General features: G+C 63.1%; 217 protein-coding genes, 1 tRNA gene, 1 pseudogene and 1 riboswitch (2 of these 220 cut by a window edge). Of the genes and pseudogenes, 105 read left to right on the top strand and 114 right to left on the bottom strand.

Annotated elements, in window-relative coordinates:
• Positions 1 to 400 carry the end of an alpha-glucosidase gene (locus tag ACN9MO_RS12655; protein ID WP_113133445.1) on the top strand. Its footprint begins 1235 nt before the window's first position, so the window shows 400 of its 1635 coding nt (coding positions 1236–1635); the start codon falls outside the window, past its left edge; the stop codon is at positions 398 to 400.
• Positions 400 to 864 carry an aminoglycoside 6'-N-acetyltransferase gene (gene aac(6') / locus ACN9MO_RS12650; RefSeq protein ID WP_057253013.1) on the top strand — a complete coding sequence of 155 codons (465 nt, stop codon included), beginning with the start codon at positions 400 to 402 and terminating at the stop codon, positions 862 to 864. The genes ACN9MO_RS12655 and aac(6') overlap by 1 nt, the downstream gene beginning before the upstream one ends.
• Before the next feature lie 24 nt (positions 865 to 888).
• Here aac(6') and ade read toward each other — a convergent pair whose 3' ends face one another.
• Both ade and ACN9MO_RS12640 read right to left on the bottom strand, forming a co-directional pair.
• Positions 889 to 2586 carry an adenine deaminase gene (gene ade, locus ACN9MO_RS12645; protein ID WP_057253014.1) on the bottom strand — a complete coding sequence of 566 codons (1698 nt, stop codon included), beginning with the start codon at positions 2584 to 2586 and terminating at the stop codon, positions 889 to 891.
• Positions 2587 to 2713: 127 nt separating this feature from the next.
• Positions 2714 to 4039, bottom strand: coding sequence for an aspartate aminotransferase family protein (locus ACN9MO_RS12640; protein ID WP_113133446.1), 1326 nt, complete (start codon positions 4037 to 4039; stop codon positions 2714 to 2716).
• 275 nt (positions 4040 to 4314) lie between these two features.
• Here ACN9MO_RS12640 and ACN9MO_RS12635 point away from each other — a divergent pair, with 275 nt between their 5' ends.
• Together ACN9MO_RS12635 and ACN9MO_RS12630 are read left to right on the top strand one after the other, a co-directional pair.
• Entirely contained in the window at positions 4315 to 6567 is a 2253-nt protein-coding gene (locus ACN9MO_RS12635) for a glycoside hydrolase family 9 protein (protein WP_113133447.1), read from the top strand.
• Between the two features lie 162 nt (positions 6568 to 6729).
• The gene (locus tag ACN9MO_RS12630) at positions 6730 to 7818 is read left to right on the top strand and encodes a Gfo/Idh/MocA family protein (protein WP_425987122.1); all 1089 of its coding nucleotides are present in this window, start codon (positions 6730 to 6732) and stop codon (positions 7816 to 7818) included.
• Between the two features lie 31 nt (positions 7819 to 7849).
• Here ACN9MO_RS12630 and ACN9MO_RS12625 read toward each other — a convergent pair whose 3' ends face one another.
• The 6 genes from ACN9MO_RS12625 to ACN9MO_RS12600 form a co-directional block, all read right to left on the bottom strand.
• Entirely contained in the window at positions 7850 to 8884 is a 1035-nt protein-coding gene (locus ACN9MO_RS12625; RefSeq protein ID WP_162727963.1) for a Gfo/Idh/MocA family protein, read from the bottom strand.
• A 176-nt stretch (positions 8885 to 9060) separates the two neighbouring features.
• On the bottom strand, positions 9061 to 9405 hold the full coding sequence (locus ACN9MO_RS12620; RefSeq protein WP_057253023.1) for an ArsR/SmtB family transcription factor: 345 nt from the start codon (positions 9403 to 9405) through the stop codon (positions 9061 to 9063).
• 119 nt (positions 9406 to 9524) lie between these two features.
• Positions 9525 to 10268: a HugZ family protein gene (locus ACN9MO_RS12615; protein WP_112994366.1), complete on the bottom strand. Its 744-nt coding sequence runs from the start codon at positions 10266 to 10268 to the stop codon at positions 9525 to 9527.
• 193 nt (positions 10269 to 10461) lie between these two features.
• On the bottom strand, positions 10462 to 11511 hold the full coding sequence (gene choV / locus ACN9MO_RS12610) for a choline ABC transporter ATP-binding protein (protein ID WP_057253027.1): 1050 nt from the start codon (positions 11509 to 11511) through the stop codon (positions 10462 to 10464).
• Positions 11508 to 12353 carry a choline ABC transporter permease subunit gene (gene choW / locus ACN9MO_RS12605; RefSeq protein ID WP_057253029.1) on the bottom strand — a complete coding sequence of 282 codons (846 nt, stop codon included), beginning with the start codon at positions 12351 to 12353 and terminating at the stop codon, positions 11508 to 11510. Before choW ends, choV begins: the two co-directional genes overlap by 4 nt.
• An 81-nt stretch (positions 12354 to 12434) precedes the next feature.
• The gene (locus ACN9MO_RS12600; RefSeq protein WP_057253031.1) at positions 12435 to 13391 is read right to left on the bottom strand and encodes a choline ABC transporter substrate-binding protein; all 957 of its coding nucleotides are present in this window, start codon (positions 13389 to 13391) and stop codon (positions 12435 to 12437) included.
• Positions 13392 to 13638: 247 nt separating this feature from the next.
• Between ACN9MO_RS12600 and ACN9MO_RS12595 the strand changes: the two genes are divergently transcribed.
• The 8 genes from ACN9MO_RS12595 to ACN9MO_RS12560 all read left to right on the top strand — a co-directional run bounded on the left by ACN9MO_RS12595 (position 13639) and on the right by ACN9MO_RS12560 (position 23459).
• The gene (locus ACN9MO_RS12595) at positions 13639 to 14226 is read left to right on the top strand and encodes a thymidine kinase (protein WP_058321163.1); all 588 of its coding nucleotides are present in this window, start codon (positions 13639 to 13641) and stop codon (positions 14224 to 14226) included.
• A gap of 77 nt (positions 14227 to 14303) precedes the next feature.
• Positions 14304 to 14690, top strand: a complete 387-nt coding sequence (locus ACN9MO_RS12590; RefSeq protein WP_057254321.1) for a c-type cytochrome — start codon at positions 14304 to 14306, stop codon at positions 14688 to 14690.
• A 166-nt stretch (positions 14691 to 14856) separates the two neighbouring features.
• On the top strand, positions 14857 to 15945 hold the full coding sequence (locus ACN9MO_RS12585; RefSeq protein ID WP_110879312.1) for a hypothetical protein: 1089 nt from the start codon (positions 14857 to 14859) through the stop codon (positions 15943 to 15945).
• A 58-nt stretch (positions 15946 to 16003) separates the two neighbouring features.
• Positions 16004 to 17152, top strand: coding sequence for a hypothetical protein (locus ACN9MO_RS12580; protein ID WP_112994333.1), 1149 nt, complete (start codon positions 16004 to 16006; stop codon positions 17150 to 17152).
• A gap of 2 nt (positions 17153 to 17154) precedes the next feature.
• A complete protein-coding gene (locus ACN9MO_RS12575; protein WP_112994334.1) occupies positions 17155 to 19074 on the top strand; it encodes an AAA family ATPase in 1920 nt (639 codons plus the stop codon).
• 16 nt (positions 19075 to 19090) lie between these two features.
• Positions 19091 to 20380: a DUF6638 family protein gene (locus ACN9MO_RS12570; protein WP_112994335.1), complete on the top strand. Its 1290-nt coding sequence runs from the start codon at positions 19091 to 19093 to the stop codon at positions 20378 to 20380.
• Positions 20381 to 20383: 3 nt separating this feature from the next.
• Positions 20384 to 21607: a DUF2333 family protein gene (locus ACN9MO_RS12565; protein ID WP_093234002.1), complete on the top strand. Its 1224-nt coding sequence runs from the start codon at positions 20384 to 20386 to the stop codon at positions 21605 to 21607.
• Between the two features lie 172 nt (positions 21608 to 21779).
• Complete coding sequence (locus tag ACN9MO_RS12560) at positions 21780 to 23459, top strand: formate--tetrahydrofolate ligase (RefSeq protein ID WP_058321158.1); 1680 nt, start codon at positions 21780 to 21782, stop codon at positions 23457 to 23459.
• A gap of 99 nt (positions 23460 to 23558) precedes the next feature.
• Here ACN9MO_RS12560 and ACN9MO_RS12555 read toward each other — a convergent pair whose 3' ends face one another.
• Positions 23559 to 24068: a DUF1993 domain-containing protein gene (locus tag ACN9MO_RS12555; RefSeq protein ID WP_058321157.1), complete on the bottom strand. Its 510-nt coding sequence runs from the start codon at positions 24066 to 24068 to the stop codon at positions 23559 to 23561.
• 243 nt (positions 24069 to 24311) lie between these two features.
• Here ACN9MO_RS12555 and ACN9MO_RS12550 point away from each other — a divergent pair, with 243 nt between their 5' ends.
• Positions 24312 to 24764 carry a thioesterase domain-containing protein gene (locus tag ACN9MO_RS12550; protein WP_058321197.1) on the top strand — a complete coding sequence of 151 codons (453 nt, stop codon included), beginning with the start codon at positions 24312 to 24314 and terminating at the stop codon, positions 24762 to 24764.
• 30 nt (positions 24765 to 24794) lie between these two features.
• Here the strand turns inward: ACN9MO_RS12550 and ACN9MO_RS12545 are convergent, their stop codons facing one another.
• Entirely contained in the window at positions 24795 to 25715 is a 921-nt protein-coding gene (locus ACN9MO_RS12545) for an extensin family protein (RefSeq protein ID WP_112994336.1), read from the bottom strand.
• Positions 25716 to 26114: 399 nt separating this feature from the next.
• On the opposite strand from ACN9MO_RS12545, the gene ACN9MO_RS12540 reads away from it, so the two are divergent.
• The 3 genes from ACN9MO_RS12540 to ACN9MO_RS12530 all read left to right on the top strand — a co-directional run bounded on the left by ACN9MO_RS12540 (position 26115) and on the right by ACN9MO_RS12530 (position 30690).
• A complete protein-coding gene (locus ACN9MO_RS12540) occupies positions 26115 to 28220 on the top strand; it encodes a TonB-dependent receptor domain-containing protein (protein WP_425985066.1) in 2106 nt (701 codons plus the stop codon).
• A gap of 123 nt (positions 28221 to 28343) precedes the next feature.
• Positions 28344 to 28388: a trpE operon leader peptide TrpLE gene (trpLE, locus tag ACN9MO_RS12535; protein WP_192494823.1), complete on the top strand. Its 45-nt coding sequence runs from the start codon at positions 28344 to 28346 to the stop codon at positions 28386 to 28388.
• A 112-nt stretch (positions 28389 to 28500) separates the two neighbouring features.
• Positions 28501 to 30690 (top strand): anthranilate synthase, encoded by a 2190-nt coding sequence (locus tag ACN9MO_RS12530; RefSeq protein WP_112994338.1) that lies wholly within the window; start codon positions 28501 to 28503, stop codon positions 30688 to 30690.
• A gap of 97 nt (positions 30691 to 30787) precedes the next feature.
• On the opposite strand, the gene ACN9MO_RS12525 is transcribed toward ACN9MO_RS12530, so the two are convergent.
• Complete coding sequence (locus ACN9MO_RS12525) at positions 30788 to 31714, bottom strand: LysR substrate-binding domain-containing protein (protein WP_058321153.1); 927 nt, start codon at positions 31712 to 31714, stop codon at positions 30788 to 30790.
• Between the two features lie 177 nt (positions 31715 to 31891).
• Between ACN9MO_RS12525 and ACN9MO_RS12520 the strand changes: the two genes are divergently transcribed.
• The 3 genes from ACN9MO_RS12520 (at position 31892) to queF (ending at position 35125) form a co-directional block, all read left to right on the top strand.
• The gene (locus tag ACN9MO_RS12520) at positions 31892 to 33466 is read left to right on the top strand and encodes an MFS transporter (protein ID WP_113133464.1); all 1575 of its coding nucleotides are present in this window, start codon (positions 31892 to 31894) and stop codon (positions 33464 to 33466) included.
• Between the two features lie 125 nt (positions 33467 to 33591).
• Complete coding sequence (locus tag ACN9MO_RS12515; protein ID WP_113133449.1) at positions 33592 to 34509, top strand: cation diffusion facilitator family transporter; 918 nt, start codon at positions 33592 to 33594, stop codon at positions 34507 to 34509.
• 151 nt (positions 34510 to 34660) lie between these two features.
• Positions 34661 to 35125 (top strand): preQ(1) synthase, encoded by a 465-nt coding sequence (gene queF / locus ACN9MO_RS12510; RefSeq protein WP_057253061.1) that lies wholly within the window; start codon positions 34661 to 34663, stop codon positions 35123 to 35125.
• Between the two features lie 20 nt (positions 35126 to 35145).
• Here the strand turns inward: queF and ACN9MO_RS12505 are convergent, their stop codons facing one another.
• The gene (locus ACN9MO_RS12505; protein ID WP_162727965.1) at positions 35146 to 35661 is read right to left on the bottom strand and encodes a chloramphenicol phosphotransferase CPT family protein; all 516 of its coding nucleotides are present in this window, start codon (positions 35659 to 35661) and stop codon (positions 35146 to 35148) included.
• Positions 35662 to 35672: 11 nt separating this feature from the next.
• On the bottom strand, positions 35673 to 36251 hold the full coding sequence (locus ACN9MO_RS12500) for a HupE/UreJ family protein (RefSeq protein WP_057254325.1): 579 nt from the start codon (positions 36249 to 36251) through the stop codon (positions 35673 to 35675).
• 238 nt (positions 36252 to 36489) lie between these two features.
• On the opposite strand from ACN9MO_RS12500, the gene ACN9MO_RS12495 reads away from it, so the two are divergent.
• Positions 36490 to 37077 carry an ATP-dependent Clp protease proteolytic subunit gene (locus ACN9MO_RS12495; RefSeq protein WP_057253064.1) on the top strand — a complete coding sequence of 196 codons (588 nt, stop codon included), beginning with the start codon at positions 36490 to 36492 and terminating at the stop codon, positions 37075 to 37077.
• 409 nt (positions 37078 to 37486) lie between these two features.
• Entirely contained in the window at positions 37487 to 39196 is a 1710-nt protein-coding gene (gene leuA, locus ACN9MO_RS12490; protein WP_057253066.1) for a 2-isopropylmalate synthase, read from the top strand.
• Positions 39197 to 39308: 112 nt separating this feature from the next.
• Here leuA and ACN9MO_RS12485 read toward each other — a convergent pair whose 3' ends face one another.
• The 5 genes from ACN9MO_RS12485 to ACN9MO_RS12465 all read right to left on the bottom strand — a co-directional run bounded on the left by ACN9MO_RS12485 (position 39309) and on the right by ACN9MO_RS12465 (position 42174).
• Complete coding sequence (locus tag ACN9MO_RS12485; RefSeq protein ID WP_057253069.1) at positions 39309 to 39689, bottom strand: DUF6481 family protein; 381 nt, start codon at positions 39687 to 39689, stop codon at positions 39309 to 39311.
• A 37-nt stretch (positions 39690 to 39726) separates the two neighbouring features.
• Complete coding sequence (locus ACN9MO_RS12480; RefSeq protein WP_057253071.1) at positions 39727 to 39951, bottom strand: hypothetical protein; 225 nt, start codon at positions 39949 to 39951, stop codon at positions 39727 to 39729.
• A 184-nt stretch (positions 39952 to 40135) separates the two neighbouring features.
• Complete coding sequence (locus ACN9MO_RS12475; protein ID WP_053248201.1) at positions 40136 to 40345, bottom strand: cold-shock protein; 210 nt, start codon at positions 40343 to 40345, stop codon at positions 40136 to 40138.
• A gap of 479 nt (positions 40346 to 40824) precedes the next feature.
• Positions 40825 to 41652, bottom strand: coding sequence for an anti-sigma factor family protein (locus ACN9MO_RS12470; protein WP_057253074.1), 828 nt, complete (start codon positions 41650 to 41652; stop codon positions 40825 to 40827).
• Between the two features lie 3 nt (positions 41653 to 41655).
• On the bottom strand, positions 41656 to 42174 hold the full coding sequence (locus tag ACN9MO_RS12465) for an RNA polymerase sigma factor (RefSeq protein WP_057253076.1): 519 nt from the start codon (positions 42172 to 42174) through the stop codon (positions 41656 to 41658).
• A 375-nt stretch (positions 42175 to 42549) separates the two neighbouring features.
• Here ACN9MO_RS12465 and ACN9MO_RS12460 point away from each other — a divergent pair, with 375 nt between their 5' ends.
• Positions 42550 to 43407, top strand: coding sequence for a DUF3313 domain-containing protein (locus ACN9MO_RS12460; RefSeq protein ID WP_162727966.1), 858 nt, complete (start codon positions 42550 to 42552; stop codon positions 43405 to 43407).
• 88 nt (positions 43408 to 43495) lie between these two features.
• Here ACN9MO_RS12460 and ACN9MO_RS12455 read toward each other — a convergent pair whose 3' ends face one another.
• A complete protein-coding gene (locus tag ACN9MO_RS12455) occupies positions 43496 to 44047 on the bottom strand; it encodes a tetratricopeptide repeat protein (RefSeq protein ID WP_057253080.1) in 552 nt (183 codons plus the stop codon).
• A gap of 235 nt (positions 44048 to 44282) precedes the next feature.
• On the bottom strand, positions 44283 to 45185 hold the full coding sequence (locus ACN9MO_RS12450; RefSeq protein ID WP_425985054.1) for a metallophosphoesterase family protein: 903 nt from the start codon (positions 45183 to 45185) through the stop codon (positions 44283 to 44285).
• Between the two features lie 71 nt (positions 45186 to 45256).
• Here ACN9MO_RS12450 and ACN9MO_RS12445 point away from each other — a divergent pair, with 71 nt between their 5' ends.
• On the top strand, positions 45257 to 45766 hold the full coding sequence (locus ACN9MO_RS12445; protein ID WP_057254327.1) for an NUDIX domain-containing protein: 510 nt from the start codon (positions 45257 to 45259) through the stop codon (positions 45764 to 45766).
• A 28-nt stretch (positions 45767 to 45794) separates the two neighbouring features.
• Here the strand turns inward: ACN9MO_RS12445 and ACN9MO_RS12440 are convergent, their stop codons facing one another.
• Positions 45795 to 46772 (bottom strand): glutathione S-transferase family protein, encoded by a 978-nt coding sequence (locus ACN9MO_RS12440; RefSeq protein ID WP_057253083.1) that lies wholly within the window; start codon positions 46770 to 46772, stop codon positions 45795 to 45797.
• 259 nt (positions 46773 to 47031) lie between these two features.
• On the opposite strand from ACN9MO_RS12440, the gene ACN9MO_RS12435 reads away from it, so the two are divergent.
• The gene (locus tag ACN9MO_RS12435) at positions 47032 to 47577 is read left to right on the top strand and encodes a GNAT family N-acetyltransferase (RefSeq protein ID WP_057253085.1); all 546 of its coding nucleotides are present in this window, start codon (positions 47032 to 47034) and stop codon (positions 47575 to 47577) included.
• 89 nt (positions 47578 to 47666) lie between these two features.
• Here ACN9MO_RS12435 and ACN9MO_RS12430 read toward each other — a convergent pair whose 3' ends face one another.
• The 6 genes from ACN9MO_RS12430 to ACN9MO_RS12405 are packed head-to-tail and all read right to left on the bottom strand — an operon-like array spanning position 47667 to position 55409.
• Positions 47667 to 48089, bottom strand: a complete 423-nt coding sequence (locus tag ACN9MO_RS12430) for a GNAT family N-acetyltransferase (protein ID WP_112994345.1) — start codon at positions 48087 to 48089, stop codon at positions 47667 to 47669.
• A 10-nt stretch (positions 48090 to 48099) separates the two neighbouring features.
• Complete coding sequence (locus ACN9MO_RS12425) at positions 48100 to 48573, bottom strand: GNAT family N-acetyltransferase (RefSeq protein WP_057253089.1); 474 nt, start codon at positions 48571 to 48573, stop codon at positions 48100 to 48102.
• Positions 48570 to 50639: a hypothetical protein gene (locus ACN9MO_RS12420; protein WP_093233988.1), complete on the bottom strand. Its 2070-nt coding sequence runs from the start codon at positions 50637 to 50639 to the stop codon at positions 48570 to 48572. Before ACN9MO_RS12420 ends, ACN9MO_RS12425 begins: the two co-directional genes overlap by 4 nt.
• Positions 50640 to 50649: 10 nt before the next feature.
• Positions 50650 to 53475 carry a DUF4159 domain-containing protein gene (locus ACN9MO_RS12415; RefSeq protein ID WP_112994346.1) on the bottom strand — a complete coding sequence of 942 codons (2826 nt, stop codon included), beginning with the start codon at positions 53473 to 53475 and terminating at the stop codon, positions 50650 to 50652.
• A complete protein-coding gene (locus ACN9MO_RS12410; protein WP_112994347.1) occupies positions 53472 to 54392 on the bottom strand; it encodes a DUF58 domain-containing protein in 921 nt (306 codons plus the stop codon). Before ACN9MO_RS12410 ends, ACN9MO_RS12415 begins: the two co-directional genes overlap by 4 nt.
• A 3-nt stretch (positions 54393 to 54395) precedes the next feature.
• Positions 54396 to 55409, bottom strand: a complete 1014-nt coding sequence (locus ACN9MO_RS12405; RefSeq protein ID WP_113133450.1) for an AAA family ATPase — start codon at positions 55407 to 55409, stop codon at positions 54396 to 54398.
• Positions 55410 to 55580: 171 nt separating this feature from the next.
• On the opposite strand from ACN9MO_RS12405, the gene ACN9MO_RS12400 reads away from it, so the two are divergent.
• From ACN9MO_RS12400 to ACN9MO_RS12390, 3 genes are read left to right on the top strand one after another with little or no spacing between them, the layout of a single operon-like run.
• Positions 55581 to 56204 (top strand): DUF1285 domain-containing protein, encoded by a 624-nt coding sequence (locus ACN9MO_RS12400; protein ID WP_113133451.1) that lies wholly within the window; start codon positions 55581 to 55583, stop codon positions 56202 to 56204.
• Positions 56201 to 56833 carry a CoA pyrophosphatase gene (locus ACN9MO_RS12395; protein ID WP_057253100.1) on the top strand — a complete coding sequence of 211 codons (633 nt, stop codon included), beginning with the start codon at positions 56201 to 56203 and terminating at the stop codon, positions 56831 to 56833. Before ACN9MO_RS12400 ends, ACN9MO_RS12395 begins: the two co-directional genes overlap by 4 nt.
• On the top strand, positions 56830 to 58089 hold the full coding sequence (locus tag ACN9MO_RS12390; protein ID WP_113133452.1) for a CCA tRNA nucleotidyltransferase: 1260 nt from the start codon (positions 56830 to 56832) through the stop codon (positions 58087 to 58089). Before ACN9MO_RS12395 ends, ACN9MO_RS12390 begins: the two co-directional genes overlap by 4 nt.
• A 74-nt stretch (positions 58090 to 58163) precedes the next feature.
• On the opposite strand, the gene ACN9MO_RS12385 is transcribed toward ACN9MO_RS12390, so the two are convergent.
• Complete coding sequence (locus tag ACN9MO_RS12385) at positions 58164 to 58349, bottom strand: DUF1059 domain-containing protein (protein WP_057253104.1); 186 nt, start codon at positions 58347 to 58349, stop codon at positions 58164 to 58166.
• Positions 58350 to 58544: 195 nt separating this feature from the next.
• On the opposite strand from ACN9MO_RS12385, the gene ACN9MO_RS12380 reads away from it, so the two are divergent.
• Positions 58545 to 59087 (top strand): adenine phosphoribosyltransferase, encoded by a 543-nt coding sequence (locus tag ACN9MO_RS12380; RefSeq protein WP_057253106.1) that lies wholly within the window; start codon positions 58545 to 58547, stop codon positions 59085 to 59087.
• Between the two features lie 73 nt (positions 59088 to 59160).
• Here the strand turns inward: ACN9MO_RS12380 and ACN9MO_RS12375 are convergent, their stop codons facing one another.
• From ACN9MO_RS12375 to ACN9MO_RS12365, 3 genes are all read right to left on the bottom strand, one after another.
• Positions 59161 to 59373, bottom strand: coding sequence for a hypothetical protein (locus ACN9MO_RS12375; RefSeq protein ID WP_057253108.1), 213 nt, complete (start codon positions 59371 to 59373; stop codon positions 59161 to 59163).
• Between the two features lie 154 nt (positions 59374 to 59527).
• Positions 59528 to 59998: a MaoC family dehydratase gene (locus tag ACN9MO_RS12370; RefSeq protein WP_082616006.1), complete on the bottom strand. Its 471-nt coding sequence runs from the start codon at positions 59996 to 59998 to the stop codon at positions 59528 to 59530.
• Complete coding sequence (locus ACN9MO_RS12365; RefSeq protein ID WP_112994348.1) at positions 59998 to 60450, bottom strand: MaoC family dehydratase; 453 nt, start codon at positions 60448 to 60450, stop codon at positions 59998 to 60000. The genes ACN9MO_RS12370 and ACN9MO_RS12365 overlap by 1 nt, the downstream gene beginning before the upstream one ends.
• Positions 60451 to 60632: 182 nt before the next feature.
• Here ACN9MO_RS12365 and ACN9MO_RS12360 point away from each other — a divergent pair, with 182 nt between their 5' ends.
• Positions 60633 to 61739, top strand: coding sequence for a hypothetical protein (locus ACN9MO_RS12360; RefSeq protein WP_425985040.1), 1107 nt, complete (start codon positions 60633 to 60635; stop codon positions 61737 to 61739).
• A gap of 88 nt (positions 61740 to 61827) precedes the next feature.
• Here ACN9MO_RS12360 and ychF read toward each other — a convergent pair whose 3' ends face one another.
• Entirely contained in the window at positions 61828 to 62931 is a 1104-nt protein-coding gene (ychF, locus tag ACN9MO_RS12355; RefSeq protein ID WP_057253112.1) for a redox-regulated ATPase YchF, read from the bottom strand.
• A 187-nt stretch (positions 62932 to 63118) separates the two neighbouring features.
• Between ychF and ACN9MO_RS12350 the strand changes: the two genes are divergently transcribed.
• Positions 63119 to 63685 carry a hypothetical protein gene (locus ACN9MO_RS12350; protein ID WP_113133453.1) on the top strand — a complete coding sequence of 189 codons (567 nt, stop codon included), beginning with the start codon at positions 63119 to 63121 and terminating at the stop codon, positions 63683 to 63685.
• Between the two features lie 173 nt (positions 63686 to 63858).
• Complete coding sequence (gene clpS, locus ACN9MO_RS12345) at positions 63859 to 64170, top strand: ATP-dependent Clp protease adapter ClpS (RefSeq protein ID WP_113133454.1); 312 nt, start codon at positions 63859 to 63861, stop codon at positions 64168 to 64170.
• A gap of 42 nt (positions 64171 to 64212) precedes the next feature.
• Here the strand turns inward: clpS and ACN9MO_RS12340 are convergent, their stop codons facing one another.
• Together ACN9MO_RS12340 and ACN9MO_RS12335 are read right to left on the bottom strand one after the other, a co-directional pair.
• Complete coding sequence (locus ACN9MO_RS12340; protein WP_113133455.1) at positions 64213 to 64515, bottom strand: DUF6958 family protein; 303 nt, start codon at positions 64513 to 64515, stop codon at positions 64213 to 64215.
• On the bottom strand, positions 64499 to 65059 hold the full coding sequence (locus ACN9MO_RS12335) for a GFA family protein (protein ID WP_425985035.1): 561 nt from the start codon (positions 65057 to 65059) through the stop codon (positions 64499 to 64501). The genes ACN9MO_RS12340 and ACN9MO_RS12335 overlap by 17 nt, the downstream gene beginning before the upstream one ends.
• Positions 65060 to 65179: 120 nt before the next feature.
• Between ACN9MO_RS12335 and ACN9MO_RS12330 the strand changes: the two genes are divergently transcribed.
• Positions 65180 to 65809: a TetR/AcrR family transcriptional regulator gene (locus tag ACN9MO_RS12330; protein WP_425985032.1), complete on the top strand. Its 630-nt coding sequence runs from the start codon at positions 65180 to 65182 to the stop codon at positions 65807 to 65809.
• A gap of 43 nt (positions 65810 to 65852) precedes the next feature.
• Here the strand turns inward: ACN9MO_RS12330 and ACN9MO_RS12325 are convergent.
• The 6 genes and pseudogenes from ACN9MO_RS12325 to ACN9MO_RS12300 form a co-directional block, all read right to left on the bottom strand.
• Positions 65853 to 66131, bottom strand: a pseudogene (locus tag ACN9MO_RS12325) (squalene cyclase); the annotation flags it as partial.
• Positions 66132 to 66201: 70 nt separating this feature from the next.
• The gene (gene pth / locus ACN9MO_RS12320) at positions 66202 to 66921 is read right to left on the bottom strand and encodes an aminoacyl-tRNA hydrolase (RefSeq protein ID WP_093234029.1); all 720 of its coding nucleotides are present in this window, start codon (positions 66919 to 66921) and stop codon (positions 66202 to 66204) included.
• Positions 66922 to 66988: 67 nt separating this feature from the next.
• A complete protein-coding gene (locus ACN9MO_RS12315) occupies positions 66989 to 67723 on the bottom strand; it encodes a transporter substrate-binding domain-containing protein (protein ID WP_113133456.1) in 735 nt (244 codons plus the stop codon).
• A 95-nt stretch (positions 67724 to 67818) separates the two neighbouring features.
• Complete coding sequence (locus tag ACN9MO_RS12310) at positions 67819 to 70203, bottom strand: putative bifunctional diguanylate cyclase/phosphodiesterase (protein WP_057254337.1); 2385 nt, start codon at positions 70201 to 70203, stop codon at positions 67819 to 67821.
• Between the two features lie 260 nt (positions 70204 to 70463).
• Positions 70464 to 71072, bottom strand: coding sequence for a 50S ribosomal protein L25/general stress protein Ctc (locus tag ACN9MO_RS12305; RefSeq protein ID WP_057253124.1), 609 nt, complete (start codon positions 71070 to 71072; stop codon positions 70464 to 70466).
• Between the two features lie 156 nt (positions 71073 to 71228).
• A complete protein-coding gene (locus ACN9MO_RS12300) occupies positions 71229 to 72410 on the bottom strand; it encodes a benzoate/H(+) symporter BenE family transporter (protein ID WP_057253126.1) in 1182 nt (393 codons plus the stop codon).
• A 249-nt stretch (positions 72411 to 72659) separates the two neighbouring features.
• Between ACN9MO_RS12300 and ACN9MO_RS12295 the strand changes: the two genes are divergently transcribed.
• From ACN9MO_RS12295 to ACN9MO_RS12285, 3 genes are all read left to right on the top strand, one after another.
• The gene (locus ACN9MO_RS12295) at positions 72660 to 73616 is read left to right on the top strand and encodes a helix-turn-helix domain-containing protein (RefSeq protein ID WP_057253128.1); all 957 of its coding nucleotides are present in this window, start codon (positions 72660 to 72662) and stop codon (positions 73614 to 73616) included.
• Between the two features lie 373 nt (positions 73617 to 73989).
• Positions 73990 to 75498, top strand: coding sequence for an aldehyde dehydrogenase (gene adh, locus ACN9MO_RS12290; protein ID WP_057253130.1), 1509 nt, complete (start codon positions 73990 to 73992; stop codon positions 75496 to 75498).
• 160 nt (positions 75499 to 75658) lie between these two features.
• Positions 75659 to 76057 carry a DUF779 domain-containing protein gene (locus tag ACN9MO_RS12285; RefSeq protein WP_057253133.1) on the top strand — a complete coding sequence of 133 codons (399 nt, stop codon included), beginning with the start codon at positions 75659 to 75661 and terminating at the stop codon, positions 76055 to 76057.
• 6 nt (positions 76058 to 76063) lie between these two features.
• On the opposite strand, the gene ACN9MO_RS12280 is transcribed toward ACN9MO_RS12285, so the two are convergent.
• Positions 76064 to 76969, bottom strand: coding sequence for a LysR family transcriptional regulator (locus ACN9MO_RS12280; RefSeq protein WP_057253134.1), 906 nt, complete (start codon positions 76967 to 76969; stop codon positions 76064 to 76066).
• 119 nt (positions 76970 to 77088) lie between these two features.
• On the opposite strand from ACN9MO_RS12280, the gene ACN9MO_RS12275 reads away from it, so the two are divergent.
• Positions 77089 to 78117, top strand: a complete 1029-nt coding sequence (locus ACN9MO_RS12275) for an aldo/keto reductase (RefSeq protein ID WP_057253135.1) — start codon at positions 77089 to 77091, stop codon at positions 78115 to 78117.
• A 70-nt stretch (positions 78118 to 78187) separates the two neighbouring features.
• Here ACN9MO_RS12275 and ACN9MO_RS12270 read toward each other — a convergent pair whose 3' ends face one another.
• The 4 genes from ACN9MO_RS12270 to pgeF all read right to left on the bottom strand — a co-directional run bounded on the left by ACN9MO_RS12270 (position 78188) and on the right by pgeF (position 82184).
• Positions 78188 to 79120, bottom strand: coding sequence for a ribose-phosphate pyrophosphokinase (locus ACN9MO_RS12270; RefSeq protein WP_057253136.1), 933 nt, complete (start codon positions 79118 to 79120; stop codon positions 78188 to 78190).
• Between the two features lie 207 nt (positions 79121 to 79327).
• Complete coding sequence (locus ACN9MO_RS12265; protein WP_057253137.1) at positions 79328 to 80152, bottom strand: hypothetical protein; 825 nt, start codon at positions 80150 to 80152, stop codon at positions 79328 to 79330.
• A gap of 84 nt (positions 80153 to 80236) precedes the next feature.
• On the bottom strand, positions 80237 to 81388 hold the full coding sequence (locus ACN9MO_RS12260; RefSeq protein ID WP_057253138.1) for a M24 family metallopeptidase: 1152 nt from the start codon (positions 81386 to 81388) through the stop codon (positions 80237 to 80239).
• A gap of 1 nt (position 81389) precedes the next feature.
• Complete coding sequence (pgeF, locus tag ACN9MO_RS12255) at positions 81390 to 82184, bottom strand: peptidoglycan editing factor PgeF (protein WP_057253139.1); 795 nt, start codon at positions 82182 to 82184, stop codon at positions 81390 to 81392.
• 371 nt (positions 82185 to 82555) lie between these two features.
• Here pgeF and ACN9MO_RS12250 point away from each other — a divergent pair, with 371 nt between their 5' ends.
• From ACN9MO_RS12250 to ACN9MO_RS12240, 3 genes are all read left to right on the top strand, one after another.
• Positions 82556 to 83698 carry a TRAP transporter substrate-binding protein gene (locus ACN9MO_RS12250; RefSeq protein WP_057253140.1) on the top strand — a complete coding sequence of 381 codons (1143 nt, stop codon included), beginning with the start codon at positions 82556 to 82558 and terminating at the stop codon, positions 83696 to 83698.
• Positions 83699 to 83876: 178 nt separating this feature from the next.
• Positions 83877 to 84545 carry a TRAP transporter small permease subunit gene (locus ACN9MO_RS12245; RefSeq protein WP_057253142.1) on the top strand — a complete coding sequence of 223 codons (669 nt, stop codon included), beginning with the start codon at positions 83877 to 83879 and terminating at the stop codon, positions 84543 to 84545.
• Complete coding sequence (locus ACN9MO_RS12240) at positions 84542 to 86284, top strand: TRAP transporter large permease (protein WP_057253144.1); 1743 nt, start codon at positions 84542 to 84544, stop codon at positions 86282 to 86284. Before ACN9MO_RS12245 ends, ACN9MO_RS12240 begins: the two co-directional genes overlap by 4 nt.
• A gap of 124 nt (positions 86285 to 86408) precedes the next feature.
• Here the strand turns inward: ACN9MO_RS12240 and ACN9MO_RS12235 are convergent, their stop codons facing one another.
• Positions 86409 to 87512 (bottom strand): class I SAM-dependent methyltransferase, encoded by a 1104-nt coding sequence (locus tag ACN9MO_RS12235; protein WP_057253146.1) that lies wholly within the window; start codon positions 87510 to 87512, stop codon positions 86409 to 86411.
• Between the two features lie 58 nt (positions 87513 to 87570).
• Positions 87571 to 88407 carry a prolipoprotein diacylglyceryl transferase gene (lgt, locus tag ACN9MO_RS12230; protein WP_425985017.1) on the bottom strand — a complete coding sequence of 279 codons (837 nt, stop codon included), beginning with the start codon at positions 88405 to 88407 and terminating at the stop codon, positions 87571 to 87573.
• 215 nt (positions 88408 to 88622) lie between these two features.
• On the opposite strand from lgt, the gene ACN9MO_RS12225 reads away from it, so the two are divergent.
• From ACN9MO_RS12225 to ACN9MO_RS12200, 6 genes are all read left to right on the top strand, one after another.
• On the top strand, positions 88623 to 88883 hold the full coding sequence (locus ACN9MO_RS12225; protein WP_057254338.1) for an accessory factor UbiK family protein: 261 nt from the start codon (positions 88623 to 88625) through the stop codon (positions 88881 to 88883).
• A gap of 448 nt (positions 88884 to 89331) precedes the next feature.
• A complete protein-coding gene (locus tag ACN9MO_RS12220; RefSeq protein ID WP_043618087.1) occupies positions 89332 to 89832 on the top strand; it encodes a YbjN domain-containing protein in 501 nt (166 codons plus the stop codon).
• A gap of 2 nt (positions 89833 to 89834) precedes the next feature.
• Positions 89835 to 90653, top strand: coding sequence for a pyrroline-5-carboxylate reductase (proC, locus tag ACN9MO_RS12215; protein WP_057253150.1), 819 nt, complete (start codon positions 89835 to 89837; stop codon positions 90651 to 90653).
• 341 nt (positions 90654 to 90994) lie between these two features.
• Positions 90995 to 91954, top strand: a complete 960-nt coding sequence (locus ACN9MO_RS12210; protein ID WP_082616010.1) for a LysR family transcriptional regulator — start codon at positions 90995 to 90997, stop codon at positions 91952 to 91954.
• Positions 91955 to 91991: 37 nt separating this feature from the next.
• Complete coding sequence (locus ACN9MO_RS12205) at positions 91992 to 92333, top strand: tRNA-binding protein (RefSeq protein WP_057253151.1); 342 nt, start codon at positions 91992 to 91994, stop codon at positions 92331 to 92333.
• 5 nt (positions 92334 to 92338) lie between these two features.
• Complete coding sequence (locus tag ACN9MO_RS12200) at positions 92339 to 92902, top strand: protein-tyrosine phosphatase family protein (RefSeq protein WP_057253152.1); 564 nt, start codon at positions 92339 to 92341, stop codon at positions 92900 to 92902.
• A 3-nt stretch (positions 92903 to 92905) separates the two neighbouring features.
• Here the strand turns inward: ACN9MO_RS12200 and ACN9MO_RS12195 are convergent, their stop codons facing one another.
• From ACN9MO_RS12195 to ACN9MO_RS12180, 4 genes are read right to left on the bottom strand one after another with little or no spacing between them, the layout of a single operon-like run.
• Positions 92906 to 93409 carry a tetratricopeptide repeat protein gene (locus ACN9MO_RS12195; RefSeq protein WP_057253153.1) on the bottom strand — a complete coding sequence of 168 codons (504 nt, stop codon included), beginning with the start codon at positions 93407 to 93409 and terminating at the stop codon, positions 92906 to 92908.
• Positions 93410 to 93466: 57 nt separating this feature from the next.
• Positions 93467 to 94849 (bottom strand): ATP-binding protein, encoded by a 1383-nt coding sequence (locus ACN9MO_RS12190; RefSeq protein ID WP_057253155.1) that lies wholly within the window; start codon positions 94847 to 94849, stop codon positions 93467 to 93469.
• A 32-nt stretch (positions 94850 to 94881) separates the two neighbouring features.
• A complete protein-coding gene (locus ACN9MO_RS12185) occupies positions 94882 to 95583 on the bottom strand; it encodes a response regulator (RefSeq protein ID WP_057253157.1) in 702 nt (233 codons plus the stop codon).
• Between the two features lie 55 nt (positions 95584 to 95638).
• A complete protein-coding gene (locus ACN9MO_RS12180; protein ID WP_057253158.1) occupies positions 95639 to 96115 on the bottom strand; it encodes a MarR family winged helix-turn-helix transcriptional regulator in 477 nt (158 codons plus the stop codon).
• Positions 96116 to 96384: 269 nt separating this feature from the next.
• Between ACN9MO_RS12180 and ACN9MO_RS12175 the strand changes: the two genes are divergently transcribed.
• Positions 96385 to 97275, top strand: a complete 891-nt coding sequence (locus tag ACN9MO_RS12175; RefSeq protein ID WP_057253160.1) for a branched-chain amino acid aminotransferase — start codon at positions 96385 to 96387, stop codon at positions 97273 to 97275.
• Positions 97276 to 97357: 82 nt separating this feature from the next.
• Here ACN9MO_RS12175 and ACN9MO_RS12170 read toward each other — a convergent pair whose 3' ends face one another.
• Together ACN9MO_RS12170 and ACN9MO_RS12165 are read right to left on the bottom strand one after the other, a co-directional pair.
• Positions 97358 to 97624 carry a hypothetical protein gene (locus ACN9MO_RS12170; protein ID WP_034788698.1) on the bottom strand — a complete coding sequence of 89 codons (267 nt, stop codon included), beginning with the start codon at positions 97622 to 97624 and terminating at the stop codon, positions 97358 to 97360.
• Between the two features lie 298 nt (positions 97625 to 97922).
• The gene (locus tag ACN9MO_RS12165) at positions 97923 to 98546 is read right to left on the bottom strand and encodes a DUF1236 domain-containing protein (protein WP_057253162.1); all 624 of its coding nucleotides are present in this window, start codon (positions 98544 to 98546) and stop codon (positions 97923 to 97925) included.
• Positions 98547 to 98694: 148 nt separating this feature from the next.
• On the opposite strand from ACN9MO_RS12165, the gene ACN9MO_RS12160 reads away from it, so the two are divergent.
• On the top strand, positions 98695 to 98859 hold the full coding sequence (locus ACN9MO_RS12160) for a hypothetical protein (RefSeq protein WP_192494794.1): 165 nt from the start codon (positions 98695 to 98697) through the stop codon (positions 98857 to 98859).
• 166 nt (positions 98860 to 99025) lie between these two features.
• Positions 99026 to 99667 (top strand): MBL fold metallo-hydrolase, encoded by a 642-nt coding sequence (locus ACN9MO_RS12155; RefSeq protein WP_057253164.1) that lies wholly within the window; start codon positions 99026 to 99028, stop codon positions 99665 to 99667.
• 95 nt (positions 99668 to 99762) lie between these two features.
• Here ACN9MO_RS12155 and ACN9MO_RS12150 read toward each other — a convergent pair whose 3' ends face one another.
• The 3 genes from ACN9MO_RS12150 to ACN9MO_RS12140 all read right to left on the bottom strand — a co-directional run bounded on the left by ACN9MO_RS12150 (position 99763) and on the right by ACN9MO_RS12140 (position 102182).
• Complete coding sequence (locus tag ACN9MO_RS12150) at positions 99763 to 100224, bottom strand: BA14K family protein (RefSeq protein ID WP_113133457.1); 462 nt, start codon at positions 100222 to 100224, stop codon at positions 99763 to 99765.
• 144 nt (positions 100225 to 100368) lie between these two features.
• A complete protein-coding gene (locus tag ACN9MO_RS12145) occupies positions 100369 to 100584 on the bottom strand; it encodes a cold-shock protein (RefSeq protein ID WP_057253168.1) in 216 nt (71 codons plus the stop codon).
• A gap of 701 nt (positions 100585 to 101285) precedes the next feature.
• On the bottom strand, positions 101286 to 102182 hold the full coding sequence (locus ACN9MO_RS12140) for a DMT family transporter (RefSeq protein ID WP_425985001.1): 897 nt from the start codon (positions 102180 to 102182) through the stop codon (positions 101286 to 101288).
• An 88-nt stretch (positions 102183 to 102270) separates the two neighbouring features.
• Here ACN9MO_RS12140 and ACN9MO_RS12135 point away from each other — a divergent pair, with 88 nt between their 5' ends.
• Entirely contained in the window at positions 102271 to 102702 is a 432-nt protein-coding gene (locus ACN9MO_RS12135) for a hypothetical protein (RefSeq protein WP_057253170.1), read from the top strand.
• A gap of 23 nt (positions 102703 to 102725) precedes the next feature.
• Here the strand turns inward: ACN9MO_RS12135 and ACN9MO_RS12130 are convergent, their stop codons facing one another.
• The 4 genes from ACN9MO_RS12130 to ACN9MO_RS12115 all read right to left on the bottom strand — a co-directional run bounded on the left by ACN9MO_RS12130 (position 102726) and on the right by ACN9MO_RS12115 (position 107290).
• Positions 102726 to 103913: a PQQ-dependent sugar dehydrogenase gene (locus ACN9MO_RS12130; protein WP_057253171.1), complete on the bottom strand. Its 1188-nt coding sequence runs from the start codon at positions 103911 to 103913 to the stop codon at positions 102726 to 102728.
• 83 nt (positions 103914 to 103996) lie between these two features.
• Positions 103997 to 104665, bottom strand: coding sequence for a class GN sortase (locus tag ACN9MO_RS12125; protein ID WP_244495684.1), 669 nt, complete (start codon positions 104663 to 104665; stop codon positions 103997 to 103999).
• A complete protein-coding gene (locus tag ACN9MO_RS12120) occupies positions 104655 to 107009 on the bottom strand; it encodes a marine proteobacterial sortase target protein (protein ID WP_057253173.1) in 2355 nt (784 codons plus the stop codon). Before ACN9MO_RS12120 ends, ACN9MO_RS12125 begins: the two co-directional genes overlap by 11 nt.
• On the bottom strand, positions 106979 to 107290 hold the full coding sequence (locus ACN9MO_RS12115; RefSeq protein ID WP_143032948.1) for a hypothetical protein: 312 nt from the start codon (positions 107288 to 107290) through the stop codon (positions 106979 to 106981). Before ACN9MO_RS12115 ends, ACN9MO_RS12120 begins: the two co-directional genes overlap by 31 nt.
• Before the next feature lie 180 nt (positions 107291 to 107470).
• Here ACN9MO_RS12115 and ACN9MO_RS12110 point away from each other — a divergent pair, with 180 nt between their 5' ends.
• Positions 107471 to 108673 (top strand): pyridoxal phosphate-dependent aminotransferase, encoded by a 1203-nt coding sequence (locus ACN9MO_RS12110; protein WP_057253175.1) that lies wholly within the window; start codon positions 107471 to 107473, stop codon positions 108671 to 108673.
• Positions 108674 to 108799: 126 nt separating this feature from the next.
• Here the strand turns inward: ACN9MO_RS12110 and ACN9MO_RS12105 are convergent, their stop codons facing one another.
• The gene (locus ACN9MO_RS12105) at positions 108800 to 109105 is read right to left on the bottom strand and encodes a helix-turn-helix domain-containing protein (protein WP_057253179.1); all 306 of its coding nucleotides are present in this window, start codon (positions 109103 to 109105) and stop codon (positions 108800 to 108802) included.
• A 219-nt stretch (positions 109106 to 109324) separates the two neighbouring features.
• Between ACN9MO_RS12105 and ACN9MO_RS12100 the strand changes: the two genes are divergently transcribed.
• Positions 109325 to 110215, top strand: a complete 891-nt coding sequence (locus ACN9MO_RS12100) for a LysR substrate-binding domain-containing protein (RefSeq protein WP_113133458.1) — start codon at positions 109325 to 109327, stop codon at positions 110213 to 110215.
• Between the two features lie 122 nt (positions 110216 to 110337).
• Here the strand turns inward: ACN9MO_RS12100 and carA are convergent, their stop codons facing one another.
• Positions 110338 to 111543, bottom strand: a complete 1206-nt coding sequence (gene carA, locus ACN9MO_RS12095) for a glutamine-hydrolyzing carbamoyl-phosphate synthase small subunit (RefSeq protein ID WP_113133459.1) — start codon at positions 111541 to 111543, stop codon at positions 110338 to 110340.
• A 325-nt stretch (positions 111544 to 111868) separates the two neighbouring features.
• On the opposite strand from carA, the gene ACN9MO_RS12090 reads away from it, so the two are divergent.
• Both ACN9MO_RS12090 and dnaG read left to right on the top strand, forming a co-directional pair.
• Positions 111869 to 112318, top strand: coding sequence for a GatB/YqeY domain-containing protein (locus ACN9MO_RS12090; RefSeq protein WP_057254340.1), 450 nt, complete (start codon positions 111869 to 111871; stop codon positions 112316 to 112318).
• A 570-nt stretch (positions 112319 to 112888) separates the two neighbouring features.
• Entirely contained in the window at positions 112889 to 114913 is a 2025-nt protein-coding gene (dnaG, locus tag ACN9MO_RS12085; RefSeq protein ID WP_113133468.1) for a DNA primase, read from the top strand.
• Between the two features lie 55 nt (positions 114914 to 114968).
• Here the strand turns inward: dnaG and ACN9MO_RS12080 are convergent, their stop codons facing one another.
• Entirely contained in the window at positions 114969 to 115808 is an 840-nt protein-coding gene (locus ACN9MO_RS12080) for a glycosyl transferase (protein WP_113133461.1), read from the bottom strand.
• 201 nt (positions 115809 to 116009) lie between these two features.
• Between ACN9MO_RS12080 and recQ the strand changes: the two genes are divergently transcribed.
• The 3 genes from recQ to tdh all read left to right on the top strand — a co-directional run bounded on the left by recQ (position 116010) and on the right by tdh (position 120530).
• Positions 116010 to 117887 (top strand): DNA helicase RecQ, encoded by a 1878-nt coding sequence (recQ, locus tag ACN9MO_RS12075; protein ID WP_057253185.1) that lies wholly within the window; start codon positions 116010 to 116012, stop codon positions 117885 to 117887.
• 204 nt (positions 117888 to 118091) lie between these two features.
• The gene (locus ACN9MO_RS12070; RefSeq protein WP_192494793.1) at positions 118092 to 119279 is read left to right on the top strand and encodes a glycine C-acetyltransferase; all 1188 of its coding nucleotides are present in this window, start codon (positions 118092 to 118094) and stop codon (positions 119277 to 119279) included.
• A 216-nt stretch (positions 119280 to 119495) separates the two neighbouring features.
• Positions 119496 to 120530, top strand: a complete 1035-nt coding sequence (gene tdh, locus ACN9MO_RS12065) for an L-threonine 3-dehydrogenase (protein ID WP_113737775.1) — start codon at positions 119496 to 119498, stop codon at positions 120528 to 120530.
• A gap of 14 nt (positions 120531 to 120544) precedes the next feature.
• Here tdh and ACN9MO_RS12060 read toward each other — a convergent pair whose 3' ends face one another.
• Positions 120545 to 121003, bottom strand: coding sequence for a hypothetical protein (locus tag ACN9MO_RS12060; protein WP_057254344.1), 459 nt, complete (start codon positions 121001 to 121003; stop codon positions 120545 to 120547).
• Positions 121004 to 121221: 218 nt separating this feature from the next.
• Between ACN9MO_RS12060 and ACN9MO_RS12055 the strand changes: the two genes are divergently transcribed.
• From ACN9MO_RS12055 to ACN9MO_RS12040, 4 genes are all read left to right on the top strand, one after another.
• The gene (locus ACN9MO_RS12055) at positions 121222 to 121566 is read left to right on the top strand and encodes a GFA family protein (RefSeq protein WP_057253186.1); all 345 of its coding nucleotides are present in this window, start codon (positions 121222 to 121224) and stop codon (positions 121564 to 121566) included.
• Positions 121567 to 121712: 146 nt separating this feature from the next.
• The gene (locus tag ACN9MO_RS12050) at positions 121713 to 121937 is read left to right on the top strand and encodes a hypothetical protein (RefSeq protein WP_162261318.1); all 225 of its coding nucleotides are present in this window, start codon (positions 121713 to 121715) and stop codon (positions 121935 to 121937) included.
• An 89-nt stretch (positions 121938 to 122026) separates the two neighbouring features.
• Positions 122027 to 124084: an RNA polymerase sigma factor RpoD gene (gene rpoD / locus ACN9MO_RS12045; RefSeq protein WP_057253188.1), complete on the top strand. Its 2058-nt coding sequence runs from the start codon at positions 122027 to 122029 to the stop codon at positions 124082 to 124084.
• Between the two features lie 232 nt (positions 124085 to 124316).
• Positions 124317 to 124610 carry a GYD domain-containing protein gene (locus ACN9MO_RS12040; RefSeq protein WP_057253192.1) on the top strand — a complete coding sequence of 98 codons (294 nt, stop codon included), beginning with the start codon at positions 124317 to 124319 and terminating at the stop codon, positions 124608 to 124610.
• Positions 124611 to 124638: 28 nt separating this feature from the next.
• Here ACN9MO_RS12040 and ACN9MO_RS12035 read toward each other — a convergent pair whose 3' ends face one another.
• Entirely contained in the window at positions 124639 to 125454 is an 816-nt protein-coding gene (locus ACN9MO_RS12035) for a DUF2066 domain-containing protein (protein ID WP_112996858.1), read from the bottom strand.
• 87 nt (positions 125455 to 125541) lie between these two features.
• On the opposite strand from ACN9MO_RS12035, the gene ACN9MO_RS12030 reads away from it, so the two are divergent.
• Complete coding sequence (locus ACN9MO_RS12030) at positions 125542 to 126111, top strand: hypothetical protein (protein ID WP_057253193.1); 570 nt, start codon at positions 125542 to 125544, stop codon at positions 126109 to 126111.
• A gap of 96 nt (positions 126112 to 126207) precedes the next feature.
• Here the strand turns inward: ACN9MO_RS12030 and ACN9MO_RS12025 are convergent, their stop codons facing one another.
• Positions 126208 to 126660 carry a VOC family protein gene (locus tag ACN9MO_RS12025; RefSeq protein WP_057253195.1) on the bottom strand — a complete coding sequence of 151 codons (453 nt, stop codon included), beginning with the start codon at positions 126658 to 126660 and terminating at the stop codon, positions 126208 to 126210.
• Between the two features lie 152 nt (positions 126661 to 126812).
• Between ACN9MO_RS12025 and ACN9MO_RS12020 the strand changes: the two genes are divergently transcribed.
• From ACN9MO_RS12020 to ACN9MO_RS12000, 5 genes are all read left to right on the top strand, one after another.
• Positions 126813 to 127166, top strand: a complete 354-nt coding sequence (locus ACN9MO_RS12020; protein ID WP_057254348.1) for a DUF1428 domain-containing protein — start codon at positions 126813 to 126815, stop codon at positions 127164 to 127166.
• Positions 127167 to 127291: 125 nt separating this feature from the next.
• A complete protein-coding gene (locus ACN9MO_RS12015) occupies positions 127292 to 127714 on the top strand; it encodes a secondary thiamine-phosphate synthase enzyme YjbQ (RefSeq protein WP_057253197.1) in 423 nt (140 codons plus the stop codon).
• Between the two features lie 105 nt (positions 127715 to 127819).
• The gene (locus ACN9MO_RS12010; protein ID WP_057253198.1) at positions 127820 to 128224 is read left to right on the top strand and encodes a ketosteroid isomerase-related protein; all 405 of its coding nucleotides are present in this window, start codon (positions 127820 to 127822) and stop codon (positions 128222 to 128224) included.
• A gap of 126 nt (positions 128225 to 128350) precedes the next feature.
• Positions 128351 to 128656 carry a hypothetical protein gene (locus tag ACN9MO_RS12005; protein WP_057253200.1) on the top strand — a complete coding sequence of 102 codons (306 nt, stop codon included), beginning with the start codon at positions 128351 to 128353 and terminating at the stop codon, positions 128654 to 128656.
• A 366-nt stretch (positions 128657 to 129022) separates the two neighbouring features.
• Positions 129023 to 129427: a hypothetical protein gene (locus tag ACN9MO_RS12000; RefSeq protein WP_113133024.1), complete on the top strand. Its 405-nt coding sequence runs from the start codon at positions 129023 to 129025 to the stop codon at positions 129425 to 129427.
• 454 nt (positions 129428 to 129881) lie between these two features.
• On the opposite strand, the gene ACN9MO_RS11995 is transcribed toward ACN9MO_RS12000, so the two are convergent.
• The gene (locus tag ACN9MO_RS11995) at positions 129882 to 130622 is read right to left on the bottom strand and encodes an SIMPL domain-containing protein (RefSeq protein ID WP_057253203.1); all 741 of its coding nucleotides are present in this window, start codon (positions 130620 to 130622) and stop codon (positions 129882 to 129884) included.
• A 257-nt stretch (positions 130623 to 130879) separates the two neighbouring features.
• On the opposite strand from ACN9MO_RS11995, the gene ACN9MO_RS11990 reads away from it, so the two are divergent.
• The 3 genes from ACN9MO_RS11990 to ACN9MO_RS11980 all read left to right on the top strand — a co-directional run bounded on the left by ACN9MO_RS11990 (position 130880) and on the right by ACN9MO_RS11980 (position 133272).
• Positions 130880 to 130955: transfer RNA gene (locus ACN9MO_RS11990), tRNA-Ile, on the top strand.
• A 764-nt stretch (positions 130956 to 131719) separates the two neighbouring features.
• Positions 131720 to 132073 (top strand): hypothetical protein, encoded by a 354-nt coding sequence (locus ACN9MO_RS11985; protein WP_058324750.1) that lies wholly within the window; start codon positions 131720 to 131722, stop codon positions 132071 to 132073.
• A 182-nt stretch (positions 132074 to 132255) separates the two neighbouring features.
• On the top strand, positions 132256 to 133272 hold the full coding sequence (locus tag ACN9MO_RS11980) for a glycosyl hydrolase (protein WP_162733646.1): 1017 nt from the start codon (positions 132256 to 132258) through the stop codon (positions 133270 to 133272).
• A 120-nt stretch (positions 133273 to 133392) separates the two neighbouring features.
• Here the strand turns inward: ACN9MO_RS11980 and ACN9MO_RS11975 are convergent, their stop codons facing one another.
• From ACN9MO_RS11975 to ACN9MO_RS11965, 3 genes are all read right to left on the bottom strand, one after another.
• Entirely contained in the window at positions 133393 to 133632 is a 240-nt protein-coding gene (locus ACN9MO_RS11975; protein WP_057253209.1) for a DUF982 domain-containing protein, read from the bottom strand.
• A gap of 128 nt (positions 133633 to 133760) precedes the next feature.
• Complete coding sequence (locus ACN9MO_RS11970) at positions 133761 to 134483, bottom strand: GntR family transcriptional regulator (RefSeq protein ID WP_082616102.1); 723 nt, start codon at positions 134481 to 134483, stop codon at positions 133761 to 133763.
• 205 nt (positions 134484 to 134688) lie between these two features.
• Positions 134689 to 135483, bottom strand: coding sequence for a DUF1194 domain-containing protein (locus tag ACN9MO_RS11965; protein ID WP_057253211.1), 795 nt, complete (start codon positions 135481 to 135483; stop codon positions 134689 to 134691).
• A gap of 157 nt (positions 135484 to 135640) precedes the next feature.
• On the opposite strand from ACN9MO_RS11965, the gene ACN9MO_RS11960 reads away from it, so the two are divergent.
• Positions 135641 to 136948 carry a glucoamylase family protein gene (locus ACN9MO_RS11960; RefSeq protein WP_113479826.1) on the top strand — a complete coding sequence of 436 codons (1308 nt, stop codon included), beginning with the start codon at positions 135641 to 135643 and terminating at the stop codon, positions 136946 to 136948.
• Positions 136945 to 137793 carry a (2Fe-2S)-binding protein gene (locus tag ACN9MO_RS11955; RefSeq protein ID WP_245299281.1) on the top strand — a complete coding sequence of 283 codons (849 nt, stop codon included), beginning with the start codon at positions 136945 to 136947 and terminating at the stop codon, positions 137791 to 137793. Before ACN9MO_RS11960 ends, ACN9MO_RS11955 begins: the two co-directional genes overlap by 4 nt.
• A 50-nt stretch (positions 137794 to 137843) precedes the next feature.
• Here ACN9MO_RS11955 and ACN9MO_RS11950 read toward each other — a convergent pair whose 3' ends face one another.
• The 3 genes from ACN9MO_RS11950 to ACN9MO_RS11940 form a co-directional block, all read right to left on the bottom strand.
• Complete coding sequence (locus ACN9MO_RS11950; RefSeq protein ID WP_057253217.1) at positions 137844 to 138641, bottom strand: CbtA family protein; 798 nt, start codon at positions 138639 to 138641, stop codon at positions 137844 to 137846.
• A 195-nt stretch (positions 138642 to 138836) separates the two neighbouring features.
• Positions 138837 to 139013 (bottom strand): CbtB domain-containing protein, encoded by a 177-nt coding sequence (locus ACN9MO_RS11945; RefSeq protein ID WP_057253219.1) that lies wholly within the window; start codon positions 139011 to 139013, stop codon positions 138837 to 138839.
• Between the two features lie 42 nt (positions 139014 to 139055).
• A riboswitch (cobalamin riboswitch) is annotated at positions 139056 to 139318 on the bottom strand.
• Positions 139317 to 140009: a TetR family transcriptional regulator gene (locus ACN9MO_RS11940; RefSeq protein ID WP_113133021.1), complete on the bottom strand. Its 693-nt coding sequence runs from the start codon at positions 140007 to 140009 to the stop codon at positions 139317 to 139319. (Overlaps the previous riboswitch by 2 nt.)
• Positions 140010 to 140112: 103 nt before the next feature.
• Here ACN9MO_RS11940 and ACN9MO_RS11935 point away from each other — a divergent pair, with 103 nt between their 5' ends.
• Together ACN9MO_RS11935 and ACN9MO_RS11930 are read left to right on the top strand one after the other, a co-directional pair.
• Positions 140113 to 140943 carry an NAD(P)H-binding protein gene (locus ACN9MO_RS11935; RefSeq protein WP_057253223.1) on the top strand — a complete coding sequence of 277 codons (831 nt, stop codon included), beginning with the start codon at positions 140113 to 140115 and terminating at the stop codon, positions 140941 to 140943.
• Positions 140940 to 141419 carry a DUF1772 domain-containing protein gene (locus ACN9MO_RS11930; protein WP_057253225.1) on the top strand — a complete coding sequence of 160 codons (480 nt, stop codon included), beginning with the start codon at positions 140940 to 140942 and terminating at the stop codon, positions 141417 to 141419. Before ACN9MO_RS11935 ends, ACN9MO_RS11930 begins: the two co-directional genes overlap by 4 nt.
• Before the next feature lie 68 nt (positions 141420 to 141487).
• Here ACN9MO_RS11930 and ACN9MO_RS11925 read toward each other — a convergent pair whose 3' ends face one another.
• The 3 genes from ACN9MO_RS11925 to ACN9MO_RS11915 are packed head-to-tail and all read right to left on the bottom strand — an operon-like array spanning position 141488 to position 143279.
• Complete coding sequence (locus ACN9MO_RS11925) at positions 141488 to 142054, bottom strand: SRPBCC family protein (RefSeq protein WP_113133020.1); 567 nt, start codon at positions 142052 to 142054, stop codon at positions 141488 to 141490.
• Entirely contained in the window at positions 142051 to 142413 is a 363-nt protein-coding gene (locus ACN9MO_RS11920) for an ArsR/SmtB family transcription factor (protein WP_057254352.1), read from the bottom strand. Before ACN9MO_RS11920 ends, ACN9MO_RS11925 begins: the two co-directional genes overlap by 4 nt.
• A 50-nt stretch (positions 142414 to 142463) precedes the next feature.
• On the bottom strand, positions 142464 to 143279 hold the full coding sequence (locus ACN9MO_RS11915) for a crotonase/enoyl-CoA hydratase family protein (RefSeq protein ID WP_057253234.1): 816 nt from the start codon (positions 143277 to 143279) through the stop codon (positions 142464 to 142466).
• An 83-nt stretch (positions 143280 to 143362) separates the two neighbouring features.
• On the opposite strand from ACN9MO_RS11915, the gene ACN9MO_RS11910 reads away from it, so the two are divergent.
• The gene (locus tag ACN9MO_RS11910; RefSeq protein ID WP_112996853.1) at positions 143363 to 143977 is read left to right on the top strand and encodes a TetR/AcrR family transcriptional regulator; all 615 of its coding nucleotides are present in this window, start codon (positions 143363 to 143365) and stop codon (positions 143975 to 143977) included.
• A 123-nt stretch (positions 143978 to 144100) separates the two neighbouring features.
• On the top strand, positions 144101 to 144451 hold the full coding sequence (locus ACN9MO_RS11905) for a VOC family protein (RefSeq protein ID WP_057253238.1): 351 nt from the start codon (positions 144101 to 144103) through the stop codon (positions 144449 to 144451).
• A gap of 138 nt (positions 144452 to 144589) precedes the next feature.
• On the opposite strand, the gene ACN9MO_RS11900 is transcribed toward ACN9MO_RS11905, so the two are convergent.
• Positions 144590 to 145873, bottom strand: a complete 1284-nt coding sequence (locus ACN9MO_RS11900; protein ID WP_057253241.1) for a cystathionine gamma-synthase family protein — start codon at positions 145871 to 145873, stop codon at positions 144590 to 144592.
• Positions 145874 to 145999: 126 nt separating this feature from the next.
• Here ACN9MO_RS11900 and ACN9MO_RS11895 point away from each other — a divergent pair, with 126 nt between their 5' ends.
• The 3 genes from ACN9MO_RS11895 (at position 146000) to ACN9MO_RS11885 (ending at position 149808) form a co-directional block, all read left to right on the top strand.
• A complete protein-coding gene (locus tag ACN9MO_RS11895; RefSeq protein ID WP_057253242.1) occupies positions 146000 to 146458 on the top strand; it encodes an Lrp/AsnC family transcriptional regulator in 459 nt (152 codons plus the stop codon).
• Between the two features lie 228 nt (positions 146459 to 146686).
• Positions 146687 to 147976, top strand: a complete 1290-nt coding sequence (locus tag ACN9MO_RS11890) for a mechanosensitive ion channel family protein (RefSeq protein WP_057253244.1) — start codon at positions 146687 to 146689, stop codon at positions 147974 to 147976.
• A gap of 146 nt (positions 147977 to 148122) precedes the next feature.
• A complete protein-coding gene (locus ACN9MO_RS11885) occupies positions 148123 to 149808 on the top strand; it encodes an alpha/beta-hydrolase family protein (protein WP_113133019.1) in 1686 nt (561 codons plus the stop codon).
• Between the two features lie 59 nt (positions 149809 to 149867).
• Here the strand turns inward: ACN9MO_RS11885 and ACN9MO_RS11880 are convergent, their stop codons facing one another.
• Positions 149868 to 150737 carry a LysR family transcriptional regulator gene (locus tag ACN9MO_RS11880; protein ID WP_057253248.1) on the bottom strand — a complete coding sequence of 290 codons (870 nt, stop codon included), beginning with the start codon at positions 150735 to 150737 and terminating at the stop codon, positions 149868 to 149870.
• 124 nt (positions 150738 to 150861) lie between these two features.
• Here ACN9MO_RS11880 and ACN9MO_RS11875 point away from each other — a divergent pair, with 124 nt between their 5' ends.
• The 4 genes from ACN9MO_RS11875 (at position 150862) to ACN9MO_RS11860 (ending at position 159401) form a co-directional block, all read left to right on the top strand.
• Entirely contained in the window at positions 150862 to 153309 is a 2448-nt protein-coding gene (locus ACN9MO_RS11875; protein WP_425984965.1) for a GcvT family protein, read from the top strand.
• Positions 153306 to 155753, top strand: coding sequence for a GcvT family protein (locus ACN9MO_RS11870; protein WP_112996852.1), 2448 nt, complete (start codon positions 153306 to 153308; stop codon positions 155751 to 155753). Before ACN9MO_RS11875 ends, ACN9MO_RS11870 begins: the two co-directional genes overlap by 4 nt.
• Before the next feature lie 331 nt (positions 155754 to 156084).
• Entirely contained in the window at positions 156085 to 157629 is a 1545-nt protein-coding gene (locus ACN9MO_RS11865; RefSeq protein WP_057253255.1) for a trimethylamine methyltransferase family protein, read from the top strand.
• Between the two features lie 539 nt (positions 157630 to 158168).
• Entirely contained in the window at positions 158169 to 159401 is a 1233-nt protein-coding gene (locus ACN9MO_RS11860) for an aromatic ring-hydroxylating oxygenase subunit alpha (RefSeq protein ID WP_057253257.1), read from the top strand.
• Between the two features lie 42 nt (positions 159402 to 159443).
• Here ACN9MO_RS11860 and ACN9MO_RS11855 read toward each other — a convergent pair whose 3' ends face one another.
• Positions 159444 to 159887, bottom strand: coding sequence for an Lrp/AsnC family transcriptional regulator (locus ACN9MO_RS11855; protein WP_093234395.1), 444 nt, complete (start codon positions 159885 to 159887; stop codon positions 159444 to 159446).
• A gap of 114 nt (positions 159888 to 160001) precedes the next feature.
• Between ACN9MO_RS11855 and ACN9MO_RS11850 the strand changes: the two genes are divergently transcribed.
• Positions 160002 to 160586, top strand: coding sequence for a cysteine hydrolase family protein (locus ACN9MO_RS11850; RefSeq protein ID WP_113133016.1), 585 nt, complete (start codon positions 160002 to 160004; stop codon positions 160584 to 160586).
• A 117-nt stretch (positions 160587 to 160703) separates the two neighbouring features.
• On the opposite strand, the gene ACN9MO_RS11845 is transcribed toward ACN9MO_RS11850, so the two are convergent.
• The 10 genes from ACN9MO_RS11845 to ACN9MO_RS11800 form a co-directional block, all read right to left on the bottom strand.
• On the bottom strand, positions 160704 to 161228 hold the full coding sequence (locus ACN9MO_RS11845) for a DUF3426 domain-containing protein (RefSeq protein WP_057253261.1): 525 nt from the start codon (positions 161226 to 161228) through the stop codon (positions 160704 to 160706).
• A gap of 217 nt (positions 161229 to 161445) precedes the next feature.
• Positions 161446 to 162483 carry an ABC transporter substrate-binding protein gene (locus tag ACN9MO_RS11840; protein WP_244495707.1) on the bottom strand — a complete coding sequence of 346 codons (1038 nt, stop codon included), beginning with the start codon at positions 162481 to 162483 and terminating at the stop codon, positions 161446 to 161448.
• A gap of 104 nt (positions 162484 to 162587) precedes the next feature.
• Entirely contained in the window at positions 162588 to 163343 is a 756-nt protein-coding gene (gene fhuF / locus ACN9MO_RS11835; protein ID WP_057253264.1) for a siderophore-iron reductase FhuF, read from the bottom strand.
• Positions 163344 to 163580: 237 nt separating this feature from the next.
• Positions 163581 to 164072, bottom strand: a complete 492-nt coding sequence (locus tag ACN9MO_RS11830) for an ester cyclase (RefSeq protein ID WP_057253266.1) — start codon at positions 164070 to 164072, stop codon at positions 163581 to 163583.
• A 67-nt stretch (positions 164073 to 164139) separates the two neighbouring features.
• Positions 164140 to 165567 (bottom strand): gamma-aminobutyraldehyde dehydrogenase, encoded by a 1428-nt coding sequence (locus ACN9MO_RS11825; RefSeq protein WP_057253268.1) that lies wholly within the window; start codon positions 165565 to 165567, stop codon positions 164140 to 164142.
• 24 nt (positions 165568 to 165591) lie between these two features.
• Positions 165592 to 166407: an ABC transporter permease gene (locus ACN9MO_RS11820; protein WP_057253270.1), complete on the bottom strand. Its 816-nt coding sequence runs from the start codon at positions 166405 to 166407 to the stop codon at positions 165592 to 165594.
• The gene (locus tag ACN9MO_RS11815) at positions 166397 to 167347 is read right to left on the bottom strand and encodes an ABC transporter permease (RefSeq protein WP_057253272.1); all 951 of its coding nucleotides are present in this window, start codon (positions 167345 to 167347) and stop codon (positions 166397 to 166399) included. Before ACN9MO_RS11815 ends, ACN9MO_RS11820 begins: the two co-directional genes overlap by 11 nt.
• Positions 167344 to 168342, bottom strand: coding sequence for an ABC transporter ATP-binding protein (locus tag ACN9MO_RS11810; RefSeq protein ID WP_057253275.1), 999 nt, complete (start codon positions 168340 to 168342; stop codon positions 167344 to 167346). The genes ACN9MO_RS11815 and ACN9MO_RS11810 overlap by 4 nt, the downstream gene beginning before the upstream one ends.
• A 223-nt stretch (positions 168343 to 168565) precedes the next feature.
• On the bottom strand, positions 168566 to 169726 hold the full coding sequence (locus ACN9MO_RS11805; protein WP_057253277.1) for an ABC transporter substrate-binding protein: 1161 nt from the start codon (positions 169724 to 169726) through the stop codon (positions 168566 to 168568).
• 160 nt (positions 169727 to 169886) lie between these two features.
• Complete coding sequence (locus ACN9MO_RS11800) at positions 169887 to 170795, bottom strand: LysR family transcriptional regulator (RefSeq protein WP_029742595.1); 909 nt, start codon at positions 170793 to 170795, stop codon at positions 169887 to 169889.
• A 159-nt stretch (positions 170796 to 170954) separates the two neighbouring features.
• Between ACN9MO_RS11800 and ACN9MO_RS11795 the strand changes: the two genes are divergently transcribed.
• The gene (locus ACN9MO_RS11795; protein ID WP_162733649.1) at positions 170955 to 171869 is read left to right on the top strand and encodes an alpha/beta hydrolase; all 915 of its coding nucleotides are present in this window, start codon (positions 170955 to 170957) and stop codon (positions 171867 to 171869) included.
• A 54-nt stretch (positions 171870 to 171923) separates the two neighbouring features.
• Here ACN9MO_RS11795 and msrA read toward each other — a convergent pair whose 3' ends face one another.
• Positions 171924 to 172646, bottom strand: coding sequence for a peptide-methionine (S)-S-oxide reductase MsrA (msrA, locus tag ACN9MO_RS11790; protein ID WP_425984953.1), 723 nt, complete (start codon positions 172644 to 172646; stop codon positions 171924 to 171926).
• 153 nt (positions 172647 to 172799) lie between these two features.
• Between msrA and ACN9MO_RS11785 the strand changes: the two genes are divergently transcribed.
• Positions 172800 to 173201, top strand: a complete 402-nt coding sequence (locus tag ACN9MO_RS11785; protein ID WP_113133015.1) for an ACT domain-containing protein — start codon at positions 172800 to 172802, stop codon at positions 173199 to 173201.
• 28 nt (positions 173202 to 173229) lie between these two features.
• Here ACN9MO_RS11785 and ACN9MO_RS11780 read toward each other — a convergent pair whose 3' ends face one another.
• From ACN9MO_RS11780 to ACN9MO_RS11750, 7 genes are all read right to left on the bottom strand, one after another.
• Complete coding sequence (locus ACN9MO_RS11780; RefSeq protein ID WP_113133014.1) at positions 173230 to 173649, bottom strand: GFA family protein; 420 nt, start codon at positions 173647 to 173649, stop codon at positions 173230 to 173232.
• Between the two features lie 107 nt (positions 173650 to 173756).
• Positions 173757 to 175355 (bottom strand): MFS transporter, encoded by a 1599-nt coding sequence (locus ACN9MO_RS11775; protein ID WP_425984949.1) that lies wholly within the window; start codon positions 175353 to 175355, stop codon positions 173757 to 173759.
• Complete coding sequence (locus tag ACN9MO_RS11770; protein ID WP_113133012.1) at positions 175348 to 175812, bottom strand: SRPBCC domain-containing protein; 465 nt, start codon at positions 175810 to 175812, stop codon at positions 175348 to 175350. The genes ACN9MO_RS11775 and ACN9MO_RS11770 overlap by 8 nt, the downstream gene beginning before the upstream one ends.
• Before the next feature lie 124 nt (positions 175813 to 175936).
• Positions 175937 to 176506, bottom strand: coding sequence for a TetR/AcrR family transcriptional regulator (locus tag ACN9MO_RS11765; RefSeq protein WP_113133011.1), 570 nt, complete (start codon positions 176504 to 176506; stop codon positions 175937 to 175939).
• Positions 176503 to 176997, bottom strand: a complete 495-nt coding sequence (locus tag ACN9MO_RS11760) for an HPP family protein (protein ID WP_057253288.1) — start codon at positions 176995 to 176997, stop codon at positions 176503 to 176505. The genes ACN9MO_RS11765 and ACN9MO_RS11760 overlap by 4 nt, the downstream gene beginning before the upstream one ends.
• Before the next feature lie 120 nt (positions 176998 to 177117).
• Positions 177118 to 179112, bottom strand: coding sequence for a CocE/NonD family hydrolase (locus ACN9MO_RS11755; RefSeq protein ID WP_113133010.1), 1995 nt, complete (start codon positions 179110 to 179112; stop codon positions 177118 to 177120).
• A gap of 52 nt (positions 179113 to 179164) precedes the next feature.
• Positions 179165 to 180721: an ABC transporter substrate-binding protein gene (locus tag ACN9MO_RS11750; protein ID WP_162733648.1), complete on the bottom strand. Its 1557-nt coding sequence runs from the start codon at positions 180719 to 180721 to the stop codon at positions 179165 to 179167.
• A 208-nt stretch (positions 180722 to 180929) separates the two neighbouring features.
• On the opposite strand from ACN9MO_RS11750, the gene ACN9MO_RS11745 reads away from it, so the two are divergent.
• Together ACN9MO_RS11745 and ACN9MO_RS11740 are read left to right on the top strand one after the other, a co-directional pair.
• On the top strand, positions 180930 to 181724 hold the full coding sequence (locus tag ACN9MO_RS11745) for a helix-turn-helix domain-containing protein (protein WP_113133008.1): 795 nt from the start codon (positions 180930 to 180932) through the stop codon (positions 181722 to 181724).
• 59 nt (positions 181725 to 181783) lie between these two features.
• A complete protein-coding gene (locus ACN9MO_RS11740; RefSeq protein WP_057253294.1) occupies positions 181784 to 182125 on the top strand; it encodes a PAAR domain-containing protein in 342 nt (113 codons plus the stop codon).
• A 10-nt stretch (positions 182126 to 182135) separates the two neighbouring features.
• On the opposite strand, the gene ACN9MO_RS11735 is transcribed toward ACN9MO_RS11740, so the two are convergent.
• Positions 182136 to 183566, bottom strand: a complete 1431-nt coding sequence (locus tag ACN9MO_RS11735) for a LuxR C-terminal-related transcriptional regulator (RefSeq protein WP_113133007.1) — start codon at positions 183564 to 183566, stop codon at positions 182136 to 182138.
• Between the two features lie 149 nt (positions 183567 to 183715).
• Between ACN9MO_RS11735 and ACN9MO_RS11730 the strand changes: the two genes are divergently transcribed.
• On the top strand, positions 183716 to 183973 hold the full coding sequence (locus ACN9MO_RS11730) for a DUF1127 domain-containing protein (RefSeq protein WP_058321814.1): 258 nt from the start codon (positions 183716 to 183718) through the stop codon (positions 183971 to 183973).
• A 259-nt stretch (positions 183974 to 184232) separates the two neighbouring features.
• Here ACN9MO_RS11730 and ACN9MO_RS11725 read toward each other — a convergent pair whose 3' ends face one another.
• The 10 genes from ACN9MO_RS11725 to ACN9MO_RS11680 all read right to left on the bottom strand — a co-directional run bounded on the left by ACN9MO_RS11725 (position 184233) and on the right by ACN9MO_RS11680 (position 196479).
• Positions 184233 to 185864 (bottom strand): ABC transporter ATP-binding protein, encoded by a 1632-nt coding sequence (locus tag ACN9MO_RS11725; protein ID WP_113133006.1) that lies wholly within the window; start codon positions 185862 to 185864, stop codon positions 184233 to 184235.
• Positions 185857 to 186684 carry an ABC transporter permease gene (locus ACN9MO_RS11720; protein ID WP_058326794.1) on the bottom strand — a complete coding sequence of 276 codons (828 nt, stop codon included), beginning with the start codon at positions 186682 to 186684 and terminating at the stop codon, positions 185857 to 185859. Before ACN9MO_RS11720 ends, ACN9MO_RS11725 begins: the two co-directional genes overlap by 8 nt.
• Complete coding sequence (locus ACN9MO_RS11715; RefSeq protein ID WP_058321866.1) at positions 186681 to 187790, bottom strand: ABC transporter permease; 1110 nt, start codon at positions 187788 to 187790, stop codon at positions 186681 to 186683. Before ACN9MO_RS11715 ends, ACN9MO_RS11720 begins: the two co-directional genes overlap by 4 nt.
• Positions 187790 to 189379, bottom strand: coding sequence for an ABC transporter substrate-binding protein (locus tag ACN9MO_RS11710; protein WP_058326793.1), 1590 nt, complete (start codon positions 189377 to 189379; stop codon positions 187790 to 187792). Before ACN9MO_RS11710 ends, ACN9MO_RS11715 begins: the two co-directional genes overlap by 1 nt.
• A 338-nt stretch (positions 189380 to 189717) precedes the next feature.
• Positions 189718 to 190500: a carnitinyl-CoA dehydratase gene (locus ACN9MO_RS11705; RefSeq protein WP_113133005.1), complete on the bottom strand. Its 783-nt coding sequence runs from the start codon at positions 190498 to 190500 to the stop codon at positions 189718 to 189720.
• Positions 190501 to 190503: 3 nt separating this feature from the next.
• Positions 190504 to 192570 carry an acetate--CoA ligase family protein gene (locus ACN9MO_RS11700; RefSeq protein ID WP_113133004.1) on the bottom strand — a complete coding sequence of 689 codons (2067 nt, stop codon included), beginning with the start codon at positions 192568 to 192570 and terminating at the stop codon, positions 190504 to 190506.
• Entirely contained in the window at positions 192567 to 192761 is a 195-nt protein-coding gene (locus ACN9MO_RS11695) for a hypothetical protein (RefSeq protein WP_093234412.1), read from the bottom strand. Before ACN9MO_RS11695 ends, ACN9MO_RS11700 begins: the two co-directional genes overlap by 4 nt.
• A gap of 4 nt (positions 192762 to 192765) precedes the next feature.
• Entirely contained in the window at positions 192766 to 193926 is a 1161-nt protein-coding gene (locus ACN9MO_RS11690) for an acyl-CoA dehydrogenase family protein (RefSeq protein ID WP_112996849.1), read from the bottom strand.
• A 140-nt stretch (positions 193927 to 194066) separates the two neighbouring features.
• Positions 194067 to 195560: a carnitine 3-dehydrogenase gene (locus ACN9MO_RS11685; protein WP_112996848.1), complete on the bottom strand. Its 1494-nt coding sequence runs from the start codon at positions 195558 to 195560 to the stop codon at positions 194067 to 194069.
• Positions 195561 to 195576: 16 nt separating this feature from the next.
• Positions 195577 to 196479: a 3-keto-5-aminohexanoate cleavage protein gene (locus tag ACN9MO_RS11680; RefSeq protein WP_110878435.1), complete on the bottom strand. Its 903-nt coding sequence runs from the start codon at positions 196477 to 196479 to the stop codon at positions 195577 to 195579.
• A gap of 108 nt (positions 196480 to 196587) precedes the next feature.
• On the opposite strand from ACN9MO_RS11680, the gene ACN9MO_RS11675 reads away from it, so the two are divergent.
• A complete protein-coding gene (locus tag ACN9MO_RS11675; protein ID WP_112996847.1) occupies positions 196588 to 197559 on the top strand; it encodes a GlxA family transcriptional regulator in 972 nt (323 codons plus the stop codon).
• Between the two features lie 102 nt (positions 197560 to 197661).
• Here the strand turns inward: ACN9MO_RS11675 and ACN9MO_RS11670 are convergent, their stop codons facing one another.
• The gene (locus ACN9MO_RS11670; RefSeq protein WP_162733645.1) at positions 197662 to 198840 is read right to left on the bottom strand and encodes a LysR family transcriptional regulator; all 1179 of its coding nucleotides are present in this window, start codon (positions 198838 to 198840) and stop codon (positions 197662 to 197664) included.
• Positions 198841 to 199059: 219 nt separating this feature from the next.
• Between ACN9MO_RS11670 and ACN9MO_RS11665 the strand changes: the two genes are divergently transcribed.
• The 7 genes from ACN9MO_RS11665 (at position 199060) to ACN9MO_RS11635 (ending at position 208479) form a co-directional block, all read left to right on the top strand.
• Positions 199060 to 200598 carry an aromatic amino acid lyase gene (locus tag ACN9MO_RS11665; RefSeq protein WP_058321826.1) on the top strand — a complete coding sequence of 513 codons (1539 nt, stop codon included), beginning with the start codon at positions 199060 to 199062 and terminating at the stop codon, positions 200596 to 200598.
• Positions 200599 to 200626: 28 nt separating this feature from the next.
• Entirely contained in the window at positions 200627 to 202003 is a 1377-nt protein-coding gene (locus tag ACN9MO_RS11660; protein ID WP_112996845.1) for a dihydroorotase, read from the top strand.
• Complete coding sequence (locus ACN9MO_RS11655) at positions 202003 to 203286, top strand: Zn-dependent hydrolase (RefSeq protein ID WP_112996844.1); 1284 nt, start codon at positions 202003 to 202005, stop codon at positions 203284 to 203286. The genes ACN9MO_RS11660 and ACN9MO_RS11655 overlap by 1 nt, the downstream gene beginning before the upstream one ends.
• A gap of 1 nt (position 203287) precedes the next feature.
• Positions 203288 to 204385 (top strand): DUF917 domain-containing protein, encoded by a 1098-nt coding sequence (locus ACN9MO_RS11650; protein WP_112996843.1) that lies wholly within the window; start codon positions 203288 to 203290, stop codon positions 204383 to 204385.
• 12 nt (positions 204386 to 204397) lie between these two features.
• On the top strand, positions 204398 to 204727 hold the full coding sequence (locus ACN9MO_RS11645) for a TfoX/Sxy family protein (RefSeq protein ID WP_058321830.1): 330 nt from the start codon (positions 204398 to 204400) through the stop codon (positions 204725 to 204727).
• A gap of 333 nt (positions 204728 to 205060) precedes the next feature.
• Complete coding sequence (locus tag ACN9MO_RS11640) at positions 205061 to 206719, top strand: urocanate hydratase (protein ID WP_112994756.1); 1659 nt, start codon at positions 205061 to 205063, stop codon at positions 206717 to 206719.
• 953 nt (positions 206720 to 207672) lie between these two features.
• Positions 207673 to 208479 carry a class I SAM-dependent methyltransferase gene (locus ACN9MO_RS11635; RefSeq protein WP_093234423.1) on the top strand — a complete coding sequence of 269 codons (807 nt, stop codon included), beginning with the start codon at positions 207673 to 207675 and terminating at the stop codon, positions 208477 to 208479.
• A 276-nt stretch (positions 208480 to 208755) separates the two neighbouring features.
• On the opposite strand, the gene ACN9MO_RS11630 is transcribed toward ACN9MO_RS11635, so the two are convergent.
• The 5 genes from ACN9MO_RS11630 to ACN9MO_RS11610 form a co-directional block, all read right to left on the bottom strand.
• Positions 208756 to 209517: an SDR family NAD(P)-dependent oxidoreductase gene (locus ACN9MO_RS11630; RefSeq protein WP_112994758.1), complete on the bottom strand. Its 762-nt coding sequence runs from the start codon at positions 209515 to 209517 to the stop codon at positions 208756 to 208758.
• Between the two features lie 4 nt (positions 209518 to 209521).
• Positions 209522 to 210340: an ABC transporter permease gene (locus ACN9MO_RS11625; RefSeq protein ID WP_057253338.1), complete on the bottom strand. Its 819-nt coding sequence runs from the start codon at positions 210338 to 210340 to the stop codon at positions 209522 to 209524.
• Entirely contained in the window at positions 210340 to 211206 is an 867-nt protein-coding gene (locus tag ACN9MO_RS11620; protein WP_058321833.1) for an ABC transporter permease, read from the bottom strand. The genes ACN9MO_RS11625 and ACN9MO_RS11620 overlap by 1 nt, the downstream gene beginning before the upstream one ends.
• Before the next feature lie 266 nt (positions 211207 to 211472).
• On the bottom strand, positions 211473 to 212633 hold the full coding sequence (locus ACN9MO_RS11615) for a polyamine ABC transporter substrate-binding protein (RefSeq protein WP_425984926.1): 1161 nt from the start codon (positions 212631 to 212633) through the stop codon (positions 211473 to 211475).
• A gap of 70 nt (positions 212634 to 212703) precedes the next feature.
• Entirely contained in the window at positions 212704 to 213786 is a 1083-nt protein-coding gene (locus tag ACN9MO_RS11610) for an ABC transporter ATP-binding protein (protein WP_112994759.1), read from the bottom strand.
• Between the two features lie 219 nt (positions 213787 to 214005).
• On the opposite strand from ACN9MO_RS11610, the gene ACN9MO_RS11605 reads away from it, so the two are divergent.
• From ACN9MO_RS11605 to ACN9MO_RS11565, 9 genes are all read left to right on the top strand, one after another.
• Complete coding sequence (locus ACN9MO_RS11605; protein WP_375374107.1) at positions 214006 to 214776, top strand: helix-turn-helix transcriptional regulator; 771 nt, start codon at positions 214006 to 214008, stop codon at positions 214774 to 214776.
• Positions 214777 to 215007: 231 nt separating this feature from the next.
• Entirely contained in the window at positions 215008 to 215973 is a 966-nt protein-coding gene (locus ACN9MO_RS11600; RefSeq protein ID WP_162733647.1) for a sugar-binding transcriptional regulator, read from the top strand.
• Between the two features lie 122 nt (positions 215974 to 216095).
• Positions 216096 to 217538: an extracellular solute-binding protein gene (locus ACN9MO_RS11595; RefSeq protein ID WP_113133000.1), complete on the top strand. Its 1443-nt coding sequence runs from the start codon at positions 216096 to 216098 to the stop codon at positions 217536 to 217538.
• 185 nt (positions 217539 to 217723) lie between these two features.
• On the top strand, positions 217724 to 218647 hold the full coding sequence (locus ACN9MO_RS11590) for a carbohydrate ABC transporter permease (protein WP_058321837.1): 924 nt from the start codon (positions 217724 to 217726) through the stop codon (positions 218645 to 218647).
• Between the two features lie 11 nt (positions 218648 to 218658).
• The gene (locus ACN9MO_RS11585) at positions 218659 to 219516 is read left to right on the top strand and encodes a carbohydrate ABC transporter permease (RefSeq protein ID WP_057253349.1); all 858 of its coding nucleotides are present in this window, start codon (positions 218659 to 218661) and stop codon (positions 219514 to 219516) included.
• 3 nt (positions 219517 to 219519) lie between these two features.
• On the top strand, positions 219520 to 220638 hold the full coding sequence (locus ACN9MO_RS11580; RefSeq protein ID WP_113132999.1) for an ABC transporter ATP-binding protein: 1119 nt from the start codon (positions 219520 to 219522) through the stop codon (positions 220636 to 220638).
• Positions 220635 to 221759 carry an ABC transporter ATP-binding protein gene (locus ACN9MO_RS11575; RefSeq protein ID WP_113132998.1) on the top strand — a complete coding sequence of 375 codons (1125 nt, stop codon included), beginning with the start codon at positions 220635 to 220637 and terminating at the stop codon, positions 221757 to 221759. The genes ACN9MO_RS11580 and ACN9MO_RS11575 overlap by 4 nt, the downstream gene beginning before the upstream one ends.
• Positions 221759 to 223336 (top strand): FGGY-family carbohydrate kinase, encoded by a 1578-nt coding sequence (locus ACN9MO_RS11570; protein WP_113132997.1) that lies wholly within the window; start codon positions 221759 to 221761, stop codon positions 223334 to 223336. The genes ACN9MO_RS11575 and ACN9MO_RS11570 overlap by 1 nt, the downstream gene beginning before the upstream one ends.
• Positions 223333 to 224116, top strand: partial view of a 2-hydroxyacid dehydrogenase gene (locus ACN9MO_RS11565; RefSeq protein ID WP_112994763.1) — the 5' portion only. 254 nt of this gene lie beyond the right edge of the window; only the first 784 of its 1038 coding nucleotides appear in the window; it begins with the start codon at positions 223333 to 223335; its stop codon lies beyond the right edge, outside the window. Before ACN9MO_RS11570 ends, ACN9MO_RS11565 begins: the two co-directional genes overlap by 4 nt.

Here is a 224116-nt window from a genome sequence, read left to right as displayed (position 1 = left end):
GCCGATGGTCTGGGAAGAGGCGGCGGCCAATGCCGGCTTTACCGGCGGCAAGCCCTGGCTGCCGGTTCCGGCTGAACACCGCCGCCTGGCCGTGGATGCCATGGCCGAAGGCGCGGATACGGTGCTTGGCCACTACCGCGCGACGCTCGCCTTCCGCAAATCGCGACCGGTTCTGCACGATGGCGCGATGCATTTCCTCGATAGCAACAGCGATCTCTTGGCCTTCGCTCGCGAAAAAGATGGCGAGCGCTTGCTCTTCGTCTTCAATCTCACCCGCGAACCGCAGGCGTTTCTGGTCCCCGCTGTCGTCGAGCCCCTGGATTTGCCCGGATATCCGGCGCGCCTCGGAGCGGGTAGCATCCAGATTGACGGATTATCGGCCTTCTGCGGGAAGCTCTGATGCGCGTATTGTTGATGGATGGCGAAACCATCGGCCGCTGGGTCGAGATGCGTCTGGCGCTCTGGCCGGATACGCCGGAAGCGGAGCACCGCGCGGAAGTCGAGTCCTCTCTTGCCGAGACCGATCGCTATGCGTCGTTCCTCTGCGAGGACGAGGCTGGTGTTGCCGCCGGTTTTGCCGAGGCGTCGATCCGCCGGGACTATGTCAACGGCTGCGAAACCTCGCCCGTGGCCTTTCTCGAAGGGATTTATGTGTTGCCCGGATATCGTCGTCGCGGCGTCGCGCGTGCGCTGATCACGGCGGTGGAACGCTGGGCAACATCGCAAGGATGCCAGGAACTCGCTTCCGACACGGCGACCGACAATCTCAGGAGCCAGAGCCTGCACATGGCGCTTGGCTTCGAGGAGACGGAGCGGGTCGTCTATTTCCGCAAGGAACTGTCGCCGGCCGTGGCAGACAATTGAGGATCCCGCGGGCAGGGATGGAACTCACCCGATCAGCATGAACTTGTCGACATCGACCAGTCCGCGGTCGGAGATTTTCAGGTGCGGGATGACCGGCAGCGGCAGGAAGGCGAGTTGCAGGAAGGGTTCCTCCAGCGTCGCGCCAAGGGCGAAAGCGGCGTGGCGCAGGTGATGCAGCGTATCGCGGACGGACTCGTAAGGTTCGAGGCTCATCAGACCCGCGACCGGAAGCGCGATCTCTCCGGTCACCTTGCCGTCCTCGACCACCACGAAGCCGCCCTTGATCTCGCCGAGCCGGTTGGCGGCGATCGCCATGTCCTCGTCATTGACGCCGACGACGCAGATGTTGTGGCTGTCATGACCGACGGTCGAGGCGATCGCGCCCTTCTTCAGCCCAAAACCCTGGACGAAACCGTTGGCGTGGTTGCCGTTGACGCCGTGGCGCTCGATCACCGCGACCTTGATGATATCGCGGCCGAGGTCGAGGCCGGTCTGGTTGCCGACGGCCGGCAGGCGGTAGCGGCGGTGTTCGGTGATGATCTTACCGGGGAGCACGCCGATGACCGACGTATCGCCATCCGAGACGGGGATGCCGAAGGCACTGGCATGGACATGGCCGGCTTTGACGCTGTCGAGGCCGACGGGCTCAACCGGGTTTCGGGTCGCAAACAGCGCATCGGTGACGCGGCGGCCGCCGGAAAACACCGTCTCGGCCTTGCAGTTTTCCAATGTGTCGATCACCACGAGATCGGCGCGCCAGCCGGGCGCGACGAGCCCGCGGTCGCGCAGCCCAAAAGCACGGGCGGCCGAGATCGAGGCGGTGCGGTAGATCGCCAATGGCTCGACGCCGGCGGCAATCGCGGTGCGGATCATGTGGTCGAGATGGCCCTGTTCGGCAATGTCGAGCGGATTGCGGTCATCGGTGCAGAGCGCCAGATGCGGCGACAGGCGCTCGGTGATGATGGGCATCAGCGCGTGCAGATCCTTGGAGACCGAGCCTTCGCGTACCAGGATGTGCATGCCCTTGCGGATCTTCTCCATCGCCTCCTCAGCCGAGGTGCATTCATGGTCGGTGCGGATGCCGGCGGCGAGGTAGCCGTTCAGGTCCTTGCCGGACAGCAGCGGCGCGTGGCCGTCGATATGCGCGCCCTGAAAGGCGTCGAGCTTGGCGAGGCAGACCGGGTCCTTGTGCACGACGCCGGGGAAATTCATGAACTCGGCGAGGCCGATGACTTTTGGATGGTGGCGGAAAGGCAGAAGCCTTTCGATTGGCAGATCGGCGCCCGACGTCTCCAGATGTGTCGCCGGCACGCAGGACGAGAGCTGGACGCGGATGTCCATGATCGTTTCGAGCGCCGAATCGAGGAAGAACTGGATGCCTTCGGTACCGAGCACGTTTGCGATCTCGTGCGGGTCGCAGACGACGGTCGTGATGCCGAGCGGCAGGACGCAGCGGTCGAATTCATGCGGTGTCACGAGCGAAGATTCGATGTGCAAATGCGTGTCGATGAAGCCGGGCACGACGATGCGGCCGGAAATGTCGATTTCCTCGCGTCCGTCGTAGTTGCCGAAGGTGCCGACGATGCGGTCACCTGATATCGCGATGTCGGAGGCGACGAGTTCGCCGGTCACGAGGTCGAAGAAGCGCCCACCCTTCAACACGATGTCTGCCGGTTCGCGCCCGACGCCCTGATCGATGTAACGTTCCAGCGCTTCGGACATGAGGCAACTCCAGTTTTCTTTGGCGCCCGGTGCGATCGGTGTGATCGCCCAGGTTCGATGTGGCAGATAAGAGTAACCCTTCCCCCGTCGCCGGGGAAAGGGTCAAGATCGTTGGCGGTCAGCCTGCTCAGATGTTGCTGTTGAGAACGGCGCGCAGCTTGCCGAAGAGTTCGTCGATCTGCGCCTTGGTGATGATCAGCGGCGGCGACAGGGCGATGATGTCGCCGGTGGTGCGGATCAAGAGGCCGCTCTCATAGGCCTTGAGGAAAGCCGAGAAGGCGCGCTTGGTTGGTTCGCCGGCGATCGGCTGCAGTTCGATCGCGCCGATCAGGCCGAGATTGCGGATGTCGATGACATTCGGGCAGTCCTTCAGCAAGTGCAGGCCCTCTTCCCAGTAAGGGGCGAGTTCGGCGGCGCGGGTGAGCAGGCCTTCTTCCTTGTAGGTGTCGAGCGTGCCAAGCGCGGCGGCGCAGGCGATCGGGTTGCCGGAATAGGTGTAGCCGTGGAAGAACTCGATCATGTGCTCCGGGCCATTCATGAAGGCATCATGGATCTCGGAGGTGACGAAGACGGCGCCCATCGGGATGACGCCGTTGGTGAGGCCCTTGGCCGTGGTGATGATGTCGGGCTTGACGTCGAAATACTGCGCGGCAAACGGCGTGCCGAGGCGGCCGAACCCGGTGATGACTTCATCGAAGATCAACAGGATGCCGTGTTTGGTGCAGATGTCGCGGAGTTTCTGCAGGTAGCCCTTCGGCGGGATCAGCACGCCGGTGGAGCCGGCCACCGGTTCGACGATGACGGCGGCGATGGTCGAGGCGTCGTGCAGCGTGACGATGCGTTCGAGCTCGGTCGCGAGATCGCCGCCATGTTCCGGTTCGCCGCGGGTAAAGGCGTTCTGCGCCGGCAGGTGCGTGTGCGGCATGTGGTCGACGCCGGTCAGAAGCGTGCCGAACATCTTGCGGTTGGAGACGATGCCGCCGACCGAGATGCCGCCGAAGTTGACGCCGTGATAGCCGCGCTCGCGGCCGATCAGGCGGAAGCGCGAGCCGTCGCCCTTGGCGCGGTGGTAGGCGAGCGCGACCTTCAGCGCCGTATCGACCGATTCCGAACCGGAGTTGGTATAGAGAACATGGTTCATGCCTTCGGGCGCGATATCCACCAGGCGATTTGCGAGCTCGAAGGCCTTGGGGTGGCCGAGCTGGAAGGCCGGCGCATAGTCGAGCTCGCCCGCCTGCTCGCGGATCGCCTCGGTGATCTTCGGGCGACAATGGCCCGCGTTGACGCACCACAGACCTGCCGTTCCGTCCAGAACCGTCCGACCGTCATGGGTCGTGTAGTGCATGTCCTTGGCGCCGACGAACAGGCGCGGTTCCTTCTTGAACTGCCGGTTCGCGGTGAACGGCATCCAGAAGGCGCGCAGATCGTTCGGGGTGTTGAGACGGTTCGACATTGCAGTTCTCCTCGGTCTGTTCTTCGTCAGGCGGCGTCCGCCGCCTGAATTTTTTACCCTTTGGTCAAACTATCAGCGCCCCGGGACGCGTCAAGCCTCGGAAGCCCCGCACAGAGAGCCTTTGGGGTGGCGAATTTTTGTCTTCTGACTGGAAATTTTCTCTAGCTTAACTTGTTTGCGGCAACGCTGCGTTGCCATGCCTTGCCGGGCCCATGGCCGCCCGTGAATGGGTATGCGCCCCCCGCGGCCCGGCCTGACCAATCGGGAGCTGGGACGTGTCGAGGTTCGGGATAGTACACGCGGCAATTGCGGCGCTCTTCCTGCCAGCTCCGGCAGTCGCTGCCGGACTGATCGCCGACGGTCGCTTTGAAAAGGGGCAGGACACGTTCTGGGCGAGCGACGGGTTGACCCTCCAGCGGGAGGGTGGGCTGCTCTGCGTGGAGGTCCAGGGCGGTGGAGAAGTCTGGAGCCAGATCGTCGGCGTCAATGGATTGACGCTGGTGCCCGGGCGCATCTATCGCCTGTCGCTGAGGATTGCCGCCAAGCCGGCGCGGGCGATCGCTGTCAGGGTGCAGCGGGCCGCAGATCCCTGGACCGCCGTTGCCGAGTTTACGACGGTGGGGTCGCCGGGCGGCAGTCCGTTCTCCGTGGAGTTTGAGGCAACCGAACCGGATGAGGCGCAACTGGTGCTGCCGCTCGGGGGTGCGGAGGCCGGTCGCATCTGTCTTGATGATGTATCGCTGGTCGCGACCGGCGCCGTGTCACAGGCGGCGAAGCGCGCGACCGAGGGGCCTGCCATTCGCGTCAACCAGCTCGGTTACTTCACCGGCGGTCCGAAGCGCGCGACCTTCATTGCCGATGTGAAGCGCCCCATCGATTTCCAGCTGCTCGACGCCAAGGACAAGGTCGTCGGCAAGGGCAAGACGCAACCAAGCGGTTTCGATCCGATGGCGGGCGTCGAAACGCAGGTCGCGGATTTCTCATCCTTCGCAACGGCTGGCGATGGCTATCGTCTCGTGTCCGGCGATTGGGCGAGTGACCGCTTCTCGATCGGCGACAATCTCTATAACCGTCTGCGCGTCGATGCGCTTTCCTGGTTCTATCCGCAGCGTAGCGGCATCGAGATCAAGGCAGCGATTGCCGGCAAGGCCTACGCCCGGTCCGCGGGCCATGTCGGCGTGGCGCCGAACCAGGGCGATACGGCAGTCTCATGCCTCGACAGCAAGCAGGCCGAGGTGCTTTACGGCGGCTGGTCCTGTTCCTATCGGCTGGACGTTTCCGGCGGCTGGTACGACGCAGGCGACCACGGCAAATACGCGGTGACCGGCGCCCTGTCCGCAGCGCAACTGCTTGCCGCCTACGAGCGCGGGCATGTCTATTTCGCGGCTTCGCCGGTGACGCGCGACGGTCTCTCTCGCATTCCCGAAAACGGCAACGGCATGCCCGACATTCTCGACGAGGCGCGGTGGGAGCTCGAGTTCCTGTTGCGCATGATGGTTCCGGATGGCGAGCCGCTCGCCGGCATGGTGCACCACAAAGTCCACGACACCACCTGGACCGCGCCGCCGATGCTGCCGAGCGACGATCCGCAGCCGCGGGCGCTTTACCGCCCGTCGACTGCCGCAACGCTCGATGTCGCAGCCGTCGCGGCTCAGGGCGCCCGGCTTTTCGCCGATCAGAATCCGACGTTCTCGGCACGGCTGCTCGCGGCTGCGCGCAAGGCGTGGGTGGCGGCCAACGCCAATCCCGCACTCCTTGCGCCAAAATCGGACGGACTTGCCGGTGGTGGCGACTACGACGATGACAGCATTTCGGACGAGCTCTTCTGGGCGGCGACCGAGCTCTATCTGACGACCGGTGACGAGCCCTATCTCGATGTGCTGCGGGCGTCGCCGCTTTGGGCGGCGGATACGCTGTCTCCCGCCGGCGCCTTCGATTGGCGCAACGTCGCAGGCTTCGCGCGACTGCAACTGGCCCTCTATGGTACGGGCTCGCCGGACGACGAGCGTGAACTGATCCGAAACGCGGTGCTTGCGGCAGCGCGGCATTTCCTGTCGGTGCAGCAAGCAGAGCCCTTCGGGCTCGTCTACCGACCCGAGGGCCGACGCTACGACTGGGGATCGAACCAGCTGATGCTGCAGAACATCATCGTGTTGTCGGCCGCTTTCGATCTCTCCGGCGAGAAGAGCTTTCTCGATGGTGCGCGCGAGGGCATGGATTACATTCTCGGCCGCAATGCCATGGCGCTGTCCTATGTCACCGGCTATGGCACCCGCGCGCCCAAGAATCAGCACAGTCGCTGGTATGCGCACCAGCGGGACCCGCAACTGCCGAACCCGCCGGTTGGCTCTCTCGCCGGCGGTCCGAATTCCACGTTCGTCGATGACGTCGCACGGCAACACCTGAAGGGATGTGCGCCGCAGACGTGTTATGCCGACGACATCGAAGCCTATGGATCCAATGAAATCGCCATCAACTGGAATGCGCCGCTCGTCTATGTCGCCTCGTTCCTTGCCGATGCGCGCTAGAGTATTTCACTGTTTCATTGAAACAGTGAAATACTCTAACTGTTTGAAATTACGCAATTCCGGACGGAAAACCGTTTCACACTTTTCCTGGAATTGCGGTAGGAGACTGAAAGCGTGACCGGAATAGCCTTTGTCGGAACCGGCTTCGTCGCCGACTATTACATGACGACGCTTGCCAACCATCCGCAGCTCCGGCTCGCCGGCGTTTGGGATCGCGACGCGGAGCGTCTCGACGCCTTTGCGCGCTACTGGAAGGTTTCGCCCTATGCCTCGCTGGATGCGGTGCTCGCCGACCCTACCGTCTCGATCGTCGTCAATCTGACGACGCCGGAAAGCCATTACGCGGTCAACCGTGCCGCTCTCACCGCCGGCAAGCACGTCTATTGCGAGAAGCCGCTGGCGATGACGGTGGAGGAGGCGAGCGAACTGGTCGCGCTTGCCCGCGAGCGTGCTCTGGTACTTGCCGGCGCGCCGGCCAATGGCCTGAGTGATGCGCAGGCGCTCTGTGCGAACCTGCTTGCGGCCGGGACCATCGGCACGCCACGTCTGGTCTATGCCGAGATGGAGGATGGGCCGGTCTTCAAGGCGAACTGGCGCGCCTGGCGCAGCCGCTCGGGCGCCCGCTGGCCGGGCGTGCACGAGTTCGAGGTTGGCTGCACGCTCGAGCACGCGGGCTATGCCGCAAGCTGGCTCGTCTCGCTCTTCGGGCCGGTCGCCGAGGTCAGCGCCATTTCAGCCTTGACCTTTCCGGACAAGGGTCCGGGAACCGAGACGCTAACGCTCGGCCCTGATTTCTCGGTGGGTTGCCTGACGTTCCGCTCGGGCGTGACGGCGCGCGTCACCTGCGGCCTGGCGGCACCGCGCGACCGGTCGATGACTGTTATCGGCGACAAGGGCACGATCGTGGTTCGCGATCTCTGGGACAATCGCTCGCCCGTTCATGTCGAAGCGTTCGGCGCCAAGCGCTCGTTAGTACATCGCGGGCTCGACTGGCTGGAATGGAAGATGGGGCGCAAGCTGCCCATCCGGCTCTACCCCGGTATGAGGGTGCGCTACCCCAAGACATCGTCAGCGCCGGCGCTTCCGGCCTTTCCGTCGCAGATCGATTTCGTGCGGGGGATTGCCGTTCAGGCCGATGCGATCAACCGCGGCGAAACACCATTCTTCTCCGGCGCGACGGCGCGGCATCTGACCGAGGTCGTGCTCGCGCTCAACAGCGGCTGGCGGGACTATCGTCCACTCGATCTCTAGGAACTCTTCGGGATGGGCGTCGGTCCATTGTTCAGGCGTGGGGTGCCTTGGCGCGGATCGCCTCGATGATCTCCAGCGCTTCGATGCTGCGCGATAGCGGCATCAGCGCATGCTCGCGCCGGCCCTCCAGAATGGCCGCGCTGGCGGCCTCGATCTCGAATTGCAGGCCGTTGCCGGGAAACGCATGGTCGAAGCGTTTGAGACCGGGCAGGGGGATTCGCCGCGCAGCCCTGAAAAACGTTTCCCCCGTCGATGTCAGCAGCTTGCGTGCCAGGGCGCTGGTGGCGACGAACAGGCGGCTTGCCTTCAGGAATGGCGCGTCGATGACGAGCGTGCCGCGCTCGCCGTCGATGACGAAGCGATTGTGGCCGTCTCGATCGAAACCGCAGCTGAGGTCAGCATCAAAGCCGTCATAGGCCAGCCTGACGTCTGCAGAGACATCGACGCCGGTGGGCGCGCTTCTCCAGTTGCCGCCAATGGACTTCGGCTGACCGAAGAGGTTCAGGCAAAGCGCAATCGGATAGATGCCGAGATCAAGCAGAGAACCGCCGCCCAGCGCCGGATCGAAGAACCGGTTGTTTGGGTCGAACGGCTTCTCATAGGCAAGTTCCGCCCGGACATGTCGGATGGTTCCGAGTCTCTCTGCACGCAGGCGTGCGCGAACCTCGGCGATTGCCGGCAGGAAGCAGGTCCACAGCGCTTCCATCGCGAAGGTGCCGCTGATGGCGGCTGCGTCTTCAAGGGCGCGCGCGTCGGCGACTGATGTCGTCAGTGGCTTCTCGACCAGCACCGCCTTGCCGGCCGCGAGGAAGAGGGCGGCATGGTCGCGATGGAGCGCATTGGGCGAGGCGATGTAGACCGCGTCGATGTCGGGGGCGGCGGCGAGCGCGCCGATATCGTGAGAGCTGCGGATTCCGCCGAAGCGTGTGGCGAAAGCCGCGGCGTTCGAAGCGCTGCGGGATGAGACCGCGACAAGCGTCGCGTTACCCGCGAAGCGGAAATCCGATGCAAAACTGTTTGCGATTGTGCCGGTTCCGGCAATACCCCAACGGACCTTGTCACGCATTCCCTTGTGTCCGTTGCTCCGGCCGACCCTGCTGCGGCGCATGGTGCCGCCGAAGTCTCAAGGCTCGGTAAACGTCCGTGGAGAAGCCGGATGTGGTGGCGCCCTGCTGAAAAGAATAAGCCCCGCGCGATTTCTCGTGTGGGGCTGTTCGACGGGTTCGCAGAGCGAACCGAATATCAGGCCGACTTGCGGACCGGAGTCTTTTCTGCGGTGACGATCGGTTCGTCGCCGTAGATTTGGTTGAGCGTGCCTAGAATCCGCATCACTGCGTCGGATGAGCTCGAATAATAGATCGTCTGCGCATCGCGGCGGGTGCTGACGAGATTCTGGGCACGGAGCTTCGAAAGATGCTGGGAGAGAGCCGACTGGCTCAGCCCAACCTTGTTGGCCAATGCGCCGACTGCCATCTCTTCCTTGACGAGGGAATCGAGGATGAGAAGGCGCTTAGGGTTTGCCATGGCCGAGAGGAAACCGGCTGCTACCTCGGCTTCATCGTGTTTTTCAGGCGAAAGTGGCTGCATTGCGTGCTCCATGCGAAAAGTACATCACGCGTAATTATGGTTGACGAAGCATGATAATTAGTCGTGATGCATAAAAGGGCAACCACCCACTGCAAGAAATGGGGGTAGCTATCCCGCGATTAACCGTAAAGTTCACGCAAAATTGCCCGTAAATTGGAACTGTCTTCGATAGGTGCCGGGAATTCAAGGCGTTTCAGCCGATCGCCATCTGCAAGATCGAGGCCGGCGGCGTCGATCCCGACGATCTTCCAATTGCCTTCCGGCGCATTGCAGAGCTTGACCGCATAGTGCTGCACGGCGTCCGAATGATCCGCGTTCATGTGCTCGATTGCGCTGGCTTCCGTGGCGGCGAGCGAGGCGATGGCGGGCGTGTCGATCAGCAGATCTTCCGCGGTCAACACATAGGCGCGACCGAAACCGCCGTTGAGGCTGGCGCGCAAGGGCTTCAGCCGGAAGAAGCCGAAATCGGGGAAATCGACGTAGAGTTTCGACTTGGGGTGACGGCGAACGAATCGCTCGCGGATGCGCGCATGGGCTTCACTGTCGCGAGCGACCTGTTCGGCCGTGCATTGCACCGTGAGGCGGGGATGGGCGAGCGGATCGCCCTTGCCGGGCTCGCCGGTCAGCAACGAGGCCCTGATATCGGCAAGCAGCGCCTGGGTGTGGGTGGACAGCTTCGAGATCAGGATGACGGGTACGCCGTCGACATCCATGCCGACAAGAACGCGGCTGACGAAGGGAAAGCCGCCACTGTCAGGCTCGATCGCGGCGAGCGAGCCGCTGCGCGCGCCGCGCAGCAGCGTGCGGGCTAGCGTGCGGGCTTCGTCATCGGTGTCGCGCAATACGCTCGGCTTGTCGCTCATGTCTTTGAACCTTTCCTGCCATGCCATCAATGCCTACAGCGCCGCGTCTTATCAGACGCGCAAAGGTCGCCGTAGCACTTTGAATGGCTGCATGTTTTTATCCTGAAATCGGCTACGTTTTAAGGAAACATGCTGTGACGAAAAAAGCCCGGAACGACGCTCCGGGCTTTTATTGGCTTGATGAGCGGCTTCGTCAACTTTTGTTGCGGTGCCGCGTCAATCCCTGAACGATGTCCTGGGCGTCGATGGTGCCGACGACGGAGCCGTTGTCGACGACCCCGATGCTGCCCGGCTGGCGGGACATGGCGTCGAGAATGTCGACGAGCGGTGTCGTCGGCTTGGCCGTGGCGGTAACGCCGGCAACGGTCGCGCCGCGCTGCACGCCGGTCTGCATCACGTCCTTCGCCATCAGCATGGTGATCGGGTTCATGTGCTGAACGAAATCCGCGACATACTGGTTGGCTGGATTCTTGACGATATCCTGCGGCGTGCCGCACTGGATGATGCGTCCGCCTTCCATGATGGCAATGCGGTTGCCGATGCGGAACGCCTCGTCGAGATCGTGGCTGACGAAGATGATGGTCTTCTTCAGCCTCCGCTGGAACTCGAGCAGTTCGTCCTGCAGTCGCGTGCGGATCAGCGGGTCGAGCGCCGAGAACGGCTCGTCCATCAACAGGATCGGTGCGCCGGTGGCAAAGGCGCGGGCGAGGCCGACGCGCTGTTGCATGCCGCCCGAAAGCTCATTGACCTTGCGCCCCGCCCATTTCGTCAGGTTGACGAGGTCGAGCTGTTCGCCGACACGCGCCTTGCGCTCGGCGTCCGGCATACCGGCAAGCTCGAGGCCGAAGCCGACATTGTCGGCAACGGTGCGCCAGGGAAGGAGCGCAAACTGCTGGAACACCATCGAGACCGTGTGCATGCGGAAGTCGCGCAGCGATTTCGCATTGGTCCGGTAGGGATTGAGCGGCCCGTTCGAGGTCTTCACCTCGACGTCGCCGCGCACCACCGGCGCAAGGCCGTTGACGGCGCGAAGCAAGGTCGACTTGCCGGAGCCCGAAAGCCCCATCAGCACCAGGATCTCGCCCTCGGTGATTTCGAGCGAGGCGCCTGCGACGCCGAGCACGAGGCCGGTTTCGGCACCGATCTCGTCGCGGGTCTTGCCCTGGTCGACCATCTGCAGCGCGATCTGCGGGTTGTTGCCGAAGATGATATCGACGTTCTTGAATACGACGGCGGTGGTCATGCGCCTTCTCCTTCGTCGGACGAGCGGAAAAGGCGGTCGAGGATGATCGCCAGGATGACGATGCAGAGGCCGGCTTCAAAGCCCTTGGCGACATTCACCGAGTTCAGGGCTCGCAAGACCGGAACGCCAAGGCCGTTGGCGCCGACGAGGGCGGCAATCACCACCATCGACAGCGACAGCATGATCGTCTGGGTCAGGCCGGCCATGATCTGAGGCATGGCGAAGGGCAGTTCCACCTTGCGCAGCACCTGGCCGGGCGTTGCGCCGAAGGCCTGGGCGGCCTCGACCAGCGACGGCGGCGTCGAGATGATGCCGAGGCGGGTCAGGCGGATCGGCGCAGGGATCGCGAAGATCACGGTGGCGATAAGGCCGGGAACCATGCCGAGACCGAAGAGGATCAGCGCAGGGATCAGATAAACGAAGGTCGGGATCGTCTGCATCAGGTCGAGGATCGGCCGCATGATGGCATAGATCCAGGCGCGACGGGCGGCGGCAATGCCGAGCGGAACGCCGACGGCCATGCTGACGAAGCTGGCGGCGAGCACCAGAGCCAGCGTTTCCGTTGTTTCCTTCCAGTAGCCCTGGTTGATGATCAGCAGCAGGCCGAGGCCGGTGAACAGCGTTACGCCGATCGAGCGGCGGAACCACCAGGCAGCCGCCGTGATCACGGCAACGACGATCAGCGGGTGAGGGGTCTGGAGAATCCAGAGCAGCACGGCGACAACGCCGGAGAGGAAGCGAGCGAGCTGGTCGAAGAACAGCTCGAAATTCGTCGTCAGCCAGTCGACGAACGCCTTGGCCCAGCCGCCAATGGGGATGCGGTTATCGGTCAGATATTCCACGAAGGTAAATCCGTCTCGTCAGGTCAAAAGGAGCGCATGACGCGGTGAAAAAAGGCGGGGTTTTCCCCGCCTTGATGCCGATCAGAGGCCAAGAGCGGCCTTGACCGCGGCCAGGCCATCGCCGCCGTCCTTGGCGGTCACACCGGCAAGCCACGGATCGACGACCGTCGGATTGGCCTTCAGCCATTCCTCGGCAGCCTTGTCCGGCTCCTGCCCGTCGTTCAGGATCTTGCCCATGATCTCGTTTTCCATCTGGAGCGAGAACTTGAGGTTGGTGAGCAGCTTGCCGACGTTCGGGCACTCGGTGGTGTAGCCGGCGCGCACGTTGGTGAAGACTTCCGCGCCGCCAAAGTTGGCGCCGAAGATGTCGTCGCCGCCCGAAAGATAGGTCAGCTTGAAGTTGGCGTTCATCGGATGCGGTTCCCATCCGAGGAAGACGATCGGCGAGCCATCCTTTTCGGCGCGGGACACCTGCGCCAGCATGCCCTGTTCGGAGGATTCGACCACCTCGAAGCCCTTGAGGCCGAAGGTGTCCTTGTCGACCATGTCGATGATCAGGCGGTTGCCGTCATTGCCGGGCTCGATGCCGTAGATCTTGCCTTCAAGCGCGTCCTTCTTGGTGGCGATATCCTTGAAATCCTTGATGCCGAGCTCAGCGCCCTTGGCGTTGGTCGCCAGCGTGTACTTGGCGCCGACCAGGTTCGGCCCGAAGGATTCGACCGACTTGTCGTCGAGATAGGGGCGAACGTCGTTTTCCTGGGTCGGCATCCAGTTGCCGAGGAAGACGTCGATGTCCTTGTTCTTGAGCGAGGTGTAGGTGACCGGAACCGAGAGAACCTTGATGTCGGTCTGGTAGCCGAGGCCCTTGAGGACGGTGGAAACGGTCGCGGTGGTTGCAGTGATGTCCGTCCAACCGACGTCGGAGAAACGGACGGTACCACAGCTTTCCGGCTCGGCAGCTGCAGCCTGTCCAGCGGCGAGGGCGACGACCGAAACGGCGCCCGCCAGCATCAGTTTGAGAGAGAGTCGTTTTTTCATCGTTGTCGTTCCCCTGCCTCTATTATTGTTTTAGCCAAACACCATTGGATAGCGAATTCAAGCGCTTTGATGTCGAAGGAAGTGTATTGCGTCAATATGCTGAGGGGGTGCACGATGCGACGCTGAATGTCGCATTGTCCACGAAATGGTCTAGTCCGGCGAAAAACTGTGGGTGCCGCAAACACGCTCTGGCCTTCCGGGACAAGGCTCGTCATTACCCGGGAGACGGAAACCGGACGCGGTGAAGATGGCCAAACTCTATTTCAGCTATGCGACGATGAACGCGGGCAAGAGCACGATGCTGTTGCAGGCCTCCTACAACTACCAGGAGCGCGGCATGCGTGTGGTGATGCTGATCGCTGCGCATGACGACCGGGCAGGGGTAGGCCGCATCTCCTCGCGCATCGGTCTTGCCTCCGACGCCATTCCGTTCCATGGCGATGACGACATCTATACGCTGATCGAAACGCTTCATTCCGATGGTGCCGGCGAGATCGCCTGCGTCTTCGTCGACGAGGCGCAGTTCCTCAACGAGGCGCAGGTCTGGCAACTCGCGCGGGTCGCCGACCGGATCGGCATTCCGGTCATGGCCTATGGCCTACGTACGGATTTTCAGGGCAAGTTGTTTCCGGGCTCGATGGCGCTGCTGGCGCTCGCCGACGAGTTGCGCGAGGTGCGCACCATCTGCCATTGCGGCCGCAAGGCGACGATGGTCGTGCGTCTCGATGGTACGGGCAAGGTGGTGCGCGAGGGTGCCCAGGTCGATGTCGGCGGCAACGAGAAATACGTCTCCTATTGCCGGCGCCATTGGGACGACCTGATGCGTTGCGAGTGAGTGCGACCGACTGGCCGCTTGCGGCCGCCTTGGTCGCGGTGCCATTCTCGTCGGGTCCTGTCAGCAAGAGGTTTTCGATGCGGCGCCTGCTTTCCAGTCTTTTCCTCTGTCTTGGTGTCGCAGCTCCGGCTGCCCACGCCGGCGGCGACGCGACGGCGGGTGCCGCGGTGTTCCGCAAGTGCGCGGCCTGTCACACCGCCAGCGAGCCGGTCAATCGCGTCGGCCCGAGCCTGATGGGCGTGGTCGGCCGGCCGGTGGCGTCGGTTGCCGACTACAACTATTCCGAGGCGATGAAGACCTTCGGCGCCGAGGGGCACGTTTGGGACGAGGCGACGCTGAGCGAATATCTCTTGAGCCCCAAGGCGATGGTCGGCGGCACCAAGATGACTTTTCCCGGTCTCAAGAAACCTCAGGACATTGCCGACGTGATCGCCTATCTCAAGGCGCCGCCGGCCGCCAAATAGGCAATGCCTTCGATATCTCAAGCACTTCGCTGCAACGCTTGATCGAAAAAAGCCGCTGCGGCAGGCTTGTTCTCTTTCCATAAACACCCTTTATATAACTGCAATCGAAGGCTGAATAATTCGGCTGGGCTGGCGGATCGCGCCACGGTGGATCGAGGGGCAGGACATGGCGACTCTTCAGAATTTTGACGCGGAGATCGAGAAGACGAAAGGCGTCGTCGAACAGATGCGCGGCAAGCTCGAGCAATCCGGTGTGGTGCTGGAGCAATTCGCCAAGGCCGAGACCAAGCTCGGCGACGTCAACTTCGACATCGAGAACGCCCGCATCCAGGACGTGATCAACCAGCAGAAAGTGATGGAAGCCAACATTGCCGACCTGATCATCGGCCTCGAGGATGCGACCAATGTCTTCGGCTCCGAATTCGAGAGCATGAAGAACTATACCGGCTATGAGAAGTTCATCGGCATCTTCTCCAAGCAGAAGATGCAGCGCATGCGCACCGACCGCGTGCGCAACATGTCGCTTGCCGGCAACCTGCAGGAGCTGCTGTCGAAGTCCGACATGATCGTCGGCATCCTCAAGGAGCAGAAGTCGGTCCTCGACCAGCGCTACAAGACCTCGGAGCAGAGCCTGATCCAGGTGATCGAGCGCCGCAAGGGTACGATGGCGAACCTCGAAGAGGTGCAGAAGCGCATCGAGGAACTGAACCCCCTGCTGCTCGACATCGAAAACCGCATTGCCGCCTCCACGGAGCAGAAGGTCCGCACCGAGCTCGAAGGCGAACGCTCGGCGCTTGCCACCGAATACAACGAGAAGCAGGCCAAGGAACAGGAGCTGCTCGCCGAGAGCCAGACGCTCGAACGCTACACCGCGATGTTCCAGACCTTCGTCGATTCGCTCAACAACCAGATCGCCGCGCAGAACACGCTGATCAACAAGCTGACGATCGATACCGAACAGCGCATCGTGCTCTACAAGGCGCTGGAAGACTCCTTGAAGACGGCTGCCCAGCAGGATGTCGCCCACAAGATCAACACGCTCGGCAGCCAGGTCGACACCGCCGCCGAAGAGACGATGGCCGGCATCGGTGCCGCTGCGCAGCGCCATATCGGCGATCTCCTCGAAATGCATGAAAAGAACATGCTTTCGACGCAGGATATCCAGCGCCGCAAGAAGCTGGCGGACGACGCCTTTGCCCGTCGCTTCCAGGCTGTCATGGACAAGCACAACACTGCCAACTACGTGAAGCAGTGATCGGCAGGCGAATGATCGGAACCGAGTTTGCCGTCTGGCACGCGCCACGGGGATTTGCATGAAAGTCGCGGCTTCATCCGCTGTCGCACAATATTTCGCGTCGATCCACGCCGCACTCGCCGGGCTCGAGCTCTTTCTCGGCGACCGCAACTCGCCGCTCTATCGCAACACCGTCGTCGGCGAAGTGATCGTCCCCTATCTCGGCCGGTTGAAGGCGTCGATCGACTGCTGGGAGAACCGCATCGGCTTCGTCGATCAGTTCCGGATCTCGCGCGCCGAAAGCGGTTTTCCGGTGTTCCAGAACGTGCTGGAACTGGAGAACGATCGCCAGACGGCGGCAAAGCGCCTCGCCGACATTCCCACGGCCGATGCGCTGAGGGACGAGATGGTCGATTTCATCCTCCGTCAGAAGGCCTTTCCCGAGGCGTTGCAGACGCGCATGGCCGAGCGGCTCTATCTGGACCAGATCGGCAAGGGTGAGATCTTCTCGCCCTTTATCTTGCCGGAGACCATCCGCGTCGCCGTCAATTCCAAGACGATGCGTCCCTATTACATCGTGAGCTGGGGCGCCTTCGACGGCGCCAATACCCTGCCGATGGTCTACATGGCGACGATCGAGGATTCCTCCGAGAAGATCGTCGAGATGCTGGTGACCGAGGACGGCAAGCTCAATCCGCAGGTCGAGATCCCGTTGCCGGTTGGTGGTTTGCTCAATCCAGATCTCGCCAGCCGCTTCGACGATTTCGCCTCCAAGAACAGCAGCTATTCGCTGACCCCGGTGACGATCGCGACCAATCTCGACAAGGATTTTGACGAGCTCCATCCGAAGCAGCTGCGCCGCATCGTGCTCGGCCCGTTCTATTCTGCCGGGATCACCGAGAACAATGCGCGCATCAACGACATCCTCTCCAAGGTGCGAAAGACCGAGAATGCCTGGCTTCTGACCTGGACCGTGCAGGAGGTCTTCTCCAAGGCCGAAAGGCCCGCCAAACGCGGCTTCTGGTCATCGACGCCGGCGCAGGAGGAGTTCCACATCGATACCGCCAATCTGGAAGCGGCGCGCATGGGTGTCTCCTCCTACGAGAAGCACGCGCTGGTGCCGCACGACGCCTATCAGGCGCTCTATGCCGCCGGCGAGGCCGAACAGGTGTTCGGCGACTACAAGGTCCACGTCATTTCCGGCAACCAGGTCGTAAGCGAGGTTTGACGATGACACTCAATACGGGGCTGACGACGCTGCACGAGGACGACATCGCCAAGCATCAGGCGGTGGCGCAGGGGCTGGTGACGAAGCTCATCATTCTGGAGCGCGAGGATGCATCCGCCGGGACGACGCTTGCCGGCACCGGCCGCCGCTTCGTCTCGACGGTTTCGACCGGTGGCCAGCGGCGCACACGCGAAGTCGAGCTGACCAAGACCATTCAGTCAGTGCGCCAAGGCGATCCGATGTTGTCGCCGGCCCAGCACGCCGTGCTTTATCGCACACGCCGCGGTATTCAGGTGGCGCTCGCCGTGGCCGACGTCTTTGCGCGGCAGACAAACCTCGAGCAACTGCAGGCGAAAAACGCCACATCGCCGCTCGGAGGAGATGAGGCCAACCAGTTCAAGGCGCTGCTTTCGGCGTCTGCCTATGTCGCCGCGTTTACGCTTGCCGCCTATCTCGGCTCGACGCTTTCAGGTGAGGGCGAGCCGGTGGACGATGCGGTCGAGCCCGACTTTCTGTTCGACACGCCGCAGGACGCATTGAAGAGCCTCATCTCGGCGCTCGACCGCGGCATTGCCGGGGCGCCTGACGATCTGGCGCTGACCGCCCGGGCGCGCGCCTTTTCGCGCGTGGCAGTCGAGGGGTTGATCGCGCGCAAGGCGCGGTTCACTGGACTGCAGAGCTTCGAGACCGTGCATATCCGGCTCGACCAGGACGATTTCACGCTGAACGGCTTCGATGTCGCACCGGGCCAGAAGCGCAAGCCGCTGGTGATGACCTTCAAGAAGCCCGAGGAGATCATCGGCAACCACATTGCCAAGTACCAGGCGTTGAAGCTTGCCAAGATGCTGATGGCCTATGACTTCGACCGGCAGATGAACCCCTTCGTCGAGCTTGGCGGCTTCCTCTTCACCTTCATCGGCGACGGCATGCCGGGCACCGGCAAGACGATCCTGATCCAGATGCTCGCCGGCATGCTCAACGAATATTGCGAGATTGCCGGCTACGCCTTCCATTACGAGAATTTCGGCGTTGACCAGATCTCCTCCTATCAGGGCAAATCGGGCCAGAACTGCAAGGAGTTCGTCAACAACGTCATCAACCCGCGCGCGATCGGCTTCGGCACGATCGACGATGTCGACCAGGTGGCGGCGAAGCGCTCCGATGATCGCGCTTCCGCCGGCCAGCATGAGGTGACGGCGGTGCTGATGGAGAGCTTCGCCGGTGCTTCGACGGTGGTGCGCGGCAACTGCACCTTCGGCATGTTCTCCAACTATCCCGAGAATGTCGACGATGCGCTGCGCCAGCGCGCCGGCGCCCGTTGGCTGGTCGACGGGCCGCAGACGGAAGACGACTATGTCGACATCTTCGCGCTGCTCGTTGGCAAGAACCACAAGATCCCGCTCGGCGAACACCAATTGTTCGAGGGGCAGGAGATCAAGCGGGCCGTGTCGCAATCCTATGCCGAGCACGCGCGGCCGAAGGAGGATGGCCTCATCGCCGTCTGGGAGCGTTACCAGAAGAAACGGGGCGCGCTCGCCTCGCTCGCCGATGTCGGCGCCTATCTGCACATGATCAAGGAGGCCGAGCCGCGCTTTACCGGCCGCGCGATCAAGAACATCACCGACGCGATCAAGCTGCGCGCCATGGATGTCGAGCTGCCGGATGACTGGTTCAGGGATGCCGGCTCGTTCATGCACAAGAGCTACGACGAGAAGAAAGCGATGATCGAGGCGCTACGCGGCCCGATCACCATCGACATGGTGCTGCAGGAGATCAACCGCTACGCCGACAGCGAATTCCGCTACACCGACAAATCCGACGATGCCGCCGTCACCGACATCATCCGCCGCGAGCGCCAGCGCGAAAAGGCGATCCGCGAGATCGAGGCGATGAAGCGCGACGGCCGGTGGCAGGGGTTATGATGGGAAGAGCTGACCGATGAAACGCTTGCTCGAAGCCGAGCTCATCTATGGACGGCTGCTCGATGTCTCCGAGCCGCACCTGATCGCGCGTTACAACAAGGCACTCGAAGGCTTCGGCCTGCGCCCGACGGCGTTGACGGCGTTCAGCATCGACATGACCGGGTTTTCGCCCGAAATCGCTGACGAACTGGGTGACCGTGATTATCTCGATCCGAACCGGGTCAACCGCCGGTTCATCATCATGACACCGGATCAGGCGGAGCTGCCGGTCGTGCATACGAGCTTCTCCAATACGGCGGCGCTGATGCACGAATTCTTCAACGCCAACGGCCGCGCGATCAATGCGATCACGATCAAGGACGCGCTCTACGGCGAGATCGAGGATTCGGTTTCGGTCGTCGACGACATCGACGACCTGCTGTCGATCAACGAGGTGCGTTTCCGGGTGCTGTCGGCCGAGGACATGCTCGGCAGGGCCGCCGAACTCAGGGGCCTCGTCGACCGGCTGAAGAAAGTGCCGACGGCCTGGGCCGACGACGAGATGCTGAACCGCATGGTCGAGCTTGCCAAGCTCACCGGCGATATCCGCCAGAATGCGCTGGTGCCGGACCAGCTCGTCTTCCGCCACGAAGCCTTCTGGGCCAATCATTTCGGCGGCGTCTATGTCTTTCTCGACGACAAGACGACGACCGTGATCTGCGACCCTTCGGTCCCCGGCTTCCGCCGCTCGCGGCCGTGGCAGGTGAGTTATATCGCCATCAACGATCATGCCCGGATCTACGACTTCCTCGCCTCGACCAAGCGGCTGCAATTGCCGCAGGCGTCCTGGGTGGAGGAGTCGGGGCTCTATCAGCACCGGGCCGACATGATCGTGCGCGGGCTGATCGACGAAATTGACCCGACGGCCAATCTCGCCAATGCCGATCGGATCTGGCTGCAGACCTGGATGCACCGCAATGCGGCTGTCGTCGCGAGGGACGGGGCCTATCCGTTCCTGCAGGAGATGATCCGCATGGTTGCCGCGACCGGCACGATCAAGATGCAGGACGTGGCACCGGCGAACCGCTTCATGCTGGTGCGCGCAGCACCCACCCATCCCGACCAGTGGCTGGTCAACCGACTGATTTCCCAGCTCGTGCCCCGCGATTTCGTCTCGCGCTTCGTCTTCGACAAGCAGGGTTTCTACGACGCCTACGAGCGCTATGGCGAAAGCTTCAAGGCCTATGTTGTGGCGACGCTGACGGGTTCATATCTCAAGGACAAGGCGGCCTTCCGCCACAAGCTTTACGGCCTCAGAGAGGAATAGGACATGTTCGATCCGATCGTTGCGTTTTTCCAGCGGGTCTTTACCGCGATCGGCCGCGGCATAGGTCTCGCCGTTGCCTGGCTGCTCTGGCCGTTCGTTGCGGCCAGTAACTGGTATCGGCAGCGGAGCTGGATCATCAAAGGACCAATCGGCATCGTTCTGCTCGGCCTCATCTTCCTCTACGGCTATTTCATCTGGCAGACGCAGGCCTGGACGAACTTCGATCCTGACTATGTCGAGCGTTACAAGCTGGCCGAGCACAAGGTGCCGGCGGGCTCGCCGAAGAGCGGCCCGGGTGCGACGACGGGCCAATCGACGACCGGTGCGGCGGCAACCAACCTTGCGGCGGCGGCTGCACCTCAGACCGAATCGACACCGGAGGCGCTGGCGGTGGTGCAATTGCCTGCCGGTACCGTGTGCCAGACCTCGGCAATCGTCGATGTCGCCGCCGACCTTATCGATTACAATGTCAACGAGAATGCGTGGATATCGTCGATGCTGCTCTACAAGCTCGGGTTCTTCGGGCTTGACTGGGACGACACGCCCTGGCTCGACAACAAGGCGTCGTTCCAGCGCGGCATCAACCAGGCGGTGCGCCGCACCTCGGTCGAACTGGTCGATTCGCTTGGTCGCGTGCGCGGCACGTCCGGCATCAACAGCGACCTGCAGAGTGCGCGCGGCAATATCCAGTTCGATGAGGAGACCTGGTATTTCGGCCTGAACCCGTTTGGCCCGAAGACGCCGACGCCGAGCTTCTACCGGGCGGCGATGAAGGACCTCAGGGCCTTCAACATCTCGCTCGGCAAATGCGAAGCGATCTTCGACGGCCGCTCCGACAACCTCGTCGAATTCCTCGACCGTGTTGCCAACGATCTCGGCAACACCTCGGCGATCATTCGCGAACGGTCGGAAAACCACAATGGCGGCTGGTTCGACACGCGCGCCGACGACCGCTTCTGGTTCGCCTATGGCCAGCTCTACGGTTATTACGGCATTCTGTCGGCCGCCGGCGCCGACTTCGACAACGTCGTTGCCCAGCGCGGCCTGACGCCGATCTGGACGGAAACGATCAAGCAACTGCGCGCCGCATTGCGCATCCAGCCGCTGATCATCTCCAACGGCGAGGAGGCCGGCTGGATCATGCCGACGCATCTGGCGACGATGGGCTTCTATACGCTGAGGGTACGCTCGAACATCGTCGAAATGCGCGATATCCTCGCCCGATAGGGCTGAACGGCAAGGTGGCGCCTGAACTTCCGGGCGCTGCCGCAGACCTTACTTGAGTTAAAGCGGGATGCGGGCCGAAAGCCGCAGACACGTTTCCTCATCTCGCTCCGGCATCGCGAACTGCGCCTTGAAAGGCGTGGATGAAAACGAGACCCTGGGGAGGGGACATGTCATGACCGAGGTTAAGTCCGATATCGAGATTGCGCGTGCGGCGAAGAAAAAGCCGATCCTGGAGATAGGGGCGGCACTCGGCATCCCGGCGGAAGATCTGCTGCCCTACGGCCACGACAAGGCTAAGATCGGGGCCGATTTCATCGCCCGCCAGCGCGAAAAGAAAAACGGCCACCTGATCCTGGTGACGGCGATCAATCCGACGCCGGCCGGCGAAGGCAAGACGACGACGACGGTCGGCCTCGGCGACGGGCTCAACCGTATCGGCAAGAAGGCGATCGTCTGCATCCGCGAGGCGTCGCTCGGCCCCTGCTTCGGCATCAAGGGCGGAGCCGCCGGCGGCGGTTACGCACAGGTGGTGCCCATGGAGGACATGAACCTCCATTTCACCGGCGATTTCCACGCCATTACTTCAGCGCACAATCTGCTCGCGGCGCTGCTCGACAATCACATCTACTGGGGCAACGAGCAGAACGTCGACATCCGCCGCATCGCCTGGCGTCGCGTGATGGACATGAACGACCGGGCACTGCGCAGCATTGTCGGGCCGCTCGGTGGTGTCGCGAATGGTTATCCGCGCGAGACCGGTTTCGACATCACCGTTGCATCCGAGGTCATGGCCATCCTCTGCCTGGCAACCGATCTGAAGGATCTCGAGAAGCGCCTCGGCAATATCATCGTCGGCAACCGACGCGACAAGAGCCCGGTGTTTGCGCGCGACATCAAGGCCGATGGCGCGATGGCGGTGCTGCTCAAGGACGCGATGCAGCCGAACCTAGTGCAGACATTGGAAAACAATCCCGCCTTCGTGCATGGCGGTCCCTTCGCCAACATCGCCCATGGCTGCAATTCGGTGATCGCGACGACGACGGCGCTGAAGCTCGCCGACTATGTCGTGACGGAAGCCGGCTTCGGCGCCGATCTAGGTGCGGAAAAATTCTTCGACATCAAGTGCCGCAAGGCGGGGCTGAAGCCCGATGCCGCGGTGATCGTCGCCACCGTCAGGGCGATCAAGATGAATGGCGGCGTCAAGAAGGACGATCTCGGCAAGGAAAACCTGGAGGCCCTGCGCAAGGGCTGCGCCAACCTTGGCCGGCATGTACAGAACGTTAAGAAGTTCGGCGTTCCCGCGATCGTCGCGATCAACCACTTCACCTCCGACACCGAGGCCGAGATTCAGGCGATCAAGGACTATGTGACGACACTCGGTGCCGACGCCGTGCTCTGCCGGCATTGGGCCGAGGGGTCGGCGGGAATCGAAGAACTGGCGCGCAAGGTGGCGGATCTGGCCGAGGGCGGCCATTCGCAGTTCTCGCCGCTCTATCCGGATGACATGCCGCTCTTCCACAAGATCGAGACAATCGCCAAGGACATCTATCATGCGAGCGAAGTGATCGCCGACAAGTCGGTGCGCGATCAACTGCACACCTGGGAGAACCAGGGCTATGGCCACCTGCCGATCTGCATGGCCAAGACACAATATTCCTTCTCGACCGACCCGAACCTGCGCGGCGCGCCGAGCGGCCATGCGGTGCCGATCCGCGAGGTGCGACTTGCGGCCGGCGCCGGTTTTATCGTGGTCATCACCGGCGAGATCATGACCATGCCCGGCCTTCCCAAAGTGCCGTCGTCGGAGAAGATCTTCCTGAACGAGCGGGGTTACATCGAGGGGCTGTTCTAGAGCGACCGACTGGCCTGATCGAAACAACGCCGCGCATCCGGCGGGATGCGCGGCGTTGTCGTGTTTTGCATTCCTTTATCTTCGCTTCCAGAATGGAAGTTAGGCAGTGAGGCTGAGGAAGTCGGCCTTGCCGATCGAGACGCCCTTGTGACGCAGGATGTCGTAGGCCGTCGTCAGGTGGAAATAGAAGTTTGGCAGAACGAATCTCAGCAGATACTCTTCGCCCGTGAGCGTCACTTTCAGGGTCGGGAAGTTGAGGACGACCTCGCGGCTGCCGCTATCCTCCAGGTCGACGGGGCGCACAATTTCAAGAAAAGCAACCGTGTTGGCGATGCGCTGACGCAGTTCGTCCAGGGTCTTTTCCTCGTCCGGAAAACGGGGAACCTCGATCGAAGTCAGGCGCCCGACCAGACCCTTGCTCGTGTCGCTCACTCGCTGCACCTGGCCGGCAAGCGTCAGCATGTCCGGCGCCAGCCGGGCAATGACGAGATCATCAGGGGAGATGCCGTTGTCGCGCGCATGAGCCTCGGCCTTGTCGAGCAGTTTGGTGAGCACACCAAGACCGCGAATGAATGCGGGAATGGAGAGCTGGTAGATCGTCAATGCCATGACACATTTCCTTGAGACTGGGCGCAAAACGGGTGGATTTTCCTCATGCCTGTATTTGGGAGCCGGGGTGCCGTCCTGCAAGGCGCGCCGACCGGTATCTTTGTGGTTATGAGGCTGGCCGGAGGCGACTGAACGCGGGCCTGCGGCACTGGCCAGGACACGGGGTCTCGTGCATTGATCGGAGGCGACCTTTGCGCGACACGCAAGGCGTACGCCACTGTAGCAGACACAATGGACACCGCGATGACGCCCCAGGATTTGCAGACCTATCTTCACGCCCATATCCCGCTTTCGGCGGCGATGCAGGTTCATGTAGAGGAGGTAGCGGAAGACCATATCCTGCTCTCGGCGCCCCTGGCACCCAACATCAATCACCGCGAAACGGTGTTCGGCGGCAGCGCCTCGGCGCTATCGATCCTGTCGGCGTGGTCGCTCTTGCATGTGCGGTTGCGCAAAAGCGGCGTGGCTGCGCGCCTGGTGATCCAGAGCAACCGCATGGACTATCTAAAGCCGGTGGCCGGTGCCTTTTCGGCTCGCTCGTCGCTAGCGAATGCCGGGCAGTGGCCGAGCTTTCTGCGATTGCTCGAACGGCGGGGCAGGGCGCGGGCCGTGGTCGTTGCCGACCTGCTTGACGGTGGAGAGGTGGCCGGGCGTTTCGAGGGCGAGTTTGTCGCCCTCGGCTATAGCAATGACTGAGTTGCGGCGACCGGGCCAGGTGATCCCCGCCTAGCGGCAATAGCGATAGTCATTGCGCCGATCGATCACGTCGAGATGCAGGTGGGTTTCGTGGGCGGCGTCGCTGCCGGGATCGAGCACAGTCTTGAAATACAGGCAGGCGGAGGCGGTGACCGCGCGCTGGAAGGCGCCGTCCATCGTGCCATCCTCGTCGCGCGGCTGGATGGCGATCGTCGTTCCGTCGCTCAAGCGGAAGGACGCGATGTCGACGGCGTTGCCGTGGGCATGTTCGGAGATCTTGCCTGACGTTGCATTGTTGCGCAGGCGGCAGATATAGGTCGACGCTTGGTTCAGCGCCTTGATCTTGATGTTCTTGTCGAAGGCGACCTCGGCAGCCGGCTGGGCGGCTTCCTTTGTCCAGCGTGCCAGCGCCAGCGCCGTTTCGCACCGCATCACTCCCTTCGGCGCGAGCGTAACGTCGGGCAGAATGCTGGTGACCTCCAGTGGCTTGTCGATGCCGCAGCCCTTGCCGTCGTCGATGCGCTTGGCTTCGACAAACGTCGCGCCAACCGCTTTCAGGTCGGCGAGGCACTTGGCATATTCGGCAGCATTCTCCGTCTCGACCGGTGGATAGACGATTGGCGCCGGTGCGGGCTTGGCATCCTTCTTCTCGTCGGCGCGCTGGTCCTTTTCGTCCGCCGGCAGCTTCTTGTCCTTTGTCGATTGCTCGTCTCCATCCGCCTGCTTCGGCTGCGGAACGGGCTGTTCGCCGTTGGCTGCCGTCGGCCCTTTCTCCGTCGCGCCCTTGCCGTCGTCCGCCGGTGCCGCCGGCTTCTTGTCGGGTGTGGGAACAGCCTCTTCCGCTCCTGCATCCGTCGGCGGCTTTTCTATCGGGATGGGGCCGTGTTTCGGCAGGCTGGCGCCCGTCAGGATCAGGAGTGACAGCAGGATCAAGGGGAAAGAGCGACGCATCCAGTACCTTTCTCACTGCCCGCGCGGCGGGCTTTGAGCGGAGGGAACGCGCAGAACCGGATCTGGTTTCATGAGATCGCGATGTTTTGGTTGGAATCGACCAAATCATAAACGTGACCGATTCCAATAAATTAGAGCGGGATGCGGGCGGAAGGCCGCATGCACTTTTCCTCGTCCGCTCCAACTCTCCGGCAAAAGCGTTGCAGTTCGGCAACGCCTCGAATTGGCACGACCCCACAAATTGTGGGGAGTATCTTTGTATGTTGACAATTATACTCATGTTTTTTATGCGGCATAAATGAGGCGACGACATGTCGCAACGCCCAGAACGCGCCCAGCCAGCCCCTTGAGTTTGCCGCTCAACAGCAAGCCCGGCCTCGAACCTCAAAGGATTGGTCCATGCTCACCCGGCATCGTCGCCAGGCCCTGTTGGCTTGCACGACAACTCTTGCAATTTCAGTCGCTACCGTCGCATTCGCCCAGAGTTCGACAAACCAGGCAAAGCCGGAAGAGAAAAAGGCCGAGGAGACCAAGAAGGGCGAAACCTACCTGTCGCCGATCGTTGCCAAGGGCTCACGCACCGCTGACCCCTATGCGAAGGCCGGCCCGGTCAGTGTCGTCACGTCCGACCAGATCGACCTGCAATCCGGTCTCGAGACCGACGACCTGCTGCGCGGCGTTCCCGGCACGTCAACCGCCAACAACCCGCAGAACCCGGGCGTCGCCGTCAACATCCGTGGCTTCGAGGGTTCCGGCCGCGTCAACATGATGATCGACGGTGTGCGCCAGAACTTCCGCTTCACCGGCCATGAAGCCCAGGGCCTTGCCTATTTCGATCCGGCATTCCTTTCCGAGATCGACGTCACCCGCGGTGCCGTCACCGGTGTCGGCGGCGGTGCTTTGGCCGGTTCGGTCAACTTCAAGACCTACGACGTCGAAGACCTGATCCTGGACGGCAAGAACTACGGCGGCATCGCTTCTGCCACCTACGGCAGCAACGAGGCCGGCTGGTCGGAATCTTTGATCGGTGCCTATCGTTTCAACGACGTCTTCTCGGTGCTCGGCGGCATCAGCAAGGCTGATCCCGGCAACTACGACAACGGCAACGGCGTAACGGTGCCTTACACCGAGGAAGACCTGCTTTCCGGCCTGTTGAAGTTCGAGGTGACTCCGGATCAGGACCACACCTTCAAGCTCACCGGCATCACCTATGACAACGACTTCTTCGCGAACTCCTACTTCCAGAACGTGAAGAACCAGACCGTTTCGGCCAGCTATTCCTACACGCCGGACAACGAACTCATCGATTTCCGGGCCAATGCCTATTGGAACCGGCTGAAGATGAAGTACGACACCGATGTTCGCGGTGGCGGCACGGCGGCCGGTCGCCGCATCACCGACACGGGCAAGGGCTTCGATATCTCGAACACCTCGCTGTTCGATCTCGGTGAGGTTGCCGTCCGGGCGAACTACGGCGTCGAATATTTCCGCGACGACTATGACGTCATCAACAGCACGGCGCGCCCGTCTGGCGGCGTCAACGGCAGCGGCACCAATGCCACGACCGGCGTCTTCAGCAACACGACCTTCACCTATGGTATCGTCGATCTGACGGCCGGCCTGCGGTGGGATCACTTCAGCCTCGATGGTTCCGGCGCCGTGGTGCGAGGCAACCCGATCGGCCTGCCGGCGGGTCCCTACACGGTCGACAAGTCCGACGGCCGTCTCAATCCGAGCGTCACGGTCGCGCTCAACCCGACGGACTGGTTCCAGCCCTACGTGACCTACGCCGAGACCTCGCGTTCGCCGACCGTCAACGAGACCTTCGCCGGCGGCACGCACCCGGGTACGACCGGCCAGTCGTTCTTCCCCAATCCGTTCCTCGAGCCTGAAATCTCGAAGGGCTGGGAAATCGGCGCGAACTTCACCTTCGACGGGCTGCTCGATCCCAGCGACAGCCTGCGTGTGAAGGCGAACTACTTCCACAACCGCATCGACAACTACATCACCGCAGCGCTGCTGGGTGGTGGTCGCCAGATCTTCTTCGTCAACAATCCCGGCACCTCGACGGTGCAGGGCTTCGAACTCCAGGCGGCCTACGATGCCGGCTATGTCTTCGGTGATCTCGCCTACACCTACACCGACAGCAATTTGCCTTCCCAGGTGAACGGGTTCGGTGTCCAGAGCTACCTGCCTGATAACATCATCAGCGCAACGCTCGGTGCGCGCTTCCTCGAAGACCAGCGCCTGACGGTCGGCACGCGGCTCTATGCGGTGTCGAACGCATTCGTCGGCGAGATCAACCGCACGCCGCCGAACGTTCCGGGCTATGGCCTCGTCGACCTCTTCGCGAACTACAAGTTCGAGAACGGCTTCGAGGTGACGGCGACGGTGACGAACCTGTTCGACAAGACCTACACGCCGTCGTCGAGCACGATTGCAGGCAGCACGATCGATACGGGCCGCGGCCGCACCTTCCTGGTTACGGCGAAGGCGAAGTTCTGATAGGATCAGATCAACTCCAGTCGGGCGGCTCGCAAGAGCCGCCTCTTTTTTTGATCGATCCGTGATATCCGGCGCGGCTTTCCCGCTTGCGCAAGGCATCAACCCACGCTAACACTTTCGCCCATGGAAAATGCACGCAACATTTCGACCTGGTGGTGGGCTCGCTGAAGCGGCCTTGACCAGTCATGCGTGATTGAGAGATGAAGCCGCCCGGAGATTTCGAGGCGGCTTTTTTCATGTTTGGGCCGCTCAAGGACCGGGCTTTTACGGAGCGAGGCGAATGGCAACGGTAATTCTCGAGGGCGGAGCGGAGAGCTACACCACCAAAGGCGGCATCGTGGTGACGCGCAGGCGACGCGAAGCCTCCTATACGCAGGCGATCGCGAGCTATGTGGACAAGCTCGATGAACGCCGCGGCGCGGTGTTTTCCTCCAACTATGAATATCCCGGCCGCTACACCCGTTGGGACACGGCCGTCGTCGATCCGCCGCTCGGCATTTCCTCGTTCGGCCGCGCGCTCTGGATCGAAGCCTATAACGACCGTGGCGAAGTGCTGCTGTCGATCATCGCCGAGCAGCTGAAGACAGTCGCGGACATCACCCTCGGCGCCTCGACCAGCCGCCGCCTCGATCTGACGATCAATCAGCCTGACCGCGTCTTCACTGAGGAAGAGCGCTCGAAGATGCCGACGGTGTTCAGCGTGCTGCGCGCCGTCACCAATCTCTTCCATTCGGCCGAGGACGCGAGCCTCGGCCTTTATGGCGCCTTCGGCTACGATCTCGCCTTCCAGTTCGACGCGATCGACCTGAAGCTCAAGCGTCCCGACGACCAGCGCGACATGGTGCTGTTCCTGCCGGACGAGATCCTCGTCGTCGACCACTATGCCGCCAAGGCCTGGATCGACCGCTACGATTTCGCCAAGGATGGCAAGACGACCGAAGGCAAGGCGGACGAGATCGCGAGCGAACCATTCCAGACAGTCGACAGCATCCCGCCGCATGGCGACCATCGCCCCGGCGAATACGCCGAGCTCGTCGTCAAGGCGAAGGAGAGCTTCCGCCGTGGCGATCTGTTCGAAGTGGTGCCCGGCCAGAAGTTCTTCGAGCGCTGCGAGAGCAAGCCTTCGGAAATCTCCAATCGGCTGAAGGCGATCAATCCGTCGCCCTATTCCTTCTTCATCAATCTCGGAAACCAGGAATATCTGGTCGGCGCTTCGCCGGAAATGTTCGTTCGCGTTTCCGGCCGCCGCATCGAGACCTGCCCGATCTCGGGTACGATCAAGCGCGGCGACGACCCGATCGCCGACAGCGAGCAGATACTGAAGCTCTTGAATTCCAAGAAGGACGAATCCGAGCTCACCATGTGCTCGGACGTCGACCGCAACGACAAGAGCCGCGTCTGCGTGCCCGGCTCGGTCAAGGTCATCGGCCGCCGCCAGATCGAGATGTATTCGCGCCTGATCCACACGGTCGACCATATCGAAGGGCGGCTGCGCGACGATATGGATGCCTTCGACGGCTTCCTCAGTCACGCCTGGGCGGTGACGGTCACCGGTGCGCCGAAGCTTTGGGCCATGCGCTTTATCGAAAGCCATGAGAAGAGCCCGCGTGCATGGTATGGTGGCGCGATCGGCATGGTCGGCTTCAACGGCGACATGAACACGGGCCTGACGCTGCGCACGATCCGCATCAAGGACGGCATCGCCGAGGTCAGGGCAGGGGCGACGCTGCTCTACGATTCAAACCCGGAAGAAGAAGAAGCCGAAACCGAACTGAAGGCCTCCGCCATGATCGCTGCCATTCGCGATGCGAAATCCGCCAACGCCGGCAAGGCAAGCCGCGACGTTGCGGCGGTCGGCGCCGGCGTCAACATCCTGCTCGTCGACCACGAAGACAGCTTCGTTCATACGCTCGCGAACTATTTCCGCCAGACTGGGGCAACCGTCACGACGGTACGCACGCCGGTCGCGGAAGAGATCTTCGATCGCGTCAAGCCGGATCTCGTCGTGCTTTCGCCAGGACCCGGCAATCCGAAAGATTTCGACTGCAGGGCAACGATCAAGAAGGCGCGGGCCCGCGAACTGCCGATTTTCGGCGTCTGCCTCGGTCTGCAGGCGCTTGCCGAAGCCTATGGCGGGGACCTGCGCCAACTCGCGATCCCGATGCACGGCAAGCCGTCGCGCATCCGCGTGCTGGAACCGGGCATCGTCTTCTCCGGTCTCGGCAAGGAAGTGACCGTCGGGCGCTACCACTCGATCTTCGCCGATCCGTCGAGCTTGCCTAACGACTTCATGATTACAGCTGAAAGCGAAGACGGCACGATCATGGGTATCGAGCACACCAAGGAACCGGTGGCTGCAGTGCAGTTTCACCCGGAATCGATCATGACGCTTGGCGGCGACGCCGGCATGCGGATGATCGAGAACGTCGTGGCGCATCTTGCCAAGCGCGCCAAGATCAAGGCCGCCTGAGCATTCCCGCATTCGGGCGATGCTGACGTTGGGAAGATCTTGACGATATTGAAGAACCAAGGGGCCGCTTCCGTCATGGAGGTGGCCCTTTTTGTTCCTACCGTGTCGCCTGAATGGCTGGCGCGCGCTCGCAGCGATCGGCAAAAAGCCGCTCGCCCAGGAAATCGACGAACACGCGCACCTTTGGCGATAGATGGCGGTTTGACAGCCAGAGGAGGTGAAACTGTCCGGGAGCGTCGAGATAGGCGTCGAGCACCGTGCGGAGCCGGCCGTCACTGAGTGGCTGGCGCGCGAGGAAATCCGGCAGGCAGCCGATGCCGAGACCGCTGAGGACGGCGCCGCTGAGCGCCTCCATGTTGTTGCTGGTGAGCACGGTCTTGATCTGCGGTCCGGGTCCGTCTGAGGGCATGGCGATCGGCCATTCCTGCAGCTTCCGGCTGTTGGGAAAACGGAAGCGGATCGCATGGTGCCCGTCGAGGTCACGCGGGCATTCGGGTGTGCCGTGCCGATCGAGATAGGCGGGGGCGGCGCAGAGCAGAAGCTGGAACGGTCGCAGCGCCCGGGTCATCAGCCGGGAATCCGGCAGCACGCCGCTGCGGACGGCGACGTCGACTTCCTCGTCGATCAGATCGACGATGCGATCGTTGAAGTCGAGGTCGAGCTCGATTTCGGGGTGGCGCCGCACGAACTCCGGCAGCACCGGTAACAGCAGATGGTAGCTGACGATCGGCACGCTGACACGCAGCCGTCCGCGCGGAACGGCCACCGCCTCGGCCAATGAGGCTTCTGCATCGTCGAGGTCGTCGAGAATGCGGCGGCAGCGCTCGTGAAAGAGGCGTCCCTCCTCGGTCAGCCGGATACTACGGGTCGAGCGCTGCAGCAGGCGCACTCCGAGCTGCTTTTCGAGAGCAGTGACTGCCTTGCCGACCGCGGAGGCGGACAGGCCGAGCACGCGCCCAGCGGCGACGAAGCTGCCGAGATCGGCGGTGCGCACGAAGGCGGTCAACCCACTCAGGCGATCCATTGCTGACTTCCTATTCGAGCGTTCTGTTCCGGTATGCCTGTCCTCTTGGCACAATTCTCAGCCGATTATGGCGAAACTATCCTGCATTCGTCAATCGATGCCCAAGCGGCGGACGTCCAGCTGCAGGTTTCCAGGAAGTCTGTGTGGGTATCTCCTTTGCTCCAACGGATGGACGATATGAGAGAAAAGTTCAAAGACGGGCGCGGACGCCGGTTCGTGCTGCTCGCGGTTTGCTGCGCGGCGGCTGCGATGCCGCTCACCTTCACGGGACCAGCCGTGGCGTTGCCGGCGATCAGCCGCAGCCTCGGCGCCGATCCGATCGCGCTCAATTGGGTCACCAATGCCTTCATGCTGACCTTCGGCAGTTCGCTGATGGCGGCAGGCGCAGTTGCCGACAGTTTCGGTCGCAAGCGCGTCTTCCTCGGCGGACTTGCTGCCTTCCTGCTGTTCTCGGCTGCTCTGGCATTCGCCGGCAATATCGTCTGGTTCGACGTGTTGCGAGCGCTTCAAGGGATAGGCGCAGCCGCCGCCTTCTCCGGCGGCATGGCCTCGCTCGCCCAGGAGTTCGAAGGAAACGAGCGGCTGAGAGCCTTCAGCCTCGTTGGCGCCAGCTTCGGCGTCGGCCTCGCCTTCGGGCCAATCGCCTCGGGCCTCATGGTCGAGGCCTTCGGGTGGCCCGCGATCTTCCTGCTCGTCGTTGCTCTCGCTGGCCTGGCGCTGGCACTTGGAGCGGTTTTGATGCGGGAGACGCGGGATCCGGATGCCACGGGCCTCGACTGGAAGGGAGCTGCGAATTTCACCGCGGCGCTGACTGCGCTCACCTTCGGCATTTTGCAGGCACCGGAAAGCGGCTGGAGCCACCCTCTCGCGGTCGCCATGTTCGCGGCCTCCGTGCTTTTCTTCCTGGCCTTCTGGTGGATCGAGCGCTCGGTCGCGCGGCCGATGCTCGATCTGACGCTGTTTCGCTATCCGCGCTTCGTCGGCGTGCAATTGCTTGCGGCCGCTCCCGCCTATGGCTTCGTCGTTTTGCTGATCCTGCTTCCCGTGCGTTTCATCGGCATCGAAGGCATGAGCGCGGTCTCAGGTGGCCAGATGATGATCGCGATGTCTGCGCCGCTTCTGATCCTGCCGATTGCCGCAGGCCTGTTGACGCGCTGGTTCACGCCGGCAGCGATCTGTGGAGCGGGCTTGCTGATCTCGGCGGCAGGGCTCTTCTGGCTAAGCCGGTTTCCGGTGGGTTCCGAGCCGGCCGTGCTGCTCGCACCTCTGCTGTTGATAGGACTTGGCATCAGCCTGCCCTGGGGGCTGATGGACGGGCTTGCCGTCAGCGTCGTGCCGAAGGAGCGCGCGGGCATGGCGACGGGGATCTTCAGCACCACGCGCGTGGCAGGCGAGGGGGTTGCGCTCGCGATCGTGACCGCAGTTCTCTCCGCGCTCACCGCTTCGAACCTGGGGCCGGAGGCCGGCGCGAATGCCGCTGCAATGGCCCAGCGCGTCGTGACTGGCAACCTTACGGACGCAGCGCTGCTTGCACCGCAGACATCGCACGCCGTTCTCCTCCACGCCTATGGCGATGCGTTCAGTGCCTTGCTTTGGCTGCTGACTGGCATCACGGTGGCGACCGCAGCCGTCGTGTTCTTCTTCATTGGCCGGGGCAGCAAGGTTGCCGACGGCGACGAAATCGAAGCCAAGCCGTTGGCCCTCGAGGTCATTGCCTGCGGAGAAACCGGAGCCAGCCGAACCAAGCTTTGACAAGCGGGGCCCAATCGCTCATATGCTTAGCGATAGACCGCCTGCGCGAAATTCGCGCGGGCGGTTTTGCGTTTCAATGGGCTTGCGTTTGCAACTCGTTTGCATCTGCATAGGGAATGATAAAAATGTCTGCGTCCGACAACAGAACCGTCCTGCAGCTTGCCTTTTGGGGCATTCCGCTGTCTCTGGCCGTGCTGGGGCTGAAGCTTCTCGCCTGGTGGCTCACCGGCTCGGTGGCCCTTTTGTCCGATGGCCTCGAATCCACGGTCAACGTGATCGCCGCAGTGATCGCCTATCTGATGATTGGTTATGCTTCCAAGCCGGCGGATGCCGGCCATCCCTTCGGCCACCACAAAGCCGAGTATTTTTCAGCCGTCATCGAAGGCGTGCTGATTGTCGTTGCAGCTCTTTTGATCGTCTGGGAAGCGGTGCCGGCGATCATGGCGCCGGTGGTGATGGAAGCGCCGGCTCTGGGCCTGGCGATCAACTTCGCCGCGGGAGTCGTCAACGCCATCTGGGCCTATGTGCTGATCACAGCCGGCCGCAACCATCGCTCGCCGGCGCTGAGTGCCGATGGTCACCATATCCTGTCGGATGTCGTCACCTCGATCGGCGTTCTCGTCGGCCTCGTGCTTGCCATCGCGACCGGCTACGCGATCCTCGACCCCCTGCTCGCCGTCGTCGTCGCCTGCAACATCCTCTTCCAGGGCTGGATGGTGATCTCGCGTTCGATCGATGGATTGATGGACCGGGCGGTTTCGGGGGAAGAGGAAGAGGCGATCAAGCAGGCGATCGCCGCCAATGCCGCGGGGTCGCTCGGCGTGCACGATCTCAAGACCCGTCAGGCCGGTCCGGCCATCTTTGTGGACTTCCACATGGTCGTGCCGGAAGCGATGCCGGTCGGCGAGGCGCACGATATCTGCGACCGGATCGAGGATGCGATCCGTGTGGTGCATCCGGGCGCCAGGATAGCGATCCATGTGGAGCCGGAGGGCGAGAAGGCGCACGGCGTGCGCGTCAAGACGACGTCAGCGCGCCATTGAAAACACAAACGGCCGATATCGCTTGAACTGCGAGAAGATTTCCTTCTTAAGGCAGTTCTGATTTAAGGGCCGCAAACGGGGCGGGTCGGCGAGGGCGCAAGCCGGTATCGACCGAACCCACGCGCGGATGTTCTCACGGAGCAACAGGCAAATGAGCAAGACTGACGTATCTGGCCTCTCGCAATTGGGCGCGAAGGTCGACCTGCCGCAAAGCCCGGAAGAGGCGGTGCTGGAGCGGGTGCCGAGCGGCAACAAGGGCAAGGACTATCTGGTGCGCTTCACCGCGCCGGAGTTCACCTCGCTCTGCCCGATGACCGGGCAGCCGGATTTCGCCCATATCGTCATCGACTATGTGCCGGATGAGTGGCTGGTGGAATCGAAGTCGCTGAAACTGTTCCTGCACTCCTTCCGCAACCACGGCGCCTTTCACGAGGACTGCACCATCGAGATCGCCCAGCGGCTGGTCTCGCTGCTTTCGCCACGCTGGCTCCGCATCGGCGCCTATTGGTACCCGCGTGGCGGTATCCCGATCGACGTCTTCTGGCAGACCGGCAAGCCGCCGGAGGGCCTGTGGCTGCCCGATCAGGGCGTGCCGACCTATCGCGGTCGCGGGTAAGGGAAAAAGCGGGGTCTCCGCTACGGCTTGAAAGCCCGGCGTTGGCGCCAGGCATCAGCGATGCGCGCGGCAACCTGATCGGTTGGTTCGTGCGTATCCACTTCGAGGTCGTAGTTGCAGTGGGCATGCGTCTTGAGGTGAAACCGGGCTTCACCGATCGTGCGATCGCCGCGCTCGCGACGCTCAAGGTCTTCGATAGGCGCATGAACGCCGATCCAGAAGACGTCCAGATGTGCTGTCAGTTTTCTGATCTCGTCGGACCAGCTTTTCTCCTCGACGATATGCTCGACGATCAGATCGTTGCCGGCCTCGGCGAAAGCCGCAATCGAGCGGTGAAATCCGTCGAAGAACCTGTTGCGTTCGCCGCGCATCCCATGGTGCATGCCACGCTTGAGCACCCGAAAGCCGGCGTCGGCAAGCTGATCTGACGCATAGTAGCAGAAGGGCTCCGGGAGGATTTCCCGGAGCGCCTTTGCCAGCGTGGATTTTCCGGAACTGGACGTGCCGTTCAGAAAGATAATGCGTCCGTGCTGCACGTTTCCTGATCTCAGCCGAAGATCAGGGCTGCACCCGCAACTGCCGTCAGCCCGCCGAGGATGCGCGCCAGCACGTTGCCGCCGGAAAGGCGCTGAAGGGCGATGCCGAGACCGATGCCGGCTACATGAAGCGCTGCGGTCGCGCCAATGAAGCCGACCGAGAAGGCGAGTGCCCCGGCGCTGCCAAGCTCACCGCCATGGGCGTGGCCGTGGAAGAGGGCAAAGACGCCGACGATGGCCGCCGATGCAGCGGTGTCGAGGCGCACCGCCATGGCGACGAGCAGGCCGAGTGCGACCACAGAGGCCAAGATCGCCGGCTCGACGAAGGGCAGTCCGACGCCGGCCATGGCGAGCGCGAAGCCCGCCGCCATCATGGAGACGAAGGCCGTCGGCACGATCCACAGTGCCCGGCCGCCAATCTGGGCGGCCCAGAGGCCGACGGCGACCATGACGAGGATATGGTCGAGGCCGAAGAGCGGATGCGAGAAGCCGGCCGCAAACGAGCCGTTTTCTTCCGGGTTGAGGTGGGCGAAGGCCGGGGCGGCGGAAGCGATCAGCGCCGCGGCAGCAATCAGGATGCGTCTGTTCATGCGTGTCCCCATGGATCGGCGAGGCCTGGGAGGATGGCCCCGTTCTGAATGTTTGGCGCGGTTGATTTTATTGGCCTTTGTCCACCTGTCTATACGGCATTTGGCGGTAGGTGTTTTTACCATAAGCGAAGTGCGCCTTGCCGCTTTGTCGCCGCTTCGGTTTGTTGCATTGTCTTCGGCGTCGAGTCGCATTATCTGACTTTGACTGAAGACTTCATGAGACGCCGGAGAAACACGGATGTACGACAACGACGACGAGGACGACAAGAAGACCGAATTGCCGCTCGGCAAGGAAACGGAGGCGAACCTTTTCAAGTCGCGTTCGATTTTCATCTACGGCACGATCACCCAGGAACTGGCGCAGAAAGTGTGCTCGCAGCTCGTGGCGCTTGCGTCGGCCAGCGATGAGGACATCCGTCTCTTCGTCAGTTCGCCGGGCGGCCACGTTGAATCCGGCGACAGCATTCACGACATGATCAAGTTCGTGAAGCCGAAGGTCTGGACGATCGGCACCGGCTGGGTCGCATCCGCCGGCGCGCTGATTTATGTCGGCGTTCCCAAGGAGCGTCGCCTTTGCCTGCCGAACACCCGCTTCCTGCTTCACCAACCGTCGGGCGGCACCCGCGGCATGGCTTCGGACATCGAGATCCAGGCACGCGAAATCATCAAGATGAACGAGCGCCTCAACAAGATCTTCTCCGAAGCGACCGGCCAGACGGTCGAAAAGATCGCCAAGGACACCGAGCGCGATTACTGGCTGTCGGCTGAAGAGGCCAAGAGCTATGGTCTCGTGTCGCGCATCATCACCTCGGCTGCGGACATCTGAGTTCGCTTCAGCCGAACGGATATGAAGGGCACCGGCATCGCGGCGGTGCCCTTTTCTTTTGCAGCGACCTGCGCGCATTGTGCCGCTTGCTCCGGTTCGGCAAGCCGTGTATAGGCTTTGACCATGACCAAGGCTGACGCATATCGGATCGCCTCGATCCCCGCCGGACACGATGACAATCGTGCGCCGTCGCGCGCCTTCGCATCGCTTCTTCTTCTCGGCCTTACTCGCGGTTGCCGGGTTCGCTGAGGAGCGCCCGGCGGCCGAAAAGCCACGCCGGCGGATGCTCCTCGACCCCCATAGAGTTTTAGGACAAAGGCGCGCCCGCCGCGGCATTTGCCATCGCAATCCGGTCCCCGATCGGTTATGGCAATGCTGCCAGAGCGCTCAGTGATGAAGAGAAGCTGCAATGATCCAGAAGTCCCATTCCATCAAGAACGGCATGCCGGAAGCGTCGGTGAAGTATCAGCCTTACCCGCAGATCGCACTCACCGACCGCACCTGGCCGTCGAAGACGATCACCAAGGCGCCGATCTGGTGCTCGGTTGACCTGCGCGACGGTAACCAGTCGCTGATCGACCCGATGGGTCACGATCGCAAGGCCCGCATGTTCCAGCTGCTGCTCGACATGGGCTTCAAGGAAATCGAGATCGGCTTCCCCTCGGCCTCGCAGACCGACTTCGACTTTGCCCGCTGGTGCATCGAGGAGGGCAACGTCGCCAAGGACGTGTCGCTGCAGGTGCTGGTGCAGTGCCGGCCCGAGTTGATCACCCGCACCTTCGAAGCGCTCGAGGGCGCCCACCAGCCGATCGTGCATTTCTACAATTCCACCAGTGAATTGCAGCGCCGCGTGGTCTTCGCCAAGGACGTCGCCGGCATCAAGCAGATTGCCACCGACGCTGCCAAGATGATCACCGACATGGCAGCCAAGGCCGGTGGCGGCTACCGCTTCGAGTATTCGCCCGAGAGCTTTACCGGCACCGAACTCGAAGTGGCGCTGGAGATCTGCAATGCGGTCACCGAAATCGTCAAGCCGACGCCCGAAAACAAGCTGATCCTGAACCTGCCCTCGACCGTCGAGATGGCGACGCCGAACATCTATGCCGACCAGATCGAATGGATGTGCCGCAACCTCGACAACCGCGAAAACCTGATCATCTCGCTGCACCCGCACAACGACCGCGGCACCGGCATTGCCGCCACCGAGCTCGGCCTGATGGCTGGCGCCGACCGCGTCGAAGGCACGCTGTTCGGCAATGGCGAGCGCACCGGCAACGTCGACGTCGTCACCCTGGCGCTGAACATGTTCACGCAAGGCGTCGACCCGCAGCTCGACTGCTCGGACATCGAGCGGATCAAGGAAGTCTACGAATACTCCAACCAGATGGTCATTCCGGAGCGCCATCCATACGTCGGCGAGCTGGTCTATACGGCCTTCTCTGGTTCGCACCAGGACGCGATCAACAAAGGCATGAAGGCGATCAAGACGGCCAACAAGCCGCTCTGGGAAGTGCCGTATCTGCCAATTGATCCGCGCGACGTCGGCCGTTCCTACGAGGCGATCATCCGCATCAACTCGCAGTCGGGCAAGGGCGGCATCGCCTACATCCTGCAGGAGGATTACGGCATCAACCTGCCGCGCAACCTCCAGGTCGAGTTCCGCGAAGACATCCAGCGCATTACCGACGAGGAAGGCAAGGAGGTGCCCTCCAGGCGCATCCACGAGCGCTTCATCGAGCGCTATGTCGAGCAGCCGGGCGCGCGCATCAAGTTCGTCGATCACCACACCTATCCGGTCGGCGAGCACAAGGGCGTGCGCGTGGTGGCCGCCGAGATCACCGACAATGGCGAGGTGAAGCGCATCGAAGGCAAGGGCACCGGCCCGATCGACGGCTTCATCAACGCGCTGTCGATCTACCTCGGCATCGATCTTTCGGTCGCTGACTATTCCGAGCACTCACTGCAGCACGGCTCCAACGCGGCGGCCATCGCCTATGTCGAGATGGAGCATCCGGGCGGAAAACTGTTCGGTGCCGGTATCAATACCAACATCGTTGCCGCCTCGCTCGAAGCGATCGTGTCGGCGGCGAACCGCGTTCTGGAAATGAAGCGCGGCTGATCAACAAAAACGCCGCGTGCCCTCAATGGACGGGCGGCGTTTTCGATCAATCGTTGAGACAGGGCAGTCGCAGCTCGGCATGACGGCGTCATGCCGACGCGCCGGTCGCCTGTTATGCCTGCCGCGCCTTGCGGTTGGCGTAGCGCCGGTCGCGTTCGGCCTTGCGAGCGGCCTCGTCCTCGATCACGCGCGAAATGCGGCTCCGGTCAGCGGCCTCGCGTGCCTCGGTCTCGGCTCTAGCAGCGGCTGCGATGGCGGCCTCGCGCTCTGCCGCCTCGGCCTGCAAACGCTCGCGCTCCTCGGCCTTCGCCCGTTCGCGACCAGCGCGCCGTTCCTCGCGGGCCGCAGCGACTGCCTGACGCTCGGCCTGGCGGGCGAGCTGGGTCGGTTCTGCGGCTTCCTTTGCCGCGCGGTAGGCTTCAAGAAGCGCTTTCTTCGCATCGGCAGCGGCGCTGCGACGGTCGGTGAGTTCACTGTTTCTGATGTTTCTCAAGTCTCTCTTCCAGTTGAGGTGTCACCCTGACTGAAGGTCAGGTTTTTCTGACGCGTTTCGAAATGGGGGCGGCAGCACCCGCCAGACGATCTTGCAATTCCTTCGCCAGGCGTGCTTCGCGCAGGCGCGAGGTCTTCTCTTCGCGTGCCTGCACGATGGCGTCGAGTTCCTCGACTGCGCTGCCTCGGGCAAAAAATTGCGATTGCTCCTTGGCAAAGGCAATCTCGGCCCGCTGGCGCGATTTGGTGTGGGTCTCTGTCATGGGGGATCCCGATCTTACAGGCGCGTCGACGGCAGTCACGTCATTCCCGATGTGCAATGCAGTCGCGGGAACGTGCATTCGATGCGCGGAAATAAAAAAGGCCAGGCATATTGCCTGACCTTGATGGGTATCATGCTCTCGGCAGTGCCAGTACATCCGTGGTCAAGGGAGAGCCGATACCGATTCAGGCCGCCTGAAGGTTGCAGGCCGACATCTTGCCCGACTTGTTGTCGCGCTCCATGTCGTAGGAGACTTTCTGGCCTTCGACGATTTCGCGCATGCCAGCGCGTTCGACGGCGGAGATGTGGACGAAGGCGTCCGGGCCGCCGTTGTCAGGCTGAATGAAGCCGAAGCCCTTGGTGGAATTAAACCATTTAACTGTGCCGGTGGTCATGAAGAACCCTCTCATAGCATATTGAACGACCGCGACGCGGGAGCGCTGCGGATGGTGATAGCGATTTTTGAAAGGAAGGTTCGTTCAGGGCGCAGTTGCTAGATGCGCGGTAACCAAAGCTTAGCAAGCAAATATCGATTTGTCAGAGATAGAGGTAAAGTATTGCAATGTCAACCTTTGGTTTTTTCTTGCCGATTTTTGCCAATTTTGCGGGAGCTGTGACGCTCCAATTCGGACTCAATATTTGACCATGGCGATATGTGTATTTTGCGACGTGGGCGCAGGTGTAACCGTTTGGTTGCCTACACAAATTTCTGCTTGATCCAAATATGGGCGCAGGAATTATGCTCTCTGCCGAGCCGCGGCCGATGTCTGCTTTTCATGGCAGCGAAATCCGCCTTGGCAACTGGTGTTGCCAAGGGGGCGGCTCCAGAATTTTCGTGTTGGTTGCGGCAAAGCCAAGCTTTGAAGGCGTGAACTCAGATCGTCGCGGCGGCGGCCTCGGCGATATCCTGCATCCCGACATGGGCGGAAGGGCCGACGAGCACGAAGGAGGCGCCACCTCTCTGCCAGGAGACCATGCCGAGATCATCGCGGATGCTCTCGTCAAAATCGTTCGACTGCGGGCCGGTGGTATTCTTGAGGAAGCAGATCGCGAAGATCTCGCCCTCAGTGCTGCGGTAAACGAGCTGTGCCACGGGTTTGCCGTTCGCCACCAGCAGACGGGCGCCTTCGAAGGTCAGGCCCTTGCCGCCAAGCTGCGGAATCTTGAAGGGAACGCCGACGCTGGACGCAAGCCAGGTCTCGATCTTGGGGGCCTCGGAGGCGGGAACCTCGACGAGATGCTCTTTCTGGCGCGAATAGACGCGGTGGTAGTCGGCGATATCGTCCAGCCAACCGCGCGCCGCTGCCACTTCGGCCGGTTCGCCCACATTGTTTGCCGTGCCGATGACGAAGCCGGCCGAACCGCCGAGCAGCATCAGTGCAACCGATGCGGCAAGCACGCGCGGCCAGATGCGCACGTTTCTGACGTTGGCGGCTGTCGCCGTCACGCGTTCGGTTTTGGGGCTGACACCGGGACCCTGCTTGATCTGTCGCACCAGGGCCAGCGGCACGGGATCGTGCAGAAAATCCTCAAAAGCCGTATCGCCGAAGCTGCTGCCGGCTTTCAGCTTTTCGAACAAAGCCTTGGCGTCGTCGTCGCGGGCGAGAAGCGCGTCGAGTTCATTTCGTTCCGCTTCGCCGATCTCACCGTCGATATAGGCGGATAGGCGAACTTCGAGTGCGTGACCCTTTGTCTGTTGCAACGGTCAGGCCCTCCTTTCGGTATTCTCGGAGATCATGGCGGCAAGCCTGAGGCGCGCCGTCGACAGCCTGCTCATGACAGTGCCGATCGGAATGCCGAGGATGTCGGCCGTCTCGCGGTAGCTATGGCCTTCGACGTTGACCAGCAGGAACACGCTCGCCAGGCCCTCGGGCATCGAGAGGATCATCTTCTGCAACTGGTTGGCGTAGACGGCCTTTTCGGCCGAAGCCTCGATGCTGAGCTCGTCCTGGCCGAGCGCATCGACCGTGCCGCTGCCGGCGCGGACCTTGCGCTTGCGAATCTCGTCGACCCAGAGGTTGCGCGTCATCGCGTAGACCCAGCTTTCCAGCCGGCCCTCTCCGTTCCACAGGTGGCTGCGCGTGATCGCGCGCTCGCAGGCTTCCTGGACGAGGTCGTCGGCATCATTGGCGTTGCGCGTCAGCGTCATCGCGAACCGACGCAATTTGGGCAGGAGGCTGACCAAGTCGCGTCTGAAGTCCTTCGTTTCTGCCGCTGGACGCATTGCTCTTCCAAATGAAACGTGCCGGATCGTGCATTTATTCGCGGTGCGAGGCACGAGCCGGATGATATGAAACATTTGCCCCTTAGTCTGCAAGGGAAGTGCCGGAACGGAAAGCAAATTCTGCTGCTTCATAGCGTCTTTTCCCAAAAAGCTTTTGCTTGCCGGCCGCCGTTAACCAAGGGCTTCGTTACCGTAAACTGCACCCGCGCCCCGAGATCGCGTCAAAGTTCGGCCCGAATCTGGCCGGACCTCATCGCACAACTGCAAGTCGATGTCGGGGACACGCCAATGAACGCACAGCATCGTAGCAAGAGAATGAATGCCGCCCGGATCGGGGGCGGCCGATGGGGCCGAGCCCAGCTTCGACGAGGAGCCATGGCTATGCGCATTGGTGCGGTGGTTCCGCTGCTTGCGGGGCTTGCCGCATGCCAGAGCGCTCAGGTCATGGAAACCGGATCGCTATCGTCCTACAAGGATTTCGTCGCCAGCGACGGGATGGTGACCAAGACGAAGTATCGGGTGGATGCCGCCTCGACCAAGAACGTGAAGACGGTGCACGTGATCCCGACGACCTTCGCTTCCAATGCCGATCTCGACAAGCTTGGAGATCCGCAGAAGAAACTGGTGGCGACGGCGATCGACCGGTCGCTCTGCGAAGCACTGAGTGCGCAGTTCGATATCGTGCCGATATCGAAGCCGGCGGATATGGCCGTGCGCTCCGTGATCAGCAAGGTCAAATCGACAAATGCCGTTGTTGCGGGCGTGTCGACCGTCACCTCGGCGGTCGCTCCCGTTCCGGTTCCGCGCATTCCGATCGGTCTCGGAAGTCTCGCAGTCGAGGCGGAGGCTTTCGACGCGCGGGGCAAGCAGATCGCCGGGCTGACATGGGCGCGCGGTGCCAACATCCTCACCAATGGTTCCCGCGCATCGACGGCAGCCGACGCCTTTGAGCTTGCCGGAGATTTTTCGGGCGATTTCAGTGCGTTGCTGGAAAAATCGGGTGACCCGATGAAATCCGATTTCGAACTGCCTTCGATGAAGAACGTCAAGAACAGCGTCGCCTATGCGGTGACCGGAAAGCCCTCCGATCCCAATTGCGCCGTTTTCGGGAAAGGATCCGGTCTCGGCGGCATCGCCGGTGGCGCGCTCGGTCTGCCGCCGGAATGGTCGGAGAAGAAGAACGAGAGCGCGCCTATTGCAAGTGGCACCAGCGGAGGCGCCAAGAAGGGCTAGATGCCGGCGCGTCTCTTGCGCGCTCGGCGCTCTGTCGTTTGGCGCTGCGATCGGGGCGGCGCCGGGCGCCGTCCGTGCTCCCGTCGGGTCAGTACTGGCGGACGCCGCCAAGCGACTGCAACAGTGCGCGGTAGGCCCAGGTGTTTTCGCCGCCGCGATCGCGGATCTCGACGAGCTGCACGCGTGCTTCCTCGACGTGTCCCTGTTCGATCAGCGCCTGGCCCATGTAGGAGCGCGCGAGAATGTAGTTCTCGTCGGCCTGGAGCGCGCGCTTGTAGTACTGCATGCCGAGTTCCATGCGGCCGGCCTTGCGGTTGGAATAGCCGAGATAGTTGAGGACGCGGGCGCTCTTCTGGTCCTTGACCGCGCCGAGCACCTTGATGGAATTTTCATACTGGCCGGCATAGGCGAGCTCGCGGGCGGCCTGGAACAGGATATCGTCGCTGAGGTCGCTTTTCTTGGCGTTGACGCAGGCATTCTTCTTTGCGTCCCACACCTTGCCATCCGTGCATTCGCTGGTCGTCTTGGTCTTCTTGGGCGGTTCGCTGGTGTCTTCGCCGGCTGCCATCACGGCCTGCGCCATGAAGCTGGTTGCGCCGGCCACAATCAGGGCGCCAAGCAGGGCCTTTCGGTACATCATGCCATCTCCCGTTCTTCGCGCATGCCCTTGAAAGCCCGCGCGTCGTTTCAAAATGATCGCGTGTCCTTGACGCTCCGAAAGGAGGTGAGCCGCCGTCGGGCGGCTTCAGCCACGAAGCATGCCAGAAGACAATGCACACCACCAGCGGGCGGCGCACGACTGGGGTATGACGCATGAATGCGGGAAAATATTCGCTGGGCGATGAATATTCTGCGAAGTGGCCCGCCTGACGGCTTCAGAAACGCGTCGTTTCGGCGAGTGTCACCGTCGTTGCATCGCCGTTCAGCGCATAGCGTTCGCGCGTCAGCTGCCAATTGCCCGGCTCGCCGGTGATGGTGAAGAGGTTATAGGCTGCTGGCGGCTTGTGGCCGCCCGGGCCTTGCGAGGCCGAGGCGATGCCAACGACCGGGACCGGTGCATTCTGGCCCTTCAGCCAGTAGACGGTGTTGAGATGGGTGTGGCCATGGATCACGAGCTCCGCACCGCCCGAGGAAATCGTCGCGGCGAAACGGCGGATGCCGATCATGCGCTTGTGCATCGAGGCCGCGCCGCGGATCGGCGGGTGGTGGATCATGACGATGCGAAAGAGGCCCGCTTCGCCGGCGGCCCGCAGCAGGTTGACGGTCGCGCGTGCCTGCCGCTGGCCGAAATAGCCGCTTGCGGCAAAGGGGGGCGTTGCGACAGCGGTCGAGCAGCCGATCAGCGCGACCGGTCCGCGCACCCGCATATAGGGAAAGCAACGGTGCCGGTCGTGCCAATGAGCCGGCGCATCGTCGCCCCGCATGTAGGGATACCAGGCACGGGTGGTCTTTTCGTAGGCGCCCGGCACATAGGCGTCATGGTTGCCCGGAACGATGGAAATGTTCTCCGGCTTGCCGGCATCCGTCAGCCATTCGGTCACTGCCTTGATCTCAAGCGAAGACGCGAGGTTCACGAGATCGCCTGTCATCGCCAGATGGTCAGGATCCTTCTTCTCGATATCCGCCAGCAGCGTGTCGAGCGTGCCGGTAAAGAGATGCCGGCTGCGGTTGCGGTGCCAGTTGACGAAACCGGTGATGCGCTTCGACGCGAGCTCCCTTAAGGACAATTCGGGCAGGGGCCCGAGATGGACATCGGAGATATGGGCAAGTTTGAACATCGCCCCCGTCTAGCGCATATTCCGGCCGAGGGGAATCAGGTCGCCCGATGAATCGCGTGCGGGCCGAAAACATGGGAAGGACGAGACGACTGAACGAGGAACGGCCACCGGAGATGCGGCGCTGGTATCTCCGGCTCCTGATGCGGCTCGCGCATGGCTATTACGCCCTTGCGCGCGGCATGACGATCGGCGTTCGCGCTGCCTGTTTCGATGACGAGGGCCGGGTTTTTCTCGTGCGCCATTCCTATCTGCCGGGCTGGCACCTGCCGGGTGGGGGGCTCGATCGCGACGAAGCCTCGATTAACGGGCTGCTGCGGGAGCTGCGCGAAGAGGGAAACCTGGAGGCAACGGCGCCGCCGGTGCTCATCCAGGTCTACTACAACAGGCGCACGAGCCGCCGCGACCATGTCGTCTTCTACCGCTGCGACGGCGTCAGGCAGACCACGCCGAAGACACCGGATCTGGAGATCGCCGCGAGCGGCTTCTTCACGCTCGATGCGCTGCCGGAGGATACCACGCCGGCGACGCGTCGCCGGCTTGCGGAACTCGCCGGCAGCGCTGCCTTCGACATTCACTGGTAGAGGCGGTCCAGCCGCTCGAACAATCGGTCTACAGCCTCTCGCGTCCGTGCGGGGAGGTGAGGTCGAGCACCGGACCCACTGGCACGACGCCGGTCGGGTTGATGGTCGTGTGGCTGCGGTAGTAGTGCTCCTTGATGTGGCGCATATCGACGGTCTCGGCCACGCCCGGGACCTGGTAAAGCTCCCGGAGGTAACCTTGCAGGTTCGGATAGTCGGCGATCCGGCGGATGTTGCACTTGAAGTGGCCGACATAGACCGGATCGAAACGCACCAGCGTGGTGAACAGGCGCCAGTCGGCCTCGGTGAGGCGGCTGCCGGTCAGATAGCGATGCGACGCGAGGCGTTCTTCCAGCTTGTCGAGCCGGGAAAAGAGCGCGGTGACGCTCTCCTCGTAGGCGGCCTGCGTGGTGGCAAAGCCCGCCTTGTAAACCCCGTTGTTGACGTCGTTGTAGACGTCGGCATTCAACGCATCGATTTCGGCGCGCAGTTCTTCCGGGTAGAAGTCGGTCGTCGAGCCGGTCAGCCCGTCGAAGGCGGAATTGAACATGCGGATGATCTCGGAGGATTCGTTCGAGACGATGGTGTTTTGCTGCTTGTCCCAGAGAATCGGTACGGTCACGCGGCCGGAATAGTGGGCATCGGCGCGGGTATAGATCTGCCACAGCGCCTTCGATCCGAAGAGATGGTCGCCAGTGCCGATGCCGCCGTCCTTGAACTCCCAGCCCTGGGCGAGCATGAGCGGATCGACGACCGAAACGGAAATGAGGTCCTCCAGCTTCTTCAGCTTGCGGAAGATCAGCGTGCGGTGCGCCCAGGGGCAGGCGAGCGAAACATAGAGATGATAGCGACCGGCCTCCGCCTTGAAACCGCCGTCGCCGCTAGGTCCCGCGGATCCGTCTGCCGTGACCCAGTTGCGAAACTGCGAAGCGCTGCGCTTGAAATGGCCGTTCGTTGCGACGGTATCGTACCAGACGTCCTGCCAGACGCCGTCCACTAATCTACCCATCTTTAAATCTCCTTCGTGATCCTTGCGCTCATAGATAGCGCTTCCAGCGGCGTCCGATAGATGGCGAAATCCGAACAGTGCGTTTTAGACTTTGACAGCGGGCATTTTTCTGATATCGGCGATCTCACAACTTTTTTCGTGTTGGAAGAAACCGCACTGATGATGTTCTCGGGAAACCTGCGACGACGCTGATGCTGCCAACGCCCGCTTCGGGCGAAGCCATCCCTATGTCTGTTCGCATGCCTGGTTTCTCGATCCCATGAAAAAGCACGATCTCGTCTACCTGACCGAAGACGCGTCCCATGACGCAGCCATCGAAATCATCAATGAAGAAGCCTTCGGCCCCGGCCGGTTTGCCCGGGCGGCCGCGCGCATCCGCGAGCAAGGGCCGCATGATCGGTCGCTGTCCTTCATCTGTGCCGACAACGGCGAGACCATCGCTTCGGTCAGGATGACGCCTGTGATGGCAGGATCGATCAAGGGCCATCTGCTTGGGCCGCTGGCCGTACGGCCGTCGCACAAGAACATGGGTATCGGCCGGGAGCTCGTGCGCATCGCCGTCGAAGCGGCGCGGCGGCAGGGTTCGGAGGCGGTGATCCTCGTTGGCGATCCGCCCTATTATCAGCCGCTCGGTTTCGAGAAGGTGCGCTACGGTGCGCTCGAATTTCCGGGACCGGTCGATCCCGCCCGCGTGCTCGTCGTGCCGATGGCCGAGGGCGTGCATGCTGGCCTTGCCGGCACCATCGGCTGGCGGGACGATGCGGTGGCATCCGCCGTGCCGCTCGAGCTGCAGCTCGCGGTCTGAGACCAGAGCATCCCGCTTTCAGGTGGAAGGATGCTCTAGATCCAAAGTGCTAGAGCGTCCTTTGTGCGTTCAATTGAACGCACGGCGCTCTAGCCGGAGACGATCGATTTCTTCAGGAAGACCCGGGTGCGGCCGATCGGGAAATCCGGCAATTCGCCGAACGCCTCGTAGCCCTGGCGTTCGTAGGCGCGCCGGGCTTGCGGGTTGAAGGTGTCGATCCAGGCATTGTGGCAGCCGCGGCGTCGAGCTTCGTCTTCCGCCGCCTGAAGCAGCTTGCCGGCAAGGCCCTGGCCACGAAGATCCTCCGGCAGCCACAGCCATTGCACGAAGAGCCAGCCCCAGCCGGTGTAGCCGTTCAAGCCACCGCGTTGCCCCTTCGCCTCGGGACCGCCAACGAGCACGGCGAGTGGTCGCCGCTCCGACGGGCCGACATCGGCGGCATTGAAGGCCGTGAGGCCATTGCCGATCGCTTCCAGCGCCTCGGCCGGAGGCGCGTCCGTTACCTCGAACATCGAAAACCTTTCACGCACGGCGCATGCTGAAGACGTCGAGGCGATCCTCGCCCACGTCCTTTTCATCGAGCCGCCAGCCGAGGCGCTCGTAGAAGGCGCGCTTGCCGGGAAGGGCGCAGAGATGCACGGCCTCCGCGCCGGAATCGAGCGCCGCACGGGCGGCCTTCAGCACGATGTCGCCGCCGATGCCGGTGCCGCGGAACGGCGGGTCGACCCAGACGGCCGCCACCCAAGGGGTGAGATCCGGCCGCTCCTCGAGGTCCGAGGCGATCACCGAGGCGGTGCCGACGAAGCGATCTCCGGCGTGCGCCACCAGGCAAAGGGATTCTGCATCTTCGGTGAGGCTCTCCTGCAGCAGGCAGGTAATATGGCTCAGAGGAAAGCCCTGCGGTTCCCACCAGGCGCGCCAGATGCGGTCGGCCACGGCATCGAAGAAATGTGGTGTGTCGCGAAGGTCGCTGACGACGACGGTCCGTTCGGTCATCGTCCCTCGCGATACCAGGTGGCGGAGATCAGGAAGAGCAGTGCCGCAAGCCCGAGGAGGCCGGTAAACAGCGGCAGCGAGTTGATGCCCTTCAGCACGGTTTCGTCGGTCATGCGGATCGAGAGGCGCTGGTCGTCGGCCGAGCGTATCGAGCCCCTGACCGGCAGGACCGTGGGCAGATCGAGCGGCCCGTCGGCGCTTGCGAGACGCCGCACCAGTCCCTTGGTCTTCTCCGCCCACGGGCGCAACTTGTCCTCGGTCGAGATCGCCGCCTTGAACTCGGGCGCATTGGGATCGCCGACATGGGCAAGGGCCGTGAGTTCACCATTGGCCATCTCGAACAGACCGGTCTCGGTCGTGGCGAGTTCTGCCGAATAGAGACCCGGCTGGCGCTCCGTCAACTTCACGTCCTGCTTTTGACCCGAGGGTGAGACGAGCGAAACGGGACCCGGGTCGCCGTCGATCGTCTGACGGGTGATTTCCAGCGTGCGGCCCCGGGCGCGTGCCGTCAGCGCCTCTTCCTCGAGCGAGGGCTCCTGCATCAACCAATGGGCGGTGCGGCGATAGAGCGAGACATGCGGACCGCCGCCTTCAAAGCCGCGGGCCCAAAGCCAACCCTGGTCGGAGAGCAGCATGGCGACGCGGCCCTTGCCGACGCGGTTGAGCACGAGCAGCGGCTTGCCGTCGGCCGCTTCCATCACCGTATTGCCCTCAGGCCTGTCGACATCGACCGTGCGGAACCAACGGCCCCAGTGCGGCGGCTCGCTGTCGGAGCCTTCGAGGCCGCGGGTTACCGGATGTTTCTTCCCTTCCTCCGACAGGCGGGGGAAGAAGGCCTTCTCGTTCATCACACCCGTGGGTGCGGCCGGCAGCACGGCCGAGAGCGGCGTTGCGGCGATCGAATCGTCGCCGGCGTGTTCCGGCCCGGCGGCAATCAGAAGCGCGCCGCCGTTCTCCACATATTGCGCGATGTTGTCGTAGTAGAGGATCGGCAGCAGGCCACGATGCTGGTAGCGATCGAGGATGATCAGGTCGAACTCGTTGATCTTGTCGACGAACAGTTCACGCGTCGGGAACGCGATCAGCGACAGTTCGTTGATCGGCGTACCATCCTGCTTTTCCTGCGGGCGCAGAATGGTGAAGTGCACGAGATCGACCGCGGCGTCGGATTTCAGGAGATTACGCCAGGCACGCTCACCGGCATGAGGCTCGCCGGACACAAGCAGCACGCGCAGATTTTCGCGAATGCCGTCGAGCACGTGAACCGCACGGTTGTTGGTCGTGGTCACTTCGCCTGGAACCGCATCCACCGCAAATTCGAGCACGTTGTTGCCGCCGCGCGTAACCTTGAAGCTGAAGGGAACGTCGGTGCCCGGCTCGGCCCGTTCCCGGGCGATTTCGTTGCCGTTGAGGCGGATGCTGACTTCCGCGGTCCCGCCGGGTGCGGCGCCGTCGTCGACAACCCGGAACGAGAGCTTCTGCTCTTCGCCGACGATGCCGAAACGCGGCGGGTTGATGAGCTCGACGCGCCGGTCGAACTCATCAGGCTTGCCGGTGATCAGGCCATGAACCGGGGCGTCGAAACCCAGTTTGCGGCTGACATCGGGCACGTCGTGGATCTGGCCATCGGTCACGAAGATGGCGCCGCCGATGCGCGCTGGCGGAACATCGGAGAGCGCTGTCGTAAGTGTGGTGAAGAGGTTGGTCGCCGGCGAGACGCTCGCCGGATCGGTCTTGGCCTCGACGATACGCGGCTCGATGAGCGGTATCGCCGCCAGCCGCGCCTTCAGGCCCTCGACCGCACGATCGGTCTGCTCGGTGCGGTCGCCATTCTGCTGGCTCTGGCTGCGGTCAACCACGATCGCGACGATCGTCGAGAGCGGATCACGCAGTTCGACGAAGATGGAAGGATTGGCGATCGCCAGGGCGAGTGCGGCCAAGGCGAGGGCGCGCAGCCAGGCGCCGCGTATCTTTCGCCACAGACCGTAGCCGATGAACAGCGCCGCGACGATCAGAAGCGGCACGAAGAACACCAGTGGAAGCAGCGGAGCAAAACCATAAGTCATCGATCAGCCCTCACTGCCCAAGCCTCTGGAGGAGGTCCGGCACATGAACCTGATCGGACTTGTAGTTGCCGGTCAGCATGTACATCATGATGTTGACGCCCGCCCGATAGGCATATTCGCGCTGCATTTCGTCCGGCGGTACCGTCGGCAGAAGCGGCGCGCCGTTGGCGTCGACAGCCCAGGCGCCGGCGAAGTCGTTACCGGTGATCATGATCGGCGTGACGCCATCGCCGCCGCGCACCGGTCGGTTGCTCTGCTCCTCGGCGTCATGGGGGGCGGCTTCCACCCACAACTGGCTCTCGGTGTAACGCCCGGGAAAATTCGAAAGCAGGTAGAAGGCCTTTGTCAGCACGTGGTCGGAAGGCACCGGTTCCAGCGGCGGAATGTCTAGGCCGTTCAGCATCTCCTGCAGGCGCTGCACATTGGGGCTGTCGCCCGCCGTCGAAGGCGTGAGCGAGGAGAACTGGTCGCGCGTGTCGAAGAGCACGGTCCCGCCGTTGCGCATATAGGCGTCGATCCGGCTCATCACTCTGCTGCTCGGCATCGGCGCCGTGGCGGATACCGGCCAATAGATGATCGGGTAGAACGCCAGCTCGTCCTGTTCCAGATCGACGCCAACGGGGGCGCCCGGTTCCAGAGCCGTGCGATAGGTCAGGTAGTTGCTGAGGCCCAGGAGGCCCTGTTCCGACAATCGATCGACCTCGGCCTCGCCGGTGATGACATAGGCGAGGTGGGTCGTGTCGAGGCGTTGCAGTGTCTGCGCGTCGCTTGGCTGGCTATCCTGCGCGTGAACAATCGTGGGTGCCAGGGCAGCAACACCAAGGGTGGCAAGGCCAAGGGTTGCAAGCACGGCTGCCGTGGCGGCGCCACCGGCAGCGCGGCGGCGCAATCCTGTGAGGCCGCCGGCCATGGAAAGCACGATCAACGTGTCGATCAGGAAAAGCATCAGCGCGAGCCCGAAGAGATAGGGCCGGATCGAGAACGGGCGCACGCCTTCCAGCCCTTCCGCGCGTTCGCTGACGAGGTTGCCTCTGATCGGAGCGATGCTGCCGCCGTCGGGGAGAAGATTGTTGGCAACAAAACCCTCTTCCGAGCCGTAGAGGCCGGGCGGTGTGTCTGCGGAAACAATCGGCGCAACTCCGGGGGCGATCTCAAGCGGCCGGGCGCTGCCCGTCTCCGTGGTCAGTTCGCCCCGGGCGTTTACCAGGCGATAGGGCGGCAGGGTCTGCGCCTTGCTTGTCTGGTCACCGGCAATGCCGCCGGCACGTGAAAGCTGGATGGACCGGCGCAGCATGTCGACGAAGGAGCCTGAAATCGGCAGGTTCGACCAGCCCGGGTCGGCGCTCACGTGGAAGAGCACGATGCGTCCACGTCCGCGTTCGGCTGTGGTGACCAGCGGCGTGCCATCGGCGAGGTTGGCCCAGGTCCGTTCGGCAAGGTCCGGTGTCGGCTGCGCCAGAACCTGGCGTTTGACAAGCACATCGCGCGGATGCTCGAGACCGGCAAAGGGGCTGGAAGATGGGTAGTCGGCAAGCGGCTGCGGCTCTGACCAGGAGAGCGCGCCGTCGAGGGACCGTTCGCCCTGCCTGAGCATGACGGGGACGAGCGGGTCGTCGGCAGGCGCGCCGGCCAGCCTCGGGCCGGCAAAGCGAACGAGCATGCCGCCATTCTCCAGCCAGCGCGTCACCAGCGGATAGCTTTCGTCCGGCAACCGGCCGACGTCGGCCATGACCAGGATCGACGGATTTTGAGCGAGAAGTTCGGCAATCGCCTTGCCGATCGCTTCCTCTCGCGGCTCGATCAGGTCGGCGTGAGGTTCGAGCGCCCGCTTGATGTAATAGAGCGGTGAAAGCAGCGGCTGCGACTGGTGAACCTCGCCGCTCAGCAACGCCACGCGGCGACGGCGATTGCCATCGTCGAGCAGGTGGATGCCGCCGGCTGTCGCCTGGCCCTCGATCGTCAGACGTGCGAAATCGTTGCGCAGCTCGAAGGGGGCCCTCAACAGGGCATTCGCTGCCGTGACGCCTGAAGCGAAGCGGAGTTCGCCTTCGGCAATGGCGGTGCCGCGCGCGTCGCGGGCAAAAACGTAATAGGCGCGCGGCTCGCCAAGCGGCAGCCGCGATGCCGTGACCCGCATGCCTTCGTTTTCGTTGGTCGCGGACGTCAACGCGATGGCGCTTTCCGCATTGCCTTCGATCCGGCGGACGTTGGCCGCGCCGATCTCCGCGACTTGGCGCATCGTCTGACCGTCCCCAGCCTCGATCCCGTCACTGAGGAACGCAAGCGTGCCAGGCGGCGAGTTCGCGAGGGCGGCTTTCATGGCGGCAAGCGCCCGATCGCGCGCGGCCGGCAGCGGTTGCGGCTGCGCCGCGGCCAGCCGGTCTCGCGCGGTGGTGGCGGAAGCCGGGGTCGCATCGTGCTGTCGATCGGTCGTGAAGACGATCGAAACCGGCAGATCCTTCGCCTCCGCATCGTCGATGAGCGCATTGGCGGCCTCGACCCGCCGATCCCAATCGGAGACCGTCGCCCAGCTGTTGTCGATGACGAGCGCCAGCGGGCCAGCGGAGGAAAGCGTGTTCTGCCGCGGGTTGAACACCGGATCGGCGATCGCCAGGATCACCGCCGCGGCCATCAGCATGCGCAGCAGGGTCAGCCACCAGGGGCTTTGCGCCGGGGTTTCCTCGCGCTTCATCACGGACGCCAGGATGCGCAGCGGCGGGAACACTTCGGCCGCGGGCCTTGGCGGCGTCATGCGCAGCAGCCACCAGATGACAGGCAGGGCAACCAGGGCGGCGAGGATAGCGGGGTTGGTGAACAGGAAGGGCAAGCTGCTCATAGCTGGCCCCCGTGCGTCGCGCGTCCCGGCATGCCGGAGAGATAGGTGTGCACGGCGACGAGCGCCTCCGAGGCGGGCCGGTCGGTTCTGTGCGGGGTGAAGGTCCAGCCGAGATGGCGGAGCGTCACGCCCAGGCTGTCGCGGCGGCTGACATAGGCGCGCTGATAGTCCTCGCGCAGCACTTCGGCGCGGCCGGCCGTCAGCTTCTCGCCGGTCTCCGGGTCGGTGAATTCGGTGCGGCCGCTATAGGGAAACACCTCTTCTGCAGGGTCGGCGATCTCGACCACATGGCCGCGCAAACCCCGGCGTGCCAGCGGGCCGAGGCGGTCCATGATCTTTTCCGCCGGATCGAGAAAATCGCCGATCAGCACGAGATCGCTGGCGCTGCGGATCATCCCGGTGTTGGGGAGGCCTTCCGCGAGCGGGCTCAGCATGATTGCGGTCGCCAGCCGTTCGGCGGCATTGCGGGCCGAGATCGGCTCCATGATGCCGGGGCAGCCGATGCGTTCGCCGGAGCGCGCGAGGATCTCGGCGAGCGCCAGCATCAGCACGAGCGCGCGGCTCTCCTTGGAGACCGCGCCGAGCCTCGACTTGTACATCATCGACGGGGAGAGATCCGCCCACAGCCAGATGGTGTGCGCGGCCTCCCATTCGCGGTCGCGGACATAGGTGTGGTCGTCGCGGGCCGAGCGGCGCCAGTCGATGCGCGACAGGCTCTCGCCGTCGCTATAGGGCCGGAACTGCCAGAAATTCTCGCCAATGCCGCGCTTGCGCCGGCCATGCCAGCCGGAAATCACGGTATTGGCGATCCGCCGTGCCTCCACCAGGCAATCGGGAACGAGCATGGCGCGCTGTTGCGCGCGGGAAAGTACTTCACCAGCAGGAGTACGCGAGACTATGTGCCCGACGGTGGCCATTCGTCAGCCTCTGGCCTGTTTCACCAGATCGGCGATGACGTCGCGCACGGTCATGCCTTCGGCGCGGGCAGCGAAAGTGAGCGCCATGCGGTGCTGAAGCACGGGCTCGGCAAGCGCCAGGATGTCGTCGATCGACGGCGCCAGGCGCCCGTCGTAAAGCGCGCGGGCGCGGGCGCAGAGCATCAGCGCCTGGCCGGCACGGGGCCCGGGACCCCAAGCAACGTTCTTGTCGGTCGCGGCATTGCCGTTGCCCGGACGGGCGGAGCGCACGAGCGACAGGATCGCGTCGACCACCTTTTCCCCGATCGGCATCTGTCGGATCAGGGCCTGGATCTGCTGCAGCCGCGTTGCATCGATGACCGGGTGAGCGGTTGCTTCGCTGACACCTGTGGTCTCGAGCAGAATCTGCCGCTCGGCCGCAAGGTCGGGATAGCCGACATCGACCTGCATCAGAAAGCGGTCGAGCTGCGCCTCGGGCAGGGGATAGGTGCCCTCCTGCTCCAACGGGTTCTGGGTGGCAAGCACGTGGAAGGGCGCCGGCAGGTCCTTGCGGGCGCCGGCCACGGTGATGTGATACTCCTGCATCGCCTGCAGCAGCGCCGATTGCGTGCGCGGCGAGGCGCGGTTGATTTCGTCGGCCATCAGCAATTGCGTGAAGATCGGGCCGGGAATGAAGCGGAACGAGCGATGGCCGGCCGCATCCTGGTCCATGACTTCCGAGCCGAGGATGTCGGAGGGCATCAGGTCGGGCGTGAACTGCACGCGGCTGGAATCAAGGCCGAGGACCGTGCCGAGCGTGGCGACGAGCTTCGTCTTGGCAAGACCGGGAACGCCGACGAGCAGGGCATGGCCGCCGGAGAGAACGGCGAGCAGGGTCTGCTCGACAACGCTTTCCTGGCCGAAAATAACCTTGCCGACTTCCGCACGCACCCGGGCGATTTCGCCGAGTGCGCTTTCGGCCGCGGCGACAATCGTCTTCTCGTCGATCGCGTCGGCCGCGCCCTTCATGACAGTCATGGTCGTACTCCCCGGTCGCCCGTTGTTAAACCGAATCGCCCTATACCGGGATTTCAGTTGCCAAATTCCAATTTAGACCCTACCGGACGGCTGACAAGTCGGCGCCGACGCACTATCTCGTGACATATCAAAGGTCTCGATCTGAAAATCGTGGTCAAACGGGACGGAACAATGGCAGAAGCCGAAATTCAGCAAACCGGCGATGCCGCCGGACTGGCGGCACTGATTGCGCGTGCTGCGGGGCAGACCGGCGAAAAGGCGCGCGGCCTGCCGCCGGTGGACCGCTGGAATCCGCCGTTCTGCGGCGACATCGACATGGAGATCCGCGCCGACGGCACCTGGTTCTATCTCGGCACACCGATCGGCCGGCAGCCCTTGGTCAGGCTGTTTTCCACCGTTTTGCGCAAGGACGAGGATGGGCGCACCTATCTCGTGACCCCTGTGGAAAAGGTCGGCATCCGCATCGTCGATGCGCCGTTCGTGGCCGTCGAAATGAGCATGACCGAGGGAGAACAGGGCCAGGTCCTGACCTTCCGCACCAATGTCGGCGATGTGGTCGAAGCCGGGCCGGAGCATCCGCTGCGCTTCGTCATCCACGGCGAGAACCGGGAGCTGAAACCATATCTGCATGTGCGCGGGCGCCTGGAGGCGCTGGTCTCCCGGCCCGTCATGTACGAAATCGTCGAACTCGGTGAGACGCAGCAAGTCGATGGCACCGAGATGTTCTGCGTGCGCTCGGGCGGCGCCGTCTTCCCGATCATGCCGGCGGCAGAGCTGGAAGCGCTGTCGCGATGAACCGGCATCTCTTCTCCGCTGACGAATTCCGTCGACGTGCGCTGACCCAGATGGGCGGACCGGTGGAAACCTCCTGGCGCGACCATGGCGATTTCCTGCTCAATCCGGGCATCGTGCCCTATCTGGAGACGCTGCATCTGAAGGATGCCGCAGTGCTCGTGCCCGTCGTCGACGATGGCGACGATGCCAGCGTCATCCTGACCCAGCGCACGGCGAGCCTGCGCAAGCATTCCGGCCAGGTTGCCTTTCCCGGCGGGGCCGTCGACCCCGAGGACCGTTCCGTCGAAGTGGCGGCGCTGCGCGAAGCGCAGGAGGAGATCGGCCTCGATCCGCGCTTCGTCGAAACCATCGGTCGGCTGCCGCACTACATGGCCATGTCCGGTTTCCGGATTACTCCGGTGCTGGCAGTGGTCAAGCCCGGCTTCGAACTGATCGCCAATCCGGACGAGGTCGAAAGCGTCTTCGAGGTGCCGCTGTCCTTCCTGATGAACCCGAGCAATCACGCCCGCGGTCGCGGGCATTGGCAGGGCGAGGAGCGGCATTTCTATCGAATGCCCTATGGTGATCGCAACATCTGGGGTATCACCGCCGGCATTCTCCGCATGCTCTATGAAAGGCTTTACGCATGACTTCCGTTGCCGGCGAAGGCTGGTTTTCATCGCCCTCTCTCCGCCGTGTTTTCGAGGTCCTGAACGTCGAGGGCGGCGAGGTCCGGGTCGTCGGCGGCGCGGTGCGCAACAGCCTGATGGGGCTGCCGGCCGGCGACATCGATATGGCGACCACCTGGCGGCCGGACGAAGTGTTCGAGCGGGCGAAGGCGGCAGGCATCAAGGTGGTGCCGACAGGCATCGATCATGGCACCGTTACGCTCGTCATCGACGGAACGCCCTATGAAGTCACGACGCTCCGGCGTGACGTTTCGACCGATGGCCGCCGCGCGGAAGTCGCTTTCGGCAGCGACTGGAAGGCGGATGCCGAACGGCGGGATTTCACCATCAATGCACTTTACGCCAACGACCGCGGCGACGTGTTCGACGATGTCGGCGGGCTCTCGGACATCGAGACGCGCACGCTGCGTTTCATCGGCGATGCTTCAGAGCGGGTTGCCGAGGACTATCTGCGCATTCTGCGTTTCTTCCGCTTCTTCGCCCACTACGGCAGCGGCAGGCCGGATGCCGAGGGCCTGCGCGCCTGTGCCAGGGCGCGCTCGAAGCTTGCAACGCTTTCGGCCGAGCGGGTCTGGGCCGAAACAAAGAAGTTGCTTTCCGCCGCCGATCCCGGCCGCGCGCTGCTGTGGATGCGCCAAGCCGGTGTGCTCACCGAAATTCTGCCGGAAACGGAAAAATGGGGCATCGACGCGATCCCGGATATCGTTGCCGCCGAGCGCGCCTTTGGCTGGGCACCGGATCCGCTTCTGCGCCTGGCCGCGATCGTACCGCCGGACGAAGAGCGCCTGGAGGCAATGGCGGAGCGTCTGCGTCTGTCGAAAGCGGAAGCTGCCTATTTCAACCGCTGGGCCAAGGCGCCGGCGGTCCCCGCGACCACCGTCGATACGGCCTTCGATCGGTTGCTCTATCGTCATGGCGTGGAGGGGATTGTCATAGGGCTGCGGCTGGCGCTGGCGACGGCACGGCGCAAGTCGGAAGGCGACCCGGCGCTTTTGTCCGAGACCGCGTCACTGCGCCGGCTGCTGGTACGCGCCGAGGCCTGGAAGCGGCCGAGCTTCCCGCTGAATGGCGGCGACGTGCTGAAGGCCGGCGTTGCGGCCGGCCCGCGCGTGGGCGAAATCCTCGGGGAGCTCGAAAATCTCTGGATCGAGCGCAACTTCAGTCTCGACCGGGCAAACCTCATCGCCCGGCTCGAAGCCATGGTGCAGCCGGACTAATCGGACGGCTAGCGCCGCCTTGAGGACGGCTACCCTGCCTTGGCCGGACGGCTTACGCCGCCTTGGCCGGACGGTTACGCCGCCTTGGATTCGTCGGTGATCCGGGCCTTGATGTTGTCGATCATGTTTTCGCGAATAACCGTCTCGCCGTGCGTTTCGCGCATGTGCTCGACGGCGCGGCGCACGATTTCGGCATCGTTGTCGGCGCGCGTGTGCCATTCGCAACCCGGGACGAGGGAACCGCATTCAAACAGGCGCATGGTGCTTCCTTCCCTGTCTAAAGTTTGATGCGAGAGCGCGGCGCGCCGGTCGGGCGACCGCACGATTAGAGTAGCATCAACCCCCAAGGGCGGCCAATTGTTCCCGCCGACGACGCGAGAAGAAACCGTTATAGACAAAGAGGCCGATGGTGTTATGGGTTTGCGGTAACAAGAGACGCAAAGGCCCTTTTGCCCATGACCACCGTTCAATCGGAACTGATCTCCGCCATCCGGAACATTCCTGATTATCCGAAGCCGGGCGTGATGTTTCGCGATATCACCACGCTGCTCGGCAATCCGCGCGCATTCCGCCGCGCGATCGATGAACTGGTGCATCCCTACGCCGGTACCAAGATCGACAAGATCGCCGGCATCGAAGCGCGCGGTTTCATCCTCGGTGGCGCGATTGCACACCAGCTTTCTTCCGGCTTCGTGCCGATCCGCAAGAAGGGCAAGTTGCCGCACGACACCGTGCGCATCGCCTACAGCCTGGAATACGGCGTCGACGAAATGGAAATGCACAAGGACGCGATCAAGCCGGGCGAGAAGGTGATCCTCGTCGACGATCTGATTGCGACCGGCGGGACGGCGGAAGCGGCCACCAAGCTTCTGAAGCAGATGGGCGCCGATATCGTCGCCGCCTGCTTCGTCATCGATCTCCCCGATCTCGGTGGGCGCAAGAAGCTCGAAGCGCTTGGCGTCAATGTCCGCACGCTGATCGAATTCGAAGGTCACTGATCCTGATGGGCGATAGCGGCATCGCGGATCGAAATCCGCGCTGCCGTTCCGCACCGGATCATTTTCGATCGCTTCAGAGGCGATTGATCGTCCGCAACATCAGCTGAACTTCACGCTGTGTGGCGGGTGGCAGTGTCTCTACTTCCTTTTGCCAAAACTGTTCGGCTTCCGGAGGCTCGTCTTCCCAACTTCTGACGGATGTCTCGTTATCGTCGATCACGACACGGCGATGGCCGCCAAGACGCAGATAGGCGTCCGCCAGTTCACAGACATGGGTTTTTTCCATGGCCAACACTCCCGTTTCCTTGATGCAAGGCGGGCATCCCGCACGGGGTAAGTGACAGGCGGCACCGCGCTTTGTCTGATGCTGATTTTACGCGCAAACCGCGCTGGAATTAAGATGTCTCTGGAGGGGCGTCGCCCGAAGGCGGCGCTCGTTGCTACACGAACTCGATCACCTTGCTCTCGAAGCGGATCACCGCCTCGCCGTGCTGGTTGTCGCCTTCGCACAGGATCGTGTTGATCCGCCAGCCGGGTTTCGAGGTGAGCGAGCGGCTTTCGAGGAAGGTCACGAAATAGGTGACCGTGTCGCCGGCATAGACCGGCTTCAACCATTTGAGATCGCGAAAACCGGGCGAGGGGCCGAGGTTCGGCGCACGCAGACCCTCGGCGGCGAGCCGGCGCTGCTCGTTCCTCCAGAAGCGGACGAAGCATTGCATCCATCCGGCGCTGGTATGCCAGCCCGATGCGCAAAGCCCGCCGAACAGCGAATGCCGTGCCGCTTCCTCATCGAGATGAAAAGGCTGCGGGTCGAAGTCGCGGGCGAAGCGGATGATGTCTTCGGCCGTGAAGGTCAGGCTGCCGATGGCGGTCCTGGCCCTGGCGGCGTAAAATTCTTCCATCGTCATCATCAGGCTTGCCCCTTCTCGCGGCAGCGAAAGAGAACGGTGCATTCGGAGACCGCTACGGGCTCACCCGCCTGGTTGGTGATTTCGTTGCGGAATTTGACGATGCCGAGTTCGGGCTTCGATTTCGACCGCCGCGCCTCGAGCACGAGGCTGAAGCCGTTGAGGATATCGCCGGCGATGACCGGTTTCCTCCAGTCCATGAAGTCGATGCCGGGCGACCCTTGAGACGTCGAATTGCCCATGAAGGCGTCGAGCATCATGCGCATGCCGACGGCGCTGGTGTGCCAGCCGGACGCGGCAAGGCCGCCAAGAATGCTGCGTTTTCCCGCTTCCTCGTCGAGATGCATCGGCTGCTGGTCGAACTCACTGGCGAAGGCGATCATCTCCGCCGGCTTCATCTCGACCGGCGTGTAGTCGAAACGCCGCCCTTCGGAAAAATCCTCGAAATACAGCATGCTTGAGTTGTCCCGTCTGATTTGCTGCCGTCTACCTACTGCATAATTTATCGAAGCGGAATCCATTTGAGCGGCTCTGTTGCGAGGCAGCGCGGGCTGAATTTCCAGGTTGCGCATGCCGGACGTTCATGCAACCACCTGTCTAGCTGGCGCATCCGCCGGCGCTTGATCGAGGAGCATTCGTGACCGAACTGAACAGAGCGCTCGCAGGCGCTGCCGAAAAAGGGATCATCTCAGCGAACCAGGTGAGAGATCTGGAAGCCTATCTTGCGGACCGCGGCATGATCTTCGGGCCGACGGCGCCGGATGCCGCCGCGGAGCGACATGACGCTGCGCTTGATGCGCGTGCAGCCGAAGACAGCGAGCAGCCGCGCTTCGTGCGGGGATTTCACGATATCCTGATCACCACCGGCGTCATTGTCGTGCTGATCGGCCTTTGGGGTCTGGGTGGTCCGTTCGCAACGCTGCCGGTCATTCTCATCCTGGCCGAAATCCTGGTGCGGCGCCAACGGCTGGCACTGCCGTCGGTGGCGCTGACGGTCGCGCTCGTGCACTGGGTCGGGACGACGTCACTGTTGTTCGTGAGCGAGCAGGAGGATGCCTGGAAACCGCTGATCTTTGCACTCGCCTACCTATCGGCGTTCCCGATCCCGCTGGGCCTGTTCTACTGGCGCTATCGTGTGCCACTGGCGCTGGCCGGATTGATGGTATCGATCGCACTCGTCTGCGTGGTCGCGATCCTTCTTGCCCTCGAGAAGATCTTGGGGATCGACCTTGCCAACGAAGACCATTTCATGCTTCTCGCGCTCACCGTTCTTGTTGGAGCCTTGGGCCTTTTTGCGGCCGCCATGCGCTACGACGTTTCCGATCCACAGCGTGAGACCGCGCGCTCCGATACGGCATTCTGGCTGCACCTGGCCGCAGCACCGGCATTGCTCTACGCACTGATGGGCCTGGTTTTCCTGTCGAACGGTGGCAGCACCTGGTGGGACGGTCAGGCCGGCTTCGGCCAAGCGGTTGCCGCGATCCTGATCGTTGCGGCCTTCATGCTGGTCGGGCTGGTCATCGACCGGCGTGCGTTCGTCACGTCGGGGCTGGTGTCGCTCGGGGGCGCGGTGTGGACGATGCTGAGCCAGACCGGCGCGTCGCTCGACAGCTACGTCTTCGTCGCCTTCGCGGTGGTCGGCGTGACCGTACTCTTCATCGGCATCTTCTGGCAGCGGTTGCGCCGCATGGTCATGGACCTGCTACCGCAAACGATAACGGCGCGGTTGCATGCCGCGCCGTGATACCGAGTTCTCTGCGTGCGCTGCACCGTTGCAGCGCGCCTTGTCTCTTTGATCTTGCGCCTGCTACGCAAGATCGCCGCGCCACGTCTTACGTGTTGAAGCGGAAGTGGATGACGTCGCCGTCCTGGACGACGTATTCCTTGCCTTCGTCGCGCGCCTTGCCGGCTTCCTTGGCGCCCACTTCGCCGCCGAGCGTGATGTAATCCTCGTAGGCGATCGTGTTGGCACGGATGAATCCGCGCTCGAAGTCGGTGTGGATGACGCCGGCCGCCTGCGGTGCCTTGGTGCCGCGCTGGATCGTCCAGGCGCGGGTTTCCTTGGGGCCGACGGTGAAGTAGGTGATGAGGTCGAGCAGCTTGTAGCCGGCGCGGATCAGACGGTCGAGACCGGCTTCTTCTAGGCCGAGCGCGCTCAGGAACTCCTTGGATTCTTCTTCCGGCAGCTGTGCCACTTCGGATTCGATCGCCGCCGAGATCACGACGCTTTCGGCCCCTTGCGCCTTTGCCATTTCGGCAACCGCGCGGGTGTGTTCGTTGCCGTCGACCGCATCGCTTTCGGCGACGTTGCAGACGTAGAGCACCGGATGGGCGGTCAGGAGGTTGAGGCTCTGCAGAATGCGCAGTTCTTCGGCATCGAGCTTGGCAAGCAGCGTGCGTACCGGCTTGCCGTCCTGCAGCAGCTTCAGCGAGGCTTCCATGATCGGAAGCTGCGCCATGGAGTCCTTGTCCTTGCCGCCGGCGCGCTTGCGGGTCTGCTCGGTGCGGCGCTCAAGGCTGTCGAGGTCGGCGAGCATCAGCTCGGTCTCGATCGTCTCGGCATCTGCGACCGGGTGGATGCGGCCTTCGACGTGGGTGATGTCATCATCCTCGAAGCAGCGCAGCACATGCACGACAGCATCCACTTCGCGGATGTTGGCGAGGAACTGATTGCCGAGGCCTTCGCCCTTCGACGCGCCACGCACGAGGCCGGCGATGTCGACGAAGGAGATGCGCGTCGGGATGATTTCCTTCGACTTGGCAATGTCGGCAAGCTTGCGCATGCGCGGGTCCGGCACCGCCACTTCGCCGGTGTTCGGCTCGATGGTGCAGAAGGGATAGTTGGCCGCCTGAGCGGCCGCCGTCTTGGTGAGTGCGTTGAAGAGCGTGGACTTGCCGACGTTCGGCAGCCCGACAATACCGCATTTGAAGCCCATGGGGTCTCGTCCGTATCCTTAAATTCCGTTGGCGTGGCTATGCGGGAAGGGCGCTTCCTGGTCAAGGGTGGACACCCCGTTCACGGTAAATAAGGGGCTTGCGCCGTTGAACGCGCGGTATTTGGGCCCGCATATGCCCTCAGAAATCCGCCGGCCCCGTCGCGGTGAAAAATCTGAGGAGCCCACATTGATCGATCAGAAATTCATGTTCCCGCGCGTGCCGGTGGCCGTCGTCGATATCGGCGACACGCTTGAAGCCCTGCTGATCCGTTCCATGCTGGAGAGCCTTAGCGCCGTCGTCACGCTGCATCTGCCGGGGACACCCGGGGACTTCCTGACCTTGATCGCCGGCGGCGAGTTCGTGCATCAGCATCTGGTCATTTGCGGTCACGGCGACGAAAATGGTTTCGTCTTCGGCGAGTATTGCGAAGGCATCGACACATCGATGCTAGTCGACGGTAGCCTGCCGCCTTCGGTCGTTGCCGAGCATGCCAGGCTCGGCGGCAAGATCGCTCTCAGCACCTGCTGCGAAACCGGCGGCAAGGCATACGGCGATGCCTTTGTCGGGGCGGGTGGCGCAGCCCTCTACGTCGCTCCCGATGGTTCGCCCGAAGGGGCCGATGCGCCGCTCTTCGTGCATTGCTTCTATCATGCGCTTCTTGCGCGCAAGCAGGCGCCCGAGGCGGCACTGGAGCGGGCCCGCTCCTATGACGAGGCGGCGACGATGTTCGTCGGGCACTGGCCCGCCAACTGACCGACGGTGACTGCCGCCCCTGCTTTTGCTTGATCGGTGCGCCCGCCCGTAGGATAGTGCGCATATAGCGCCGCGCGTCGCTGTAACATTTAGATCTGCTTCACGATTTTGTCCCTAAATCGGTTCTGGTTTAAGGAATTTCCGTTCTTTCTGTCATCAACGGGGTGGTTCCGATGAGTGACAACGAGGTTGCCAGAAAAATCAAAGTGAAGGTCAAGCCGAAGCTCGAACGGCCGAAACTTTACAAAGTCATGCTGCTCAACGACGATTATACGCCGCGCGAGTTTGTCGTCGGCGTGCTCAAGGCCGTGTTCCATATGAGCGAGGAGGCCGGCTACCGCGTGATGATGACGGCGCACAAGATGGGCACTTCGGTGGTCGTCGTCTGTGTGCGCGACATTGCGGAAACCAAGGCCAAGGCGGCGACCGATCTTGCCAAGGAAGCGGGTTTTCCGCTGCTCTTCACCACCGAACCCGAGGAATAACGAGCGGCCGGTACGAAGGATGGCGGGGGTCGCCGGTTCGCTTTATGTTTTCTTATGTAGACGAAGCGGCTTGCTTGCATCCCGCTTGATCGTGCCCTTGGCTTCGAGATCGAGCTGAACCGCCTTCAGCCACCAGCCGGCCTTTGCACCCTCGGGGAAAAGGTCCTGCGGCAACAACGGCAATAGCCGCTCCATCGCTTCCGCAACGGTCAGCCCTGGTGTGGCCGGTGGCAGAACCGCGAGCAGGGCTTCGCGCATTGCCTCGTATTTTACCCGGTCGACACGGTATTTATGGCCGGGAGAGACGATGTTTTCGATCTCGATCTTCTCAGCCTGAGATGCCATCGGCCTCGCCTTTCACATAGTCGATCCTGGGCGCCTTGAATCCCATGGCCGCCCAGGCGGTCAAAAGCCGCCACATGAAGCGGCCCGAATGCGTCTTGTAGCTCGGCAGTGTATCGGCGAATTCGACGCCTGCCTTACGATCTTTCGTCATGGTCCGCATTTCGAGCGGCGGCTGTTCGTCCGGGGCGAAACGCTGATTGTAGACGCTCAGCCAGTGGCCGCCTTTGAATTCGAGGAACATCGCGGCGTTGCAGCAACTCGCAATCACCCTTCGCGTCGGCGCCTCGGGCGTCAACCGATGCCCGCGCAAAAGCTCGCTGCCCCTGATGCAGCGGATCCTGTCTTTCCGGTAGAGCGCGAAGCGCGTCGAGCCGTCGGCTTCCAGCACAGGCGAGGCTTCGGGCAGGGCCTCGAAGCGCTCGCCGGCGGTGCGGCAGCTGCTGCAATAGCAGGCGGCGCCGACGATCGGTTCGCCGACGGCTTCAAAGGCAACCAGCCCGCAGCGGCAGGCGGCAATTCGATTTCTTGCTTGTGGTTTCACCATGGCCCTCTCCCGACATCGTCTCACTAACTAGACTGTACCGTCCAGTTTGATTTGTCAATCCGACTGGCCTATCGTGTGGGGCAGATGATTTGTGACGTGCAGCAAGGCGGAGGGGCAGGATTGAGCAACGGCGCAAAGACGCGCATGGAGCGCACCCGCAAGGGGATCGTGGCGGCAGCAAGCGATCTCTTCCTGAAACACGGCTTTCTGGGCACCAACATGGATGAGATCGCGGCGACGGCGGAGGTGTCGAAGCAGACCGTCTATTCCCATTTCCAGAGCAAGGAGGCGTTGTTTCTGGAGGTCGTGCGCAGCATGACGGGTGGGGCAGGCGATGAGTTCCAGGAGCAGGTCGCCGATCCTGACGGCGATGAGCCGATCGAGGAATTCCTGCTCGACTATGCCACCCAGCTGCTGACGATCGTGATGACGCCGCGGCTGATGCAGGTGCGGCGCCTGGTGATTGCCGAGGTCGAGCGCTTTCCGCAGCTTGGCGAAGCGCTGCACGAGCGCGGACCGATGCGCTCGATCAGGCGGCTTGCCGTCGCCTTCAAGCGCTATGGCGATAAGGGCGACATCCGGGTGAAGGATGTGCAGGTCGCTGGCGGGTTCTTCAACTGGCTCGTCATGGGTGGGCCGGTGAACGACGCCATGCTGCTCGGCGACGGCGCCATTCCGGCGCCTGACGTCTTGCAGGCCCATGCGGCCGAGGCGGTGCGGATCTTTCTGGCAGCGCACAGAGCCGCCTAGGCGTTCGGGTCTCTTTCAGGTTCGCGGCTATCCGTTTGATGCGGAAGAAGTCAAGCTGCGACAGCGAAAAGCACGTGGCCGTCCAGGGTTGACCGCGCTCGGACCACTCGCGCGCGTCAAAACCAGCCGGAACGAAGGCGCCGCCCGCCCATTGGCCGTCGTCGTCCTGATGCGAAAGCAGTCTGGCGCCCCAGCCTTCGGTCTCCACCTTGGCTCGCTCGGCCCTCCACACAGGTTCCGGGGCATCCAGCAGGTCACGCATCACTTGCCAGCGGATCGAAGGATCCGAAGCGAGAAGCCAGTCAATCACCGGGAGGCTCATAGGGCGTGCTCCAGGCCGGTCTTCAAAGCCGACCTGAGCGAAAACTAGTGCTCGCTCCGGAAACGGGAAGCTAGTCGCCCTTCGAGCCGAACATCTTCTTCAGCATGTCGGCCATCGGGCCGGTCGCCGGCAGCTTCTTTGGCTGGGCTGAATTGCGCGCCTGGTGGATGTGCGATTGCGCGCTCTGCTTCTTCGGGGTTTCGGGCTTGTCCGCTTCCGGCTTGCCGCCGGTCGCGAGCGCGATCTTGTTCAGAAGCTGGGAATCCTCGCCGCGCACCAGCATGTCGGCATTGTCGGCGATGGCGTCGAGCAGCGGTATCAGCCAGGCTTGGTCGGCCTTGGCGAAATCGCCGAGAACGTGGGCGTGAACGAGGTCCTTGACGCCGGGATGGCCGATGCCCAGACGCAGGCGGCGATACTCCTTGCCGCAATGGGCATCGATCGACTTGATGCCGTTGTGGCCGCCATGGCCGCCGCCGACCTTGAGCCGCGCCTTGGCGGCCGGCAGGTCGAGTTCGTCATAGATGACGGTAATATCCTTCGGCTGCAGCTTGTAGAAGCGCATGGCCTCGCCGACCGCTTCGCCTGAGAGGTTCATGAAGGTCTGCGGCTTCATCAGGAGCACGCGTTCGCCGCCGATCTCGCCTTCGGCGATCTCGGCCTTGAACTTCTTCGACCAGGAGGAAAAGCTGTGCCGGCGGTGAATGACGTCGACCGCCATGAAGCCGATATTGTGCCGGTTGGTGGCGTATTTCGAACCTGGATTGCCAAGCCCTACGATGATCAGCATGTCGTCACGCGTCGATGATTTCGGGGTGGGGCCATCCAAGATCATCGTGCCCGCGGGAAGTCAACGCTTATTTCTCGGCGCGCAGGCTGGCATTCGGCGTGAGGCCGTAGTGCTTGAAGATTTCGTCCTGGGTGCCGTTGCCGACCAGCCGGTCCAGTTCGCGCTGCATCGCGGCGACGGTTGCCCGCGATACATCGCGGTGGCAGGCGATGCCGTAGAGCTTGCCTTCAAGCACCAGCGCCGCCTCGACCGGTTTGCCCTCGGCGCGCATGCTCTGGAAGGTTTTCTCTGACGTCATCAGCAGATCGACGCGTCCGGCGATCAGCTTCTTCACGCTCGAATTGAGGTTTGCGGCATAGTCGATCTTCGGGAAGTCGTGGTCCCTGAGATAGGTTGCGGAAAAATCCTCGCGCTGGGTGCCTACGGTGTACTGACGTGCTGCTTCCAGCGAAGCCGGTGCTATGTTTGAGCCGGCGTGGCGAACCATAACCATATGATCGACCAGCAGAGGTTCGACCCATAGAAACTTCTTGTCGCGTTCGGCGTCGTGGCCGGTGGTGAAAACGCAATAGGCCGGATCGGTTTCGGCCAGCATGAAGGCCCGCGCCCAGGGCAGAACCTCGATCGTGTAAGGCTGTTTCAGCCGCTCCATGATCCGCTTGACCTGATCTACCGCAGCACCGCTCGGACCGTTCTCGGTCGAAAAGTTGTAAGGGGGGTACTCCTCGGTGACGAACTTGATCGTCTGTGCCTCAGCGGTCGTGAAGAGACCGAGGAAAAATATTGGGATCAGCGCCTTCACGTGCTTTCCTCCTTTTGCTGCATGCCTTGCGGTATCCGCGCAGTGCTGCCGCGTCCCGAACCTCCATCGGAGAGCGTGACCGCTGGCAGCGAACATCATGCCCGCCTGTCTGCCACCGCCGCCGTCTTTGCCTCCGAGTCGCTTTCCAGCATCTTCAGCATGCTGTCGATCTGCATCGGCCGGCTGAAGAGATAGCCCTGGCCGCAATCGACACCCAGCTTGCGCAGCAGCTGCCACTGCTCCTTCGTCTCGATGCCTTCGGCAACGACGGTGCAGCCCATCTGGTGCGAGATCGTGCGGATGCCCTTGATCAGCATGCGGCTCTTGCGGCGGATGTCGGCGGTGCCGGAACTCAGCGAACGGGTGAAGGACTGGTCGACCTTGACGATATCGACCGGGAAACGGTTGAGGTAGCTCAGCGATGAATAGCCGGTGCCGAAATCGTCGAGCGCGATGCGGCAGCCGAATTCGTTGAGTTGCTTCAGCACCGCGTGCACTTCCGGATTGTCGAGCATGAGGACGGCTTCGGTGATCTCGACGACGATCCGGCTTGGCGAAATATGGTGCTTCAGGAGCAGTGCGGCGAGCTTGTGCGGCAGCGTCAGCTCGAATTGCAGCGGCGAGAAATTGACGGCTAGGTAGGTGTTCTGCGTGCCGTCCAGCTCGGAGATCGCAGCCAGATGGCGGATCGCCTTTTCGAGGATGTGGTCGCCTATGCGGGCGATCGTGCCGGTTTCCTCGGCAATGCCGATGATCTTGCCGGGCGGCATCAGGCCCTTTTCCGGGTGGTTGAGGCGCATCAGCGCCTCGAAGCCGGCGATCTGTCCGTCGGCAAGGCTGACGATCGGCTGCAGCCAGGCCTCGAAGTGGTCGTCCTTCAGCCCAGCCTCGATGCACTGTTCGATCTCATGGCGCTCGCGGGAAGCGTCGAGCATGCTGGCGTCAAACAGCTGCAGGCCGTTCTTGCCATCGTGCTTGCGCGCATACATGGCCATATCCGCCTTGAGCAGGAGGTCGGAGGCGTTTTCCGCATGGGCCGGGTAGACCGAGATGCCGACGCTGGCGCTGACGAGCAGTTCGTTGCCGGCAATCGGCATCGGCTCGCGCAGTGCCGAAACGATGCGTTCGCCGATCTCGCTTGCGAGCGCAGCCGCGTCCCGGTCGGAAATCAGGATGGCGAATTCGTCTCCGCCGAGGCGGGCCATGATGTCGCCGGGGCTCAGCGCGTCACGGATGAGCTCGACCGTGTGGCGCAACACTTCGTCGCCGGCCGCATGGCCGAAATTGTCGTTGATCCATTTGAAGCGGTCGAGATCGATGAACAGGCAGCCAAGCTGCATGCCGCATTCGTCGGCCTGCTGGATCGCGTCGTCGAGTGCCGCTTCGAACCCCTGGCGGTTGAGCAGGCCGGTGAGGTGGTCGGTGATCGCCTGGGTGTGGTTGCGGCTTTCCGCCTGCTTCAGCGCCGTGACATCGGTCATGACGGAGAGCGACAGGCTGCCTTCACCGGTCGCCTTCGTCTCCTGGATCAGCACCGTCATCAGCTGGCTATCCGTCTTGCGGAAAGGAACGGTGACCTCCCGGATCTCATGGTCGCCGACCGCGATCGTTTTGGCATGGCTGCGATAGGTTTCGTGCCAGTGCTGATCGATGAAATCGACGAAGTCGCGGCCGATGACGTCGTCCCGATCGTAACCGGTCGCCAGCAGCCAGTAGTCGCTGACGGCGAGCAGGCGTCCGTCGACGTCGAGCGAGAACAGCATCGCGGGCGTCAGGTTGTAGATATCGGTGACGCGTTCGTGCGCATTCTTCAGTTCGGTCTCTTCGCGCTCGAGCCGGTCCTGCATCTCGTTGAAATTGGCGGCAAGCGCGCCCATTTCGTCGTCGGAGGTCCAGTCGACCCGGTGGCGTGAGCCGAGCCGGCGCGTCGCCTCGATCGCCGCTGTCAGGCGCATCAGCGGGCGCATCACCGTGAAGCGATTGCCGACGAGGGCTGCGGCGAAGACGATTGCGACGGCGAAGAGCAGGATGGCGAGGATCGCCAGCTCGTCCTTGCTGAATTGCGACAGAAGGCCGGGCGTCGGCACTCTCACCTCGATGCGACCGATCTCCTTCATCCCATCCATGGACTGATAGGAAATGGGCAGGCTGAGGATCCGGTCCTTGGTGCCGGGCACAGCGCCGCCGAGCGGCATCTGGGCGAGGATCGAGCCGGTCTGGTCGCGGACGGTGACAGAGAGGATATCGGTGCCGTTTATCAGCGATCGGGCGATGTGCTTTATGCCGTCGCTGTCGAAGTCCCAGATGGGTTTGCCCAGCGCCTCGGCGCTTGCGGCCATCAGCAGTTCGATGTTGTGAATCCGCTCGCGTGCGATGCGGTCGCTGGATATACTCAGGAAGAGAACGAGCAGAGGGGCAATGAAAACGAGCATTGCGCCACAGACAATCGCAATAAATCGGTTCTCCACGGAATGCATCATCGGATGCACGCCTTGGAAGGTGCTGCCACGCATTTCATTTCGGATTCTCTTCAGTCTGAGCCCCAGTTTCCCCGACAGAAGAACATCATCAAAACCTTAAATGTTGCTGAAATCGCTTCGTGATAAATGATGAGACGCGATGCCGGCGCTGTGTGGCGAGAGGCCTGTGGACCAATGCAAAAAGCCCGCCCCAAACGAATGGGACGGGCTCTCGATGAAGTGCAGCGGGACTGGCTTTTCGCCAGTCACCCAAAAGCCAATCAGGCTTCTGCTTCGCCTTCGGCTTCTTCCTTCACGCCACCGGCCGGAGCAACGATCGTTGCAATGGTGAAGTCGCGGTCGGTGATAACCGGGGTCGCGCCCTTCGGCAGCTTGATGTTGGAAATGTGAACGGCATCGCCGACCTTGAGGCCGGAGAGATCGACGCTGAGGAATTCCGGAATGTCGTTGGCCGAAACGTTGAGTTCGACTTCGTGGCGAACGATGTTCAGAACGCCGCCAGCCTTCAGGCCCGGGGACTTCTCTTCGTTTTCGAAGTGAACCGGAACTTCAACGGTAACCTGGCTGTCCTTGGAGACGCGCAGGAAGTCGACATGCATGGTGAAGTCACGGACCGGATCCAGCTGGTAGTCCTTCGGCAGGACGCGGATCTTTTCGCCGTTGACGTCGATGACCGCGACGGTGGTCATGAAACCGCCGGCGTGGATCTTCATCGTCACTTCCTTGGTGGAGAGTGCGATGGAAAGGGGGGCCTGCTTGTCACCGTAGATGACAGCCGGGATAAGACCGTTGCGACGAAGTTCACGGGAGGACCCCTTACCAACCCGTTCGCGCGTCTCGGCCTTGAGCTCGTAAGTTGCGTGGCTCATGGGTAGACCTTTCTATGTCTAAATCTGGAGAGCTCATCCGACATGGCGGATGAACCGAAGCCACATGGGCTTCATCCGCGTTGCCTCCAAGGGTGTCTACGCGGACGGGGCGGTGCATAGACGAGATCGGCTTGAAATGCAAGCTTTGCCGCGGGTTCAGGCCTTTTTCTGGGTAAGACGCGCAAGCGCCAGCATCAGCCCACCGGCAATCAGACCCCAGAAGGCCCCGGAAACACCGGCGAAACTGACGCCCGATGCCGTCACCAGAAAGGTGATGGCGGCCGCCTCGCGTGTCTTTGCCTCGGTGAAGGCGGCCATGGCGGAACTGGCGAAGGCGCCGACGAGCGCGAGGCCGGCCACCGCCTCGATCAGGATGGAAGGCGCAAGGCTGACGAAGGTGGTGACGGCGCCGGCAAGCAGCCCGAAGAGAATGTAGAAGGCGCCGGCATTGATCGCCGACCAGTAGCGTCGGTTGCGATCGGGATGGGAATCGCTTCCGGCGCACATGGCGGCGGTGATCGCCGCCAGATTGACCGCGTGGCCGCCGAACGGCGCGCTCAGCATGGAAAAGAGGCCGGTGGTCGCAAACAGCGGCCCGGGGGCGGGGTGATAGTCGTTGACCTTCAACACCGCGATGCCGGGGATGTTCTGCGAGGCCATGGTGACGATGAAGAGCGGCAGCGCAATGCTGACCATGGCTGCGACATTGAACTGTGGGGTCACGAACTCGACGGTCGGCACCAGCGCCGAGGACAGGGTAGAGAAGGCGCCCGCCGGGACTTCGACGCCGAAGGCGATGACGAGTACGAAAGCGACGAGCGCGGCCGGCACCGCATAGAGCTTGTTGACGCTGCCGACGACCGCCCAGGCGATGAGGATCGGCAAGCCGAGAAGCGGATTGAAGGCGATCGCCTTGACCGGCGCGAAGCAGAGGCTGAGCAACACCCCCGCGAGCATGGCATTGGCGAGCGGGGCAGGAATGCCCGAAACCAGGCGGCCGAGCGGTTTCCAGAGGCCGGCGACGACGACGAGCAGCCCACAGACGAGGAAGGCGCCGACGGCAGCGTTGAAGCCGCCTTCGACGACGCCCGCGCTCGCGAGCAGTGCGGCACCCGGCGTCGACCAGGCGATGCTGACCGGCAGCCGCGTGATGGCGCTGATGACAATCGCGCAGACGCCCATGGAGATCGACAACGCCATCAGCCCGGAGGCAGCCTGTGCTTCGCTGGCGCCGACTCCGGTCAGGCCGTGCAACACGACGGCGAAGGAACTGGCGAAGCCGACGAAGGCGATCAGCAGGCCCATGAAGAGGCTCTGGGGCGAGAAGTCACGAAACATGGCGGCAACCGGCTGTTGTGGGGGTGAGTCGCGGCGATCTGATCCTTTCGCGTATCACATTCGGGCGCGCTGTCGATATCGGCCGCGTGATGCACCGATCAAACTCGCTGAGGGGGGCTGACCCTCGAACCTTCGTCTGGCTGGACCTTTGCGGAGATCGTTGGCTATAGTGCCGCCCAAGCAGGTGCGCCGTTTGGGAGATCGGTCGCATCCGCCTTCCGCCGGTCGACGCTTTCAGGGAGGAAGCCGATGCCTGCCGTCAGGGATCATTCGGAACTTGTCTATCGGGTCGCGCACCAGTCTTCGGCGGCGGCGAGCTCATCGGTGGCCGCGTCGTGGCGGCGCTGCATGACCCTGCATAAGCTTGCTCCGGAGGAAGCCCGTACGCCGCTTCGGCTGTCGGACAGCGAGTTTCGCTCCGTCCGCGAGCGCTCCGGTGAGCTGCTGGCGGAGGCCGGCATCGAACTCGACCGGTTGTTTGCGACCGTCGGCAGGGCTGGCTGCTGCCTGCTCCTCACCGACAATGACGGCGTGGCGCTCGAGCGGCGCGGAGCGGTCGGCGACGACGCTGAATTTCGCGGCGTCGGGCTCTGGTCGGGAACGGTCTGGAGCGAGGCGAATGTGGGCACCAACGGCATCGGCACGGCGATCGCCGATGAGCGCGCCGTCGTCATCCAGCGCGATCAGCATTTCCTGAGCAGCAATATCGGCTTGAGCTGCGCGACCGCGCCGATCCGCGATCATCGCGGGCGATTGGCGGCGGCCATCGACATTTCAACCTGCCGTGACGATGCCTCCGAGATCACCATGTCGATCCTGTCGCAGGCGGTTCGTGACGCCGCCGCGCGCATCGAGGCCGGCCTCTTCCGTCGTGCCTTCGCCGGTGCGCGCATCGTGCTGGTGCCAGTGGATCGAGCCGGGCCGGCGCTCCTTGCCGTCGACCGCGACGACCTCGTGCTCGGTGCAACGCGTGCCGCACGGCAATGGCTCGACCTCGACGACCGGCGCATCGCCGCCGGGGTTCCGGCCTCCGACCTTCTTCGAGAGGACACGTCAGGCGATGCCGCCGAGCTTCCCGATGCGGAGCGCGCGGCGCTCCGGCGTGTTCTTTCCCGTGCCAGCGGCAACGTCTCCATGGCGGCCGAGCTGCTCGGCATCAGCCGCGCCACCCTTTACCGCAAGATGAAGCGGCTCCAGGTCAACTGATCTTCCTACCCATCTGAAGGCTGCCCCTCACCCTAACCCTCTCCCCGCAGACGGGGAGAGGGGGCGTGGCCCCGAGCGGTCTTTGCGATTGTGGTGGCCCTGATCCTTGGGGGAATGGGGAGCATGCCGCTTGCCCCTTCTCCCCGTGACGACGGGGAGAAGGTCCCGGCAGGGGGATGAGGGGCAAACGTTGACTGAAGCAACCGCAGACTTGCCGCCCAGTTTGCTGCACTGCAGCACGGTATCCAAGCCCGCCTGTCTCAATTCTGAAACACATCGCGTCGCTGGTGCTTGCGCCTCACTATCGAAGACGCACGTTCAGTCGCACCTTCCTTCTCACAGCCCCGTTGCTGGTTCTCAGGGAGGAAAGACCATGTTGCATCAGAAGATCGTCGAAAGCCCATTCAGGCAGAAATACGGCAACTTCATCGGCGGCGAATGGCGCGAGCCGGTGGCCGGACGCTATTTCGACAACACGACGCCGGTGACCGGCGGCGTGCTTTGCCAGGTGGCGCGCTCGGACGTCGCCGATATCGAGCTGGCGCTCGACGCCGCCCACGCCGTCCGAGAGAAATGGGGCCGGACGTCTGCCGCCGAGCGCTCCAACATCCTGATGAAGATCGCGGGCCGCATGGAGGACAATCTCGAACTGCTGGCGCGGGCCGAAACCTTCGACAACGGCAAGCCGATCCGCGAGACCATGGCGGCCGACATTCCGCTTGCCATCGACCATTTCCGCTACTTCGCCGCCTGCATTCGTGCCCAGGAAGGCACGATCGGCGAGATCGACCACGACACGGTCGCCTATCACTTCCACGAACCGCTCGGCGTCGTCGGCCAGATCATCCCCTGGAATTTCCCGATCCTGATGGCCGCCTGGAAACTGGCTCCGGCGCTGGCCGCCGGCAATTGCGTCGTCCTGAAGCCGGCCGAACAGACGCCGGCCTCGATCCTCGTCTGGGCCGATCTCGTCGGTGATCTCTTGCCGGCGGGCGTGCTCAACATCGTCAACGGCTTCGGTCTTGAAGCCGGCAAGCCGCTCGCTACCAGCCCGCGCATCGCCAAGATCGCCTTTACCGGCGAAACGACCACCGGCCGGCTGATCATGCAATATGCCAGCCAGAACCTTATTCCGGTGACGCTGGAGCTCGGCGGCAAGTCGCCGAACATCTTCTTTGCCGACGTGCTCGCGGAGGATGACGATTACTTCGACAAGGCGCTCGAAGGCTTTGCCATGTTCGCGCTGAACCAGGGCGAGGTCTGCACCTGCCCGAGCCGCGCGCTGGTGCAGGAGAGCATCTATGACCGCTTCATGGAGCGGGCGGTGAAACGCGTCGAGGCGATCCGCCAGGGCAATCCGCTCGACAGCGCCACGATGATCGGCGCGCAGGCATCGAGCGAACAGCTCGAAAAGATCCTCTCCTACATCGACATCGGCCGCCAAGAAGGCGCCGAAGTGCTCACCGGCGGTGGCCGCAACGTGCTCGAAGGCGAACTGTCGGAAGGCTTCTACGTCAAGCCGACGGTTTTCCGCGGGCACAACAAAATGCGGGTCTTCCAGGAGGAGATCTTCGGGCCCGTGGTTTCGGTCACCACCTTCAAGACCGAGGCAGAAGCGCTGGAGATCGCCAACGACACGCTCTATGGCCTCGGTGCCGGTGTCTGGAGCCGTGATGCCAACCGTTGCTACCGCTTCGGCCGCGAAATCCAGGCCGGCCGCGTCTGGACCAATTGCTACCACGCCTATCCGGCGCATGCGGCCTTCGGCGGTTACAAGCAGTCCGGCATCGGCCGCGAGACCCATAAGATGATGCTCGATCACTACCAGCAGACGAAGAACATGCTGGTGAGCTACAGCCCGAAGGCGCTCGGCTTCTTCTGATCGGACCCTGCCTTCCCCGCCGTCGGGGAGGGCAACAGAAGCCAGAGGGAAGGTAATCTCCACCTTTCCTCTGGCTCGTGCGGCGGCTGAGGTGTGCTCTCCACCCGCGCCTCAGCCGACCAACATCAAACGATACGCAGTGGGAGCAGGGAGGCTTGCGATGTCCGCCGAGGTGACAGGAACCATCGGGATCAACGAACCGCGCGTGCTTGCGACGGACGCAGCGCTCGATTTCATTGCCGAAATCCGGCGCGACCATCCGGATATCCTGTTTCACCAGTCCGGCGGCTGCTGCGATGGCTCGTCGCCGATGTGCTACCCGGCGGATGATTACATCGTCGGCGACAACGACGTGAAGCTCGGCGAGATCGGCGGCGTGCCGGTCTATATCAGCGCCAGCCAGTTCGAGGTCTGGAAGCACACGCAACTGATCATCGACGTGGTGCCGGGGCGGGGGGGCATGTTCTCGCTCGACAACGGGCGGGAAAAGCGATTTCTCACGCGGTCACGGCTGTTCAGCGGCGGCGAGGCTTGCGTCGTGGTCTTTCGCGGGCGCTGACGCGACCTACTTCCGCTCCCGCGCGACCTTTGCCGTCAAATCGAGAAGGGCGCGCAGTTTGGGTTGGGTTTGGGCCTTGGCGGGGAAATAGATGAAGAGGCCTGGCGACCTCGGCAGGTAGGCTTCGAGCACCCGTTCAAGGCGCCCGCTTGCGACAGCGTCGCACACCGAAAGGTCCGGCAGGTAGGCAAGCCCGGTGCCGGCTTGCGCCATCTCCACGAGCATCTGGAAATCGTTGACCGTCAGCCCGCCGGGTACGTCGACGGAAAAGTCGCGTCCCTCCCGCTCGAACTCCCAGCGGTAGATCGTGCCGGATGCCGGGTAGCGATAGCGGATCGCCTCGTGGCGTGTCAGCTCTTCGGGCGTTTGCGGCCGACCTTGTTTCACGAAGTAGGACGGCGAGCCGACCACCGCCCAGGTGATGTCGGGCGTCAGCCGGACCGCGATCATATCCCGTTCGACCGCCTCGCCGATGCGGATGCCGGCATCGAAACCGCGCTCGGTGATATCGACAGCCGCATCGTCGATCGAGATTTCCACCGAAACGTCCGGATAGGCCTGGCGGAAGCGCGGCAAAAGCGGCGTCAGCACCAGCGGGATCGCCATGCGCGGCACGGTCAGCCTGAGATTGCCCATGGGCCGGTCGCGAAAATCGCCGAGCAACTCATAGGCATCGGCGATCTCGGAGGCAGCAGGGCGCACGCGCTTCAGGAAGGCGCTACCGGCTTCGGTGAGGGCGACGCGCCGCGTGGTGCGGACGAAGAGCTGGAGACCGAGGCGGGCTTCGAGCGCCCTGATCGTCTGGCTGACGGCATTGGGCGTAACGCCGAGCGTCGCTGCCGCGGCTGTGAAGCTGCTGCTCTCGGCAACTGCCAGAAATTCTCTCAGTCCGTTGAAGGGGTCGTTTGCCATCCTTCGATTATGAAGCATTTCTTCCAAACCTATCAAGGTGACGGTAGTTTTTTGCGGCAATCAACTTTGGCATGGTGTTCCCAATTCGAACCTGCCTCTCGCAAAGGATGGAGAACGACATGCAATACACGACGCTTGGAAACACCGGTCTGGTGGTCTCGCGCTTTGCCTTCGGCGCCATGACCTTCACCGCCGGCGATCGCAGCCTCGGCGCCGTCTACAAGACCGATGCCGAAGCGGCCGATGCCCTTGTGGGACAGGCGCTGGATGCCGGCATCAACTTCTTCGATACGGCCGACGCCTATGCCTCCGGGCAGTCGGAACGCATCCTCGGCGAGGCGCTCAAGTCCCGTCGCGACGAGGTGGTGATCGCCACCAAGGTCGGCTTCCGCACCGGAACGCCACTCAGCCAAGCCGGTCTTTCGCGCCGCCACATCCTCTGGTCGGTCGATCAGAGCCTGAAGCGTCTCGGCACCGACTGGATCGACGCCTACATCGTTCACAAGGAAGATCCCCGCACGCCGCTCGAGGAAACGCTTCTCGCGCTCGATGCGGTCGTTCGCTCCGGCAAGGTGCGCTACATTGGCTTTTCCAACTGGTCGGCCTGGAAGGTGGCGGCCGCGCTTGAGATCCAGAAGGCCAACGGCTTGGCTCCTTTCACCCATGGCCAGATGCATTATTCCTTGCTCGGCCGCGACGTGGAGCGTGACGTCATCCCGATGATGCAGCGCTACGGGTTGGGGCTGACTGTCTGGAGCCCGCTGGCATCGGGTTTTCTCTCGGGCAAATACACGCGCGAAAATCTCGGCGACCCCGACAACCGCTATTCCGGTTTCGACATCCTGCCCTTCGACAAGGAACAGGGCTTCAAGCTGGTCGAATGCATGCGCGGGATCGCCGATCAGCATGGGGCAAGCGTGGCGCAGGTGGCGATCGCCTGGCTGCTTTCGAAGAAAGCGGTGACGAGCGTGCTTCTCGGAGCCTCCAAGCCGCACCAGCTCAAGGACAATCTCGGCGCTGCGGATCTCGTTCTGACGGAAGCGGAGATCGCGACGCTCGACGCCGAGACGGTGCCGGTGCCTGTTTATCCGAACTGGTTCATCGACAACCTCGTCGACCAGCCGGTGGTGCAGGCGCTGGGCAGGTAATCGCATCCCACAAAGAAAAACGCCGGCGCGTTGGCGCCGGCGTTTATGAATTGCCGAGTTGGGAATGGCCTCAGTCGAAGAGGCTCGAAACCGACTCTTCCTGGCTGGTGCGGCTGATGGCTTCGCCAAGCAGGCCAGCGGTGGTGATCACGCGGATGTTGTGGGCGGACTGGACGGCCGTGGTCGGCTGGATCGAGTCGGTGATGACCAGTTCCTTCAGCATCGACGAAGTGACGCGGGCAACCGCACCGCCGGAGAGAACGCCGTGGGTGATGTAGGCCGTGACGCTGGTTGCGCCGTTCTTTAGGAGCGCTTCGGCCGCGTTGCAGAGTGTGCCACCCGAGTCGACGATGTCGTCGATCAGCAGGCAGTCCTTGCCCTTCACGTCGCCGATGACGTTCATGACTTCCGATTCACCGGGACGGTCGCGACGCTTGTCGACGATGGCCAGCAGACAGTCGAGGCGCTTGGCAAGCGCGCGGGCGCGCACCACGCCGCCGACGTCGGGCGAAACGACCATGACGTTCTTGAGGTCGTAGTTTTCCTTGACGTCGCGCGCCAGGATCGGGATCGCATAGAGATTGTCGGTCGGGATGTCGAAGAAGCCCTGGATCTGCCCGGCGTGAAGATCAAGGGTCAGAACGCGGTCGGCGCCGGCTTCGGTGATCAGGTTGGCGACGAGCTTGGCGGAGATCGGCGTGCGCGGACCGGCTTTGCGATCCTGGCGGGCATAGCCGAAATAGGGAAGCACTGCGGTGATGCGGCGAGCGGAAGAGCGGCGCACCGCGTCGATCATGATGAGCAGTTCCATCAGGTGATCGTTGGTGGGGAAAGAGGTCGACTGGATGATGAACACATCCTCGCCGCGCACGTTTTCGCCGATCTCGACGAAGATTTCCTGATCGGCGAACCGGCGTACCGCCGCTTTGCCGAGAGGCAGGTTGAGATAGTTGCAGATCGCTTCGGCCAGCAGCCGGTTCGAATTGCCTGCGAAAACCTTCATTGACGGACCGCCTTGAGCTGGCGCGGTCACCGTCCGGTACTTTTCCGGGAGCGGTGTGTTCCGCGCAGATTCCGAGAGCCATTCCAATCGCGGACATTCTTTGCGGATGGCCGCCGTTCAGAGCTGATCGGCCGCTTTTTAGCGAGACTGAACTTGAATGCAAGGGGAATGCTGCGCCGCGAAGGCCAATATCCTAAAAACTTTGCATCAACCGGCCTGAGATTGCCGCCATTCGAGGTAGGCGTTGATGGTTTTCGTCGCGATTCCCTGCATGGTTGCCGCCGGGACTCCGCTCCACAAGTCGGCGCCGCCGCCGGGAACCGAGTCCTGTCCCTGGATACGGTGCAGGCGGTTTCCGCTGCCGTCGAGCACATCCCAGACATAGACGACGGTGGTCTTGTCGCCGTCTTTGAGCGTCGAGAAGTAGCCCTTGAGGATATGTTCGCTGCTGGCATCGCCAGAGCCCTTGATCGTCAGGCCGTGTGCGCGCGCTTCGGCCCCAAGCTGCTTGGAGAGCGGCGTGACCGCCTGGACCGGTGCGCCGATGATCGGCAGGAACCGGATCGTGCCGCTGGCGGCGGCACTTGCCTTCGGCAGCGAAGCGACGCTCGGCTCGTTCTGGATCTCTTCGGCAGCGGCTGCGGTCTGTTGCACTGGCGTCTGTTGTACCGGGGGCGGTTGGTTCTGGATCGTGTTCTGGACGGGTGCTGAACCGGCGGCAAGCCGGCTTGCCTGGGCCTCGAACGTGCCGGCCGGATCGGTATAGGTCGCATCGCCGCTGGCATAGGCCGTCGGCGTGTTCGAAGGGGCCGGCTGAGGAGAGTAGGCGGTGGTCTGGCTGACGGGTTCGCGCTGCACTGGGGCGACGGCGGTCTCAGCCGACATGGCGTCGAGGTCGGATTGCGTCACCGGCGGCGAGCGAAAGGTTCCCGCGCCGACGTCGACCTGCGGCGTCAGCATGTCGGTGCTGTTGCAGCCAGCCAGGGCGACGAGGAGTCCGAGGCCAACGATAGGCGTGGTGAGCTTTCGCATGTTCAAACCGTCCGTTTTCTTCGCGGCAGTTTTTGAAACGTCTCCTGTCGTCTGCCAGTTCAAAGCAATTCTAGGCGGATTTCCCTAAGCAGAAATGAAGTCCAGGCCATAGCGCGACAGCGGGCGCGGAGTATCCGTGGTGGTGAGGTAGGTCTGGCCGAGGGTCATGGCGGTGCCGCTGTCGGAATCCATGATGATCATGTGCACGAACAGCGACATGTTCGGCTCGATCTCCTGCGGGTTGCCGAGATGGAACATCTGGTGCTCCATCCAGGAGGGCGAGAAGCGGGCGCCGAGCGAATAGCCGCAGGCGTTGAGGCGGTGACGGGCGAGGCCGCGCTCGTCCATGATCTTGGCATGCATGTCGAAGACGGTGCCGAAGGTGTTGCCGGGACGAAGCACCATCTCGATCGCCTGGATGGTTTCGCGGCAGGCGCTGTAGAGTTCGCGGTGACGGTTGGTCGGTTCGCCGATGACGACGGTGCGCATCATCGCCGCATGATAGTGGGCGCTGACGCCGGCCCATTCGAGGGTGAGCTGGTCCTGGCTGTCAAGCACGCGGCGCCCGGACTTGTAGCGGCAGAGCAGCGCGTCGGCGCCGGAGCCGATGATGAATTCGTTGGCCGGATAGTCGCCGCCGCCGGCCAGAATCTTGCCCTGCATCGCGGCGAGGATGTCGGCTTCGTTGCCCCCGGGACGGATCAGCGGCAGCGCGGCGTCGAGCGCATCGTCGGCCAGGCTTGCTGCCTTCTCGACATAGGCGATCTCGGCGTCGCTCTTGATGAGGCGCAGACGGCTGACGAGGTACGAGGCGTCGATTATCTCGCCGAAGGTCTGGATCTGGCGGTCGAGCAGGCGGGCGACGCGGCCGGTCATGCCGTGCGTATCGTATTCGACGCCGATGCGGCAGCCGAGCAGGTCGAGTTCGCTCAAGAGGTTCTTGAGATCCAGGGTCGGATCGGCATTGGCCCGGTCCACCCAGATCTCGATGCGTTCGATATTGGAGGTGTGGCGTGCCTGGCGCAGGTCGGCCGAGCGCGTCAGCAAGACCATCGAGCCGTCTTTCTTCACAACCAGCGTCTGGAAGAAGCAGTAGCCGAAGGTGTCGTAGCCCGTCAGCCAGTACATGCTCTCCTGGGCGAAGAGCAGCACGGCATCGAGCTTCTCCTCGCGCATCTTCTCCGTCAGCCGATCGAGGCGGCTTGCATATTCTTCCTGGGCAAATTGAAGCGCCATGTCAGGTCCCCCGTATGCAAATGGCGGAAATCTGCCGGCCGTAGTCCGGTTCCTGCCTGTGTGTCGTCCGACGGTAGGAGAAGAAGCGCTCCTCGTCGGCATAGGTGCAGATATCGAGATTTTCGGCTGCTACGCCTGCTTCGGTCAACCGCTTGATCGTGAGACCCGGCAGGTCGAACATTGCGTGGCCGTCGCGGTCTGACGGCCTGAAATAGGTTGCGTAGCTGTCGTTCGCCGAGACGAAGCGCTCGACGAATTCGGCACCGACTTCGTAGTTGCGATGGCTGATCGACGGGCCGAGGCAGGCGACGATGCGATCGCGCCGGGCGCCGAGCGAGACCATCGCGTCGATGGTGCTCTCGAGCACGCCGCCAAGCGCGCCCTTCCAGCCGGCATGGGCGGCGCCGATGATATTGGTTTCTGCGTCGGCAAAGAGGATCGGGCCGCAATCGGCCGATAGCACGCCGAGCACGATACCGGGCGTCGCCGTCACCAGCGCATCAGCCTCAGGGCGGCTACCGTCATAGCTTTCGTCGACCACGATGGCGTTGGGGGAATGGACCTGATGAACCGTCGCCAGCCGTTCCAGCGGCGCGCCGAACCAGCCCGCGACGCGGGTGCGGTTCTCGTTGACATGGGCTCTTTCGTCCTTCGAACCGAGGCCGACATTGAGGCCGCGATAGAGCCCTTCGGAAACGCCGCCCTGGCGGGTGAAATAGCCATGGGCGATTGCCGGCCCGACCTTCTCGCCGAAAAGCGAGCTCTGCACGGGAGAAAGCGCGGCGTCATGCTGCATCGGTATATTTGCCTTTGCTTTATGAATAAATTCAATGGGTTTGGGGGCGCGCTCCGGCCCGGCGACTGGCGGCTGATTTGCCGGCGCGATGTTGACCCGCGATGGCTGGGCTGTCAATTCCCGAACGATAGGGGGAGCCAGCGGCCTGTGATTTCGAGGGGCAGTCATCGCTCGGCCACCGCCGCTACGCGCTGACGAAAACGCCTTCCTTCGACGCCCGCATCTGCACGAGGCCCGCGGAAAAACAAGAGGTCGGGATGGCGCCTTACCTGCAGGCTTTTGAGCGACGCTGCGTGCAATCTTTGCGTGGGGCTCTGCATAAGAGTATTATCTAATATAGCAAGAAATGCTTGTGCCTTCGGGAGGAGCATATGAAGCGAAGAACCCATATCGAGGGACGGATTTCGCGTCGCAAATTCCTGGGCGGTGCGGCAATAGCGGGGGTCGCAACGGTCGCCGCGCCTAGCGTTGTCAAGGCGCAGGGGCCGATCAGCATGCGCTGGCAAAGCACCTGGCCATCCAAGGACATCTTTCACGAATTCGCGCTCGACTTCGCCAGGAAGGTCAATGATATGACCGGTGGCGATTTGAAGATAGAAGTGCTGCCCGCTGGTGCCGTGGTGCCGGCCTTCGGCCTGCTCGACGCCGTATCGCAAGGAACGTTGGACGGCGGTCACGGCGTCCTCGTCTACCATTACGGCAAGCAGGCGGCGCTCGCGCTATGGGGCTCTGGCCCGGGTTTCGCCATGGATGCCAACATGCTGCTCGCCTGGCACAAATACGGCGGCGGCAAGGAACTACTCGCAAAACTGTATGAATCCATTGGCGCCAACGTGGTCTCGTTCCCCTATGGGCCGATGCCGACCCAGCCGCTTGGCTGGTTCAAGAAGCCAGTCGCAAAGCCCGAGGATCTTCAGGGCCTGAAGTTCCGTACCGTGGGCATCTCGATCGATGTCTTCACCGGCCTCGGCGCGGCGGTCAACGCGCTGCCGGCCGGCGAAATCGTTGCGGCGCTCGATCGAGGCCTGATCGACGCGGCCGAGTTCAACAACGCCTCGTCCGACCGGGTGCTCGGTTTCCCGGATGTATCGAAGATTTGCATGCTGCAGAGCTACCACCAGAATGGCGAGCAGTTCGAAGTGATGTTCAACAAGCCGAAGTACGACGGTCTACCTGATCAGATGAAGGCGATCATCACCAACGCCGTCGAGGCGGCATCTCAGGATATGGCCTGGAAGGCGATCGATCGCTATTCCACGGACTACCGGGAGATGCAGACCGTCGACAAGGTCAAGTTCTACAAGACCCCGGAGGCAATTCTCAAGAAGCAACTGGAGGTCTACGACGAGGTGGTGAAGAAGAAGGCAGCGGAAAACCCGCTGTTCAAGGAAGTGCTCCAGTCCCAGCTCGTTTTTGCCGAGCGGGCCACGCGCTGGGAACAGGACACCGTCGTCAGTCGGCGGCTGGCATTCGACCACTACTTCGGACAGGACGGCGTGGCGAAGGATCTCTGAGGCACGGCCGCTTCGCGTCAATCAGACGGGATTCAGGCGGAAGACCGGCTCATCTCATTTCGCACATCGGAGACAGTCGAAGGATCACACTATTCGATAAATCAAAGCGTTACAGCGAACTCTGTGCGTTCTTGAAAGGCGCGCCGCTGTAGCGCCCCTCTTGCAGCGGGGGGCATGCGTGAACGTTCAGCATTTTCTGCTCAGGGTCGATGCGACCAGCGTGTGGATCGGTAAAGCCGCAGCCTGGCTGATTATCGGGCTGATGACGATGGTCTGCGTAGAGGTCGTCAAACGCTACATCCTGAACATGCCGACGGCCTGGATATTCGATGCCAGCAACATGTTCTATGGCTCGCTGTTCATGCTCGCGGGGGCATACGCCTTGGCGCAGAATGCTCATGTACGCGGCGACTTCCTCTACAGCTCCATGAGGCCGCGCACGCAAGCCGCCCTCGATCTGGTCCTCTACGTCCTCTTCTTCCTGCCCGGCGTCGCCGCGCTCGTTTACGCCGGCTACGATTATGCAGCACTTTCCTGGCGGATCGGCGAGCATTCGACCGTGACGGCGGAGGGGCCGCCTATCTACTATTTCAAAACCGTCATTCCGGTCGCTGGCGGTTTCGTCCTGCTTCAGGGGCTGGCCGAGATCACGCGCTGCATCGTTTGCCTGCGGACCGGCGAATGGCCAAGTCGGCTCAAGGATGTGGAGGAGCTCGACGTCGTCGCCGAGCAGCTTGAGCACAGCGAGCATGTCGACGCGGAAACGCGCGAGGCTGCGATCGAGCGTGCGCAGGCGATCGACAGGGCGGCGCGGCAACGGGGAATGGGGGGAGACGGCGAGACGTGAGCGATCCACTCCTCGGACTGACGATGCTGATGCTCATCGTGGTGGTCATCATGATGGGGTTTCCGACGGCGTTTACGCTGATGGGGCTTGGCATGCTCTTCGGCTTCTACGCCTTCTACAATCCGGCCGAGCACTGGATCGACAATCGCGTCTTCGACCTGATGGTGCAGCGTACCTATGGGGCGATGACCAATGACGTTCTGATCTCGATCCCGTTGTTCGTGCTCATGGGCTACGTGATGGAGCGGGGTGCGCTGGTCGACAAGATGTTCTACAGCATTCAGCTCGCATTCAAGCGGGTGCCTGCGTCGCTCGCCGTCGCTACCCTCATCGTCTGTACCTTCTGGGGCATCGCCAGCGGCCTCGTCGGTGCGGTGGTCGTGCTGATGGGCGTGATTGCGTTCAATCCGATGTTACGCGCCGGCTATGACGTGAAGCTTGCCTCCGGTGTGATCACGGCGGGCGGTACCCTCGGCATTCTGATCCCGCCCTCGGTGATGATCATCGTCTATGCCGCAGTCGCGGGACAATCCGTTGTCAAGCTCTACGCCGCTGCCATGTTCCCCGGGTTTTTCCTCGCGCTGCTCTACCTCGCCTATATTCTCGGCTGGGCGCTCATCAGCCCCAAGATCGCTCCGCCGCTGCCTGCGGAGCAGACCAAAGTGCCCGTCAGCGCGTGGATGCGGGGCCTGCAAGCGTCGTACTCGCACAACATGCTGGCCGGGCTCTCTCGCGCACTAGTCTCACCGGCAAGGGCGCTGGCTCTCGAAACCGAGGAGGGGTCTCTCACCTATTGGGCTCTCGTCAAGAATTTCTGCGCTGCCTTGGTCCCGCTAGCACTGACGGCTTTTACGATGGCGCTCGTATGGTGGTATGTCGTCATCCATCCGCAGGCATCGGCGGAGGCGGAGGCGCCGGAAGGGCTGGAACAGCTCGGGGCACCGGCGGCGGATGCCGCGCCGACCGCGATCAACGGGCCGGCGACAAGCTTCTACGTGTCCTTCTGGTTGATTGCCACGATCGCTGCGGTGGTGCTCGTCCGCTACTACCGCAATATGAGTGCGGAGCGGCTGCAGGTGGTGAAGCTTTTGATCTCCTCCGTCATGCCGCTCGCCATCCTCACCATAGTCGTGCTCGGCGTAATCCTCTTCGGGATCACCACGGCGACCGAGTCTGCGGCCGTCGGCGCGGCGGGGGCTTTCCTGCTCGCATTCCAGGCCCGGACGCTCAACTGGAAGCGCACAAAGGAAGCGGTGTTCCTGACGGCGAAGACAACGGCCATGGTGTGCTGGCTCTTCGTGGGCTCGGCCTTGTTTTCTGCCGTCTTCGCCATACTTGGCGGCCAGGCGCTGATCGAGCAATGGGTGCTATCGCTCGATCTGACGCCGGTACAATTCATGATTCTTTCGCAGGCGATCATCTTCCTGCTCGGCTGGCCGCTCGAGTGGACCGAGATCATCATCATCTTTGTGCCGATTTTTCTGCCGCTGCTAAAGCACTTCGACATCGATCCGGTGATTTGGGGCGTTCTCGTCTTCGTCAACCTGCAGGCGGCATTTCTGTCGCCCCCAGTCGCGATGTCAGCTTTTTATCTGAAGGGTGTCGCGCCGCCGCATGTGACGATCAACCAGATCTTCGCCGGCATGATGCCCTATATGCTGATCGTCGTGCTCTGCATGGTCATCATGTATCTCTGGCCCGGGATAACTCTCTGGCTCCCGAACTATCTTTACGGCTGAACCGTGCGCTACTGCATATTTCCTTAAATCCTAGCCGATTTAAGGATAAAAACATGCAACAACTCAAAGTGCCACAGCGACCTTTGCGCGTCCGATAAGACGCGCGGCGCTGTAGGCTGTGCGCTCAGGGCTTCGGCTTGCGGAAGGGCGACAGCGGCACCGGAGGGCTGCTCACGGCGAGAACCTTGAACAATTCCCCCATTTTTCCGACACCGGCGCCGGCGAGCCTTTCCACGTCCTGGCGAATGCCCTCTTGGGTGAGCGCATCCTTGTCGCGACCGAGTGCCGCGGCGCGGTCCAGCAGACCGAGACCGACCAGGAAATCGCCCTGGTGCGCAAGGCCGTTGATCTGCACGTCGTCGGTCTCGGCGCGGCGGGCGAGCTGCTCGAAATCGACATGGCTGGTGAGATCGGCCCGGCCCGGATTGGCGAGTGGCGGATCATATTCGTGATCGCGAACGGCCTGCAGCGTATCGCCATAGCCGGTGGCAAGATGGCCGTAATCGATGATCACGGCGGTGCCGCCGCTGATCTTCAGCCGCTCGCAAAGGGCGGACATGACAGCATCGCGGGCAGGGGCGATCTCGAAGATCGTGCCTTCGGCCAAACCCTGCGCCGGCGTCGGCAAGAGGCCCGGATCGATGCCGGCGACGCCGGCAGCAAAGGTCAGTTGGTCATCGGCATCAAGCCCGACCATGCGCTCGCGGAACCCTTGCGCGGTGCGCACGAATTGCCGGATCGGAATGGCATCGAACAGCTCGTTGGCGGCAAGCAGCAGGAAGCCATCGGGCAAAGTCTCGAAGCTTGCATGCCACTCGACCTTGTTGCCATGGGCGACCAGGGTTTCGGACTGAATCTTGCGCAGGCGCTCGCTGGTCTCGACGAGATGCATGCTGGCGGAGGCATAGAGCTCGGGTGCGAGGCGACGCACCACACGCAGCATGTCGGCCATCATCGTGCCGCGGCCGGGGCCGATCTCGGCGATCACCGCGCCTTCGGGCTTGCCGTGTTGCTGCCAGGCGTGGACGAGAAAGACGCCGATCATCTCTCCGAAGAGCTGGCTGATCTCCGGCGCCGTGGTGAAATCGCCCTCTTTGCCGAAGGGTTCATGAACCCGGTAGTAGCCGTGTTCAGGATCCGCGAGGCAAAGCGAGAAGTAATCGGTGACGCTGATCGGCCCGTGAGCCTTGATCAGCGCCTTGATCTTGTCCGCAAGTGGTGTCGTCATGCCTTCGTCCAGTTAGCGGGAGGCGGCCGGAAGCCGCACGCCCTTGCCTTATCCGCTCTCAGGCGGCTGCGCGCCGCGCCCGGGTTATCGCCCAGATGCCGGCGAGCGCCATCGGCAGCGAAAGCACCATGCCCATCGTCAGCCAGCCACCGACAAGATAGCCGATCTGCGCGTCCGGTTCGCGGAAGAATTCGATGAAAATGCGGCTCAAGGCATAGCCAAGCACGAAGATGCCGGTGACGAGGCCCGGGGATTTCAACGCCTGGCGACGGTAGATGAACCAGGAAAGCACGCCGAGCAGCACGAGGCCCTCGAGGGCTGCTTCATAAAGCTGGCTCGGGTGACGGGCAAAGGGCCCGCCGGTCGGGAAGACGATTGCCCAGGGCATCGAAGAGAGACGGCCCCAGAGTTCGCCATTGATGAAATTGGCAATGCGGCCGAAAAACAGGCCGATCGGGACGACGGCCGCGACGATGTCGAACAGGCTCCAGAGAACGATGCCATTGCGCCGCGCGAAGATGATCATGGCGAGCGTCGTGCCGAGAAAGCCGCCATGGAACGACATACCGCCGTTCCAGATCTCAATGGCGCGGATCGGATTGGCGAGAACGGAGCCGAGGTCGTAGAAGAGGATGTAGCCGATGCGGCCTCCGAGTACGATACCGCCGGCGGCCCAGAGCAGGAAATCGTCGAGTTGCTGCAGCGTGACCGCCGGGGTCTCGTTGCGCCAGAGCGCGTTGTTCATCGCCAGGCGGCGCGCATAGAACCAGCCGATCAGGATGCCTGCGACATAGGCGAGCCCGTACCAGTGGACGGCGAGAGGCCCGATCTGGAAGATGACGGGGTCGATTTCGGGGAAGGGAAGGATGGCGAGACGGGTCGCTAGAGTTTCCAAGATATGTTCTCGTGCCTATTTCTCGTGCAGGGGCCGGTCGTTTCGGCGGAACATGGCGAGCGATTTCCGCCGGGTCAAGGCGCCGATGGGGGCGCTTCGGACACAGCGGCGTGATTTGGCACGTGATTTTCCTTGCATCCGCTCGCCGCTGACCCTACCTGAAATTCATGACCGCATCGCAATGCGAGGCGATGGCTGAAATGGAGATCGCGACGATGAGCACAGGCGCTAACCGCATTCTGGATGACTTTGCCAAGATCATGACCGATGCCGCAGGTGCCGCCCAGGGCGTGCGCCGCGAGGTCGAGACCGCCTTCCGCGCACAGGCCGAACGCGCACTGAACTCGCTCGACGTGGTCAAGCGCGAGGAGTTCGAGATGGTCAAGGAAATGGCGATCAAGGCGCGCGAGGAAAACGATGCGCTGCTCGCCCGCATTGAGGCTTTGGAAGCGCGTCTCGCCGAGGCCGGCAAGTAACGCGATTCCGCCGAAATAACGGTATTTTGGCGTTTTTACTTCGCCCGCGAACTGGTTTCGCGGGCGTTTTGCTGTCGTTAATCCTGGATCGATTGAAACGGCGTTAAGGCTGGTTAATAAAACCTGAAAAGTTTTCCACCTGTGGACACTGCCAAAAAACCCTTATGGCAGAGTCAGTTAAGCTCTCGCGCTTCATCCAAATGACAACGTGGACGCGATTCATCCCGGCTATTTTTCGGCCCGGGGGCTGGCAGCCTGACTCCGCCATTATACACTGATTTTAAATGATGATTCGAAACGAACCACGCAAGCTCCGGGCAGGGTAAGTCAGCCAGGATGGATGTGAGTTCAGCAATCATAGTGTGTTTGTAATCGGTGTTGGGTTTGCAGCGTTGCGTCTTGTGAGCGTGATGATGCACGTCTGCGCCACACCTATACAGGGTGATGCATGAGCCTTTTGGAAATGGAAGTCGAGCGCCAATCCAACCCGGTCGATATGATCGAGTTCGTGGCCGCAAATAACGACTGGTCGTTCGAGCGATCCGGCGAAGACGAAATCGCCATGACGGTCGAAGGCAAGTGGGCAGACTACCACGTTTCCTTCTCCTGGATGGAGGAGTTCGAGGCTCTGCACCTTGCCTGCGCCTTCGACATCAAGGTGCCGGAAAGCCGGGTCAACGAAGTCATCCGCCTGCTCTCCCATATCAACGGGCAGGTGCTGATGGGCCACTTCGACCTGTGGCGCCAGGAGGAAGTGGTGATCTTCCGCCAGTCGCTGCTGCTTGCCGGCGGTGCCGAGCCGACCAATCAGCAGGTCGAAGTTCTGCTTTCGAGCGCACTCGACGCTTGCGAATCCTATTATCAGGCGTTTCAATTCGTCGTTTGGTCCGGCATGGACGCGCAGCGCGCCGTCGATGCGGTCCTGTTCGAAACGGTTGGAGAGGCTTGATCATGGCGAACGCCGCTTCCGGTCCCATCGTCCTCGTCGGCGCCGGCAACATGGGCGGCGCCATGCTTTCCGGCTGGCTGAAGAGCGGCGTTAGGGGTGCCGACGTGCTCGTCGTCGATCCCGGCCCGCCACCGGCCATGGCCAAACTCATTGCCGACAACGGCGTGACATATGCGGCCCAGGCGCCATCCGGTGTTCAGGCGGGCGTGATCTTCCTCGCGGTCAAGCCGCAGGTGATGGACGCCGTGCTGCCGCCGTTGAAGCCGCTCGTCGGTGCGGATACCGTCATTGTCTCGGTTGCCGCCGGCAAGACGCTCGCCTTCATCGAAACCCACCTTGCTGCTGCCGCCACGGTTCGCGCCATGCCGAACACGCCGGCGATGATCGGCCGCGGCGTTACCGGTGCCTTTGCCAATGCGCGCGTCAGCGAAGCGCAGCGCAGCCAGGTTCACGATCTGCTGAAGGTCAGCGGGCCCGTCGAATGGGTCCGGACCGAAGCCGAAATCGATGCGGTAACCGCGGTTTCGGGCAGCGGTCCGGCCTATGTCTTCTACCTCGTCGAGTGCATGGCGGAGGCGGGCCGCAAGGCCGGCCTCGAGGCGGACCTCGCCATGCGGCTCGCGCGGGAAACCGTTGCGGGCGCTGGCGAATTGTTGCATCAGTCCCCAGACGAGGCGGCGCGGCTGCGCCAGAACGTGACCTCGCCCGGTGGTACGACAGCGGCAGCACTCTCCGTGCTGATGGCCGACGACGGCATGCAGCCGCTTTTCGACAAGGCGATCGCCGCAGCACGCAAACGCGCGGAAGAGCTGGCGGGCTGATCTCACGAAACTCCGGTGCCGCAATGGCGCCGGCGTGAGGGTCGCTCTACGACGCGCCTGGGGGAGCGCCTGCGCCTTGTCCAGGGCCTGTATGCCGGTCGAACAGGCACCTCCAGATCGCGCCCATTGCCCGGCGACACATGTCGCGGATCGCGGCGTTGCGCTGACGTCGCGCCCAGGAATGTAGCTGGTAGCTCGCCGGCATATCCTTCCGCTGCGCATCCATTTCCGTCACCCCTCGGTCTCCGCTGTCTGAGTTCCAGGTCCAAGCTACAGCCTATCGTCGGCCGCGATAATCCATGTTAAGTTCCGTTCATCTGTGACGAAATGGAATAGATGCAATGGACCGGCAGGAAGCCATGGCGGTGTTTCTCGCCGTCGTCGAGGAGGGGGATTTCTCGGCGGCGGCGCGGCGGCTGCGCATGACACCATCGGCCGTCAGCAAGATCATCGGCCGACTGGAGGCGCGCCTCGGCGTGCGGCTGCTGCAGCGATCGACGCGCAGCATCAGCCTCACCAGCGAAGGCAGCGCCTATGCGGAGTCGGCCCGTCGCATCCTCGGCGATATCGAGGATGCTGAGTTTGCGATCCAGCCGGGCGCTGAGCCGCGCGGCCGCCTGCGGGTCAGCCTGCCGAGCGCCTTCGGTCATCGCCTGATCGTGCCCATGCTTCCGGCCTTCATCGAGCGGTTCCCGGCGATCGATCTGGAGCTCGATTTCAGCGACGCGATCGTCGATCTCATGAACGGTGACGCGGATGTCGCCATACGGGTTGCGGCGCAAAGCGACAGTACGCTGGTGACGCGGCGCCTGGCATCGAACCGTCGTGTCATCTGTGCGGCGCCGGGATACCTCGAAAGGCACGGTGTTCCCAAGACGCCTGATGACCTGCAACGGCACGTCTGCCTTGCCATTACCGCCCATGGCCGCCTCAACGTCTGGGAGTTCCAGGATGGCAACGGCCGGCATGCGATCCGTGTTCGTGGTTCCGTCGAAGCCAACAGCACGGAAGCGCTGAGGCACCTCGCGCTCGCCGGCATCGGGATCGTGCGGCTCTCCGAAATTCTTGTCGGTGGAGATATCCGGGCGGGCTTGCTGGTGCCGCTTCTGACCGATTGTAATTATGCCGAGGCGGAACCGATCACCGTGGTTTATCCGCACCGGCGTTTCCTGCCGCCGCGTGTGCGCGTCTTCGTCGATTTCCTTGCCGAGCAGTTCGCGCGCCGCCCCTGGGAAGAGGCAAGATTTCACGGGGAGCCTGCCGATACCGGTGCGCTTCCGGAATCTCGCCCGATGCTTTAAGCCCGGCGACTGAGTACTTTTCACAAAGGGAATTGCCGTGACTGAAACGATTGAATTTGCTGATTTCGAGCGTGTCGACATTCGCGTGGGCACGATCGTCGAAGCCGAACCCTTTCCGGAAGCGCGCAAGCCGGCCTTCAAGCTGAAAATCGATTTCGGGCCAGAGATCGGCATTAAAAAGTCATCGGCGCAAATCACGGTGCATTATCGTCCGGAAGATCTCGTCGGGCGGCAGGTGCTGGGCGTGATCAATTTTCCACCGCGCCAGATCGGGCCCGTTCGCTCCGAAGTGCTGACGCTGGGTTTTGCAGACGAGGCCGGCGCGATCGTGCTGGCTGCCACCGAGCGGCCAGTTCCCAACGGCAAAAAATTGATGTGATCCCAATGACCATCGCCTTCGAAGTGATCCCCGAACGCGTCAAGGTCTCCTGCCTGTGGCGCGCCGCCGATGCCGCGCGCGATTGGCGCGCAAGCCATGTGCTGTCTCTGCTCGATCCGGAACTGCCTGACGCCAACGTGCCCGTTATTGCCGATGCCAGCCACCGGGTGGTGCGCATGCGCGACCAGGAAAACCCGACCGCCACGCAGCATTTCCCGGATCTGGTCCTCGAGGTGTTCGAGGCGATGCGGCCGGCGGCGGAGGATGCTTCGAGCCGCATTCTCGTGCATTGCCACGCCGGCGTCAGCCGCTCCACGGCTTTTGCCTATGGGCTGATTGCCCATCAACTTGGCGCGGGCCGCGAGGATGAAGCCTTCCGGGCGCTACTGACGATCACGCGCAAGCCCTGGCCGAACCGGCGGATCATCGAGATCCTCGACAAAGCCCTCGGTCGTAAGGGCCGACTGCTCGCGCCGCTCGATGTCATGCGCGCCCGCCATCCGCGCCGCATCGACGCCTGGCATCGCTTCAACGAACGCCGTGGCCTGACGTCGATCTATCAGCGCTAGCGCTTACGCGTCTGCCAGCAACGCGTCAGCGTAGCGTTTGAGCGACCGGTTGTAGCGGGGGAGGTGGCGCGAGAGGCTGCCAAGCGCAAGCGCTGCTGCTTCTTTCGCATGCCCCGCGTCGACCAGACACAGGGCCAGGAATGCGGCGACCGCATCGTCGAGCTCGTCTGACGGCTTGGTCTGCTCCGCGGTGAGCAGGGCGACGCCTTCGCCAGCGCGGCCGAGATTGCGGAGCGTGCTGGCGAGCTGGATGGTGGCGCGCCGCCGGCGAATTCCCGTGAGACCGTTTTCCAATGCCTGCCGATAGAGAGGTTCGGCTTCCGTCTCGTGGCCGGTCGAATCCTGCGCGGAGGCCCGTTCGAACAGGCCTATGGCGTGTCCCGACGGCAATTCGGCCGCAAGCGCCTCGATACGCGCGATGAAGGTTTTGGCGTCGATGGTGTCGAAGGCAGCCCAGAGTTCAGCCAGCCGTCGTTCCCAGTCGTTCCAATCGACAACGTTCGACACAGCTCTCTCCCTCGGTCCCAATTCCCGGGCGAGCAGTGGCCCGTTAATACGTGAAGGTCAAGCCGGTACGCGCACCGTTGCCCTCAGGCCGCCGAGCGGGCTGTCGCCAAGGGTGACGTTGCCGCCGTGGCTGCGGGCGATGTCGCGGGCGATCGCAAGGCCAAGGCCGGTGCCGGAGCTGTCGAGATTGCGCGCCTCGTCGAGACGGAAGAACGGCTTGAACACGTCCTCGCGCGATCGCTCAGGGATGCCCGGACCGTCATCGTCGACGGTGATGGTGACCCATTTGGCGCTGTGGCGCGCGTCGATGTTGACGGTGTTGGCGTAGCGATAGGCGTTCGAAGCGAGATTGGCGACGAGGCGGGTGAAGGCGTTCGGCCTGACCCGAACCTCGTCCTCGCCCTCGACCGAGGTGGTCAGCGTCTTCCCGAGCAGTTCGGCCTCCGCCGCAAGCCGGGTCATCAGGTCGCTGAGTTTCAGTTGGCCGACATCTTCCTCCGCTTCGCTGCGGGCGAAGGCGAGGTAGCCCTCCAGCATGTTCTGCATGTCCTCGACATCCTGGTTCAGGCTTTCGAGATCCGGATTGTTGCCGGCGAGCGCCAGCTGCAGCTTGAAGCGGGTGAGGATGGTTCTGAGGTCGTGGCTGACACCGGTCAGCATCGCGGTGCGCTGTTCGATCTGGCGCTCGATGCGTTCGCGCATCAGGATGAAGGCAAGGCCGGCGCGGCGGATCTCGTCGGCCCCGCGCGGCGCGAAGTCGTCGATCTTCTGGCCCTTGCCGAAGCTTTCGGCCGCCTTGGTCAGCGCCAGGATCGGCCGGATCTGGCCGCGCAGGAACAGGATGGCGATCGCCAGCAGCACCAGCGATGCGGCCACCATCCAGACGAGGAAGATGTGGGTGTTGGAGGCATAGGCCTGGTTTCGCCGAGCATAGACCCGCAGGATGCGGCCGTCATCGAGCTTGATGCGGATCTCGACGAGCTTGGAGTTGCCGACCGTATCGATCCAGAAGGGGCGGCGGACCTGGTTGGAAATCTCCTCGCCGAGGATCTGGTCGAGGATTTCGAAGAAGGGACTAGGCCTGGGTGGTGGCAGCTCGCCGGGCGGGTCGACGGAGATGCTGAGATCAAGCTGATCCCGCGCGATGCGGATGATCTCGCTGATGTCGCGGTCAGCGGGGAAGGTGTCGATGAGGTCGACGATTGCGGCGATATCGCTGGTGACGGCGGCTGACAGGCGCTGCGTCACCAGCTGCCAGTGGCGCTCCATGAAGATGAAGGCGACGACCGACTGCAAGAGCACCATCGGAATGATGACGATCAGCAGCGAACGGGCGTATAGCCCCATCGGCAGGCGGCGGCGCAACCAACGGGTAAAGCGCCTCCAGGCGTTGTCGCTCGATCCGGTTGCCCCGTGCTCTATGCCGTCAAAGCTTGCCATGGTTTGCCGCGCTCATCGGAAGGCCCGCCATTTCAGTCCACGCTCAACCGGTAGCCGATGCCGCGCACCGTCTGCAGCCAGACCGGATTGGACGGATCATCCTCGATCTTGCGCCGGAGGCGATTGATCTGCACGTCGATCGTGCGCTCGCCGACCTCTGCATCGTCGCCGATCAGTTCGTGGCGCGGGATGGTCTCGCCGGCGCGCTGCGAAAACAGCGTCATGATCTCCTGCTCGCGATCGGTGAGCCGGATGTGATCGGCGCCGCGCCTCAGCTCCTTGCGCACCACCGAGAAGGTGTAGGGGCCGAAGATCACCTGGTCGACCTTGGGCGCTTGGGCCGGCTGGTTGCGGCGCAGGATATTGTTGATGCGCAGCACCAGTTCGCGCGGTTCGAAGGGCTTCGACAGATAGTCGTCGGCGCCGGCTTCCAGGCCCTCGATGCGGGAGTTCGATTCCGCCAGCGCCGTCAGCATCAGGATCGGCACGGTCTTGATCTGGCGCAGGCTGTTGGTCAGCGAGATGCCGCTTTCGCCCGGCATCATCACATCGACGATCAGAAGGTCGAAGTCGAGGCCGACCAGCTTGCGCCGTGCTTCGTCCGCGTCGGACGCGGTCGTCACGCGAAATCCCTGCTCGACCAGATAGCGGTTCAGGAGATCGCGGATGCGCCGGTCGTCGTCGACGACCAGAAGGTGAGCCGCATCGTCCGAGACAGTCGCTTTTGTCGTCATTCCACGCTTCCCTGGTTCCAGGCTCCCGAGCCGTCTGCCGGCGGCGAGCCTCGTGTCAGTCTGCGGCGTTCTTCATTCCGGCGAGAAAGCGTTTGACCGTCTCCCGCGCGCCCGGACCCGTTCTTGCCAATGCATCGGCTATGCGGCGGGACTGTGGCTCGGCCAGCGCACGCGCCAGCGCCTTGCCTTCCTCAGTCGTATAGAGCATGCGCTGGCGTCGGTCTTCAGGGCCGGTCTCCTGGCGGATGTAGCCGGAATCGATCAGTTGCTTGAGCACGCGGGCGAGGCTCTGCTTGGTGATCTTCAGCGTGTCCAAGAGGTCGGCGACGGTCATGCCGGGCTCGCGGTCGACGAAATGGACGACCCGGTGATGCGCCCGCCCAAAGCCGCTCTTTTCGAGGATCGCATCCGGGTCGGAGGTGAAGTCGCGATAGGCAAAGAAGAGCAACTCGATGATCTCGAAATCGATCGTGTCATCATCGGCGGCGGCATCGGTGAGATACCGGGTGTTCTCTTTGGATTGGCCGGCCACGCGGTCATTTCCTTTCAGCCAGATTGCAACTTGCGAAACATTCGGAAAAATACGTCAGCTTTATTGACATATTTTTACCGCATCGTTAGCGTCCTTGCTCGGTAAGCGAGACATTTGGCATTGGCAACACCTTGAAAGGATATGCCGCGCCGTTCCGATCGCAAATCCAAAATCACGAAATTGAATTTTCCCTCAATCAGTTTGCCGATAAACTGAAAGCAGGACGATAATCAACTAAGAATGGCGCATATGCGCCGGAGGATGACACCATGGCAGCGGTTCCTTTTGATCAGTTGGACGGAGAGATCTGGTTCAACGGCGAATTCGTCGCATGGAAGGACGCCAAGGTACATGTGCTGACCCACGGCCTGCACTATGCCAGCGCGGTCTTCGAGGGCGAGCGCGCCTATGGCGGACGTATCTTCAAGCTGAGCGAGCACAACCAGCGCCTTCATAACTCGGCTGACATTCTTGGCTTCAAGATTCCCTATTCGGTGGAAGAGCTGGACGCCGCAAGCGTGGAGCTTCTGAAGCGCCAAGGCTTCTCCGAGGCCTATGTGCGGCCGATCGCCTGGCGCGGCAGCGAAAGCATGGGCGTTTCGGCGCAGAACAACCGCATCAACGTCGCCATCGCCATCTGGCAGTGGGGCAGCTACTTCAACCCGGCGGAGAAACTGAAGGGCATTCGCCTCGACATCGCCGAGTATCGCCGCCCGGATCCGCAGACGGCACCTTCCAAGTCCAAGGCGGCCGGTCTCTATATGATCTGCACCATCTCCAAGCATGCGGCGGAAGCCAAGGGCTATGCGGATGCGATGATGCTCGACTATCGCGGCCGCGTGGCCGAAGCGACGGGCGCCAACATCTTCTTCGTCAAGGACGGTGTCATCCACACGCCGGTGCCGGATTGCTTCCTCGACGGCATCACCCGCCGCACGGTCATCGAGCTTGCCAAGCGCCGCGGCTACGAGGTCGTCGAGCGGGCGATCATGCCGGAGGAACTGTCCAGCTTCAGCGAGTGCTTCCTCACGGGGTCCGCTGCCGAAGTGACGCCGGTTTCCGAAATCGGTCCCCATCGCTTCACGCCGGCGACGATCTGCGAAACGCTGATGAACGACTACATGAAGGAAGTCTACCCGGTTGCCGCGGCCGCCGAGTAACGGCATCCGCAATTGTCTCGAATGCAGAAAAGGCGGCCGATGGCCGCCTTTTGTCTTACTACGGATATGATCGTGGTAGGGGTCAGGCCGTCTTGCCGAGGAATTGCCCGACGATACCGCTCAGCACGCCGCCGCCGACGAGGCCGCCGATGGCCTGCATGGCAAGGCCTGTCGCGGCTGCTTCGCCGCCGAGCATCTGAATGAGGAAACCTCCGCCCAGGCCGCCGATCGCGCCGACGATGGTCCGTGCGACGACACCAAATGCCTGCTGCTTCAACACTGCGCTGGCCGCGTTGCCGCCGGCCGCCCCCGCGATCAATTGGGTAATGATAGGCATTAATGCTTCCATTGATCCCTCCGTGTCGTGGCTCGTCGTGGACGGGCCACTAAAGCCGATGATCCGGCACCGATAGGTTGAAGCCGAATCTGGATTATTGTCAATTTGAATGAAATGACCGCCCCGGTGCCCGGATCCTAGCCCATTGAAATGGTTTGATTTCAGCTGGAAGCGGCGTTTCGTGGCGTCAGACAGAGAAGCTTGCGCCGGCGTCGAGAAGGATCGGTTTCAGTCTTCGCACAATGAAGCGGATGATTCGTGCATGCGCCGTAGGCTCCGGCGACCGCTCGGTCGCCGGAGAAACAAATGCCTATCGATAGACGTAGACGATGCGTCGCGTCGCCGGCTCGACCAGCACGGGCTGGCCGTTGATGCTGACATAGTCGTAGTTATAGTCAGGCACGCGGCGGACCGCGACGGTCTGCGGCAGCGCGGCGCCGACCACGACTTCGCCGTCGAGATAGACGGTCTCGCCAGGGTTCGCCGTGACGTAGGTGCGCACGGTGTCCGGTGGCACGATCGGATCGATCTCTTCGACCGGGCCGATCAACTCATCGCCGCTGCTGACGATCACCGGATCGTTCGGCTGCGCCTCATAGGTGACGGCGGGAATAGCGAGGTCGGCGCGACGTTCCTGAACCACGACGGCCGAACCGCCGAAGTCCGTCGTCAGATATTGCGCATAGACCCAGCCGCGCACGCCATTGATGTCGATGCGGCACCATTTGCTGCCTTCGATGCAGCCGTCGATGACCGCGGTGCTACCGCGGGCCGCAAGCCCGACTGTCGGATACTGAGGGCCCGGACCCGTGCGGATGTTGAGGTCCGTGACTGTGGTCGCGGTCATGGCGGCAAAGGCGGCCGGCATGCCGAGCGTCAGCACAAAACCCGCGGCCGCAGTGGCTCGCAGCAGGGGGCGGGTAAGTTTCAACATTATCTTTCTCCTTTAGTGGTGAGGGCGAAACGCCTCCGCGCGCGCGGATGTTCCCCCGGGAACGTCACGAAATGTGACGCCGTGACATTCTTCCTCTGCTGCCGCGGCCCAAGGCCCGAAGAAACAAGCAGCGGGAGAGGCGACGAAGATGCAGGACATTCAGCTGGATCAGAGCAATTTCACCGCCCGCAGCCTCAAGCCGGTGGTCAGGATCGTCGTCGCCGCGGAACTGGCAATTTCGGCGCTGCTGATGACCACAGTGCAATGGCCCGCACCGCAACCGGCCACCAGCCAAGTCGCCGTTCTGCGCTGATTGGCGCTGTCACCGGCGCCAATTGCCGCTATAGGAGAGTTACAGCGTCGCGCGTCCCGCCGGGCGCGCTAAGATCGCTGTAGAACTTTGAAGTGCTGCATGGGTTTTCCCTCAATCGGCGACGATGCAAGGAAACATGCAGCAGACCCCATAGAGGCAGGCGCACATGTTACAGGCGGGCATCATTCCGGTTACCCATTTCGAGCAGAATTGTACGGTGCTGTTCGACAGCGAGACCAAGGAAGGCGTGATCGTCGATCCCGGTGGCGATGTCGACCTCATCCTGCAGACGGTCCGCGAGAACGGCATCACGCTGAAGGCGATCTGGATCACCCATGGCCATATCGACCACGCCGGCGGCGCCAAGGAATTGAAGGATGCGCTCGGGCTTGAAATCATCGGCCCGCACAAGGACGATCTGCCGCTGCTCGAAAGGCTCGAGAGCCAGGCCGAGCGTTTTGGGCTGGCGATGAAGGTCCAGAACGTCATTCCGGATCGTTGGCTCGAAGAGGGCGATACCGTTTCGTTCGGCGACCATGTCTTCGAGGTCCTGCATTGCCCCGGCCATGCGCCCGGCCATGTCGTCTATTTCAACCGGGCACAGAATTTCGCCCATGTCGGCGACGTCCTCTTCCACGGTTCGATTGGGCGCACCGACCTGCCGGGCGGCAATCACCAGCAATTGCTCGATTCCATCCGCGACAAGATCCTGCCGCTCGGTGACACTGTCGGCTTCATCTGCGGCCATGGTCCAGGCGGGCAGATCGGCGAGGAGCGCCGCACCAATCCCTATCTGCGCGGGCTCTGATCCGCCCGAGCAAGCCGCATCAACGGACGGGAATCAAAAAACGCATGGCTCGTGAGAGCCATGCGTTTTCTTGTATTGCTTTGCCGCGGCCTTGATCAGCCGGCGGTGCAGAAGTAGCTGCGGCCGTCGTAACCGCGGAAGGTGCCGTTGTCCGGGTTGAACGAGCGGTAGCGCTGCGAGCAGTAACGGTACCAGGACGGCGTCCAGGGCTCGAGCGAGCGGTAACCGCCGCCATAGCTGCCGCCGCCGTAGTTATCGACGACAACCGGACGGGCCTGATAGACGGGGCGAGGGCGATAGACCGGGCGCGGCTCGTAGTAATCGTATTCCGGTTCCGGATCGATATAGACGCGCTCGCCGTAGCCGCTGTTGTAACGCGGCTGCGAGGCGATCGCGCCGCCGATCAGCGCGCCAGCGGCGAGGCCCGCTGCGCCTGCCACCCATGCATCGTCATTGTCGTGGTGATGGCGGCCGCCCGCTTCAGCAACGCCGAACGTCGGGATTACCATGGCGGCTGCAGCGACCGAAAGAACGGCGGCTTTGATGAACTTGTTCATGGGCTTCAAATCCTATCGCATGGACCGGATCAATCCGGATTTCATGAGAGGACGTTAATGCCGCCACTGTGAACCGAGCCTGAACAAAAAAAACCCGGCAAGTCTGCCGGGCTTCAACTTTGAATCTGTCAGCGGATGTCGGCGTTAGCCGGCGATCTGCAGGTTGACCGCCTTCGGGCCTTTGCCGCGGCGATCCGGTTCGGTGTCGAAGCTCACCTTCTGGTTTTCCGTCAGACCGTTCAGGCCGGAGGCCTGGACTGCGGAAATGTGTACGAAGATATCTGCACCACCGTTGTCAGGCTTGATGAAACCAAAGCCCTTGTCGGTGTTGAAGAATTTTACAGTGCCAGTTTCGGCCATGCGTCAGGTCCTTTTCTCTCCACCCGTTTGACGGACGGGCAGCATTGCAGTTTTGCCCGAATGGGCGTTGGCAGGCAGTTCTCGACGTTTGAGGAAAGGGTCCTGTTACCGCAGCCAGCCATTGGAGAAGTTGCATTTTCATGCGTCTTCCCGGTCTGGCCGCCCGGAGTTTTGCGTCTCCGGCCCGCTTTTATTTCAAGATCTTCCCGTGTTCGCAGATTGCCCGAACAGAGTAAGAGTGATGGGTTTATTTTGAATTGGCAAGCAAAACTTTTCGAGCGTGGTATTGCGTCTTGTCATTGCTCAAAAATCGGTCATTTCCGCAGCTGTTGCCCCTTCTTCAAGATATATCGCAAGCTGTTGAAATCACAGCTTTTTGAAAATGAACGCCGCAAAATTGAGTGGGTTTTTGCTGTTTTTCGATGCAGCCGCAAGGAGGCCAGTCGAATGCTGGCGCCGTCCGGTATTCGCAACTCTCTGATATGTTTGATGCTTCTCGCGTCGTACGTTTCTTACGTACGATTCTTGCAGAAAACCTACAGGTATTGAATTGGACGGGTCGATTGCGCCCGCTTCGCGCCTGGCGGCGAAGCAACGATTTGATGGCCCGGTACAATAGCAAGTAAAGCGCCAGTCCGGCGTTTGGACCGGTCGCTGATATAGTTCATGGCGCAGTGTCGGTTGCGCTCGCAGAGGCCAGTTCAGGCCGCAGCTTCCGCGCGCCGATTTTTGGTCAGTTCGGGAATGATCTCGACGGCAAGCATTGCCGCGAAGATGATCGCGCAGCCGGCATAGCCGATCGGGGTGATGATCTCGCCGAGCAACAGGACACCGAAGAGGGCAGCAAAGAGCGCCTCGCTCGACAGGAAGATGGCGGCCTGCGGCGCCGTGGTATAGCGCTGGCCCACCACCTGCAGGATGAAGGCGAGGCCGCTCGAGAAGATGCCGGCATAGAGGATTTCGAAGAGAGCGCCTTCGACAGCCGCAAAGCTCAGCGGCTCCATCTTCACTGCGAAAAGCAAGCCGAGCACTGCGCAGACGGCGAACTGCGTCATCGACAGCAACATCGGCCGGCCGCTGATGGGCGCGAAAAGGCCAACGAGCAGCATTTGCACCGCCCAGAACAGGGCGCACAGGATCGTCAGGTAGTCACCGCCGGTCAGCGCCGACAAGGTGCCGCCGCTCAAAAGGAAGATGCCGAAGAGAGCCATCAGCGCACCGGGCCAGATGACCCAATGCGGCTTGCGGCGCAGGAAGATGACCGTCAGCACGGGCACGAAGACGACATAGAGCCCGGTGAGGAAGCCGGAATTGGTGACGCTGGTGTCGAGCAGGCCGAACTGCTGGGTCGCTGCGCCGGCAAAGAGTGCCAGGCCGATGAAGATGAAATTGCGCACGGTCGTCAGCTTGAGCGGTTCGGCCGCCCGCTTCGTTTCCAAAATGGCCAAGGGCATGGCAACCAGCGTCGCGATCGCAAATCTGAGCGTGATGAACCACAGCGGGCTGATCGCATCCATGGCCGTCGACTGTGCAACGAAGCCGGCGCCCCAGATCGCGCCTGATATCAACAGCAGCAGATTGGCCTGAATGCGGGGCATGTCGGTTCTCCTCGGACAGGCGCCGTCTAGCAGTTGCGTTCTGGGCGGGCAAGGCTCATCGTCAGCGTCATGGGCGTCGGAGATGGCGATGAATGACAGCGGATATTCCGGCACGCCGCTTGCCCGCAAGCTGGGTTTGAAGGACGGGCAGGCGGCGCTGCTTCTCGGCGTTCCGCCCGGCCTCAGCGAAATCACGGACTTTTCCGGCTTCTCGAGTTGCGAAACCGTGCTCGGTCCGGCTGGCGGGCGCAACTACGACTATGTCCATATGTTCGAGACGCAGAGGTCCGAATTGGACGGGCTCGCGCCGGAGGTTGCGGCCCGGCTCAGGCCTGACGGCATGCTCTGGATTTCCTGGCCGAAGAAAGCGTCGAAGGTGGCGACGACGCTGAGCGAGGACGTGCTGCGCGATATCTTCCTGCCGCTTGGCCTCGTCGACGTGAAGGTTTGCGCCGTCGATGCCGTCTGGTCGGGACTGAAGTTCATGTTCCGCAAGGAGTTCCGCGGCCAGCTGTCGTGAGGCGGCAGCGACGGGCTCAATTGCTATTGCTTTGCGCCCTTGGAGACGCGGAGAACGGCGCCGTTTTCCTCGTCGGTCACCATCAGCAATGCGCCATCTGGCGCGACGACGACGTCGCGGATGCGGCCGAACTCGCCATCGAACAGCCGTTCTTCGGCGCCGATGGCACCGTTGTCGTCACGCTCCAACCGCGCGAGAAGCTGGTACTTCAGCGCGGCAACCAAAAGGTCGCCGTCCCACTCGGGAAACATCCTGCCGCGATAGATGGCGAGCGCGCCGGGGGCGATCGAGGGATCCCAATAGAAGAGGGGCTGATCGAGGCCGTCCTTCGCCGTGCCTTCGCCGATCTCGGCGCCGGAATAGTCCTTGCCGTAGGTGATGACCGGCCAGCCGTAGTTGTGGCCGGCCTGCGGATTGTTGACCTCGTCGCCGCCGCGCGCGCCGTGCTCGACCGTCAAAAGCGTGCCGTCCTTCGGGTCGAAGGCGATCCCTTGCGGATTGCGGTGACCCTTCGACCAGATCTCCGCCAGGCCGCCGGTGCCGCCGCGATAGGGGTTCGATCCGGGAGCGCTGCCATCGGCGTTGATGTGCAGGATGGCGCCGGCATGATCGCGCGGGTCCTGCGCCCGATCGCGTTCACCGCGGTCGCCGATGCCGAAGAACAGGCTGCCGTCGGGCGCGATCGCAATGCGCGAACCGAAATGCTGTCCCTTACCGGTGAACTTGCTCATCCGGAAGAGTTCCTTGACCTCGGTGAGACCGCTCTCGTTTTCGGCAAGTTTCGCGCGCACGACGGCGGTGCCGTAGCCGCCTTTGCCATTGGCGGCCAATGTCAGATAGAGCGTCCTGTTCTTTGCGAAACCAGGGTCAAGTGCGATGTCGAGCAGGCCGCCCTGGCCACGTTCAGCGACCTTGGGCACCCCCTTCAGCGGCTTCGACACCTTGCCGTCGCGCACGATCCTCAGCCGGCCGGGACGTTCACTGACGATCAGCCCTCCATCGGGTAGCGCTTCGACGGACCAGGGGTGTTCGAGGCCGGCCGCCAGGGTCTCGACGCGCAGGGTGCCGTGCTGGCTCGGGAATTCGCGCGTCTCTTGGGCGTGAGCGCCCAAGGGGGCGGCGATCGCGGCCAAAGCGACGAGCACCGCGAGCGACCGGGTGTGCCGCCGCCTACCTAGCTGTTTCGACGCTGCTGCATCCGCTCGCCGCATTGCGCTTCTCCGGGCCGATTCGTTCAACTGGCACGCTGGAGCGGGAGACGGAGCGGTTCAAGTCACATCCGATCAAAAGCGGTTTATTTCGAGATCGAGCCTGTCGTCAGCGACACCGGCCGTTGTTCGCCGATGAGCTCGGCATTGACGATATAGCGCATCGGCCCCTGTTCGATCGCATCGAAGGGCCAGCAGGTGGCAAGCGCCAGATGGTGGCCGGTGGCCGATGCGTTGATGCCGCTTTCGTCCCAGCGGGCGACGCGGCTTTCGCCGGCCCGGAACAGGAAGCGGCGGCCGTCCTTGCGCGTCAGCACCAGGAGGTCGCCGGGATTGACGTCCTTCAGCCAACGGAAATGCGTGTCGCGGTGCGCGGCGATGACGGAGGTGCCTTCGTCGCCGGGCAAGGGCGTCGTCGTCAGCCAGGCGGGGCCGAAGGCGAGCGCTTCGCCGCTCGCGCCTTCGAGCACGACCGCAGAGCGGTTCAATCGCGGCGCGGTGATCTCGGCGGCGGTCTGAAAGTCGGCCCAGGGCCAGGGCTTGCCATCCGGGTTGCCGTGCAACTGCGCCTCGAAAGTGCGCTTGAGAAGCACCTGCGAGACCTCGGCCTTGGCCTTCATGTAGAAACCTTTGCCGATCAGCAGGAGACCGGCAAGGGCAATGAGCGCGATGATCGCGAGCACGATCGTCTCGACCGCCGAGAGGCGGGCGAGAAAGCCCGGGCCTGGCTCGGGCCTTTCGTTGTCAGCGGCCACGGCGGCGCACTCCCGCAAGCACGACGGCGGCGATCGGCACGCGCCAGAAGACAAAGGTCGTGCCGGCGAAGAGGGCAAAGGCCAACAGCATCAGGCCGATCAGGATCTGCTTGTCCGCTTCCGTTGCCGTCTGCGGCAGGGTGACCTGGTTGTTGGCCTCGGCGATCATGCCTGCCGCCCGTGCGGTTGGTGCCGCCAGCATGCGGTCCGCCGTCACCATGGCAAGCTTGGTCCGGCTCTCGACCGCAGCGTCGCGTTCGTAGACCTTTCCGGGGGCGCTCTCGACGGGCGCTTCACCAAAGACCTTGCCGAAGTCCCAGCCGGCCGGAAGGTTGAGCGGCAGCCTGGTTTCGGCCTGTGGCTCGCCGGCCGGACGCGAGGGCGTCGCATCGACCGCGACGAGGCTGGTGACGCGGGAGACGAGGTGATGGGCGAGCGCCACGGTCTCGATCCGCTTGTCGAGCGTGGCGGGATCGGCAATTGCAGCGGCACTTGCCTCGAGATCATCGATCTTGCGCCGCGCCCAGAGCTTGGCGATACCCTGGCCGGTGGAGGCCTTGGCGATGTCCATCTCGACCCGCCAGGGCTGGTCGCCGGCTTTGCCGAGGATCTGCAGCTTGCCTTTGGGTGCGGTGCCATCGAGTTCGGCGGTCAGCACCACCGGCTCGCCGCGATAGAGATCGGGCATGGGGTTTGGGGTGATGTCGCTTGCCGATGCGGCCTCGAAGCTCGCGGAGATATCGGTCATCGCGGGGCTTTCGAGCTTGGTGAAGAGCTCGCCCATGCGTGTCGCCACCTGGCTCTCCGAGCCGATCAGCGTGAAGGTGCCGCGGCCGTATTCGGCAGCCTTGGTCATGAAATGGCTGTTGGGGGCGGAGCCGATGCCGACGGTGAAGACGCGGGCGTCGCCGCGGTTTTTCTGGATCTCGTCGAAGAGCTGCGCCTCATTGCCGATCGCGCCATCGGTCAGGAAGACCACCTGGCGAAGCGCGCCGGCCTGAACTGGACCCTGCGTGCGCAATGCAGCTTCCAGCGCGGGCAGCATTTCCGTGCCGCCGTCGGCGGTGAGACCGCGGACATAGGCGATCGCATCCTCGCGCTTGTCCGGTGTCGCCTCGGTGAGCTCAGGAAAATGCACCGACATCGTGTCGTCGAAGCGGATGACGTTGAAGCGGTCTTCGGGCTTCAACCTGGAGATCGCCAGCGCCAGGCTCTCCTTCGCCTGTTCCATCGAGGGGCCGGCCATGGAACCGGAATTGTCGATGACAAAGACGATCTCGCGTTTGACCGGCTTGGCATCGGTCTCGCTTGCGGCAGCCGGTGGCGTGACGAAGGAGAGCAGGTAGGTCTTGTTCCCGACTGTCTCCCGGAAGAGGCCGGCATAGGGGCTCTTGCCCTCGATCGCGTTCCAGGTGAGCTCGAAGTCGCGGTCGGCCGGCACGCTGTCGCCCTTCAGCGTCACGCGGCGGCTGAGATCATCGAGGTTGGCGATATCGACGTCATGATAGCCGGATTTCACCTCGCCGAGGGGGAAGCCTGCCTTCAGGTTCACCGTCAGCGTGACGGGATTGACCTTAGCGTTTTCCTTGGGGTCGAGAACCGGCGCTTCGACCTTTTCACGGTCGGGAACCGGATCGTTGACGGCATAGCCGGTGCGGCTGTCGAGGTCGACGGTCTGAACGATCGGCTGCGGATTGTAGCGGGGCGCGACCACCATCGGGAAACGGAGAGAATAAAGGCCGTTCGATTGGCGGACCGCGCTCTGATACTCGATCTGTATGACGACCGTTTCGCCGGGGCCGATATTGGCGACCTGGTTGGTGAAGATGTTCGGGCGCTGTTGCTCGAGCAGTGCCGCCTTCTTGCCCTCGGCCTTCGCCTGTTCGTAGATCTCCTTGGCTTCCTGGCGCGGCTTTATCTGGCCCTCGATGAAGCGGTCGCCGATCTGCATCTTCAGCGTATCGACCGCCGAATCCTCGGGCAGGGGGAAGACATAGGTGCCTTCGACCCAGCCCTTGCTGGGGTTCTCGAAGCGCTGGGTCACGCGGGTGCGCATGATCGGGCCGTTGACGTCGATCGTCACGTCCGTCGCCAGCCGCGGCGCCTCGACGAAGTAGCCGGGTTCCTTCGACGGGAAGAGCAGGGCGCCCGCGCCGATATCGTTGGGGCGAACATAACCTGCCATCTGCTGAGGCTTGGCGTCGGCAGTTTCGGCCGCGGCCTGGGTCATCAGGCCGATGATCATCAGGATGCAGGCGGCGAGCGCTGCGATCGCCAGATACATGCCCCAGCGCGCTTCGTTCTGCCCGGTTTTCAATGAGGCGATTTCGTCGTCGAGAAACATTGCATAACCCCCGTAATGCGAATGTGTTCGGATGATCGAAGAAAAGGCCCGGAAACCGGCTGTTGCAGGACGGAATTGCGGCGGACCGCGACAGTTGTGATGGCCAAATTATGGCATTTCAAAAAATGCCGAACGCCGCTGATTTTTTTGAATAAATCGCGATCAAGAACCGTTTCCGACTGATACGTTTCGTGGCCGTTCAAACGACCGCCATAATTCCTTTTTTCGGCGCTGGACTTGTGGGCGAGGATCGCCTCGGGATCGCGACTGGCGATCGACAACGCTGATCGCACTCATGAAACTTTGTCATGGTGACGCTTTTTGCCCGCGTTTCCGGCGTTTTTGCCGTTCCGGCGCTTGCAAGACCGGGCGTCTTTCGACATAGACCTAACCGCTATGGAGCCTGGCTTTTTACGTTCCGTAGCGATCACCTCGTCTCGAAACGATCAGGACCTTCACCCATGGCCTTCCTTGCCGATGCCCTCTCCCGTGTAAAGCCTTCCGCCACTATCGCCGTTTCGCAGAAAGCCCGTGAGCTGAAAGCGAAAGGTCGTGATGTGATCGGCCTCGGCGCCGGGGAGCCGGACTTCGATACGCCCGACAATATCAAGAAGGCGGCGATCGACGCCATCAACCGCGGCGAGACGAAGTACACGCCGGTCTCCGGCATTCCGGAACTGCGCGAAGCGATCGCCAAGAAGTTCAAGCGCGAGAACAACCTTGATTACACCGCCGCCCAGACGATCGTCGGCACCGGCGGAAAGCAGATTCTTTTCAACGCGTTCATGGCGACCCTGAACGCGGGCGATGAAGTCGTCATCCCGGCGCCCTACTGGGTCTCCTATCCGGAAATGGTGGCGCTGTGCGGCGGCACGCCGGTGTTCGTCTCGGCCACCCAGGAAAACAACTTCAAACTCACGGCGGAGGACCTGGACAAGGCGATTACGCCGAAGACCAAGTGGTTCGTCTTCAACTCGCCGTCCAACCCGTCGGGCGCTGCCTACAGCCATGCCGAACTGAAGGCGCTGACGGACGTGCTGATGAAGCATCCGCATGTCTGGGTGCTGACCGACGACATGTACGAGCACCTGACCTATGGCGACTTCAAGTTCGCGACCCCGGTCGAAGTCGAGCCCGGCCTTTATGACCGCACGCTGACGATGAACGGCGTCTCCAAGGCCTATGCCATGACCGGCTGGCGCATCGGCTACGCTGCCGGTCCGCTTCAGCTCATCAAGGCCATGGACATGATCCAGGGTCAGCAGACCTCGGGCGCCACCTCGATCGCGCAGTGGGCGGCCGTCGAGGCGCTGAACGGCACGCAGGACTTCATCCCCGAGAACAAGAAGATCTTCGAAGGCCGCCGCGATCTGGTCGTCTCGATGCTGAACCAGGCCAAGGGCATTGCGTGCCCGACGCCGGAAGGCGCCTTCTACGTCTACCCGTCCTGCGCCGGCCTGATCGGCAAGACCGCGCCGTCGGGCAAGGTCATCGAGACGGACGAGGATTTCGTCTCCGAGCTGCTCGAATCCGAAGGCGTTGCCGTCGTGCACGGTTCGGCCTTCGGTCTCGGCCCGAACTTCCGCATTTCTTACGCAACCTCGGAAGCTCAGCTCGAAGAGGCTTGCCGCCGCATCCAGCGTTTCTGCGCCGCCTGCAAGTAAGCGCTGGCAATCGCATCACAAAAAAGCCCGCCGGCAACGGCGGGCTTTTTTGTTCGCAGATCGATTCAAGCGGTGGCCAATCTTATTCAGGCGGATCGGCCAAGGCATTGAAATTTTGTCAGAAATTCACGCACCGGGAACCTCGTCGTCGCCGACGACGCCACCCTCGCTTTCCAGGATCGAGAGGCGGCGAGCCTCGGAGCGCGTGAACTTCAGCTGCACGCCGATGCCGCGTTCGCCTTCCGGCAGAAACACTGCGCCGGCATGTTCGAGTGCATGCCTCAGCGATAGGATTGTCTCGTCGCTGGGCGTCTCGAGCTTGCGTTCGAACCTGAGGATCGTGTCTTCGTCGACACCTGAAAAGCTTGCCAGCATCTCGCGCGAGATTTCGATCAGCGCCCGGGCGGCGCGGCACTGTGGACCTGTAATCATCGTCACCTCCAGTTGCACGGGAGGATGCGCGAAGCCCGGCGAAGGGTCAACCGCAAGTCACGTCCGTGACCTCATCCGTCAGCGGGTCAGCATTGCGAAGGGGCCCAGCCTCTCCCTGGATATTCGGTTTCAATGCGGGGCGATGAATTTGTGGACGGTCTTTTGAAAATTGGCCAAATACGGACATGTCATCCATAGGCGTGGACATCGGGAGCCGCGATGCGCAATCTCAACGACTTCATCATCTTCGCCCATGTGGTCGACCATAGGGGCTTCGCGCCGGCTGCGCGTGTGCTCAACGTGCCGAAATCGACGCTCAGCAAGCGCGTGGCGGAGCTTGAGAAGATGCTTGGCGTCCGGCTCATCAATCGGACGTCCCGCCGCTTCACGGTGACCGAGATCGGCGAGGACTTCTATCGCCATGCGGCCGCGATGCTGATCGAGGCGGAAGCCGCGGAGGCGGTGGTCATGGGCAGGCTCGCAGAGCCAAGCGGCACGGTGCGCATCACCGCTTCGGTGCCGACGGCGCAGATGACGCTTTCGGGGCTGCTGCCTCAACTGGCGCTAGCCTATCCGAAGATGCGGGTGGTGCTGCATGCGACCGACCGCTTCGTCGATCTGATCCAGGAAGGCTTCGATATCGCCGTGCGCGATCATTTCGCGCCCTTGCCCGATTCCGGTCTCGTCCAGCGGCGGGTCGCCTCCGAAGTGATCTGGTTGGTGGCAGCACCCGGCTACCTCGCGCGGCGCGGCACGCCTGCCGAGCCGGATGAACTCAAGGACCACGATGGCCTGCTCACGTCGCTCGCAAGCGATGGCTGGACGCTTCGCCGGGAGGACGACGTTCCGGTCTCTGTGCGCCCCGAGCCGCGCTTTGTCGCGGACGAGTCCCGCGTTCTCCTCGAGGCGGCGCTTTCCGGGCTCGGCATCACCGCGCTGCCGCGCAAGCTCTGCCATGCCGAGATCGACAATGGCAGCCTCGTGCGGGTGCTGCCCGACTGGCAGGCGGGGTTGGTCACGACGACGCTTTTGATGCCGCATCGCCGCGGCCAGCTCCCGTCGGTCCGGGCGGTTGTCGACTTCATCGCCGAGCGTCTCGCCGACGGCTGACAGACAAAGACGACGAGCTGTCCTCCCGCCTTGGCGGACACGATTGGCGATATCGGCCGATGCCCTGTCGCCAAAGAAAAGGCCCGCGCGAGGCGGGCCTTTTGTCCGAATGTTTGTTGCGCTTAGCGCTCGGCCAATGCCGGCTCGCCCTTCTTCTCGCGCACGAGGTTCATGAAGCGGCGGAAGAGGTAGTGGCTGTCCTGCGGGCCGGGCGAGGCTTCCGGGTGGTGCTGGACCGAGAAGACCGGCTTGCCGGCGACGCGCAGGCCGCAGTTCGTGCCGTCGAAGAGCGAAATGTGAGTCTCTTCAACGCCTTCCGGCAGCGACTTCGAATCGACCGCGAAGCCGTGGTTCATCGAGACGATCTCGACCTTGCCTGTCGTGTGATCCTTGACCGGGTGGTTGGCGCCGTGGTGGCCCTGGTGCATCTTCTCGGTCTTGCCGCCGAGGGCCAGCGCCAGCATCTGGTGGCCGAGGCAGATGCCGAAGACCGGGATATCGCTCTTCAGCAGGTTCTGGATGACCGGCACGGCATATTCGCCGGTTGCCGCCGGGTCGCCCGGGCCGTTGGACAGGAAGATGCCATCCGGCTTCTGCGCCAGAACTTCGTCGGCGCTGGTCGAAGCCGGCATGATGGTGACGCGGGCGTTGAGGCCGGCGAAGAGGCGCAGAATGTTGCGCTTCACGCCATAGTCGAGCGCGACGATATGGTAGGCGGCATCGGTTTCGCCGAGCGTCGAATAGCCCTCGTCCCAGACCCAGGGCTTCTCGTCCCAGCGCGAGGACTGGCCCGAGGTCGCGACCTTGGCGAGGTCGAGGCCTTCAAGCCCGCTCCAGGCCTTGGCTTCGGCCTTCAGCGTGTCGATGTCGAAGACGCCCTGGGGGTCATGGGCGATGACGGCGTTCGGCATGCCGTTTTCGCGGATCCAGGCGGTGAGCGCGCGGGTGTCGATGCCGCAGAGGCCGATGATGCCGCGGGCCTTCAGCCAGGCGTCGAGGTGCTTGACGGCGCGGTAGTTCGACGGCTCGGTGATGTCGGCCTTGAAGATGACGCCGACCGCGCCGTGGCGTGCTGCCGGCGTCAGGTCTTCGATGTCTTCGTCATTGGCGCCGATATTGCCGATGTGCGGGAAGGTGAAGGTGACGATCTGGCCGAGATAGGAGGGGTCCGTCAGGATTTCCTGATAGCCCGTCAGCGCCGTGTTGAAGCAGACTTCCGCCTGCACCTTGCCGGTCGCGCCGATGCCCTTGCCTTCGATCACGGTGCCGTCGGCCAGAACGAGCAGTGCGGTTGGTTTTTCAATGGTCCATGCGGGTGTCGCGGTCATCGTTCCTATCCCGTTGCGGCGTGAAGCGGGGCTTGAAAGCCCGGCGGTCGATCGCCATTTCATGTGCTCAGGCATGGACGCGCGGAATCCCCGCGGAAAGTGCTCTCATGCCGATGTCGTGCAGGTGCGGGAAAATAGCCAAAGCGCTGATCCGGGTCAACCGGCCGCTGTGAATTGTCAGGAAATAAAATTCCTTTTAATTCAAGCGGTTGCGTATTCCGTTTGATTGCGCCTGTCACACTGGTTTAAGACGACGACAACAATGATGGTTTCGAGCCGGTTCCGGGCAGAGCACCGCGGGCCGGTTTCGACATGGAGTATGGACATGCGCGACCAGTTCGCTGACGCACTGAAGGAAGCCCTGAAAGCCAAGGACACACGGCGTACCTCGACCGTGCGGCTGATCCAGGCGGCGATCAAGGACCGGGACATCGCCAATCGTGGCCTGGGCAAGGACCCGGTCAGCGACGACGACATCCTGCAGATCCTCGCCAAGATGATCAAGCAGCGCGAAGAGTCGGCCCGCATCTATGACGAGGGCGGCCGGCCGGAGCTTGCCGAGCAGGAGCGCCAGGAAATCGTGATCATCAACCAGTTCCTTCCGGCCCAGCTTCCGGAAGAGACGGTGCGTGAACTCTGCGCCTCGGTGATCCAGGAAACCGGCGCGCAAGGCTTGCGCGACATGGGCAAGTGCATGAACGTGCTCAAGGAGCGCTATCCGGGCCAGATGGACTTCGCCAAGGCGTCCGGTCTCGTGAAGGAACTGCTCAAGTAAGAGCTCGTTCAAGTAACTGCGCACGCCCGGCCATAGGTGACGGGCGTCGCCTCCTCGGCGTGCGCAAGGATTTCGTTTTCGAACGCGCGATCGATCCGCGGTGTTGCGGCTGGCGATATCGTTGGCGACGACATAGTTGATGAAACGACCGCTATAGAGGCCGCTCGACAGATCTTGGGGATCGCGGTCGTGATGGAGGGCAGGGCCGGATTGGGCCATCAGCCAGCGTTGCTGCGAGGCAAAGATCGAAGCGAGGCGCGGGTTATCCCCATACATGGAGACCATGCCGCGGGCGTAATCCAGCACGGTGCTGAAGAAGACGGGACTGGACGCGAGCGCTTCGACGGCGATGGCCATGATGGGTGTTCCAGTTCGGGACGCCGAATTGATGCCATTCACCTTCGGCGAGTCAAGCTCTACTTTTGGTCATTGGAAGATCTCAATTGCGTCTTTTGGTTGTGGAAGCGGGCGTGAATCCCGTTTCCGTCCTGTGAATAGCGGGCAAGCCGGATCACTGTTGTGGCGTCCAGCGGCCTTGCCGCCTATATGGAAGATCGACCAGAGGTTTTCATGCGCTTTTCACCATCCTTTCTCGACGAGATACGCGATCGCGTGCCGATTTCGGACGTGATCGCCAAACGCGTCACCTGGGATCGGCGCAAGACCAATGTCTCGCGCGGCGACTATTGGGCCTGCTGCCCCTTCCATGGGGAGAAGTCGCCGAGCTTCCACTGCGAGGATCGCAAGGGCCGGTACCATTGTTTCGGCTGCGGCGTCTCCGGCGACCATTTTCGCTTCCTGACCGATCTCGAAAGCTTGAGCTTCCCGGAGGCCGTGCAGCAGATCGCCGACATGGCGGGCGTTGCCATGCCGCAGCCCGACCCGCAGGCCGAGCGGCGCGAGAAAGAGCGCACCAGCCTTCTCGACGTCATGGAGCTGGCGACCGCGTTTTTTGAGGATCAGCTCCAGACCGCGGGCGGCGCCAAGGCCCGCGCCTATCTGCGCGAACGCGGCCTGACAGGCCGCACGATCGAGACCTTCCGCCTAGGCTTTGCGCCCGACAGCCGCAACGCGCTCAAGGAATTTCTCGCTGGCAAGGGTATCGGCAAGGAGCAGATCGAAGCCTGCGGTCTCGTCGTGCACGGGCCCGATGTGCCGGTTTCCTACGACCGTTTCCGCGACCGCATCATGTTCCCGATCCTGTCGTCACGCGAAAAGGTCATCGCCTTCGGCGGTCGCGCGATGTCTCCGGATGCGCCGGCGAAATATCTGAACTCCAACGAGACCGAGCTCTTCCACAAGGGCAACGTGCTCTACAATTTCGCCCGCGCCCGCCGGGCCTCGCAAGGGGCCGCCCGCCTGGGTGACGCCGGGCCGGACGATGCCGCCGGAACGATCATCGCCGTCGAAGGCTACATGGACGTGATCGCGCTGCACCAGGCGGGCGTCGAGAACGCGGTTGCGCCGCTCGGCACGGCATTGACCGAAAACCAGCTCGACCTTCTCTGGAAGATGACGTCGCAGCCGGTGCTCTGCTTCGACGGCGATGGCGCCGGCATCCGTGCCGCCAATCGTGGCGTCGACCTGGCGTTGCCGCACCTGAAGCCTGGCCGCTCGGTGCGTTTCGCGATGCTGCCTGACGGCAAGGATCCGGACGATCTGGTGCGCCACGAGGGTCGCGCGCCCTTCGACAAGGTGCTCGCCAATGCGCGATCCCTTGCCGACATGGTCTGGCAGCGCGAGATCCAGGGTGGATCGTTCGACACGCCTGAGAAACGCGCCGAGCTCGAAGCGCGGCTGAAGCAGGTCACTTCCGTCATCGCCGACGAAAGCGTGCGCCGCCACTACGGCCAGGACATGCGCGACCGGCTGAACGCCTTCCTGCAATCGTCGGGATCGGGGCGGGGGGGCGAGCGTCGCCCATTCGAGCGTGGCGGCGGCCGCGTAGGGGGCAAACGGTCGATGCAGCCCGCGGACGCGTTGAAGGGCGCTATTGTCGAGGCGGGGACTGCTGCCAGTTCGAAGCTTAATCAGTTGTTGAAAGCTGACCGCTCAACGAGGCCGCCAGAGTTACGCGAAAGCGTGCTGGCGTTCACCATCGTCAACCACCCGCAGCTGCTGTTCGACGAGTATGACGAAATCTCGACGATCGAGTTCGACCATCGCGACCTGCAGCGCTGCTGGGCGGCGGTGCTCAATGCTGCTGCCGCGCAGGGGCCGCGCCTGACGCGCGAAGGCCTGATCGAGCAACTGGATGGGGAAGGCTTCGGCGCACTGCTCGCCGCGATCGACCAGCAGATCCGCTATGCGCGGCTCTGGACCGCGACGACGGCTGCAGCCCCCGAGGATGCGCGCGAAGGTTATCTGCAGGCTCTGGCTTTGCACCAGCGGTCCAAGGCGCTGCACTGGCAGCGGCGTGAACTCGAGCGTGAGCTTGCGCATGCGACGGAGGAAGGCGACCTCGAAGCGGTGCCGCAACTGCTGCGCACGCTTCAGGAAGTGCAGCTCGAAGTGACTCGTCTTGAGAACCAGGAGGCGATCATCGAGGGTTTCGGGGTGCTTTCCGGTCGCGTGAAGGGGCCGGCGGCGCGTTAATCTAAAAACTCACGCTGCCACGCTGAAATCCTGCCCGATCTTAACAGAACGCCGACTATTCGCGCCAATGTTCGGCCACCCATGGAGCAGGGCGGATATAGTGGCGCAGGTAGCGGAACGGGTTCTTCTCGCGGCGGTCGCCGTTGAACAGGCGGCGAATATGTCCAAGCGGCGTGTCGACGCGTCCGCGATAGCCATATTGTCCGTCGATCGCATGTTGCGGCAGCAGGCTGCGCGGGAAAAGCACCACACGCGCATCGGCCGGCAGGCGCGGTGTGAAGAAATAGTTGAGCGGGAAGGTCCAATGGCAGTCCTGCCGGTAATGCAGGACCCAGCGCCTTGGGAAGAGCTTCACGCCACCGGGCGCATTGCGCGTGACGAAACGCTGCTCGAAGCGATACTCGTCGGCAATCGCCTGAGGATTGGCGCCAAACTTCTGCTGCAGGGGCACGAGTTTGCCCACCGGGAAGCGGAACAGCGAGGTCTGGCCGAGGCGCTCGAAGGGCGTTGTCTGATTTCTGGCGAGGATCACGTCGTCGGGTTCGCCGACCTCGAAGAAGGAATCGAGCGATCCGACGATGACGATGTCGAGGTCGAGAAAGAGAACCGGGCCCTGGAGATTAGCGAGCTTCGGTCCCCAGAGCCGCGACTTCTGCCAGATGCCCGGCGTGTTCGTGGGCATGTCCGCGATGTTGAGCGGCGGCAGGTCCTCGCAGAGAATTTCCGGACGCAGTCCTTCGAAATTGTCGGTGAAGCAGGTGAAGGTGAAGGGCGGGGTGATGTTGCGCGCCACCATGGCATAAAGCCGGTTGATGAACGGAGCGCCGTACTTCGTACCCCAGTTGATGCAGATGATCTGCTTGACGCCGCCGCTCGCCGCTAAAATGTTCGCCATGATGACTTCCTGATTTTTGGGAGCCACTAAAGTACTGCTGCGTTGGCAAGGTCAAGCTGGCAAAAGCTCAATCCCCGACCTTGAAAAGCCTGCTGATCACGCGGGATTATCACGGCGTTCTCTTCATTTGCCCTGACGGCTATGGCATTGCGGTCGCATCTTGCGATGATTGCAGGCAGTGATTCCCGTGAAGGAGACGTGATGGAGTTTGTCGAAAGGGCGAAGCGCGCCGCAAGCGCTGCCAGCCATCTCTTCGACGACGCCGGCCCGGCGCCGCTCGATGTGCTGAAGCGCGTCTATGGTTATTCCGCCTTTCGCGGTAGACAACAGGAAGTGGTCGAGCACGTGACCGGCGGCGGCGATGCCGTCGTTCTCTTTCCGACCGGCGCCGGGAAATCGCTCTGCTTCCAGATCCCGGCGCTCTGCCGTCCCGGGCTCGGCGTGGTCGTCTCGCCTTTGATTGCGCTGATGCGCGATCAGGTGGAGGCGTTGAAGCAGCTCGGCGTCAATGCTGCGGCCCTCAACTCGTCGCTGACCCGCGAGGAAGCGATCGCCGTGCGGCGACAGATCTATGACGGCACGCTCGACCTTCTCTATGTGACGCCGGAGCGGATCGTCACGGATGGTTTCGCCGATCTCCTCGGCGATGCCCGCATCGCGCTCTTCGCCATCGACGAGGCGCATTGCGTATCGCAATGGGGCCATGATTTTCGCCCGGAGTACCGCGCGCTCGGGTTGCTGGCGGAGCGTTATCCAGGCGTGCCGCGCATCGCGCTGACGGCCACTGCCGATCCGCATACGCGCGACGACATCGTCGAACGGCTGGCGCTGACCAATGCCAAGGTCTTCACGACCAGCTTCGACCGGCCGAACATCGCCTATGAAATCGTCGAGCGCGACCAGCCGCGCCAGCAACTGCTACGCTTCCTTTCGCGCTTCAAGGGTTCGTCCGGTATCGTCTATTGCCTGTCGCGTGCCAAGGTCGAGGACACGGCCGAATGGCTGAATGCCCAGGGTATCCGGGCGCTGCCCTATCATGCGGGCATGGACCGGACGCTCAGAGACAAGCATCAGGACGCGTTTCTGAAAGAAGAGAGCCTCTGCCTTGTCGCGACCGTCGCCTTCGGCATGGGCATTGACAAGCCCGATGTGCGCTATGTCGCCCATCTCGATCTGCCGGGATCGGTGGAGGCCTACTACCAGGAGACCGGGCGTGCCGGCCGTGACGGCCAACCGTCGGAGGTCTGGATGGCCTATGGCATGGCCGACGTGCTGCAGCGCCGCCGGATGATCGACGAGGGCGGGGCGGCCGACGACATCAAGCGCATCGAGCGCGGCAAGCTCAACGCGCTCTTGGCGATCTGCGAGACCGCCGGCTGCCGCCGCCAGGCGATCCTCGCGCATTTCGGCGAAGCCCATCCCGGGCGCTGCGGCCATTGCGACACCTGCCTGAAACCGGTCGAAACCTGGGATGGCACGGAAGCGGCGATCAAGGCGCTTGCCGCCGTTTATCGCACCGGCGAGCGCTTCGGCACCGGTCATGTGGTCGATGTGCTGATGGGGACGGTCAACGAAAAGACCGAGCGTTTCGGCCATGTCGAGATGCCCGTCTTCGGCGCCGGCAAGGATCTTCCTGCCCGTACCTGGCAATCGGTGTTTCGGCAGTTGCTGGCGGCGGGGCTGATCAGCGTCGATCATGCTGCCTTCGGGGCGATGAAGCTGGAGCCGGATGCGCGCGCCGTCTTCAAGCGCGAACGCCAGGTGTTCTTCCGCAAGGACCGTCCGACCTCGGGCAAGGCCGCACGGGGGGCAAAATCGGGCTCGCAGCGCGAGCGCGCCGATCTCGCCGGTTCGGACCTCGAATTGTTCGAACTCCTTCGTGCCGAGCGCTTCTCGATCGCCAAGGAGCTGAACGTCCCGCCCTATGTCGTCTTCCCCGACGCGACCTTGATCGCGCTCGCCAAGGAGCGCCCGCGGGACTTCGACGAACTGCTCGACATCCCCGGCATCGGCGAAAGCAAACGCGAGCGCTACGGCGAAGCGTTCCTGGCGGTCATCGACGGGTATGTGGACGGGTGAGTTCGCGCACGGCGGGTGCTGACGCGGCGAAGGAATATGTCCGTGAGCGCGCCTGCGGCGACACAATATATCCCTCACGCCATCTCGCCGTGAAATGCCCTGTCGTTTTTGCGCCGGCCTCCTCGGCGCGCTGGAATTTGCTGCAAGTCGAAAGCCGTCATGATACTCGTCAGGAACGCGATGTTTTCTGTGAGCGAGAGCGCCATGACTTCAGCCTTTCTGTCCCATCTTCGTTCTGAACTCGAGGGCCTGAAGACGGCCGGGCTGTACAAGTCGGAGCGTGTCATCACCTCGAAGCAGGCGGGCGCGATCGAGGTCGCCTCGGGCGACCGCGTGCTCAACTTCTGCGCCAACAACTATCTCGGCCTTGCCGACAACGCGGAACTCGCCGAGGCCGGCAAACAGGCGCTCGACCGTTACGGCTACGGCATGGCCTCGGTGCGCTTCATCTGCGGCACGCAGGAGGAGCACAAGCAACTCGAGGCCCGCATCTCGTCGTTCCTCGGCCTGGAAGACACCATCCTCTATTCCTCCTGCTTCGATGCCAATGGCGGCCTGTTCGAAACGCTGCTTGGCGAAGAGGACGCGATCATCTCCGACGCGCTCAACCACGCCTCGATCATCGACGGCGTGCGGCTCTCCAAGGCCAAGCGCTTCCGCTACGCCAACAACGACATGGCAGCACTGGAGGAGGAGCTGAAGAAGGCGGAGGGCAGTCGCTTCAAGCTAATCGCCACCGACGGCGTGTTCTCGATGGACGGCATCATCGCCAACCTGCAAGGCGTCTGCGACCTCGCCGACAAATACGGCGCCATGGTCATGGTCGACGACAGCCATGCGGTCGGCTTCGTCGGCAAGAATGGCCGCGGCTCGGCCGAACATTGCGGCGTCGAGGGCCGCATCGACATCATCACCGGCACGCTCGGCAAGGCGCTCGGCGGCGCCTCCGGCGGTTACACCTCGGCCAAGGCCGAGGTCGTCGAGTGGCTGCGCCAGCGCTCGCGGCCCTATCTGTTTTCCAACACGCTGGCGCCGGTCATTGCCGCCGCCTCGCTCACGGTCTTCGACCTGATCGAAAACGGCGATGCACTGCGTGAGCGGCTCTATGCCAATGCCACCCTGTTCCGCACCGAGATGTCGAAACTCGGCTTCACGCTCGCCGGCGAAGGGCACCCGATCATCCCGGTCATGCTCGGCGATGCGGCGCTCGCCCAGGAGATGGCGGCGCGCATGCTGCAGAAGGGCGTCTATGTCATCGGCTTCTCGTTCCCGGTGGTGCCGAAGGGGCAGGCGCGCATCCGCACGCAGATGTCGGCAGCCCACAGCGAGAACGACGTGCGCCGGGCGATCGCCGCCTTCGAAGCGGTTGGCCGCGAGCTTGGCGTGATCTGAGCGAACGGAACGGAGAGTTCGCCCGATCCGAGGGAAGGGCGAGTTTGCCCCTCACCCTAACCCTCTCCCCGCAGGCGGGGAGAGGGGACGTGCTTTACGGCTCGCAGGAGAGGGGATGGAAGGTTGCCACAGGTCCCTTCTCCCCGTGGTGACGGGGAGAAGGTGGCGGCAGCCGGATGAGGGGCAAGCCCCAGAGAAGGTTTGGTGGAGGCTATAATGACGAACATGATGAAGGCGCTGGTCAAATCGAAGCCGGAAGAAGGCCTCTGGATGGAGCGGGTGCCGGTGCCGGAGATCGGCCCGAACGACGTGCTGATCAAGGTGAAGAAATCGGCGATCTGCGGCACCGACGTGCACATCTGGAACTGGGACCAGTGGGCGCAGAAGACCATCCCGGTGCCGATGGTCGTCGGCCACGAGTTCATGGGCGAGATCGCCGAGGTCGGCTCGGCCGTCACCAAGTACCATGTCGGCGAGCGGGTGTCGGGCGAGGGCCATATCGTCTGCGGCAAATGCCGCAACTGCCGCGCCGGCCGTGGGCATCTGTGCCGCAACACGCTCGGCGTCGGCGTCAACCGGCCGGGCTCCTTCGGCGAGTTCGTCTGCCTGCCGGAATACAACGTCGTGCCGATCCCTGAGGACGTGCCGGACGAGATCGCGGCAATCTTCGATCCGTTCGGCAATGCCGTGCACACGGCCTTGTCCTTCGATCTCGTCGGCGAGGATGTGCTCGTCACCGGCGCCGGGCCGATCGGCATCATGGGGGCACTGGTTGCCAAGCGCTCGGGTGCGCGCAAGGTGGTGATCACCGACATCAACCCGACGCGCCTCGCGCTCGCCAAAAGCGTCGGCATCGATTACGTCGTCGACGCCTCGAAGCAAAACCTCGCCGACGTGATGAAGGCGATCGGCATGACCGAGGGCTTTGATGTCGGGCTGGAGATGTCGGGAGCGGCACCGGCCTTCCGCGACATGATCGACAAGATGAACAATGGCGGCAAGATCGCCATCCTCGGCATCGCGCCGGCCGGTTTCGAGATCGACTGGAACAAGGTGATCTTCAAGATGCTCAACCTCAAGGGCATCTACGGTCGCGAGATGTTCGAGACCTGGTACAAGATGATCGCCTTCGTGCAGGGCGGTCTCGATCTATCCCCGGTCATCACCCACCGCATCAGGATCGACGAATTCCGCGACGGCTTCGAGGCCATGCGCTCCGGCAACTCCGGCAAGGTGGTGATGGACTGGTAAGGCGCTGGGGCGGCTCAGTTGGCGAGGCCGAACTGGATCTCGATCTCGTGGTAGCGGGCGCCTTGGCCCGTCCAGCGATGATAGATCTCGCGGCTCTCGCCGGAGAAATTGTGCCTGCTCATCTCGATCTGCCCGACGAGCGGTGCGTAGCCCTGGGTAAAGAGGCTGCGCATCGGCCCCTGATGCCGGGCGGACGCCACCATGATCGGTTCCAGATCGATCAGGTCAAGGTCGCCGCCATAGTCGTCACCGCCGGTGACCGGGCGGCAGATGCGCCAGTCGAACAGGGTCTTGGCATTTTTCGGCAGGTTCTGCGCGATGAAAATCCAGGGCCCCGCGGGTGCCAGGCGAGAGCGTTCCATCTCCGCCTCGATGACAGGCGCCAGCGCGGCGCTTTCACTTTTGACGTCGGGAATGGTGAGGCGCCGCGCGATCGATAGCACGCGCATGGCGTCGGTTTCCTTGATGAGCATTTGAGCCTCCATGAGATCGGCGGCGAAGGTCGTCCGCGATCGGGTCGGGCGCAAGCGAGAAACCGGAATAATCTTGCGAATTTCCGTCTGAAATGGGCTTCTCGGGGAATGGATTTGCGCGGATATCACCGCTCGCAAACCCGCTTGCTTGGACGCTCTGTCGCTCTATCTTGGCCGGAGATCGAAAGGGTTGTTGGCGGAAAAGGGGAGATCGGTGCATGCGTTATGAGGGAAGCTGCCATTGCGGCAAGATCGCCTTCGAGGTGGAAGGGGACTTCGCCGAGGCGGTCGATTGCAATTGTACGCTATGCCGCCGCCGCGGCGGGCTGCTCGCTTTCGTGGCCCGAGACAGGCTGACGATGAAGACACCGGAAACGGACCTCTCGACCTATCTCTTCAACAAGCATGTCATCCAGCATCATTTTTGCGATACCTGCGGCATCGCCCCTTTCGGCGAAGGTGAGGGGCCGCATGGGAAGATGGCGGCGATCAACCTGCGCTGCCTGCCGGAGTTCGATCTGGAGGCGGTCAGGATCGTCAAATACGACGGTCGTTCGGTTTAGGAGCAGGGAAAAGATGAAGCCCTGGTTGCGATGCGGATATGGCACAACGGGACCTTGCCGATTAAATCGGGGGCACCCTTGTCTTTTGGCAGGCAGCGCCTACATCTTCAGCGGAAGCTGATAAACCCCAAAAAGCGATAGGAACGGTGATTTTTGCCGAATCAGCCGGTTTTTCAGCGGAAATGCTTGACGGGATCGAAAATTCTGGGAATCACCATTTCCGAATAAGAAATGGCGAAATGACACGGCGGTTAGGGAATCATGCCAGAGGCGTTTCAGTGGCAGGACTGTCGAAGCTTGCCCGCTTTGCCACGATCGCATTCGTGGTTAAACAGGAATTAAACATCATCCCGTTACGTCAGGGGAAATGATTCGGTGGCGGGTACGCGGCGTGCCCGAACCTTCGAGCGGCATTTGCACCGGGCTCACGCCGGTTGCGACAAGGAAAGCGACGAACTAAATGGCAACCAAAGTCAAAGAAAACGAAGAAGCTGACGTAGAACGCGAAGGTGCTCCGGACGGTCCGCTTCTCGATCTTTCCGACGACGCTGTCAAGAAGATGATCAAGGCCGCCAAGAAGCGCGGCTACGTGACGATGGACGAGCTCAACTCCGTCCTTCCGTCCGAGGAAGTCACCTCCGAACAGATCGAAGACACGATGGCGATGCTGTCCGACATGGGCATCAACGTGATCGAGGACGAGGAAGCCGAAGAGGCTGCCGGCGGCGGTGACGACGAGGCGAGCGACGACGACGGCGAGAGCGAAGGCGGCGAACTCGCCCCTTCCAGCGGCACGGCGCTTGCGACCAGCAAGAAGAAGGAACCGACCGATCGTACCGACGATCCGGTCCGCATGTATCTGCGCGAGATGGGCTCGGTCGAACTCCTGTCCCGCGAAGGCGAAATCGCGATTGCCAAGCGCATCGAGGCTGGCCGCGAGACGATGATCGCCGGTCTCTGTGAGAGCCCGCTGACGTTCCAGGCGCTGATCATCTGGCGCGACGAACTGAACGAAGGCCAGACGCTGCTGCGCGAGATCATCGATCTCGAAACCACCTATTCCGGTCCTGAGGCCAAGGCTGCTCCGCAGTTCCAGAGCCCGGAAAAGATCGAGGCTGACCGCAAGGCTGCCGAGGAGAAGGAAAAGACCCGCAAGGTGCGCACGGCCGCCAACGACGACGACATCACCAATGTCGGCGGCGATGTCATGCCGACCGAGGAGGAAGAGGAAGACGACGACGAGTCGAACCTCTCGCTCGCCGCCATGGAAGCGGAACTGCGCCCGCAGGTCATGGAAACCCTCGACATCATCGCCGAGACCTACAAGAAGCTGCGCAAGCTGCAGGACCAGCAGGTGGAAGCCCGCCTTGCTGCGACCGGCACGCTTTCGCCCGCTCAGGAGCGCCGCTACAAGGAGCTCAAGGACGAGCTGATCAAGGCGGTCAAGTCGCTGTCGCTCAACCAGAACCGCGTCGACAGCCTGGTCGAGCAGCTCTACGACATTTCCAAGCGGCTGATGCAGAACGAAGGCCGCCTGCTGCGGCTTGCCGAATCCTACGGCGTCAAGCGCGACTCGTTCCTCGAACAGTATTCGGGCGCCGAACTCGACCCGAACTGGATGAAGTCGATCAGCAACCTGGCCGGCAAGGGCTGGAAGGAATTCGCCAAGAGCGAAAACCAGACGATCCGCGACATTCGCCAGGAGATCCAGAATCTCGCCACCGAAACCGGTATCTCGATCGCCGAGTTCCGCCGCATCGTCTCCATGGTGCAGAAGGGCGAGCGCGAAGCGCGCATCGCCAAGAAGGAGATGGTCGAAGCGAACCTGCGCCTCGTCATCTCCATCGCCAAGAAATACACCAACCGCGGCCTGCAGTTCCTCGATCTGATCCAGGAAGGCAATATCGGCCTGATGAAGGCGGTCGACAAGTTCGAGTACCGCCGCGGTTACAAGTTCTCGACCTACGCCACCTGGTGGATCCGTCAGGCGATCACCCGGTCGATCGCCGACCAGGCCCGCACGATCCGTATTCCGGTGCACATGATCGAGACGATCAACAAGATCGTCCGTACCTCGCGCCAGATGCTGCACGAGATCGGCCGCGAGCCGACGCCGGAAGAGCTGGCCGAAAAGCTCGCCATGCCGCTCGAAAAGGTGCGCAAGGTCCTGAAGATCGCCAAGGAGCCGATCTCGCTCGAAACGCCTGTCGGTGACGAAGAAGACTCGCACCTCGGCGACTTCATCGAAGACAAGAACGCGCTGCTGCCGATCGACGCCGCCATCCAGGCGAACCTGCGCGAGACGACCACCCGCGTTCTCGCCTCGCTGACGCCGCGCGAAGAGCGCGTATTGCGCATGCGCTTCGGCATCGGCATGAACACCGACCACACGCTCGAAGAAGTCGGCCAGCAGTTCTCGGTCACCCGCGAACGTATCCGCCAGATCGAAGCGAAGGCGCTCCGGAAGCTCAAGCATCCGAGCCGCTCCAGGAAGCTGAGAAGCTTCCTGGACAGCTAAGCAATCCGCAAGCTGCGCTCGTTCCTGGACAGCTAAGCCGCACGCCTCACAGAAAACCGAGAAAGCCGGGCCGATCGCCCGGCTTTTTCGTTTCGGCCTCACCCAAGCGATTTATTGTGAGGCTCTGCGCCCAGGAGTATAGTCGCGCTTTCGCAGCAATCTGGGGCACCCCGTCTAAGTCGCGGGAGCAATCGCACCGCGGGCGTGAAGCGTGCCCCCGTGGAGGTGTAGGATGACCACTTATGTCATGCTCCTCAACTGGACCGAGCAGGGCGTCAAGAATGTGCGCGAGTCTCCGAAACGGCTCGACGCGGCAAGGCAAGTGCTCGGCGAGATGGGCGGCTCCTTCAAGCATTTCTTTCTGACCATGGGCGACTACGACATGGTGGCCGTCGTCGAGGCACCCGATGACGCGATCGCCGCACGCTTCGCCCTCACGCTCGGCATGGCCGGCAATGTGCGCTCGACCACGCTCAAGGCATTTCCAGAGGCAGCCTATCGCGAACTGATTGCCTCGCTCGGATAGGCTGAACGGCCAGCGATACTGGATCTGCTCAGGGCGACCCGTTTCCGGAGAGGATGCGGGCCGCTCCGCGTAGCGCATTGCGGAAAGCGTCGTCGAAGCTGACGCCGCTGACCTGCCATTCATAGCTTTTACCGGCGGACAGCATCCGCCAATTGACGTTCCAGCCGCGCGCTTGATCGGACCAGACCAGTGTGCCCGCAAGCGTCACGTCCCCCTCGCTCGGCATTGCGAGCCTGGCGAAGCTCTCCAGGCTCGCTTGCGATATCGTGGCAAAGTCCAGCTTTCCACCGGCGACGGTCGCCCTGTCCGGCAGGGTGACCGAGAGCGCCAGCGGTGTCGCGGCCGCGCGGAGCGAGTCGGCCATATAGGGGCTTTCGTCGCCGTCGCGCGCCAGCACGAAACGGCGCCTCTGATCCTCGACCGCCAGCAGTACGGCGATCACCGGGCGGGGCGCAAGCCATGGCTTTCGACCGAGCTTTGCAAGAAGCGGGTCAATCGTCGCCGGCGCGTAGCGGCAGGTGAGATCGTGCGGCCGATCGTGAGTGCCCTGTTCGTCGTGGATCGGGATACCTTCGAGCCGGTCGCGGTAGGAAAACGACGAGGCGAAGCTGCCGGCCTCAGCCACCAGCGCTGCGAAGCCGGGCGCGTCGAGGATCGTCGGATCACCCGACAGTTTGACCAAAACTTCACTGAGGCATTCGCGAAAGCCGATCTGCCGGTTGATCTCGCCGGTGCCGGTGACGATCGCGTCGCTCTGATAAAGCCGGCCGATGTCGCCGGCGTTTGCGGGACCGCCAAGGCCCGCGGCGAAGAGAAGCGGCAGCAGCATTCGTGACATCGCCATGCCGTTCTCCCGATCGTTCGCCTTTGAATCAAAAGAGATCCTTAACGTTTACACTTTATCAATCTCTCGGAAACCCGAGGTTCTGCGATGCGTTGCGTATTTGTCGTCGTCCTCCTGTTGCTGGCCGGCTGCGGAACGGTGCCGAGAGACACCCGGAATGCCTGTGCGGTTTTCGAGCAGCGAGATGGCCTGTTCAACAATTGGCGCCGTGCCGCCTATGGCGCCGAGCGCGAATACGGCGTGCCCGTGCCGATCCTGATGGCGACGATCTATACCGAGTCCGGCTTCCGCCATAATGCGCGGCCGCCGCGCACCAAGCTCTTCGGCTTCATCCCCTGGACGCGCGTTTCGACGGCCTACGGCTATTCCCAGGCGCTCGACGGCACCTGGGCGCGCTACCAGAGCGAGACCGGCCGCTGGGCGGCGCGACGCTCGGACTTCGGCGACGCCATCCGCTTCATTGCCTGGTATCACCGCGAGAGCGCACAGCAGAACGGTATCGCGCTCAACGACGCCTACCGGCTCTACGTCGCCTATTACCACGGCCACGCGGGCTATGCGCGGGGCAACTGGAGCGATACGGCCAAGACCGGCGCCAAGCGGGCGGCCGGCATGGCTTCGATCTACAATCGGCAATTACGCGGCTGCGGCAGCTAGAGCGTTTCCGGTCAAAAACGGGCCCGCGGAAACTCTCCAGCTGTTTTTTACGCAATTCCGGACGCAAAACCGTTTCACACTTTAGCTGGAATTGCTTTAGCCGGCCGCGGCCCGCTCGAGTTCGGCGACCTCGATCTTGATCATGCCCATCATCGCCTGCTGGGCACGGGCGGCGCGTGCCGGATCGGGATCGCTGAGGTGTCGCATCAGCGCGTCGGGAATGATCTGCCAGGCAAGGCCGAACTTGTCCTTCAGCCAGCCGCAATGCTGCGGCGTGCCGCCTTCGAGCAACCGGCTCCAATAGTAGTCGACCTCCGTCTGGTCGGCGCAGCGCACGAAAAACGATACCGCCTCGTTGAACTTGAAATGCGGGCCGCCGTTCAGCCCCATGAAGTGCTGCCCCTCGAGTTCGAAGCTCGCGGTGAAGGCCCTGCCATCAGGTCCCTTATTGATGTCGGTAACGCGGGCGTTGCGGAAGATGGAGGTGTAGAAGCCGATGGCTTCCTCCAGTTGATCGTCGAACCAGAGAAAGGGCGTGATCTTCTGCATGGATATGTCTCCCGTGGTGATTGGTACCAACTAAGGACGAACGGGCGATGCCCGTTCCGACAGGCGCCGCTTAAAAAAAATTGGAACTGGTGTCGGAACCTTTATGCCCCGAGCGTCCTATGCTGGTCGAAAGAACCAAGGAGGATTTCTCAATGAACTATGTGGATGGTTTTGTCGTTGCCGTGCCGAAGGCGAATATCGAGGCGTACAAGGCGATGGCCAAGGCGGCCGGCGATGTCTGGATGGAGTATGGCGCGCTCTCCTACAACGAATGCCTGGCAGATGACGTGCCCTATGGCGAGGTGACGTCCTTCCCCCGCTCGGTGCAGGCCAAGGACGACGAGACCGTGGTCTTCTCGTGGATCGCCTATAAGTCCCGCGCCGACCGCGACACGATCGTCGCCAAGGTGATGGCCGATCCGCGGCTGCAGGGCGATGCCTGGAAGGAAGTCTTCGACGGCAAGCGCATGATCTATGGCGGCTTCCAGACGTTCCTCGAGATGTAGCGGCGCGTTGCCTTTTTCCTGCGGTCACTGCCTTGGACCGGGAACGGTCCAGGGGTAGAAGCGTTGGGCACATCAACGCGTTGCACCTGCCTTGCAGCCGGTGCAATTGCCGGCTGGAGATCGACGTGCCGCAGACGAGCATCACCATTTCCACACGCGGCCAGGGGCTCTACGAGTTCACGGACGAGGCGGCCGCCTTCGTGCGGGCCAATACGGACGGCGAGGGGCTTTTGACCGTCTTCGTCCGGCACACGTCCTGTTCGCTTCTCATCCAGGAAAATGCCGACCCGGATGTGAGGCGCGACCTCGACGCCTTTTTCCGCCGTCTGGTGCCGCCATCCTCCGATCCCTCGATGAGCTGGGTCGTGCACACCCAGGAAGGACCGGATGACATGCCGGCGCATATCAAGGCGGCGCTGACGCCGGTTTCGCTCGGCATTCCCGTTGCCCGTGGTCGTATGCTGCTTGGCACCTGGCAGGGGATCTACCTCTTCGAACATCGCGACCGGCCGCACCGCCGCGAGATCGTGCTGCACCTTGGCGCTTGATGCCTGTCCGATCGATGCGACAGGGCGCAATTGACCGGAACGGGATCCGTTCTAGTTAGAGCATGGAGACCAAAGGGCGACAGCGCGGCGTCGGAGAGGAACAGGATGACGGATGCACAGACCATTGCCAATCGCTTCATCGAAGCGCTGAACCAACGTGATTTCGAGGCGCTGGCTCGGCTCGTCCATGAGGATGTCGAGCTCGATTCGCTGACCGGCCAGCGCACTGTCGGCGTTGGCCCCTTGCGCGCCTGGCTGATGAATTATCTGCGCCGTTTCGACGAACAGTTCGGCGATGTGGTGTTGATGCGCGATGCCTTCGGCCAGCGGGTGGCGGCGGACCTGACGGCGCGCGGAACCTATCGCGAAACGATGGAGGGCTTCCCCGCCGCGTCCGGCCAGAGCTATTCCATTCCAAGCGTGCTGATCTTCGAGATCGAAGACGGCGCCATCACCCGCCTCAGCCACTATCGCAACATCCGCGTTTTCGAACGGGCGCTTGCCGGCTGACGAGAGCTCGGATTGACAGAAACGCGCGATGGCGGAAATTTACGATGGCAGGCGCGCGCGAGCCGCCTATCCTAGGGCACCGGTTGCCGACCGGATTGTTGTTTTGCGTTGACCAGGAGAAGATCCATGAAAGCCATGTTTCGCAATTCGGTTCTGGCGGTTGCGCTCGCCGTGACGAGCTTCGCGAGCCTGCCGGCGGAGGCTGCGGCCCGGATGCCGCTGCCGACGATGGAGCGTGGCGACGTCGATCTCGTTCGCCATCGCGGCTACTGCTCGCCGCGCGAAGCACTGCGCAGGGCCTGGCGCCTGGGCTTCCAACGCGCCCGGGTCGAGCGGGTCACCCATTCCCGTGTCGTCGTGGTCGGTTGGCGCCGCGGGTATTTGAGCCGGGTCGTCTTCGCCAATGCCTATGGTTGCCCGCGAATCGGCTGACCACCACCTTCGACGCCAGAAGATACCTCGGCGTTGTTTGGGCGCGGCCATCCCGGCGGCGCCTGATTTGCCTTTGCCGCGATGATCGTGCGGGCGATTTGCTCCTTGCGTTCCGAGCCGCTTCGTTGCGCGTCTTGATCGCAAGAAGTCATTTTGGATCAGTAGCTTATCATTCACAAGCGCTCCGTGTGACCGCCTTCCTTGCAAGGCGAATCTCGCGCCAAAGAGGGGCGGATCGCGCTCCGGCATTCTGAACCTCCCATGAACACCAGGTTCCGCTGTCGTTCAGCTTGGGAAACCTATCCTTTGCTCAATCGCTTGGGACGGTGATTGCCCCATTGAACCCTTCAAGCCCGGAGAGATGTCATGAAGAACCGCTTTTTTAACGCCGCAGCCGCAGCCGTCATTGGATTGACTGGCCTGCTTGGTGCAGCCTCCACCGCTTCGGCGGACTCGATCGAGTTCGGCTTCGGCCCGGGCGTCGACGTGCAGTACCGCGACGACGTGCAGTACCGCGACTATAACGGCGGCTACGGTGACGAAGGCGACTGGGGTCGCGGCCGCGGCCGTGACCGCCACTGGGATCGTGATCGCCGCGGCCGCTGCGCACCGTGGATGGCCGTCGACAAGGCCCGCGATCGCGGCCTGCGCCGCGCCTATGTCGCCGACGTCACGCCGCGCCGCGTCGTCGTCGAAGGCCGCCGCCACGGCTACCGCCAGACGATCGTCTTCGCAAACGCCCGCGGCTGCCCGACGATCGGTCGCTGGTAACAAATCTTCCCGCCTTGTCTCCCCCGTCCGGCGGAAGAATGGCCCCTCATGCTTCGGCATGGGGGGCCTTTTTCGTTTTTGCCAACGGGTGGTCATGCCCAGGCACGCGCTCCGAGGCGGCCCCTCTGCCAGCTATTTTGGGAAAACGCCTCTCCTCGAGCACCATCCTCGAGCCTGACCCGCGCCGACGCGCACATCGATGACGGTCTTGATCCTCGCCTCAAGGGCGAGGATGACCGTGCGTGGGGCGAGCCGGTTTCGACCCAAAGGCTTCCTTTGGCGGTCGGACTGTCGGTAGCCGCAACCGCGGCAATACCTGCTTCGCACCTCCACACACATCCGCAGGCGCACACTCGGCGTGCCGCCCAAAAACACTTCGCCCCCGGCGCCGATCTCCGGCACCAGGGGCGAGGATTAGGTGAAAGCCCACGCGGTTGCGGCGGGCCTTGCAAGCTTACTGCTTGATTTCGAAGGTCACGTTGACCGTGACGTTGTAGCTGTTCTCGCCGGTTGCGACCGGCACGGCATCGGCGGCATATTCCTTGGCCATGCCGGCGCGCATCATCGGGACCGGCTCGGGACGGAAGCCCTGTTCTGAGATGTTGAGGATCTTGCCGATCGAGACGCCTGCAGCTTCGGCGAGAACCTTCGCCTTGACGATGGCGTCGGCGACCGCCGCCTTGCGCGCCTCGGTGATGACTCCTTCCGGCTTGTCGTTGGTGAATTGCACGCCGCCGCCCTGGTTCACGCCGAGCGTCACCGACTTGTCGACGATTTCGCCGAGCTTGGCGAGGTCACGCACGCGGACGCTGACGCCGTTTACCACCTGGTAGCCGATCAGCTCCGGCGGGCGATTGCCGCCGTCGGTATTGGTCGGATAGTTGTATTGCGGGTTCACCGAAAAGCCGCTCGTCTGCAGGTCGCGATCGGCAATGCCGTCGGCCCTCAACGCCTTTAGCACTTCGGCCATGGCCTTGTTGTTGGCGTCCAGCGCTTCGCGGGCGGTCTTGGCGTCCTTGACGACGCTGAGCTGCAGGACCGCCATGTCGGGCGCGACCGTCGCGCGGCCTTCGCCGGCAACGACGATGGTTGCCTTGTCCTTGTCGGTCTCCTGCGCCTGAGCGGCGGCTACACCGGCAAAAGCGGCGGCAAAAGCGGCGATCGAAAGCGTGCGGGCAGTGCGTGTGGAAATCATGGTCTATGTCTCTCCGGTTGTTCCGTCCCTGGCGTCTTCATGCTCGGCGATTGTGTGAGCATTGCGGCAATGGCTTGTCGGCAAAAAGGTTTTCGGCTAGAGCCATTGCCACCGCGAACTGCCATTGGTTCGCGCACCTGGATCACTACGGTGCCACGCGTTTTTATCAGAGGCGCAAAGGTTGCTGTAGTACTTAGAGTTGCTGCATGTCTTATCCTCGAATCGGTACGTTTTGAGGACGCCTGCAGATCCAGCGTGGGCCTGTAGCTCAATGGTTAGAGCCGGCGGCTCATAACCGCTTGGTTGGGGGTTCGAGTCCCTCCGGGCCCACCATTCATCTCTCTCCAAATCGGCTGCCTGAAATGTGGAGAACGAAACATGTTGGGGTTGTTGCGCCAGGTTATCGGCAGCCAGTAATTGTGCCTGTTCCAGAAGCCACATTACGGTTGAAGGTTGAAGGCCGGATGGCGAGCATTCATCGCGCCGGCTCTCTTTGAGCCCTGACCGGTACAGCAAAAAAAATGCCCGCAGGACGCGGGCAGTTTTGGAGTGGGCGCATACGCTCAAACATGTTGCGCCTGGCACCAAAGTGGCTGCCAGAGGTCAACGAACTGTAAATGCGCGGTGGCTAAAAATGAGGAATGGGGCGCTGTTTTCGTTCCATGGCGTGCCACTTGACCGATAAGCGTGGCGTTTGCGGCGTCTTTGCCGCCAATTTTCCGCTGTCGTGCGAGATTTTTCCTTGCGAACCATCCGGCGTTACCGTTGCCGCATCTACCACCGGGCGTGGTGGCCAGTGGAGTGGGTAGGGTCGCCGGTGGTGGGCGCGTTCGCCTTCGCGTCTCCTGTCGGGCAAGCATCTGGCTTTCCTGCTTTGTCTTCCCGATCCTGATGTCGCCTTCCGAGTCCAGTGTGCGATCGATCTGCGGCCGCGTTGGCGCATGGGCCAGTGCCTTCAGCTGCAACCGCTGGAAGAAAAGCCTAAGAAAGAATTTGTTAATTTAAGCAATTTATAATGGAAAGGGGGTTGAACAATGCCGCCATATCCCCCAAAGGAGGCACCGGGCGGCCATAGCCGCCAATTCGAAAGGATGCTTATGCGAGATAAGACCGCATGTGCCGGCGAGAGCCGAACCACCATTTCGGGTTTCAAGTATCTCGTACCGACCGCTTCCATTCTTGGCCTTCTGCTCCTGTCCGCCGGCTGCTCGTCGACGGTCATCGGTGAAACGCCGCTGTTTTCGTCGAGCCATTCCAGCGCCTATGCAAGTCCTTCGGTCAAGATACGCAAGGAAGAGAAGCAGTTGCGGGTCGCCGAGGCTGATGAGGATGTGGTCGCGCCGCAGCCGGTGAAAAAGAGCGCAACCAGCTATCTGGGCCGCGCGCCCTATATCTGTTCGCCGAGCGGCTTCGGCCGCACGTCGCACTGCTTCCTGAGAGCTTCGCTCTAACGGGACTGTCTCTGTTCGAGTTTGCTCTGTTCGAGTTTGCGTAACTCCGGTGCGGTGAAGCCGCCTCGGATCGTTGGGGATCGGGGCGATCCCCTCTTTGGCGGTGACCTTCTGACCGCCGCACGCGTGATGTGTCCGGTTTCATTCGCGGCGTCGAGAGACGATCCGCCGGAGAATGTTCGTTGTCTGCCAGACTTTTGAGAGCAGCCCTTGCCGCGGGAACGCTGGCGCTTTTTGCCGTCACCGGAACACCGGCGGCGCGCGCGGATGACCCGGCCGATGGCATCGACCGGGCGCTGACGACTGCGGCGATCGCGCCGCAGGCAAAAGGCGCAACGGAGAGGGCGGTCGCCATCGGCGTCTACGATCCACATGACGCCGTTGCCGACAGCGATGCGCTCGAGCTCGAACATGTCTTCGTCTACTGGCAGAAGCCGGACCGGGCGCTGTTGAAGCGCAAGATCGCGACCGCGGCGCGGCAGGGGCGGGCGTTGATGCTCTCGGTCGAGCCCTATACCCATGCCACCGACTGGCGCGCCGGCGGCGAAAGGCTGTTTGCCGATATCGGCAAAGGCCGCTTCGATCGCGAGATCGGCGACGTTTGTGCCCGTGCGGCCGCTTTCGATGGCCCGGTCTATGTGCGCTGGGGCCACGAGATGGAGGACCCCGACGGTCGCTATCCCTGGGCGCGCCCAGACAAGGAAGGCTACAAGAAGGCGTTTCGTTATTTCGTCGGCAAATGCCGGGAGCTGGCGCCGGAAGCGCGGTTCGTCTGGTCGCCGAAGGGCCATCGCAATCTCGCCGGTTATTATCCGGGTGACGATGTCGTCGATGTCGTCGGGATCCCCGTCTGGGGCCTGCAGAAGATGGATGTCGACTATTGGGGGCGTGAGCGTCGCTTCGGCGAGGCGCTGAACGAAAAATACCAGCGCGTCGCGGGCTTCGGCAAACCGGTCATGATCGCCGAACTTGGCGTTTCGGGCTCGGCGGACTACAGGCGCGCCTGGTACAAGGAAATCCTCGACCAACAGACCTATCGCCGGGCCTTTCCGCTCCTGACCACCGTCGTGTTCTTCAACGACAAGGAGCCTTACAAATGGCCGCTTGGCTATGGCTCGCCGGACTGGCGTCTCGACAAGGAAGCACTGAAGGCGCTTGCCGACCGTCAGACGAAGGAAGCGGCCGAACTCGCCGACTGATCGTCTCTTTCGTCAAAGGTGAAGCCGCGCTTGTTCCGCGCGCCCTTGGGGGGGCGATGCGCCGATCGTCCTTCGGCGCATCGTGAGAGACCCGATCTACGGACCTTGGGGACTTCCACGTCAGGCCAGAAGCAGGCCCGATTCGCGGGCAGCGGCAGCAAAGCAGCGGCTGGCCCGGTCCGTACTCGTCAATCCATCCAGCGCGTCCAGGCAGCGCCTGAGAGCCGCGCGGTATTCCCGTCCGCGACGTCCCGGCCATTGCCGCAGCAACTCGACGGCTTCGAAGACCGTTCTGACGACGGTCTGCCGTTTTGCAGATAACCGGAGGGGGATGGGAGTGGCGAAGAACTTCTCGCTCATTTGCTTTCCTCGTTCTCAGTCTTTTTCGAGCGCGAGGCCAACGCTGTGGCGCGGGAATGGTTCCGCCGGATCAGCGACTTTTTTCGGCCCGTGAACTTTTCGTGATTCCTGAAGTCTGAGGGCGGGCCCTAAAGCTCGAGTGCTGCCTTGAGGTCGGTCGATTTGTGGACGCGCAGGTCGAGATCGGCTTCGATATGGTCGATATGGTGGACCATCAGTTTGGCTGCGGTATCGACGTCGCCGCGTTCCAGCGCGTTGACGATCTCGTCGTGTTCGTTGTGGCCGCAGCTCGAAACGGTCGACTGGCCGTAAAGCGCGATCACCAGCGAGGAGCGGGCAATGAGTTCGTCCATGAAGCGGCGAAGAATGGCGTTGCGGCTGAGATCGGCGAGCGCCAGGTGAAAATCGCCTGATGCCTTGATCTCGGCGCGGCGGGCCGAGTGGCCGCGCTGTTCGGTGAGCTGCCGTTCGGCCGCCAGCATGCGCCGGAGCTCGGCGAGCTCGGCCTTGCCGATATGGGGCGCCGCGGCACGAACGACGCCGGGTTCGATCAGCCGGCGGGTCGCGAAGATCTGGCGGGCTTCGTCGATCGAGGGATGGGCGACAAAGGCGCCGCGGTTCTTCTCGACGCTGACGAGCCCTTCATAGGAGAGCGCCTGCAGGGCGGCGCGCACCAGCGTGCGGCTGACATTGAAGAGTTCGCCGACATCGCTTTCGGAAAGCTTGGTGCCGGGGGCGAGCCGCCGCTCGACGATCGCATCGCGCAACGTGTCGCGGATATGCTGACTGCCAGTGTCGGCGGCGGTGTCTGTGGCCATGTCGGCCAGTGGAGGCGTGGTGGTCAAGGACATGAATCGATCCGCGAAATAACGGCTCATCTTATCGCCGGGCGAAGCGAAGGGAAACGACAATCTGACGCGCATGGGTTGCGCGCCGACAACTGCATGTTTCCTTAAATCGTACCCGATTTAAGGACGAAACATGCAGCGTTTCAAAGTGCTAGGGCGACCATTGCGCGTCTGATAAGACGCGCGGCGCTGTAGGGGCGGCGAGGGGCTATTTGTCGAGTTCGGGATAGACGCGGTCGAGGAAGCCGGGCCTGAGCTTCTCGCCGATCAGGCAGTCGGATGCCGGAAGGGCATCGGCCAGGCGGACGGTGGGCGGCGGCGGCAGGCCGCTGACCTCGAGCACCAGCTTCTGGCGAATTGCGATCGAAAAATCCTCCGGCTCGTGCACCGGCAGCACGAAGGACCCGGGACCGCCGATGACGCATTCGGCGTAATACTGGTCGAGCGGGCCGGTCGAGACCGAGGGGCGGATGAGGATCGCAAGCCCGTTGATGGTGATGCCGCGGGCGACTGCCGTCTCGCGGGCGGGAATGACCGGCGGGCCGATATTGTTCGGGCCGTCGCCGGAAACGTCGATGACCCGGCGTATGCCGTTGAAGGCGTTCGAATCGATCAGCACCGTACCGTAGGTGATCGCGTTCGAGATCGACGTGCCGCGCCGGGTGCCGACCGGTCGCGCCTCGATCAGCTTGGCAAAGGCATCGGCGTCGGCGGCGGTTGAGATCACTTGCCAGGCGACGACGGAGGATTCGTTAACCGTTCCGGCCCATTCGAAATAGCCGATGGCGATCTTGCCCAGTTGCCCGCTTGCGACCGCATCGAGGAAATCGCGGTGCCGGAGCGCCTCCACGTAACCGGCGCGCTGGATGCGTGCCTCGTCCAGATCCATCGAGCCGGACATGTCGACGGCCAGGATCAGTTCGACATCGACATCCGTCGACGCGGCGGTCGATGGGCTCGGGCCACCACTCAATGAGAGGATCAACGCCAACACGCTCAACATCGCTTCAACCAGTCATTGCGCGCGGTCAGATTAGAAGAATGTAACACAGGATTGGATTTCGGCGACTATTTGGGTGTAGCTGGCCTTCAACAAAGAGTGATTTGCCGGCGTTAGCCCAGAAGTACTTGTGACTGGGGCCAGGGTCCGGAAGGGCGGAATGCTGAAACAGACGGAAAATGCCGAGCTATTTCAAACCGATGGTCTGCAGAAGGCGGCGTTCGGATACTTCCTCGATCACGCCGATCCGGCCACCGGATTGATCGCGGACACGTCGCTGCCGGGCGCGCCGTCGAGTATTGCGGCGACCGGTTTCGGCCTTTCCTGTTATCCCATCGGCGTCGAGCGCGGGTGGATTTCGCGCCGCGAGGCGATCGGGCGGGTGTTGACCACGCTGCGCTTCCTGGCCGAGAGCCCGCAGTCGCGCGACCAGCGGGCGAGCGGCTATCGCGGCTTCTACTATCACTTTCTCGATATGCGGACTGGCGAGCGCACCTGGCGCAGCGAACTCTCGACCGTCGACACGGCGCTGCTGATCGCCGGATGCCTGACCGCCTCAGCCTACTTCTCCGGCGAGGACACGGGGGAATGCGAGATCCGCACGCTCGCCGAAGAGCTCTATGCTCGCGTGGATTGGCGCTGGGCGTTGAACCGCAGTGACACACTGACGATGGGCTGGCGCCCGCCCGGCCGGTTCCTGAAGCATCGCTGGCGCGGGTACAGCGAGGCGCTGCTGCTCTATGTGCTGGCGCTCGGGGCGCCCGATCATGCGATCGAGCCGGAGCACTACGCCGCCTTTACGGAGGGTTACGACTGGATCGCGGCTGACGGCGGGCCCCATCTCCATGCGGTGCCGCTGTTCATCCACCTGTTCCCGCAGGCCTGGCTTGACCTTCGCGGTCTCGGCGATCGGCCGATGCGCGAAAGGGGGACGGATTACTTCGAGAATACCCGGCGCGCCATCGCGCTGCAGCGCGACCATGCGTGGCGAAATCCCGGTGGCTTCGCCGGCTATGGCGAACGCCTCTGGGGGATCAGTGCCTGCCATGCGCCACGCGGCCGGCTGCGCCTCAAGGACGGACGCTGGCAGCGGCTTTTGGGCTACGTCAACCGCGGCGCACCCTTCGGTCCGGATGACGGCACGCTCGTGCCCTGGGCTGCAGCGGCCTGTCTGCCTTTCGATCCGGATGCGTCCCTATCGGCCCTCGGCCATGTCGCGGCCGGCTATCCCGGGCTTCTGAAGGAAGGGCGCTTTCCGGGCGGGTTCAATCCGAGCCTTGCAGGCGAGGGGCCTGCGGGTTGGATCGACGAGCGTGTCGTCGGCCTTGACCAGGGGCTCGTCGTGATGATGATCGAGAATTGGCGGAGCGGCTTCGTCTGGGAGCTGACACGCAGCCTGCCGGCGATCCGGCGCGGTCTTGAGCGCGCGGGATATGAGGGCGGCTGGCTGGCGACGGAGACGGCATGAATTCGAGAAATCACCAGCGGATGGCGCGGACGGTCGAGGGATATCCGCCGCAGGCGCTGGCAGTGGTCGAGCGGTTGCACGCGCAGTTCCCCGACGCCGGTGTCTCGCTCGGGCCGGCGGACAGTGCCTTCAGCGCACCGGCCGCCTTCTGGGCCGCTGGTGGGACCGGGATCGAGCAGAGCCTTGCCTATCAGGACTTTTTCGCAATCGGCATGACGGACCGGATTCGGGCGGCACATCTGATCGCCTTCTACAGCCGCCAGCTGAGTGTGGTTCTCGGCGCGCTCTATCTTGGCGCGGGTCTTCAGGCGCAGATCGCCGGGCTTCGCTTCGAAGAGTGGACCCGCCTTCACCAAGATCGGGAAGTTGCCGGCAAGCGTTATCATTTCCGCCTCGGTGTGGCGGAAGGGCCGCAGCATGCCGAAGGCATCAGCGCTTTCGAGCGCGGCTTCACGGCCCATCTGGCGCCGGTCATCGCGGTCCTGAAAAAGCGCACCGGGCTTTCTTCCGGGGCGCAGTGGCGGCTGGCAGCGGATTCCCTTGCCGGAGCGTTCCTGGAGATCGGTCGCGCGATCGGTGACGAGGCGCGCGGCATGGCCGAGGCGCTTGCGATCGTCAAGCGGCGGGGCTCGCGGTTGTTCTCGGAAGAGCTCTGCTACGAGGAGATCTCCGCGGTCGATCCGGCAAGCGGCGCGCAACTGTCGCGCCAATATCGGATCCGTTGCGGCTGTTGCCTCTACTTCCAAACGGAGGGTGGCAGCTTCTGCGATACCTGCGTCCTGCTGGAGCCGGACGATCGCCGCGCGCGGCTGGCCGCGCATCTCATGCAAAACGGCGGGGCCTGAACCCCGCCGTCGTTTGTTCAGGTGCCCATGGGGGGGCGTGATCGGCCGGATCAGTTTGCTCTCGCGAAACGCTCGTTGATGAAGCCGGAGACGACGCCAAGCACGATCCAGAAGGCGAGCGTGGTGGCGAGTGCGGCAACCGCAAACTCGGCGCCGAGCACGGCCGGAACGTTGCTCGTAATATCGACCGGCTGCGGCGCGCCGTAGACGTGCGGCGCGGCGATCAACGCGAGGCCGACGACCTTGGACACGATTTCTTCGCGCAGGACGACGAGATAGAGACCGACTGCGGAGAGGGCGACGGTCGCCAGCCACCAGGTTTGGCGGTCGCCGAGTTCGGCGGCCGGGAAACCCGGCAGTTCCGGCGGCAGGCCGATTGCCGGCAGCATGTGCACGGCAAGCCAGCCGCAGGCGCCCCAGAGCGCGCCGTTCCTAAGCGTGATCGGGTAGCCGATCACCAGGCTGACGCCGGCCAGGAGCAGGCCGAAGCCGGAGCCGGTGACGAGGTTGGCAATGAGTGTGCCGGAGAACCGGCTCATACCGAACATGATGCCGCCTTCCTCGTGTTCGCCCTCATGCGCATAGGCTGGCGTGATCGGCGACAGGGCATCGAGCATGGCGGAAAGCGGTGAGACCGCCTTCAGCGACGAATGCTGGTCATGGCCCTCGGCGGCGGGTTGCGTCGTTCCAGGCTGTGCAGCGGGCTGTTCGGTTGCGGCCGGAGCCTCGCCTTCGAATTCCTCCGCATGCAGGATCAGCGGGGTTACCCGAAATTCCTGGGCGCCGGTCATGAAGACACCGGCAATCAGTCCAGCCACGATCGCGGCCAGAAGCGTTCTGACAATCATCTTGAAGTCCCTCGATAACGGCAAAAGCCACGCGCTGCGGCGTGGTTTGCAAGCCTTCCCGTTCTGCCATGCGGATGGCCGTTGCGCGCCGGACGAAACCGGCATGCACAAACACCGACATCCGGCACAGGCCGGATGCGTTCATGTCCGCAGACACTTCGATGCGGAACGTGAGTTACGTTCCGGAACATCGTCTTAGTGGCAGGGGAAGCCGTAGGAGTGGCGGGTGTCGTGCGCGGTGTCGTGCAGCACGGCCGAATTGGCAAGGCCGGCACCGAAGACGAGGAATGCGCCGATGAAAAGCGCGATGACGCCAGCGGTCAGACGATCGCTGAGGGAGAGCGGAATGCTCGAAACAGTAGACGTAGCCATGACAACCTCCGTGATGGCATCGGGAAATTCCCGGTGTGGGCCCTATGCCCGTATCGAGTGGCAGGTTTCCTGGCTCACGGCGCTGGGCGGGAAGCCCTGGATCAGCCTCGCCTTCCCAGATCGACCACCCTCTCGTGGTCTCTTCCAGTGGCTTCTTCCGGATCGCTCCGGAATGGCAGATCGACGTCGCTCTACAGTCGCGGGGTCGGCCGTGATGTGAATGCCCAGCATGGGTCCATCCGTCACGTTCCCGTTTACTCCCGAAACACGTTCGTGTCCCGGGAACCAATCGATCTCTGATGATTAGGATCGCACCCCTAATATGTCAATTGGACTTGCGCCGCCGCCCGGTCCATCCGCGACAAAATCGCGGATGATCATGCGTTTATAGGCCTCGACGATGCGGTCGCCCTCGGCGCGATCGACCGACACCGCAAGCCGCATGGTGCAATCGCCGAGATGCATGATCAGGAAAGCGGCACTGTCGATGGTTTCGCGCGGGGTTTCGGGCACAAGCCGGGCCCAGACATCGGCAAGCAGTTTTCCGCCGGCGCGGCTTTGCAGAAGATCGATCTCGCGCAGCGCCTTGTCGGCCTGCATTGCCGACCAGATGTCGCGCATGACGGGCTCGGCCAGAAACATGTCGTAGTAGATGTCGAACAGCACGCAGAAGGCGTCGCGCAGTTCTGCGAGCGATGTGACCTTGGCAAGCTCGGCCGCGATGCACTCGTTGCACACGGCATTGTAGCGCTCGGCCAGCGTGCGCACGATCGCCGCCTTGTCGGGGAAGTACTGGTAGAGCGATCCGATCGAAATTCCAGCCTTTTCAGCAACTTCGCTCATGCGCATGGCGTCGCTGCCCTTTTCCTGAATGAGCGCCGTCGCGCAGGCTAGGATCTGTTCGACGCGCTCGCGGCTGCGTTTCTGGCTGGGTGTCCGGCGCAGGGCGGTTTCGTCTTCGGCGGGAACCGCGGATGGGCTTGTTTCTGAAATCATGAGTGATGCTCACATTTTGGCTTGACTCTTAAAATACGAGGATTTATCACATTTGCAAATGTGAGAGATGCTCATGTTTGTTGATGAACCTTAGGAGGAAACGATGTCTCAGAAAGTCACACTGGTTTTGGGCGGTACCGGCAAGACGGGGCGGCGGGTGGCTGAGCGCCTTCAAGAGCGGGGTGTTGCGGTGCGCATCGGCGCCCGCTCGGCATCACCGTCCTTTGACTGGACGGACGAGGCGACCTGGGCGCCTGTGCTCGAAAATGTCGATCGCATCTATGTCTGCTACCAGCCCGATCTGGCGGTGCCCGGCTCTGTTGAGACCATCCGCAAGTTCGCAAGCCTTGCCGTGGGCGCCGGCATCAGGCGGCTGGTGCTCTTGTCGGGGCGCGGCGAGGACGAGGCGGAAGCGGCCGAGCGCGAATTGCAGGCCTCCGGCGCTGACTGGACGATCGTTCGGGGGAGCTGGTTCTTCGAAAACTTCAACGAAGGCTTCCTGGCCGAGGGGGTCTCAAGCGGTTCGGTCTTCCTGCCCGTGGATACAGTCACCGAGCCTTTCGTCAGCTGCGACGACATCGCTGACGTCGCGGTTGAAGCGCTTCTCGACGATGATCATGTCGGCAAGGTCTATTCTCTGACCGGCCCGCGGCTGATGACCTTTGCTGAAGCCGTGGCCGAGATCGCTGCCGCGGCCAAACGCCCGATCTCCTATCAGGCCGTGCCGGTTGGCGACTTCGCCGCGCAATTGCAGGCTGACGGTGTGCCTGATGACTATGTCGAACTCATCCGCTATCTCTTCACCTCGGTGCTCGACGGGCGCAATTCGAGTGTGACGTCTGACGTCGAGCGCGTGCTTGGGCGGCGGCCGCGCGACTTTGCAACCTACGCCCGCGAGACCGCAGCAACTGGTGTCTGGAGTATTGCCGCATGATCCCGCTGATCCCCGCTCTGGCGTTTGCCGCCGCGATCGGTTCCGGCCTGATGGCCGGGTTGTTCTTCATCTTTTCGGTCTGCATCATGCAAGCCTTGTCGCGGCTGCCGCCGGAGCAGGGGATCGCCGCGATGAACGCCATCAACGTCGTCATCCAGAACCCGATCTTCCTCAGCGCCTTCATGGGCACGGCGCTGCTTGGCCTGGCGCTGATTGTCGTCGCGTTCATTTCGGGCGGCGAGGGCCGATGGCTGCTGGCCGCGGGCGGCCTGGTCTATGTCGTCGGCGTGCTTCTGGTGACGATCGTCTTCAACGTGCCGATGAACGACGCGCTTGCGGCCGCTGCACCCGGGCAGGCCGCGACCGATCTGTGGCTTGGGCGCTATCTCACCGATTGGGTCTGGTGGAACCACGTGCGCACCTTCGCCTCGATCGGTTCGCTGGCGCTCTTCATCCTCGGTTTCGCCCGCACGTGACAAAAAGCACCGGCAAGGCGGTCAATCCTTGCCGGTGCACCCTTCTGAGGTCTCGTCACCTCGGGCGGTCAGCGCTTGGGGATGCGCGCGTCGTACTGCTGTTCAAGCTCAGCAAACTTGCTCCAGAAGGCTGCAGGCTGCTCTCCTTCCAAAAGGTCGCGCAACAGGTCGAGATGCACGTGCCAGCCGGCGGAGAAGCTCGTCATGATGCCGCGGTTGGCGATCCGGGTATGGGTGACGATCAGCAGCACCTTGTCGCCGCGCGGGCTGAGTTCGAAGCGGACCTCGGAGGGCGTATCCGTGCCTTCGTCCCAGCTATAGGCGAGCAGGCGCGGTGGCTCCCAGGCGAGCACATGCCCGTGCTTGCGAACCTCGCCGGCGTGATCGGCGTATTTTTTCGGCGGTCGATCATCCTCTGTCGTCAGTCCCGAATGGCGGAAGACGTGTTCGACCGCTGCACCCTCGGAAGAGCCGATCGTTCCCGATGCCATCCAGAGCCGGCGCTTGTTTTCCTCTGTCAGATAGGACCAGACCCGCTCGATCGGGCCGGGAAGCAGGCGTTCGATGCGCACCGCATCGGGGGCGATGACGCGGCCGTAGTCGGCGCTGGCAAAGGCTGTGGCAGGCGATGTCATGGCTTTTCCTCCGTATCGTTTTGAACAGTTGCGTCGTCGGCGAGCAGCAGCGCCTCAAGTGCGTCAATGCGCGTTCGCCAGAAGGCTTCGTAGTGGCGCATCCACTCCATACCTGCATGCATCGGCGCTGCATCGAGGCGGCATACATGCGTGCGACCTTTCACTTCGCGGCGCACGAGACCTGCTCCTTCCAGCACCTTGATGTGCTTCGATGCCGCGGCCAGCGAGATCGAGAAGGGGGCCGCAAGCTCGCCGACCAGTCTCTCGCCTTGCGAAAGGTTCTGGAGCATGGCGCGGCGCGTCGGATCCGAAAGCGCGTGGAACACGGCATCGAGATGTTCGTTCTGATATTCAACCATGTTGTTGAATATCACTTCGATTGCGAAGATTGTCAACCGTTTGGTTGAATTTAGTAGTGGCGCGAGAAGGAACCGTCGCGCGGCGGGTCGTCGTGGACGTGCCGTCGCTTCCAGGCGGCGAGCGCATCGGAGAGATCGTCGGTCGGCACCATCTGGGCGAACTGTTCGCTTTCCACCAGCAGCCCCTCTGCGATCGACATGTTGAGGCCGCGGGTGACGGCGGTGATGATCGAGCGGACGGCAAGCGGGGAATAGCCCATGATGCGGCTGGCCAGGTCGCGGGCGGCGGGCATCAGCTCCTCATGGGCGACGACGTGATTGACGAGCCCGATATCCCTAGCGCGTTCCGGCGAAAAATCCTCACCCGTCAACAGCAATTCGAGTGCGCGCTTGCGGCCGGCAAGCCGCGGCAGGCGCTGGGTGCCGCCGAAGGTCGGCGGCATGCCGAGCTTGATCTCCGGCTTGGCGAAGCGCGCCCGGTCACTGGCGATCGCCAGATGCACAGCCTCGGTGATCTCGCAGCCGCCGCCCAAGGCGATGCCGTTGACCGCGGCGATGACCGGCTTCGGAAAGGCTTCGAGCCGCGCCGTCAGAAGCTGGCCGCGGCGGACGAAATCGCGCACAGCCGGGTTTACGCCCGCAGCCACGCTTTCGGAGAACTCGTTGATATCGCCGCCGGCGGAGAAGGCGCGGTCGCCGGCGCCGGTGATGATCACCGCGCCGACAGCGTCGTTCACTTCGATCGTGTCGAGAAGGACCATGAGCCAGTCGATCAGCTCATAGTTCAGCGCGTTGAGTTTCTCCGGGCGGTTGAGGGTGAAGAGGGCGATCCCCTCGGAAATCTGCATCAGTACGGTCTTGGACATGGTCGCTCTCCGGCTAGGGTTGACGGGGAGAGGCTAGGTGAGTGAAGATGCCATGTATATTCACTAGTCGGTATACTTGAGCGATGGCGAAGGCAGAGAAATCGACCCGGGATGTGATCGTCGAAGCGGCGGAAAAGCTCTTCTATGCGGAGGGTATCCGCGCCGTCAGCGTCGATGCCGTGGCCGAAGCGGCGGGCGTGACCAAACGCACCCTTTACTACCACTTCGAAAGCAAGGACGAGCTGATCGCCGCCTATCTCGAAGGCCGCGACCAGCCCAATCTCAAGCTTTTCCGGAAGTGGTTCGACACGGCCGAAGGGGAACTGGCCGCTAAGGTCGAGGCGATCTTCGTCAACCTGGCGCGGGCGGCACGTCACCCGAAGTGGAAGGGCTGCGGTTTCCTGCGCACTTCGGCGGAACTGGCCAACATGCCGGGCCATCCGGCAATCCGCATCGGTGCAGCCCACAAGAAGAAGTTTGAGGCGTGGATGGCCGAGACCTTTATCGAAGCCGGCATTGCCGAGCCGATCATGCTGGCGAAGCAGATCCTGCTTCTGCTCGACGGCAGCTTCGCCGTGGTGCTGCTGCACCGGGATGCCAGCTATATGGAAACGGCAGGCAAGGCGGCGGCGACACTGGTGCGCGTGGCGCTTGCCGGTGCGGGCCTGCGACCTCAGGCGGCGGTTGCTACACCCTGAGGCTGTCCGACGATTCCCTCTTCAATCAGGCACGTTTGGAAGGCAGTATGGCCGCATCGCCGTGAAAACCGACACCTGTGAGCGCAGAGCGCGCTCCGTTGCTCGCCGGATAAGGAAGAACCCATGACTGTCTTGCGTATCGTCTCCAATCTCCACGCCCCGGACCCACAGATGGCACAAGCCTTTTACGGCGACTTGTTGGAGCTCGACGTGGTGATGGATCATGGATGGATCCGGACCTTTGCGGCCAAGGGTGCTGCGGCGATGCCGCAACTGAGCGTCGCCAGCGAAGGCGGCAACAATACACCCGTGCCGGTGCTTTCGATCGAAGTGGACGACGTCGATCGAATTTACGCGCGCGCCAAGGCGGCAGGCGTGGAGATTGTCTACGACATCACCAACGAGCCCTGGGGCGTGCGCCGTTTCTTCATGCGCGACCCCTTCGGCAACATCATCAACATTCTCTCGCACTAGAGCAATTCCAGGAAAAGTGTGAAACGGTTTTCCGTCCGGAATTGCGTTATTTCAAAGACTTAGATCATTTCACAGTTTCGGCGAAACAATGAAATGATCTAGGAGGCCGCCGGCTCGACCGGCGGCCGCGATATCGTGTCAGGCGACCGACAGGGCGTTTGAAAGATCGGCGACGAGATCATCCGGATGCTCGATACCGATCGACAGGCGGATGGTCGATTCCAGCACGCCGATGCGGTGGCGCACCTCGATCGGCACGCCGGAATGGGTCATGGCCGCCGGGTGGCTGGCGAGCGATTCCGTGCCGCCGAGGCTGACGGCGAGCTTGAAGATCTGCAGCGCATTGAGGAAGCGGAATGCCGCGTCCTGGCCACCCGTGATGTCGAAGGAGAAGGTTGATCCGGCGCCGGTGCACTGCGCCCTGAAGGTGCGGCCAACCGGCGAATCCTCGTCATGGAAGGGCAGGTAGTGGATGCGCTCGACCTTCGGGTGCTCGCGCAGGAACTCGGCGACGACGCGGGCATTGTCGTCGGCCTTCTGCATGCGCACCGACAGCGTTTCCAGCGAACGGCCGAGCATCCAGCAGGAATGCGGATCGAGTTGGGTGCCGATCGCGCCGCGCAGCGCCTTTACCTGCTTCATGACAGCCTTCGAACCGAGAGCCGCACCGGCGATGAGGTCGGAATGGCCGCCGACATATTTGGTCAGTGAATAGAGCGAGATGTCGGCGCCGTGTTCGATCGGCCGCTGGAAGACCGGGCCGAGCAGCGTGTTGTCGCAGGCGACCACAGGGGTATGACCCTGCTTCTTGCCGATCTGATCGGCGACGCGGCGGATCATGGCAACATCGACGAGGCTGTTCGTCGGGTTTGCTGGTGTTTCTACGAGAATCACCGAGACGCGGCCCTTCGCCATCGCCTCTTCGGCGGCGGCGCTGACGGCTGCTTCATTGACTCCATCGGCAAAGCCGACGGCCGCAACACCAAGATTGAGGAAGGTTCTGGCAAGCAGCGTCTCGGTGCCGCCATAGAGCGGCTGGCTGTGCAGCACCGCGTCTCCGGGCTTGACGAAAGCGAGCAGGGTGGTGGCGATCGCCGACATGCCCGACGAGAACAGCGCGCAGCTCTCGGTGCGCTCGTAGACGGCGAGGCGGTCCTCGACGATCTCGCTGTTCGGATGGTTGAAGCGCGAATAGACGAGACCGGCGCCGACACCCGCTGGCGGTTCCTTCCGACCGGAAACGAAATCGAAGAAATCGCGGCCTTCTTCGGCTGAGCGGAAGACGAAGGTCGAGGTCAGGAAGACCGGCGGCTTGACGGCGCCCTCGGACAGTTCCGGATCGTAGCCATAGTTCAGCATCTGCGTTTCGGGATGCAGCTTGTGGTTTCCGATGTGGGTCTTGGAGGGATGCGGTGCGGTCATGACTTGTCTCCTGAAGGGAAGCGGACTCGACTAACTGGCAAATTATATCAGATGCTTGGACCGATCCTTGCTATTTCCGGCCCGATGTCTTTGAGTTGCGCAAAGAATTGGCTGAGTTGGAAAGATATGGCGCAGAAAATTGCCGACGAGACGGATCGCAGGATTTTGAAGGAGCTGGTGGCGGACGCGCGCCTCACCAACAACGAACTTGCCGAGCGCGTGGGGCTCTCGGCTTCGCCCTGTCTCCGCCGCCTGCGGCGGCTGGAGGAGACCGGTGTGATCCGCGGCTATACGGCGCTGATCGATCCGTCGATCGACGGCTGGACGATGACCGCAATCGCCACCGTCAGGCTCAGCCGCCAGCACGAGGACGAGATCGTGATGTTCGAGGAGGCGGTGCGCGGCTGGGACGAGGTGCTCGAATGCCATCTGGTGACCGGCTCGCGCGACTATGTGCTGAAGGTGATGAGCGCCGGGCTCGAGCACTACGAGCGCTTCATCAAGGAAAAGATTGCGCGGCTAAAATGCGTCGCCTCGATCGAAACGAGCTTCGTCATGAACACGATCAAGGAGCGGCGGATCTAGCGTCCACCCGGCAATAATCCTTTGAAGACGCTCGATTTTCTCCGGTCCTGCCACGATTTTGTAGGTGCGGCGGATCTTGCGAGGCATCCGAATTCAAGGGGGATCGACGCACCGGCTTCGGGTGGCGGCATTGAAAGTGTCAAGGATGCCCTAGATTCAAAGGATTAGGGCGTCCCCCCCCCAAAAAAAAACGCTCGGTCGGACGCCTGGTTCTCTCGGAGAGAGACGATGGATTTCGCAGAAGCGTTCGACGCCGTCGCTTCCTCGTCGCGGACGGTCCTTTTGAACGAGTGGACGTATTATCAGATCGCCATCATCGTTGCCGGCTACCTGATCTGCGGCGCGCTGGCAAAGCGGATAGAGCCGCTGGTCGAAGCCCGCGCCCGCCTGATCAAGGGCAATCCGGACCTGCTGCGCGTCATCATCGCCTTCATGCGGCGGCTGCGCTGGCTTTTCCTGATCGTGTGGCTCTGGATCGCCGATGGGATGATATTGCGTTTCGGTTGGCCGTCGTATCGCTGGCTGGTGGCGACTGCGCTGACCCTGACGGCCGCCTGGTTCGTGATTTCCGTGCTCACCCGCATCATCCGCAACCAGACGCTGGCGCGCGTCACCGCCGTCGTGGGCTGGATCTATTTTGCGCTTTATGCGGTCGGGCTGGACCGGGTGATCCTGACGACCCTTGATGGCGTTGCCGTCAACCTCGGTGCCGTTCGTCTGTCGCTGCTGCTCGTCCTGAAGGCTGTCGTGCTTTCGTCCGCGCTGATCTGGCTTGCCGTGCTGTTGGGCAACGTCTCGGCGCACTGGATCCAGCGGTCGGCAGAACTCACGCCGTCCTTCAAGGTGCTGATAAGCAAATTGGTCAAGATCGTGCTGATCGGCTTTGCCGGTGCGATCGCGCTGTCCGCGACCGGTATCGACCTGACCGCGCTGACGGTCTTTTCCGGGGCGGTCGGCGTCGGCATCGGCTTTGGTTTGCAGAAGGTGGTCTCCAACTTCATTTCCGGCATCATCATCCTGCTCGACAAATCCATCAAACCGGGCGACACGATCACGCTTGGGGATACCTTCGGTTCCGTGCGCGACCTGCGTTCCCGCTTCGTCTCCGTCATCACCAGGGACGGCAAGGAATACCTCATTCCGAACGAGGACTTCATTTCGCAGCAGGTCGTGAACTGGTCGTTCTCCAGCGACTTCGTCCGCATCGAGGTCAGTTTCGGCACTTCCTATGACAGCGATCCGCACGAGGTGGCGCGCATTGCCATCGCGGCTGCCAAATCGATCCCACGGGTTGCGAGCGGCCACGCGGAGCCGGTCTGCTGGATGACCGGCTTCGGCGCATCGTCACTCGATTTCAAGCTCAGGTTCTGGATCTCCGATCCGAGCAACGGGCTGACCAACATTCGCGGCCAGGTGATGATGGCGCTGTGGGACGCCTTCAAGGTGGCCGGTATTTCGATCCCGTTCCCGCACCGCGAAATCATCATGAAGACACCGATCGAGGTGACCCGGGCGTGAGGGGTGCGACCGTCAGAGTCCAGCTTGCGTCCGTGCGTCTTCCGGTTGCGGCAATTGACTGGACACGTCGGGGAAGCGACATTGCCGGCGGCGGAACGGCCTATGGTCTTCCGGTGACAGCGTCAGCATGAGTGGGGCCCGACGCCATGGAACATCTTCAACAGACGCCGCTGTCGAGGTTGCCGGTGCCACGGTTTCTCTTGACGCTGCTCGCATCGTTTTCGACCACCGGGCTGATCGTCGGCGTCTTCTTCTTTGCCATGTCGCTGACGCCGAGCCTCATCCCGCGTCCCTATGTGGTGCAGGCGGTCATCTCCGGCCTGTCGCTTGGCGCCGGCTACGCGATCGGCGTGCTGCTGCGTTGGGTCTGGTCCTTGCTTGACCTGCCGGAGATACGCGGACGCACCGGCTTCTTCGTGAAGATGGCCGCCGCCCTCGGCTGCATCGCCGTTGCGCTCACCTTCCTCTGGCGCACCGCCTACTGGCAGAACACGGTGCGTGAGATCATGGGGCTCGCTCCGGTCGAGAGCGCCGAACCCTTCAAGCTCGGGCTGATCGCGGCGCTTGTCTTCGTCGCCATCGTGCTTTTGGCGCGGCTGTTCCGGCTGACCTTCCGGTTTCTCACCCGTCGTTTCGAGCATGTGCTGACGCGGCCGCTGGCGAAGGTCGCCGGCGTGATTGCGGCGCTGGCCCTCTTTTGGTCGGCCGCCGATGGCGTCATCTTCCGCTTCGCGCTGCATGCGGCCGACAGCTCGTTCCAGCGGCTCGACGCGTTGATCGACCCCGACTTAGCCCCACCCACCGATCCCTTGAAGACGGGCAGCAGGGCGTCGCTGATGACCTGGGACGAGCTCGGCCGCCAGGGACGCCAGTTCATCGCCTCCGGACCGGCGGCAAAGGACATCGGCGCCTTCTTCGGCGGCGAGGCGAAGGAGCCCTTGCGCGTCTATGCCGGCCTCAATTCGGCTGAAACCGCCAAGGAACGTGCGAAGCTGGCGCTGGAGGAACTGAAACGCGTCGGCGGTTTCGAACGCGCCAATCTTCTGATCGTGGTGCCGACCGGCACCGGCTGGATCGACCCGCCCGGTCTCGATTCGCTCGAATATCTCCTGAAGGGCGATGTCGCCAGCGTCGCGGTGCAGTACTCCTACCTCACGAGCTGGCTGTCGCTGCTGGTCGAGCCGGAATACGGCGCCGAGACTGCGGATGCGCTGTTCGATGCGGTCTATGGCTACTGGACGACGCTGCCGAAGGACAAGCGGCCGAGGCTCTATCTCTATGGCCTAAGCCTCGGTTCGATGAACTCGCAAGGCTCGGTCGATCCCTTCGACATCATCAGCGATCCGTTCGAGGGCGCGCTCTGGGTCGGCTCGCCGTTCCCGACCAAGACCTGGCTGCAGATAACGAGAAATCGCAATCCCGGCTCACCCGAATGGCGGCCGCTCTATCGCGACGGTTCGGTGATCCGCTTCACCAACCAGGAAAACGCGCTTGAAATTCCGGGGGCTCGCTGGGGCAATGTCCGCATCGTCTACCTGCAATATGCTAGCGACCCGATCACCTTCTTCGATCCCCATTCCTTCTACCGCGAGCCGGACTGGATGAAGGCGCCGCGCGGTGCGGACGTCTCGCCGGCGCTCCGGTGGTTCCCGGTCGTCACCATGTTCCAGCTGCTCGCCGACATGGCGCTCGCGACGACTTCGCCGATCGGCTACGGCCATGTCTACGCACCCGAGCACTATATCGACGCCTGGATGCAGGTGGTGGCGCCGCCAGGCGTGACCGAGGCGGATGCCGAGCGGCTGAAGGGGCAACTCAAGGGCCGTTACTAGGTCTTTGAAACGACGCACCTCCGGCCGGAAAACCGCTTCACACTTTTCCTGGAATTGCTTTAAGGCCCGCTCGGAACAGGCAACGTCGAGAGCAGCGCGCCCATGGCGCCGATGATCTTGCGGTGCTGGTGCGCGTGGCGTGTTCGAAGGCTCGTTGCGGCATAGACGGTCTGGGCGATGGCCGGCGCATCCTGCACCCGATCGGCAAATCCGTCCGCGGCGAGCCGCTCCGCAGTTGCCGCCGTCACATAGGCCGCGCCGCCAAGGGCGGCGAGCAGCCGGGTGATCGCCATGTTCTGGCCGGCCGAAAGCAGGGCTGCGGAAAGGTGCGGCAGGGCCAGCCGGTGGGCACGGTCGAAGGTCGGCGAATAGCTTGCGCGGATATAGTTCTCGGAGCGGACCTCGGCCAGTTCGCGCGCCTCGGTGCTGACCAGCACGTAATGCAGATCGCCGATCCGTTCGTAATAGAGATCGGGCAGGTAGTGGGGCGTGTAGAGGATCGCAAGATCGAGGTCGCCGGCGCCGAGGTCTCGGTTCATCTGGTTGGAATAATCGGCCTCCATATAGACCTCGGTGGCGGGCAAGTCCTGCCGAATTGCCGCCATCCATTCGCCGGCGAAGGCCTCGGCCAGGTCGTGCTGGATACCGAGGCGCATGGAGCGCTCCAGCGCACCGGCGCTGGTGACCGCGCGTGTTGCCTCATGCCACTGGTTTTGCAGCGCTTTTGCATAGTCGAGGAAGCGCAGGCCGGCGGCGGTCGGCACCGTTCCGCCCTTGTTGCGGGTAAAGAGCTTGCGGTTGAACTGGGCTTCGAGCGCCTTGACCCTATGAGAGACGGTCGACTGGGTGATGTTCAGCCGCTCGGCGGTGCGGTTGAAGGAGCGGCTTTCCATCAGGTCGAGAAAGGTTTCGATCAGTTCCACCTGCATGCCATGCGCTCCCTTTGCAATCGCTTCAATCTAATCGAATTTGTCGATCAATAAAGCCTGTTTCCGTCGCTTGATGGCGCACTGCTTCCCCGGCAAGAATTCCGCCAAAACGAGGGAACAGTTGATGTCGAATTTGCCGTCGCACGCACGGGTCGTGATCATCGGTGGGGGAGCGATCGGCGCTTCCTCGCTCTACCATCTTGCCAAGGCCGGCTGGACCGATTGCGTGCTTCTGGAAAAGAACGAGCTGACGGCGGGCTCGACCTGGCATGCGGCCGGCAACGTGCCGACGTTTTCGTCCTCCTGGTCGATCATGAACATGCAGCGCTACTCGGCATCGCTCTATCGCGACCTCGGCGCACTCGTCGATTATCCGATGAACTATCACGTCACTGGCTCAATCCGGCTCGGCCACTCCAAGGAGCGCCTCCAGGAGTTCAAGCGCGTCGTCGGCATGGGTCGCTACCAGGGCATGGATCTCGATATCCTGTCGCCCGACGAGATGCGCGCCCGCTACCCTTTCCTCGAAACGCACGAGCTGACCGGCGCGCTCTACGATCCCTATGACGGTGACATCGACCCGGCGCAGCTGACGCAGGCGCTCGCCAAGGGCGCGCGCGACATGGGCGCAAAAATCATCCGCTTCTGTCCCGTCACGGCGGCGCGCCGAGAGAACGACGAATGGGTGATCACCACACCGCAGGGCGAAATCCGCTGCGAATACGTCGTCAACGCCGCCGGCTACTATGCCCGCGAGGTCGGCAAGATGTTCGGCCGCGACGTGCCGATGATGGTGATGAGCCATCAGTATATCCTGTTCGACGAGATCCCGGAGCTTGCCGCCTGGTCGAAGGAGGCGGGCCACAAGCTGCCGCTTCTTCGCGACGTCGACAGCTCCTACTATCTCCGCCAGGAGAAGAACGGCATGAACCTCGGGCCCTATGAGCGCAACTGCCGCGCCCATTGGATAACGCCTGACGATCCGATGCCAGAGGATTTCTCCTTCCAGCTCTTCCCCGACGATCTCGATCGGCTGGAATGGTACCTGAACGACGCCGTCGAACGCGTACCGATCCTCGGCACGGCCGGGCTGTCGCGGATCATCAACGGCCCGATCCCCTATGCACCCGACGGCAACCCGCTGATCGGCCCAATGCCGGGCGTGCCCAATGCGTTTGAGGCTTGCGTCTTTACCTTCGGCATCTGTCAGGCCGGCGGCGCCGGCAAGGTACTGGCCGAATGGATCACCGAGGGCCAGACGGAGTGGGACATGTGGTCCTGCGACCCACGCCGTTACACCAACTATACCGACCAGGACTATTGTATCGCCAAGGGCATGGAGATCTACGGCCACGAGTACGCGATGCATTTCCCGAAACACTATTGGGCGGCGGGCCGCGGCAAGAAGTTGTCACCGATCCACGACCGGATCCAGGCACTCGGTGCGCAGTTCAAGCCCTATAACGGCTGGGAGCGCGCCATGTGGTACGCCAAACCCGGCGACGACACCTCTGAAGGTGCGACGCAGACCTGGGGTCGCGCGGGGCCGTGGGCGAAGCGCATCGAGGAGGAGTGTCTGGCCGTGCGCGATGCCGCCGGCATTCTCGATTTGCCGGGCTTCTCGCGCTTCCGGGTGAAGGGCGAGGGGGCGACCGCGTGGCTTTCGGGCCTCATCACCGGGCGCGTGCCGAAGCCGGGTCGTATCGGCCTTGCCTATTTCGCGGACGACAAGGGCCGGATCGTCACCGAAATGTCGGTCATGATGATTGACGAGGACTTCTTCTTCCTGATCACCGCCGCAACGGCGCAGTGGCACGATTTCGAGTGGCTGACGAAGCACCGGCCGGCCAATGCCGCCTTCACCATCGACGATGTCACCAAGTCCTTCTCCTGCCAGATCCTGACCGGGCCGAAGTCGCGCGCGATCCTCGCCGAGGTCAGCGATGCTGATCTCGCCAAGGGCTGGCTGACGCACCAGACCGCTCAGATCGCCGGCCGCTATTGCCAGCTGGTGCGTGTCTCCTTCGCCGGCGAGCTCGGCTGGGAAATCCACACCAAGGTGGAGGATACGGCCGTCATCTTCGACGCCGTCTGGGCGGCCGGTCAGAAGCATGGCCTCAAACCCTTCGGCATGGAGGCGCTCGACAGCCTGCGCATCGAGAAGGGCTATCGCGCCTGGAAGGGCGATCTTTCGACCGACTACACCATCCTGCAGGGCGGGCTCGAGCGCTTCGTCGACTGGGGCAAGCCCGGCTTCAAGGGCAAGGCGGCGTTGGAGCGCGAAAAGCAGCAGGGCGTGAGCAAGCGCTTCGTCACCCTGACGGTCGCCGCCGACGGCTGCGACGCGCCTTACATGTCGACGCTCTGGTCCGATGGTCAGGTGGTCGGCGAGACGACCTCGGGCAATTGGGGCTACCGGGTCGGCAAGTCGATCGCGCTTGGCATGCTGCGCGCTGATCTTGCCGTGCCCGGCAAGGAAATCGAGGTCGAGATCTTCGGCGACCGCTTCAAGGCGACGGTCGAGGCGGACCAGCCGCTCTGGGATCCCTCCAATGAAAGACTGCGCGCATGACCAAGCCCATTCCCTCGAAAGCCCGTGCGGTCATCATCGGCGGCGGCGTTTCCGGCTGTTCCGTCGCCTATCATCTCGCCAAGCTCGGCTGGACCGACGTGGTGCTGCTCGAGCGCAAGCAGCTGACCTCGGGCACGACCTGGCATGCGGCCGGCCTTATCGGCCAGCTGCGCGCGTCGCAAAACATGACGCGGCTGGCGAAATATTCCGCCGATCTTTACGTCAAGCTCGAGGCCGAGACCGGCATTTCCACCGGCATGCGCCAGAACGGCTCGATCACGGTGGCGTTGACGGAGGAACGCAAGGAGGAAATCTATCGCCAGGCGTCATTGGCGCGCGCCTTCAATGTCGACGTGCGCGAGATCACGCCTGATGAAGTGAAGGCGATGTATCCGCACCTCAACACTTCGGACGTGAAGGCGGCGGTGCATCTGCCGCTCGATGGCCAATGCGATCCGGCCAACATCGCCATGGCGCTGGCCAAGGGGGCGCGGCAGAACGGCGCGACGATCATCGAGGGCGTCAAGGTGACGGCCGTGCTGAAGAAGGACGGCCGGGTCACCGGCGTCACTTGCGAGCAGAACGGCGAGACCTACACAATCGAGACGGATCATGTCGTCAACTGCGCCGGCATGTGGGGCCGGGAGTTCGCGCGGCAATCCGGCGTCACCGTGCCGCTGCACGCCTGCGAGCATTTCTACATCGTCACCGAGGCGATCCCGGAGCTCAAGCGCCTGCCAGTGCTGCGCGTGCCGGACGAGTGCACCTATTACAAGGAGGATGCCGGCAAGATGCTGATCGGCGCCTTCGAGCTCAAGGCCAAGCCCTGGGGCATGGACGGCATCCGCGAGGATTTCTGCTTCGACCAGCTGCCTGACGATTTCGACCACTTCGCGCCGATCCTGGAGATGGCGGTCAACCGCATGCCGATGCTGGAAACGGCGGGCATCCACACCTTCTTCAACGGCCCCGAAAGCTTCACGCCCGACGACCGCTACTATCTCGGCGAAGCGCCCGAAGTGAAGGGCTATTGGGTGGCAGCCGGCTACAATTCGATCGGCATCGTCTCCTCCGGCGGCGCCGGCATGGCGCTCGCCCAATGGATGAACGACGGCGAGCCGCCCTTCGATCTCTGGGAAGTGGATATCCGCCGGGCGCAGCCGTTCCAGAAGAACCGCGCCTATCTCAAGGATCGCGTCTCGGAGACGCTCGGCCTGCTCTATGCCGATCACTTCCCCTATCGCCAGATGGCGACGGCGCGCGGCGTGCGGCGTTCGCCGCTGCACGAACACCTGAAAGCGCGCGGCGCCGTGTTCGGCGAAGTCGCGGGATGGGAGCGCGCCAATTGGTTTGCAAATGACGGTCAGGAGCGCGAATACCGCTATTCCTGGAAGCGGCAGAATTGGTTCGAGAACCAGAAGGCCGAGCATCTCGCCGTGCGCAACGGCGTCGGCCTGTTCGACATGACCTCGTTCGGCAAGATCCGGGTGGAGGGGCGCGATGCGCTTTCCTTCCTGCAGCGGCTCTGCGCCAACGAGATGAACGTCGAGCCCGGCCGCATCGTTTACACCCAGATGCTGAACGCCCGCGGCGGCATCGAAAGCGATCTGACGGTGACGCGTCTTTCGGAAACCGCCTTCCTGCTGGTCGTGCCGGGCGCCACGCTGCAGCGCGACCTTGCCTGGCTGCGCAAACATCTCGCCGATGAATTTGTCGTCATCACCGATGTCGGCGCCGGCGAAAGCGTGCTCTGCGTCATGGGGCCGAAGGCGCGCGAGCTGATGCAGAAGGTGAGCCCCAACGATTTTTCGAATGCCGCCCATCCCTTCGGCACGGCACGCGAGATCGAGGTCGGCATGGGCCTCGCCCGTGCGCACCGCGTTACCTATGTCGGCGAGCTCGGCTGGGAGCTCTATGTCTCGACCGACCAGACGGCGCACGTGTTTGAGGCGCTGGAGGAGGCGGGGCAGGATCTGGGGCTCAAGCTCTGCGGCATCCATACGCTCGACAGCTGCCGGATTGAGAAGGCGTTCCGCCATTTCGGCCACGACATCACCGACGAGGACCATGTGCTCGAAGCCGGTCTCGGCTTTGCGGTCAAAGCCGACAAGGGCGAATTCATCGGTCGGGAAGCGGTGCTTGCCAAGCACAATCGCGGTCTTTCACGCCGACTGGTGCAGTTCCGTCTCGCCGATCCGGAGCCGCTGCTCTTCCACAACGAGGCGATCGTTCGCGATGGCAAGATCGTCGGAACGATCACATCAGGCAATTACGGCCACCACCTCGGCGGCGCCATCGGCCTCGGCTACGTGCCCTCGGAAGGCGAGAGCGCAGACGACGTGCTCGGCTCGCGCTTCGAGATCGAGATCGCCGGGACGCGGGTCGCGGCCGAGGCGTCGCTGAAGCCGATGTACGACCCGCGGGCGGAGCGGGTGCGGATGTAGGTGAGGCGTTTGGGCGTCGGGCATCGTGTTCGGTGCTTGAGGACTGCCCCTCATCCGCCTGCCGGCACCTTCTCCCGTTCTGACGGGGAGAAGGGACGCGTGGCGCCGGACTCGTTCCCTCTCTCCGCAGGCGGGGAAAGGGGCAGGGGACGGACGAGGCGGGCGCAGAAGACAGATAATCCTCTTCCTCATGAACGGTGAGGAGGGGAACGAGCGGGATCAGCATGTCCCTTCTCCCTGTCAAAACGGGGAGAAGGTGCCGGCAGGCGGATGAGGGGCTTTAATCTCACCGCGCGAATGAGGGGGCAAGCTGCCCCATTGGGAGATGATGATGGCTGACGATTGTGCAGTTGCGGCTTCGAGACGGTCCGGCGGGCGGGCGGCGCGGGTGGCGCTGCGTTCGGCGCCGCTGGCCGAAAACATCCGGCCGGTGCGGCCCGGCCTTTCCGGCGGGCAATACAAGCCGCTGACCGATGCCGGCGTGAAGCGCATCCATGAGGCGGCGCTCGATGCGCTCGAACAGATCGGGCTCGCCAACGCGCCGAAATCGGGCATCGAGATCATGACCGCCGCAGGCGCCATTCTCGGCGACGATGGGCGCATCCGCTTCCCGCGTGCCCTGGTCGAGGACATGCTGGCGATCGCCGCGCGCGACATCACGCTTCATGCCCGCGATCCGAAGCAGGATCTCGAACTCAGCGGCACCCGCGTCTATTACGGCACGGCCGGTGCTGCGGTGCATATCGTCGACGTCGAGAAACGCGAATATCGCGAGTCCACCGCCAAGGACCTATTGAACGCCGCACAGCTCGTCCATCACCTCGACAACGTGCACTTCTTCCAGCGCGCCATGGTCTGTCGCGATGTAGCCGACAACTTCCTGATGGACGTCAACACGCTCTATGCCTGCTGCGCCGGCACTACCAAGCACGTGGGCACCAGCTTTTCCGATCCTTCGCATGTCGATGGTTGCTTCGATCTCATCCACATGATCGCCGGCGGCGAGGACAAGTGGCGGGCGCGGCCCTTCGTTTCCAACTCGAACTGCTTCGTCGTGCCGCCGATGAAGTTTGCCGAGGAAAGCTGCATCACCATGGAAAAGTGCATCCGCGCCGGGATGCCGATCCTCTTACTTTCGGCCGGCCAGGCGGGTGCGACCGCACCGGCGCCGCTGGCAACCGCGATTGTCCAGGCGGTCGCCGAATGCCTGGCGGGCGTCGTCTATGTCAACGCCATGTCGCCCGGCCATCCCGCAGTCTTCGGCACCTGGCCGTTCGTCTCGGATCTACGCACCGGGGCGATGTCCGGCGGCTCCGGCGAGCAGGCGCTGCTGACGGCCGGCTGCGCGCAGATGCACCAGTTCTACCGCCTGCCCGGTGGGGCCGCTGCCGGCATTGCCGACGCCAAGCTACCGGATATGCAGGCCGGCTGGGAGCAGGCGATCTCCAATGTCATGGCCGGGCTTTCCGGCCTCAACATGGTCTATGAGGCCGTCGGCATGCATGCCTCGCTGCTCGGCTTCTGCCTGGAGTCGCTGGTGCTCGGCGACGATCTGCTCGGCCAGGTGCAGCGCTGCATCCGCGGCATCGACGTGACGGAGGATTCGGTCTCGCTCGAGACCATGCGCTCGGTCTGCCTCGATGGCCCCGGTCACTATCTCGGCCATCCGCAGACGCTTGGGCTGATGCAGACGGAATACATCTATCCGGCGGTCGCCGATCGCACGAGCCCGAAGGAATGGGTCGAGATCGGCCGCCCCGATCTGGTGGCGCGGGCGATCGAGAGGAAAAACCGCATTCTGGCCGAAGCAGCCCCTTCGGTGATCGCGCCGGATATCGATCGGGCGATCAGGGAGAGGTTCCAGATCTTCTGCTGAGTTTAGCTCTCCGCCCCGGTCGCGGGGCGGGGGCAGCGGGGGCCAGGTCTGGCCGATCCGTCATCTACAGATTGCAAGGACTACGTCGAGCTGAGGTGTCGCCGAAGTTCGCGAGCGATGGCGTTTGCATTGGGGACGGAGGCGTAGGTGCTTGAAGCTGCCCCTCGTTCGCGTGGTGGGGGAAGGCGCCCCTCATCCGGCCTGCCGGCCACCTTCTCCCCGTTCTGACGGGGAGAAGGAGACGCCTGGCCAGCCCCAAGCCTCAGGCGGCGAGGCGAGAGGAGGCGGCGCCTTTCGACGTCGCGCTCCAAGAGAGCAGACGAGGGAAGGGAAACGCGCCGCGATGCTGGCGCGGACCTGGGCGGGGCGGATGTCCTGGCGCAAACGGCTACTTTCCCCTCTCCCCGCGCGCGGGGAGAGGGTCAGGGTGAGGGGCGGATCTCGCACCAACGGCAGGGGGCGCGCCATCCGGTGCCCGATGAAATTTACACGCGCGCCGGAACGCGGTCCTTCCGGTCCAATTGTTGGAGTTCAACCCCATGCTCGTTTCGGAGCTCAAGACTACGACTGTCACCGGCGACCGCATCGACCAGTTGATTGCCGCCCATCGTCCCGGCCATGGGTTGGCGCGCGCCTTCTATCTCGACCCGGAGATTTATGAACGCGATCTTGAGCGCCTCTTCCGCCGCCATTGGCACTGCGTGGCGCACGAGAGCGCGATCCCGAACGTCAATGACTTCGAGGTGTTCCGCATGGCCTCCGAGCAGGTGATCGTCACCCGCACGGCCAGTGGCGAGATCCACGCGATGCTCAATGTCTGCCGCCATCGCGGCGCCGAGGTCTGCGCCAAGAAGAAGGGCAATGCCCGCGCCTTCGTCTGCCCTTACCATGCCTGGACCTATGGCAATGACGGCGCGCTGAAGGCGGCGCGGTTGATGCCGAAGGATTTCCGGCGCGAAGACCATGGGCTGAAGAAGCTCCATGTGCGTGTCATCGAAGGGCTGATCTTCATCTCATTCGCCGACCAGCCGCTCGATTTCAGCGATGTCGAGCATCTCCTGCACGCGACCTGCGGGCAATATGGCTGGGGGTCGGCCAAGATCGCCCATCGCCAGACCTATCCGGTCGATGCCAACTGGAAGCTCGCGGTCGAGAACTATGTCGAGTGCTATCACTGCGGTCCGGCGCATCCGGAATATTCCGAAACGCATGCGCTGGAACAGCCGCTGCACATGATCGAGGAACTGAACGCCCGGATGGAGGCGCGCACCTGCGAACTCGGCATCGAGGTCGGCTCCGGCAACCATTGGCAGACATCTGTCACGGGGAAGGAGGCGGTGCACGCCTTCCGCTATCCGCTCTATGACGGCGCCAAGACCGGCAGCAAGGACGGCCAGGCGCTGAGCCGGCTCATGGGGCGTTTCAGCGATTTCGACGGCGGCGTCACCTCGATCCACTTGGGCGGCACCACTTTCCTCGTCTGCTATCCCGATCATGGCATGATCTACCGTTTCATCCCGAAGACGGCGGAGACGTCGGAGATGGAGCTGATCTGGCTGGTCGACGGCAAGGCCGAGGAAGGGTGCGACTACGATCTCGACAGGTTGACCTGGCTGTGGAAGGTGACGACCGAGGAGGACAAGGCGATCATCGAGCACACGTCGCGCGGCGTGCGCTCGCACTATTTCGTGCCGGGTCCGATCGCGCCGATGGAGCATAACGAGCTTCGTTACATCAACTGGTATCTCGACGAGATCAGCCGACCGGTCTGATCCATCTCATCAACCGAGTGGGATCGGCCGAGGCCGTCCCACCTAATCTCTGCGATCGAAATGGGTCCGGAGCGCCACATGCGTCTGCACAGTGGCGATACCCGGGATCAGGGAAATCTGCCGGCGGATCGTGTCGAGGTCGCCGTTCGTAGCGCATTCGACGAGCACCATCAGATCGGTGGAGCCGGCGAGCGACCAGCATGTGACGACCGGCGACATGGCGGAAAGGTGCGGCACGATGTGGTCGCAATTCTTGCTGGACTGGAACGTGATGGCGACCAAGGCCCTGACCGTCGGGTTCTTGTCCTCGACGCCGAGACGGATGGTGTAGCCGGCGACGACGCCCTTGGCTTCGAGGCGCCGCAGACGCTCGTGCACGCCGCTGCGCGAGAGGCCGGCATGTCGGGCGAGCGCCACCAGGCTCTGGCGTGAATCCTGGCGAAGCGCTGCCAGCAGCAGCCGATCCTTGTCGTCGAGTTCCGTCAAATTGTATCTCCTTTTGCGCGAAGTCCGGACGTTTGTCCGGTTTGGCGACATATTGTCCAGTGAAACCGGACGATAGGACAGATAGCTTCCTTCTCGCAACGAAGGAGCTTTGCCATGAAAATACCAGTCGTGCCCGACAATGCCGTGCTGCTGCCGATCGACATGCAGCAGGCTTTCGACAGCGCCCCCTGGCCGCGCCGATGGAATGCCGATATCGACCGGAACGGTCTCACTCTGCTTGCCGCCTGGCGCGCGGCCGGCCGGCCGGTGATCCATGTCCGCAATGACAGCGTCATGCCGGGCTCGACGCTTGGAGCCGGTGCACCCGGCAATGCCTTCCGGCCCGGCTTCGAGCCGCAGGCCGGCGAACCACTCGTCACCAAGAGCGTCAACGCGGCCTTCATCGGTACCGATCTCGACCTCAGGCTTCGGCGTCTCGGCGTCGATACAGTCGTTACCTTCGGCATCTCGACCGACATGTGTGTCTCCACCTCGGTGCGCGTTGGCGCCAATCTCGGCTACCGCATGATCCTCGTCGAGGATGCGTGCGATTGCTTCGACCAGCCGGATGGAGATGGAACGGTAATCGCGGCCCGGGATGTCCACCGGGCCCATGTCGCGACCTTGCGCGCCGAGTTCGCCGAGGTGACGACGACGGTTGCCTTCGTCGAAGCCCTACGCCGTCCGGACGCCGCCTAGAGTGTCCCACTCTCCTGTCGAATCGCTGAGCGCGCGCTGTTCACAAGCGATTCCTGATAAACTTTGAAGCGGGTTTCCGCCGGAATTGTGTCGCATTCCGGGCATTGCACCCGCTGTTCACCGGTTTGTGCCGCGGACCTCGACGATGTCGGCCGTCCATTTCGGCGCCGTCAGGCTCTGGCCTTCGCGGTTCGGAAAGGTGAGGAAAGTCTCGAACGGCCGGCTCTGGCCGGCCGGCACCCGGGCGAGAATGAGGGCCGCGTCGTCGCCGATCGTCTGGCAGACGTCGTCCGGGCAATCTTCCAGCGTGACGGAGAGGCGGAAATATTCGAGCAGCGTCTGGCCCTTGTTCGTCACCGTGCCACGCAGGCGGAAGCTTCGTCCCGGTTGGCTTTGCTCGAAGGTCAGGCCATCAAGCGCAATGTCGGCGGCGGTCAGGCCCGCGGGCTGCGTCGTCTGGACCGGTTCAGGTGCTGCGGGCTTGCGACCGTCGCGATCGCTGAACCAGATGATGAAGGCGACGAGCAGGCCGACCGCTACGGCAACTGAGAGGATCGGTTCCGCCCATTGGCGAAAACGGCTGAAGCGCGTTGCCAGATACACAACGACAAGACCCAGCGGTAACGCAATCAACCAAAGCATCCGGATCCTCCTCACCGCATCATTCCTTGAATCGGATTCGATGCAAGAGGGAAACCATGCAGCCGATCAAAGCTTTAGACGGTCCTTGCCCTCAAGAGGCAAGGCCGTGACCGCACTTATATAGGGTGCTCGGCGGCTGACAACACGCGACCATAAGCAGCAGCCGATGGTTCTCGGCCAAGGACGGACTCTATTGCTGGTGAGGACAAAGCGGATGCTAGTCCGCCGGTTTCAGGTCCACCCAGTAGGTGCCTTCGAACGGGACCGCGGCGAAGCGGGTGTTGATCTCGGCAAGGCTTTTCTTCGGGTCGAGATCGGAAAAGAGATCCGGCCGGATCCAGGCGGCGAAGGCCTCTGCCGCGACGATGTTGAGCGGGATGGCGTTGAAGAAGTTCCAAAGCCCATGGACGCGCTTTTCCTGTACGGCGCGGATGCTCGAAAGGGCGGGCGCCTCGATCGTGCGGGCGAGCGTCTGTTGCGCTTCGTCTTCGCTGATACCCGGGCCGATCGAGAGCGTGCCGTACTTGCCGCCGGGCGAGGAGGTAGCGATGTAGATGTCGGGATTGGCGGCCATGACCGCCTCGGCGTTGACCGTGCCGCCCGGCCGCGGCAGCGTGCCTTCGGCGATGTTGCGGCCGCCGGCAATCGTCAGGAACTCGCCGAGGCCGCCGGTGCCATAGGCCCAGCAGCAGCGGTCGGCCTGGGGGAAGGCGTCCATCAGCACCAGAGGGCGTGGCTCCGGCCTGGCGGCGAGGCGCGCCCGGATCAAGGCCAGCTTGTCCTCGTAGAACTGAGCGAAGGCGTCTGCCTGTTCGTCCCGTTCGAGGATCTTGCCGAGCAGGCGCATCATGCGCGGCGTGCTCGTCAGCGGATCATTGTTGAAGTCGACGACGATGACAGGAACACCGATGCCGGTCAGATAGTCGATGGCGCGCTTGCCGGGTTCGGTGTCGGCCTGCCAATTGGCGAGGATCGCAAGGTCGGCCTTCAGCGTCAGCAGCGTCTCGAAGGAAAGGCCCGGGCCGGTTCCGTCGTCGATCTGCGGGACGTCTGCGATCGCGGGAAACTTCCGCCGGAAGCTTTCGTAGATCTCGGGATTGTCGCCCTTCATGTCGCCGGACCAGCCGGCAAGCAGGCTGACGGGATCGGGATGGATCAGCGACAGCGCGACGAGATTGAAACCGCTGCCGAGCAGGATCGCCTTGGGCTTTGCCGGGAGCGTCACCTCGCGGCCGATCGCATCGGTGACGGTCATCGGCCATTGGCCTTCCGCATGGGCGGCGGTTGCGAGCGTCAGAGCAGCAAGGATGACGAGGAAGAACCGCCGGGCGGTCTGGAAAATGCAGCGATGAGGCAAGCCTATTGGTTCCTTTGGCTAGGAAGGGCGCAGAGGCTGCCGCAGCTCGGCACGCCGGGCAGCAGGTAGCGCAGGCAGCAGATCTTGCGGCGGCAGACGCGAGCGCCGTCTTCTTCCTCGTGGCGGAGGCAATCGAAGAAGGGATTGGGCGTGCCGTCCGGCAGGGACTTGCTGCCGATGAGGGCATCGGCCTGGGCGTTCAGCGGCTCGATGCCCGAGGCCCGCAGCGCATAGTCGATGTAGACGAGCGCATTGTTCCAGGCGAGTTTCGGGGCGATGCCGCCGACGGACTTGAGGTAACCGACGACCTCGCGCAGATGCCCTTGCATCAGCGGTGCGAGCGTCGCGAAGACGTCGGTGTCATCGCCCGCCTGCCAGTCGCCCGATGTGGCGACGCCGAAGGTTCGGGGCAGGCCGTCTTCGGCAAGCGCCACTTTCATCTGATCGAAGGTGACGGGGAGCACCTGATGGTCGAGCACGCGCGCCACCAGATAGGGGATGGTGAGGCTCGAGAAATAATAGAGCGACCACATGGAGGCGACGGCGCGCCGATCGCTGGCTCCGGATTTTTCCGTGTAGACGTCGAGCGCCCGGTCGAAGGCGCCAGAGGCGAAGAAGTCCGGCAGCGCAACGCCGTCGGAGAGTTCGTCCGAGAGCACCATCTTCTCGTTGCACCAGGCATGGGTGCCGGCAAAGGCGGCCGACAGCGCCTTGGGGCCGCCTGTCGCGACGACTGGTTCGGAAACGGCAACCGTCATGGCGTCACCCGCATCCGGGCAAGCCCGATCGGAAACTCAGCCGTGAAAGAACGCTGTCCTGCAAGCATGCAACACCTTCTGAGCGCGGTCAGAAACTCATAAGGTGATCGTGTTACTCAAGATTTCGTGCGGCGCAAGTCATTTATGAGTTTTACAATCATGATTTGCGGACAAAAGGAGAGCGCAGCCACAAGCCGGAGCTTGCGGCTGCCAATGCGCAAGGCTAAGCGCCGCCCGTTACATCAGACCGAGCTGCTTGTAGAAGCCGAGGGCGTCGTAATAGTCGTTCTGGGCGGCGATCTTGCCGTCCTTGATGGTGAAGACCGAAGCGCCGGTGAACTTGAAGCTCTTGTTGGTCGCGGCCGTGCCATCCGCCCAGGCGCCTGAGTTGGTGCCGGAGAACTCCCATTCGAAGGAGACCTTGTCGCCGGCTGCGATTGGGTCGCCCTTCATGGTCCAGACCGCATCGGGAACCGCGTTCAGGAAGTTGTCGATGACGCCGGTCTTGGCGGCATCTTTCCCGGTGACCGGCTTGCCGACGGACGCGTCGTAATAGGTCACGTCGTCGGCGAAGTAGGATGCGGCCTTGGCCGAGTCATGGGCGTTCCAGGCCGCGACATAGGCCGCGACCACATCCGGCGCGGCGTCGGCGGCGAAGGCCGCCGGCGAGAGCACCAGGGCGCTGAGGCTCAGAGCGCCTGCAGCAACAAGCAATTGACGACGGTACATGGCAAACTTCTCCCGTTTGTTTTCGTTTGCATGCGATATGCGAGCCGAGCTCAGGCGCGTGTGCGCCTCAGCCGTGGTTGATCATGATGTGGCGAACGGCGGTGTAGTCCTCGAGCGCATAGACCGACATGTCCTTGCCGTAGCCCGATTGCTTGACGCCGCCATGCGGCATCTCGTTGGTCAGCATGAAATGGGTGTTGATCCAGGTGCAGCCGTATTGCAGCCGCGAGGCTGCCTTCATCGCCCGGGAGATGTCCTTGGTCCAGACGGAGGAGGCGAGGCCGTAGTCGCTGTCATTGGCCCAGGCGATCGCATCGTCCTTGCCGGTGAAGCGGGTGACCGAGACAACCGGGCCGAAGACTTCGCGGCGGACGATCTCGTCCTCCTGGGTGGCACCGGCGACCACGGTCGGCTGGAAGAAGAAGCCATCGCTGCTGCCGGCGCTGCCGCCGGTGGTGATCTCGATGTGCTTCTGGTCGGCGGCACGCTCGACGAAGCTTGCAACGCGATCGCGCTGGCGGCGCGAAATCAGCGGGCCGATCTCGTTTTCGGTGTCGTCGGCAAGATTGTAGCGGATGGTCGAGACGGCGGAGGTAAGGTCGGCGACCAGCTTCTCGTAGATGCCGGCCTCGGCATAGATGCGGCAGGCGGCGGTGCAGTCCTGGCCGGCATTGTAGTAGCCGAAGGTGCGGATGCCATTGACCACCGCTTCGAGATCGGCGTCGTCATAGACGATAACAGGGGCCTTGCCGCCGAGCTCCAGATGCGTGCGCTTGACGGTCTTGGCGGCGGCCGCCAGCACCTTCTTGCCGGTGGCGATGTCGCCGGTGATCGAGACCATAGAGATCTTCGGATGGTTGATCAGCGCATTGCCGACGGTTTCGCCACGGCCGGAAATGACGTTGACGACGCCTTCCGGCAGGATGTCGGCGAGCACGCGGGCAAGCTTCAGCGCCGTTAGCGGCGTCTGCTCGGAGGGCTTGAAGACGACGGTATTGCCGCCGGCGATTGCCGGCGCCAGCTTCCAGGCCATCATCATCAGCGGATAGTTCCAGGGGGCGATCGAGCCGACGATGCCGATCGGGTCGCGGCGGATCATCGAGGTGTGGCCGGGCAGGTATTCGCCAGCTGTCGGCGCATGCAGGTTGCGCACGGCGCCGGCGAAGAAGCGCCAGCAGTCGACGATGGCCGGCAGTTCGTCGTTCTTCACCGCGTTGATCGGCTTGCCGCAGTTCAGCGCCTCAAGGGCTGCAAAGCCGTCCGCATCCTTCTCGATCGCATCGGCGATCTTGAGCAGATAGTTGGAGCGCTCGGCCGGCGTGGTCTGCGACCAGCTGGTGAAGGCCTGCTCGGCGGCGTCGACAGCCGCCTCGACCTGGGTATGCGAGGCTTCCGGCAGGTCGACGATCTTGCCGCCCGTCCGCGGGTTCAGGATGTGTTCGTCGGCCTCGGTGCCGGCTTCGAAGCGCGATCCGATCAGCAGTTGGGTGTCCATGTCTGTTCTCCCTTGATAGTCGAGTTATTTGCCGGCACCGGCGATCTGGTCGCCGTCGCGGGTGAGGTAGTAGGCGCCGAGGATCGGCAGGAAGGTGACGAGCACCACGACCATGGCGACGACATTGGTCACCGGGCGCTGGCGCGGGCGGATCAGCTCTTCGAGCATCCAGATCGGCAGGGTCGATTGCTGGCCGGCGGTAAAGGTGGTGACGATCACCTCGTCGAAGGACAGCGCGAAGGCGAGCATGCCGCCGGCGAGCAACGCCGTGCCGATGTTCGGCAGGATGATGTGGCGGAAGGTCTGGAAGCCGTCGGCGCCGAGATCCATCGAGGCTTCGATCAGCGAGCCTGATATCCGCCGGAAGCGGGCGACCGCATTGTTGTAGACGACGACGATGCAGAAGGTCGCGTGGCCGAGAACGATGGTCCAGAAGGAAAAGGGGATATCGGCCATCGAGAAGGCGGAGCGCAGCGCAATGCCGGTGATGATGCCGGGAAGCGCGATCGGCAGGATGACAAGCAGCGAGATCGTCTCGCGGCCGAAGAAGCGCGTCTGGCTGACGGCGGCCGCACAGAGCGTGCCGAGCACCAGCGCCACCGACGTGGCTATCGCGGCGACCTTGACCGAGAGCGTCAGCGCCGCCCAGACGTCGGGCCGGTTCCAGGCAACGGCGAACCATTGCGCGGTCAGCCCCGGCGGCGGGAACTGGTAGCTCTTTTCCTCCGTCGTAAAGGCGTAGAGGAAGATCAATAGGATCGGCAGGTGCAGGAAGGCAAGGCCGGCGGCGGCCGCGATCTTCAAGCCCATCGGCGAGCGGTTCAAGCGATCAGAGCGCATCGAAAGCCCCCATGCGTTTGGCCACAAACAGGTAGGCGCCCATGATGACGATCGGCACCACCGTGAAGGCGGCGGCGAGCGGGATGTTGCCGGCGGTGCCCTGCTGAGCATAGACCGCCTGGCCGATGAACAGCCGGGACGAGCCGACGATCTGCGGGATGATGTAGTCGCCGAGCGTCAGCGAGAAGGTGAAGATCGAGCCGGCGACGATGCCCGGCAGCGCTAAGGGAAAGAGCACGTGACGGAAGGTCTGCGCCGGCGTGCCGCCGAGATCCGAGGAAGCCTCAATCAGGTTGCCCGGTACGCGCTCGAGCGCTGCCTGGATCGGCAGGATCATGAAGGGCAGCCAGACATAGACGAAGACGATGAAGGTGCCGGTATAGCTGACCGAGAGCGAGTTGCCGCCGACGACGGGAAGCGACAGCCAACCGTCGAGCAGCCAGAGCAGGTGCAGCTTTTCGAAGATCCAGGTGAGGATGCCTTCCTTGGCGAGGATCAGCTTCCAGGCGTAGATCTTGACCAGATAGCTCGACCAGAGCGGCAGCATGACGCCGAGATAGAAGAGCACCTTCCATTTTCCCTGCGCGTAGCGCGCCGCGTAATAGGCGATCGGGAAGGCGATGACGGCGGAAGCGAGCGTGACGGTTGCCGCCATCGTCACCGTGCGCAGGATGATGTCGAGATTGGTTTCGCTCAAAAGCTGGCGATAGGTCGCCAGCGTGAACTCGTAATTGATCAGGCCGGAGAAATCGTCGATCGAGAAGAAGCTCTGCAGCAACAGCGCAAAGAGCGAGCCCAGATAGACGACGCCGAGCCAGAGCAGCGGCGGCGCAAGCATCACCGTCAGCAGCAGATGCGGGTGCTTCCAGAAAAAGTCCGACAGGCGGCCGGCGGGGCCGCGGCGCTCGGGCAGAACGAGGGGTTCGGCAAAGGCGGTCATGCGTCCTCCATCGGGTGCAGCTCGTCGGCGGCGAAGCTGATGGTGACGGGGCTGCCGACCGCAGGCACGGTGAGCGCTGCGGGGCTGGCGACGGCGACACGGGCCCCATCGACATCGACGACGACGCGGTTGACGGCGCCGAGGAAACTATGGGCCGAGACGGTGCCCGAAAGGCTGAGCGCGCCGGTCCACGGGGTGGAGATGGAGATCGCCTCCGGGCGCAGGCTGGCGGAGGGTGCCTTCAAACCGAGCCGCTGGCAGATTTTTTCCGGCAGCACGTTGGACGAACCGACGAAATCGGCAACGAACCGCGTCTTCGGCTGCTTGTAGACGTCTTCGGGGCTGCCGAGCTGCTGGATGCGGCCATCGTTGAAGACGGCGATGCGGTCGGCCATGGACAGCGCCTCGCCCTGGTCGTGGGTCACGAAGACGAAGGTGATGCCGAGCGATTTCTGCAGGCTCTTCAGCTCCTCCTGCATCTGCTCGCGCAGCTTCAGATCAAGCGCGCCGAGCGGTTCGTCGAGCAAAAGCACCTTGGGCTTGTTGACGAGCGCCCGGGCGAGCGCCACGCGCTGACGCTGGCCGCCGGAGAGTTGTCCGGGGCGGCGAGTGCCGTAGCCCGGCAACTTGACCATGGCGAGCGCGTCCTCGGCTGCCTTGCGGCGTTCCTCGCGGCCGACGCCCTTGACCATCAGCCCGTAGGCGACGTTGTCGAGGATCGAGAGATGCGGGAAGAGGGCGTAGTCCTGAAACACCGTGTTGACGCTACGCCGATAGGGCGGCACGCCCTCGGCCGTCTCGCCGAAGATCTCGATATGGCCGCCGGTCGGCTGCTCGAAGCCGGCCATCAGGCGGAGACACGTGGTCTTGCCCGAGCCGGAGGGACCGAGCATGGCGAAGAATTCGCCCTCGGCGATTTCGAGGTTCACGCCATCGACGGCGCGCACGGCGCCGAAGTGGCGGGAAACATTGTCGAAGAGAACGGCGGTGGTCATTGAAGTACTCCGGAAAGTGTGGCCCCTCATCCCCGCGGTGAGGGGAAGCGCCCCTCATCCGCCCTGCCGGGCACCTTCTCCCCGCAGGCGGGGCGAAGGGGACTCGTGGCGGGCGTCTTGCCTCAAAGGTCACGCCCGAGGCTTGGCCGGGGGCGTTCCCTCTCCCCGCGTGCGGGGAGAGGGCTAGGGTGAGGGGCGATGCTTGCGATGTGGTCGCGACGGCTCAGCGGCCGCCGATCACGCCGATGTAGTCGGAGACCCAGCGGTGATAGGGCACGCATTCGCCCTGGCTTTCGCACTTCGTAACCGGCGTCTTCCAGAACTTGACCTTGTCGAAGTCCTCATAGCCATTGGTCTTGCAGCCGGCGTCGGTCAAAAGGTCGTTGCCCTTGCAGGCGGCACCGACGGACGGGTTGGCGCCGAACCAGGCGGAGACGTCGCCCTGCACCTTCGGCGACAGCGAGTGCTCCATCCACATATAGGCGCAGTTCGGATGGGCGCTTTCGGCATGCAGCATGGTCGTATCCGCCCATCCGGTGACGCCTTCTTCCGGAATGGTCGAAGAGATCGGCAGCTTTTCGGCTTCCATCAGGTTGACCTGGAACGGCCAGGAGCCGGAGGCGACGACGCCTTCGTTCTTGAAGTCGTCGATCTGGATCATCGCGTCGTGCCAGTAGCGGCCGACCAGCTTGCGCTGGCCGCGAAGCAGATCGAGGGCCGCCTTGTACTGGTCTTCGTTGAGTTCGTAGGGATTCTTGATGCCGAGCTCGGGTTTGTGGGCCATCAGGTAGTTGGCGGCGTCGGCCACATGGATCGGACCGTCATAGGCTTGGACGCGGCCCTTGTTGGACTTGCCGTCGGGCAGGTTCATTTCCTCGAAGACGACATTCCAGCTCTTCGGCGTTTCGCCCTTGAAGGCGTCCTTGTTGTACATCAGCACGTTCGGGCCCCAGACATAGGGTACGCCGTAATGAACGCCGTTGACCGTGAACCACGGCGCGTTCTGCATGCGCTCGTCGATCGTCTTCCAGCTCGGGATCAGATCGGTGTTAACAGGCTGGACGCGCTTGCCGGCAACGAGGCGCAGTGAGGCGTCGCCGGAGGCGGTGACGAGGTCGAAGCCGCCTTCATTCATCAGCGCGACCATTTCGTCCGAGGTGGCGGCCGTCTTGACCGAGACCTTGCATCCGGTCTGCTTTTCGAAATCCGTGACCCAGTCGTAGTTCTTGTCGGTGTCGCCGCGCTCGATGTAGCCGGCCCAGGCGACGATGGAGAGTTCGCCTTCACCCTTGCCGAGTTCCTTCAGCGGCTCCTGCGCGAATGCCGGGGCAACAAGGCCAAGCGACAGGGTCAATGCCGTGCAGGATTTAAGCATCTGCTTCATCTGAATTCTCCCAGTTTTGAGCCGCATTTTACGGCTTCGTTCCCAGAATGAAGCGTGCCTTGATTTCTCCGCATTCGCAAATTCATTAAACAGAATGTCGCTTTCGGTTTTTCCGATATCAACGCTCAGAAGCGGCCTGAAAGCAAACAAATCCAGTGGGTTAACGCGGGCGGGCGCTTCGAAGCGCCTCGGCGATGCCGACGAAATCGCGCGCCGATTGCGGCAGGCCGGAGCCTTTGCGCCAGACCATGCCGACCTGCACGACGGGAAGCGCGCCGGAGACGTCGCGGCTTTCGATCCGGTCACCTTCAAGCGACCACGGGCGGTAGACGAGATCGGGCAGGAGCGCGATGCCGGCGCCGGTTGCGACCAGGCTGCGCACCGCTTCCACCGAGCGGGTGCGGAAGGCCACATGCGGGCGGGCGCCGAGTGCCGACAGCAATTTGCCGGTGTTCTCCTCGATTTCATCCACCGTCAGCATGATCAGCGGTTCCTTGGCGATATCGCTGACGGAGATGATGTCGGCGCTGACCAGAGGGTGGCCGATCGGCAGCCAGAGACGATAGGGCGATGTCTCGAGGATTTCGGCCTGCAGCGCCATGCGATCGCGCAGGTTGGAGATGACCATGACGGCGACGTCGAGCTCGCCGCCGATCAAGAGATGTTCGAGATAGGAGCCGTTGTCCTCGATGGCGCTGACCTCGACGCCGGGGCAGGCGCGGCGGTAGCGGGCCAAGAGATCGGAGAGCACGTAGCCGGCAACAAGCGAGGTGACCCCAAGATTGAGCTTGCCGCCGGTTTCCTCGCGGCTGTCGGAAAAGCTGCGTCGGGCGTCGGAGACATTGGAGAGGATCTTGGTGGCGTGGCGCAGGAACTGGTGGCCGTTATGGGTGATCGACAGGCCGCGCGGATGGCGGTCGAAGAGCTCGACGCCGAGATCGCCTTCGAGCTCCTTGATCGCCTCGGTGATCGAGGATTGCGAGATCGAAAGGTTCTGCGCCGCACGGGTGATCGAACCCTGCTCGGCGACGGCGACGAAATACTGCAACTGTCGAAATGTGAAGGCCATGGCGCGAGTTAATAGGTGCGGGGCAGGGCTGGCAAGCGCCGAAACGCAAGCGGATCGGTCGGTGATTTTTTCCTGTCATGTCGGTTTTCGAACAGGGAGCGGGCGTGCCGATGCTAAGCTTGCGCGAAAGCGGGATGAGAGGAGGACGATGTGGACCAGATGACGAAGCGGCCGATGCCGACGGAGGAGGGGATCCTCGCCTTTCACCGCCGCTGCGAGGCGTTCTATCCGGCCGATGCGGTCGATGCCTCGATCGAGCAGCAGCGCCAATGGTACGACGCGCTTTGCGCCGAATTCGATGCGCCGAGCCCGGCCGGTCTCACCCGCGAGGATAGGCTCGTCGATGGCCGCATCCCGATCTGGCGCTATTGGCCGGCGACCGTTTCGACGAAGACCCGCATCTACTACATCCATGGCGGCGGCTTCGTCGTCGGTTCGCTTAACAGCCATGATGCGATCTGCGCCGAGCTGGCGGATTTTGCTGGGGCAGAGCTGGTATCGGTCGATTATCGCCTGGCGCCCGAGCATGTCTGGCCAGCGGCCTTCGAGGATTGTTATGCGGTGCTGCAGGAGTTGCTCGCCGATGGTCGCCCGGTCGTCGTTGCCGGCGACAGCGCCGGTGGCAATCTCACGGCCGGCATCGTGCTCAAGGCGCGAGCGGAGGCGCTCGCCGGCATCGTCGGCCAGGTGCTGATCTATCCGGGTCTCGGTGGCGACCTCGTGTCCGGCTCCTATGTGGAGATGGCCGAAGCACCGGGGCTGACGACCGCCGATACCAGCTATTATCGCAAGATCCTGCAGGCGCCTGCCGACAATCCCTTCGCAGCGCCCTTGGCGGAAAAGGATCTCTCGGGCTTGCCGCCGACCTATATCACCGGCGCCTTCTTCGATCCCTTGCGCGATGACGCCCGGATCTATGCCGCGCGCCTTGCTACGGCCGGCGTCAACGTCACCTTCCGCGAGGAGCCGCAGATGATCCACGCCTGGCTGCGGGCGCGGCACATGAGCGACGGCGCGCGGGAAGGGTTTCGGCGGCTGGCCGAGGGCGTGGCGGTACTTGCAGGAACCCGCTGACAATTGGTGCGTTGCCGTTCCGGGCGGAAAGCTGCGTCACGCTATTTCTATCAGCTAGCTTTTCGCCTTGAACACCAGCACGGGGTTTGCCCGGAAGGCCTGCGGGAAGAGCACCCGCAAGTTCTCGATCTTCGGCATGTCGTTGTAGACGATATAGCGGTGCGTCGGATTTCGCGTCAGGAAATCCTGATGATAGTCCTCGGCGGCGTAGAATCCCCTAAAGGGTGAGACTTCCGTAACGATCGCCGCGGGGAAGGCGCGTGACTTGCCGAGTTCGGCGATATAGGCGTCGGCGATGCGCTTCTGCTCATCCGTGACGGCAAAGAGCGCCGACCGGTATTGGGTGCCATGGTCAGGGCCCTGGTAATTGAGCTGTGTCGGGTTGTGGGCGACGGAGAAGAAGACCTGCAACAATCCTCCATAGGTCACCTCGCGCGGATCGTAGATGACCTCCACTGATTCCGCGTGGCCGGTCTTGCCGCCGCTGACCGTCTCGTAGTCGGCGGTCGCAGCGCTGCCGCCGGAATAGCCCGAAACGGCTTTTTTCACGCCTTTGACATGCTGGAAAACGCCCTGAACGCCCCAGAAGCAGCCGCCGGCAAAGACGGCGATCTCCGTCGTGCCGGACACTTTCTCGTCGAGCGAGGGCGGTGGGATGACGACGGCCGGTTCCTGGGCGGCGGCGACCGGTACCGCCGCCAGCAGCGCGGCGAAGGTAGCCACCAGCATCCCGAGGGGTCTGTAAGAGGCACGTGCCGACTTGCTGCGCAACGCCATCATTTCCTCCACCACCCGGTTTCCACTCCAGGCGCTTGATGACTTCATGTTTTCACGGGAATGACAATGGTCAAATCGCGATCGCGTGCTTCACGCCAACGTGACGATCCGCTACCACTTCAGCCGATCAGATGCGCAAACGGGGAAGATGTCATGGCTGGCGAAACGGATCTCGCAAAACTGCTGGCGACGATGAACCCGGTGCTGTTTCCGCAGACCTATGTCTACTGCACCGTCGCCTACCGCGATCAGGCGCGCTACCAGGCGCTGGAGCCGCTCGCCACCTATCGCGAGGACGAGGGGCTGACGCTGGTGCTTGCCCGCAGTGCTGCGGACGAGGCGGGGCTCGATTACGGTCCGCTGCTTCGGCGCATCACGCTCAATGTGCATTCGGCGCTGGAAGCCGTTGGTCTGACGGCGGCTGTCTCGGTGGCGCTGACGCGCGAGGGCATCAGCGCCAATGTGATCGCGGCCTATTATCACGACCACATCTTCGTGCCGGAAGCGGATGCCGAACGGGCGCTGGACGCGCTGCGGGCCTTGACCGTCGCCTGACGCGGTACAACTCCCGGCGGACCGCGCCTCACATGAAGCGCGTGTCTTCCGGTGGGTTGAAATGGTCGTCAGCGCGGCCGTTCTCATAGATAATGGGCGCTTCGCCCAGTTCCGCGTCGCTGACGCCATCGAGGCAGGCGGCGTTGACTGCGTAGAAGTGGCCAAGAAAATCCTTGTGGTAGCCGCGCGAGAAGGGGCGGACGCCGCAGCGGCTGCAGAAATAGTGGTCGACGTCGCCCTCGATCCAGCTCGAGTTATCGGCCCGATAGCTCGTGAGCTTGTCCTTGCCGGTGGTGATCCCGAACTCCTCGCGAAGGGCAAAGGCCTTCTGCATCCGTGTCTTGGCGCAGAAGGAACAGTTGCAGCGGCGAACGCCCTGGGCGAGATCGAGCTGGCATTCGAAGGTGACGGCACGGCAGTGGCAGCTACCGCGATAGAGCTTTTTCATCGGTTTCCTCCCTTCGGGCGCATGTCACCGTTCGCCGGCCGATGGCCCACGTTGCTGGGTGCAGCGTTGATTGCGTTCTGATGCCGCGGCGACTTGCGCCGCGGGTGTTATCCGACGTTGCCCGAGGGCGCTGCCTCGTGGACCAGCGCCGTGGCCTTGCCGTCGCCGTCATCGCTCGCCTTGCGCAGGAGCAGGAAGGCCATGAGCGCGGTGGCGAGCGACAGGAATACGCAGATCGAGGCGGTGAAGGCGAAGGACTGGGTGAAGACGTCACGTGCCGCCGTCAATAGACGCTCGGCTTCAGCCGACGGTAGATCGGCGGCGACGGCCACCGCGCCGCCGAGCGTCTGCCGGGCCGCGGCGATCGTCTCTTCCGGCAGGCCGGTTACCACCAGCCCGTCCATGCGGCCGCGATAGGCCGAGGTCAGCAGGCTGCCGAGCACGGCAATGCCGAGCGCGCCGCCGAATTCGAAGCTGGTCTCGGAGATCGCCGAGGCTGCGCCGGCGCGTTCCGGCGGCGCCGAGCCGACGATCATGTCCGTCGTCAAGGTTCCGATCGAGGCGAAGCCGAGGCAGAGGACGACGAGACCCGTCGTGACGAGCAGCGGGCTGCTCGATGTGCCGACCTGGGTGCAGATCGCGAAACCGACGGCCGCCAGCACGAAACCGGAGGCGATCAGATTGGAGGCGGCAAAGCGCGTTGCGAGCACCGGCACCCCCATCGAGGCGACGATCATCGCGACGCCTGTCGGCACCGACCAGAGGCCGGCAACGAAAGGCGAAAGCCCGAGAACCAGCTGCAGATATTGCGCAACGAACAGGAACGCGCCGAAGCCGACGAACATGCCGAGGATGTTGACGCCCAGTGCGGCGCTGAAGGTGAGCGTCCTGAACAGCGCCAGATCGATCAGCGGATCGGCAAGCCGGAGCTGGCGGCGTGCAAACAGGATCGCGACGGCGATGCCGAGCAGAATGAAGAAGGTCGCTGTCGTGTCGAGTCCGGCCTCGGCGATGTGCTTCACGCCGTAGATCACCGAAAGCACGGCAACGAGCGACTGGCCGGCGCTGGTGATGTCGATCCGACCGGCCTCGGGATCACGGAACTCCGGCAGCAGGATCGGTACGAGAACCAGGATCAGCACCATGACGGGAACGGCGAGAAGGAAGACCGAGCCCCACCAGAATTGCGACAGCATGAGGCCGCCGACAACGGGCCCGATGGCACCGCCGGCGGAGAAGCTGGCAAGCCAGACGCCGATTGCGAAAGTGCGCTGCCTGTCGTCCAGGAACATGTTGCGGATCAAGGAGAGGGTGGAGGGTGCAAGCGTCGCCGCCGCGACGCCGAGCACGGCACGTGCGAGGATCAAGGTTTCGGCGTTCCAGGCAAATGCGGCGAAGATCGAGGCGAGGCCGAAGGCGATCGAACCGATCATCAGCAGCCGCCGGCGGCCGATGCGGTCGCCGAGCGTTCCCATTGTTATCAGGGAGCCCGCGACCATGAAGCCGTAGATGTCGATGATCCAGAGAAGCTGGGCGGCGGAGGGCTTCAGCTCCTCGGTCAGTTGCGGGACCGCGAGGTTCAGCACGGTCAGGTCCATGGAATAGAGCATGCAGGGCAGGGCCAGCACGGCGAGCCCGATCCATTCGCGCCGGGTCGCCCTAGGGCCGGGCGTCACAGGGCTTTGCAGGTTTGCGATCTCAGACATGTTCGAGGTAATCCTTGAGCCGCTCGAGGCACTCGCCCCAGCCTTCCTGGTGCGAGTCGCGCTCCTCGACGGTCTCGAATGGTGTTTGCTGGAAGGTCAGCCGTGTCCGGCCGCCGATATCGGCAAAGGAAACCGTGACCAGCGTGTCGGTGCCGGGCTCGCCGTCTTCATCCCAGGCGAAGGTGAAGACGAGCTTTTCGGGCTCGCGCACTTCGCGATAGACGCCGCTCATCCAGTAGTCCTGGCCTTCGGGCGAGCGGATGCAGGCGCGCCAAGCGCCGCCCGGACGGAAGTCCATGTTCACCGAATGCGGCGTGAAATCCCGCGGTCCCCACCAGCGCAGCATGTGCTCGGGCGTCGACCAGACCTTGAAGACGAGGCTCACCGGCGCTTCGAAGTCGCGCACGATTTCCAGTCCGATGTCCTTGCGCGTTGCGTTTGCGGTCGCCGGTGTCATGAAGCCTCCTCGCTTGGCGCCCCAATGCGCCCAGTCCTTAACCGTAGAGTTATTTAACTTATCGGTTAATATCTGCGCGCGAAGGCGCTTGTCAAGGTAGGCTCAAGCGGTGATCTGATTTTTGTCAATTTGGCGGGAAGGGCAGGCACCGCGTCTTCAGCCGGACGAGCACCCGGCCGAAGGCGCCGGGATCGTCAAGGCTGCGGGCGAGGATCAACGCCCCCTGAATGCCGCCGACGATTTCCTCGGCGAGCGGGTTGCATTCCGCCTTTGGCGTGCCGGCGCGTTCAAGCGTCGCAGCGAGATCGGCGCGCCAGTCGGAGAAGTAACCGTTGAGTTCGCGGGCGAAACGGTCGTGCGCGCCGCTTGCGGCGATCACGCCCATCAGGCAGAGCCTGCGGCCCTGGCGGAAATAGTTGTCCACGCCCGCAAACATTGCCTCCAGCGCTTGCGCCGGATCTTCGGCGTGGCGCAGTGCTTCGAAGATGTGGGTGCGGAACCACGCGGCGATATCGCCGAGCACGGCCTCGGCCATCTCCTCCTTACCGCCGGGGAAAAAATGGTAGAGGCTGCCTTTGCCAAGGCCGGTCTTTTCGGTGATCAGGCTGAGGCTGGTGCCGTCATAGCCATGCTCGCGGAAGATTTCCGCCAGCGTGGCGATGACGTCCTGACGTTCGGCGACGATGCGGCTCATGCCGGTTTCCTCACAAGCGGATACTCGACCCGGGCGAAGCGGTGGAACAGCGCGCCGACCGCGACGAGGATCAGCGAGCCGGTGAGCACCGGGAAGAGCAGGAACTCGAAACCGGGATCGGCGGCGAAGACGACGAGCGGATTGGCGCCCGCCGGCGGATGGGTGATGCGCAGCGCCGCCATCAGCGCGATCGCCGCGCCGACAGCGATCGCCACCGCCCACCATTCGTTGGGGAAAAAGGCCCTCAAGACCAGGCCGACGAGGGTGGCGACGACATGGCCGCCGACGACATTGGCCGGCTGCGACAGAGGGCTTGATGCGACCGAGAAAATCAGCACGCAGCTGGCGCCGAAGGGCGCCATCAGCATGGGATGGCCGACAAGATTGGTGAGCGCGCCTACGGCAGCAATGGCGACAAGGCCGCCGATGCCGGCGATGAGGCCGCGGTTGATATGAACGGGAGGCTGGTGACGCGAGAAGAAGTGGCGCATTTGTGTACCAATCGGTCAAGTGTTTACCGATTGGTACAATGACTTGCCGATGAAGTCAAGAGAGTGCTGCCGGACCGGGCGTGGCGGCGGCCAACGGCCCGCCCGTTCCTGGCGCGCACCTCACATGAAATCGCGAGGGATGCGCTTCTTGAAGTGCTTCTCGAAGATCTGCCTGTCACCCTCATAGGCGACGACTTCAGCCTCGGTGATCCACTCGCTTTCGGTGCAGTGGAGCGTCGAGGTCGAGACCGTGCGCACCGACCAGCCGTCGCGCTTGGCGACACAGGTCCAGGTCGAGGTTCCGATCATCGAGAGCGGATCGTCGGGCGCGATCGACCAGGTTTCGTCGCGGATGTCCTGGGTGGCAAGGCCGGTCTCAGGATGTTCGGAGAGGCCGGTGTCCTCGTAGATCCGGTAGTGGGTCATGCCGTGGGTCATGTCGCGCTCGACGGTGCGGCTCGATGTACCGCGTGTCAGTTCGCGGTATTTCGGCAGCGGATCGGGGTTTTCCGGCTCGGGCACGGCGATTTCGCGGTGAGCGCCAAGCAGCGGCAGCGCCAGCGACAGGCTTGATGTGTCGATCGTGAGGCCCGGCTCCGTGGGTGATGGCAGGATCAGCGGCCAGTAGGAGGTGGAGAGCGACACGCGAATGCGGTTGCCCGCGCGGAAGCGGTAGCCACAGGCGTCGAGCACCAGCGTGATGCGCGTCTTGCGGCCGGGCTCCATCGCCCTTGGGCTTTCGTTGCCGTCGCGGTGCGCGAGGTTCAGGACGCCGAAGGCGACGCGGGTCGCGGTGCCATCCGGATGCACGTCGACGAGGCGCACGGCGAGGTTGGCGGTTGCTGCCTGGCAGCTGACATCGACGGTCAGCGTCGGCTGGCCGAGATAGTCGGCGGCGGCAAGCAGCGGCGCCGTCTCGAAAGTGAGCGAGCCGGCGTCGTCGATGCGCTGGTCACCGGCCATTTCGGCGTCGGGCTTCAGGGTGAAATATTCGCCGGACGCCGTTCCGGTATCGAGCGGCGATTTCAGGTAGATCTCGCCGACGCCGGTGCCGCCGGCCGAAGGCGTCAGCCGGCCATCATGGGAGATGCCGAAAAGCTGCATTTCCGGCGATGCCCAGGCGTCCTTCGCCACCCAGCGGCCGGGATCGCTGTCGCGCCGGAGCGACGGGCGCGGGCCATCGAGAATATAGGCGCGCACCTGCGGCCCGTCTTCGGCGCCGTTTTTCTCGTCGCGCAGCCAGCGGTTCCACCAGCGGATCGCCTCGCCATGAAAATCGGCACGCGGTTTCGGGAAGGCGAAGTGCGGATATTTATGCACCCAGGGACCGATCAGCGCCTTCGCCTTGTCGCCGAGGCCCTCGACTGCCTTTAAGGGCGTGTTGCGGTAACCGTCGGCCCAGCCGGCAATCACCAGCGCCGGCACGTCGAACCCGTCGAAATCCTCTGCGATAGAGCCGTGCTGCCAGAAGGCGTCGCGGCGCTGATGCTCCATCCACTCCTCCATGAAATAGGGCTCGTTCTCCAGCCGCTCCATCCACATTTCCTTCCAGCGGTCGCCGACGATTGCAGGGTCGGGCGAGCGCGACTGGTAGCCGAGCATGGTCGCCGCCCAGGAAAGCTGGGCGGAGAGGTGACAGCCGTTCTTGTAGTGGATGTCGTCGTTGTAGCGGTCGACCGTCGAGGCGATGGAGACGACGGCCTTCAAGGCCGGCGGCTTCAGGGCGGCGACCTGGAGGCAGTTGAAGCCGCCCCAGGAGATACCCATCATGCCGACCTTGCCGTTGGACCAGGGCTGCGCCGCGATCCATTCGATGATTTCGCACCCGTCCGAAAGTTCGCGCGGCGTGTACTCGCCATCGATGACGCCATCGCTTTCGCCGGAGCCTCTGATGTCGACGCGCACGCCGGCAATGCCGGCGGCGGCAAAGACGGGATAGGTAGATTCGTCGCGCAGACTCGTGCCGCCCTGCTTGCGGTAGGGCAGGTATTCGAGCACGGCCGGAACCGGCGCGGCTCCCGCGCCGGTGGGCATCCAGATGCGGGCGGCAAGCCGGGTACCGTCCTTCAGCCGGATCCATTCGTTTTCGATCACAGTGAATTCACGTTCTGACATGTCGTTCTAACTATCTCTTTGTTCTCTCGGGCAATTCGGGACGTGGAATTGCTTAGCTGTCGAACCAGACGCGGCTTGCGACATAGCCGTTGGAAAGATCGTTGCCGATGTCGTCGACGAAGCCCTTGAGCGAAGCCGAGGCAGCGTTCACGTAATCGTTGAAAACGGGCAGGATCAAGCCGCCTTCGTCACGCACCGTCATCGCCATGCTGTGGTACATTTCCTTGCGCTTGGCATCGTCGAGCTCGGAGCGGGCCTGAAGCAGGAGCTTGTCGAAGTCCTCGCGCTTGAAGCGCGTGTCGTTCCATTCGGCGGTCGAAAGGTAAGAGGTCGAGTAGCGCGAATCCTGCGTCGGCCGGCCGCCCCAGTAGGAAGCGCAAAAGGGCTGCACGTTCCAGACGTTGGTCCAATAGCCGTCCTCCGGCTCGCGACGCACTTCGAGCTCGATGCCAGCCTTCCTGGCGCTTTCCTGGAAGAGCACGGCAGCGTCCGCCGCACCCGGGAAGGCGGCGTCGGAGGTGCGCAAGAGGATCGGCCGGTCGTGGCCGGACTTCTTGAAGTGGAAGGAGGCCTTGTCGGGGTCATAGGCCCGCTGCTCGATGCCCTCAGGCGCCAGTGCGTAGTTGCCGTTGACCGGATAGTCGTTGCCGAGCGTGCCGAAGCCGCCGAGCACCCGGTCGAGGATCGCCTGGCGGTCGACCGCATATTTCAGCGCCAGCCGGAGATCGTTGTTGTCGAAGGGCGCGGTGTCGCAATGCATCAGGAAACTATAGAAACCCTTGCCCGCGGTCCGGAGGATCTCGACGCGCGGCGCCCGCTTCAAGAGCGGCACGGTCTTCGGGTCGATGTTGTTGATGAAGTGAACTTGGCCGGAAGAAAGGGCGGCGATGCGCGCCGTCGTGTCGTTCATCACGATGATCTCGACCGAGTCGACGAAACCGCGGTCGGAGCGCCAGTCAGCGGCGTTCTTCTCGAAGGTGGCGCGCAGGCCTGCCTCGTAGCTTGCAAGCTTGTAGGGGCCGGTGCCGATGGGCGAGGCTGGGTTGTCGACGCCGCCCTTCGGCTGGATGATCAGGTGATAGTCGGTCAGAAGCAGCGGCAGGTCGGCATTGCCCTCGGTCAAGGACAGCACCAGTGCGCCGCCCTTTTCCTCGATGGTCTTGATGGAGCGCATCAGCCCGAGGGCGCCGGACTTGGAGCCTTCGTCGGCATGGCGCTTCAAGGTCGCAACGACATCGGCGACCGTCAGCTTGCTGCCGTCATGGAAACTAACGTCGCTGCGGATCTTGAAGGTCCACTGCGACGCATCCGCCGAAGGCTCCCAGGATTCGGCAAGGGCCGGCAGCGGCGCGCCGGTCTTCGGGTCGGATTCGACCAGCGTATCGCCCCAGAGGTGACCGATGACGAAGGAGACGGAACCGCTATAGGCGGCGGGGTCGAGCGAATCGGTGGTGGCGCCGCCCTTGAGGCCGAGCTTCAGATGGCCGCCGCGCTTTGGCTCCTGCGCGCGCGCGTCGCCTGCCGCCAGCGTTGCGCCGAGGCCGGCCGCAAGTCCGAGCGCTGCGGTACCCGCCAGGAAGCCGCGCCGGCTGATGCCGGTCGAAGCCATGCTCGCGGGGACGAGAAGGCCGTCGGGTCGCTTCGTGAATTCGGTCATTTCAAGGTTCCCTTTGGCATAATGTTTATCGAGGAAACCTAATGGCTGCAGGCGCGTGCACAATTTCGCGACTTGACGCTTTTTTACGCTCTTTTACGCTATCCCTTCGCCGCCGGCTTCTATCAAGGTGGTTGGCGCCAAGGTGAGGGCGGGTAGCGCAGTGCAGGACATCGACATCTTCTCGGCCAATCTTCGCTTTGCCTGTTCGACGCGGCGCTCGATCTCGCAGATCTGCCGTGAGATCGGCATCAACCGGCAGCAGTTCAATCGCTACATCGGTGGCGAAGCGCGGCCGTCACCGCACAATGTCACGCGCATCGCCCGCTTCTTCGGACTGGCGGCCGAGGACTTCGCGCTGCCGGCAAAACAGTTCGAGGCGCGCATGACGCGACCGGACCGCGATCGCTCGGACGCCGGTCTGCTGCTCGAAGGCTTTCCCGGCGACATCGCGGGCTTGAGGCGCCATATCGGCTACTATCAGACTTACCATGTTTCGCTCTCCTGGCCGGGGCTGGTTGTGTGCTCCTGCGCCCGGATCTACGAGGAGGCGGGCTCGATCCGGGTCAAATCGATCGAGCGCATCCGCGACCCGAAAAACGAGATCCAGCAGTTCTCGAAATATGTCGGTCTCGTCACCTTCTGGCGAAACCGCATCTTCGTCGCCGAGCGCAGCATCGGGCGCGAGCCGATGCTGGCGCAGACGATCCTTCTACCCTTCGAAGTGCACCAGCGCGTCTATCTGCGCGGTACCACCATGGGGGTCTCCTGGCGCAAGGAGAACCTGCCTTATGCGTCTCGGATGATCTGGCGATCTCTTGGGGCTCAGCCGGATCTGCGCCAGATGCTCTCGCGCTGTGGCGTGCTTTCCTTCGGTTCGCGACACATGCCTCAGACGGTCCGCGCCTTCCTTGATGCGCCCGAAGCCGAGCCTTTGACCGTGCCGACCGAATATTGAGGCGGGGGCGCGGCCGTGTCATAGCTTGCACCGGCAAGGGGACAATTGGAGGAGAGATCATGAAAGCTGTAGCGGCCGTCACCGCCTGCCTTTGGTTCGCCGTGCCGGCTCCGTCTGCAATGGCCGAGGAGGCGCGGGCGCCGATCCCGTCCTGCGCGCTTTCGGGCGCCTCCAGCGTGATGATCGGCGGCCAGCCGGCGCTCAGGCTCTCCGACGTCGCCAATTGCCCGCCGGAACTCTACGAGGTGGTGCCGAGCATCATGATCGAGGGTCAGCCGGTCGTGCATTTCCGCGCGGGTGCTGGCGCCAAGGGCGATTGCGCCGCGAAGGCAGAACCGTCTGTGACGTTTGAAGGCGAAGCCGCCCAGCGCGTGGGCGACGTCGATTGCCGGCAGAAGTGAGATTGCGCCGTCAGTCGAGCATCGCCAGCCGGGCTCCTTCCTGAACGGCTTTGAGCGCCGGCGGGTTGGTGACCGGGTAACCGGCGATGAAGCGCTCGACGGAGAAGTCCGGGAACTCGGTGCGTAACCGTGATGCGGCGCTTGCCGCTTCTTCGGTCTCTCCGATACGGGCGTGTCCCATGGCCTGAAACATCAGCGTATTGGGCGATTCTTGTGAACTGCGTCCCAGCGCCGAAAGGCTCTCCGCATGACGGCCGATGACGAAGAGGACGCGACCGAGCATGCCGTAGTACCAGGGGGGAGCCAAGGGATTGAGGGACAGCGCCTTCTCGATCAGCGATATCGCTTCGTCCGGATCTCCGGCCACCAGAGCCTTGCTGCCGGCCAAGAGCGCCAGGGTATCGGCATTGTGCTTGCCGTGCTCGAACGCGTGCGCCTGGGCGTCGGCGGCACCTTTGAGGTCGCCGAGGCACGCCTTGAGATCGCCAAGGCAGGTATGGGCGAACGGGTTTGCCGGATCGAGGCGCAAGGCCTCCTCGATAGCCGATCGCCAGTTCCCGATGGTCGTATCAAAGTCGATGCCATAGCCGTTGCAGGCCTGGACGGAGTAGGCATAGGCCAGTTCGGTCCAGGCCCTTACCCGTGCGGGGTCCAATTCGAGCGACCGCGTGAGGAGGTGAATTGCCGCGGCGTTTCCTTCCGCGCTGAACCGGTTGAGCTCTTCGACGCCGAGAAGATAGTAATCGTAGGAATGCAGGTTCGAGGGGGTCTTCTTGCGGCTGGCATTGCGCCTGAGGGCGGCCAGCTTGCCGAAGCAGCCTGCCAGCGCGTTGACAACGCTCTCCGTCAAATCGTCCTGAAGCGCGAGTATGTCTCCGATCGGCCGGTCGTAGCGTTCGCTCCATAGCGTCATACCGGAGCGCGTTTCCGAGAGCTGGATCGTCAGCCGCACCTGCCGGTCGTCGGCGCGCACTTGGCCGGTCACCGCATAGGTCGCGCCGATGGCCTGGACATGGTCGTCGTAGCTCTCCGCACGATTGCCGAGCAGCCTCATGGTGTGAAAGGCGACAACGGGCAGATCCGCGTAGCGCGCGAGATCGACGCAGATATCCGACGAAAGGCCGTCGGCAAACCGGCGCCAGCGCTGCTCTTCGTTCAGGCTATCGATCGGGAACAGGGCGAGGACCGGTGGCCCTTGCTCTGCCGGTGCCGCGGTCGTTAACTCCCTTGGTCCGGCTATCTCTGACGCCAGCGCGATCTTGTTGCGAACGCCAAGCTTGCCATAGATCGTCGCGAGATGGCTGCGCACGGTCGATGGCGCGATGCAGAGCGCTTCGCCGATCTGGCGGTAGGTCAGGCCGGCAGCAAAGCGTTCGGCGACCGCACGCTCGCGATCCGACAGGATCGCAGGCACAAAGCGACGCCTGAGGATGCGGGTCATACCTGCCTCCTTGTCGTTTCACCGGTTCGGTTCTGCTGCGGCTCCAGCAAAATACTACAAATGCTGGAAGCAAAACACTGCACATGTGCGATTGCCGCATAGTCCTATGAGGCTAGAGTTTGCGCTGAACATCACGCGGGAGGACGACCATGAGCAAGCTTCTGTCAGGCATGTCCGACTTCTACCACTCCGTATCCGAGGACGTTGAGCAGACATCCGAGCCCGGCGATGGCCGCATCACCAAGTGGTTTCACCCGAAGCGTCTCTTTGCCATGTGGGACGATCGTCAGCACTACCGCGATCAGCTTGCCCATATGGCGGCCGACTCGCCGGAATTGATCGATGATATCGGCCTGACCGAAAAGCAGGTCGATAGCGAGGTCAAGAAGCATTTCTGGGAGCATTGACGCGAGCTCACGCGAAGCGTGACTGCGCCCGTCGGGTCGTGACACGGCGGATCCCGGAAACCGAGCATTGGGGGCAGGGAAGCCGATCGCCTCTGTGCAGCCGGCTTCCCTTCAGATTGCGTCGCACAACAGGCAACGCGCATTTTCCGCGATGGCCCTAGAGCAATTCACTGTTTCATTGAAACAGCGAATTGCTCCAACTGATTGAAATTGCGCAATTCCGGACGGAAAACCGTTTCACACTTTTCCTGGAATTGCCTTAGTTTCCGGCGCTTTCCATCCTTCGCGTCTTCAGCACGCGCTCCAGCCAGCCGATCTCCATTTCCGGAACCGATTTCAAAAGCAGGTCGGTATAGTCGTCGAAGGGTGGCGACAGCACCTTCGATTTCGGCCCGAAGCGCACGAGGCGGCCGCGATGCATGACCGCGACGCTGTCGGCGATCGCCCGGACGATGGCGATGTCGTGGGTGATAAAGACATAGGAAACAGCGGTTTCCTCCTGAAGCTTCAAAAGCAGATTCAGGATGCCTTCGGCCACCAGCGGGTCGAGCGCCGAGGTCGGCTCGTCGCAGAGGATCAGCTCCGGCTTGGCGGCCAAGGCGCGTGCGATCGCCACGCGCTGTTTCTGCCCGCCGGACAGCTCGGCCGGATACCGATCGAGGAAGCGGCTGCCCATCTCGATCTGGTCCAAGAGTTCCTTGACCCGCTCCGACTTCTTCTGGCCGTGCATGCCGAAATAGAAGGAGAGCGGCCGGCCGACGATGTCGCGCACCGTCTGGCGCGGGTTCATCGCCGTGTCGGCCATCTGGTAGATCATCTGGATGCGGCGAAGCTCGTCATTGCTGCGGCCCTTCAAGGCCCGCGGCAGTTCCTTGCCCTCGAAGCTGATGCGGCCCTCGGTCGGCGGCAAGAGGCCGGTGATGACCCGGGCGAGCGTCGATTTGCCCGAGCCGCTTTCGCCGACGATCGCCAGCGTCTGGCCCTTGGGCAGATGCATCGAGACGTCGTGCAGCACCTTGAAGCCGTTGGCGTAGCCGGCGCTGACATGCTCGATCTTCAACTGCGCCCCGGTCTGGTCGGCCGCCTCGTCGCGCTTGGTCTGGCGGACGCTGACGAGTGCGCGGGTGTAATCCTCCCGCGGTGCCTCGATCACCTGCTTGGTGGTGCCGTATTCCACGGTCTTGCCATGGCGCAGCACCATGATGTCGTCGGAGATCTGGGCGACAACCGCGAGATCATGGGTGATGTAGAGCGCTGCCGTATGCGTCTCTTCGATCGCATGCTTGATCGCGGCAAGCACGTCGATCTGGGTCGTCACGTCGAGCGCAGTGGTCGGCTCGTCGAAGACGATCAACTCCGGATTGGGGCAAAGCGCCATGGCGGTCATGGCGCGCTGGAGCTGGCCGCCGGAGACCTGGTGCGGATAGCGGTCGCCAAAGGTTTCCGGATTGGGGAGGCCCAGCACCCGGAAGAGATAGAGCGCCCGCTTCTTCGCCTCCTCACGGCTCATGATGCCGTGGCGGAGCGACGCCTCGATCACCTGGTCACCAAGCCGGTGGGCCGGGTTGAAAGCCGCCGCCGCGGATTGCGCGACGTAGCAGACGCGGGCGCCGCGGATCGAGCGGATACCGTTCTTGTCGAGCGTCAGGATGTCCTTGCCATCGAGCAGGACCTGGCCGCCGGTGATGCGCACGCCACCGCGACCATAGGCGAGCGCCGAAAGCCCGATGGTCGACTTGCCGGCGCCGGATTCGCCGATGAGGCCGAGCACCTTGCCCTTCTCAACGTCGAAGGAGACGCCCTCGACGAGGGTCACGACCTTGGGCGGTTCGCCCGGCGGATAGCTGGTCGCTTCGATCTTGAGGTTCTTGACGGAAAGCATCTCAGGCATCGCCGCGTCCTCCCTTGAGGCTCGAGGTTCTTTTCATCAGCCAGTCGACCACGAGGTTGACGCAGATCGCCAGCGTGGCGATTGCCGCGCCCGGGATCAGGGCCGCCGAAATGCCGAAGATGATGCCATCCTTGTTGTCCTTGACCATGCCGCCCCAGTCGGCGGACGGCGGCTGGATGCCGAGGCCGAGGAAGGAGAGGGTGGAGAGGAACAGGATCGAGAAGGCGAAGCGCAGGCCGAATTCGGCGAGCAGCGGCGACAGCGTGTTCGGCAGGATCTCACGGAAGATGATCCAGAGCGAGCCTTCGCCGCGCAGCCTTGCGGCCTCGACGAATTCCATGACCGCGACATCGAGTGCCACGGCGCGGCCGATGCGGAAGACGCGGGTGCTGTCGAGCACTGCCATGACCAGGATCAGGATCCACAGATGCTGCGGCAGCACGGCGAGAACGACGAGGGCGAAGATCAGCGTCGGTATCGCCATCATCAGGTCGTTGAAGCGGGAGAAGAACTGGTCGGTGAAGCCGCCGACGACGGCCGCCGTGAAGCTTAAGAACATGCCCAGCGAGAAGGAGAGCACGGTTGCCGCCAGCGCCACGAAGATGGTGGTGCGGGCGCCATAGACCAGACGCGACAGCAGATCGCGGCCGAGATTGTCGGTGCCGAGCAGGAAGTCGCCGCCGGCCGGAAGCCAGATGTCGCCGACGACGTCGCGTTCGCCGAAGGGGGCGATGACGGGCGCGAAGACGGCACAGAAGATCGCAAGGGTGATGCCGGCGATGCCGACCCAGGCGCTGAAGGGAATGGATCTCAGGTTCATCGCGGATGCCTCAGTCTCGGGTTGGCGATGATTGCGAGAATGTCGGCCGCCATGTTGAGGAAGATGTAGAAGGCGGCAAAGATCAGGCCACAGGCCTGGACGACCGGCATGTCGCGCACGGTCACCGCATCCACCATGTATTGCCCCATGCCGGGATAGACGAAGACCACCTCGACCACGACGACGCCGACGACGAGATAGGCGAGGTTGAGGGCGATGACGTTGATGACGGGTGCCACCGCATTGGGAGCCGCATGGCGCGCGATGATGCGGAACATGCTGAGGCCCTTCAGCTCCGCTGTCTCGACATAGGCCGAAGACATCACGTTGAGGATGGCCGCACGGGTCATGCGCATCATATGGGCGAGCACGACGAGAACCAGCGTCGCGACCGGAAGTGCTATCGCCGAGAGACGTTCAGTGAAGCTCATGCTGTCATAGACGGTCGCGGGGAAGGTCGCGATGCCATATTTGACGGCGAAGAACATGATCAGGAGATAGCCGACGAAGAACTCGGGCAGCGAGATGGCTGCGAGCGACACGACGTTGATGATCTTGTCCGGCAGCCTGTTGCGGAACTGAACCGCCAGCATGCCGAGGCCGACGGCGAGCGGCACGGAAACGAGCGCTGCGAAGAAGGCGAGAAACAGCGAATTGCCGAGGCGCTTGCCGATCTGCTCGCCGACCGAATTTTTGCTGGCCCAGGAGGTGCCGAAATCGCCTTTGACGGCACCGCCGAGCCAGGACAGGTAGCGTTCGGTCCAGGGCTTGTCGAGGCCGAGATCCTTGCGGATGTTTTCAACCGCCTGCGGCGTTGCGGACTGGCCGAGATAGGTGGTGGCGAAGTCGCCGGGAAGCGCCTCGATGCCGCCTGATATCATCAGCGACACGGCAAAGAGCAGGCCGACACTCAGGCCCAGGCGCTGCAGGATCAGCGCCGCGAGCGGGCGGCGGAAGGTGAAGCGGCGCCAGAAGGTGCCGCCGATTTCACCATCCGCAGGGTTGGGTTTTGCTGGTACTCCGGAAAGTTCGGCAGGGCGCGGATGGGTTCCATCCGCGCTCCCGTCCGTCGGAACCGGACCAGTGAGCGGTCCGCTTTCCATCATCATGCGTCCAGCCACACCCGGGTTGCGACATAGCCGTTCGACATGTCGTTGCCGATGTCATGCACGTAGCCCTTCACCTGCTTGCCGGCGGCATTCACGAAGTCGTTGAACATCGGCAGGATCAGGCCGCCTTCGTCACGCACCATCATCGCCATGGTCCGGTACATCTCCTTACGCTTCGCTTCGTCCAGCTCGGAGCGGGCCTCGAGCAGGATCTTGTCGAAATCGGCGCGCTGGAAGCGGGTATCGTTCCAGTCGGCGTTCGAGAGATAGGCGGTGGAATACATCTGGTCCTGGGTCGGGCGGCCGCCCCAGTAGGACGTCGAGAAGGGCTGGACGTTCCAGACGTTTGTCCAGTAGCCGTCGCCCGGTTCGCGCTTGACCTCGATTTCGATGCCGGCCTTCTTGGCGCTTTCCTGGTAGAGCACCGCCGCGTCGACCGCGCCTGGGAAGGCGACGTCGGAGGTGCGCAGCAGCACCGAGCCGCTATGGCCGGACTTCTTGTAGTGGAAGGCCGCCTTGTCCGGGTCATAGGCGCGCTGCTCGATGCCCTCAGGGAAGAGGGCATAGGTGTCGTTGATCGGGAAGTCGTTGCCGACCTTGCCATAGCCGCCGAGGATGCGCTCGACCATGGTTTCGCGATCCATCGCGTATTTCAGCGCCAGCCGCAGGTCGTTGTTGTCGAACGGCGCCGTGTTGCAATGCATGATGAACACGTAGTGGCCGCGGCCCGACGTGTTCAGGATCTCGACAGTGGGCGCCCTCTTCAACAGGTTGACCGTCTTCGGATCGACTCGGTTGATGAAGTGCACCTGGCCGGAGGAGAGGGCGGCGATGCGGGCCGTCGCATCGTTCATGGCGATCAGTTCGACGGAATCGACATAGCCACGATCCGTGCGCCAGTCGTCGGCATTCTTTTCGAAGGTGGCGCGAACGCCGGGTTCGAAGCTCGTCACCTTGTAGGGGCCGGTGCCGATCATCGCGTCGGGACTGTCGAGACCGCCGTTCGGCTGGATGATAAGGTGGTAGTCGGACAGCAGCAGCGGCAGGTCGGCATTGCCTTCCGTGAGTGTCAGCACGAGCTTGCCGCCGTCGGCCTTGATTTCCTTGATCGACTTCATCACGCCGAGTGCGCCCGATTCCGACTTGTCATCGGTGTGGCGCTGCAACGTCTTGATGACGTCGTCGAGCGTCAACTCCTTGCCGTCGTGGAACTTCACGCCCTTGCGGATGTTGAAGGTCCAGGTCGATGCGTCGGCCGAGGGCTCCCAGGATTCGGCAAGTGCCGGCACCGGTGCGCCTGTCGTCGGATGGCTTTCGACCAGCATGTCGCCCCAGTTGCGTCCGACGACGAACATGAATTGCGAAAGCGCCTTGGCCGGGTCCTTCGAGTCGGTGGCGGCGGCACCTTCGAGGCCGAGCTTCAGATGGCCGCCGCGCTTCGGCTCCTGCGCCGCCGCGCTGGTCGCAAACAGCGTGCCGGCCGTCGAGGCGAGAATGCCGGCAGCGGCTGCGCGGCCGAGAAACTCGCGCCGGTTCATCTTGCCGAGCATGACCTGTTGTGTGAGGTAATCCTTGTAATCGCTCATTCCCCTGTTCCCTTCTTTGTCGGCATTCGCCGTTCGTTGTGGTTGTTAGAGATTGCTGCGTACAGCCATTGTATCGATGGCATTTCGGATCGGCCCGGGCGGCCGCTTCTTGTTTCGTCGGGTTTCGTTCTCCTTTCGTCGACCGGGCGCATTAGCTTCAGATCGATAAGCGTAGTCGCTGGAACCGATCTTGTAACGCCCTAAATTACAATTTATTTCCATAAGCTTGGCTTATGGACGCGTGGTTTATGGCGCGCGGCTTTGCCCGCGCGTCTCGTCACGTCTCAATGCCGGTCGCCCGGCTCGGTTCCCTGCGCCACCAAGGATGGCGGGGTCTGTCAGCGGCCCTTCCAGACGGGGTCGCGCTTCTCGGCGAAGGCGCGTGCGCCCTCCAGCTGGTCTTCGCTAGAATAGAGAATGTCGACCGTCTCGAACTGCCGTTGGGTGATCTTGTTCATGGTCGTCTGGAAGGCCTCGCCTTCGGCGGCGCGCACCACTTCCTTGATCGCGGCATAGACGAGCGGCGGTCCGCTTTCGAGCAGGCGGGCGAGTTCCCAGGCGCGCTCCATCAGCTTGTTTGCCGGCAGGATCTCGTTGACGAAGCCCCAGCGGTGGGCTTCCGCCACGTCGAGCCAGCGACCGGTCAGGAGCATGTCCATGGCGATGTGATAGGGGATGCGCTTCGGAAGCTTGATCGAGGCGGCGTCCGCAACTGTGCCGGAGCGGATTTCAGGTAGCGCGAAGGTCGCGTGTTCGGCGGCAAGGATCAGATCGGTCGACAGCGCGATTTCGAGACCGCCACCGCAGCAGATGCCGTTGATCGCCGCGATGATCGGCTTGTTGAGGTCGCGCAGCTCCTGCATGCCGCCGAAACCGCCGACGCCATAGTCGCCGTCGACCGCGTCGCCATCGGCGGCCGCCTTCAGGTCCCATCCCGGACAGAAGAATTTTTCACCGGCGCCGGTGATGATCGCGACGCGTAAGCTGTCGTCGTCGCGGAAATCACGGAAGATCTCGCCCATCATCCGGCTGGTCTTCAGGTCGATGGCATTGGCCTTCGGCCGGTCGATCGTGACTTCGAGAATGCCGCCTTCGCGGCGCGTGAGGATCGGTCCGGTCATGGGTCAGTTCCTCCGGCGAATGAGGGCGTCGGCCGCAACGGCACCCTGGCCGTTCGGCAACACCATCAAAGGATTGATATCGAGTTCTTCGAGCTTCGAAGCGTTTGAAACGACATAGGATGCCGCTGCGGCGACAGCCTCGACCAATGCCGCGAAATCGCCTGCAGGGCCGCCGCGATAGCCGTCGATGAGCTTGCGGATCTTCAGTCCGGCGATCGCCTCCTTGATCGCTTCCGGCGTCGTCGGCAGCGTCAGGATGGCGGAATCGTCGAGCAGTTCCACCAGGATGCCGCCGGCGCCGATCGTCAGTACCGGACCTGCCACCGGATCGCGCATGGCGCCGATGATCAGTTCGGCGACGGGTTTTGCCACCATCTTCTCGACCAGATAACCCGAGGCGACGGCGGCCATGGCCTTTGCTGCGGCGTAGACGTCATCGCGGCTTGCAAGGTTGAGCTTCACGGCGCCCGCTTCGGTCTTGTGGGCGACGCCCAGACCCTTGAGCACGACGGGGAAACCGAGGGCCTCGGCAGCGTTTGCGGCCTCTTCGGCGGTCGCCGCCGTTCTGCCTTCAGGCACCTTGAGGCCCGAAGCGGCAAGCTCCACCTTCGCCTCATGTTCGCTGAACGTGATTGCCTCGCCAGCAGTGCTGCCGCTGCCGTCGAGCAGGCGGGGCGGGACCGGTTTCGCCCAGGCGGCGCCGATGTCGGCGGCCGTCTCGATCGCCGCCAGCGCCTCCTCGATACCGAAGAAGGGGACGACACCCGCTTTCATCAGGAAGAGCGCCGTCGCCTCCGGCATGTTCTCGCCAAGGCTTGCGACGATGCCGGCGCGGGCGCCGGTCGCCCGTGCCGCGTCGATCACCGCGTGGCAGGTCGTCTCCCAGTCGGTCGCGTCGCAGCGGTCAAGCCGTGGGAAATCGAGCACGACGAGATTGATCGCATAGCCGCCCTTCATCATGGCGGTAAACGCGGTGGTCTGCTTCTCGCGATTGCCCCAGACGAAGGTGTGGTAGTCGAGCGGATTGGCGATCGTTACCATCTCGCCGAGCGCATCCTTGAGCGGCTTCTTCTGCTCGTCGCGTAAGGGTCGGTAGTTCACCCGGTAGCGCTCGCCGGCGTCCGCCATCAGCGAGGCCTCGCCGCCGGAGCAGCTCATCGAGGAGATGTCGTTGCTGTCGAGCGGGCCGGCCACATGCAGGAGCTTCAGCGTTTCGAGAAGCGCGGGCAGCGTATCGACGCGGCCGATGCCAAGGCGGGCAAGAAGCGCGGAGGAGACGCGGTCGTTGCCGGCAAGTGAAGCGGTGTGCGAGACGGTCGCAAGCTGCGCCGCCTCCGACTTGCCGACCTTGAGCGTCACGACCGGCTTGCCGAGTTCGCGCGCTCGCGTTGCCAGCCGTTCGAGCGCTGCCACGCTGTCGAAGCCTTCGATATGCAGGCCGACGGCAGTGACGCGCGGATCTTCGAGCACCGCGCAGGCGATGTCGGAAAGCCCCGTCTGCGCCTGGTTGCCGGCGGTCATGATATAGGCGAGCGGCAGGCCGCGCGTCTGCATCGAGATGTTGCAGGCGATGTTGGAGGACTGCGTCAGGATCGCAACGCCCTTTTCGACGCGCTGCATGCCGTGCTGGTCCGGCCAGAGCAGGGCGCCGTCGAGCATGTTGATGAAGCCGTAGCAATTCGGCCCGACGATCGGCATGGCGCCGGCAGCCGCGACCAGCGCCTCCTGCATGTCGTTGCCGTCGTGGAGCTCGCTAGCGGCCTCGCGAAAACCCGACGCATAGCAGACGGCACCGCCGGCGCCGCGGCTTGCGAGGTCGCGGATGATACCGATCGTCAGCTGCCGGTTGACACCGACGAAGGAGGCATCGGGCGCTACGGGCAGTTCCGCCACCGAGCGGTAGCACTTGCGGCCGAGGATTTCGGCCTCGCGCGGGTGCACCGGCCAGATTTCGCCGGAAAAGCCCATCTTGTCGCATTGTTCGATGACGCGCCGGGCTTCCTTGCCGCCGAAGACGGCGATGGTGCGTGGGCGGATCAGGCGGTCGAGGGAGCGGGGGGCGGGGGTCATGCCGTCTTGCTCTCCCTCATTCCTGTGCTTGTCACAGGAATCCAGCCGGTTTGCGTCGGCAAGCCGATAGGAACTCTTTCCATCTCGAAGCGCATGCGCTTGTTGCTTTGGTCATGGGCGGCACGGACGTGCCGCTGCTGGATTCCTGTGACAAGCACAGGAATGAGGGAGGGAGAGAGGGTGGTCGTCATCCCGTCACGCTCCCAGCGGCCGGAGCAGGTCGCGGCTGATGATGTGGCGCTGGATTTCAGACGTGCCGTCCCAGATGCGTTCGACGCGGGCGTCGCGCCAGAAGCGGGCGAGCGGCAGGTCGTCCATCAGGCCCATGCCGCCGAAGATCTGGATCGCCTCGTCGGTGACGCGGGCGAGCATCTCGGTGGCGAAAACCTTGGCAGACGCGATCTCGCGGTTTGACGGCAGGCCGTTGTCGAGCCGCCAGGCGGCAGACAGCGTCAAGAGGTCGGCGGCGTCGATCTCTGTGATCATGTCGGCGAGCTTGAAGGAGACGCCCTGGTTGGCACCGATCGGCTTGCCGAACTGCTTGCGGTCGGCGGCGTAGTTCAGCGCGTAGTCGAAGGCGCGGCGCGCCCGGCCGACCGAGGTCGCAGCCACCGTCAGGCGGGTGGCGAACAGCCAGTCGTTGGCGACGTCGAAGCCCTTGTGCACTTCGCCAAGGATCTGGGCGGAGGGCAGGCGGCAATCGTCGAAAGTCAGGATGCAGTTGTTGTAGCCGCGATGAGAGACGGAGTTGTAGCCCTTGCGGATCTCGAAGCCGGGCGTGCAGCGGTCAACGAGGAAACAGGTGATCTTCTTCTTCGGGCCGCGCGGCGTGTCCTCTTCGCCGGTGGCGATGAAGACGATGACGAAATCGGCGATGTCGGCATGGCTGATGAAGTGCTTGGTGCCATTGACGATCCAGTCGTCGCCATCCTTGCGGGCAAAACACTTCATGCCGCGCACGTCGGAGCCGGCGTCCGGCTCGGTCATGGCCAGCGCGTCGAACTTGTCGCCCTTGACCGCCGGCAGCAGGTATTTTTCGCGCTGCTCGGCATTGCAGGCCATCAGGATACCCGAGGGGCGGCCGAAGAAGACGGTGAGGCCCATGGAGCCGCGGCCAAGCTCGCGCTCGACCAGCGTGAAGGAGGTGTGGTCGAGGCCGGCGCCGCCGACCTCTTCGGGAAAATTGCAGCCGAAGAAACCGATTTCCTTGCACTTGCGGGCGATCTCCTGCCCGAGTTCGCGCGGCACCACCCCCGTGCGCTCGACCTCGTCCTCATGCGGATAGATTTCCGTTTCGACGAAGCTCCTGACCGTATCGACGATCATCTGCTGTTCTTCGGTCAGTGCGAAATTCATTGTTCTCTACCCCTCGTTTTCGCGCCGCTGACGTCCATTCCGCAAACGAGAGATGCCTCCTCAAGCCTCCCTCTTTTGCGGTTCGCCGCCCCGCCGCCGGTGCGGCGAAGCTGCCTTGTCGTGACCTGCCGCTGTTGCGGTCAGGCGCGCTTCTGGCCGACGAAGCGTCCCACACCTTCCGGTGCCGGCAGCTGCGCATGCGCTTCGGCAATGGCTGCAAGCTTGCTCAATACGTGTTCCGGTGCCGGCACGGACTTGCCGGCCTTGCTGTCGACATGGAGCGCCATCTGCTCGGCGGTCGCCACTGCCTCGTTGGTCGCAGCGTTGTAGATCGTCGAGAAGATGTGCAGGCGCTTCTCGTCGGACGACAGCACCTGGCAGGTCGAGTAGAGCGCGTCGCCGAGCCTGGCTTCGCCGAGGTTCCGGATGTGGGTCTCGACGGTGTAGTAGCTGTGGCCGTCGCGCACATAGTCGAGATCGACGCCGATCAGACGCAGCAGGCCATCGGTCGTATCGCCGAAGACCTGGAGATAGCGATGCTCGGTCATGTGGCCGTTGTAGTCGACCCAGGCAGCACTGACCTTGGTGTCGACGATGCGCAGCGGCTTGACGTCGCCGAGGTTTGCTTCCGGCTTCTTGGCATTGGCCCAGAGCTTGGCCTCGAAATCGGCGAGCAGCTTGCCGGCACCCCAGCCTTCGCCACCATTGCCCGATTTCAGCGCATGCATGATGCCGACGAGGTTTTCGTCGCGGATGCGCTCGAGTTCGCGGATCGAGCGGCCGGCGGCCTGCGCGTCCGACTGGGCGCCGATCTTTTCGACCAGCGCGTCGTCGAGATCGACGACGTCGGTGAACTTCGTCCAGGGCCATTTCAGGCAGGGGCCGAACTGGGCGAGGAAGTGGCGCATGCCGGCTTCGCCGCCGGCAATGCGATAGGTCTCGAACAGGCCCATCTGCGCCCAGCGCATGCCGAAGGAATAACGCATGACGTTGTCGAGCGTTTCGGTATCGCAGATGTCGTCCTGGATCAGCCAGAGCGCCTCGCGCCACAGCGCTTCGAGCAGGCGGTCGCCGACGAAGGCTTCGATCTCCTTGGCGATGACGACGCCCTTCATGCCGATCTGCTCGACGCCCAGCATGGCGCGCTCGATCGTCGCCTTCGTCGTCTTCTTGCCGCCGACGAGTTCGACGAGCGGCAGCAGGTAGACCGGGTTATATGGGTGCGCCACGAACATGCGCTCGGGATGGTGCATCTCGGCTTGTAGATCGGAGGGCAAAAGACCCGAGGTGGACGAGCCGATCAGCGCATCGGCCTTTGCGGCCGCATCGATCTTGGTGATGACGCCGCGCTTCAGTTCGAGCCGCTCCGGCACGCTTTCCTGAATCCAGTCAGCACCTTCGACCGCTTCCTCGATGCTCTTGCAGAAGGTGAGTTTTCCCTTCGGCGGCAGCGGGGCCATGGTCAGCATCGCATAGGCACGCTCGGCATTGGCCATGACTTCGCCGATGATGCGTTCGGCTTCCGGATGCGGGTCGAAGATCTTCACGTCGATTCCGGCGAGCGCGAAACGCGCAACCCAGGCGCCGCCGATAACGCCGCCGCCGACACAGGCTGCTTTGGTGATAAAGCTCATGGTGTTCTGCCCTTGCTCAGCGCTTCGTCAGCTTCAGTTTCTCGCGGACCTCTTTCGGTCCGATGATCTTGGCGCCCATGCCTTCGATGACGCCGACGGCTTTCTCGACGAGCTGGCCGTTGGTGGCGAGCTGGCCCTTGCCGATATAGAGGTTGTCTTCGAGGCCGACGCGGACGTTGCCGCCGGCAAGGATCGCCGCTGCCGGATAGGCGAGCGCATTGCGGCCGATGGAGAAGGCCGAGAAGGTCCAGTTATCAGGCACGTTGTTGACCATCGCCATGAAGGTGTTGAGGTCATCCGGCGCGCCCCACGGAATGCCCATGCAGAGCTGGATCAGTACCGGATCCTCGATCAGGCCTTCCTCGGCGAGCTGCTTGGCGAACCAGAGGTGGCCGGTGTCGAAGGCTTCGATCTCGGGGCGCACGCCGAGTGCCGTCATCTGGCGGGCCATTTCCCGCAGCATCGATGGCGTGTTGGTCATGACATAATCGCCGAGCGAGAAGTTCATGGTGCCGCAGTCGAGCGTGCAGATTTCCGGCAGGCACTCGGCCACATGGGCGACACGCTCGGTGGCGCCGGCCATGTCGGTGCCCTTCTCGTTGACGGGCAAGGGGCTTTCGACATTGCCGAACACCAGGTCGCCGCCCATGCCGGCCGTCAGGTTCAACACGATATCGATATCGGCGGAGCGGATGCGGTCGGTCACTTCCCGGTAGAGATCGAGCCTGCGGGAGGGCGCGCCGGTTTCCGGATCGCGAACGTGGCAGTGGATCACGGCGGCCCCGGCCTTGGCTGCCTCGACCGCCGCTTCGGCGATCTGTTTCGGCGTGATCGGAACATGGCTGGACTTCGAAACGGTGTCTCCCGAGCCGGTGACGGCACAGGTGATGAATACCTCGCGGTTCATGCTGAGCGGCATTGCTGTCTCCCTTTTATTGAGACCATTACGAGCCAAGAAGGGCGCCGCTGCTTTTCATTATCGGCTGCATCCTATACATTATCGGCGACAGAGCGGAGAAGTTTGGGCATGGATCAGAACGTTTCGCAGGTGCAGCACGTCGATATCCTGGTGCTGCCGGAGACCAATTTGATCCTCGTTGCCTCCGTCATCGAGCCGATGCGCGCGGCCAACCGCATCGCCGGGCGGCCGCTCTACGACTGGACGATCTACAGCCCGGACGGCGCGCCGATCGAGACAAAGAGCGGCATACCCATCCCCGTCTCGGGCATCTTCCGGCCGCAGCGCGAAACGTCGCCGCTCTTCATCCTCTCGAGCTACAACTGGCAGCGTAGCGCCACCTCGCAACTGAAGATGCTGCTTTCGCAGACTGCCCGGCATCGCGAGCTGATGGCCGGCATTGAATCCGGCTCATGGCTGCTCGCTGAAACCAGCCTGCTTGACAATTTCAGCGCCACCACCCACTGGGAGGATTTCGAGGATTTCACCACCAGCTATCCGCAGGTGACCATGGTGCGCGAGCGCTTCGTCATCGACGGCAAGCGCATCACGACCGGCGGCTCGCTGCCGACGCTCGATCTGATGCTGGAACTGATCCGCCGTGCGCACGGCTACTCGCTGGCGCTCGAAGTGTCGCGCCTCTTCATCTACGAGCAGGAGCGCACCCGCGGCGACCTCCTGCAGATGCCGGCGATCGGCAACATGCGCATCCTCGATCCGCGCGTCGGCGCCGCCGTCAAGCTGATGGAGGAAACCGTGGAAGCGCCGTTGACGCTGGCGCGGCTTGCCCGCCGCATCGGTGTCAGCACGCGCCACCTGCAGGATCTCTTTCGCGACACGATGGGCGTCGCGCCGCACGAGCATTACCTTGCGCTTCGCCTCAATGCGGCGCGGCGCAAGGTGATCGAGACACGTCTGGAATTTGCCGACATCGCGGCGATCTCCGGCTTCAACTCGTCGTCGTCCTTCTCGCGAAGCTACCGGGCGCATTATCGCGAGAGCCCGAGCGAGACCCGGCGACGACTGAAGCTCAAGACTTGAACACCCACTTCATGTGTTGATTTAGAAGGAAGTTTTCCGAGTCGTTTCAGGCGGTTGGCCGCAGGGGATCAAAGTTTGATTCCGCCGGCGGCACCGTTGCCATCAGGCCTGTGGGCTCGCCCGCATCATCGAAATCATCAACTCGCCGATCTCGCCGGCGAAAGCGCCGCGCGGCCAGACAAGTGTGAGGGATTGCCGATAAGCAGGGCCAAGCCGGATCATCGCCGGAGGCCGGTGCATCCTTGCGAGCGAGGATTCCGGCAGCACCGAGAGGTAGCCGTGTTGAGCGACGAGGTTGATGATAACAGGAATGGAATCGACTTCGACGAGGGCGATGCGGCGACGCTCGGTCTCATCAAGCGTGTCGTCGAGGAAGCGGGCGGTCTCGCGGCGCAATCCGCTCCTGACGCTTGGCACTGCGATCGGGCAGGCGGCGAGCAACCTTGGCAGGTCGCCTGCGAATGCGGAAAGGACGGAGGCGGGGCCTGCCAGCGCCAGCGGCATCTGCGACACCAGCCGGCCGTCGCAATCCAAGGGGATCTCGGCGACATCGAGAAGGGCGGCGTCGAACCGCCTGCTTCTGAGGCCAGCCAAAAGTTCATCCGCCGTGGTGCTGGATATGTATAGCGGCTGGCGCGGGCGGGTGCGTTGCCAGTTCGCCGTCAGCGCCGCCAGCATGCGGGCGATCTCGCTTTCGGGACCGAGCGGCATGACGGCGCCTAGGCGCCAGGTCGCGGCGTCGCGGCGGAAGCGATCGGCCGATGCGTGTGTCAACCGCGCCCAGATGTCGAGCAGGGCCTCGACCAATGGAATGATCCGCTCAGCGGTTGCCGTGCCGAGGACACCGCCATGAGAGCGCTCGAACAGGCGGCTGCCGAGATGGCGTTCAAGGTCGGCCATCTGCCGTGTCAGCTGCGGCTGACCGAGGCCGAGCGCCTTGGCGGTGGCGCGGATGCTGCCGGAGCGGGCGATCCGGACGAAGCGATCGAGCGCGACGAGGCCGATCGGCGGCGTGGGATCGATCGCCTCCTTACCTGCCGCCTCCATGATGGCAGCAATCTTGGTCGTTGCCTCCCTGATTTCAGTCGCGCGGGCACGCGCTTCGAGCGTCAGGACGAGTGCGGTTTCTTCTCGCCGGAACAGCGACATGGAGATCGCCTGTTCAAAGCGCTTGATGGCGGCGCTGACGCTTGAAGGCGCGCGTCCGCTGAGCTTGGCGGCGCGGCGGATGCCGCCTTCGCGGAGCACCGCATCGACGATCACGATCGTTGCCAAGTCCATTCGGCGATCCTTCTGCCAGACGAGCGGTACCATGCGCCGATGGCATGTCCATGATTACGCATTGCCCGTTCCAGATTTGGGATATAGCACGAGCGGGCGATAAGCGCATAGCATGCATAAAGCAACCAAGGCCTTGCGAGCGGCGGTTGCGAGACATCAGAGCATCCGCGCACCGTTTCGAAACCGAAGCGAGTCCGGCGCGGAAAGGTATCCATCGGCATGCTGCACCAGGTCAAAACCATCGTTCTCTGCGGGAAACCGCTGGACTTCGCGACGCTCGAGGACATCGGGACGGGAAGGGTTCGGCCGGTGGCCGATGACGGCGGCATGGAACGGGTGGCCGCCGCCCACAAGGTGGTTGCCGAGCGTGTCGCGATGGGGCTTCCCGTCTATGGTTCCAACACCGGCGTCGGCTCGATGAAGGACCGTCTCTGGACGGCCGACGATCTGGCTGAATTCAACAATTCGCTGGTCAGAGCCCATCACTTCGGCACCGGCGAGTTCTTCGCGCCGGCGATCGTGCGCATGGCGATCGCCATCCGCGTCAACACCGCCATGCGCGGCCACACCGGCTGCAGCCCGGATCTGATCCGGGCGTTTCTGTCCCTTCTTGCGTCCGACATCATTCCGGCCGTGCGCCGGCACGGCTCGATGGGCTGCGCCGATATCGGGCTGATGGGGCAGATCGCCTCGGTGCTGACAGGCGTCGGCGAGGCCTACTATCAAGGGCGCCTCGTTTCGGCCGAGACGGCGCTTGCCGAAGCGGGCCTGAAGCCATTCGTCATGCAGCCGCGCGACGCGCTGGCGGCGCTCAGCGTCAATGCCATTTCCTTCGCCGCGGCGGCCAACGTGCTGCGCGAGGCGGCGGCCGCGATCCGCGTGCTGCTCGTCACCGGCGTTATGTCATCCTTAGCGCTTGGCGCGTCGGCCGATCCGTGGCGGGTGGCGGCAACGCTCTCGACCCGCGGCGAGGCGCTGGTCGGCTCCTGGCTCTACGGTCAATCCGGTGTTGCAGACTGGCCGGTGCCGACGGCCATCCACGATCCGCTCAGCCTGCGCATGACCGCCCAGGTCTTCGGGGCCGTAGTCGACACGCTGATGGTTGCCGCTGGGCGGCTGGTGGAGGCGACCTATCTCTCCGACGACAACCCGGTGGTGCTTGGCGGGCAGGTCCATTCTTCCGGCGCGTCGCTGCCGCTGACCACAACGCTCTATATCGAGGCGGCACAGATCGCCTTTTCCCATGCGGCGCGCAACGTGCTGAACCGCTGCATTCTTCTATCGAACGGCGGACGTCGCAATCTCTCGGTCAATCTCGTGGCGCCGGGAGAGGTGGCGACCGGGCTCGGCCCGCTGATGAAGCTCGCCGTCGAACTTTACATGCGGGTGCAGTCGCTGGCCGTGCCGCTCTCGGCGCAATCGATCGTCGTTGCCGGCGGTCTCGAAGAAGAAGCGACCTTCCTGCCGCTGATCGTCGAGCGCATGGAAACGCAGGTGCGGGACCTGCGCCAGCTTGCCGCCATCGAGGCGATGCTGTCGTCGCAGGCGATCGATCTCGTCGGTGACCAGCCGCAGGGCGTCGTCAAGCGCGCCTACGACCAGACCCGTTCCGTCAGCCCTATGTATCTCAAGGACCGGCCGCTCTCGAAGGAGATCGAGGCGCTGCAGGATGCCTTCACCTGCCACGATCTGCTGCGCTCCTTCGTCGCCACCGCACCGATGCCGGAGTTCGACGACTTCTTCGCGCTCGGCAAGTGACCCACACCTGACCCATCGGGAGTACAGCATGTCCGATTTCGATCTCGTTCTGAAAGGCACCGTTGTTCTCCCTCACCGGATCGTCGAGGGCGGGCACGTGGCGGTTCGCGACGGCAAGGTGGTGCATGTCGGCCAGGGAGCGGGACCGGCGGCACGCGAGCGGCATGATCTCGGGAATGCGCTGATCCTGCCCGGCGCCGTGGATTCGCAGGTGCATTCGCTGTCGCAGAAGAACCAGGAGGATTTCATCTGGTCGACGCGTTCGGCGGCTGCCGGCGGCGTCACCACCATCGTCGACATGCCCTATGACGAGGGCAATCTCGTCTGCTCGGCTGAAGCCCTTCGCCGCAAGATCGACCATGCCGGTCCGCAGGCGCGTGTCGACTTCGCGCTTTATGGCACCGTCGACCCAGAGGAGGGGCCGGCACGCATCGGCGAAATGGTGGAGGCGGGTGTCGCCGCCTTCAAGTTCTCGACCTTCGGCACCGATCCCAAGCGCTTTCCGCGCATTCCGGCGGCGCTCCTTGAAGATTGCTTCCGCGCGATCGCGCCAACCGGGCTTGCCGCCGGCGTCCACAACGAGGACGACGAGGCGGTGCGCGCCGCGATCGATAAGGTCAAGGCGGCGGGCATCACCGACTACCGCGCCCACGGGCTGTCGCGCCCGCCGCTGACGGAACTGCTTGCCACCAACCAGATTTATGAGACCGGCGCTGCCACGGGCTGCCCCGCGCATGTGGTGCACTGCTCGCTCGGCCGTGGCTACGAGATTGCCGCCGCCTACCGCGCGCAAGGACATGCGGCGACGATCGAGTGCTGCATCCACTATCTGACGCTCGACGAGGAAAACGACGTCCGGCGCCTCGGCGGCAAGGCCAAGATCAATCCGCCGATCCGCCCGCGCGCCGAGGTGGAAAAGCTCTGGCGGCATGTGGCCGACGGTACGGTGACGATGGTCTCGACCGATCATGTGAGCTGGTCGGAGGATCGCAAGACCAATCCGGACATGCTGGCCAATGCCTCCGGCGTGCCGGGGCTCGAAGCCATGGTGCCGCTCTTCGTCAAGGGCGCGCTGGAGCGCGGAATTCCGCTGACTCGGGCAGCCGAACTGATGACGCTGAACCCGGCGCGGCATTTCCGCCTCGACCATCAGAAGGGCGCACTCGAAGCCGGCAAGGATGCCGATATCATCGTCATGACGCCCGAGCCCTATGTCTATGATGCGGCGGCAAGCGGTCACAACGTCGTCGGCTGGTCGCCCTATAACGGCATCAGGTTGCCCTGGCGGGTAAGTGCCACGTATCTGCGCGGCAGGCTCGCCTTCGACGGTCGGCAGGTTCTGGCCGAACCCGGTGTCGGGCAGTTCGTGCGCCCGTTGCCGACGCTTGCGCTGCAGGAGGCGTAATGATCAAGACGGCCCATAACAAAGTCCCAGCCAACCTGCCGGTCAATGCCAGCCGCATCGCCGGCATCGTCAACGGTTTGGCCGGCATCACCGAGCTCGACCGGCCCTACACACGCCGCGCTTTCACGCCGCTGTTCCTCGAGGGCCGCGCCTTCCTCGACCGGCGCTTCCGCGCAGCCGGTCTCGAAACCCGGATCGACGCCGCCGGAAATCTGATCGGCCGGCGCAAGGGGCGCAAATCGGTGCTCGGCACGATCATGCTCGGCTCCCATTCCGACACGGTGCCGGATGGCGGACGTTTCGACGGTATCGCCGGCGTTGCGGCGGCGCTGGAAGTGGCGCGGGCGCTGACGGACAACGGCATCGAACTCGACCATGATCTGGAGATCGTCGATTTCCTGGCGGAGGAAGTGTCGATCTTCGGCGTCTCCTGTGTCGGCAGCCGTGGCATGGCGGGCGTTCTTCCGGATGGCTGGTTGAGCCGTACCCAGGGCGAACTCAGTTTGCGGCAGGGCATCGTCGAGGTCGGCGGCGACCCGTCGCGGCTTTCGGGTTCGAAGCGCTCCGACATCAAGGCTTTCCTTGAACTGCATATCGAGCAGGGGCCGGTGCTGGAAACCGGGCGGCTCGATGTTGGGGTCGTTACCGCCATCTCCGGCATCACCCGCATCGAGATCGTCGTCGAGGGGCAGGCGGATCACGCCGGCACGACGCCGATGGGGCATCGGCGCGATGCGCTGGTTGCCGCCTCGCGGCTCGTGCTGGAGATCGAGCGGCTGGCAACGGAGTTTTCGAAGGGCGAGGGCCATTTCACCGCAACGGTCGGCGAGTTCTCGATCGAGCCGAACGCCGCCAATGTGGTGCCCTCCAGGGTGCGGCTGCTGATCGATGCGCGCGCCGAGCTGCGGCCGCAAATGGAGCGGTTCCTGACCGAACTCGGCCCTCTTTGCCAGAGCGTTGCCGAAGCGTCGGGCGTGACGATCGCGCCTGCCAATGTGATTTCCGATAACCATCCGACGCCGGGCGACGCGCTGCTGCTTTCGACGCTCGAAGAAAGCTGCGATGCGATCGGCGCGAAGCATCGACGCATGGCGTCCGGGGCCGGGCATGACACCGCCTGGATGGGCCGGATCACCCGCTCGGCGATGATCTTCATACCGTGCCTCGGTGGGCGCTCGCATGCGCCGGAGGAATGGGCTGAGAACGACGACATCGCGCTTGGCGCCGCCGTGCTCTTCGATGCGGTGAAGAGGCTCGACAAGAGATTGCAGGAGAAGGTGTGAGATGGGCCGGATACTGAAGGAAAAGGACGTCGAGGCGGCGGTCAAGGGCGGTTCCGTCTATGCGGCGGGCGGTGGCGGCTGGGCCGACCATGGGCGCATGCTTGGCTACGCCGCGGTCTCGATCGGCAAGCCGGAGCTGGTCTCGATTGACGAGCTCGACGCCAATGACTGGGTGGCGACGGCAGCCGCCATCGGGGCGCCTGCCTCCACCACGCCCTGGGAGATGCGCGGCGTCGATTACGTCAAGGCCGTGCAGCTTTTGCAGGAGGCGCTCGGCGAGAAGCTCTCGGGCCTGATCATCGGCCAGAACGGCAAGTCCTCGACGCTGAACGGCTGGCTGCCTTCGGCGATCCTCGGCACCAAGGTGGTCGATGCCGTCGGCGACATCCGCGCGCATCCGACCGGCGACATGGGGTCGATCGGCCTTGCCGGCTCGCCCGAACCAATGATCCAGACGGCCGTCGGCGGTAATCGCGACGAGAACCGCTATATCGAACTGGTGGTGCGCGGCGCCACCGCCAAGGTCTCGCCGATCCTGCGCACGGCCTCCGACATGTCCGGCGGCTTCATCGCCTCGTGCCGCAATCCGGTGCGTGCTTCCTATGTCCGGGACAATGCGGCGCTCGGCGGCATCTCGCTGGCGCTTGCGCTCGGCGAAGCGATCATTGCGGCCGAAGCCAAGGGCGGCAGCGCCATCATCGACGCGATCGTCAAAGCAACCAATGGCGCGATCCTCGCCGAAGGTACGATTACCGACAAATCGGTCGTCTATACCAAGGAAGCCTTCGATATCGGCACGGTCACGCTGGGGAAGGGCGCTGACTCGACGGTACTGCACGTGATGAACGAGTATATGGCGGTTGACTCTGCGGAAGGTCGGCGGCTTGCGACCTTCCCCGACGTCATCACCACGCTGTCACCGGAGGGCGAGCCCTTGAGCGTAGGCCAGCTTCAGGTGGGCATGAGGATCTTCGTGCTGCATGTGGCAAAGACGGTGATCCCGCTTTCGTCCAGCGTGCTCGACCCGACGGTTTATCCGTCTGTCGAAAAGGCGATGGGCATCGAGCTTGCCCGCTACGCGCTTTCGGGTCGGAGCTGACGGGAGAGAGCCATGGCACGCGATGCCGGGTTGGAAGAGCTGATCCGCGAGGAGCTCGGCGATCGCGCCGGGCTCTCGGAGAAGGCGATGTTCGGTGGCTGGGCCTATCTGCTGCATGGCAACCTGCTCCTTGGCGCACGCGAGGGTTCGCTGCTGGTGCGGCTCGGCAAGGGCAATGACGGCTGGGCGCTTGCGCTGCCCGATATCGAGCTGATGGTGATGAACGGACGCGCGATGCATGGCTGGGTGCGCGCGGGTGCGGATGCCTATGGCGACGATGCCTTGCGCCGGCGGCTGCTCGATGGGGCGATTGCCTTCGTCGAGACGCTGCCGCCGAAGTGAAGGTTGGTGGTCTGCCCGCCAATAAGTGTTGGCGGGGTTGCCCCTCACCCTAACCCTCTCCCCGCTTGCGGGGAGAGGGGACGTGGCCGCCATTCTCCGCAGTGCGTGTGGCACGCGGTGCGCCATTCACCGGCCGATCGTGGAAGGGGAAACGGCCGCGGTTCGCATTCGGCAACCGAGGCAAACGCAACGCCATCCCCTCTCCCCGCAAGCGGGGAGAGGGCTAGGGTGAGGGGCAGCGACTCCCGCCGACGTAAATGGGGGCAGCGACCTTCTGCCGACATGAATGAGAGGGGCAATCACCCCGCCGAGACAACAATGAGGAACAGGACAATGCCCAAGGCCAACCCCCGTCACCCTGGTTTCCCGATCCCTGGCGGGCCGGAGCTGCGCGCCAAGGGCTGGCGGCAGGAGGCGCTGCTGCGGCTGCTCGAAAATGTGCTCTCCGTCGGCGAGGATCCGGACAATCTCATCGTCTATGCCGCCCTCGGCAAGGCGGCGCGCAACTGGCCGGCGCATCGCGCCATCGTCAAGGCGCTCACCGAGATGGACGAAGACCAGACGCTCATCATCCAGTCGGGCAAGCCGGTGGGGCTGTTGAAGACCCATGCCAAGGCGCCGCTCGTCATCATGGCCAACTGCAACATCGTCGGCCAATGGGCGAAGGCCGAGGTGTTCTACGAATTGCAGCGCAAGGGGCTGATCTGCTGGGGCGGGCTGACGGCCGGCGCCTGGCAATATATCGGCAGCCAGGGGGTGATCCAGGGCACCTACGAGATTTTCATGCGCATCGCCGAGCGCCGATTCGGCGGCGATCTCTTCGGTCGTTTCGTGCTGACGGCGGGGCTCGGCGGCATGGGCGGGGCGCAGCCGCTAGCCGGCCGCATGGCGGGGGCTGCGATCCTCTGCGTTGACATTGATGCGGAGCGGGCGAAGAAGCGCCGGGAGATCGGCTATCTCCAGGAGATCGCGCCGGATCTCGATGCGGCGCTGGCGATGATCGACGCGGCCGTGAAGGAGAAGCGCGCGCTTTCCGTCGGCCTCGTCGGCAATGCGGCGGAAATCTACCCGGAAATCGCACGGCGCGGCATCGTGCCCGACGTGGTGACCGACCAGACCTCGGCGCATGATCTCGTCTACGGCTACGTGCCGAAGGGCATGAGCCTCGACCAGGTGAAGTCGCTGCGCGATGACGGCCAGGGGCAATTGATGGCGGCAAGCCGTGCCTCGATCGTCGAACACGTCAAGGCGATGCTCGACTTCCAGAAAAAGGGCTCGGAAGTCTTCGACAACGGCAACCTGATCCGCACCCAGGCCCGCGAGGGCGGCGTTGCCAATGCCTTCGACATTCCGATCTTCACCGAAGCCTATCTCAGGCCGCTTTTTGCCCGCGCCATCGGGCCGTTCCGCTGGATGGCGCTGTCAGGCGAGGAGAGCGACATCGCCCGCATCGACGACCTTTTGCTGGAGATGTTCCCGGACAACAAGATCATCACCAACTGGATCAAGCTCGCACGTCAGCATATCCCCTTCGAGGGCCTGCCGGCCCGCATCGCCTGGCTCGGCCATGGCGAGCGCACGGCACTGGCGCGGCGCGTCAACGAGCTGGTCGCATCCGGCGAACTCAAGGGACCGATCGCGTTCTCGCGCGACCATCTCGATGCCGGCGCCATGGCGCACCCGAACATCATGACCGAGCGGATGAAGGACGGATCGGACGCGATCGCCGACTGGCCCTTGCTCGACGCCATGCTGCTCTGCTCGTCGATGGCCGATCTCGTCGTCGTGCATTCCGGCGGCGGCGGCTATGCCGGCTATATGACCAGCTGCGGCGTGACCGTCGTTGCCGACGGCACGGCTGAGGCCGACGAGCGGCTCGACCATGCGCTCACCAATGATACCGCTCTCGGTGTCATCCGCTATGCCGATGCCGGCTACGACGAGAGTTTCGAGGAGATTGCTGCCAAGGGCATCGGGCATGTGAAGGTGTGAGACGAGGCGTGAGAGGTTTCCCGAGTGGAGCCTCAATAAATCCTTGATTCGAGCCGTTTTAATCTGTGCGCCTGGTGATTGCGAGTGCATGAAGCAAAAACATGAAATGTAGAAATAGTGCGGAAAAAGTAGATGTAGCGATATTTGAAACTGTCTTGTGAAGGCCGAGCATAGTAAACTGGCCTTTGTCAACAAGAATTCCGTCAGAGTCTGCAATAGATACCGCCGGCGATCCGGATCCAAAATAATATATATAGAAAACAAATGCTATAATAGAATTTACGAATATCATGTCTGAGATCATCAATGATCTAAAAAGAGTATAATTAGATATTGAACCAGAGATGTTGTTAATAAGTTCAACTATGGCAAATATTATCGCTAGCCAAGCGGTGAGAAGTGCGGACCTCAAGAATATTCCAAATATAATTGGCATTGCCATGTGTTGAGAAAAATAAACAATACCAGCGTCAATGATAAATGCCATAAATAGTACAAATATTATGCATAGAAATCTGATGAATAAGATAGTTGAGGTGCGCTGCATATTCCATCCAGGTGGAAACTACGCTCATAATGCGAGTTTTTTCACTTTATTTCAGGGGTGCCCGAGCCTCAGAAATACCGCCTGCCATTCGCCAGTCACCATCTGCAGAAGTACAGTCGTGTCCGACTTAAATGATTATCGCGAGAATGGAGACGGCTCCAATTATCAGAAAGGACGTTAAGAGGCGCTTATTTCCCCTTTTCTTGATGTTCCTAATGAGCACTTCAAAATTAGTTCCGTCAATGGTCTGGCTGACGGATTTATGGCGAGACGCGTTGAGCCCCGCACTAAACGGCCATCTCGCCTCCATCCATCATCAGGAACCGGACGGGCACGTACTATCTACGCCTTGGTGCAAGGCGTGGCGCGCGGTACAATGCGCTCCCTGCGGCTCTGGGGGGCACCGATGACATCGAGCTTCAATGTGCAGAGTGCGACCGGCTATGAACAGTTGATGGGGCGGTGGAGCCGGCAGCTGGCGCCGCCCTTCATCGATTTTGCCGGCATTGCCGACGGCGAACGGGTGCTGGACGTCGGCTGCGGCACCGGGAGCCTGACCTTTGCGCTGCCGCACGCGGCCGATCTCAGCGAGATTACCGCGATCGATTTTTCCCCCGTCTTCGTCGAAGCGGCGATTAAGGCCAACACCGATCCGAGGATCAAGATTCAGCAGGCCGATGCCTGCGCGCTTCCCTTTGCCGATGCTTCTTTCGACCGGGCGCTGGCGCTGCTGGTGCTGCATTTCGTTCCAGAGGCGGGAAAGGCGGTTGCCGAGATGCGCCGGGTCACGCGGCCGGGCGGCGTGGTCGCCGCCGTGGTCTGGGATCACCTTGGCGGCATGCCGGGCATGCGCATGGTGCTCGATACGGCGGCGATGCTCGATGAGAATGCGGAACAAATACGCAGCCGATATTGCTTCCAGCCGATGATGCGGCCGGGTGAGATGATGCAGAGCTTTGCCGCGCATGGCCTTGAAAAGGTCGAGCAGACGTCGCTGATGATCCGCATGGACTATCAGTCGTTCGAGGATTTCTGGCAGCCGATCGCGGCGGGCGAGGGACCCTTGGGCAAATATGTTGGCTCGCTGGATCAGGGACTGCGGGCAAAGGTCGACGCGGCAGTACGCGCGGCCTATGAGGCCGGCCAGCCTGACGGCCCACGGTCCTTTGCGGCGGTGGCTTGGGCATGCCGGGGGACGGTTCCGGAGGCTTGATAAGGTCGCCAACCTCATCCCTGTGCTCGTCACAGGGATCCAGCAGCGGCGCGTCGGTGGCGCGAAAGGCACCTTCGATCCGGCGTTCTCAAAAGTCATTCACGGCGCGGACGCGCCGTGGCTGGATTTCTGTGACAAGCACAGAAATGAGGGAGGATAGGAGACGCGCCTAACCAGCCCAGTTGTCCGTGGCTTTGTTGCGCCAGAAATGAAGGAAGTGCGGTGTCGCCGCCGCACTTCGAAACCTAAAGGGGACGCGACGTCAACGTCCGGTCTTCACACCACCGTCTCGCCGCCATCCACCACCAGGATCTGGCCGGTCATGTAGGAGGAGCGGTCGGAGACGAGGAAGAGGATCGACTCGGCGATCTCGTCGACACTTGCCCAGCGGCCGAGCGGCACCTTTTCGCGGATATAGGATTCGATCGCGCCGCGCCCGCCCATCTGGGCGATGAAGGGCTCGTTGAAGGGCGTGTCGACCCAGCCGGGGCAGAGCGCGTTGACCCGGATGCCGTGGCGTGCGTAGTCGCCGGCCATCTGCTTGGTCATGGCGATGACGGCGTGTTTGGTGGTGGTGTAGGCGATCATCTCGCGATCATAGAGCACGCCTGAGGAGGACGAGGTATTGACGATGACGCCGCGGCCGGCCGCCCTCATCGACGGCACGACGAGGCGTGCGGCCATGAAATGGGCGCGGACGTTGAGGTTCCAGGAACGGTCGAAGCCCGAAATCTCGACCTCTTCGAGATCGCCCGCCACTTGAGCGCCGGCATGGTTGTGCAGAATGTCGATGCTGCCGTGGCGATAGAGGATATCGGCGATACCATCGCTGAGCGCTGCGTCGTCGGTGACGTCGATCGCCAGCGCCTCGGCGCTGCCGCCCTTGGCGGCGATCGCCGCGACGGCGGTGCTGGCAGCCGCAAGGCTGCGGTCGACGACGACGACATGGGCGCCCTCGCGCGCCATGATGGCAGCACCCGCCTGACCGATCCCGGAGCCGGCTCCGGTCACGATCGCGACCCGGTCTTTCAGGATCATGGTTTCACTCCCCGGATTTTGTTTTCTTCTCTCGCATCAGGATGCGGGCGGTCAGGATCAGAAGCAGCGAGGCGACAAGCACCAGCGTCGCGATCGCGTTGATCTCGGGCGTCACGCCGCGGCGGATCGAGGCGAAGACGTAGATCGGTAGCGTGGTTTTCGAGCCCGCGACGAAGAAGGCGATGATGAAATCGTCGAAGGAGAAGGTGAAGGCCAGAAGAAAGCCGGCGAGGATCGACGGCAGGATCTGCGGCAGCACGATCAGCCGGAAGGTCGTGAGCGGTGTCGCGTAAAGGTCGCTCGAAGCCTCGACGATATCGCGGCCGAGGCTGGCGATGCGGGCCTTCACGATCATCGTCACCAGCGCCATCGAGAACAGGCCGTGGGCGGCGATGATCGAGCCGTAGCCGAGGCCGAGCTGCGGCGGCTGATCGCCCGGCCAGATGGTGGCGAGCGCCGGATTGATGAAGGAGAAGACGGCGACCAACGCCACCAGCGTCGCGATGCCGATGACGACGCCGGGCACGACGATTGCCGCTGCAAAGAGCGCATCGAAGATCGCCCGGTTGCGCGGCGCCAGCCGCTCCATGCCAAGGGCCGCCATGGTGCCGAAGATCGCCGCAAGCGTGGCGCTGGTGAAGGCGATTAGCAGGCTGTTCTGCAAGGCCGAGACCAGGAAGGTGTTGCCCAGCGCCTTGCCGTACCAGGCGGTCGAAAACCCGGTGAACTCGCTGGCGTTACGCCCGGCGTTGAAGGAGAACAAGACGACGAGCGCGATCGGCGCGTAGAGGAAGAGATAGACGGAAGAGATAAAGGCGCGCATCAGACGAGATCCACCTGTCTTGTGCCGGCAACGCGGAAGGCAATGCGCATCGCCACCATCAGGATCACCACGACAACGGCAACGAGGGTGACGGCGATCGCCGAGCCGAAGGGCCAGTTGCGCGATTGCAGGAAGAGATCGACCAGTGCATTGCCGATGAAGAACACTTTGCCGCCGCCCAAGAGCTGCGGGATCAGGTATTCGCCAAGAAGCAGGATGGTCACCAGCGCGACACCGGTCATCACCCCTGGTAGCGACAAAGGCAGGGTGACGCCGAAGAAGGTCGAGACCGGCTTGGCGCCGAGATCGGCGGAGGCTTCGAGCAGCCGGCGGTCGAGTTTTTCGAGGCTCACATAAATCGGCATGATCATTAGCGGCAGGTAGCCGTAGACGATGCCGAGCAGCACGGCCCCGGGCGTGTTGAGCATCCTCACGTCCTCGATGCCGATCATCGACAAAAGGTTCGGGATGCCGCGCGAGCCAAGGATGTACATCCAGGCATAGGTGCGCACGAGCAGGCTGGTCCAGAAGGGTACGACCACCAGCGATACGAGGATCAGCCGGTAGCGCGGGTTCGCCTTGACCGCGAGATAATAGGCGACCGGATAGGCGATCAGCAGGCAGGCGAGCGCGCCGATCGGCGCGAGAACGAGCGTGTTCCAGAAGGCCGCCGCACGTGTCGGCAGGTTGGCGAACTGGGCAAAGGTGAAGGCCGCCTGATAGCCGCCTTCCGGTGCGCGTTCGCCGAAAGCGAAGACCAGCATGGCGATGAATGGCAGCACGAGGAAGATCATCAGCCAAGCCGCCGCCGGCGCCACCAGCGCCGCCGTCACCAGGTTTCTCTTCGTGTTCGTTGCCGCGGGCATAAAGTTCATCCGTTCGAGTTTCAGTCGTGTTTCGGTCTGCTTGGCGCGGTGAGGGAAAATGCCCCTCTTCTGCACACAGTGGGTAAGCGCCCCTCATCCGGCCTGCCGGCCACCTTCTCCCCGCTTTCGGGGCGAAGGACACTCGTGGCCCTCGCTTGGTCCCTCTCTTCCGACAGAAGCAAGAGGGCAGGGAGCTCGCCGCTTGTTCCTTCTCCCAGCAAGCGGGGAGAAGGTGCCGGCAGGCGGATGAGGGGCAATTTCCAGGTTCAAGCCGACTTGAAGCGCGCCATCAGCTCTGCGCGGCCGGGGTCGGTCAGCGTCACGGCGGCGCCGAATTCGAGCGGGGTCAGCGATGCCTCGTCCGGATAGACGATCTTGTTGCCGGTCACGTCGGCCGGCAGCAGCTTCAGCACGCGGCTGTCGGTGGTTGGTGCGCCGTTGGCGATGTGCTCCTTCATGGCGTTTTCCGGCGCCATCAGATAGTTCAGCAGGGCATAGCCAGCGGCCTTGTTGGCGGCACTCTTCGGGATCGCGTAGAAATCCGACCAGATTTCACCACCGTCCTTGCCGAGCACGAACTGGATTTCCGGCATGTCGCGGTTGAGCTGGGCGCCGTCATTGGTCCAGCACATGGTCATCCAGGCATCGGTCGCGCGCATCGACGGCTGGTAGTCGCTGTTGATGGCGTAGAGATGCGGCTTCACCTTGATCAGCAGCTCCTCGGCCTTGGCTAGTTCGTCCGGCTTGATCGAGTTGAAGGAAAACCCAAGCGATACCAGCGCATTGCCGATGGTGGTGAGCTGGTAGTCGTGGACCATGGCGTGGCCGTCGGCCTCGGTCATGGCGATCTCGAAGAAGTCCTTCCAGCTGGTCACCGGCGTCTTGATCTTTCCGGAGTTGAGCGCGATGCCGGTTGTGCCCCAGTTCTTCGGCACGGCATAGGTCTTGCGGTCGACGACGCCTTCGTTTGTGAAGCGCGCCGTCTCGGTCGAGGCGTCGTAATTCGGCAGCTTCGACAGATCGAGCTCGTCGATGAGGCCGAGCTTCACATAGGTGGAGATCGTGTAGTTGGTGGGAACGAAGAGGTCCCAACCGGTGCCGCCGGCCTGGAGCTTCGCCAGCATTTCCTCGTTGGAGCCGAAGACATTGACCTCGACGGCAACGCCGGTTGCCGCCTGGAAGGCCTCGAACGTCGCGGGGTCATGGTAGTTCGGCCAGGTGGCGATCGACATCTGCGTGCCGAGATCGCCGGCGAAGGCGGTGGAATTGAAGAGGCCCGGCTGGCGCGCGAGAACTGCGGTCGCAAGCCCGAGGCCGGTGACGCCGAGGAAGTGGCGGCGCGTAACCGAGCCGCGCTTCAGGCGCATCAGTTCGTCCGAGAGCTGATCGGCGGTGATAGGGGCATTTTCTCTGTACCATTTGCTCATGACGCTGTTCCCTTTATCGTTTGACGTTCATGCGTAGGCGGCAGAACCGGCTTGGTGAGGCCGGGAGAGTTCAGGCTGGAAAGACGTGCAGCGCGTTCGGATCGAAGGCGAGGCCGACCTTTTCGCCGGGCTCCACCAGTTCGCTGTCGCCGAGCGTGCGACGGTCGGCCGTCACCAGGAAATCGCCGAGCCCGTCGACCGCGACGGAGTATTCGACGGCTGAGCCCAAAAAGATCCGGTGAGTGACGGTGCCGGCAAGCGCGTCTGCGCTGGCGGCGCCGTTGCGCGTCAGGCGGATCGCTTCGGGCCTGAGCGCCACCGTTGCCGCACCCTTCGTTCCATTGACGGCAGGGGTGGCGAAGCGGGCGCCGTTGGCAAGGACAAGCGACGAGGCGCCGTCGACGGTCGCATCGATGCGGTTGGTCTTGCCGACGAAATCGGCGACGAAGAGGCTTGCGGGACGATCGTAGATCTCCTGCGGCGGGCCGACCTGGACGATGCGGCCGGCATTCATGACGCAGACAAAATCGCTCATCGACAGCGCTTCTTCCTGATCGTGGGTGACGAGCACGAAGGTGATGCCGAGCTCGCGCTGCAGCGTCTGCAGCTCGATCTGCATGGCGGTGCGCAACTTCTTGTCGAGGGCCGCCAGCGGCTCGTCGAGCAAAAGCACCTTCGGCTTGTTGACGATGGCGCGGGCAAGCGCCACGCGCTGCTGCTGGCCGCCGGACATTTCATGGATGCGGCGTTTGCCGAAGCCGCCGAGCCGCACCATTTCCAGCGCCTCCTGGGCGCGGCGCGAAATCTCGGCGCCGGCGATGCGCGGCCGCATCTGCCTCAGGCCGTAAGAGACGTTCTGCTCGACGTCGAGATGGGGAAACAGCGCATAGTGCTGGAACACCATGTTGACCGGGCGCCTGTAGGCGGCAACGCCGTTCATCGGCTCGCCGCTGATGAAGACCGTGCCCTCGCTCGGCTGCTCGAAGCCGCCGATCATGCGCAGGCAGGTGGTCTTGCCGCAGCCGGAAGGCCCGAGAAGCGCCATGAAGGCGCCACGCGGCACCTCGAGATTAATGTCCGATACGGCCGTCACGGCGCCATAACGTTTGGCAACCGAACGGAATTCGATGTCGTTCGTCGAAGCGGATGTCACGTCTGTTCCCTGCGGTTGTTTTCGGATGCAGCCAGGAATCTCCCGTCCTGGCACTCCACCGTCATTGATATGCAGCCTAGTCAGCGCGCACCCTGCCGGTATATACCCCGAGAGAGGTATTTCAACGCGGAATGCTCTGTGTGAGGAGTATACCCCGGAGCAGGAAATATCGGCCGGGAGGGCGGTTTGAGCGTCGATCTCGAGGGGCTTTTTCAGGTCATGGCACCGTTGGTGGCAGGTCCTGCGCTAGACGACGAGGCGGTCGGCACCGCCTATCGGCGGCTGATGTCGACGCTGATGACCTTCGACTATGTGGTCGTCTTTGCCTATCGCGCCAAGGAACGGCCGATCGATCTCTTCAGCACCTTCAACGCTAGGGATCACGTCCTCTTCGTCAGCCTCTACCAGGCGGGGCCCTATCTGCTCGACCCGTTCTACCATGCGGCGTCACAGGGCAAGCCGGGCATCTGGCGGATGCGGGAACTGGCGCCTGACCGGTTTTTCTCCTCGGAATATTATCGCACCTACTATGTGCAGACCGGGCTTGCGGAGGAAGTCGGCTTCTTCGTGCCGGTCGACGAGCAGATCACCGTCGTGCTGTCGCTGATGCGGCGCGAGGCGACGGGGCCGTTCAGCGCCGCGGAATTCGCCCTGTTGAAGAAGGTCGAGCCGCTGGTGTCGGCGCTGGTGCGCCATCATTGGGCGGGTCTCGGCCGCCGCTTCGATGCGGCGCTGGCGAAAACCGGCCGCAGCCGCCGCAAGGCGACCCACCCGCCGGCCGATGGCGTCTGGCAGCATCTCAATCTGACGGACCGCGAAGCCTCGATCATCGAGCTGGTGCTGCAGGGCCATTCGTCGGAATCGATCGGCCTCAGGCTCGGCATCTCCACCGGTACGGTCAAGGTTCACCGCCGGAACGTCTACCGCAAGCTCGGCATTTCCTCGCAGACGCAATTGCTGTCGCTGTATCTGAGAAACCTCGGGCAGTAAGCCGTGTAGGCGCCGCCCATCACTGCATGCCCGCCCGTAGCGGCGCCCCGACGGCGCGCCGCGCCGGTCGATGCCGGCTCTCCCAATCCCATTCCTCCACAAACGTGATCGATCGCGCGGCTGATCGCTATTGACATTTTTTGCACGCCATGAAATTTCTTTCATTAACGGATAAAAATATCACGCGGTGCAAAATTTATCATGCAACGCAACAAGGACCGGGTGGAGACAATGACGATTGGCGGGACAGGTATTCGTGACGACGAGACCAGCATGGCGACGCGGGCGGCCTGGCTGCACTATGCCGGCGGACTGACGCAGGCGGAGGTCGCCAAGCGACTCGGCCTTACATCGCTCAAAGCCCACCGGCTGATCATGAAGGCCAACCAGGAAGGGCTGGTGAAGGTCTATATCGACGGCGAAGTCTCCGAATGCGTCGAACTCGAGCAGGCGCTTTCGGCCCGCTTTGGCCTCGACTATTGCGAGGTGGTGCCGGACTTCGATTCCGACGATCTGCCCCTGAAGGCGCTCGGCATTTCCGGCGCGCAGTTCCTGAAGCGCGAGATCGAGCGCGGCGAGACGGCACTGGTCGGCGTCGGCCACGGCCGCACGCTTGCCGCGTGCGTCGAATATCTGCCGCGCATGGCAAGCGGCAACACCCGCTTCGTGTCGCTGCTCGGCGGGCTCACCCGCAAGTTCTCGGCCAACCCGCATGACGTGATCCACCGGCTCGCCGAGCGCACCGGTGCGGAGGCCTATGTCATGCCGGTGCCGTTCTTCGCCAACACGGTCGAGGATCGCGACGTGCTCTTCAGCCAGCGCGGCGTGCGTGAGGTCTTCGATCTCGCCAAGACCGCGGATCTCTTGATGGTCGGCATCGGCACCGTCGAGCGCGAGGCATCGCTGGTCTCGACCGGCATGATCGAGATGAGCGAGATCGAGGAAATCCAGAAGGGCGGGGCCATGGGCGAATTGCTCGGCCACTTCTTCGACAAGGACGGCGCACCAGTCGAAACAGCGTTGTCCGACCGGACCTTCACGCTCAGCCGCGAGGACCTGAAGAACCGCCGCACGGTTGCTGTGGCCGGCGGCAAGATCAAGGAGCCGGCCATTCGCGCCGTGCTCGCAAGTGGACACTTAAGCGGCCTTATCACCGACGAGCGGACGGCACGGGCGCTTGCGGCCGAAAGCGCATGAGGCGCTGAGACATTCGAGGCCATGCGGAGGGCAGGGAGGATCTGCCGTTCGGGTCTCAAAGGGAGGAATACCGGTGGGGTAGCCGGCAGTCGCAATCATACCCGCAACGGAGGAGAAGACGGATGTACGAGAAGGAGAAGGACCTCATCAGCGCATTCCTGCGTGGGGAGGTGGATCGCCGCGGCATGCTCAAGGGATTGGGGGCTGCAGGCCTGACCGCCGGCACGGCCGGCACGTTGTTCAACATGATGTCGACCCGGGCGCTTGCCGCCGATTTCGACTGGAAGGCGCATTCCGGCAAGAAGCTGAAGCTGCTTTTGAACAAGCACCCGTATGCCGATGCGATGATCGCCAACCTGCAGGCCTTCAAGGACCTGACGGGCATCGAGGTCACCTATGACGTGTTCCCGGAAGATGTCTATTTCGACAAGGTGACGGCGGCGCTTTCGTCGGGCTCGGCCGAATACGACGCCTTCATGACCGGCGCCTACATGACCTGGACCTATGGCCCGGCCGGCTGGATCGCCGACCTCAACGAATGGATCAAGGATCCGACCAAGACCAATCCCAACTACAATTGGGACGATTTCCTCGCAGGCGTGAAGAACTCCTGCGCCTGGAACGGCCAGCCGGGTGGAGCGCTTGGGTCGGAAGACGCCAAGCAATGGTGCATTCCGTGGGCGTTCGAACAGAACAACATCACCTATAACCGCGAGATGTTCGACAAGGCCGGCGTCGAATTACCGAAGAACCTCGACGACATGATCGCGGTCGCGGCCAAGCTGCAGAAGGACATCGGCGGCATTTACGGCATCGGTGTGCGTGGTTCGCGCTCCTGGGCGACGATCCACCCGGGCTTCCTGTCGGGATATGCCAACTTCAACCAGAAGGACCTGAACGTCGGCGCGGACGGCAAGCTGTCGGCGGCGATGAACACCGCGGAATCGAAGGCCTATCACGCCAAGTTCGTGCAGATGATCCAGGAAAGCGGCCCGAAGGACTGGTCGACCTATACCTGGTATCAGGTCGGCACCGACCTTGGCGCCGGCGCATCGGCGATGATCTTCGACGCCGATTGCCTGGGCTACTTCATGAACGGCGGCGACAACAAGATGGCTGGCAAGCTCGGCTATGCCGCCTTTGCCGCAAACCCGGAAGCGACAGCCTCGACGCCGAACATCTGGATCTGGTCGCTCGCCATGTCCAACTTCTCCAAGGATAAGGACGCCACCTGGTACTTCCTGCAATGGGCCTCCGGTCCGGAGCATGCGCTGTTCGGCGCCACCAAGATGGACTTCGTCGATCCGGTTCGCCAGTCGATCTGGAAGGACGAGATCTTCCGCGAGAAGCTGAACGGCAAGTATCCGGGCTACGTCGAAATGTTCGACGCTTCGGCCGCCGGCGCCTCCATCAAGTTCACGCCGCAGCCGCTGTTCTTCGACGTCACCACCGAATGGGCGGCGACGCTGCAGAAGATGGTCGCCAAGCAGGTGCCTGTCGATGAAGGTCTCGACCAGCTTGCAGAAAGCATCAACCGCCAGCTCCAAGAGGCGGGTCTCGGCTGATAGGCCTCCCAAGCGATGCCCGGCGCTTGGATGCGCCGGGCATCCCGAGATGCCGGTTGAGCCGGCCTGTTGCGACCGGTTTGAGGTTGCACCGAAATCAACCCGAGATGCCGAGGGACTGGCGCGGCGCCTATAGGCTCCCGCGTGCCGCGTGCTCTTTAAAGACTTCAGGAACGGAGCTCGACATGGCTTCAACAGAAATCCTCCGCAGACCGGCCTCCGGTTTCAGGATCAGCAGGAAGATGCTTCCCTACGTGCTGAGCCTGCCGGCGTTGCTCGTGTGCATCGGCATCCTCATCCCGTTCTTCACGGCGGTAATCTATTCCTTCCAGCGCTATCGGCTGAGCCAGCCCTGGGCGCGCCAGTTCAACTGGGGCGAAAACTATCTCAACTTCGTCACCGACCCGGCCTTCTGGAACACGCTCAAGGTGTCGCTGCTCTATGCCGGGCTCACCGTGACGCTGGAACTCTTGCTCGGTCTCGGCATCGCGCTGCTTTTGCAGCGGCGCTCGACGGTCAACAACTTCATCTCGATTATGCTGCTTCTGCCGCTGATGATCGCGCCGGCGCTCGCCGCCTTGATGTGGAAGCTGATGACCAATCCGAGCTTCGGCATCCTCAGCTATCTCGCAAGCCTCATCGGCCTGCATGATTTCCGCTGGGCGTCCTCGCCGGACACCGCGCTTCTGACCGTCGTTCTCGTCGATATCTGGGTCTACACGCCCTTCATCATGATCCTGCTTCTGGCGGGCCTGCGCTCGCTGCCGACGCAGCCCTTCGAGGCGGCGGCCCTCGACGGCGTGCCGCGCAGCTTCGTCTTCTTCCGCATCACGCTGCCGATGCTGACGCCCTATATCCTGACGGCGACGCTCTTCCGGCTGCTCGACAGCATCCAGCAGTTCGACATCATCTACGCGATGACGCAAGGCGGGCCCGGCAACACGCTCACCGTCTTCCAGGTCGAGGCCTATCTCAACTTCTTCCAGTCGACCAATGTCGGCCGTTCGGCAGCGCTGCTGATCATCCTGTGGGCGATCACCTACACGCTGTCCAACGTCTTCATCAAGAACTGGCTGCGGCTGCGCGAGCGCGCTCGCGGCGAAGCGTAAAGGAGGGACCAATGGAAACCATGTCTCCGCTCGAACGGGTCTTGCGCGGTCTCGCCCTCACGCTCGTCGTCGTCTTCTTCATGTTCCCGATTTTCTGGATCTTCCTGATGTCGTTCCAGACGAACGAGACGATCCTCGCAATCCCGCCGTCGATCGTGTTCTCGCCGACACTGTCGAACTACGCGGCGCTGATCACCGGCAAGCTGCAGACGGCGGCCGGTACGCTCGACATTGCCTTCATGCGCAATCTCGGCAACTCGATCTTCCTGTCGGTCGCCTCCGTTGCCGTAGCGCTGGTGCTCGGCGTGCCCGCGGCCTATGCGTTTGCCCGCCACAAGTTCAAAGGTTCGGAGGACATCGCGTTTACGCTGCTGTCCTTCCGCTTCGCGCCGCCTCTCCTGGTGCTACTGCCGCTGACGCAGTATTTCCAGTGGCTCGGCCTCTCCAACACCTATTTCGGCCTGATCTGGGTCTACCAGCTCATCTGCCTGCCACTCATCCTCTGGATCGTGCGCGGCTACTTCGAGGATATCTCGGCCGACGTCGAATATGCCTATCGCATCGCCGGCCATTCTTGGTTTGCGACGTTCCGCAAGATTGCTCTGCCGCTTGCCGGACCGGGCATTGCCGCTGCCGGCCTGCTCGCCTTCATCTTCGCCTGGAACAATTTCGTCTTCGCGCTGGTGTTGGCATCTGCCGACAAGCAGCCGGTGACGGTCGGTGCGCTTGCCTTCGTCACCTCCTCGGGCATCCAATACGGACAGATCGCCGCGGCCATCGTGCTTTCGGTCACGCCGACGCTCGCACTTGCACTCTACGCCCAGCGCTACCTCGTCGAAGGCCTGTCGCTCGGCGCGGTGAAAGGGTAACTCATGACCACGCTGCAACTGAAGAATATCGTCAAGCGCTACAAGAGCCAGACGGTTCTCGACGACTTGACTCTCGACGTCGCCGATGGCGAGCGGCTGGTGCTTTTCGGCCCCTCCGGCGCCGGCAAGACGGTGCTGCTCCGGCTGGTGGCCGGGGTCATCGAGCCCGACGAGGGCCGGGTGCTGATCGGTGGCGAGGACATGACCGACGTCGATGCCGAGCATCGCGGCGTCGGCATGGCCTTCCAGAACTTCGCGCTCTTCCCGCACATGAGCGCTTTCGACAACATCGCAAGCCCGCTGACGGCGACGAGATCGTCGAAGGACAGGATCGCCGCCGGCGTGCAGAAGGTCGCGAAGCTCCTCAAGATCGACCATGTGCTGAGCCATCATCCGAAGGCGCTTTCCAACGGCCAGAAGCAGCGCACCGCGCTTGCCCGCGCGCTCGTCGGCTCGCCGCCGCTTCTGCTGCTGGATGATCCCTTGCGCAACGTCGATGCAAAGCTCCGCTTCGAGATGCGGCTGGAACTGCCGCGGCTGCTCGCGGCGCAAGGCGCCACCGTCGTCTACGTCACCCAGGACTACAAGGAGGCGATGGCGCTCGGTGACCGCATCGCCGTCATGGCCGCTGGCCGCATCCGCCAGGTGGGCACGCCGCAGGAAATCTACAATGCGCCGGCCGATATCGAGATCGCGCGGCTCTTCGGCGATCCCACCATCAACCTGCTCGACGTGGTGCCGCAGCGCAGCGGCGACGGCGTGTTCGTCGAGCTCTCCAATGTCCGGGTGCGGCTTGCCGACTATGATGCCGATGTCGCGGGTAAGGAATGCGTCCTCGGCCTGCGTCCGGAGGCGATCAGCTTTGCCGACGCCGGAGCGCCCGGTGCGATCCCTGTGACGGTGGAGGCGGAGACGCCGCTCAACGAAAAGACCGTGACGCTGGCACTGACCGCCCGCGGCCGCGAAATCCTGGTGTCGCGTCCAGCTGGTACGCCTGGTCCGGTCGCCGGCCCGGCCCATATTGCCGTCAATGGCTCCCAGGCCTTCCTCTTCGACAAGACGAGCGGCGCCCTGCTGCCGCGCGCCGACCTCGCAGCCAAGCGCAATGGAGAAGCGGCATGACCGACACCGCTCTTTTGATCAAGGACGTCGACAAATTCTACGGCCCCGTCGACTACGGCGTGCACGCCGTGAAGAAGCTGAACATGGATGTTCAGAAGGGCGAGATCATCGCGCTGCTGGGCTCGTCCGGCTGCGGCAAGACCTCGACATTGCGCATGATCGCCGGCTTCGAGGCGGTCTCGCGTGGCACGATCTCGCTTGCCGGCCGGCCGGTGCAGACCTTGCCGCCGGTGCGCCGCAACGTCGCCATGGCGTTTGAGGGCTATTCGCTCTACCCGCCGCTCACGGTGCGCGAGAACATCGCCTTCGCGCTCAAGGCTTCGAAGCTTTCGCAGGGTGTCGTCGACGAGAAGGTCGCTGGTATCGCCAAGCTTTTGGAGATCGAAGACATTCTCGGGCGCTATCCAAGCTCGATCTCCGGCGGCCAGCAGCAGCGCGCCTCGCTTGGGCGGGCTCTCATCCGCGATGCCAGCCTGCATCTGCTCGACGAGCCGATGGGACAACTGGAGCCGCAGCTTCGCGCGCTGCTTCGCGGCCGCATCAAGCACTACATCAAGGAGCGCGGGCTGACGGCGATCCTCGTCACCCACGACCAGACCGAGGCCAACGCGCTCGCCGACCGCATCGCCGTCATGGAAGGCGGGGTGCTGCAGCAGTTCGACACCCCGCAGAAGATCAAGGAGCGGCCGGCCAATCTCTTCACCGGCACCTTCGTCGGCGAGCCGCCGATGAACGTCTTCGAGGCCAGCGTTTTGGGATCGGAGAGCAAAGTTGCCTTCGGCCTCAAGGATGGCGTGCGGCTCGAATATCCAGCCTCGGACTTCTCGCATGCGGTGCGTGATGCGCTGGTTCAGCGGCAGAAGGTGGTGCTCGGCATCCGGCCCTATTCGGTGCGCCGCAGCGCCGACGGCGTCACCGGCCGCGTGGCCGTCAACCAATGGCTGGGTGACCAGACCCATATCGCCGCGGATTTTGCCGGCGGCACCATGGTGCTGGTCGAGCACGACCGGACGGAGCTTGATGTCGGCCAGCCGATCGGTATCCATCTCGACCCGTCGAGCCTGCATGTCTTCGACGGCGAAAGCGGCCGGGCGATCAGCCATGGACAGGAGCTCGCCTGATGCGGGATATCCTCATCGGCATAGATGCGGGTACGTCGGTCATCAAATCGGTGGCCTTCGACCTGCGCGGTCGGCAGATCGCCATGGCGGCCCTGCCGAACGCCTATGAGGCCGTGGGCCGCGCCGGCAGCGTGCAGGATCTCGACCGCACCTGGGCCGATGCGGCCGCGACGCTCAAGCAGCTCTCCGACAAGATCGAAAACCTCCCTGGCCGTGTTGCCGCGATCGCGGTGACCGGTCAGGGGGATGGCACCTGGATGATCGACAGGGCAGGCGAGCCCGTTGGCAAGGGCTGGCTCTGGCTTGATGCGCGCGCCGGCGAGACGGTGGAGCGGCTACGCGCCGACAGCGGTGATATCGCCCGCTTTCTAAGCACCGGCGTGGGGCTCGCCGCCTGCCAGCAGGGCCCGCAGCTTCGCTGGATGCACGACCATGCGCCCGACATGTTGAACGGCGTCGCAACGACGTTCCATTGCAAGGACTGGCTCTATTTCAGGCTGACCGGCAAGCGCGCCACCGACCCGTCCGAGGCCAATTTCAGCTTCGGCAATTTCCGCACCCGCAGCTACAATGACGACGTCATCGCCTTCCTCGGCCTCGAAAAGCTGAAACATGTGCTGCCGGAGATCGTCGATGGTGCCTCGACCCATCACCCGCTCTCAGGCGACGCGGCGAAGGCCACGGGCCTCATCGAGGGCACACCCATCGTGCTCGGTTACGTCGATGTCGTTTGCACCGCGCTGGGCGCTGGCCTCTATGATCCCGGCACCGATACCGGCTGCTCGATCATCGGTTCGACCGGCATGCATATGCGACTGGCCAACGGTGCCGACGATGTGCGCCTCAACCGCGATTTGACCGGCTACACCATGTGCATGCCGATCCCGGGCACCTATGCGCAGATGCAGTCGAATATGGCAGCGACGCTCAACATCGACTGGATCCTGTCGGTGGCATCCGGCCTGCTCAAGGGCATGGGCGTCGAGAAATCCAAGAACGAACTGCTTTCCCATGTCGACGGCTGGCTTGCGGACGCCAAGGACACGCCGCTGATCTTCCAGCCCTATATCTCGGAGGCGGGCGAGCGCGGGCCTTTCGTCGACGCCTCGGCCCGCGCCTCCTTCGTCGGCCTCTCGATCACCCACGGTTTCGGCGACATGGTGAAGGCGGTCTTTGACGGGCTCGCCATGGCGGCGCGCGATTGCTACGCGGAGATGGGGCCGCTGCCGGCGCGCATCCGGCTGACGGGTGGTGCTGCCCGCAGCGCCTCGCTCCGCCGCATCCTCGGTGCGGCGCTCGGCGCCAGCGTCCAGACGAGCGAACGGGAAGAGGCGGGTGCTGCCGGTGCTGCGATGATCGCCGCTGTATCGCTCGGCATCTATCCCTCGATGGCCGATTGCCTCGGCGATTGGGTCACCCCCTACCAACGACCGGCGGAAGCCGCCGATCCGGTGCTTAGCTGTCGCTTTGACGAACTCTTCCCCGCCTACCAGCAGTCGCGAACAGCGCTCAGACCCGTCTGGCACGCACTCTCCCAAAGTGCTGACGCCGGAAATCAACAGGAAACACCGAAATGAAGAAGATAGCCATTATCGGCGACCGGTTCATGCTGCCGGATGTGTTCCGCGACAAGATCGTCGAGGCGACCGGCAACGGCCATGACATCCGCACGCTCGAACTGCCCTGGCCCGATGTGCCGATGGAGCACGGCTATGCCGTCGAAGGCATGGACGGGCTGAAGGAATACCTCGGCAAGCCCGAGGACATCGTCGAATTCATCGGTGACGCGGAAATCCTGGTGACGCAGCTGGCGCCGCTGTCGCGAGGGATGCTTGCGGCACTGCCCGGCCTCAAGCTCGTCGCGGTCTCGCGCGGCGGACCTGTGAATATCGACATGGGTGCGGCGCGCGACGCAGGTGTGCGCGTCGTCAACACGCCCGGCCGCAATGCGAGCGCCGTTGCCGAATTCACGCTCGGCGCGATCCTCGCCGAGACGCGGCTGATCCGCACCGGGCATGAGGCGCTGCGCAAGGGCGAATGGCGCGGCGATCTCTATCGCGCCGACCGCACCGGCCGCGAACTCTGCGAAATGACCGTTGGCGTCATCGGTTACGGCAATATCGGCACGAAGGTCGTGCGTCTGCTGCGCGCCTTCGGCACCAAGGTGCTGGTGCACGACCCCTATGTGCAGCTTTCGGCGGACGACCTCAATGCTGGCGTCGAGCAGGTCTCGCTCGACGATCTTCTGTCCCGCTCGGACCTCGTGACGCTGCATCCCCGCGTCACGGAGGAGACGCGCAATATGATGAACGCCGAGACCTTCGCCAAGATGAAGCCGGGCACGATCTTCGTGAACA

It is taken from the genome of Ensifer sp. R-19 (assembly GCF_049905105.1).
Classification (GTDB): Bacteria; Pseudomonadota; Alphaproteobacteria; order Rhizobiales; family Rhizobiaceae; genus Ensifer.
This window is presented reverse-complemented; position numbering and strand designations above follow the sequence as displayed.

Bases quoted from the DNA above. Each gene is read 5' to 3' on its own strand.
- ade (WP_057253014.1), bottom strand. From the start codon at position 2,586: ATGTCCGAAGCGCTGGAACGTTACATCGATCAGGGCGTCGGGCGCGAA.
- ACN9MO_RS12640 (WP_113133446.1), bottom strand. From the start codon at position 4,039: ATGTCGAACCGTCTCAACACCCCGAACGATCTGCGCGCCTTCTGGATG.
- ACN9MO_RS12630 (WP_425987122.1), top strand. From the start codon at position 6,730: ATGACGACGCTTGCCAACCATCCGCAGCTCCGGCTCGCCGGCGTTTGG.
- ACN9MO_RS12625 (WP_162727963.1), bottom strand. From the start codon at position 8,884: ATGCGTGACAAGGTCCGTTGGGGTATTGCCGGAACCGGCACAATCGCA.
- ACN9MO_RS12620 (WP_057253023.1), bottom strand. From the start codon at position 9,405: ATGCAGCCACTTTCGCCTGAAAAACACGATGAAGCCGAGGTAGCAGCC.
- ACN9MO_RS12615 (WP_112994366.1), bottom strand. From the start codon at position 10,268: ATGAGCGACAAGCCGAGCGTATTGCGCGACACCGATGACGAAGCCCGC.
- choV (WP_057253027.1), bottom strand. From the start codon at position 11,511: ATGACCACCGCCGTCGTATTCAAGAACGTCGATATCATCTTCGGCAAC.
- ACN9MO_RS12600 (WP_057253031.1), bottom strand. From the start codon at position 13,391: ATGAAAAAACGACTCTCTCTCAAACTGATGCTGGCGGGCGCCGTTTCG.
- ACN9MO_RS12595 (WP_058321163.1), top strand. From the start codon at position 13,639: ATGGCCAAACTCTATTTCAGCTATGCGACGATGAACGCGGGCAAGAGC.
- ACN9MO_RS12590 (WP_057254321.1), top strand. From the start codon at position 14,304: ATGCGGCGCCTGCTTTCCAGTCTTTTCCTCTGTCTTGGTGTCGCAGCT.
- ACN9MO_RS12585 (WP_110879312.1), top strand. From the start codon at position 14,857: ATGGCGACTCTTCAGAATTTTGACGCGGAGATCGAGAAGACGAAAGGC.
- ACN9MO_RS12580 (WP_112994333.1), top strand. From the start codon at position 16,004: ATGAAAGTCGCGGCTTCATCCGCTGTCGCACAATATTTCGCGTCGATC.
- ACN9MO_RS12575 (WP_112994334.1), top strand. From the start codon at position 17,155: ATGACACTCAATACGGGGCTGACGACGCTGCACGAGGACGACATCGCC.
- ACN9MO_RS12570 (WP_112994335.1), top strand. From the start codon at position 19,091: ATGAAACGCTTGCTCGAAGCCGAGCTCATCTATGGACGGCTGCTCGAT.
- ACN9MO_RS12565 (WP_093234002.1), top strand. From the start codon at position 20,384: ATGTTCGATCCGATCGTTGCGTTTTTCCAGCGGGTCTTTACCGCGATC.
- ACN9MO_RS12560 (WP_058321158.1), top strand. From the start codon at position 21,780: ATGACCGAGGTTAAGTCCGATATCGAGATTGCGCGTGCGGCGAAGAAA.
- ACN9MO_RS12555 (WP_058321157.1), bottom strand. From the start codon at position 24,068: ATGGCATTGACGATCTACCAGCTCTCCATTCCCGCATTCATTCGCGGT.
- ACN9MO_RS12550 (WP_058321197.1), top strand. From the start codon at position 24,312: ATGACGCCCCAGGATTTGCAGACCTATCTTCACGCCCATATCCCGCTT.
- ACN9MO_RS12545 (WP_112994336.1), bottom strand. From the start codon at position 25,715: ATGCGTCGCTCTTTCCCCTTGATCCTGCTGTCACTCCTGATCCTGACG.
- ACN9MO_RS12540 (WP_425985066.1), top strand. From the start codon at position 26,115: ATGCTCACCCGGCATCGTCGCCAGGCCCTGTTGGCTTGCACGACAACT.
- ACN9MO_RS12530 (WP_112994338.1), top strand. From the start codon at position 28,501: ATGGCAACGGTAATTCTCGAGGGCGGAGCGGAGAGCTACACCACCAAA.
- ACN9MO_RS12525 (WP_058321153.1), bottom strand. From the start codon at position 31,714: ATGGATCGCCTGAGTGGGTTGACCGCCTTCGTGCGCACCGCCGATCTC.
- ACN9MO_RS12520 (WP_113133464.1), top strand. From the start codon at position 31,892: ATGAGAGAAAAGTTCAAAGACGGGCGCGGACGCCGGTTCGTGCTGCTC.
- ACN9MO_RS12515 (WP_113133449.1), top strand. From the start codon at position 33,592: ATGTCTGCGTCCGACAACAGAACCGTCCTGCAGCTTGCCTTTTGGGGC.
- queF (WP_057253061.1), top strand. From the start codon at position 34,661: ATGAGCAAGACTGACGTATCTGGCCTCTCGCAATTGGGCGCGAAGGTC.
- ACN9MO_RS12500 (WP_057254325.1), bottom strand. From the start codon at position 36,251: ATGAACAGACGCATCCTGATTGCTGCCGCGGCGCTGATCGCTTCCGCC.
- ACN9MO_RS12495 (WP_057253064.1), top strand. From the start codon at position 36,490: ATGTACGACAACGACGACGAGGACGACAAGAAGACCGAATTGCCGCTC.
- leuA (WP_057253066.1), top strand. From the start codon at position 37,487: ATGATCCAGAAGTCCCATTCCATCAAGAACGGCATGCCGGAAGCGTCG.
- ACN9MO_RS12480 (WP_057253071.1), bottom strand. From the start codon at position 39,951: ATGACAGAGACCCACACCAAATCGCGCCAGCGGGCCGAGATTGCCTTT.
- ACN9MO_RS12475 (WP_053248201.1), bottom strand. From the start codon at position 40,345: ATGACCACCGGCACAGTTAAATGGTTTAATTCCACCAAGGGCTTCGGC.
- ACN9MO_RS12465 (WP_057253076.1), bottom strand. From the start codon at position 42,174: ATGCGTCCAGCGGCAGAAACGAAGGACTTCAGACGCGACTTGGTCAGC.
- ACN9MO_RS12460 (WP_162727966.1), top strand. From the start codon at position 42,550: ATGGCTATGCGCATTGGTGCGGTGGTTCCGCTGCTTGCGGGGCTTGCC.
- ACN9MO_RS12455 (WP_057253080.1), bottom strand. From the start codon at position 44,047: ATGATGTACCGAAAGGCCCTGCTTGGCGCCCTGATTGTGGCCGGCGCA.
- ACN9MO_RS12450 (WP_425985054.1), bottom strand. From the start codon at position 45,185: ATGTTCAAACTTGCCCATATCTCCGATGTCCATCTCGGGCCCCTGCCC.
- ACN9MO_RS12445 (WP_057254327.1), top strand. From the start codon at position 45,257: ATGGGAAGGACGAGACGACTGAACGAGGAACGGCCACCGGAGATGCGG.
- ACN9MO_RS12440 (WP_057253083.1), bottom strand. From the start codon at position 46,772: ATGGGTAGATTAGTGGACGGCGTCTGGCAGGACGTCTGGTACGATACC.
- ACN9MO_RS12435 (WP_057253085.1), top strand. From the start codon at position 47,032: ATGAAAAAGCACGATCTCGTCTACCTGACCGAAGACGCGTCCCATGAC.
- ACN9MO_RS12430 (WP_112994345.1), bottom strand. From the start codon at position 48,089: ATGTTCGAGGTAACGGACGCGCCTCCGGCCGAGGCGCTGGAAGCGATC.
- ACN9MO_RS12425 (WP_057253089.1), bottom strand. From the start codon at position 48,573: ATGACCGAACGGACCGTCGTCGTCAGCGACCTTCGCGACACACCACAT.
- ACN9MO_RS12420 (WP_093233988.1), bottom strand. From the start codon at position 50,639: ATGACTTATGGTTTTGCTCCGCTGCTTCCACTGGTGTTCTTCGTGCCG.
- ACN9MO_RS12415 (WP_112994346.1), bottom strand. From the start codon at position 53,475: ATGAGCAGCTTGCCCTTCCTGTTCACCAACCCCGCTATCCTCGCCGCC.
- ACN9MO_RS12410 (WP_112994347.1), bottom strand. From the start codon at position 54,392: ATGGCCACCGTCGGGCACATAGTCTCGCGTACTCCTGCTGGTGAAGTA.
- ACN9MO_RS12405 (WP_113133450.1), bottom strand. From the start codon at position 55,409: ATGACTGTCATGAAGGGCGCGGCCGACGCGATCGACGAGAAGACGATT.
- ACN9MO_RS12400 (WP_113133451.1), top strand. From the start codon at position 55,581: ATGGCAGAAGCCGAAATTCAGCAAACCGGCGATGCCGCCGGACTGGCG.
- ACN9MO_RS12395 (WP_057253100.1), top strand. From the start codon at position 56,201: ATGAACCGGCATCTCTTCTCCGCTGACGAATTCCGTCGACGTGCGCTG.
- ACN9MO_RS12390 (WP_113133452.1), top strand. From the start codon at position 56,830: ATGACTTCCGTTGCCGGCGAAGGCTGGTTTTCATCGCCCTCTCTCCGC.
- ACN9MO_RS12385 (WP_057253104.1), bottom strand. From the start codon at position 58,349: ATGCGCCTGTTTGAATGCGGTTCCCTCGTCCCGGGTTGCGAATGGCAC.
- ACN9MO_RS12380 (WP_057253106.1), top strand. From the start codon at position 58,545: ATGACCACCGTTCAATCGGAACTGATCTCCGCCATCCGGAACATTCCT.
- ACN9MO_RS12375 (WP_057253108.1), bottom strand. From the start codon at position 59,373: ATGGAAAAAACCCATGTCTGTGAACTGGCGGACGCCTATCTGCGTCTT.
- ACN9MO_RS12370 (WP_082616006.1), bottom strand. From the start codon at position 59,998: ATGATGACGATGGAAGAATTTTACGCCGCCAGGGCCAGGACCGCCATC.
- ACN9MO_RS12365 (WP_112994348.1), bottom strand. From the start codon at position 60,450: ATGCTGTATTTCGAGGATTTTTCCGAAGGGCGGCGTTTCGACTACACG.
- ychF (WP_057253112.1), bottom strand. From the start codon at position 62,931: ATGGGCTTCAAATGCGGTATTGTCGGGCTGCCGAACGTCGGCAAGTCC.
- clpS (WP_113133454.1), top strand. From the start codon at position 63,859: ATGAGTGACAACGAGGTTGCCAGAAAAATCAAAGTGAAGGTCAAGCCG.
- ACN9MO_RS12340 (WP_113133455.1), bottom strand. From the start codon at position 64,515: ATGGCATCTCAGGCTGAGAAGATCGAGATCGAAAACATCGTCTCTCCC.
- ACN9MO_RS12335 (WP_425985035.1), bottom strand. From the start codon at position 65,059: ATGGTGAAACCACAAGCAAGAAATCGAATTGCCGCCTGCCGCTGCGGG.
- pth (WP_093234029.1), bottom strand. From the start codon at position 66,921: ATGCTGATCATCGTAGGGCTTGGCAATCCAGGTTCGAAATACGCCACC.
- ACN9MO_RS12310 (WP_057254337.1), bottom strand. From the start codon at position 70,203: ATGATGCATTCCGTGGAGAACCGATTTATTGCGATTGTCTGTGGCGCA.
- ACN9MO_RS12305 (WP_057253124.1), bottom strand. From the start codon at position 71,072: ATGAGCCACGCAACTTACGAGCTCAAGGCCGAGACGCGCGAACGGGTT.
- ACN9MO_RS12300 (WP_057253126.1), bottom strand. From the start codon at position 72,410: ATGTTTCGTGACTTCTCGCCCCAGAGCCTCTTCATGGGCCTGCTGATC.
- ACN9MO_RS12295 (WP_057253128.1), top strand. From the start codon at position 72,660: ATGCCTGCCGTCAGGGATCATTCGGAACTTGTCTATCGGGTCGCGCAC.
- adh (WP_057253130.1), top strand. From the start codon at position 73,990: ATGTTGCATCAGAAGATCGTCGAAAGCCCATTCAGGCAGAAATACGGC.
- ACN9MO_RS12285 (WP_057253133.1), top strand. From the start codon at position 75,659: ATGTCCGCCGAGGTGACAGGAACCATCGGGATCAACGAACCGCGCGTG.
- ACN9MO_RS12280 (WP_057253134.1), bottom strand. From the start codon at position 76,969: ATGGCAAACGACCCCTTCAACGGACTGAGAGAATTTCTGGCAGTTGCC.
- ACN9MO_RS12275 (WP_057253135.1), top strand. From the start codon at position 77,089: ATGCAATACACGACGCTTGGAAACACCGGTCTGGTGGTCTCGCGCTTT.
- ACN9MO_RS12270 (WP_057253136.1), bottom strand. From the start codon at position 79,120: ATGAAGGTTTTCGCAGGCAATTCGAACCGGCTGCTGGCCGAAGCGATC.
- ACN9MO_RS12265 (WP_057253137.1), bottom strand. From the start codon at position 80,152: ATGCGAAAGCTCACCACGCCTATCGTTGGCCTCGGACTCCTCGTCGCC.
- ACN9MO_RS12260 (WP_057253138.1), bottom strand. From the start codon at position 81,388: ATGGCGCTTCAATTTGCCCAGGAAGAATATGCAAGCCGCCTCGATCGG.
- pgeF (WP_057253139.1), bottom strand. From the start codon at position 82,184: ATGCAGCATGACGCCGCGCTTTCTCCCGTGCAGAGCTCGCTTTTCGGC.
- ACN9MO_RS12250 (WP_057253140.1), top strand. From the start codon at position 82,556: ATGAAGCGAAGAACCCATATCGAGGGACGGATTTCGCGTCGCAAATTC.
- ACN9MO_RS12235 (WP_057253146.1), bottom strand. From the start codon at position 87,512: ATGACGACACCACTTGCGGACAAGATCAAGGCGCTGATCAAGGCTCAC.
- ACN9MO_RS12225 (WP_057254338.1), top strand. From the start codon at position 88,623: ATGAGCACAGGCGCTAACCGCATTCTGGATGACTTTGCCAAGATCATG.
- ACN9MO_RS12220 (WP_043618087.1), top strand. From the start codon at position 89,332: ATGAGCCTTTTGGAAATGGAAGTCGAGCGCCAATCCAACCCGGTCGAT.
- proC (WP_057253150.1), top strand. From the start codon at position 89,835: ATGGCGAACGCCGCTTCCGGTCCCATCGTCCTCGTCGGCGCCGGCAAC.
- ACN9MO_RS12210 (WP_082616010.1), top strand. From the start codon at position 90,995: ATGGACCGGCAGGAAGCCATGGCGGTGTTTCTCGCCGTCGTCGAGGAG.
- ACN9MO_RS12200 (WP_057253152.1), top strand. From the start codon at position 92,339: ATGACCATCGCCTTCGAAGTGATCCCCGAACGCGTCAAGGTCTCCTGC.
- ACN9MO_RS12190 (WP_057253155.1), bottom strand. From the start codon at position 94,849: ATGGCAAGCTTTGACGGCATAGAGCACGGGGCAACCGGATCGAGCGAC.
- ACN9MO_RS12185 (WP_057253157.1), bottom strand. From the start codon at position 95,583: ATGACGACAAAAGCGACTGTCTCGGACGATGCGGCTCACCTTCTGGTC.
- ACN9MO_RS12175 (WP_057253160.1), top strand. From the start codon at position 96,385: ATGGCAGCGGTTCCTTTTGATCAGTTGGACGGAGAGATCTGGTTCAAC.
- ACN9MO_RS12170 (WP_034788698.1), bottom strand. From the start codon at position 97,624: ATGGAAGCATTAATGCCTATCATTACCCAATTGATCGCGGGGGCGGCC.
- ACN9MO_RS12165 (WP_057253162.1), bottom strand. From the start codon at position 98,546: ATGTTGAAACTTACCCGCCCCCTGCTGCGAGCCACTGCGGCCGCGGGT.
- ACN9MO_RS12160 (WP_192494794.1), top strand. From the start codon at position 98,695: ATGCAGGACATTCAGCTGGATCAGAGCAATTTCACCGCCCGCAGCCTC.
- ACN9MO_RS12155 (WP_057253164.1), top strand. From the start codon at position 99,026: ATGTTACAGGCGGGCATCATTCCGGTTACCCATTTCGAGCAGAATTGT.
- ACN9MO_RS12150 (WP_113133457.1), bottom strand. From the start codon at position 100,224: ATGAACAAGTTCATCAAAGCCGCCGTTCTTTCGGTCGCTGCAGCCGCC.
- ACN9MO_RS12145 (WP_057253168.1), bottom strand. From the start codon at position 100,584: ATGGCCGAAACTGGCACTGTAAAATTCTTCAACACCGACAAGGGCTTT.
- ACN9MO_RS12140 (WP_425985001.1), bottom strand. From the start codon at position 102,182: ATGCCCCGCATTCAGGCCAATCTGCTGCTGTTGATATCAGGCGCGATC.
- ACN9MO_RS12135 (WP_057253170.1), top strand. From the start codon at position 102,271: ATGAATGACAGCGGATATTCCGGCACGCCGCTTGCCCGCAAGCTGGGT.
- ACN9MO_RS12130 (WP_057253171.1), bottom strand. From the start codon at position 103,913: ATGCGGCGAGCGGATGCAGCAGCGTCGAAACAGCTAGGTAGGCGGCGG.
- ACN9MO_RS12120 (WP_057253173.1), bottom strand. From the start codon at position 107,009: ATGTTTCTCGACGACGAAATCGCCTCATTGAAAACCGGGCAGAACGAA.
- ACN9MO_RS12110 (WP_057253175.1), top strand. From the start codon at position 107,471: ATGGCCTTCCTTGCCGATGCCCTCTCCCGTGTAAAGCCTTCCGCCACT.
- ACN9MO_RS12105 (WP_057253179.1), bottom strand. From the start codon at position 109,105: ATGATTACAGGTCCACAGTGCCGCGCCGCCCGGGCGCTGATCGAAATC.
- ACN9MO_RS12100 (WP_113133458.1), top strand. From the start codon at position 109,325: ATGCGCAATCTCAACGACTTCATCATCTTCGCCCATGTGGTCGACCAT.
- carA (WP_113133459.1), bottom strand. From the start codon at position 111,543: ATGACCGCGACACCCGCATGGACCATTGAAAAACCAACCGCACTGCTC.
- ACN9MO_RS12090 (WP_057254340.1), top strand. From the start codon at position 111,869: ATGCGCGACCAGTTCGCTGACGCACTGAAGGAAGCCCTGAAAGCCAAG.
- dnaG (WP_113133468.1), top strand. From the start codon at position 112,889: ATGCGCTTTTCACCATCCTTTCTCGACGAGATACGCGATCGCGTGCCG.
- ACN9MO_RS12080 (WP_113133461.1), bottom strand. From the start codon at position 115,808: ATGGCGAACATTTTAGCGGCGAGCGGCGGCGTCAAGCAGATCATCTGC.
- recQ (WP_057253185.1), top strand. From the start codon at position 116,010: ATGGAGTTTGTCGAAAGGGCGAAGCGCGCCGCAAGCGCTGCCAGCCAT.
- ACN9MO_RS12070 (WP_192494793.1), top strand. From the start codon at position 118,092: ATGACTTCAGCCTTTCTGTCCCATCTTCGTTCTGAACTCGAGGGCCTG.
- tdh (WP_113737775.1), top strand. From the start codon at position 119,496: ATGACGAACATGATGAAGGCGCTGGTCAAATCGAAGCCGGAAGAAGGC.
- ACN9MO_RS12060 (WP_057254344.1), bottom strand. From the start codon at position 121,003: ATGCTCATCAAGGAAACCGACGCCATGCGCGTGCTATCGATCGCGCGG.
- ACN9MO_RS12055 (WP_057253186.1), top strand. From the start codon at position 121,222: ATGCGTTATGAGGGAAGCTGCCATTGCGGCAAGATCGCCTTCGAGGTG.
- rpoD (WP_057253188.1), top strand. From the start codon at position 122,027: ATGGCAACCAAAGTCAAAGAAAACGAAGAAGCTGACGTAGAACGCGAA.
- ACN9MO_RS12040 (WP_057253192.1), top strand. From the start codon at position 124,317: ATGACCACTTATGTCATGCTCCTCAACTGGACCGAGCAGGGCGTCAAG.
- ACN9MO_RS12035 (WP_112996858.1), bottom strand. From the start codon at position 125,454: ATGGCGATGTCACGAATGCTGCTGCCGCTTCTCTTCGCCGCGGGCCTT.
- ACN9MO_RS12030 (WP_057253193.1), top strand. From the start codon at position 125,542: ATGCGTTGCGTATTTGTCGTCGTCCTCCTGTTGCTGGCCGGCTGCGGA.
- ACN9MO_RS12025 (WP_057253195.1), bottom strand. From the start codon at position 126,660: ATGCAGAAGATCACGCCCTTTCTCTGGTTCGACGATCAACTGGAGGAA.
- ACN9MO_RS12020 (WP_057254348.1), top strand. From the start codon at position 126,813: ATGAACTATGTGGATGGTTTTGTCGTTGCCGTGCCGAAGGCGAATATC.
- ACN9MO_RS12010 (WP_057253198.1), top strand. From the start codon at position 127,820: ATGACGGATGCACAGACCATTGCCAATCGCTTCATCGAAGCGCTGAAC.
- ACN9MO_RS12005 (WP_057253200.1), top strand. From the start codon at position 128,351: ATGAAAGCCATGTTTCGCAATTCGGTTCTGGCGGTTGCGCTCGCCGTG.
- ACN9MO_RS12000 (WP_113133024.1), top strand. From the start codon at position 129,023: ATGAAGAACCGCTTTTTTAACGCCGCAGCCGCAGCCGTCATTGGATTG.
- ACN9MO_RS11995 (WP_057253203.1), bottom strand. From the start codon at position 130,622: ATGATTTCCACACGCACTGCCCGCACGCTTTCGATCGCCGCTTTTGCC.
- ACN9MO_RS11985 (WP_058324750.1), top strand. From the start codon at position 131,720: ATGCGAGATAAGACCGCATGTGCCGGCGAGAGCCGAACCACCATTTCG.
- ACN9MO_RS11975 (WP_057253209.1), bottom strand. From the start codon at position 133,632: ATGAGCGAGAAGTTCTTCGCCACTCCCATCCCCCTCCGGTTATCTGCA.
- ACN9MO_RS11970 (WP_082616102.1), bottom strand. From the start codon at position 134,483: ATGTCCTTGACCACCACGCCTCCACTGGCCGACATGGCCACAGACACC.
- ACN9MO_RS11965 (WP_057253211.1), bottom strand. From the start codon at position 135,483: ATGTTGAGCGTGTTGGCGTTGATCCTCTCATTGAGTGGTGGCCCGAGC.
- ACN9MO_RS11960 (WP_113479826.1), top strand. From the start codon at position 135,641: ATGCTGAAACAGACGGAAAATGCCGAGCTATTTCAAACCGATGGTCTG.
- ACN9MO_RS11955 (WP_245299281.1), top strand. From the start codon at position 136,945: ATGAATTCGAGAAATCACCAGCGGATGGCGCGGACGGTCGAGGGATAT.
- ACN9MO_RS11950 (WP_057253217.1), bottom strand. From the start codon at position 138,641: ATGATTGTCAGAACGCTTCTGGCCGCGATCGTGGCTGGACTGATTGCC.
- ACN9MO_RS11945 (WP_057253219.1), bottom strand. From the start codon at position 139,013: ATGGCTACGTCTACTGTTTCGAGCATTCCGCTCTCCCTCAGCGATCGT.
- ACN9MO_RS11940 (WP_113133021.1), bottom strand. From the start codon at position 140,009: ATGATTTCAGAAACAAGCCCATCCGCGGTTCCCGCCGAAGACGAAACC.
- ACN9MO_RS11935 (WP_057253223.1), top strand. From the start codon at position 140,113: ATGTCTCAGAAAGTCACACTGGTTTTGGGCGGTACCGGCAAGACGGGG.
- ACN9MO_RS11930 (WP_057253225.1), top strand. From the start codon at position 140,940: ATGATCCCGCTGATCCCCGCTCTGGCGTTTGCCGCCGCGATCGGTTCC.
- ACN9MO_RS11925 (WP_113133020.1), bottom strand. From the start codon at position 142,054: ATGACATCGCCTGCCACAGCCTTTGCCAGCGCCGACTACGGCCGCGTC.
- ACN9MO_RS11920 (WP_057254352.1), bottom strand. From the start codon at position 142,413: ATGGTTGAATATCAGAACGAACATCTCGATGCCGTGTTCCACGCGCTT.
- ACN9MO_RS11915 (WP_057253234.1), bottom strand. From the start codon at position 143,279: ATGTCCAAGACCGTACTGATGCAGATTTCCGAGGGGATCGCCCTCTTC.
- ACN9MO_RS11910 (WP_112996853.1), top strand. From the start codon at position 143,363: ATGGCGAAGGCAGAGAAATCGACCCGGGATGTGATCGTCGAAGCGGCG.
- ACN9MO_RS11905 (WP_057253238.1), top strand. From the start codon at position 144,101: ATGACTGTCTTGCGTATCGTCTCCAATCTCCACGCCCCGGACCCACAG.
- ACN9MO_RS11900 (WP_057253241.1), bottom strand. From the start codon at position 145,873: ATGACCGCACCGCATCCCTCCAAGACCCACATCGGAAACCACAAGCTG.
- ACN9MO_RS11895 (WP_057253242.1), top strand. From the start codon at position 146,000: ATGGCGCAGAAAATTGCCGACGAGACGGATCGCAGGATTTTGAAGGAG.
- ACN9MO_RS11890 (WP_057253244.1), top strand. From the start codon at position 146,687: ATGGATTTCGCAGAAGCGTTCGACGCCGTCGCTTCCTCGTCGCGGACG.
- ACN9MO_RS11885 (WP_113133019.1), top strand. From the start codon at position 148,123: ATGGAACATCTTCAACAGACGCCGCTGTCGAGGTTGCCGGTGCCACGG.
- ACN9MO_RS11880 (WP_057253248.1), bottom strand. From the start codon at position 150,737: ATGCAGGTGGAACTGATCGAAACCTTTCTCGACCTGATGGAAAGCCGC.
- ACN9MO_RS11875 (WP_425984965.1), top strand. From the start codon at position 150,862: ATGTCGAATTTGCCGTCGCACGCACGGGTCGTGATCATCGGTGGGGGA.
- ACN9MO_RS11870 (WP_112996852.1), top strand. From the start codon at position 153,306: ATGACCAAGCCCATTCCCTCGAAAGCCCGTGCGGTCATCATCGGCGGC.
- ACN9MO_RS11865 (WP_057253255.1), top strand. From the start codon at position 156,085: ATGGCTGACGATTGTGCAGTTGCGGCTTCGAGACGGTCCGGCGGGCGG.
- ACN9MO_RS11860 (WP_057253257.1), top strand. From the start codon at position 158,169: ATGCTCGTTTCGGAGCTCAAGACTACGACTGTCACCGGCGACCGCATC.
- ACN9MO_RS11850 (WP_113133016.1), top strand. From the start codon at position 160,002: ATGAAAATACCAGTCGTGCCCGACAATGCCGTGCTGCTGCCGATCGAC.
- ACN9MO_RS11845 (WP_057253261.1), bottom strand. From the start codon at position 161,228: ATGCTTTGGTTGATTGCGTTACCGCTGGGTCTTGTCGTTGTGTATCTG.
- ACN9MO_RS11840 (WP_244495707.1), bottom strand. From the start codon at position 162,483: ATGACCGTCACCGATGCGATCGGCCGCGAGGTGACGCTCCCGGCAAAG.
- fhuF (WP_057253264.1), bottom strand. From the start codon at position 163,343: ATGACGGTTGCCGTTTCCGAACCAGTCGTCGCGACAGGCGGCCCCAAG.
- ACN9MO_RS11830 (WP_057253266.1), bottom strand. From the start codon at position 164,072: ATGTACCGTCGTCAATTGCTTGTTGCTGCAGGCGCTCTGAGCCTCAGC.
- ACN9MO_RS11825 (WP_057253268.1), bottom strand. From the start codon at position 165,567: ATGGACACCCAACTGCTGATCGGATCGCGCTTCGAAGCCGGCACCGAG.
- ACN9MO_RS11820 (WP_057253270.1), bottom strand. From the start codon at position 166,407: ATGCGCTCTGATCGCTTGAACCGCTCGCCGATGGGCTTGAAGATCGCG.
- ACN9MO_RS11815 (WP_057253272.1), bottom strand. From the start codon at position 167,347: ATGACCGCCTTTGCCGAACCCCTCGTTCTGCCCGAGCGCCGCGGCCCC.
- ACN9MO_RS11810 (WP_057253275.1), bottom strand. From the start codon at position 168,342: ATGACCACCGCCGTTCTCTTCGACAATGTTTCCCGCCACTTCGGCGCC.
- ACN9MO_RS11805 (WP_057253277.1), bottom strand. From the start codon at position 169,726: ATGAAGCAGATGCTTAAATCCTGCACGGCATTGACCCTGTCGCTTGGC.
- ACN9MO_RS11800 (WP_029742595.1), bottom strand. From the start codon at position 170,795: ATGGCCTTCACATTTCGACAGTTGCAGTATTTCGTCGCCGTCGCCGAG.
- ACN9MO_RS11795 (WP_162733649.1), top strand. From the start codon at position 170,955: ATGACGAAGCGGCCGATGCCGACGGAGGAGGGGATCCTCGCCTTTCAC.
- msrA (WP_425984953.1), bottom strand. From the start codon at position 172,646: ATGGCGTTGCGCAGCAAGTCGGCACGTGCCTCTTACAGACCCCTCGGG.
- ACN9MO_RS11785 (WP_113133015.1), top strand. From the start codon at position 172,800: ATGGCTGGCGAAACGGATCTCGCAAAACTGCTGGCGACGATGAACCCG.
- ACN9MO_RS11780 (WP_113133014.1), bottom strand. From the start codon at position 173,649: ATGAAAAAGCTCTATCGCGGTAGCTGCCACTGCCGTGCCGTCACCTTC.
- ACN9MO_RS11775 (WP_425984949.1), bottom strand. From the start codon at position 175,355: ATGTCTGAGATCGCAAACCTGCAAAGCCCTGTGACGCCCGGCCCTAGG.
- ACN9MO_RS11770 (WP_113133012.1), bottom strand. From the start codon at position 175,812: ATGACACCGGCGACCGCAAACGCAACGCGCAAGGACATCGGACTGGAA.
- ACN9MO_RS11765 (WP_113133011.1), bottom strand. From the start codon at position 176,506: ATGAGCCGCATCGTCGCCGAACGTCAGGACGTCATCGCCACGCTGGCG.
- ACN9MO_RS11760 (WP_057253288.1), bottom strand. From the start codon at position 176,997: ATGCGCCACTTCTTCTCGCGTCACCAGCCTCCCGTTCATATCAACCGC.
- ACN9MO_RS11755 (WP_113133010.1), bottom strand. From the start codon at position 179,112: ATGTCAGAACGTGAATTCACTGTGATCGAAAACGAATGGATCCGGCTG.
- ACN9MO_RS11750 (WP_162733648.1), bottom strand. From the start codon at position 180,721: ATGGCTTCGACCGGCATCAGCCGGCGCGGCTTCCTGGCGGGTACCGCA.
- ACN9MO_RS11740 (WP_057253294.1), top strand. From the start codon at position 181,784: ATGAAAGCTGTAGCGGCCGTCACCGCCTGCCTTTGGTTCGCCGTGCCG.
- ACN9MO_RS11735 (WP_113133007.1), bottom strand. From the start codon at position 183,566: ATGACCCGCATCCTCAGGCGTCGCTTTGTGCCTGCGATCCTGTCGGAT.
- ACN9MO_RS11730 (WP_058321814.1), top strand. From the start codon at position 183,716: ATGAGCAAGCTTCTGTCAGGCATGTCCGACTTCTACCACTCCGTATCC.
- ACN9MO_RS11725 (WP_113133006.1), bottom strand. From the start codon at position 185,864: ATGCCTGAGATGCTTTCCGTCAAGAACCTCAAGATCGAAGCGACCAGC.
- ACN9MO_RS11720 (WP_058326794.1), bottom strand. From the start codon at position 186,684: ATGAACCTGAGATCCATTCCCTTCAGCGCCTGGGTCGGCATCGCCGGC.
- ACN9MO_RS11715 (WP_058321866.1), bottom strand. From the start codon at position 187,790: ATGATGGAAAGCGGACCGCTCACTGGTCCGGTTCCGACGGACGGGAGC.
- ACN9MO_RS11710 (WP_058326793.1), bottom strand. From the start codon at position 189,379: ATGAGCGATTACAAGGATTACCTCACACAACAGGTCATGCTCGGCAAG.
- ACN9MO_RS11705 (WP_113133005.1), bottom strand. From the start codon at position 190,500: ATGACCGGACCGATCCTCACGCGCCGCGAAGGCGGCATTCTCGAAGTC.
- ACN9MO_RS11700 (WP_113133004.1), bottom strand. From the start codon at position 192,570: ATGACCCCCGCCCCCCGCTCCCTCGACCGCCTGATCCGCCCACGCACC.
- ACN9MO_RS11695 (WP_093234412.1), bottom strand. From the start codon at position 192,761: ATGACGACCACCCTCTCTCCCTCCCTCATTCCTGTGCTTGTCACAGGA.
- ACN9MO_RS11690 (WP_112996849.1), bottom strand. From the start codon at position 193,926: ATGAATTTCGCACTGACCGAAGAACAGCAGATGATCGTCGATACGGTC.
- ACN9MO_RS11685 (WP_112996848.1), bottom strand. From the start codon at position 195,560: ATGAGCTTTATCACCAAAGCAGCCTGTGTCGGCGGCGGCGTTATCGGC.
- ACN9MO_RS11680 (WP_110878435.1), bottom strand. From the start codon at position 196,479: ATGCCGCTCAGCATGAACCGCGAGGTATTCATCACCTGTGCCGTCACC.
- ACN9MO_RS11675 (WP_112996847.1), top strand. From the start codon at position 196,588: ATGGATCAGAACGTTTCGCAGGTGCAGCACGTCGATATCCTGGTGCTG.
- ACN9MO_RS11670 (WP_162733645.1), bottom strand. From the start codon at position 198,840: ATGGACTTGGCAACGATCGTGATCGTCGATGCGGTGCTCCGCGAAGGC.
- ACN9MO_RS11665 (WP_058321826.1), top strand. From the start codon at position 199,060: ATGCTGCACCAGGTCAAAACCATCGTTCTCTGCGGGAAACCGCTGGAC.
- ACN9MO_RS11660 (WP_112996845.1), top strand. From the start codon at position 200,627: ATGTCCGATTTCGATCTCGTTCTGAAAGGCACCGTTGTTCTCCCTCAC.
- ACN9MO_RS11655 (WP_112996844.1), top strand. From the start codon at position 202,003: ATGATCAAGACGGCCCATAACAAAGTCCCAGCCAACCTGCCGGTCAAT.
- ACN9MO_RS11650 (WP_112996843.1), top strand. From the start codon at position 203,288: ATGGGCCGGATACTGAAGGAAAAGGACGTCGAGGCGGCGGTCAAGGGC.
- ACN9MO_RS11645 (WP_058321830.1), top strand. From the start codon at position 204,398: ATGGCACGCGATGCCGGGTTGGAAGAGCTGATCCGCGAGGAGCTCGGC.
- ACN9MO_RS11640 (WP_112994756.1), top strand. From the start codon at position 205,061: ATGCCCAAGGCCAACCCCCGTCACCCTGGTTTCCCGATCCCTGGCGGG.
- ACN9MO_RS11635 (WP_093234423.1), top strand. From the start codon at position 207,673: ATGACATCGAGCTTCAATGTGCAGAGTGCGACCGGCTATGAACAGTTG.
- ACN9MO_RS11630 (WP_112994758.1), bottom strand. From the start codon at position 209,517: ATGATCCTGAAAGACCGGGTCGCGATCGTGACCGGAGCCGGCTCCGGG.
- ACN9MO_RS11625 (WP_057253338.1), bottom strand. From the start codon at position 210,340: ATGCGCGCCTTTATCTCTTCCGTCTATCTCTTCCTCTACGCGCCGATC.
- ACN9MO_RS11620 (WP_058321833.1), bottom strand. From the start codon at position 211,206: ATGCCCGCGGCAACGAACACGAAGAGAAACCTGGTGACGGCGGCGCTG.
- ACN9MO_RS11615 (WP_425984926.1), bottom strand. From the start codon at position 212,633: ATGAGCAAATGGTACAGAGAAAATGCCCCTATCACCGCCGATCAGCTC.
- ACN9MO_RS11605 (WP_375374107.1), top strand. From the start codon at position 214,006: ATGGCACCGTTGGTGGCAGGTCCTGCGCTAGACGACGAGGCGGTCGGC.
- ACN9MO_RS11600 (WP_162733647.1), top strand. From the start codon at position 215,008: ATGACGATTGGCGGGACAGGTATTCGTGACGACGAGACCAGCATGGCG.
- ACN9MO_RS11595 (WP_113133000.1), top strand. From the start codon at position 216,096: ATGTACGAGAAGGAGAAGGACCTCATCAGCGCATTCCTGCGTGGGGAG.
- ACN9MO_RS11590 (WP_058321837.1), top strand. From the start codon at position 217,724: ATGGCTTCAACAGAAATCCTCCGCAGACCGGCCTCCGGTTTCAGGATC.
- ACN9MO_RS11585 (WP_057253349.1), top strand. From the start codon at position 218,659: ATGGAAACCATGTCTCCGCTCGAACGGGTCTTGCGCGGTCTCGCCCTC.
- ACN9MO_RS11580 (WP_113132999.1), top strand. From the start codon at position 219,520: ATGACCACGCTGCAACTGAAGAATATCGTCAAGCGCTACAAGAGCCAG.
- ACN9MO_RS11575 (WP_113132998.1), top strand. From the start codon at position 220,635: ATGACCGACACCGCTCTTTTGATCAAGGACGTCGACAAATTCTACGGC.
- ACN9MO_RS11570 (WP_113132997.1), top strand. From the start codon at position 221,759: ATGCGGGATATCCTCATCGGCATAGATGCGGGTACGTCGGTCATCAAA.